General features: G+C 67.7%; 192 protein-coding genes, 2 tRNA genes and 3 pseudogenes (1 of these 197 running past the window's edge). 118 read left to right on the top strand and 79 right to left on the bottom strand.

Annotation, left to right across the window (positions count from 1 at the left end; all coding sequences use genetic code 11):
• Window positions 1–677 carry the 3' portion of an aspartate kinase gene (locus GGQ59_RS00985; protein WP_183815003.1) on the top strand. The gene continues 610 nt to the left of window position 1, outside the view, so 677 of the gene's 1,287 nt are visible here — the last part of the coding sequence; its start codon lies off the left edge, out of view; it ends in the stop codon at window positions 675–677.
• A 68-nt stretch (window positions 678–745) separates the two neighbouring features.
• On the top strand, window positions 746–2,956 hold the full coding sequence (gene ptsP / locus GGQ59_RS00980; protein WP_183816634.1) for a phosphoenolpyruvate--protein phosphotransferase: 2,211 nt from the start codon (window positions 746–748) through the stop codon (window positions 2,954–2,956).
• Window positions 2,957–2,968: 12 nt separating this feature from the next.
• Here ptsP and GGQ59_RS00975 read toward each other — a convergent pair whose 3' ends face one another.
• Window positions 2,969–5,533 (bottom strand): HWE histidine kinase domain-containing protein, encoded by a 2,565-nt coding sequence (locus tag GGQ59_RS00975; protein WP_183815001.1) that lies wholly within the window; start codon window positions 5,531–5,533, stop codon window positions 2,969–2,971.
• Entirely contained in the window at window positions 5,530–6,057 is a 528-nt protein-coding gene (locus GGQ59_RS00970; RefSeq protein ID WP_183814999.1) for a biliverdin-producing heme oxygenase, read from the bottom strand. The genes GGQ59_RS00975 and GGQ59_RS00970 overlap by 4 nt, the downstream gene beginning before the upstream one ends.
• Window positions 6,058–6,204: 147 nt before the next feature.
• On the opposite strand from GGQ59_RS00970, the gene lpdA reads away from it, so the two are divergent.
• From lpdA to GGQ59_RS00955, 3 genes are read left to right on the top strand one after another with little or no spacing between them, the layout of a single operon-like run.
• A complete protein-coding gene (gene lpdA, locus GGQ59_RS00965) occupies window positions 6,205–7,614 on the top strand; it encodes a dihydrolipoyl dehydrogenase (RefSeq protein WP_183814997.1) in 1,410 nt (469 codons plus the stop codon).
• A gap of 1 nt (window position 7,615) precedes the next feature.
• Window positions 7,616–8,284 carry an exopolysaccharide biosynthesis protein gene (locus GGQ59_RS00960; protein WP_183814996.1) on the top strand — a complete coding sequence of 223 codons (669 nt, stop codon included), beginning with the start codon at window positions 7,616–7,618 and terminating at the stop codon, window positions 8,282–8,284.
• Window positions 8,281–8,574, top strand: coding sequence for a CBU_0592 family membrane protein (locus GGQ59_RS00955; protein WP_183814995.1), 294 nt, complete (start codon window positions 8,281–8,283; stop codon window positions 8,572–8,574). Before GGQ59_RS00960 ends, GGQ59_RS00955 begins: the two co-directional genes overlap by 4 nt.
• Here the strand turns inward: GGQ59_RS00955 and GGQ59_RS00950 are convergent.
• Window positions 8,502–8,912, bottom strand: a complete 411-nt coding sequence (locus tag GGQ59_RS00950) for an HIT domain-containing protein (protein ID WP_246408221.1) — start codon at window positions 8,910–8,912, stop codon at window positions 8,502–8,504. The two genes, GGQ59_RS00955 and GGQ59_RS00950, sit on opposite strands and share 73 nt — an antisense overlap.
• A gap of 117 nt (window positions 8,913–9,029) precedes the next feature.
• On the opposite strand from GGQ59_RS00950, the gene GGQ59_RS00945 reads away from it, so the two are divergent.
• The gene (locus GGQ59_RS00945) at window positions 9,030–10,670 is read left to right on the top strand and encodes a peptide MFS transporter (RefSeq protein ID WP_183814993.1); all 1,641 of its coding nucleotides are present in this window, start codon (window positions 9,030–9,032) and stop codon (window positions 10,668–10,670) included.
• 3 nt (window positions 10,671–10,673) lie between these two features.
• Here GGQ59_RS00945 and GGQ59_RS00940 read toward each other — a convergent pair whose 3' ends face one another.
• Both GGQ59_RS00940 and GGQ59_RS00935 read right to left on the bottom strand, forming a co-directional pair.
• Entirely contained in the window at window positions 10,674–11,471 is a 798-nt protein-coding gene (locus GGQ59_RS00940; protein ID WP_183814992.1) for an inositol monophosphatase family protein, read from the bottom strand.
• 54 nt (window positions 11,472–11,525) lie between these two features.
• Complete coding sequence (locus tag GGQ59_RS00935; RefSeq protein WP_183816632.1) at window positions 11,526–11,924, bottom strand: helix-turn-helix domain-containing protein; 399 nt, start codon at window positions 11,922–11,924, stop codon at window positions 11,526–11,528.
• A gap of 153 nt (window positions 11,925–12,077) precedes the next feature.
• Here GGQ59_RS00935 and GGQ59_RS00930 point away from each other — a divergent pair, with 153 nt between their 5' ends.
• The 4 genes from GGQ59_RS00930 (at window position 12,078) to GGQ59_RS00915 (ending at window position 15,115) form a co-directional block, all read left to right on the top strand.
• Window positions 12,078–12,878 carry an SDR family oxidoreductase gene (locus GGQ59_RS00930; RefSeq protein WP_183814991.1) on the top strand — a complete coding sequence of 267 codons (801 nt, stop codon included), beginning with the start codon at window positions 12,078–12,080 and terminating at the stop codon, window positions 12,876–12,878.
• Between the two features lie 58 nt (window positions 12,879–12,936).
• A complete protein-coding gene (locus tag GGQ59_RS00925) occupies window positions 12,937–13,821 on the top strand; it encodes a bacteriorhodopsin (RefSeq protein ID WP_183814989.1) in 885 nt (294 codons plus the stop codon).
• A 77-nt stretch (window positions 13,822–13,898) separates the two neighbouring features.
• Window positions 13,899–14,879, top strand: coding sequence for a glutathione S-transferase family protein (locus tag GGQ59_RS00920; protein ID WP_183814986.1), 981 nt, complete (start codon window positions 13,899–13,901; stop codon window positions 14,877–14,879).
• A gap of 98 nt (window positions 14,880–14,977) precedes the next feature.
• A complete protein-coding gene (locus tag GGQ59_RS00915) occupies window positions 14,978–15,115 on the top strand; it encodes a hypothetical protein (protein ID WP_183814984.1) in 138 nt (45 codons plus the stop codon).
• Between the two features lie 2 nt (window positions 15,116–15,117).
• On the opposite strand, the gene GGQ59_RS00910 is transcribed toward GGQ59_RS00915, so the two are convergent.
• Both GGQ59_RS00910 and typA read right to left on the bottom strand, forming a co-directional pair.
• On the bottom strand, window positions 15,118–15,936 hold the full coding sequence (locus tag GGQ59_RS00910; protein WP_183814982.1) for a hypothetical protein: 819 nt from the start codon (window positions 15,934–15,936) through the stop codon (window positions 15,118–15,120).
• A 768-nt stretch (window positions 15,937–16,704) separates the two neighbouring features.
• A complete protein-coding gene (gene typA, locus GGQ59_RS00905; RefSeq protein WP_183814980.1) occupies window positions 16,705–18,540 on the bottom strand; it encodes a translational GTPase TypA in 1,836 nt (611 codons plus the stop codon).
• A 139-nt stretch (window positions 18,541–18,679) separates the two neighbouring features.
• Between typA and GGQ59_RS00900 the strand changes: the two genes are divergently transcribed.
• The gene (locus GGQ59_RS00900) at window positions 18,680–19,027 is read left to right on the top strand and encodes a hypothetical protein (protein ID WP_183814978.1); all 348 of its coding nucleotides are present in this window, start codon (window positions 18,680–18,682) and stop codon (window positions 19,025–19,027) included.
• 74 nt (window positions 19,028–19,101) lie between these two features.
• Window positions 19,102–19,177 (top strand) — tRNA-Ala (locus GGQ59_RS00895).
• 669 nt (window positions 19,178–19,846) lie between these two features.
• Here the strand turns inward: GGQ59_RS00895 and GGQ59_RS00890 are convergent.
• Window positions 19,847–21,694, bottom strand: coding sequence for an ATP-binding cassette domain-containing protein (locus GGQ59_RS00890; protein WP_183814976.1), 1,848 nt, complete (start codon window positions 21,692–21,694; stop codon window positions 19,847–19,849).
• Between the two features lie 176 nt (window positions 21,695–21,870).
• Here GGQ59_RS00890 and GGQ59_RS00885 point away from each other — a divergent pair, with 176 nt between their 5' ends.
• Together GGQ59_RS00885 and GGQ59_RS00880 are read left to right on the top strand one after the other, a co-directional pair.
• Window positions 21,871–22,038, top strand: coding sequence for a hypothetical protein (locus GGQ59_RS00885; protein WP_183814974.1), 168 nt, complete (start codon window positions 21,871–21,873; stop codon window positions 22,036–22,038).
• Window positions 22,039–22,139: 101 nt separating this feature from the next.
• Window positions 22,140–23,045, top strand: a complete 906-nt coding sequence (locus GGQ59_RS00880) for a hypothetical protein (RefSeq protein ID WP_183814972.1) — start codon at window positions 22,140–22,142, stop codon at window positions 23,043–23,045.
• Between the two features lie 557 nt (window positions 23,046–23,602).
• Here the strand turns inward: GGQ59_RS00880 and astB are convergent.
• From astB to ald, 6 genes are read right to left on the bottom strand one after another with little or no spacing between them, the layout of a single operon-like run.
• Window positions 23,603–24,937: an N-succinylarginine dihydrolase gene (gene astB / locus GGQ59_RS00875; protein WP_183814970.1), complete on the bottom strand. Its 1,335-nt coding sequence runs from the start codon at window positions 24,935–24,937 to the stop codon at window positions 23,603–23,605.
• On the bottom strand, window positions 24,934–26,397 hold the full coding sequence (astD, locus tag GGQ59_RS00870) for a succinylglutamate-semialdehyde dehydrogenase (RefSeq protein ID WP_183814968.1): 1,464 nt from the start codon (window positions 26,395–26,397) through the stop codon (window positions 24,934–24,936). Before astD ends, astB begins: the two co-directional genes overlap by 4 nt.
• Window positions 26,394–27,422, bottom strand: coding sequence for an arginine N-succinyltransferase (locus GGQ59_RS00865; protein ID WP_183814967.1), 1,029 nt, complete (start codon window positions 27,420–27,422; stop codon window positions 26,394–26,396). Before GGQ59_RS00865 ends, astD begins: the two co-directional genes overlap by 4 nt.
• Window positions 27,419–28,678 carry a hydrolase gene (locus GGQ59_RS00860; protein ID WP_183814966.1) on the bottom strand — a complete coding sequence of 420 codons (1,260 nt, stop codon included), beginning with the start codon at window positions 28,676–28,678 and terminating at the stop codon, window positions 27,419–27,421. Before GGQ59_RS00860 ends, GGQ59_RS00865 begins: the two co-directional genes overlap by 4 nt.
• A 44-nt stretch (window positions 28,679–28,722) precedes the next feature.
• Window positions 28,723–29,757 (bottom strand): succinylglutamate desuccinylase/aspartoacylase family protein, encoded by a 1,035-nt coding sequence (locus GGQ59_RS00855; RefSeq protein ID WP_221400815.1) that lies wholly within the window; start codon window positions 29,755–29,757, stop codon window positions 28,723–28,725.
• An 8-nt stretch (window positions 29,758–29,765) separates the two neighbouring features.
• Window positions 29,766–30,872: an alanine dehydrogenase gene (ald, locus tag GGQ59_RS00850; RefSeq protein ID WP_183814965.1), complete on the bottom strand. Its 1,107-nt coding sequence runs from the start codon at window positions 30,870–30,872 to the stop codon at window positions 29,766–29,768.
• A gap of 183 nt (window positions 30,873–31,055) precedes the next feature.
• Here ald and GGQ59_RS00845 point away from each other — a divergent pair, with 183 nt between their 5' ends.
• The 3 genes from GGQ59_RS00845 (at window position 31,056) to GGQ59_RS00835 (ending at window position 35,582) form a co-directional block, all read left to right on the top strand.
• Window positions 31,056–31,928, top strand: a complete 873-nt coding sequence (locus tag GGQ59_RS00845; protein ID WP_183814964.1) for an RNA polymerase factor sigma-32 — start codon at window positions 31,056–31,058, stop codon at window positions 31,926–31,928.
• A 215-nt stretch (window positions 31,929–32,143) separates the two neighbouring features.
• A complete protein-coding gene (locus tag GGQ59_RS00840) occupies window positions 32,144–33,337 on the top strand; it encodes an OmpA family protein (protein WP_183814963.1) in 1,194 nt (397 codons plus the stop codon).
• 460 nt (window positions 33,338–33,797) lie between these two features.
• The gene (locus GGQ59_RS00835) at window positions 33,798–35,582 is read left to right on the top strand and encodes a PBP1A family penicillin-binding protein (RefSeq protein WP_183814961.1); all 1,785 of its coding nucleotides are present in this window, start codon (window positions 33,798–33,800) and stop codon (window positions 35,580–35,582) included.
• Here the strand turns inward: GGQ59_RS00835 and GGQ59_RS00830 are convergent.
• Complete coding sequence (locus GGQ59_RS00830) at window positions 35,567–36,283, bottom strand: M48 family metallopeptidase (protein ID WP_183814959.1); 717 nt, start codon at window positions 36,281–36,283, stop codon at window positions 35,567–35,569. The two genes, GGQ59_RS00835 and GGQ59_RS00830, sit on opposite strands and share 16 nt — an antisense overlap.
• Before the next feature lie 80 nt (window positions 36,284–36,363).
• On the opposite strand from GGQ59_RS00830, the gene mutS reads away from it, so the two are divergent.
• Entirely contained in the window at window positions 36,364–39,036 is a 2,673-nt protein-coding gene (mutS, locus tag GGQ59_RS00825; protein WP_183814957.1) for a DNA mismatch repair protein MutS, read from the top strand.
• Complete coding sequence (gene glnD / locus GGQ59_RS00820; RefSeq protein WP_183814955.1) at window positions 39,033–41,678, top strand: [protein-PII] uridylyltransferase; 2,646 nt, start codon at window positions 39,033–39,035, stop codon at window positions 41,676–41,678. Before mutS ends, glnD begins: the two co-directional genes overlap by 4 nt.
• Before the next feature lie 6 nt (window positions 41,679–41,684).
• Here the strand turns inward: glnD and GGQ59_RS00815 are convergent, their stop codons facing one another.
• The 4 genes from GGQ59_RS00815 to folE all read right to left on the bottom strand — a co-directional run bounded on the left by GGQ59_RS00815 (window position 41,685) and on the right by folE (window position 44,140).
• On the bottom strand, window positions 41,685–42,476 hold the full coding sequence (locus tag GGQ59_RS00815) for an inositol monophosphatase family protein (protein ID WP_183814953.1): 792 nt from the start codon (window positions 42,474–42,476) through the stop codon (window positions 41,685–41,687).
• Between the two features lie 142 nt (window positions 42,477–42,618).
• On the bottom strand, window positions 42,619–43,104 hold the full coding sequence (locus GGQ59_RS00810; RefSeq protein WP_183814951.1) for a hypothetical protein: 486 nt from the start codon (window positions 43,102–43,104) through the stop codon (window positions 42,619–42,621).
• Between the two features lie 26 nt (window positions 43,105–43,130).
• Complete coding sequence (gene hisI / locus GGQ59_RS00805) at window positions 43,131–43,514, bottom strand: phosphoribosyl-AMP cyclohydrolase (protein ID WP_183814949.1); 384 nt, start codon at window positions 43,512–43,514, stop codon at window positions 43,131–43,133.
• Window positions 43,511–44,140 (bottom strand): GTP cyclohydrolase I FolE, encoded by a 630-nt coding sequence (gene folE / locus GGQ59_RS00800; RefSeq protein ID WP_183814947.1) that lies wholly within the window; start codon window positions 44,138–44,140, stop codon window positions 43,511–43,513. Before folE ends, hisI begins: the two co-directional genes overlap by 4 nt.
• Window positions 44,141–44,313: 173 nt before the next feature.
• Here folE and cysS point away from each other — a divergent pair, with 173 nt between their 5' ends.
• The 3 genes from cysS (at window position 44,314) to GGQ59_RS00785 (ending at window position 47,460) form a co-directional block, all read left to right on the top strand.
• Complete coding sequence (gene cysS, locus GGQ59_RS00795; protein WP_183814945.1) at window positions 44,314–45,687, top strand: cysteine--tRNA ligase; 1,374 nt, start codon at window positions 44,314–44,316, stop codon at window positions 45,685–45,687.
• 158 nt (window positions 45,688–45,845) lie between these two features.
• Window positions 45,846–47,150 carry an NADH-quinone oxidoreductase subunit NuoF gene (nuoF, locus tag GGQ59_RS00790; RefSeq protein ID WP_183814943.1) on the top strand — a complete coding sequence of 435 codons (1,305 nt, stop codon included), beginning with the start codon at window positions 45,846–45,848 and terminating at the stop codon, window positions 47,148–47,150.
• A gap of 10 nt (window positions 47,151–47,160) precedes the next feature.
• A complete protein-coding gene (locus GGQ59_RS00785) occupies window positions 47,161–47,460 on the top strand; it encodes a YciI-like protein (protein WP_183814941.1) in 300 nt (99 codons plus the stop codon).
• Between the two features lie 3 nt (window positions 47,461–47,463).
• Here GGQ59_RS00785 and fumC read toward each other — a convergent pair whose 3' ends face one another.
• The gene (gene fumC / locus GGQ59_RS00780; protein WP_183814939.1) at window positions 47,464–48,858 is read right to left on the bottom strand and encodes a class II fumarate hydratase; all 1,395 of its coding nucleotides are present in this window, start codon (window positions 48,856–48,858) and stop codon (window positions 47,464–47,466) included.
• Between the two features lie 99 nt (window positions 48,859–48,957).
• Here fumC and GGQ59_RS00775 point away from each other — a divergent pair, with 99 nt between their 5' ends.
• Window positions 48,958–49,350, top strand: a complete 393-nt coding sequence (locus tag GGQ59_RS00775; RefSeq protein WP_183814937.1) for a RusA family crossover junction endodeoxyribonuclease — start codon at window positions 48,958–48,960, stop codon at window positions 49,348–49,350.
• Here the strand turns inward: GGQ59_RS00775 and GGQ59_RS00770 are convergent, their stop codons facing one another.
• The 3 genes from GGQ59_RS00770 to GGQ59_RS00760 all read right to left on the bottom strand — a co-directional run bounded on the left by GGQ59_RS00770 (window position 49,351) and on the right by GGQ59_RS00760 (window position 51,451).
• Window positions 49,351–50,217, bottom strand: coding sequence for a hypothetical protein (locus tag GGQ59_RS00770; RefSeq protein WP_183814935.1), 867 nt, complete (start codon window positions 50,215–50,217; stop codon window positions 49,351–49,353).
• A gap of 62 nt (window positions 50,218–50,279) precedes the next feature.
• Complete coding sequence (locus GGQ59_RS00765; RefSeq protein ID WP_183814933.1) at window positions 50,280–50,636, bottom strand: hypothetical protein; 357 nt, start codon at window positions 50,634–50,636, stop codon at window positions 50,280–50,282.
• A 47-nt stretch (window positions 50,637–50,683) separates the two neighbouring features.
• On the bottom strand, window positions 50,684–51,451 hold the full coding sequence (locus GGQ59_RS00760) for a hypothetical protein (RefSeq protein WP_183814931.1): 768 nt from the start codon (window positions 51,449–51,451) through the stop codon (window positions 50,684–50,686).
• 133 nt (window positions 51,452–51,584) lie between these two features.
• Between GGQ59_RS00760 and GGQ59_RS00755 the strand changes: the two genes are divergently transcribed.
• From GGQ59_RS00755 to gpmA, 5 genes are read left to right on the top strand one after another with little or no spacing between them, the layout of a single operon-like run.
• Window positions 51,585–51,869, top strand: coding sequence for a hypothetical protein (locus tag GGQ59_RS00755; RefSeq protein WP_183814929.1), 285 nt, complete (start codon window positions 51,585–51,587; stop codon window positions 51,867–51,869).
• Window positions 51,870–51,889: 20 nt separating this feature from the next.
• The gene (locus GGQ59_RS00750) at window positions 51,890–53,068 is read left to right on the top strand and encodes an endonuclease/exonuclease/phosphatase family protein (RefSeq protein WP_183814927.1); all 1,179 of its coding nucleotides are present in this window, start codon (window positions 51,890–51,892) and stop codon (window positions 53,066–53,068) included.
• Between the two features lie 25 nt (window positions 53,069–53,093).
• A complete protein-coding gene (locus tag GGQ59_RS00745; protein WP_183814925.1) occupies window positions 53,094–53,903 on the top strand; it encodes a metallophosphoesterase family protein in 810 nt (269 codons plus the stop codon).
• Window positions 53,900–54,811 carry a diacylglycerol/lipid kinase family protein gene (locus GGQ59_RS00740; RefSeq protein WP_183814923.1) on the top strand — a complete coding sequence of 304 codons (912 nt, stop codon included), beginning with the start codon at window positions 53,900–53,902 and terminating at the stop codon, window positions 54,809–54,811. The genes GGQ59_RS00745 and GGQ59_RS00740 overlap by 4 nt, the downstream gene beginning before the upstream one ends.
• Before the next feature lie 50 nt (window positions 54,812–54,861).
• Complete coding sequence (gene gpmA, locus GGQ59_RS00735; RefSeq protein ID WP_183814921.1) at window positions 54,862–55,575, top strand: 2,3-diphosphoglycerate-dependent phosphoglycerate mutase; 714 nt, start codon at window positions 54,862–54,864, stop codon at window positions 55,573–55,575.
• A 13-nt stretch (window positions 55,576–55,588) separates the two neighbouring features.
• Here the strand turns inward: gpmA and GGQ59_RS00730 are convergent, their stop codons facing one another.
• The 3 genes from GGQ59_RS00730 to GGQ59_RS00720 form a co-directional block, all read right to left on the bottom strand.
• On the bottom strand, window positions 55,589–55,999 hold the full coding sequence (locus GGQ59_RS00730) for a response regulator (RefSeq protein ID WP_183814919.1): 411 nt from the start codon (window positions 55,997–55,999) through the stop codon (window positions 55,589–55,591).
• A gap of 3 nt (window positions 56,000–56,002) precedes the next feature.
• Window positions 56,003–57,088 carry a PAS domain-containing protein gene (locus tag GGQ59_RS00725; protein ID WP_183814918.1) on the bottom strand — a complete coding sequence of 362 codons (1,086 nt, stop codon included), beginning with the start codon at window positions 57,086–57,088 and terminating at the stop codon, window positions 56,003–56,005.
• Window positions 57,089–57,176: 88 nt separating this feature from the next.
• Window positions 57,177–57,953, bottom strand: coding sequence for a PhoH family protein (locus tag GGQ59_RS00720; protein WP_183814917.1), 777 nt, complete (start codon window positions 57,951–57,953; stop codon window positions 57,177–57,179).
• A 262-nt stretch (window positions 57,954–58,215) separates the two neighbouring features.
• Here GGQ59_RS00720 and GGQ59_RS00715 point away from each other — a divergent pair, with 262 nt between their 5' ends.
• Window positions 58,216–58,809 carry a cytochrome b gene (locus GGQ59_RS00715; RefSeq protein ID WP_221400813.1) on the top strand — a complete coding sequence of 198 codons (594 nt, stop codon included), beginning with the start codon at window positions 58,216–58,218 and terminating at the stop codon, window positions 58,807–58,809.
• Between the two features lie 3 nt (window positions 58,810–58,812).
• On the opposite strand, the gene GGQ59_RS00710 is transcribed toward GGQ59_RS00715, so the two are convergent.
• Complete coding sequence (locus GGQ59_RS00710) at window positions 58,813–59,478, bottom strand: alpha/beta hydrolase (RefSeq protein WP_183814915.1); 666 nt, start codon at window positions 59,476–59,478, stop codon at window positions 58,813–58,815.
• Window positions 59,479–59,623: 145 nt separating this feature from the next.
• Between GGQ59_RS00710 and GGQ59_RS00705 the strand changes: the two genes are divergently transcribed.
• The 9 genes from GGQ59_RS00705 to GGQ59_RS00665 are packed head-to-tail and all read left to right on the top strand — an operon-like array spanning window position 59,624 to window position 67,276.
• Entirely contained in the window at window positions 59,624–60,061 is a 438-nt protein-coding gene (locus GGQ59_RS00705) for an Rrf2 family transcriptional regulator (RefSeq protein WP_183814914.1), read from the top strand.
• Complete coding sequence (locus GGQ59_RS00700; protein ID WP_183814912.1) at window positions 60,054–61,190, top strand: cysteine desulfurase family protein; 1,137 nt, start codon at window positions 60,054–60,056, stop codon at window positions 61,188–61,190. The genes GGQ59_RS00705 and GGQ59_RS00700 overlap by 8 nt, the downstream gene beginning before the upstream one ends.
• On the top strand, window positions 61,190–62,710 hold the full coding sequence (sufB, locus tag GGQ59_RS00695; protein ID WP_221400812.1) for a Fe-S cluster assembly protein SufB: 1,521 nt from the start codon (window positions 61,190–61,192) through the stop codon (window positions 62,708–62,710). Before GGQ59_RS00700 ends, sufB begins: the two co-directional genes overlap by 1 nt.
• The gene (locus GGQ59_RS00690; protein ID WP_183814908.1) at window positions 62,710–63,102 is read left to right on the top strand and encodes a hypothetical protein; all 393 of its coding nucleotides are present in this window, start codon (window positions 62,710–62,712) and stop codon (window positions 63,100–63,102) included. The genes sufB and GGQ59_RS00690 overlap by 1 nt, the downstream gene beginning before the upstream one ends.
• Window positions 63,103–63,110: 8 nt before the next feature.
• Window positions 63,111–63,860 carry a Fe-S cluster assembly ATPase SufC gene (gene sufC, locus GGQ59_RS00685; protein ID WP_183816628.1) on the top strand — a complete coding sequence of 250 codons (750 nt, stop codon included), beginning with the start codon at window positions 63,111–63,113 and terminating at the stop codon, window positions 63,858–63,860.
• Window positions 63,860–65,035: a Fe-S cluster assembly protein SufD gene (gene sufD, locus GGQ59_RS00680; protein WP_183814906.1), complete on the top strand. Its 1,176-nt coding sequence runs from the start codon at window positions 63,860–63,862 to the stop codon at window positions 65,033–65,035. The genes sufC and sufD overlap by 1 nt, the downstream gene beginning before the upstream one ends.
• Before the next feature lie 11 nt (window positions 65,036–65,046).
• A complete protein-coding gene (locus GGQ59_RS00675) occupies window positions 65,047–65,514 on the top strand; it encodes a hypothetical protein (RefSeq protein WP_183814904.1) in 468 nt (155 codons plus the stop codon).
• A complete protein-coding gene (locus GGQ59_RS00670) occupies window positions 65,514–66,059 on the top strand; it encodes a pyridoxamine 5'-phosphate oxidase family protein (protein WP_183814902.1) in 546 nt (181 codons plus the stop codon). Before GGQ59_RS00675 ends, GGQ59_RS00670 begins: the two co-directional genes overlap by 1 nt.
• Window positions 66,056–67,276 (top strand): SufS family cysteine desulfurase, encoded by a 1,221-nt coding sequence (locus tag GGQ59_RS00665; protein WP_183814899.1) that lies wholly within the window; start codon window positions 66,056–66,058, stop codon window positions 67,274–67,276. Before GGQ59_RS00670 ends, GGQ59_RS00665 begins: the two co-directional genes overlap by 4 nt.
• Here GGQ59_RS00665 and GGQ59_RS00660 read toward each other — a convergent pair.
• From GGQ59_RS00660 to GGQ59_RS00645, 4 genes are read right to left on the bottom strand one after another with little or no spacing between them, the layout of a single operon-like run.
• Window positions 67,273–67,857 (bottom strand): hypothetical protein, encoded by a 585-nt coding sequence (locus GGQ59_RS00660; protein ID WP_183814882.1) that lies wholly within the window; start codon window positions 67,855–67,857, stop codon window positions 67,273–67,275. The genes GGQ59_RS00665 and GGQ59_RS00660 overlap by 4 nt on opposite strands.
• A 54-nt stretch (window positions 67,858–67,911) precedes the next feature.
• Window positions 67,912–68,409: a hypothetical protein gene (locus GGQ59_RS00655; RefSeq protein WP_183814880.1), complete on the bottom strand. Its 498-nt coding sequence runs from the start codon at window positions 68,407–68,409 to the stop codon at window positions 67,912–67,914.
• Between the two features lie 55 nt (window positions 68,410–68,464).
• Window positions 68,465–69,412, bottom strand: coding sequence for an NAD(P)H-dependent flavin oxidoreductase (locus tag GGQ59_RS00650; protein ID WP_183814878.1), 948 nt, complete (start codon window positions 69,410–69,412; stop codon window positions 68,465–68,467).
• Between the two features lie 22 nt (window positions 69,413–69,434).
• Window positions 69,435–70,244, bottom strand: a complete 810-nt coding sequence (locus GGQ59_RS00645) for a prepilin peptidase (protein WP_183814876.1) — start codon at window positions 70,242–70,244, stop codon at window positions 69,435–69,437.
• Window positions 70,245–70,482: 238 nt separating this feature from the next.
• Between GGQ59_RS00645 and GGQ59_RS00640 the strand changes: the two genes are divergently transcribed.
• From GGQ59_RS00640 to GGQ59_RS00560, 17 genes are all read left to right on the top strand, one after another.
• The gene (locus GGQ59_RS00640; protein WP_183814874.1) at window positions 70,483–73,434 is read left to right on the top strand and encodes a hypothetical protein; all 2,952 of its coding nucleotides are present in this window, start codon (window positions 70,483–70,485) and stop codon (window positions 73,432–73,434) included.
• Window positions 73,435–73,508: 74 nt separating this feature from the next.
• Window positions 73,509–76,172 carry a TonB-dependent receptor domain-containing protein gene (locus GGQ59_RS00635; protein ID WP_183814872.1) on the top strand — a complete coding sequence of 888 codons (2,664 nt, stop codon included), beginning with the start codon at window positions 73,509–73,511 and terminating at the stop codon, window positions 76,170–76,172.
• Window positions 76,173–76,357: 185 nt separating this feature from the next.
• Window positions 76,358–77,236, top strand: coding sequence for a type II secretion system protein N (locus tag GGQ59_RS00630; protein ID WP_183814870.1), 879 nt, complete (start codon window positions 76,358–76,360; stop codon window positions 77,234–77,236).
• Window positions 77,233–79,344: a type II secretion system secretin GspD gene (gene gspD / locus GGQ59_RS00625; protein WP_183814868.1), complete on the top strand. Its 2,112-nt coding sequence runs from the start codon at window positions 77,233–77,235 to the stop codon at window positions 79,342–79,344. Before GGQ59_RS00630 ends, gspD begins: the two co-directional genes overlap by 4 nt.
• Window positions 79,337–80,851, top strand: a complete 1,515-nt coding sequence (locus GGQ59_RS00620; protein ID WP_183814866.1) for a GspE/PulE family protein — start codon at window positions 79,337–79,339, stop codon at window positions 80,849–80,851. Before gspD ends, GGQ59_RS00620 begins: the two co-directional genes overlap by 8 nt.
• Complete coding sequence (gene gspF, locus GGQ59_RS00615) at window positions 80,848–82,059, top strand: type II secretion system inner membrane protein GspF (RefSeq protein WP_183814864.1); 1,212 nt, start codon at window positions 80,848–80,850, stop codon at window positions 82,057–82,059. Before GGQ59_RS00620 ends, gspF begins: the two co-directional genes overlap by 4 nt.
• A complete protein-coding gene (gspG, locus tag GGQ59_RS00610; protein WP_183814862.1) occupies window positions 82,056–82,520 on the top strand; it encodes a type II secretion system major pseudopilin GspG in 465 nt (154 codons plus the stop codon). The genes gspF and gspG overlap by 4 nt, the downstream gene beginning before the upstream one ends.
• Entirely contained in the window at window positions 82,495–83,028 is a 534-nt protein-coding gene (locus GGQ59_RS00605; protein WP_281373680.1) for a prepilin-type N-terminal cleavage/methylation domain-containing protein, read from the top strand. Before gspG ends, GGQ59_RS00605 begins: the two co-directional genes overlap by 26 nt.
• The gene (gene gspI, locus GGQ59_RS00600; protein ID WP_183814858.1) at window positions 83,018–83,392 is read left to right on the top strand and encodes a type II secretion system minor pseudopilin GspI; all 375 of its coding nucleotides are present in this window, start codon (window positions 83,018–83,020) and stop codon (window positions 83,390–83,392) included. Before GGQ59_RS00605 ends, gspI begins: the two co-directional genes overlap by 11 nt.
• On the top strand, window positions 83,389–84,018 hold the full coding sequence (gene gspJ / locus GGQ59_RS00595) for a type II secretion system minor pseudopilin GspJ (protein ID WP_183814856.1): 630 nt from the start codon (window positions 83,389–83,391) through the stop codon (window positions 84,016–84,018). Before gspI ends, gspJ begins: the two co-directional genes overlap by 4 nt.
• Window positions 84,015–84,992 carry a type II secretion system minor pseudopilin GspK gene (gene gspK, locus GGQ59_RS00590; protein WP_183814854.1) on the top strand — a complete coding sequence of 326 codons (978 nt, stop codon included), beginning with the start codon at window positions 84,015–84,017 and terminating at the stop codon, window positions 84,990–84,992. Before gspJ ends, gspK begins: the two co-directional genes overlap by 4 nt.
• A complete protein-coding gene (gene gspL / locus GGQ59_RS00585; RefSeq protein ID WP_183814852.1) occupies window positions 84,989–86,152 on the top strand; it encodes a type II secretion system protein GspL in 1,164 nt (387 codons plus the stop codon). The genes gspK and gspL overlap by 4 nt, the downstream gene beginning before the upstream one ends.
• Entirely contained in the window at window positions 86,149–86,631 is a 483-nt protein-coding gene (gene gspM, locus GGQ59_RS00580) for a type II secretion system protein GspM (RefSeq protein WP_183814850.1), read from the top strand. Before gspL ends, gspM begins: the two co-directional genes overlap by 4 nt.
• A complete protein-coding gene (gene gspN / locus GGQ59_RS00575) occupies window positions 86,628–87,347 on the top strand; it encodes a type II secretion system protein N (protein ID WP_183814848.1) in 720 nt (239 codons plus the stop codon). The genes gspM and gspN overlap by 4 nt, the downstream gene beginning before the upstream one ends.
• A gap of 5 nt (window positions 87,348–87,352) precedes the next feature.
• On the top strand, window positions 87,353–87,841 hold the full coding sequence (locus tag GGQ59_RS00570; RefSeq protein WP_183814846.1) for a hypothetical protein: 489 nt from the start codon (window positions 87,353–87,355) through the stop codon (window positions 87,839–87,841).
• Window positions 87,838–88,785, top strand: coding sequence for a cation diffusion facilitator family transporter (locus GGQ59_RS00565; RefSeq protein ID WP_183814844.1), 948 nt, complete (start codon window positions 87,838–87,840; stop codon window positions 88,783–88,785). Before GGQ59_RS00570 ends, GGQ59_RS00565 begins: the two co-directional genes overlap by 4 nt.
• A gap of 41 nt (window positions 88,786–88,826) precedes the next feature.
• Window positions 88,827–89,801 (top strand): acetyl-CoA carboxylase carboxyltransferase subunit alpha, encoded by a 975-nt coding sequence (locus tag GGQ59_RS00560; protein ID WP_183814843.1) that lies wholly within the window; start codon window positions 88,827–88,829, stop codon window positions 89,799–89,801.
• On the opposite strand, the gene GGQ59_RS00555 is transcribed toward GGQ59_RS00560, so the two are convergent.
• From GGQ59_RS00555 to GGQ59_RS00545, 3 genes are all read right to left on the bottom strand, one after another.
• Entirely contained in the window at window positions 89,798–90,229 is a 432-nt protein-coding gene (locus GGQ59_RS00555; RefSeq protein ID WP_183814842.1) for a response regulator, read from the bottom strand. The two genes, GGQ59_RS00560 and GGQ59_RS00555, sit on opposite strands and share 4 nt — an antisense overlap.
• 20 nt (window positions 90,230–90,249) lie before the next feature.
• Complete coding sequence (locus tag GGQ59_RS00550; RefSeq protein ID WP_246408216.1) at window positions 90,250–91,326, bottom strand: PAS domain-containing protein; 1,077 nt, start codon at window positions 91,324–91,326, stop codon at window positions 90,250–90,252.
• A gap of 64 nt (window positions 91,327–91,390) precedes the next feature.
• The gene (locus GGQ59_RS00545) at window positions 91,391–91,534 is read right to left on the bottom strand and encodes a hypothetical protein (protein ID WP_183814841.1); all 144 of its coding nucleotides are present in this window, start codon (window positions 91,532–91,534) and stop codon (window positions 91,391–91,393) included.
• 137 nt (window positions 91,535–91,671) lie between these two features.
• Here GGQ59_RS00545 and GGQ59_RS00540 point away from each other — a divergent pair, with 137 nt between their 5' ends.
• Window positions 91,672–92,055 (top strand): FliO/MopB family protein, encoded by a 384-nt coding sequence (locus tag GGQ59_RS00540; protein ID WP_183814840.1) that lies wholly within the window; start codon window positions 91,672–91,674, stop codon window positions 92,053–92,055.
• On the opposite strand, the gene asnB is transcribed toward GGQ59_RS00540, so the two are convergent.
• Window positions 92,041–93,885: an asparagine synthase (glutamine-hydrolyzing) gene (gene asnB / locus GGQ59_RS00535; RefSeq protein WP_183814839.1), complete on the bottom strand. Its 1,845-nt coding sequence runs from the start codon at window positions 93,883–93,885 to the stop codon at window positions 92,041–92,043. The genes GGQ59_RS00540 and asnB overlap by 15 nt on opposite strands.
• Before the next feature lie 320 nt (window positions 93,886–94,205).
• Here asnB and GGQ59_RS00530 point away from each other — a divergent pair, with 320 nt between their 5' ends.
• The 4 genes from GGQ59_RS00530 to GGQ59_RS00515 are packed head-to-tail and all read left to right on the top strand — an operon-like array spanning window position 94,206 to window position 103,378.
• Window positions 94,206–95,819, top strand: a complete 1,614-nt coding sequence (locus tag GGQ59_RS00530; protein WP_343074268.1) for a DUF5597 domain-containing protein — start codon at window positions 94,206–94,208, stop codon at window positions 95,817–95,819.
• Window positions 95,816–98,746 (top strand): TIM-barrel domain-containing protein, encoded by a 2,931-nt coding sequence (locus GGQ59_RS00525; RefSeq protein ID WP_183814836.1) that lies wholly within the window; start codon window positions 95,816–95,818, stop codon window positions 98,744–98,746. Before GGQ59_RS00530 ends, GGQ59_RS00525 begins: the two co-directional genes overlap by 4 nt.
• Window positions 98,743–101,118, top strand: a complete 2,376-nt coding sequence (locus GGQ59_RS00520; RefSeq protein WP_221400810.1) for a glycosyl hydrolase family 95 catalytic domain-containing protein — start codon at window positions 98,743–98,745, stop codon at window positions 101,116–101,118. The genes GGQ59_RS00525 and GGQ59_RS00520 overlap by 4 nt, the downstream gene beginning before the upstream one ends.
• A 7-nt stretch (window positions 101,119–101,125) precedes the next feature.
• Entirely contained in the window at window positions 101,126–103,378 is a 2,253-nt protein-coding gene (locus GGQ59_RS00515; protein ID WP_183814834.1) for a beta propeller repeat protein, read from the top strand.
• Window positions 103,379–103,391: 13 nt separating this feature from the next.
• Here GGQ59_RS00515 and GGQ59_RS00510 read toward each other — a convergent pair whose 3' ends face one another.
• The 4 genes from GGQ59_RS00510 to GGQ59_RS00495 all read right to left on the bottom strand — a co-directional run bounded on the left by GGQ59_RS00510 (window position 103,392) and on the right by GGQ59_RS00495 (window position 112,461).
• The gene (locus GGQ59_RS00510; protein WP_183814832.1) at window positions 103,392–105,197 is read right to left on the bottom strand and encodes a PAS domain-containing sensor histidine kinase; all 1,806 of its coding nucleotides are present in this window, start codon (window positions 105,195–105,197) and stop codon (window positions 103,392–103,394) included.
• Between the two features lie 73 nt (window positions 105,198–105,270).
• Window positions 105,271–106,488 (bottom strand): Gfo/Idh/MocA family protein, encoded by a 1,218-nt coding sequence (locus GGQ59_RS00505; protein ID WP_183814830.1) that lies wholly within the window; start codon window positions 106,486–106,488, stop codon window positions 105,271–105,273.
• A gap of 82 nt (window positions 106,489–106,570) precedes the next feature.
• Window positions 106,571–110,527 carry a translocation/assembly module TamB domain-containing protein gene (locus tag GGQ59_RS00500; protein WP_183814828.1) on the bottom strand — a complete coding sequence of 1,319 codons (3,957 nt, stop codon included), beginning with the start codon at window positions 110,525–110,527 and terminating at the stop codon, window positions 106,571–106,573.
• A complete protein-coding gene (locus tag GGQ59_RS00495) occupies window positions 110,527–112,461 on the bottom strand; it encodes an autotransporter assembly complex protein TamA (RefSeq protein WP_183814826.1) in 1,935 nt (644 codons plus the stop codon). The genes GGQ59_RS00500 and GGQ59_RS00495 overlap by 1 nt, the downstream gene beginning before the upstream one ends.
• A gap of 122 nt (window positions 112,462–112,583) precedes the next feature.
• Between GGQ59_RS00495 and GGQ59_RS00490 the strand changes: the two genes are divergently transcribed.
• On the top strand, window positions 112,584–113,468 hold the full coding sequence (locus GGQ59_RS00490; protein ID WP_183814824.1) for a polyprenyl synthetase family protein: 885 nt from the start codon (window positions 112,584–112,586) through the stop codon (window positions 113,466–113,468).
• On the opposite strand, the gene GGQ59_RS00485 is transcribed toward GGQ59_RS00490, so the two are convergent.
• Entirely contained in the window at window positions 113,465–113,920 is a 456-nt protein-coding gene (locus tag GGQ59_RS00485) for an Lrp/AsnC family transcriptional regulator (protein WP_343074267.1), read from the bottom strand. The genes GGQ59_RS00490 and GGQ59_RS00485 overlap by 4 nt on opposite strands.
• Before the next feature lie 173 nt (window positions 113,921–114,093).
• Between GGQ59_RS00485 and GGQ59_RS00480 the strand changes: the two genes are divergently transcribed.
• Window positions 114,094–115,098, top strand: a complete 1,005-nt coding sequence (locus tag GGQ59_RS00480; RefSeq protein ID WP_183814821.1) for a Ppx/GppA phosphatase family protein — start codon at window positions 114,094–114,096, stop codon at window positions 115,096–115,098.
• Between the two features lie 3 nt (window positions 115,099–115,101).
• Here the strand turns inward: GGQ59_RS00480 and GGQ59_RS00475 are convergent, their stop codons facing one another.
• Both GGQ59_RS00475 and GGQ59_RS00470 read right to left on the bottom strand, forming a co-directional pair.
• Window positions 115,102–116,529 carry a PQQ-dependent sugar dehydrogenase gene (locus GGQ59_RS00475; protein WP_343074265.1) on the bottom strand — a complete coding sequence of 476 codons (1,428 nt, stop codon included), beginning with the start codon at window positions 116,527–116,529 and terminating at the stop codon, window positions 115,102–115,104.
• 50 nt (window positions 116,530–116,579) lie between these two features.
• On the bottom strand, window positions 116,580–117,032 hold the full coding sequence (locus GGQ59_RS00470; RefSeq protein ID WP_183814817.1) for a DUF2231 domain-containing protein: 453 nt from the start codon (window positions 117,030–117,032) through the stop codon (window positions 116,580–116,582).
• 117 nt (window positions 117,033–117,149) lie between these two features.
• On the opposite strand from GGQ59_RS00470, the gene GGQ59_RS00465 reads away from it, so the two are divergent.
• The 6 genes from GGQ59_RS00465 (at window position 117,150) to GGQ59_RS00440 (ending at window position 124,886) form a co-directional block, all read left to right on the top strand.
• Window positions 117,150–117,962: an RlmE family RNA methyltransferase gene (locus GGQ59_RS00465; RefSeq protein ID WP_183814815.1), complete on the top strand. Its 813-nt coding sequence runs from the start codon at window positions 117,150–117,152 to the stop codon at window positions 117,960–117,962.
• A 5-nt stretch (window positions 117,963–117,967) separates the two neighbouring features.
• Window positions 117,968–119,443 carry an IMP dehydrogenase gene (gene guaB / locus GGQ59_RS00460; RefSeq protein ID WP_183814813.1) on the top strand — a complete coding sequence of 492 codons (1,476 nt, stop codon included), beginning with the start codon at window positions 117,968–117,970 and terminating at the stop codon, window positions 119,441–119,443.
• A gap of 131 nt (window positions 119,444–119,574) precedes the next feature.
• On the top strand, window positions 119,575–121,218 hold the full coding sequence (locus tag GGQ59_RS00455) for a zinc metalloprotease (protein ID WP_183814811.1): 1,644 nt from the start codon (window positions 119,575–119,577) through the stop codon (window positions 121,216–121,218).
• A 73-nt stretch (window positions 121,219–121,291) separates the two neighbouring features.
• Window positions 121,292–122,089, top strand: coding sequence for a glucose 1-dehydrogenase (locus GGQ59_RS00450; RefSeq protein WP_183814809.1), 798 nt, complete (start codon window positions 121,292–121,294; stop codon window positions 122,087–122,089).
• Between the two features lie 54 nt (window positions 122,090–122,143).
• Window positions 122,144–123,406 (top strand): RsmB/NOP family class I SAM-dependent RNA methyltransferase, encoded by a 1,263-nt coding sequence (locus GGQ59_RS00445; protein WP_183814807.1) that lies wholly within the window; start codon window positions 122,144–122,146, stop codon window positions 123,404–123,406.
• A 112-nt stretch (window positions 123,407–123,518) separates the two neighbouring features.
• The gene (locus tag GGQ59_RS00440) at window positions 123,519–124,886 is read left to right on the top strand and encodes a glucuronyl esterase domain-containing protein (protein ID WP_221400809.1); all 1,368 of its coding nucleotides are present in this window, start codon (window positions 123,519–123,521) and stop codon (window positions 124,884–124,886) included.
• A 47-nt stretch (window positions 124,887–124,933) separates the two neighbouring features.
• On the opposite strand, the gene GGQ59_RS00435 is transcribed toward GGQ59_RS00440, so the two are convergent.
• Complete coding sequence (locus GGQ59_RS00435) at window positions 124,934–125,395, bottom strand: Hsp20 family protein (RefSeq protein ID WP_183814805.1); 462 nt, start codon at window positions 125,393–125,395, stop codon at window positions 124,934–124,936.
• A 233-nt stretch (window positions 125,396–125,628) separates the two neighbouring features.
• Here GGQ59_RS00435 and GGQ59_RS00430 point away from each other — a divergent pair, with 233 nt between their 5' ends.
• The 3 genes from GGQ59_RS00430 to GGQ59_RS00420 are packed head-to-tail and all read left to right on the top strand — an operon-like array spanning window position 125,629 to window position 127,999.
• A complete protein-coding gene (locus GGQ59_RS00430; RefSeq protein WP_183814803.1) occupies window positions 125,629–126,687 on the top strand; it encodes a class I SAM-dependent methyltransferase in 1,059 nt (352 codons plus the stop codon).
• Window positions 126,688–126,699: 12 nt separating this feature from the next.
• Window positions 126,700–127,011 carry an SCP2 sterol-binding domain-containing protein gene (locus GGQ59_RS00425; RefSeq protein ID WP_183814801.1) on the top strand — a complete coding sequence of 104 codons (312 nt, stop codon included), beginning with the start codon at window positions 126,700–126,702 and terminating at the stop codon, window positions 127,009–127,011.
• Entirely contained in the window at window positions 127,004–127,999 is a 996-nt protein-coding gene (locus GGQ59_RS00420) for an alpha/beta hydrolase (RefSeq protein ID WP_183814799.1), read from the top strand. The genes GGQ59_RS00425 and GGQ59_RS00420 overlap by 8 nt, the downstream gene beginning before the upstream one ends.
• Here the strand turns inward: GGQ59_RS00420 and dprA are convergent.
• Together dprA and GGQ59_RS00410 are read right to left on the bottom strand one after the other, a co-directional pair.
• Window positions 127,936–129,090 (bottom strand): DNA-processing protein DprA, encoded by a 1,155-nt coding sequence (gene dprA / locus GGQ59_RS00415; RefSeq protein WP_183814797.1) that lies wholly within the window; start codon window positions 129,088–129,090, stop codon window positions 127,936–127,938. The two genes, GGQ59_RS00420 and dprA, sit on opposite strands and share 64 nt — an antisense overlap.
• Before the next feature lie 169 nt (window positions 129,091–129,259).
• Window positions 129,260–129,598, bottom strand: a complete 339-nt coding sequence (locus GGQ59_RS00410; RefSeq protein WP_183814795.1) for a P-II family nitrogen regulator — start codon at window positions 129,596–129,598, stop codon at window positions 129,260–129,262.
• Between the two features lie 125 nt (window positions 129,599–129,723).
• Here GGQ59_RS00410 and GGQ59_RS00405 point away from each other — a divergent pair, with 125 nt between their 5' ends.
• Entirely contained in the window at window positions 129,724–131,139 is a 1,416-nt protein-coding gene (locus GGQ59_RS00405; RefSeq protein ID WP_183814793.1) for an NAD(P)H-hydrate dehydratase, read from the top strand.
• Between the two features lie 37 nt (window positions 131,140–131,176).
• On the opposite strand, the gene GGQ59_RS00400 is transcribed toward GGQ59_RS00405, so the two are convergent.
• A complete protein-coding gene (locus GGQ59_RS00400) occupies window positions 131,177–131,635 on the bottom strand; it encodes a response regulator (RefSeq protein WP_221400808.1) in 459 nt (152 codons plus the stop codon).
• Entirely contained in the window at window positions 131,635–133,608 is a 1,974-nt protein-coding gene (locus tag GGQ59_RS00395) for an HWE histidine kinase domain-containing protein (protein WP_183814791.1), read from the bottom strand. Before GGQ59_RS00395 ends, GGQ59_RS00400 begins: the two co-directional genes overlap by 1 nt.
• A gap of 145 nt (window positions 133,609–133,753) precedes the next feature.
• Here GGQ59_RS00395 and GGQ59_RS00390 point away from each other — a divergent pair.
• Window positions 133,754–133,838, top strand: a tRNA-Leu gene (locus GGQ59_RS00390).
• 121 nt (window positions 133,839–133,959) lie between these two features.
• Window positions 133,960–135,282, top strand: a complete 1,323-nt coding sequence (gene tig / locus GGQ59_RS00385; RefSeq protein ID WP_183814789.1) for a trigger factor — start codon at window positions 133,960–133,962, stop codon at window positions 135,280–135,282.
• A gap of 230 nt (window positions 135,283–135,512) precedes the next feature.
• Here the strand turns inward: tig and GGQ59_RS00380 are convergent, their stop codons facing one another.
• From GGQ59_RS00380 to rsmI, 3 genes are all read right to left on the bottom strand, one after another.
• Window positions 135,513–136,064: a BON domain-containing protein gene (locus tag GGQ59_RS00380; RefSeq protein ID WP_183814787.1), complete on the bottom strand. Its 552-nt coding sequence runs from the start codon at window positions 136,062–136,064 to the stop codon at window positions 135,513–135,515.
• A 71-nt stretch (window positions 136,065–136,135) separates the two neighbouring features.
• Complete coding sequence (locus GGQ59_RS00375) at window positions 136,136–136,492, bottom strand: YraN family protein (RefSeq protein ID WP_183814785.1); 357 nt, start codon at window positions 136,490–136,492, stop codon at window positions 136,136–136,138.
• Window positions 136,489–137,355 carry a 16S rRNA (cytidine(1402)-2'-O)-methyltransferase gene (gene rsmI / locus GGQ59_RS00370; RefSeq protein ID WP_183814783.1) on the bottom strand — a complete coding sequence of 289 codons (867 nt, stop codon included), beginning with the start codon at window positions 137,353–137,355 and terminating at the stop codon, window positions 136,489–136,491. The genes GGQ59_RS00375 and rsmI overlap by 4 nt, the downstream gene beginning before the upstream one ends.
• 126 nt (window positions 137,356–137,481) lie before the next feature.
• On the opposite strand from rsmI, the gene GGQ59_RS00365 reads away from it, so the two are divergent.
• Window positions 137,482–138,927, top strand: a complete 1,446-nt coding sequence (locus GGQ59_RS00365; protein WP_183814781.1) for a penicillin-binding protein activator — start codon at window positions 137,482–137,484, stop codon at window positions 138,925–138,927.
• 45 nt (window positions 138,928–138,972) lie between these two features.
• Window positions 138,973–139,467 (top strand): flavin reductase family protein, encoded by a 495-nt coding sequence (locus GGQ59_RS00360; RefSeq protein WP_183814779.1) that lies wholly within the window; start codon window positions 138,973–138,975, stop codon window positions 139,465–139,467.
• On the opposite strand, the gene hemB is transcribed toward GGQ59_RS00360, so the two are convergent.
• Complete coding sequence (gene hemB, locus GGQ59_RS00355; protein ID WP_183814777.1) at window positions 139,448–140,458, bottom strand: porphobilinogen synthase; 1,011 nt, start codon at window positions 140,456–140,458, stop codon at window positions 139,448–139,450. The two genes, GGQ59_RS00360 and hemB, sit on opposite strands and share 20 nt — an antisense overlap.
• A 110-nt stretch (window positions 140,459–140,568) precedes the next feature.
• Here hemB and ldtR point away from each other — a divergent pair, with 110 nt between their 5' ends.
• Entirely contained in the window at window positions 140,569–141,075 is a 507-nt protein-coding gene (gene ldtR / locus GGQ59_RS00350; RefSeq protein ID WP_183816618.1) for a transcriptional regulator LdtR, read from the top strand.
• Between the two features lie 135 nt (window positions 141,076–141,210).
• On the top strand, window positions 141,211–142,431 hold the full coding sequence (gene hemA, locus GGQ59_RS00345; protein WP_183814775.1) for a 5-aminolevulinate synthase: 1,221 nt from the start codon (window positions 141,211–141,213) through the stop codon (window positions 142,429–142,431).
• 16 nt (window positions 142,432–142,447) lie between these two features.
• Here hemA and GGQ59_RS00340 read toward each other — a convergent pair whose 3' ends face one another.
• Entirely contained in the window at window positions 142,448–142,768 is a 321-nt protein-coding gene (locus GGQ59_RS00340) for a 2Fe-2S iron-sulfur cluster-binding protein (RefSeq protein ID WP_183814773.1), read from the bottom strand.
• 47 nt (window positions 142,769–142,815) lie between these two features.
• On the opposite strand from GGQ59_RS00340, the gene tsaE reads away from it, so the two are divergent.
• The 6 genes from tsaE to trxA all read left to right on the top strand — a co-directional run bounded on the left by tsaE (window position 142,816) and on the right by trxA (window position 151,958).
• Entirely contained in the window at window positions 142,816–143,235 is a 420-nt protein-coding gene (gene tsaE / locus GGQ59_RS00335) for a tRNA (adenosine(37)-N6)-threonylcarbamoyltransferase complex ATPase subunit type 1 TsaE (protein WP_183814771.1), read from the top strand.
• Entirely contained in the window at window positions 143,235–144,293 is a 1,059-nt protein-coding gene (locus GGQ59_RS00330) for an aminoglycoside phosphotransferase family protein (protein WP_183814769.1), read from the top strand. The genes tsaE and GGQ59_RS00330 overlap by 1 nt, the downstream gene beginning before the upstream one ends.
• Window positions 144,286–144,981, top strand: coding sequence for a nucleotidyltransferase family protein (locus tag GGQ59_RS00325; protein ID WP_221400807.1), 696 nt, complete (start codon window positions 144,286–144,288; stop codon window positions 144,979–144,981). The genes GGQ59_RS00330 and GGQ59_RS00325 overlap by 8 nt, the downstream gene beginning before the upstream one ends.
• A 3-nt stretch (window positions 144,982–144,984) precedes the next feature.
• Window positions 144,985–148,035, top strand: a complete 3,051-nt coding sequence (gene addB / locus GGQ59_RS00320; RefSeq protein WP_183814767.1) for a double-strand break repair protein AddB — start codon at window positions 144,985–144,987, stop codon at window positions 148,033–148,035.
• Window positions 148,028–151,546, top strand: a complete 3,519-nt coding sequence (gene addA / locus GGQ59_RS00315) for a double-strand break repair helicase AddA (protein ID WP_183814765.1) — start codon at window positions 148,028–148,030, stop codon at window positions 151,544–151,546. Before addB ends, addA begins: the two co-directional genes overlap by 8 nt.
• Window positions 151,547–151,607: 61 nt before the next feature.
• Window positions 151,608–151,958 carry a thioredoxin gene (gene trxA / locus GGQ59_RS00310; protein WP_183814763.1) on the top strand — a complete coding sequence of 117 codons (351 nt, stop codon included), beginning with the start codon at window positions 151,608–151,610 and terminating at the stop codon, window positions 151,956–151,958.
• A 75-nt stretch (window positions 151,959–152,033) separates the two neighbouring features.
• Here the strand turns inward: trxA and GGQ59_RS00305 are convergent, their stop codons facing one another.
• From GGQ59_RS00305 to hemC, 4 genes are all read right to left on the bottom strand, one after another.
• On the bottom strand, window positions 152,034–153,539 hold the full coding sequence (locus GGQ59_RS00305) for a heme biosynthesis protein HemY (protein WP_183814761.1): 1,506 nt from the start codon (window positions 153,537–153,539) through the stop codon (window positions 152,034–152,036).
• Between the two features lie 9 nt (window positions 153,540–153,548).
• Window positions 153,549–155,381 (bottom strand): mitofilin family membrane protein, encoded by a 1,833-nt coding sequence (locus GGQ59_RS00300; RefSeq protein ID WP_183814759.1) that lies wholly within the window; start codon window positions 155,379–155,381, stop codon window positions 153,549–153,551.
• 92 nt (window positions 155,382–155,473) lie between these two features.
• Complete coding sequence (locus GGQ59_RS00295; RefSeq protein WP_183814757.1) at window positions 155,474–156,121, bottom strand: uroporphyrinogen-III synthase; 648 nt, start codon at window positions 156,119–156,121, stop codon at window positions 155,474–155,476.
• Window positions 156,122–156,171: 50 nt separating this feature from the next.
• Entirely contained in the window at window positions 156,172–157,146 is a 975-nt protein-coding gene (gene hemC, locus GGQ59_RS00290; RefSeq protein ID WP_183814755.1) for a hydroxymethylbilane synthase, read from the bottom strand.
• Between the two features lie 60 nt (window positions 157,147–157,206).
• Here hemC and tsaD point away from each other — a divergent pair, with 60 nt between their 5' ends.
• The 5 genes from tsaD to GGQ59_RS00265 are packed head-to-tail and all read left to right on the top strand — an operon-like array spanning window position 157,207 to window position 162,172.
• Window positions 157,207–158,259, top strand: a complete 1,053-nt coding sequence (tsaD, locus tag GGQ59_RS00285; RefSeq protein ID WP_183814753.1) for a tRNA (adenosine(37)-N6)-threonylcarbamoyltransferase complex transferase subunit TsaD — start codon at window positions 157,207–157,209, stop codon at window positions 158,257–158,259.
• 10 nt (window positions 158,260–158,269) lie between these two features.
• Entirely contained in the window at window positions 158,270–159,283 is a 1,014-nt protein-coding gene (locus GGQ59_RS00280; RefSeq protein ID WP_183814751.1) for an NAD(P)H-dependent glycerol-3-phosphate dehydrogenase, read from the top strand.
• Window positions 159,284–159,337: 54 nt separating this feature from the next.
• Window positions 159,338–160,555 (top strand): hypothetical protein, encoded by a 1,218-nt coding sequence (locus GGQ59_RS00275; protein WP_183814749.1) that lies wholly within the window; start codon window positions 159,338–159,340, stop codon window positions 160,553–160,555.
• Window positions 160,530–161,612, top strand: coding sequence for a substrate-binding periplasmic protein (locus tag GGQ59_RS00270; RefSeq protein WP_183814747.1), 1,083 nt, complete (start codon window positions 160,530–160,532; stop codon window positions 161,610–161,612). The genes GGQ59_RS00275 and GGQ59_RS00270 overlap by 26 nt, the downstream gene beginning before the upstream one ends.
• Window positions 161,609–162,172 carry a CBU_0592 family membrane protein gene (locus GGQ59_RS00265; RefSeq protein ID WP_183814745.1) on the top strand — a complete coding sequence of 188 codons (564 nt, stop codon included), beginning with the start codon at window positions 161,609–161,611 and terminating at the stop codon, window positions 162,170–162,172. Before GGQ59_RS00270 ends, GGQ59_RS00265 begins: the two co-directional genes overlap by 4 nt.
• Here the strand turns inward: GGQ59_RS00265 and rlmN are convergent.
• Entirely contained in the window at window positions 162,159–163,316 is a 1,158-nt protein-coding gene (rlmN, locus tag GGQ59_RS00260; protein ID WP_183814743.1) for a dual-specificity RNA methyltransferase RlmN, read from the bottom strand. The genes GGQ59_RS00265 and rlmN overlap by 14 nt on opposite strands.
• Window positions 163,317–163,385: 69 nt before the next feature.
• Window positions 163,386–163,736, bottom strand: a complete 351-nt coding sequence (locus tag GGQ59_RS00255) for an Hpt domain-containing protein (protein ID WP_183814741.1) — start codon at window positions 163,734–163,736, stop codon at window positions 163,386–163,388.
• A gap of 202 nt (window positions 163,737–163,938) precedes the next feature.
• On the opposite strand from GGQ59_RS00255, the gene GGQ59_RS00250 reads away from it, so the two are divergent.
• The gene (locus tag GGQ59_RS00250; RefSeq protein ID WP_183814740.1) at window positions 163,939–165,498 is read left to right on the top strand and encodes a sodium-dependent transporter; all 1,560 of its coding nucleotides are present in this window, start codon (window positions 163,939–163,941) and stop codon (window positions 165,496–165,498) included.
• A 3-nt stretch (window positions 165,499–165,501) separates the two neighbouring features.
• On the opposite strand, the gene pip is transcribed toward GGQ59_RS00250, so the two are convergent.
• A complete protein-coding gene (pip, locus tag GGQ59_RS00245; RefSeq protein WP_183814739.1) occupies window positions 165,502–166,452 on the bottom strand; it encodes a prolyl aminopeptidase in 951 nt (316 codons plus the stop codon).
• 178 nt (window positions 166,453–166,630) lie between these two features.
• On the opposite strand from pip, the gene GGQ59_RS00240 reads away from it, so the two are divergent.
• Window positions 166,631–167,272: a hypothetical protein gene (locus GGQ59_RS00240; RefSeq protein ID WP_183814738.1), complete on the top strand. Its 642-nt coding sequence runs from the start codon at window positions 166,631–166,633 to the stop codon at window positions 167,270–167,272.
• A gap of 85 nt (window positions 167,273–167,357) precedes the next feature.
• Here GGQ59_RS00240 and GGQ59_RS00235 read toward each other — a convergent pair whose 3' ends face one another.
• Together GGQ59_RS00235 and GGQ59_RS00230 are read right to left on the bottom strand one after the other, a co-directional pair.
• Window positions 167,358–168,833, bottom strand: coding sequence for a dihydrolipoyl dehydrogenase family protein (locus tag GGQ59_RS00235; RefSeq protein ID WP_183814737.1), 1,476 nt, complete (start codon window positions 168,831–168,833; stop codon window positions 167,358–167,360).
• A gap of 53 nt (window positions 168,834–168,886) precedes the next feature.
• On the bottom strand, window positions 168,887–169,639 hold the full coding sequence (locus GGQ59_RS00230) for a VTT domain-containing protein (RefSeq protein ID WP_183814736.1): 753 nt from the start codon (window positions 169,637–169,639) through the stop codon (window positions 168,887–168,889).
• A 393-nt stretch (window positions 169,640–170,032) separates the two neighbouring features.
• Here GGQ59_RS00230 and GGQ59_RS00225 point away from each other — a divergent pair, with 393 nt between their 5' ends.
• The 4 genes from GGQ59_RS00225 to GGQ59_RS00210 all read left to right on the top strand — a co-directional run bounded on the left by GGQ59_RS00225 (window position 170,033) and on the right by GGQ59_RS00210 (window position 178,896).
• Window positions 170,033–171,679, top strand: a complete 1,647-nt coding sequence (locus GGQ59_RS00225; RefSeq protein ID WP_183814735.1) for an efflux transporter outer membrane subunit — start codon at window positions 170,033–170,035, stop codon at window positions 171,677–171,679.
• 2 nt (window positions 171,680–171,681) lie between these two features.
• Complete coding sequence (locus tag GGQ59_RS00220; protein ID WP_183814734.1) at window positions 171,682–173,112, top strand: efflux RND transporter periplasmic adaptor subunit; 1,431 nt, start codon at window positions 171,682–171,684, stop codon at window positions 173,110–173,112.
• Window positions 173,109–176,189 (top strand): efflux RND transporter permease subunit, encoded by a 3,081-nt coding sequence (locus tag GGQ59_RS00215; protein ID WP_183814732.1) that lies wholly within the window; start codon window positions 173,109–173,111, stop codon window positions 176,187–176,189. The genes GGQ59_RS00220 and GGQ59_RS00215 overlap by 4 nt, the downstream gene beginning before the upstream one ends.
• Before the next feature lie 187 nt (window positions 176,190–176,376).
• Window positions 176,377–178,896 carry a glycoside hydrolase family 3 protein gene (locus tag GGQ59_RS00210; RefSeq protein WP_183814730.1) on the top strand — a complete coding sequence of 840 codons (2,520 nt, stop codon included), beginning with the start codon at window positions 176,377–176,379 and terminating at the stop codon, window positions 178,894–178,896.
• A gap of 302 nt (window positions 178,897–179,198) precedes the next feature.
• Here GGQ59_RS00210 and GGQ59_RS00205 read toward each other — a convergent pair whose 3' ends face one another.
• Window positions 179,199–180,476 carry an MFS transporter gene (locus GGQ59_RS00205; protein WP_183814728.1) on the bottom strand — a complete coding sequence of 426 codons (1,278 nt, stop codon included), beginning with the start codon at window positions 180,474–180,476 and terminating at the stop codon, window positions 179,199–179,201.
• A gap of 108 nt (window positions 180,477–180,584) precedes the next feature.
• Between GGQ59_RS00205 and GGQ59_RS00200 the strand changes: the two genes are divergently transcribed.
• From GGQ59_RS00200 to GGQ59_RS00150, 11 genes are all read left to right on the top strand, one after another.
• Window positions 180,585–181,766 carry a Gfo/Idh/MocA family protein gene (locus tag GGQ59_RS00200; protein ID WP_221400806.1) on the top strand — a complete coding sequence of 394 codons (1,182 nt, stop codon included), beginning with the start codon at window positions 180,585–180,587 and terminating at the stop codon, window positions 181,764–181,766.
• Window positions 181,767–181,808: 42 nt separating this feature from the next.
• On the top strand, window positions 181,809–182,867 hold the full coding sequence (locus tag GGQ59_RS00195) for a TIM barrel protein (protein ID WP_183816612.1): 1,059 nt from the start codon (window positions 181,809–181,811) through the stop codon (window positions 182,865–182,867).
• 124 nt (window positions 182,868–182,991) lie between these two features.
• On the top strand, window positions 182,992–186,474 hold the full coding sequence (locus tag GGQ59_RS00190) for a ThuA domain-containing protein (protein WP_183814727.1): 3,483 nt from the start codon (window positions 182,992–182,994) through the stop codon (window positions 186,472–186,474).
• Between the two features lie 70 nt (window positions 186,475–186,544).
• Window positions 186,545–188,371, top strand: coding sequence for a TonB-dependent receptor plug domain-containing protein (locus GGQ59_RS00185; RefSeq protein ID WP_183814725.1), 1,827 nt, complete (start codon window positions 186,545–186,547; stop codon window positions 188,369–188,371).
• A 180-nt stretch (window positions 188,372–188,551) separates the two neighbouring features.
• Window positions 188,552–189,178 carry an aldehyde dehydrogenase iron-sulfur subunit PaoA gene (paoA, locus tag GGQ59_RS00180; RefSeq protein ID WP_183814723.1) on the top strand — a complete coding sequence of 209 codons (627 nt, stop codon included), beginning with the start codon at window positions 188,552–188,554 and terminating at the stop codon, window positions 189,176–189,178.
• Window positions 189,175–190,125 (top strand): FAD binding domain-containing protein, encoded by a 951-nt coding sequence (locus GGQ59_RS00175; protein WP_183814721.1) that lies wholly within the window; start codon window positions 189,175–189,177, stop codon window positions 190,123–190,125. Before paoA ends, GGQ59_RS00175 begins: the two co-directional genes overlap by 4 nt.
• A 9-nt stretch (window positions 190,126–190,134) precedes the next feature.
• On the top strand, window positions 190,135–192,315 hold the full coding sequence (locus GGQ59_RS00170; protein WP_183814719.1) for a xanthine dehydrogenase family protein molybdopterin-binding subunit: 2,181 nt from the start codon (window positions 190,135–190,137) through the stop codon (window positions 192,313–192,315).
• A 747-nt stretch (window positions 192,316–193,062) separates the two neighbouring features.
• Window positions 193,063–194,298, top strand: a complete 1,236-nt coding sequence (locus GGQ59_RS00165; protein ID WP_183814717.1) for a tyrosine-type recombinase/integrase — start codon at window positions 193,063–193,065, stop codon at window positions 194,296–194,298.
• 515 nt (window positions 194,299–194,813) lie between these two features.
• Window positions 194,814–195,320 carry a 2Fe-2S iron-sulfur cluster-binding protein gene (locus tag GGQ59_RS00160; protein ID WP_183814715.1) on the top strand — a complete coding sequence of 169 codons (507 nt, stop codon included), beginning with the start codon at window positions 194,814–194,816 and terminating at the stop codon, window positions 195,318–195,320.
• Entirely contained in the window at window positions 195,317–196,303 is a 987-nt protein-coding gene (locus GGQ59_RS00155) for an FAD binding domain-containing protein (protein ID WP_183814713.1), read from the top strand. Before GGQ59_RS00160 ends, GGQ59_RS00155 begins: the two co-directional genes overlap by 4 nt.
• Entirely contained in the window at window positions 196,300–198,549 is a 2,250-nt protein-coding gene (locus GGQ59_RS00150; protein ID WP_221400803.1) for a xanthine dehydrogenase family protein molybdopterin-binding subunit, read from the top strand. The genes GGQ59_RS00155 and GGQ59_RS00150 overlap by 4 nt, the downstream gene beginning before the upstream one ends.
• Window positions 198,550–198,905: 356 nt before the next feature.
• Here GGQ59_RS00150 and GGQ59_RS15520 read toward each other — a convergent pair.
• From GGQ59_RS15520 to GGQ59_RS00115, 7 genes and pseudogenes are all read right to left on the bottom strand, one after another.
• A pseudogene (locus GGQ59_RS15520) lies at window positions 198,906–199,247 on the bottom strand (transposase); the annotation flags it as partial.
• Between the two features lie 85 nt (window positions 199,248–199,332).
• A complete protein-coding gene (locus tag GGQ59_RS00140; RefSeq protein WP_183814711.1) occupies window positions 199,333–199,941 on the bottom strand; it encodes a trimeric intracellular cation channel family protein in 609 nt (202 codons plus the stop codon).
• Window positions 199,942–200,152: 211 nt separating this feature from the next.
• The gene (locus tag GGQ59_RS00135) at window positions 200,153–200,635 is read right to left on the bottom strand and encodes a hypothetical protein (RefSeq protein ID WP_183814709.1); all 483 of its coding nucleotides are present in this window, start codon (window positions 200,633–200,635) and stop codon (window positions 200,153–200,155) included.
• Window positions 200,636–200,909: 274 nt separating this feature from the next.
• A complete protein-coding gene (locus tag GGQ59_RS00130) occupies window positions 200,910–201,272 on the bottom strand; it encodes a response regulator (RefSeq protein WP_183814707.1) in 363 nt (120 codons plus the stop codon).
• 21 nt (window positions 201,273–201,293) lie between these two features.
• The gene (locus tag GGQ59_RS00125; RefSeq protein WP_281373735.1) at window positions 201,294–202,676 is read right to left on the bottom strand and encodes a PAS domain-containing protein; all 1,383 of its coding nucleotides are present in this window, start codon (window positions 202,674–202,676) and stop codon (window positions 201,294–201,296) included.
• A gap of 393 nt (window positions 202,677–203,069) precedes the next feature.
• A complete protein-coding gene (locus tag GGQ59_RS00120; protein ID WP_183814704.1) occupies window positions 203,070–203,573 on the bottom strand; it encodes an exonuclease/endonuclease/phosphatase family protein in 504 nt (167 codons plus the stop codon).
• 72 nt (window positions 203,574–203,645) lie between these two features.
• Complete coding sequence (locus tag GGQ59_RS00115; protein WP_183814702.1) at window positions 203,646–204,203, bottom strand: exonuclease/endonuclease/phosphatase family protein; 558 nt, start codon at window positions 204,201–204,203, stop codon at window positions 203,646–203,648.
• A gap of 211 nt (window positions 204,204–204,414) precedes the next feature.
• On the opposite strand from GGQ59_RS00115, the gene GGQ59_RS00110 reads away from it, so the two are divergent.
• Entirely contained in the window at window positions 204,415–204,777 is a 363-nt protein-coding gene (locus tag GGQ59_RS00110) for a DUF7831 domain-containing protein (protein WP_183814700.1), read from the top strand.
• Between the two features lie 642 nt (window positions 204,778–205,419).
• Here the strand turns inward: GGQ59_RS00110 and GGQ59_RS00105 are convergent.
• Window positions 205,420–205,863, bottom strand: coding sequence for a hypothetical protein (locus GGQ59_RS00105; RefSeq protein ID WP_183814698.1), 444 nt, complete (start codon window positions 205,861–205,863; stop codon window positions 205,420–205,422).
• 525 nt (window positions 205,864–206,388) lie between these two features.
• On the opposite strand from GGQ59_RS00105, the gene GGQ59_RS00100 reads away from it, so the two are divergent.
• The 4 genes from GGQ59_RS00100 to GGQ59_RS00085 all read left to right on the top strand — a co-directional run bounded on the left by GGQ59_RS00100 (window position 206,389) and on the right by GGQ59_RS00085 (window position 212,157).
• On the top strand, window positions 206,389–208,650 hold the full coding sequence (locus tag GGQ59_RS00100; RefSeq protein ID WP_183814696.1) for an ATP-binding protein: 2,262 nt from the start codon (window positions 206,389–206,391) through the stop codon (window positions 208,648–208,650).
• A complete protein-coding gene (locus GGQ59_RS00095; RefSeq protein ID WP_183814694.1) occupies window positions 208,651–209,124 on the top strand; it encodes a response regulator in 474 nt (157 codons plus the stop codon).
• Complete coding sequence (locus GGQ59_RS00090) at window positions 209,121–211,211, top strand: response regulator (protein ID WP_183814692.1); 2,091 nt, start codon at window positions 209,121–209,123, stop codon at window positions 211,209–211,211. Before GGQ59_RS00095 ends, GGQ59_RS00090 begins: the two co-directional genes overlap by 4 nt.
• A gap of 397 nt (window positions 211,212–211,608) precedes the next feature.
• Window positions 211,609–212,157: a DUF421 domain-containing protein gene (locus tag GGQ59_RS00085; protein WP_183814690.1), complete on the top strand. Its 549-nt coding sequence runs from the start codon at window positions 211,609–211,611 to the stop codon at window positions 212,155–212,157.
• 126 nt (window positions 212,158–212,283) lie between these two features.
• On the opposite strand, the gene GGQ59_RS00080 is transcribed toward GGQ59_RS00085, so the two are convergent.
• The 3 genes from GGQ59_RS00080 to GGQ59_RS00070 form a co-directional block, all read right to left on the bottom strand.
• A complete protein-coding gene (locus tag GGQ59_RS00080; protein ID WP_183814688.1) occupies window positions 212,284–213,087 on the bottom strand; it encodes a YsnF/AvaK domain-containing protein in 804 nt (267 codons plus the stop codon).
• Window positions 213,088–213,130: 43 nt separating this feature from the next.
• Window positions 213,131–213,709 carry a YsnF/AvaK domain-containing protein gene (locus tag GGQ59_RS00075; RefSeq protein WP_183814686.1) on the bottom strand — a complete coding sequence of 193 codons (579 nt, stop codon included), beginning with the start codon at window positions 213,707–213,709 and terminating at the stop codon, window positions 213,131–213,133.
• Between the two features lie 102 nt (window positions 213,710–213,811).
• A complete protein-coding gene (locus GGQ59_RS00070) occupies window positions 213,812–214,393 on the bottom strand; it encodes an RNA polymerase sigma factor (RefSeq protein ID WP_183814684.1) in 582 nt (193 codons plus the stop codon).
• Window positions 214,394–214,503: 110 nt separating this feature from the next.
• Here GGQ59_RS00070 and GGQ59_RS00065 point away from each other — a divergent pair, with 110 nt between their 5' ends.
• The 3 genes from GGQ59_RS00065 (at window position 214,504) to GGQ59_RS00055 (ending at window position 216,500) form a co-directional block, all read left to right on the top strand.
• Window positions 214,504–215,463 carry a YihY/virulence factor BrkB family protein gene (locus GGQ59_RS00065; RefSeq protein ID WP_183814682.1) on the top strand — a complete coding sequence of 320 codons (960 nt, stop codon included), beginning with the start codon at window positions 214,504–214,506 and terminating at the stop codon, window positions 215,461–215,463.
• Window positions 215,464–215,644: 181 nt separating this feature from the next.
• Window positions 215,645–215,869, top strand: coding sequence for a hypothetical protein (locus GGQ59_RS00060; RefSeq protein ID WP_183814680.1), 225 nt, complete (start codon window positions 215,645–215,647; stop codon window positions 215,867–215,869).
• 334 nt (window positions 215,870–216,203) lie between these two features.
• Entirely contained in the window at window positions 216,204–216,500 is a 297-nt protein-coding gene (locus tag GGQ59_RS00055) for a PRC-barrel domain-containing protein (RefSeq protein ID WP_183814678.1), read from the top strand.
• Window positions 216,501–216,721: 221 nt separating this feature from the next.
• Here GGQ59_RS00055 and GGQ59_RS00050 read toward each other — a convergent pair whose 3' ends face one another.
• The 3 genes and pseudogenes from GGQ59_RS00050 to GGQ59_RS00040 all read right to left on the bottom strand — a co-directional run bounded on the left by GGQ59_RS00050 (window position 216,722) and on the right by GGQ59_RS00040 (window position 219,810).
• Entirely contained in the window at window positions 216,722–218,062 is a 1,341-nt protein-coding gene (locus tag GGQ59_RS00050; protein ID WP_183814676.1) for a PRC-barrel domain-containing protein, read from the bottom strand.
• Window positions 218,063–218,456: 394 nt separating this feature from the next.
• A complete protein-coding gene (locus GGQ59_RS00045; RefSeq protein WP_183814674.1) occupies window positions 218,457–218,963 on the bottom strand; it encodes a hypothetical protein in 507 nt (168 codons plus the stop codon).
• An 80-nt stretch (window positions 218,964–219,043) separates the two neighbouring features.
• Window positions 219,044–219,810: pseudogene (locus tag GGQ59_RS00040) on the bottom strand (IS5 family transposase).
• Between the two features lie 612 nt (window positions 219,811–220,422).
• Here GGQ59_RS00040 and GGQ59_RS00035 point away from each other — a divergent pair.
• Together GGQ59_RS00035 and GGQ59_RS00030 are read left to right on the top strand one after the other, a co-directional pair.
• Window positions 220,423–222,093: a hypothetical protein gene (locus GGQ59_RS00035; protein ID WP_183814672.1), complete on the top strand. Its 1,671-nt coding sequence runs from the start codon at window positions 220,423–220,425 to the stop codon at window positions 222,091–222,093.
• On the top strand, window positions 222,090–223,790 hold the full coding sequence (locus tag GGQ59_RS00030) for a hypothetical protein (RefSeq protein WP_183814670.1): 1,701 nt from the start codon (window positions 222,090–222,092) through the stop codon (window positions 223,788–223,790). The genes GGQ59_RS00035 and GGQ59_RS00030 overlap by 4 nt, the downstream gene beginning before the upstream one ends.
• A gap of 140 nt (window positions 223,791–223,930) precedes the next feature.
• On the opposite strand, the gene GGQ59_RS00025 is transcribed toward GGQ59_RS00030, so the two are convergent.
• The gene (locus GGQ59_RS00025; RefSeq protein ID WP_183816608.1) at window positions 223,931–224,818 is read right to left on the bottom strand and encodes a LysR family transcriptional regulator; all 888 of its coding nucleotides are present in this window, start codon (window positions 224,816–224,818) and stop codon (window positions 223,931–223,933) included.
• 106 nt (window positions 224,819–224,924) lie between these two features.
• On the opposite strand from GGQ59_RS00025, the gene GGQ59_RS00020 reads away from it, so the two are divergent.
• Complete coding sequence (locus tag GGQ59_RS00020; RefSeq protein WP_183814668.1) at window positions 224,925–225,803, top strand: SDR family oxidoreductase; 879 nt, start codon at window positions 224,925–224,927, stop codon at window positions 225,801–225,803.
• A 202-nt stretch (window positions 225,804–226,005) separates the two neighbouring features.
• Here GGQ59_RS00020 and GGQ59_RS00015 read toward each other — a convergent pair whose 3' ends face one another.
• A complete protein-coding gene (locus tag GGQ59_RS00015) occupies window positions 226,006–226,548 on the bottom strand; it encodes a LysM peptidoglycan-binding domain-containing protein (protein WP_183814666.1) in 543 nt (180 codons plus the stop codon).
• On the bottom strand, window positions 226,502–227,413 hold the full coding sequence (locus GGQ59_RS00010) for a phospholipase effector Tle1 domain-containing protein (protein WP_183814664.1): 912 nt from the start codon (window positions 227,411–227,413) through the stop codon (window positions 226,502–226,504). Before GGQ59_RS00010 ends, GGQ59_RS00015 begins: the two co-directional genes overlap by 47 nt.
• Here GGQ59_RS00010 and GGQ59_RS14845 point away from each other — a divergent pair.
• A pseudogene (locus tag GGQ59_RS14845) lies at window positions 227,396–227,765 on the top strand (transposase); the annotation flags it as partial. The gene GGQ59_RS00010 and the pseudogene GGQ59_RS14845 overlap by 18 nt on opposite strands.

Here is a 227,765-nt window from a genome sequence, read left to right as displayed (position 1 = left end):
AGGAGATGCTGGAGATGGCCAGCTTGGGCGCAAAAGTGCTTCAGACCCGTTCCGTCGGCCTCGGGATGACGCATAATGTGCCGATCCGGGTGCTCTCCAGCCTGGAAGAGCCGCAGGACGACCCCGCCAACACCCTGATCACGTCCGAGGAGCACATCATGGAACGCCGAGTCGTCTCCGCCGTCGTCCCATCCCGCGCCGAAGCGAAGATCTCGCTACTCGGCGTGCCGAACACGCCCGGCAAGTCCGCGACCATCTTCGCGGGGCTGGCATCGGCCAAGGTCAACATCGACATGATCGTGCAGAGCCAGGCGAGGGCGGGGGAGGCGGCGAACGTCTCCTTCACCCTCAAGGAAGCCGACCTGTCACGGGCGCTCTCGCACCTCGCCGAGATGAAGGACGAGGTCGGCTACACGGACGTGATCGCCGATCAGAACGTGTCCAAGGTGTCGATCATCGGCGTGGGGATGAACGACACCTCCGGCGTCGCGGCGCAGATGTTCCGCACGCTCGCCGAGCGCGGCATCAACATCCAGAACATCTCGACCTCCGAGATCAAGATCAGCGTGCTGATCCCGGCCGAGTACACGGAGCTCGCCGTCCGCGCGCTGCACGACGCCTTCGAGCTCGGCACGGTCGGCGCGGCGGGCGCGGGCGGTCCGCGAGCGTTCGTGTGAGCGAGACGGGCTACGTCCCGCGGCCCCGGTCGAGCCCGCGCGTCCTCCTCAAGAGGCTGCGCGAGATCATGGCCGAGCCGGCCGAGCCGCAGGCGCGGCTCGAGAAGCTCGTTCGTGCGATCGCGGCGAACATGGTCGCCGACGTCTGCTCGATCTACGTGCGGCGGACCTCCGGCGCGCTCGAGCTCTTCGCGACGCAGGGTCTGAAGCCCGAAGCCGTCCACGCGACGCGCATGGCGCCGGGCGAGGGCCTCGTCGGCTGGGTCGCCGACCGGCGCCAGCCGCTCTCGGTGACCAACGCCCCGGCGCACCCGTCCTTCTCCTACCGGGCGGAGACGGGCGAAGACCCGCTGCAAGCCTTTCTCGGCGTGCCTGTCGTCCGCTCGGGCCAGGTCCTCGGCGTCCTCGTGGTCCAGAACCGCACGCAGCGCCGCTACACCGACGACGAGATCGAGGCGGCGCAGATCGTCGCGACCGTGCTCGCCGAAATCGTGCCGACGGGCGACCTTCTCGACGAGGCGGACACCAAGGAAGCGCAAGCCCTCCTCGAGGCGCCCGAATCGGGGCGCGGCGCCGCAGTCTCGGCGGGCATCGCCATCGGCACCGTCGCGCTGCTCGAACCCGACTCCCGAACGCACAAGGTCTTCGCCGAGTCCGTCGCCGCCGAGAAGACGCGTCTCGAGGACGCGGTCGCGGGGCTGCAGAAGTCCGTGGACGAGATGATCGCCACGGACGCCAAGGTCGCAGGGGTCAGCCGCGAGGTGCTCGAGGTCTACCGCCTCTTCGCCTACGACCGCGGCTGGGTCCGCCGGATCGAGGAGAAGGTGCTGTCGGGCCTGACCGCCGAGACCGCGGTCGAGCAGGTCCAGGCCGAGAACCGCGAGCGGATGCGCGCCGCGCCCGACCCTTACCTGCGGGAGCGCCTGCACGACCTCGAGGACCTCTCCCGGCGTCTGATCCGCGCGCTCCAGGGCCTCGAAGGGCCGCCCGAGCTACCCGAAGGCGCGATCCTCATGGCGGAGACGCTCGGTCCCGCCGAGCTTCTCGAGCTGAGCACCGACCGCCTCGCGGGCCTCGTCCTCGCCGATGGCGGCGGGACGAGCCACGCGGCCATCGTCGCGCGTTCGCTCGGCCTGCCCTTCGTCTCGGGCCTGCCCGGCATGGTCGAGAGCGCGCGGCCGGGCGACACGGTGATCGTCGACGGCGACACCGGCGAGGTCCACCTCCGCCCGCCCAGCGACGCCCTTCGGTCCTACGCCGACAAGAAGGCGATGCGCGAGCGCAGGCTCGAGGCGTACGCGGCGCTGCGCGACGAGCCAGCCGTGACCAAGGACGGCGCGCTCATCGACCTTCAGATGAACGCGGGGCTCCTCCTCGACATGCCGCATCTGAAGGAGACCGGCGCCAGCGGCATCGGCCTCTTCCGGACCGAGCTTCCCTTCCTCATCGGCCGGACCCTTCCGACCGCGGCGGAACAGGAGCACCTCTACCGCGAGGTGCTCCGCGCGGCGGGCACCAAGCCGGTCGTCTTCCGCACGGCGGACATCGGCTCGGACAAGCGCGCCACCTACATGACGCAGCCCGTCGAGGCGAACCCGGCCATGGGCTGGCGCGGCCTGCGCGTCAGCCTCGACCGCGAAGGCCTGTTCCGCACGCAGCTGCGCGCGATGATCGCGGCGGCTGGCGGGCGGGAGCTTCGCGTGCTCCTTCCGCTCGTCACCACGGTCGAGGAGGTCGAGGCCGCCCGCGGCGTGATCGAGAAAGAGCTGTCCCGGCGCAAGCGCGGCCGCAAGCCGGTGCCGTCCTCGGTGATCGTCGGGGTGATGATCGAGATCCCGTCTGCGGCCTGGTCGGCCCGCTCGATCGCGGCCGCCTCCGACTTCGTCTCGATCGGCGGGAACGACCTGGCGCAGTTCTTCTTCGCCGCGGATCGCGAGTCGGCGCTCGTCTCCTCGCGCTACGACCCTCTGTGTCCAGCTTTCATCGGCTTCGTCGGCCGTACGATCAGCGAGGCGAAGGCGGCGGGGCGGCCCGTCGGCTATTGCGGCGAGCAGGCTTCGGACCCGCTTATGGCGCTCGTGCTGATGGGGCTCGGCCTGCGCTCCTTGTCCGTCACGGCCTCGTCGGTCGCGCCGCTCAAGGCGATGATCCGTTCGGTCGACCTAGGCGCTCTGAGTGGCTGGCTGAACGAAACGCTCGCGGCGCCCTCAGGGGAGCTTCGGCGCGAGGTCGAGGCCTATGCCGAGGCGGCGGGCGTCGCGCTGCCGAGCTGGGCCTGAGGCCAGCTTCCCTCAGCTCTTCGCCGCGACCTTGGCGAACGCGTTGCGAAGCGCGTCTTCGGCGAAGGGCTTGAGCACGACGGGCGCGTCGAAGCGTCCGGTCAGCTGCTCGACCTCGCCGTAGCCGGTGGCGAAGACGAAGGGAACGCTCAGCGCCGCTAGACGCTCGGCCACGGGCTCGGACGTCTCCTGGCCGAGGTTCACGTCGAGGAGGGCGAAGTCGAACGCGGCCGACGCCAACTCGGAGAGCGCGTCCGTCGCGCGGGAGGCCATCACGACGTCCTCCGCGCCCATGGCCTGCAACATCATCTCGGCGTCCAGTCCGATGATCATGTTGTCCTCGACGATCAGTACCCGGCCGTGGACGCCGCCGCGCGGACCGGCCGGGGCCTTCTTCGCGGTTCTGGGCGCCGCGTGCCCCGCGACGAAGTGGGACGGGATGCAGAAGCGGCCCTTGATGCCGCCGAGTTCGTAGTGAAGCTCCGCGGTGCCTTTGAGTTCGAAGGGAATGGAGCGCTCGATGATGGTGCTGCCGAAGCCCCGGCGCTTGGGCACCTGGACGGCGGGGCCGCCCTGTTCGCGCCACTCGAGGCAGAGGTCGCCGTTTTCTTCGATCACCGTACGGACGGCGACGCTGCCCGCGGAATCGCTCAAGGCGCCGTACTTCATGGCGTTCGTCAGCAACTCGTGGACGACGAGCGCGAGGACGGTGTGCGCCGTCGGGGTGATGAGGACGTCGTCTCCTTCGACGCGAACGCGGGCGTGCTTCTCACCGCTATAGGCCTGCGCTTCCGTCTCTATCAGTTCCCAAAGCGAACCCGGCTGCCACTGCTCCTGCGTGATCTGGTCGTGCGCGCGGGCGAGCGCCTGGATACGGCCGCCTACGACCGCGACGAAGTCGTCGATCGACTGCTCGTCGGACCGCGACTGCCCGACGAGGCCTCTGATCAGGTTCAGGATGTTCCGGACCCGGTGGTTGAGCTCGGCGATCAGGAGCTCCTGCCGCTCGTGGGCGGCGGCGCGCTCCTGCGCGGCCTCGTCGGTCAGCCGGAGGATCACTTCGATCATCGTCACGCGGAGGGTCTCCGCGATGGCGACCTCCGCGTCCGTCCAGGGCAGGCTGTGCGCGCTGACCGTCTCCTTCCACGCCTCGAAGCTCTTGCGCGGCGTCAGGCGGACGCCGTTCGGCCCGTGGGTGACCGCCTTGTCGGGGCGTCCGGCCCAAGTCACCGTCCTTGCGACCTCTTGGCGGAAGAGAACGAGGTAGTCGCGCGGGGTCCGGCTGATTGGGATCGCCAGGACGCCCGCGGCACGGTCCACGAACGCCTCGGCCTCCGGCATCGTGCCGGCCAGGTGGTCCGAAGCGTAGATCCGGCTCGCGCCCGCGCGGTTGAGGAACTTGGCGAGCGAACGCAAGTGGTCCGGCTCCGGCGTCTGGCCGGACCGCTGGATCTTTCCGTCGAGGAACAGCGCCACGCCGTCGAAGGCGATCACTTCGCCGAGCGACTCTGCGAAGACGTCGAAGTTCTCGGCGATGTCTCTGCTGTCCGCGAGGAGTACGGAAAGGTTGCGGTGCGCGAGGCTTGCCCGGTCGGCGAGCATCCGCGCCTCGTCGCCTTCGCGCTGCTCGAGGACGTAGGAGTAGAACTGTCCGAACAGTTCGCACAGCGTCCGGGTGGGGTAGGGGACGACGCGCGGCGCGTAGTGGTGACACGCGAACAGACCCCAAAGCTCGCCGCGCCGCAGGATCGAGATCGACATGGAGGCGTGGACGCCCATGTTCGTGAGGTACTCGCAGTGGATCGGCGAGCTGGCCCGTAGCGTGCTCATCGACAGGTCGAGCGGCTCGCCTTCGGGGCTCAGATAGGGCTCGATCGGGACCGGTTCCTCCGCCACGTCCGAGATGATGCGCAGCAGGTTGCGTTCGTAGAGCGCGCGCGCCTGCTTGGGGATGTCGGAGGCAGGGTAGCGAAGGTTCAGATAGGGTTCGAGGTGGCTGGATCGCGCCTCGGCGACGACTTCGCCGGAGCCGTCCGGAGAGAACTTGTAGACCATGACGCGGTCGAAGCCGGTCAGGGCCCGCACCTGCTTCGCCCCGATCTCGTAGATCTCCTTCAGGCTCGAAGCGCGCGTCACCCGGTCGATCAGGGGGCGGACGTGGCTCGCATCGTGGTCCGCCTGCTCGCGCTGCCTGTGCTCGACCTCCAGGACGAAGGAGTTGCCCGAGACGTGAAGCGCCACGTCGAAGCGGCGGTCCGCGACGAGTTCGATGTCGAAGATCCGCTCGACCGCGTCCGCGAAGCTCAGCTGGTTGAGCCGCCGGCGCAGCGCGCTCGCAGCGTTCGGCAGGATCCAGTCGGACAGGCGAGAGCCGACGAGGTCTTCGTGCGGCACGCCCAGGAACTCGCTGACGTTCGCCGAGGCAGAGCCGACGATCCAGTCCGAGGAGAAGGCGATGAGCGCGCCGAAGGGTTGGATCCCGCCGATGATGTGAATCGGCTCTCGGTCGCACGTCGTCAGGTCCGCCGCCTCGGGACGTTGGCTCTGTTGGCGGCTCTGTCGGCGCGGATCGTTCATGCGGAAGTCACTCTTAGCGCCTCGGAGAGCCCTGCGGCCCTGAACTGATCGAACGCGGCGCGGGCGCCGGCCTCGACCTTCTCTTTGGGAAACGACCTGTCTTTGAGCAGATCGAGGAGGGCGCGCCAACAGGCGTCGGTCTCCCGGTCGGAGAGGTAGGCGCCGGGCCCCCGCCCGCCGGCTTCGCGCCACTGCCGCTCCAGGACGCGTCCGCCGAGGCGGGAGCCCGCGACGACGTAGTAGGCGCCCAGGCGCTCCGCCTCGCCGGGAAGCGCCAGGAGCGGACGGGCGGGCGGCAGATCGCCGAGCGCGGCGAGGTCGGCCTCGAGCAGCGGCAGCAGGCGGATGGGCGGCAGGCCGTAGGGCGGCGGGTCGAGCGGCAGGCTCGTCAGGGCCGCGTGGTGCGCGCGCAGGAACGCCGCGTAGCCCTGCGGATCGCCCAGCTCGAAACGGTCGAAGACCGCATCGACCGTTTCGTGCGCCTCACGCGTGTCCGTTCTGAGCTCGAAGCGCAGCGCAGTCATGACGGGCCTCTTCCGTTCGGGAGGGCGCCCGGACCGCGGGGTCCGCTCGCGCTCTCGGCAGGCATGCGGCGGAGCGCGCCCTTCATGTTGATTCTGAAGGGGCCGCGATCTAACCGCAAGGAGAACGATACCGGCTCAAGGTTTTCCATGTCTCAAGATTACGACGTCGTCGTCATCGGCGGCGGCCCCGGCGGCTACAACGCCGCGATCCGCGCCGCGCAGCTCGGCCTCAAGACCGCTTGTGTCGACGCGCGCCAGAACACGCGCTTCGGCGGCACCTGCCTGAACGTCGGCTGCATCCCGTCCAAGGCGCTGCTGCACGCCTCGGAAGCCTTCGAGAACGCGAACGCGCACTTCGAGGCTCTCGGCATCGAGATCGGCAAGCTTTCGCTGAACCTGCCCAAGATGCTCGCGCAGAAGGACGAGGCGGTCGCGGGCCTGACGAACGGCATCGACTACCTCTTCAAGAAGAACAAGGTCGAGGGCATTCACGGCAAGGGCCGGATCACTGGCAAGGGCCAGGTGACGGTCACGGGCCCTGACGGCGAGAAGCAGCTCACGGCGAAGAACATCGTCGTCGCGACCGGCTCCGACGTCCTGTCCTTGCCCGGCGTGACGATCGACGAGGAGCGGATCGTCAGCTCGACGGGCGCGCTCTCGTTGCCCGAAGTGCCGAAGAAGCTGATCGTCGTCGGCGGCGGCTACATCGGGCTCGAGCTCGGCTCGGTCTGGCGCCGCCTCGGCGCCGAGGTCGAGGTCGTCGAGTTCCTGGACCGCATCACCCCCGGCATGGACGCGGAGCTGTCGCGCGGCTTCATGCGGATCCTCAAGAAGCAGGGCATGAGCTTCCGCCTGTCGACCAAGGTCACCGGCATCGAGAAGACCAAGGCCGGCGTGAAGGTTTCGGTCGAGCCGGCGCAAGGCGGCGCGGCCGAGACGCTCGAGGCCGACGTCGTGCTCATCGCCATCGGCCGCAAGCCCTACACCGAGGGCCTCGGGCTCGAGACGGTGGGCATCAAGACCGACAAGCGCGGCTTCATTCCGGTCGACGATCACTGGCGCACAGGGGCCGAGGGCATCTACGCGATCGGCGACGTGACGCCGGGCCCGATGCTCGCGCACAAGGCGGAGGAAGAGGCCGTCGCGGTCGCCGAGGTCATCGCGGGGCTTCCGGGCCACGTCGACTACGGCATCATTCCGGGCGTCGTCTATACCGACCCCGAGGTCGCCACCGTCGGTCTGACCGAGGAGCAGCTGAAGGAGGAGGGCCGCGCCTACAAGGTCGGCAAGTTCCCCTTCACCGCGAACTCCCGCGCCAAGACCAATCACGAGACGGACGGCTTCGTGAAGGTGCTGGCCGACGCCGAGACCGACAAGGTCCTTGGCGTCCACATGATCGGCACCGGGGTCGGCGAGATGATCGCCGAAGCCTGCCTCGTCATGGCCTTCGGCGGCGCGTCCGAGGACATCGCCCGCACCTGCCACCCGCACCCGACCCGCACCGAAGCCCTTCGTCAGGCCGCGATGGGCGTCGAGGGCTGGACCATGCAGGCCTGAGGTGAACGGCGGCACCGATGAAGGCGGAGCGGGAGGCCAGGAAGACGAGATAGACGAGCGCCATCCGACCGAGAGCATCCTGCACAGGGCGGTCGAGAAGGCGCGCGAGGACGGCGACCTGTCGGTCGACGAGCTCCTCGGCATGTTCGGCTCGCGATCCTTGGGTCCGCTCCTCATCCTCTTCGGCCTGATCGCCGCGGTGCCGCCGATCGGCGGCATTCCGCTCGTGCCGACGACGATGGGCGTCCTGACCTTGCTGACGGCCTCCCAGCTCGCGCTCGGACGCCGGTCCGTCTGGGTGCCGGGCTTCATCGGGCGCCGCGCGATCGGTCTGGGCAAGCTCGAGAAGGCCGAGGCGAAGGCGCGCAAGGTCACCACCAGGATCGACGCGCTCGTGCGCCGCCGGCTTCATCTTCTGACGAGCGGCGTCATGGAGCGCGTCGTACCGCTCTTCGCGTGCGTTCTCGCGCTGACCATGCCGCCCTTGGAGTTCGTGCCGTTCGGCGTCGCCGTCCCTGGCCTTGCCCTCGTCGGCCTCGGCCTCGGCCTCGTCTCGAAGGACGGCGCGTTCACCCTCGTCGGCCTGATCATCGGCTCGGCGACGGCGGCGCTGCTGATCTTCATCGTGCCGTGGGAGAAGGTCGGCGAGCTGTTCGGAGGCGGCGCGTGACGTCTTGGTCGCCCACCTTGCCGGACCTCGTCGGTTTCTTCGGCGTCGCCCTTCTCATAGGCGCCTACGCCGCGCTTCAGATCGGACGGCTTCGCCAGGAGAACCCCTGGTACTCCGGCCTCAACGCTCTCGCCGCGGCGCTCATCACCGTCAGCCTGATCTTCAGCTTCAACGCGGCGAGCTTCGTGATCGAGGTCTTCTGGTTCGCGATCAGCCTCTACGGCCTCTGGCGCTCGCTCAAAGCGAGGCGGCTGAGGAGGTCGGGCCAGAAAGCGGGCGGCGAGGCGTAAGCCTCTCGCGGCAGGCCGACGGCTGAACCGGGCCAGGCCGCATCGCCCGGCGAGCGTGCGACGAGGTGCGCATGAAGCTGCGGCACCATGTTGCCGAACAGCGCGACGTTGAGCTTGGCCGCGCCGGTGGCCGCGAGAAGGGCGTCGCCGGCCCTCTCGACGTCACGCCAGAACGCCGCCCGATCGCCAGGAAGAAGGTCCATGACCTCGCGCACGCCGACCCGGCGAGGCACGAGGACCAGCCAGGGAAACCGCGCCTCGTTCCGAAGCAGGACACGGCACAAGGGCAGGTCAGCCGTTGCGGCTCCCTCCTCGGCGAGGCGGGGATCGATCTTCATCGGCATCGCTCTTCCCACCGGACGGGAACGCTGGCTAAGGTCGTCGCCAAGTCAAAACGATGCGACCGCCCCGCGCGAAGCGGGGGCCACGACGCGTGAGCACGCCGCAGAGGAAACATGGCACTCAACATCATCATCATCTTCTCGCTCATCGGCGGGATCGGCATGGCCATCGCGCTCTGGCAGATCCGCAACCACCCGAAGGGGCTCTACATCCTCTTCTTCGTGGAGATGTGGGAGCGGTTCTCCTATTACGGGATGCGGGCGCTCCTGGTCCTCTACCTGACCAAGCACTTCTTGTTCACGCAGGACGCGGCCTACGGCCTCTACGGCGCCTACACGACGCTCGTTTACATCCTGCCGGTGATCGGCGGCTTCCTCGCGGACCGCTACCTGGGGCAGCGCCGGGCCGTGGCCATCGGGGCGGCGCTCCTCGTCATCGGACACGGCCTGATGGCGGTCGAGGGCGATCCGGTCGCCGCCGGGCAGACGCCCGACTTGGCGGTCCTGAACATCTTCTACCTGGCGCTCGCCTTCATCATCCTCGGCGTCGGCTTCCTCAAGGCGAACATCTCCGCCATGGTCGGGCAGCTCTATCCCAAGACCGACCTTCGCCGGGACGGGGCCTTCACGCTCTTCTACGTCGGCATCAACTCGGGGAGCTTCATCGGCGCCCTTTGGTGCGGCTTCCTCGGCGAGACCTACGGGTGGAACTACGGCTTCGGCCTTGCCGGCGTCGGCATGCTCGCGGGCCTGATCGTTTTCCTATGGGGAAAGGCGCTGCTTCAGGGGGCGGGCGAACTCGCCGACGAGGCGAAGGTGCGGGCGATCCGCGTCGCCGGCATGTCGCCGCAGGTGCTGATCTATCTCGGCACCGCAGGGATGCTGCTGCTCGTCTGGTGGCTCGTGCGTGACCAGGGCACCGTCGCCGCCGTCCTATGGCCGGTCATGGCGGTCACCTACGCCTACATCCTCTACCGGGCGGTCGCGACGCTGACCCCGCACGAGCGGGACCGGATCTTCGCGGCGCTGATCCTCATCTCGCTTCAGGTCCTGTTCTGGGCGCTGTTCGAGCAGGCGGGGTCGTCGCTCAACATCTACACCGACCAGCAGGTCGACCGGACCGTGTTCGGCGCGGAGCTTCCGGCGTCCGTCTTCCAGTCGTTGAACGCCTTCTACATCATCTACCTCGGACCGCTCTTCGCGGCGCTGTGGATCTTCCTCGCGAAGCGGGGGCTCGAGCCCACGGCACCGCAGAAGTTCGGCCTCGGCATCGTGCAGCTCGGCCTCGGCTTCCTCGTCCTCGTATGGGGCGCGGCGTCGGGCACGAACCTCACCCCGGTAGTCTTCATCTTCCTGATCTACCTGCTGCACACGACGGGCGAGTTGTTCGTCTCGCCGGTGGGCCTATCGGCGATGACGCGGCTGTCGCCTGGCCACATGGTCGGCCTGATCATGGGGGCGTGGTTCCTGGCGTCCGGGGCGGGCAACATGGTGGCCTCGCAGATCGCGCAGGCGACCGGTTCGGGCGAGCTCGAAGAAGCCTACGATCCCGAACTCGTCATGGAGGTCTACTCGCGGATCGGGTGGATCGCCGTCGCGGTCGGGATCGGGCTCGTGCTCGTCTCGCCGCTCATCAACCGGCTGATGCACCTGAACACGCTCAAGGACGACGCGATGCCCGGCATGCGCGAGCACCAATCGGAGACGCCGATCGACCAGACGCCGCAAGGCGGAACGGTCAGGCCCGCCGAGTAGCGCTCAGCCCGTCAGCGCGTCCCGCGCGGCGGCGGCGAGGTCCGCCGTCGCCGCGACGACCGCCGTGCCGTCCCAGCCTTCGCGCAAGGGGCGGCCGGCCCAGTCGGTGACGGTTCCGCCCGCCGCTTCGACGACCGGCGCCACGGCGGCCACGTCGTGCCATTTGAGCTGCGCCTCGACGACGAGGTCCATCTGACCCGACGCGACGAGGCCGAAGGCGTAGGAGTCGAGCCCCTGACGCAGGAGGCGGCCCCCCTCGGCGAGCCGTCCGACGCGGCCCGCCTCGTCCGCGCTGAGGTAGGCCCCCCGCGCGCACCTTATGTCGGTCACCATGATCCGCGCGTCGCTGAGCCTCGCGCAGCCGGACGTCCGCACCTCACGCTCGCCGCTGCGGTCCCGCAGGCGCGCGGGCAGCCCCCGGCCGCCCCACCAGCGTTCGCCCATCACCGGCTGGTCGATGATCCCGAGCATCGGCGTGCCTTCCTCTTCGAGGCCGATCAGCGTCGTCCAGAGCGGCACGCCGCAGACGAAGCTGCGCGTGCCGTCGACGGGGTCGAAGACCCAGCGCCAGCGGCCCGCGCCGGGCGTCTCGCCGTCCTCCTCGCCGAGGACGCCGTGGCCGGGCAGGGCGTCCAACACCGCGCGCCGCATCGCCCGCTCGGCCTCGCGGTCGGCGGCGGTCACGGGGTCGTAGGCCGAGGCGTCCTTGTTCTCGGCCGCGATGTCGGTGCGAAACCGCGGAACGGTCTGCGCGGCGGCGAGGTCGGCGAGGGTCAGGGCGAAGTCGAGGTGATCGGTCATCACCGGCTTGTCGGGCGCGGCATCCTGCCTATCAAGCCCGACAGGCGGTGATCCTCAGGCCGCGCTGCCGAGGGTCTTGGCGAGGTCGAGCAGCCGGCGGCGCGGGCCCTCGCTCATGTTGTAGTAGGCACGGATGAGATCGATCGTCTCCTTCGAGGTGAAGACCTCGGGCGCGATGAAGGTCTCGTCGTCCTCCGCGAAGCCGTGCTGCTGCACGATCTCCTCGCGCTCGTGCTGCGAGAGCCCTTCGAAGAAGAAGGACACCGGCACCTGCAGCGCCTCGGACAGCGTCCAGAGCCGCGAGGCGGAGACGCGGTTCGCGCCCGACTCGTACTTCTGGATCTGCTGGAACTTGATGCCGACGGCATCAGCCAGCCTCTGCTGCGTCATGCCGAGCAGGCAACGGCGTTGCCTCAGGCGTGCGCCTACGTGAAGGTCGATAGGATGGGCCATGTCTGCCACTCGCTCCCTTAAGTTCCAGTCCCAGTGGCAAGTCTTCAAGATGTATGCCGTTTCCGCGTGTGCGTGGCGAGAAAAGGGCAACTGTAAGGCTGCGTCGTTACTATGGTTAATTGCGGTAAGAAGGTCACAGGAGGCAACAAGTCCATGACGAACAACGGTAATCACCTCAGCCCAGCCCGCCTGTTCGACGTCGCCGGGCGCAATTGTGTCGTGACCGGCGGCACACGCGGGATCGGTCTCGACATGGCGCGGGTCCTCTGCGCGAACGGGGCGCGGGTCGTAGTGTCCTCCCGGAAGGCGGACGCCGTCGCGGCGGCCGTCGCCGAGCTCTCCGGCCTCGGCGAGGCAGGCGGGGTCGCCGCCGACCTCGGCACGCCAGCGGGAATCGAAACGCTCGCAGGCTTCGTTCGCGAAGGGACCGGCGCGATCGACCTCCTCGTCAACAATGCGGGCGCGACCTGGGGCGCCCCCCTCGGCGACTTCCCGGAGCAAGGCTGGGACAAGGTGATGGACGTGAACCTCAAGGGGCCGTTCTTCCTGACCCAGGCGCTCCTGCCGCTCCTGACCGCGCGGGCGGCGAGAGACCGCCCCGCCAAGATCGTCAACGTCGCCTCCGTCGAGGGCATGCGAGCCGGCGCGATGGACACCTACAGCTACGGCGCCTCCAAGGCGGCGCTGATCCACCTGACCGAGCACCTGGCAAGGCAGCTCGCGTCGCGCCACGTCACCGTCAACGCCGTCGCGCCCGGTCCCTTCGCGACGAAGATGATGAAGGGGACGATCGACGCGGTCGGCGAGGATGCGATCGCCCGCATGGTGCCGCTCGGGCGCCTGGGGCAACCGCGCGACGTGCACGCTGTGACGCTTCTGCTGGCGTCCGCGGCGTCCGACTATATGACCGGCAGCACGATCGCGTTGGGTGGGGGCCTCGGCCCCATCGGCTGACTCGCCCCGGCGGGGCGCGGGTTTAGATACCCGGTCTCCGGAAAGAGGAGCCCCGCGCATGGAAGCGCTGCACCAGAACATCGAGAACTTCGCGAACCTCAGCCATCCGCAGTACCAGCTCGTCGCGGTGCTCCTGATGATCGGCTACGGCGCGCACTTCGCCTTCTCCGTCTTCTTCCTGGCGGCCTCGACGCAGATCGCGCCGCGCTACCGGCTCGTCCCGTGGCTGTCGGCGGTCATCATGCTGGCGGCGGGGCTCAGCCTCCTGCGCGAGTACATCGCCTGGAGCGATTCCTTCACCTGGGTCGGCACGCAGTGGATGCCCGCGGCGGACACGGTGTTCTCCAACGCCTACCGCTACGCCAACTGGACGATCACCATTCCCCTGCTGCTCGCGCAGCTCCTGATCGCGCTCAACCTGCCGCAACGGACGATCCACAAGCGCTTCGCGGCCCTCGTCGTCGCCGCGATCGCGATGATCTGGACCGGGCTCATCGGCCAGTTCTTCGAGCATTCGAACGTCGGCACGATGCTCCTTTGGGGCTTCATCAGCACCATCCCCTTCGTCTACCTCGTTTGGGGCGTGTGGAAGTCGCTGCGAGAGTCCCGGGCGCACACCCCGCCGCAACTTCATGGCTGGCTGCACAACCTCTTCTTCTACTTCTTGTTCTTCTGGGGTCTCTACGCTCTCGCCTACATGGTCCCGGCGGTCGGAACGGATGGCGACGCCATCGTCGTGCGGCAGTTCATGTACACCGTCGCCGACATCTTCTCGAAGCTCGTCTACGGCGTGATCCTCAGCCGCTTCGTCCTCAGGCGCTCCGCCCTCGAGGGCTATGACGGCGCGGTCAAGGCGCTCGCTTCCTGGGCCGGCCTGACCGGCAGCGCGAGCGGCGAGCCGCTCGATGAGACGCCCTCCTCGCCGCAGGCAAAAGAGCTTTGAGCCGAGCGAGCCGCCCTTGCGAGGAACCCTCGCGGGGGCGGGCCCGTCTCCTCCTCAAGCATTGCGAGGAGTGAGGCATGGGCGGCGTGCTCAAGGACGGCGAGTGGGTCTCGGAGGAGAGCTTCGCGAACGAGGAGGGCCGCTACGACCGGCAGCCGAGCCAGTTCCGAGGCTGGCTGACGGCGGACGGCGCGCCCGGCCCCGACGGGCAGGAAGGCTTCAAGGCCGAAGCGGACCGCTACCACCTCTACGTCTCCTACGCCTGTCCGTGGGCGCACCGGACGCTGATCCTCCGCGCGCTGAAGGGGATCGAGGAGATGCTGCCCATCTCCGTCACCCACTGGCTGATGCGGGATCAGGGATGGACCTTCCACGAGGGTCCCGGCGTCATTCCCGACCCGATGGGCCACGAGACCCTGCACGGAATCTACCAGCACGCCGATCCCAAGGTGAACGGGAAGGCGACGGTGCCGGTCCTGTGGGACAAGAAGACGGAACGGATCGTCAACAACGAGTCCTCCGAAATCATCCGGATGCTGACCCGCGCCTTCGACGGGCTCGGCGCGAAGCCGCTCGACACCTACCCGGACGCGCTCAGAAGCGAGATCGACGAGGTCAACGAGCGCGTCTACCACACCGTCAACAACGGGGTTTACAAGGCGGGCTTCGCCGAGAAGCAGAAGGTCTACGAAGAGGAGGTCGAGAAGCTCTTCTCGTCCCTACGCTGGCTCGAAGACCGGCTCGAAGGCGAAGACTACCTCGTCGGGAACACGCTGACCGAGGCGGACATCCGCTTGCTGACGACGCTTCTGCGCTTCGACGCGGTCTATTACGGCCACTTCAAGTGCAACGTGACGCGCATCGCCGACATGCCGAACCTGCACCGCTACATGCTGGGCCTGGCGCGGATGCCCGAGGTCGCAGGCACCATCCACCTCGACCACATCAAAGGCCACTACTACGGCAGCCACCGGTCGATAAACCCGACCGGCATCGTACCGGTCGGGCCTGAGCTCGACTTCGGCTCGGCGCCGCTCCCGGACGCGGGAAACGCTTGACGCCGGACCCCGCTTCTATGGGCTAGGCGGGACGGAGGACGTGGACCACTGTGCGCTTCGCGCGACGAGTCGAGCTATGGCCGCCGGAGGGGAAGGCCATGATCGACGATCCGGAAGCGCCGATCGAAACGAACAAGCGCTTCGGCATAGCCTGGCTCGACAAGGCGCCAAGGCCATTGTTGCCCGCTGTCATCGGTATCATCGGTCTCCGATCACCACCGTCGTGGACCGCTTGAGCTTAAAGGTCGGTGTTTTCTCCCTCCACCGAACAACTGCGAACGGTCTCTGCGCTGTCGTCCGCCGGAAAGCGGCTCCCGGGCACGGTCCGCTGCAGGTAGAGATGACCTGTCGCCCGTAGCTCCCCCGTTGCTCGGTCCCTGATACCTTCAAACCTTCCGCGTATCTGGCGTGCATCGATGCGGAGGGCTGGATCGAAGACTCCGACGTGCCGACGACTGATATGCTCTCCCAGACCCCCATGCCGGGCCGTCGGCCATTCTGCAGAAAAGTAGATCGGTTCGTAGGCCCCCACGACCTCGTCTACGTCCTCTCCGACTATGCAATCAGGTGACGTTCCACCTGAGCATTCGACGTTGGATAGAGTGTATCGGCGGACGTTCTCGGGCCGCTCCAACGCGAGGTTTCTTTGCTCTCCGGGTGCGCGTGCCAGGTCGAAGACATCGACGAATGCATAACCGCCTTGCAGGGCGCGGACACAGGCGCCACTGCACCAGCCGTTGCGGCCGTAGAGGGCTGCACCCCTGCTATGATCAATCTCTGCAAGCGACACATTAGTGAACACGTCGCAGATAAGGTCCATCTCGTCCTGTAAGGACTCTGCGCGGGCGGCGCTGAAGGGAGCGACGACCGTATTTATCCCAGCATCAAGCACGAAGGCCGTGGCCACGCATCCACTGGTAGATAAGCCGACGATTAGCGCGATAACTATTGCATCGGTTCTCACTGCGATCATCCTCCAACCATTATGAGCATCATAAAGGATAATCCCTGCATTCATCGTGATCTCTACCAGTAGATCCCCGGCAGGGAAATGCACCAAAACGCCTTCCGCGACTAGGATCTAAGAAGTCTGCGATTCTCTGCGAGGCTGCTGGCACCTCTCCCCAACGAAGCATCTTGATGAGTGCTGTGCGAACATATCGCCTTCACAGAATATCTCTCTCTTCCGGACCGACAAGTATTAGTCCGCTATAAATGATGGTTCACCTTGGGCAGAAACTGGCCTAAGTGCGATTGGCGTGAAGGACTTCAACAGCTATCGCTGTGTTGCGAGTGCACAAAGGACCGGTGAAGTTCTGGTGTGTGTCGTCTCTCGTCTATTCTTGCCTTAGTGCGAACTTCCGACTTCGACGAGTAACGACCGTTCGGGTTGTTCTACATCGTCGGTCCGCGGCACAAAACTTATCCCCGCCCTCGCATCCCGTGCCATTCTCCCCCCGTCGCGGCAGGGCCGGGGCTGGGCGGACAGCTGACGTCTCCCTTGCCTGCCGCCACGAGGTCACGTGCTGGCGAAGTCTGGATGATGGAATGCATCCCACTTGGTCAGGCCAGACACGCGCCGGGCGAGCTGAAGAACGGCCCCGGCGGATCGCGCTGAGGAGCGTGGAGGACTTCGTGCCGCGCAGCGAGCGAGGGTGTGGGACCCCTTGCGCCGCAGACAACCTACTACCACCCCGAACTGCGGCGAGCCGCGCGCGGGACACCCCGGACCATCGTACCACTGCGCAAGCGGACGCGAACGGCTGTTCGCTTCGCGCCCACGGGGTCGGGCGTACCGCTACGAGGAAACGTTACTCGTTTCCGTTCAGGCCGCCTTCGCCGCCTTCTTCCGCTCGTTCGGGTCGAGGTGCCGCTTGCGCAGGCGGACCGATTGCGGCGTCACTTCGACGAGCTCGTCGTCGCCGATGTAGGAGATCGCCTGCTCGAGGCTCAAGCGACGGGGCGGGGTCAGGCGGACGGCGTCGTCCTTGCCGGCGGCGCGGATGTTGGTCAGCTGCTTGGCCTTGAGGGGGTTCACCTCGAGGTCCTGGGGCTTCGCGTTCTCGCCGATGATCATGCCCTGATAGACGGGCACGCCGGGCTCGATGAAGAGGACGCCGCGCTCCTCGATGTTCCAAAGGGCGTATGGGACCGCGTTGCCAGAGCCGTTGGCGATGAGGACGCCGTTCCGGCGGCTCTCGACGGGGCCCCTATGCGGTCCGTGCTCCTTGTACACACGGTTCATCACGCCCGTGCCGCGCGTGTCGGTCAGGAACTTGCCGTGATAGCCGATGAGGGCGCGGGCAGGGCCTTCGAGGACCAGGCGCGTCTTGCCGCCGCCCGCGGGCTTCATCTCGCGCAGGTCGCAGCGGCGCTGGGTCAGCTCGTCGATGACGGCGCCCGAGTACTCCTCGTCGACGTCGATGACGATCTCCTCGATCGGCTCCATCGTCTGGCCGTCCACCTCGCGAAGGAGGACGCGCGGGCGGCTGACCGACATCTCGAAACCTTCGCGGCGCATGTTCTCGATCAGGACGCCGAGCTGCAGCTCGCCGCGCCCCGCGACCTCGAAGGCGTCCTTGTCGGCGCTCTCGGTCACGCGGATGGCGACGTCGCCCTCGGCCTGGCGGAACAGGCGCTCGCGGATGACCCGCGACTGGACCTTGTCGCCCTCGCGGCCCGCGAGCGGGCTGTCGTTGGGCGAGATGCTGACGGACAGCGTCGGCGGGTCGATCGTCCGGGCGGGCAGCGCCTCGGTGATCGCGGGGTCGCAGAGCGTATCGGAGACGGACGCCTTGGAGAGGCCCGAGATCGCGACGATGTCGCCGGGCTCGGCCGTCTCGACGGGCTGGCGCGAGAGGCCGCGGAAGGCGAGGACCTTCGAGACGCGGGCCTGCTCGACCAGCGTGCCTTTGACCGATAGCGCCTTCAGCGTCTGGCCGACGCGCGGACGGCCCGAGACGATGCGGCCCGTCAGGATGCGGCCGAGGAACGGATCGGCCTCGAGCGTGGTCGCCAGCATTTGGAAGGGCAGCTCGGCCGCGCCGTCGGGCAGGCTCGGCTCCGGCACGCGCTCGAGGATCGTCTCGAAGAGCGGACCTAGATCCTTCTTCGCGCCGTCCTCCTCGCGGTCGGCCCAGCCCTCCTTGCCGCTCGCGTAGAGGGCGGGGAAGTCGAGTTGGTCCTCGTCCGCGCCCAGGGCCGCGAAGAGGTCGAAGGCCTCGTCCAGGACGCGGTCGGGCTCGGCGTTCGGCCGGTCGACCTTGTTGAGGACTACGATCGGCTTGAGGCCGAGGGCGAGCGCCTTGGAGAGGACGAACTTCGTCTGCGGCATGGTGCCTTCCTCGGCATCCACGAGGAGGACGCAGCCGTCGACCATGGAGAGGATCCGCTCGACCTCGCCGCCGAAGTCCGCGTGGCCGGGCGTGTCGACGATGTTGATCCGCGCCTCGCCGAACTCGGGCGAGTCCCAGGTGACGCTGGTCGTCTTGGCGAGGATGGTGATGCCCCGCTCGCGTTCGATGTCGTTCGAATCCATCGCGCGTTCGGCCATCTCGGCGTTCTCGCGCACGGCGCCCGACTGGCGGAGGAGGGCGTCGACGAGGGTGGTCTTGCCATGGTCGACGTGCGCGATGATCGCGACGTTACGAAGCGTGGTCATGTCGGGGGTCTTTCGCAAGTGCGAAGGCCGTCTAGCAGGGATCGGGCGGAAGGAAAGGGGCGTCATCGACGCGGCACGCCGGGCGTTGTGCCGGCGGGGCTCGTCCGTCACAGTTCGGCCTCTCAGCCAGGGGCAATCCATGAAGAAGATCTACGCCGCCGTCTTCGCCGCGGGCTTGGCCTCGGCCGGACCGGCTCGCGCCGCGCTCGAGCCGGCGACGCTTACCGAGTGCCTGATCGAAAACCACGAGCCGAGCGCCGACGCGCAGTTTCGCGAGTTTCTGATCGCGGCGTTGCAGGAGAACAAGCTCGGAGCCCAGAAGGTCATGCTGACCTTCGGCATGGGCGTGGCATCGGTCGCCATGCAGCAATGCGGCGTCGGCATGATGGCGCTGCGGGAGCCGGCGTTCCAGAAGGGCGTCGAAGGCTATGGCATGTGGCTCGGCGAGCGGGTCATGACCGAGGCCATGGCGCAGATCGGTCTTTGAACGATTCTGAAGGGCTCTGATCACGAGCCCTGTTGCCAAGGCAATTCCGCGCCGTTATCAGGCCCGCCTGCCCTGGGGCTATAGCTCAGTTGGTAGAGCGCTTGAATGGCATTCAAGAGGTCGGCGGTTCGATTCCGCCTAGCTCCACCAGGGCCCGCCTGCGCGCGAAGAGCGCCATTCCCGACCAGAACAAGACGGCGGCGGGCGGAACGGGCACGGCGGCGGCCTTTTCGAACTCATCGAGCTCAGCCATCCGGAAGGCCGCATTGTTCGACCGTCCGAACGCGCCCGTCAGCGTCGTCCCGCCGAGGTAGTTGAAGACCGTATCGAGGGTGAGCGGACCTTCGAAGTCCTCGGCGAACTGCAGGGTGATGTCGGACAGCATGCCGGACCGGCCGGGAATGTAGTTCGACCATGTACCGGCGGTCGCAACGAAGCTGAGCTCGTTTCCGGCCAGCGTCCCCCGTGTGATCGCATCGTCGAGGCGGGCGCTCGCGCCTCTTCCCCACTCGAAGGCGCTGAAGATCGATTGGTTGATCGAGTAGATGTCGTCACCGACCCGAACCGTCACCTCGAACAAGGAGAGGTAGGCCGGTTGATCGTGCCCGAGGTTGCGGTCGTCGGTCGATACGCTGACGACGAGCTCCTCGCCCTCCGTCGTGCGCGCATCGAAAGCGACCGTGATCGCGTGAGCCGGCGTGTGCGCGAGAAGCGCCCAACCGCCAGCGAGAAACTTCACCAAGCGTCTCATCGTTTGCCCTCGCACTAACATCACGTGTTTGTGATCGAGCGATCTTCAGATCCGGTGAAGAGACTTGGTTACTCCGCGGCAACATCTTCGTTGGCCGCGACGAACCCGCCGGACTGCCGCGCCCAGAGGCTGGCGTAGAGGCCGCCGCGTTCCAGAAGCTCCGCATGGGTTCCCATCTCTACGATCCTGCCTGCGTCCATGACGACCAGACGGTCCATGGCAGCGATGGTGGAGAGGCGGTGAGCGATGGCGAGGACCGTTCTTCCGGCGGTGATCGTGTCCATGCGGTCCTGGATGGCAGCCTCGACTTCGCTGTCGAGCGCCGAGGTCGCCTCGTCGAGAACGAGGATGGGGGCATCCTTCAGGATGACGCGGGCGAGGGCGATCCTCTGGCGCTGCCCGCCGGACAGCTTGACCCCGCGCTCGCCGACGAGCGCATCGAGGCCCTGGCGTCCCTTGTCGTCGCGCAACGCCGCGATGAAGGACCAGGCTTCGGCCTTGCGCGCGGCTTCGATGATGTCCGCCTCCGTCGCATCGGGTCGCCCGTAGGCGATGTTCTCGCGTATCGAGCGGTGAAGGAGCGAGGTGTCCTGGCTGACGACGGCGATCTGGCGGCGAAGCGAATCCTGCGTGACGGCGGCCACGTCCTGCCCGTCGATCCGGACGCTGCCCTCGTCAGGCTCGTAGAGGCGGAGGAGAAGGCTGACGAGCGTGGACTTGCCCGCGCCAGACCGGCCGATGAGGCCGACCTTCTCTCCGGGCGCGATGGTGAGGGACAGGTCCTCGATCACCGCCGGTCCGCGACCATAGGCGAAGCGGACGCCTTCATAGGCGACCTCGCCGCGCGGCACCTCTAGCGCGTCCGTCGTCCGGTCGGTCACGGCGAGCGGCCGCGCCAGCGTCTCCATGCCGTTCTGCGCCATGCCGATGTTCTCGAAGAGGTTCGAGACCTCCCACAAGAAGTAGTGCGACAAGCCCTGGATCCGGAGCGACAGGGTCGAGGCGAAGGCCACCGTGCCGAGCGTGACGTCGCCCCGCCCCCAAAGCCAGACACCCAAGGAGAGCGTCGAGGCGATCAGGAAGCCGTTGAGGACGTGCAGCGACAAGGACAGGGCGGTCGCGAGCCGCATCTGCGGGTAGACGGTGCGCAGCATCGCGCCCATGCCGTCGCGCGCATAGGCGTCCTCCGCTTCGGAGGAAGAGAACATCTTCACCGTGGCGATGTTCGTATACGCATCGACGATCCTGCCCGTCAGCTGCGACCGCGCCTCGGACTGGGCCTCCGCGACGGCCCGAAGGCGCGGCAGGAAGATCCGCATGATCACGACGTAGCCGATCAGCCAGACGACCAGCGGCCCGGACAGGCGAACGTCGTTGGCCGCGAAGAGGACGAGTGCCGAACCGAAGTAGACGGCCATGTAGACCATGATGTTCGACAGCTTGACGACCGTGTCGCGCACGCCGAGCGCGGTCTGCATCAGCTTGGTCGCGAGGCGCCCCGCGAAGTCGCTCGCGAAGAAGGAAGTCGACTGGCGCAGGAGGTAGCGGTGTCCGCGCCAGCGGATCATCATCGGCATGTTGCCCATGATGCCCTGCAACTGAACGAGCTCGTCGAGGAGGGAGAGGAGCGGCCAGAGGACGCCGATCATCAGCGCGATGCCGAGGACGTGGCCCCCGTGGGCGTCCCAGAACGCCGCTGCCGTCTCTGCCTCGCCCATCCAATCGACGACCCGGCCGACGAGGTCGAAGGCGAAGACCTCAACGAAGCCGATCGCGGCGGCCAGCAATATGTTGATCAGAAGAAGAAAGCGGAACGGCCGGACGTAATGCCAGACGAACGGCAAGAAGCGGTCCGGCGGCGCGACGGGGCGCTCGTTCGGCAGGGGATCGACTAGTCGTTCGAACCAGGAGAACACGGGCCCGCCTCTGCCAGACCGCGCCGCGCTGCGCCAGGGGCTCTCAACGGCCGGTCGCGTCAGAATTGTGGCGCCTGCCGCATTTCAACCACAGTGACTCTTGATCGCGCGGGCGTGATTCGGCAAGGTTCGCTGGGGGACGAAGGGCCAGGGGTGCGATGCGGTCTTCTTGGATCTTGCCACGTCACGTCCACGTCTGTGACGGCGAAGAGCGCTGCGGCCTCGCCGGTCTGCCCCACCTCTTCTGCGTTCCGGTTCCGCCCTACGCGGAGCAAAAGCGTTCCGAAGAGGACGAAGAGTCGGCAAGCGATCAGATCGAGACGTTGGCCTGTCCCGCCCGGTGAGGCGAGCCGCCTGCATCTTCGGCTTCGGCCTGCTTCTCTCCGGCTGCGCCAGCACGAGCGGCCCTGCTCCGGCGGAAGGAAAACAGCCTACGGAAAGAGCCGTGTCCGCGCCCGGCCGGGCGGCCCCCTTCGACCTTACTCTTGGGGCGGATGGCGGCGATTGCGGCGGCGAGGTGACAACGCGTGGCGGCCAGGCTTTCCTTGCGCTCGACGACGGCACTCTTCTGAGCCTGGCGCCCCTCACCGTTACGCTTGCCGGAAGTCCGGTCGCCTATCACCCGCGCAACGCGGCGGGGGGCGCGCTGCTCGCCCGGTGCAATGCCGGCGAGATGACGCTGCCGAACGGCGTCCGCTTCGAAGGCGGCGCGAACGAGACGGCCTGCAACAGGTTCGAGCGGCAGGTCCTGGCGATCGAAGAGGCGGGTTGGCGTAGCGGCGAGGCGGGGGCCGTTCGGTGGCACGAGATCGAAGCGCAAGGTTCCGCTAGGGTGAACGGCGTTAACGTGCCGAGGGCCGAGCCGATCCTTCAGGGGGCGGACGACCCGGCCCCCGGCTTCTACGTCAGCCGCACGGCCCTGCGCGATGACGAGGGGTGGCCCTACCTTGACGCCGGCACGACGCGGTATGCGGGGGTCCGCCGGGACCAGGGCGTCCCTCTGGGCACTTACGGCGTCGCGCTGCGTGTGCGGGGCTGTCCGCCGGGCCGGGCCTGCGACCCCGTGCCCTTCATCGTCGGGGACTTCGCCCCGCGCGCCGGTACGGGCTCGGTCGCGCTCGCCCGCGCGGTGAGCGGTCTTCCCGAAGCGGCAGCCACTTCCGCGAACCGCTACCGAGGGCAGGTTCAGGGCCAGGACGTTCTGACCGTCTTCTTCGGCGGCGACGTGGACCAGGGCCCTTACGAAGCCGACCGGATCGTCGAGACGGCGAAGGCCGCCTTCGAAGCCTGGGGCGGCGAAGATCGTCTTCGCCGTTGTCGCCGCGTCTACGTTCCAGAAGCGGACGGCTGAGGCCGAGACGGTCCGCGTCCGCAGCGAGAGGCGCGCAGCCATGATCGGTTAGGCAGGAATCCGGGTACGGCGCGCCGCCCTGCGAACTTATCCCCGCCCCGTTTTTCCATGCCATGCTGCCCCCGTTCTCTCGGACAGGCCGGGCGGTGTGCACGCTACTCATCGGTTCGGGGGACGGTGATCCTAAGGCGAGCGGGCGTAGCGGCCCGTACCATGAGTGGCTGATCGGGGCTCATGGCTCATCGCTGAAGGACGAGGGCTTCAAGCGCTATCGCGGACCAAGGCGCCGAAAGGTCGCCCCCTGCGAGGGCCCCTCGACAAGATCGCCGCCGGACGTTCACCGTTCTGGGCTACAGTATCACTTTCCCTTCGCGCTCAGCGCGGGGACGTCCGGACACCCGGCGACTTCGACACCGACGACAGGTCGGCGCTTCGGCGTGCCCGAAACCCGCCGGCCCAGCGACGCTGGCGCACCGGCCGAATGCCCGTGCCGCCAGCCCAGCGCTCAAGTAGCGAGCGCGAGCGAGCGGTAGCGCCACGAAAGAGAAACAACCCTTCTACAGTTGGAAGTCGTAGAGGTTGCCGAGACCCAAGAGGCGGGTCAGCGCGTCGAGCGCCTCGCGGCTCTCGTGAAGCAAGGCGGGATCGCCAAGATCCGTAGGCGTCAGCCGGTCGCGATAATGCGCCCGGACCCAGTCCTCGAGCGCGTCGATCCCCGCTTCGTCGAGGAGGACGCCCGGTGCGACGGCGGCGAGCTCCTCGTCGGTCAGAACGACCCTGAGGCGCAGGCAGGCGGGACCGCCGCCGTTCGCCATGGACTGCTTCACGTCGAGGAACTGTGCCTTCGCGATCGGGCCGTTGCCGCCGACATTGGCATCGACCCAGGCTTTGGTCGCTTCGTTCTCCTCGGCGTCGGTCGGCAGGACCAAGCTCATGCGGCCGCTCGGCAGCGTCACGAGCTGCGAGTTGAAGAGGTAGGAAGAGATCGCGTCCTCGAGCGGGAGCTCGTCCTCGGTCACCTCGATGAAGGTCGGCTCGAAGCCGAGCGCGGCGGCCTTGGCCGTGACCTCGGCGCGCATCTCGCCAGGGCGTTCATAAGCCTTCTGGTGATAGAGGAGGACCGTGCCGTTGCCGACGCCGACGACGTCGTTGTGGAAGGCGCCGGCGTCGATCGCCTCTTGGCTCTGCCGGACGAAGACGGTCCGGCCCTCGTCGAGCTTGTGACGGCGGAAGACGGCCTCGGAGGCTTCCTTCGCCTGTCGCGGCAGGAAGCGTACGGAGGAGAGGCGCTCGAAGGCGGACCGGCCATAGGTGAAGAGCTCGAGACCGGGCGCGCCGTGGCTCGCGGCGAGGCGGGTGTGGTTCGCCGCACCCTCGTCCCCCATCGCGCCGCCGCCGGGTACGGGCTCGTGGTGCACGAACGGATCCCCCGCGAAGATGGCGCGGAGGGCCCGGCCCGTGAAGGGGGGCTCGATCGAGCGGTGGAACATCGCTGCGAGGTTGGCGGGCGTGAAGTGCACCCGCTCGTCGTCCGTATCGGCCGAGGGACTGACGGTCGCGGCGTTCGCGGTCCACATCGCCGACGCCGAAGCGCAGTTGCGCAACAGCGTTGGGGCCTCCCGTCCCGCCCGCCGGATGACCTCGGCGTCGGTGCCGGTCAGGCCGAAACGGCGAAGCTTCGGCACGTAGGGCCGCTCGTGCGGCGGCAGGACGCCTTGTCTTATCCCCATCCTCAAGAGCGCCCGCATCTTGACGAGGCCCTGCAGGGCGGCTGCGCGAGGGTTGGAGGGCTCGTCGCCATGGCTCATCGAGGCGACGTTGCCGACCGACAGGCCGCCATAATTATGGGTCGGCCCGACCAGACCGTCGAAGTTGACCTCGACCGCGCTCACGCCAGCACCCCGACCATCGCTGCTTCGTCCTTGAGCGGCCCCGCCTCCATCATGCTCGCCATCGGCCATGCGCAGTAGTCGGCTGAGTAGTAGCCGGCGGGCCGGTGGTTGCCGGATAGACCGGGCCCCCCGAAGGGCGCGGCGCCCGACGCGCCCGTCGTCTGGCGGTTCCAGTTCACGATGCCGGCCCGGATGTCCGTCTTGAAGCGGTCCCAGAGCGCCTCGTCGTCGGAGAGGAGCCCGGCGGCGAGGCCGAAGCGCGTGTCGTTCGCGACGTGCAGCGCCTCGCCGAAGTCGGGCGTGCGGATCACCTGGAGGAGGGGGCCGAAGACCTCTTCGTCCTCGTGGCCCCCATGCGTGACGTCGAGGAGGCCGGGCGTGACGAAGGCCGCGCCGAGGTTCGAGCGTCCGGCGGGAACGATCGCCTTCGCGCCCGCGGCGAGCTTCGCTTCTTGCGCGTCCAGGACCGCGTCGGCCGATCGCGCGTCGATGACGGGACCCAGGAACGGTTCGGGCTCGTCCTCGGGCACGCCGAGGCGAAGGCGGGGAATGAGGTTCGCTACCGCCTCGACGATCCGGTCACCGGGCGCGCCGTCGGGCACGATCAGGCGGCGGGCGCAGGTGCACCGCTGGCCGGAGGTGATGAAGGCGGACTTGGCGACGACGCGTGCCGCCGCGTCCGCATCCTCGATGTCCCAAGCGATCAGCGGGTTGTTGCCGCCCAGCTCGAGCGCGAGGATCACCTCGGGCCGGCCCGCGAGCGCGCGGTGGATGGCGAGGCCGCCTTTGACGCCGCCGGTGAAGAGAACGCCGTTGGTGCGCGGATCGCCGATCAGCGCCTCGCCGACGGCCCGGCCGCCCTGGACGAGGTTGAGGACGCCGTCCGGCAGCCCCGCTTCGTGCCACCACGACACCATCAGCTCGGCGACGGCGGGGGTCTGTTCGGACGGCTTGAAGACGACCGTGTTGCCCGCGATCAGGGCCGGGACGATGTGCCCGTTCGGCAGGTGGCCGGGAAAGTTGAACGGGCCGATCACGACCATCGCGCCGTGGGGCCTGTGCGCGATGCGCAAGGTCGCCGCGGGCGTCTCCTTGGTCTCGGTCGGGGTGCGGTCGTGATAGGCTGACAGGGCGAGCTTCGCCTTGCCCGCGATCGCGCCGGCCTCGGTACGGGCGTCCCAAAGCGGCTTGCCGGTCTCCCGTGCGATCAGAAGCGCCATCTCCTCCTTGCGCTCGCTTGCGAGGCCGGAGTAGCGCTCGACGATCGCCACGCGCTCTTCGAGCGGGCGCTTCGACCAGCCCGGGAAGGCCGAGGCGGCGGCGTGCATCGCGTCCCACGCCTGATCCGTGCTTGCCGCTCGGCCCGTCCAAAGCGTCTGCGAGGTCGCGGGCGCAGCGGAAGTCATCTCTTCGCCGCCCCCGTCCGTCCACGCGCCGCCGATGTAGTTCTGTCCGGTCATAGCTTTGCCCTCACGGCTCGCAGCGGCGTCACCAGCGCCTTCTCGCCTTCGCTGAGGCCGAGGCGTTCGGCCTGGGCGGCATGTAGCGTTACGGTCTCCTTCGTCACGGGGCCCGACGCGATGAGGCTGGCGAAACCGCTCGCTGCGGGGCTCGCGACGAGTTCGGACGGGTCGCTCTCTTCGTCTCCGATCCTCACGGTCAGGGCGCGCGCCTTGCGGACCGTCCTGATCTGGTCGAGCCGGCACTCGAGGCTGGGTCCGCCGTCGAAGATGTCGATGCAGCGCGTCCACTCGAAGCCTTCGGTTTCGAGCATGCGCATCGCGTACTGAGAGGTGGAATGCGGCTTGCCGATCGTCTCTCGAGCCTCGTCGGGCAGCAGGTCCACGTAGATCGGATATTTGGGCATCAGGTCCGCGATGAAACGGAAGTCCTGCGCCGAGCGCCTGTCCGCTTCTTGAAAGCTCAGGTGAAAGAACCGGCTCGCGACAGCATCCCAGAACGGCGAGCGGTCCTCTTCGTCGAACCAGCCCCTGATCTCCGCCATCACCCGCGGGCCGAAGCGCTCCCGGTGGAGGGCGAGGAAGGCGAAGCGGGACAAGGAGAGAAGACGGCCCGCTCCCTTGCCGCGGGCGGCGTCCCCGACCAGCAGCGTGCCGATCTCGGTGTAGCCGTGGAAGTCGTTGACGAGGTGCAGAACGTCCGTCTCGGCCCGGATGTCGAGTTCCGGCGCCTGGGCTGCGACGTGGCTGAGACGGTAGGAGTAGAACGGACGGTCCGCGCCGAGATCGGGGAAGATGCTGGCCATGCCGACGGCTCGCGTCCCGTCGTCGAGGACGAAGAAGAAGACGTCCTTCGGTCCGGCTTTGCCCTGGCCGGCGAAGGCGGCTTCGGACAGCGCGATGCGCTCCGCCATGGCCGAAGGCGAGGAGGGGACGGTCGTCATGCCCGTGCCGGAGGTCGCGGCGATCTCGCAAAGCGCGTCGAGGTCCGACATGCGGACGGGGCGGACGGAGAGGAAGCTCATGCGGCCTCCGCGTCCAGACGGGCGGGCCACGGAACTTGGCCCGAACCGAGCAGCATCAGGAGGAGGAGCGAGAGCTTGGCCCGCGGCACGAAGCTGTCCTTGACCGTGTATTCCTGGTCGGAGTGGATCTTTCCGCCGACGACGCCGAGCGTGTCGACGTTGGGCAGGCCCGCCGCCGCGAGGTTGTTGCCGTCGCAACATCCGCCCGTCGGCGCCCAGTCGATGCCGATTCCCAGGCTCGATCCGGCTTGCCTGACCGCATCGAAGAGCATCGCGGTGCCCCCGCGCATCTCCTTGACCGGCCGGTGGACGCCGCCGTGAAGCTCGACGCGGATGCCGGCGCCGAAGCCTTCGGCCGCGTTACCTTCGTCCACCGTGCGGCGGATCTGAGCGTCGACCCAGGTGAGGTCCTCGGTCCGCCGCCCGCGCACGTTCATGCGGACGAGGCAGAGGTCGGGCACGACGTTGGTCGCCTGACCGCCGCCGATGACGCCGAGGTTCAAGGTGACCCCGTCGCGTTGTCCGTTCAGCCGGTCGATCGCGCCCATCAGGCGCGCGGCGCCGAGGATCGCGTTGCGGCCCTTCTCGAACTCGCGTCCCGCATGCGCGGCGAGGCCGCGCACGGTGAAGGTGTAGTGCCCGGACCCCGCCCGCGCGCCCGCCAGCGTGCCGTCGGGCAGAGCGGGCTCGTAGACGAGGCCGATGTCGGCGGCGAGCGCGCGTTCGTGGAGGACGGAGGCGGAGGCGTGGCTGCCCGTCTCCTCGTCGGAGTTGAGGACGACGTCGATGCCGACCTCGTCCGCGTAAGGCGTCTTCAGGAAGGTCGAGGCGGCCTCGAGCATGACGCGGATGCCGCCCTTCATGTCCGCGACGCCGGGACCGTGCAGCGTGCCGTCGCCCCGGTCCTCGGCCCGCTGGAAGTCGGCGGTCTTGGGGAAGACGGTGTCGAGGTGGCCGGTCATCAGCACGCGCCGCTTCGCTTCGGGCCGAGCGGTGAGGACGTGGACCGGCCCGCGCTCGATCTCGGCCTCGCGCCCGTCCGCGTCGATCTCGGTCACTTCGGACGGGGGCAGGGTGCGTGCCTCGAAGCCTGCCGCTTCGAACTGCGGCAGGACCTCGCCCGCGACGCGTTCGAGGCCGGGCAGGTTCTGGGTGCCCGAGTTGATCGCGGACCAGGCGAGCACGTCGCGCGCCATGGCGTCGCCGCGGCCGTCGAGGCTGGCGAGGATGTCTTTGAAGCTGGGGTCGAGACTCATGGACGAGGTGTAGAGGCCGCAGCGCCTGCGGCCAACCGCAGGCCTCAGAGCGGGGTGTCGTAGAGGGGGTCCTCGTCGCCGAAGATGCTGTTGCGCACGCTCTCGGTCACGATCGTCGCCTCGTGAACGTCCCCCTTGAGATGCGCGACGTGCAGCGCCGCGTCGCCCCTGTTGACCACGGGCATGTTGAGCCGCCCGATGACGATGCCGCCGAAGGGCGCGATGAGCGGATCCTCGTGCTCGCCGAACGGGTCGGAGACGACGCCGACCGTCTCACCGCGCTCGATCGGGTCGCCGAGCCGCTTCTTGAGGCGCAGGAGGCCGCCGGAGGGACAGCGGATCCAGTTCGACCGGCCGAGATGGATCGTTGGTTTGCCCGCGTGCTTGTGCGGCCCGATCATGCCCATCGCCTCCATCACACGGAGGCAGCCGCGCACCCCGACGCGCACCGAGGCGGGGTCGTAGCGCAGCGCCTCGCCCGCTTCGTAGAGGAGGACCGGCGTGCCGCGCTCGCCCGCCGCCTCGCGCAGCGAGCCGTCGCGGACGCTGGCGTTCAGCGTCACGGGCGCGCCGAAGGCCTCGGCGAGGAGGGACGTCCTCTTGTCGGCGAGGTTGGCCCGGATCTGCGGCAGGTTCGAGCGGTGGATCGCGCCCGTATGAAGGTCGATCCCGACGTCGGCGCGTTCGACGACCTCGTGCATGAAGGTATGGGCGAGGCGCGAGGCGAGGGAGCCCTCCTCGTGACCGGGGAAGGACCGGTTCAGGTCGCGCCGGTCAGGCAGGTAGCGCGAGTTCGAGACGAAGCCGTAGGCGTTGACGACCGGCACGAAGATCACCGTGCCGGCAAGGGCGCGCAGCTGCCTCGAGGCGATGAGGCGGCGGATGATCTCGCAGCCCAACACCTCGTCGCCGTGGATCGCCGCGGAGACGAAGATGACCGGCCCCGGCTTCTTGCCGTGCACCACGCGGATGCCGAGGCGCATCCGGGTGTGGTCGGCCAGCCGGCTGAGCGGGATGTCGAGCGTCCGCGCCTCACCGGGGGAGAGCTTGTGCCCTCCGATCTCGAATCCGCCCCCCAAGCCGCCTCCTACAGAACGCTGTCCGCTGGCTTGTACGCCATGTCGAGGCTCGTCGCGACGGGCTCGCAGGTGATGTGTCCGTCCGCGACGTTAAGCCCGTTGCGAAGGTGCACATCGCGGCGGAGCGCCTCGCGCGGGCCGTGCTCCGCCAAGTTCACGATGTGGGGCAGGGTGCGGTTGTTGAGCGCGAAGGTCGAGGTGCGCGGCACCGCGCCCGGCATGTTGGCGACGCAGTAGTGGACGATGCCGTCCACCGTGTAGATCGGGTCGTCATGGCTCGTAGGCTTAGACGTCTCGAAGCAGCCGCCCTGGTCGATCGCGATGTCGACCAGCACTGCGCCGGGCTTCATCAGCGACAGCATGTCGCGCGTGACGAGCTTCGGCGCGGCGGCGCCGGGGACGAGGACCGCGCCGATGACGAGGTCGGCCGTCCGAATCGCCTCGGTGATCGCGCCGCGCGTCGCGTAGACCGTCTGAAGGCGGTTCTTGAACAGCTCGTCGAGCTCTTCGAGCCGGTTGATCGAGACGTCGAAGAGCGTGACGTCGGCGTGCAGGCCGACCGCCATCTGCGCCGCGTTGAAGCCCGACACGCCGCCGCCGAGGATGACGACCTCACCCGAGCTGACGCCCGGCACGCCGCCGAGCAGCGTACCGCGGCCGCCTTGCGCCTTCTCGAGGCACCAGGCGCCGACCTGGACCGACATGCGGCCCGCGACTTCGGACATCGGGCGGAGGAGGGGGAGGCCGCCGGTCGCGCCGGTCACGGTCTCGTAGGCGATGCAGAGCGCGCCCGAGCGGGCGAGCGCTTCGGCCTGCGGCTTGTCGGCGGCGAGGTGAAGATAGGTGAAGAGCGTCTGGTCGGCCCGCAGGCGCTCGCATTCGGCGGGTTGCGGTTCCTTGACCTTGACGATCATGTCGGCGGCCCACGCCGCGTCCGTGTCGCCGATCTCGGCGCCGGCCTCGACGTACTGCTCGTCGGTCATGTCGATGCCCGCGCCTGCGCCCGTCTCGACGATGACCTCGTGGCCGAGCCGGGTCAGCTCCAGCACGCTGTCCGGCGTCATCCCGACACGGTATTCGAGCTTCTTGATTTCCTTCGGCACGCCGATGCGCATGGGGCTTCCTCCGCCGTGATGTCGCGGGCTGCGCTAAGCTGCCGATGAGGGCTTGTCACCCTGTCTTCTCCGAAGCGTGTGGTGCCCCGCAGGCGATTCGTTGCCGTGGTCAGGGAACCGTCGCCGGGGCGGCCTGTTTGTGAACCGTCGGCAACCTCCGAACGGACCAGACGGGAGAGCCCAATGGCGACTGCCAGCCCCACGCGCGACTACGTAAAGGACACGATCCGCCGGGCTATGTCCGCCCCCCTTCTGTCCATAGAACGGGAGCAGGAACTGACCCGCGCCTGGTGTCAGGAAGGCGACCAAGCGGCCCTCGAGGAGCTGACCGAGGCGCACATGCGGATGGCGGTGTCCACCGCGATCAAGTTTCGCGGTTACGGCCTGCCGCTCGGCGATCTGATCCAAGAAGGCGTCATCGGCCTTCTCGAGGCGGCCAAGAGGTTCGACTGCGACCGGGAGGTCCGGTTCTGCACCTATGCCGGGTGGTGGATCCGTGCCTCGATGCAGGACTACGTGCTTCGCAACTGGTCGATCGTGCGGATCGGCTCGAAGTCGGCGCACAAGACGATCTTCTTCAACCTGTCGCGCATCCGCTCCATGATCGAGCAGGTCGACGCCGGCGCACCCGTGGCCCGCGAGACCGTGGCTGCGAAGTTCCGCGTCAGCGCTGGCGACATCGAGTTCATGACGGCGCGCCTCGGCGGCCGCGACCAATCGCTCAACGCCACCCTCTCGGAAGAGGGCGACACCGAGCGCCAGGAGCTGATCCCCGACGAGCGCGAGCTACCCGACGTCGCCGCGGAGGACTCCATCGACCTCGAGAAGCGGCGAGCCTGGCTCTCGGCCGCGATGGACGGCCTGACCGAGCGCGAGCGCATCATCATCGACCAGCGCTTCTTCGGCGAGGACAAGGTAACCCTCTCCGAATTGGGCGTTTCGCTGAACCTCTCGAAAGAGCGGGTTCGCCAGATCGAGAAACAGGCGATCGGGAAGCTTCGCGACCGGCTCGTCTCCGCGAGTGGAGAAGCGCCCCGAGACAGCCTCGGCGTTTAAGGTGTCTCTCGCATTCGTGAGGTTCGTTTAACGGTTTGTTCGCGACGTTTGTGCAACAGGCGGCTTTCAAGTTGCCAGTTCGGCAGGAGAGCCGTTGCAGGGCCGGTTCCCTGACCTGTCGTTCAGAGCTAACAGCTGACCGACACTTCACCCGCCCCGCGTCTCGTGGCTGGGGCGAAGCAAGAATAACTGAATCGATCCTTCAGGAGGGGATGATGAAATTGAAACTCGCCTTGATGGCAGCGACCGGCGCCGTAGCGCTTTCCGGCGTAGCCTTCGCGCAAGAGAATACCGGCTGGTACGGTGAGATCGGCGCTGGCGTCGCGCTGGGTAATGACGACAACGACTTCGAAAGCGTCGGCGACGTCCGCCCGGTTCCGTTCGAAACCGACTACGACCTCGACGACAGCCTGACCGTCTACGGCGCGCTCGGTAAGTACTTCGCCGGCGGTGTCCGCGGTGAGATCGAACTCGCGAGCCGCAACCAGGACATCGACGAGCTCCGCGGCGACGGCCTCGGCTTCGGCGGCTTCCCGAACCGCGGCGACACGCTGGGCGACATCACCGTCACCACGCTGATGGCGAACGTCTACAAGGACTTCAACGTCGATGCCGCCGGTCGGGTCACGCCTTACATCGGCGCCGGTATCGGTGCCGTGCGGGTCCGTCCCGAGTTCAATAACATCGGCGGCAACACGGCGGACGACAACGTTGCCAACGGCAACCGGGTCCTCGTGAGCGACCAAGAGTACGTCCTCGGCTACCAAGGCATGGCAGGCCTGAGCTTCGACTTCACCGACAACATGGTGATCGACCTGCGCTACCGTTACCTCGGCACCAACGAGTTCGAGTACGGGGCGTACATCAACGACGAGCCTGGCATGGTCGAGAGCGAGTACCGCGTCTCCGAGATCACGGCTGGCCTCCGCTGGAACTTCGGCACGCAAGCCGAGCCGGCCCCGGCCGTAGAGCCGACCCCGCCCGCGCCCGAGTACAAGACCTGCTTCGACGGCAGCCGCGTCCTCGTGACCGAACCTTGCCCGATCCCCGAAGAAGAGACGGTCGAAGTTCCGACCGAACTCGAACTGACGGTCTACTTCGACTACGACCGCGCCGACCTGACCGACGCGGCTCAGTCGCTGATCGCCGCCCGCGCTGCCGAAGCCCGCGAATACGACATCCAGTCGATCGTGGTCCAAGGCAACACGGACAGCTCCGGCTCCGCGGCCTACAACAACCGCCTGTCGCAGCGCCGTGCCAACGTGGTCCGCGACGCTCTGGTCTCGAACGGCATCGATGCGAGCGTGATCTCGATCGAAGCGCTTGGCGAATCGAACCCGGCCCGCCCGACGGCGGACGGCGTACGCGAACCGCTGAACCGCCGCACCGAGGTCGAGTTCAGCTTCTAAGCCGCACGGCAAGCGTACCTGGATCAGGCCGGCCCTTCGGGGCCGGCCTTTTCTTTTGCAGAGCCCCAAATTCGGTTCAGGGCCTCTTAACCCTAACGGCCGCAAGCCCTCGGGCATGACGCGCAAGGGCGATGGGGGCAGACGGCGTAGGCCGGGGCGAGCGGGCCGGACGGTTCGCCGCAGCGCGGCGTCGCCGTCGTCCCGAAAGCGAACCTCTGCCAAGTCGACCCCGAAACCCAGGAAGAAGGCCACGGCGAACAGGTCGCGCCCGGCCCGAGGCCGTAGGCCTGCTTCTCGTTCAGCCGCAGGGCGAAGGACAGCCGGAAGGAAGCCCGGCGCCGCCCGCTTCGCGCTGCGGGTCGGTCTCTTCGCGACGCTGACGGTCGGCCTCTTCGGCGGCGCGGTCTTCTGGTACGGCCGAGACCTTCCCCCGATCGAGCGGCTCGCGCGGCCCGAGTCCGTGCCGCGAATCGAGGTGCGCGACCGCACGGGTGCGCTGATCGCCGTTCACGGGCGCGACAAAGGCGCCCCCGTCGACCCGGCGACCTTGCCGCCCCACGTCATTCAGGCGTTCCTCGCGACCGAGGACCGCAACTTCTACGACCATGTCGGCGTGAACCCCGTCGCCGTCCTTCGGGCACTGCTCGTCAACACGCGCGCGGGCGGCGTGGCGCAGGGCGGCTCGACCATTACGCAGCAGCTCGTGAAGAACGCGCTTCTGACGTCCGACCGGACGCTCAAACGCAAGGCGCAGGAAGTCATCCTGGCGCTGAAGATCGAGCGGGCCTACGACAAGGACGAGATCCTCGGCTTCTACCTGAATACGGTCTACTTCGGCAGCGGCGCCTACGGACTGGAAGCGGCATCCCGCCGCTACTTCGATCACGCCCCGACCGAGTTGACGGTCGGCGAGGCCGCGATGCTCGCGGGCCTCCTTAAGGCGCCCTCCCGCTACGCGCCGACCCGCGCGCCCGACGCCGCACGGAACAGGGCCGGCGTGGTCCTCGCCGCGATGGTGGACGCAGGCTACCTCACTGCCTCGCAAGCCGAGCGGATCGAAGCGGAGGGCATCGCGAGCGTCGTGCCGCGCGATGATTCGAACGCCTACGGCGCGGATGCCGCCGTGGCGGAGGCGCGCCGCGTGCTGGGCGGGATCGGACGGAACGTCGTCGTCACCACCACCCTAGACGCGGCGGCGGGCAGGGGGGTCGCGCAAAGTGTTGAAGACGTGCTGGGGGCGGACCCCCGCGTCGACCCAGCGGTCGAGGCTGCCGTTCTCCTCGCCGAAGAGGACGGTGCGATCCGCGTGATGATCGGCGGCCGGGACTACGCACGCTCGACCTTCAACCGGGCGACCCTCGCGCGCCGCCAGCCGGGCTCGGTGTTCAAGCCCTTCGTCTACCTCGCCGGCCTCGAATCGGGTCTGCGGCCCGAATCGATCGTCGACGACTCGCCGATCCGCATCGGGACCTACGCGCCTGACAACTACAAGGACCGCTACTACGGCGAGGTCAGCCTGACCGAGGCGATGGCCCGGTCGCTGAACGCCGCCGCCGTGCGGGTGCAGGAGGAGGCCGGACGGTCGCGCGTCGTGTCGGTCGCGCGCAGAGCCGGTCTCAGCGGCGCGTCGGACACCGGGCCCGCCCTCGCGCTCGGCGTCATCGAGGCGACCCCGGTCGAGATCCTTCAGTCCTACGCCACGCTGTCGACCGGCGGCGTGCCGAGCGAGCCTTACCTCGTCACCCGCATCGCGACCCCCGACGGGCGCGTCCTCTACGAGCACCGGCCGCCCCCGCCCGGCCTACCCGTCTTCGCCGAGCGGGACATGGTCGCGCTCGGGCACATGCTGCAGGCGGTCGTCCACTCGGGCTCCGGCGTGCGCGCCGCCGTTCCGGGTCACCTTGCGGCCGGGAAGACGGGGACCGGCCAGGACAGCCGGGACGCCTGGTTCGCAGGCTACGCCTCGGGCCTCGTCGGCGTCGTCTGGCTCGGCCGCGACGACTTCGGGCCCATGGAAGGCCCCAAGGGCGCGGTCACCGGCGCGGGCGCGCCTGCCGTGCTGTGGTCGCAGGCCATGCGGATCGGCCTTGAGGGCCGCCCCGCCCGCGACCCCGTTCCATACGCGCCAGAGCCCGACGAGAAGTCGCTCTTCGAGCACCTTGCCGCGCTTCTGACGCGCCGGTCGCCCGACGACGATCAGATCGCCGACCTCATTCAGGAGATCCGCGCTCAGCCCGCGCCGTAGGCGTGAAGGCGCGCGCCGTTCTGCTTGAGCCAGGCCGCGGGTGCCTTCCAACCCGGCATCAGAGCGCCGAGCTGGGCCCAGTAGGCGGGCGAGTGGTCCATGTGGCGCCGATGCGCGACCTCATGGGCGCAGACGTAGTCGAGCACGTCCACCGGCGCGAAGATCAAGCGCCAATCGTACCGGATGCCGACCGGCGCCGCGCTGCACGAGCCCCATCGCGAGCGCATCTGCCGTATGCTCACAGGGCAGGGGAGAAGCCCTAGCCGAGCAGACAGGGCGGCCGTTCGAACCGTGCAGGCGGCGAGCGCTTCTCGCCGCAGCAGGGCCTCGATCCGCCGGGCGACGCTCTGTGCGTCTTCGCCGCCGGTGACGAGGCGGTCGCCTTCGATACGGGCGGCGGCACGGGGCCGGTCGCTCGGCACGACGAGGAGAGGACGGCCGAGCACCGGCAGGGTCGCGCCGAGCGCAAGCCGCACCGGTTCGGGCCGCGCCGCCCGCTGCCGAACGATCCAGTCCCGCCGCTGCTCGACCAGCTTCAACGCGGCCTTCACGTGGCGGCGCGAGGGGCAGGTGACCCGCACCCCGTCCGGGGTCAGCCTGAGGATGAGGCGCCGCGCCCTGGGGTCGAGGCGGACCGTGACCGCGAGTTCTTCTTCGCCCGCCGCCACCGTTCCGGCCGCCAGCTCAGATACCCGTCCCATCCGGCCCCTTGTGCAAAATCGCGCGCGCCGATGCCCTGTGCGCTCCGTTATGCTAGCGGGACGGGACGGAGGTTTCCATCATGGACGGCGCGCCGCTTTCCGGCACGGACGAAGAGGCAGGCAAGGGCACGACGCCGCTGACGCCGATGATGGCGCAGTACCACGCCCTGCGCCGAGAGGCGGGCTCGGCGCTGCTCTTCTACCGCATGGGCGACTTCTACGAGCTCTTCCATGAGGATGCCGTCCTCGCCGCACATTGCCTCGGAATCACGCTGACACGCCGGGGGCAGCAGGGCGGCGAGGACGTCCCGATGTGCGGCGTGCCCGTCCACGCTTACGAAGGCTACCTCGCCAAGCTCATCCGGGCCGGCCACTCGGTCGCCGTCTGCGAGCAGACGGAGGACCCGGCTGAGGCGAAGAAGCGCGGTTCGAAGGCGCTCGTCCGGCGGGAGATCGTGCGGGTCGTAACGCCCGGCACGCTCACCGAGGACACGCTGCTCGACGCGCGGGCGCACAATCACCTCGCGGCGGTCGCGATCCTGCCTGGCGGCGGGGCGGTGGCGCATACGGACCTCTCGACGGGCGACCTCTTCGTTCAGGACGCCGAAGAAGAGGCGGTCGGCGACCTCCTCGCCGCGATCGGCCCCGCCGAGGTCGTCCTGAAGCAAACCGACGGGGGCTCCGCGCTGGAGAAGCAGCTCGGGCAGAGGGGCGTGCCGGTCACGCCCTGCCATGGCTCGCTCTTCGATAGTCAGCGCGGCGAGCGGCGCCTGAAGGAGGCCTTCGGCACGTCGACGCTGGACGGCTTCGGCTCGTTCAGCCGCGCGGGCCTTGCCGCTCTTGGCGCGCTCCTCGGCTATTTGGACCTAACGCAGGTCGAAGAGCGGCCGCGCTTCAAGCCGCCGATCATCGCCGCGCCGGGCAGCATCATGGCGATCGATCAGGTGACGCGTGCCTCGCTCGAGCTGACGGCCGCCAGGGATGGCGGTCGCGCCGGCAGCCTGCTTCACGCCGTCGATCGCACCGTGAGCGCGGGGGGCGGGCGTCTCCTCTCGCGATGGATCGGCGCGCCGCTGACGGACCGCGCGGCGATCAAGGATCGTCAGGATACGGTCGAGTGGTTCCTGGGCGAGCGCGACGCGCGCGCCGCGGCGTCGGATCGGCTTTCGGGCGCGCCCGACCTCGCGCGTGCGCTTTCGCGACTGGAACTGGGCCGAGGTGGTCCGCGCGACCTCGCCGCTGTCCGCGACGCGCTCATGGCGGCGCGCGACCTCGCCGATCTCCTGCGTTCCGACGCGCCGCCGCCGAAGCTTCTCACCGAGGGCGCTCGGCGCCTCGAAGCCGCCGACAGCGAAGGGTTCTCGGACCTCCTCGGCACGCTCGGCGCGGCGCTCAAAGCCGACCTCCCGCTCTTGCCTCGGGACGGCGGGTTCATCGCGGAAGGGTTCGACCCCGCACTCGACGAGGCGCGCTCGTTGAGGGACGATGCGCGCCGGATCATCGCGCGGCTCGAGGCGGGCTATCGCGACCGGGCCGGCGTCAAGTCGCTCAAGATCAAGCACTCGCGCGTGCTCGGCTACTTCATCGAGGTGACCGCGGCGAATGCGGGCGCGATGATGGCGCCGCCGCTGTCCGAGGAGTTCCGGCACCGCCAGACCCTCGCGAGCGCGGTGCGCTTCACGACGCACGAACTCGCCGAGCTCGACGCCAAGATCGTGCGCGCGGGCGACCAGGCTCTGGCCTTGGAGCTTGCCACCTTCGCTCGCCTGACAGGTTCGGTGAAGGCGCGTACGGATGACCTGCGGGCCTGCGCCGATGCGCTCGCGCTTTGCGACGTCGCAGCCGGCCTGGCGACGCTGGCCGAGGAGAAGAACCACGTCCGACCCGTCATCGAGGAAGGGGTCGCCTTCGAGATAGAAGGCGGCCGGCACCCTGTCGTGGAGGCGAGCTTGCCGGCGGGTGCGCGCTTCGTGCCGAACGACTGCCGCCTGGATCAAGAGGGCGAGGCACGTATGCTGCTCGTCACGGGTCCCAACATGGCGGGCAAGTCGACCTTCCTTCGCCAGAACGCCCTGATCGCCGTCCTCGCCCAGGCCGGCGCCTTCGTTCCCGCCGCGTCCGCGCGCATCGGGATCGTCGACCGCCTCTTCAGCCGCGTCGGCGCTTCGGACGATCTTGCGGCCGGACGCTCTACCTTCATGGTCGAGATGGTCGAGACCGCGCTCATCCTGAACCAGGCCACCGACCGCAGCCTCGTCGTGCTCGACGAAGTCGGGCGGGGGACCGCGACCTTCGACGGCTTGTCCATCGCTTGGGCGGCGCTCGAGCATCTGCACGAGGCGTCCCGCTGCCGCGGACTCTTCGCGACCCACTACCACGAGTTGACCAAGCTCTCCGAGACGCTGCCTCGCCTCGCCAACGTGTCGGTCGCGGTGCGCGAATGGGAGGGCGAGGTCGTCTTTCTGCACGAGGTCCGGGAGGGGCCTGCGGACAAGTCTTACGGCATCGCGGTGGCCCGCCTCGCCGGCCTGCCGCGCGGCGTGGTGCGACGGGCCGAGACGGTGCTGAGGCGACTGGAGCGGGAGCGGGAAGCGCCGGAGGATCTGCCCCTCTTCGCCGCCGCGCCCGCACCGCACGCCGAACCCGAGCCAGATCCGCTGAGGGGGTTGCTGACCGGCGTCGATCCCGATGCGATGAGCCCGCGCGAGGCGCACGATCTTCTCTACCGTTTGACGGACATCGTCGGGCCGTGACGACAGCCGTCCTTACGCTCGACGAGATGGCGGAGGCGGCGGAGGCCGGACGGGCCGGCCTTCTGATCGCTGAGCACATGCGAGAAGCTCGGCGGCGCTTCTTCGCGGAGAGCCGAACGGGCACGGCGATCGCGCGCGGACTCTCTCACGCCGCCGACGAAGCGCTGTGCGCCCTGAGGGCGGCCACCGAGGCAGAAGAAATCGCGCTCGTGGCGATCGGGGGCTACGGGCGAGGGCGACTCGCGCCGTACTCGGACATCGACCTTCTCATCCTGACCCGACCAGACGGGCGGCAGGCGGCCACGCGGATCCTCTACCCGCTCTACGACAGCGGGCTTACGATCGCGCAGTGCGTCTACGACCCTGCCTCCGCCGTAAGGGCGGCGCAGGAGGATCTCACCCGCCGCACGGCCTTCCTCGACGCGCGCTTCCTGTGCGGAGAGCCGGCGCTGTTCGATGACTTCCACGCCCGGTTCGAGCGGCTGAGGATCAAGACCGTCGCCGCCTTCGTCACGGCGAAGCTCGCCGAGCGCGACGCACGGCACAAGGCGCAGGGCGCCTCGCGTTACCTGATCGAGCCCGACGTGAAGGAGGGGAAGGGGGGCCTGCGCGACCTCGATCTCCTCCACTGGCTCGACCGCTACGTTACCGGCACGGCGGAAGCGCCGGTCCAGCGGGCGATGACGCCGGGCCTCTTCACCGAGGAAGAGGAGCTACGCCTACGGCGCGTGCAGGATTTCTTGTGGTCTGTCCGGGTTCACCTCCATGACCTCCACGGCCGGGCGGACGAGAAGCTTTCCTTCTCACTTCAGCCGGCTCTGGCCGCGCGGCTCGGCTATCAGGAGCGACGCAACGCCCCGGCCGTCGAACGGCTGATGAAGCACTACTTCCTGACCGCCACCGAGGTCGGACGGTTGACCGGCACGGCCTGCGCCATGCTCGAGATGCGGGCGCTGAAGCGGGCGCCGCGTCTCTTCCCCTTAGGCTCCAAAACGAAGACGCAGGGTTTCGGCACCGAGCAGAACATCGTTCTCAAGGGCGAGCGGCTGTCCTTTGCCGACGAAGGACGGGCGAGCGTTCGGGACCTCTTCGCGCTCTTTCTCGCCGCCGGACGCTCCGGGCACCATCTCCACCCCGAGAGTTTCAAGACGGCGATCCGGCTGTCGCGGCGGGTGGACCGGGCGGTTCGCACGGACCCAGAGATCGCGGACTTGTTCCGGGCGATCCTGCGAGAGACCGGCGATCTCGAACGCATTCTGCGGCGGATGACCGAGTGCGGACTCCTGTCGCGTTACCTTCCGGCCTATGGTCGCATCGTCGGGAAGGCGGAGTACGGACTTTTCCGTCGTTACACTTTGGACGAGCACGTGCTCCGCTCCTGCGGGGTGTTCGCGCTCTTGCGGGCGGGCGAGAACGAGGCGGACTTCCCGCTCACGACCCCCCTCGCGAAGGCGCGCGACCCTGTTCCGCTTCTTCTATCCCTTCTTCTTCAAGAGACCGAGGCCGGGCTCGCCTCTCCGTCGCCGGCCCGTCTCGAGAGGAGGGTCCGGATCCAGGCGTTGCGCCTAGTGGGCGAGGCCGAAGCCGAGGAGGTCGTCTTCGCGGTCCGCAACCGAGACCTGCTCGCCCGCGTCGCGGCGTGCCGGAACGTCGCGGAACGAAGCGCGATCGAGGACGTGGCGGCAACGATCGGAGACAAGTCGCGCCTCGATCACCTCTCCATCGTCACCGCTTGTCGTCACCGGACGGCCGGACATGGCTCGTGGGAAGCGTGGAACCAACGCGATGCCCGTCTCTTGATCGCCGAGGTCGCTGCGTTCATCGAGGACGGAGAGCGCGGGCTCGCCGCCTTCATCGATGCGCGAGAGGCGTCCCTTCGCGAGGAGACCGCGCGGGTGAGCGAGGCGACGCCCGCGCAGCGCGAGGCCTTCTTCGCGCGCCTTCGCCCGAGCTTCTGGTCGCAGGCCTCTCCCCTCGCGGCGGCCCGGCTGATCGAGTTGACGGCCAGGGCGGATGCGGACGGTGTGCACGCCGCCGTCTGCGTCGCGGGGCCCGACGACGGCCTCGTTCAAGTTCTGATCTATGCGGACGACCGGCCTGGCCTCTTCGCGGACGTGTCGGGCAGCGTCGCGCAGGCCGGGGCGACCGTCTGGGGCGCAGCGGCCTTCCCTATCGCGGGGGCGGCGGGGCAGCCGGACAAGGCCGTCACGGTGCTGGAGCTCAAGCGGCCCGGAACGCCGCCCGAATCCCTCGAGCTCGAACCGGGCGAGGCGAAGCGCCTTCAGGCTCAGGTCTTGCAGGCGGCGCGCGGGGAGGCCAAGCCGCCGGTGATCCCGGGACCGGGAATCTCGGACCGGCGGTCGGTCTTCGACGTACCCGCCGCCGTCCGCATCTTCGAGGACGCTTCACCGGACAGCCTCGTCGTCGAGGCGGAAGGGCGCGACAGGCCGGGCTTGCTGCACCTTCTGGCGGCCGCTCTCACCGGCACGGGCGTTTCGGTCCGGTTCGCCTTCGTTGCGACCTATGGCGAGCGGGCCGTCGACACCTTCTACCTTCAGAACAAGGAGGGGCGGAAGATCGAGGACGCCGCGACGATCCAAACGATCAGGGCACGCCTCATCGAGGTCCTAAGGGTCGACTAGGTCCCGCTACCCTTCGATCAGGCGCCGGGCCGCATCGTGCAGGAGGTGATTGGTGGCGAGCACGTTCCCTTCGAGGTGGGGCCGGGCCTTGCCCTCGGCGATCGTCGTCACTTCGCCCCCCGCTTCGCGCGCGATGACGATGCCCGCCGCCACGTCCCAGGGCTGAATTCCCCGCTCCCAGTAGCCGTCGAGGCGCCCCGCGCCGACCATACAGAGGTCGTAGGCGGCCGAGCCGAAGCGGCGGACGCCGGCGGTCTCGGCGAGGACGCGGTCGGTCTCCTTCAGGGATTGCCCCCGCCCGCTCTTGCCCTTCCAAGGGAAGCCCGTGCCGAACAGCGCTTCGCTCAGGTCTTCCCGTCCGGAGACCCGCAGGCGCCGGTCGTTGACGAAAGCACCGAAGCCGCGCTCCGCGTAGAACATCTCGTCCGTGATCGGCGCGAAGACGACCCCTGCGAAGGGTTCACGGTCGCGTTCGAGCGCGATCGAAACGCAGAACTGCGGGATGCCGTGGAGGAAGTTCGTCGTTCCGTCGAGCGGATCCACGATGAACCGGTTCGAGTTGTCCGAGCCCTCGATCTCGCCCTGCTCCTCGAGGACGAGGCCGTATTTCGGCCTGGCCTTCTGGAGCGAGCGCACGATCGCCTCCTCGGCGGCGAGGTCGGCCTTGGTCACGAAGTCTGCGGCGCCCTTCCGGCGAACCTGCAGCGCCTCGACTTCGAAGAAGTCGCGCCGCAGCACCTTCGCCGCGTCGCGGGCGGCGTTCGTCATCACGGTGAGGAGGGGGGAAAGGTGCGGCATCGGAGTCCAGGGCGAAGGCGAGGCGGCGGAACATAGGGGCGGTTGCCCGCGGCGCAACCGCTTCGCCCCTTCCGGCCTTCAAGATGTCTTCCCTCGTACCAGGCCGCGCTGGCAATGGTCTGCCGGCGAGCGCCCTTCGGCGTCAGCCTCGTCCGGCGCGGGCCCGCTGCCAATGGCGCTCGACGAGGTCGCCGAACTCTTCGGATGACAGGGCGTAGCGGTTGAAGAGCCGGACCGTACGGACCCGCCGCTCGCCGGTCCGTACGCCCGTGACGACGCGCAGCTCGACCCAGCCTTCGAAAACGCGGATGTTCTGGACCTGCGACCAGGACGCCACGAAGCTGCGCAACCCGGCCTGCTGATCGACTCCTTCGGGAGTGACGCGCAGGTAGTTCCAGTTCGGCCAGACGCCCGCCATCAGGAAGGTGAGCGCGAGCACGGTGAGGCTGAACGCGAACTCGAAAGGGAACGGCCGGTCGTGAATGGCGGCGAGCACCATCAGGAGGCCTTGCGCCGAGACGACGGCGGCAGCGGTCAGCGCGAAGGGCGAGCGCCAGAACCGCGCTTCGTAGTGGTCAGGACGCGCTTCGGCCGCGACCGCACCGGCCGGCAAAACGGCTGTTGTCATGGCGGACTCCCTTCGCAGGAATCAAGCTATGACGGGTCCGTGAAGACGAGGCTAACACCGCCCTCCGACGTGGTAAGCATCCGGTAAAAACAGGATCGCCGACCGGTGTGACAGGCTGGCCCATTCTGCCGGACGCGATAGAGCAGAGCGTCCTGATCGCAGTCACAGAGCACGGCTTCGACTGCCTGCGTGTTTCCAGACGTCGCGCCCTTGCGCCAGATCTCCTGTCGCGATCGCGACCAGTAGTGCGCCTCGCCTGTAGAGAGGGTGAGGCTGAGCGCCTCTTCGTTCGCCCAAGCCAGCATCAGGACGGTGCCGTCGTCCGCCTGAGCGACGACGGGAAGCAGGCCGTCCGGACCGAAGCGGGGTCGGAACTCCTCCGTCTCGTCAACCGAGCCCGCGCCGCTCACCGGCCGATGAGGCGGTAGAAGCGCTGCTCAAGCGCCGGGTCGTCCTTGAACACGCCGGTGAAGCGTGTCGTGAGCGTGTCGACACCGTGCTTGTGAACGCCGCGCGTCGACATGCATTGGTGCTCGGCTTCGACCATGACGGCTACGCCCTTGGGCTTGAGGACCGTCTGAAGCGTATCGGCGATCTGCGCCGTCATCTTCTCCTGGACCTGCATCCGCTTCGCGTAGGCGTCGACGAGGCGCGCGAGCTTGGAGATGCCCACGACGCGGCGGTCCGGCAGGTAGGCGATGTGCGCGCGGCCGATGATCGGCGCCATGTGGTGTTCGCAGGTCGATTCGAGCCGGATGTCGCGCAGGACGACGAGGTCGTCATAGCCTTCGACCTCCTCGAAGGTGCGCGCCAGGATCGCTTCGGGGTCGAGGTCGTAGCCGCCGAACCACTCGCGATAGGCCTTGGCGACGCGGCGCGGCGTGTCGATCAGACCCTCGCGCGTTGGGTCGTCCCCTGCCCAGCGGATCAGCGTCCCCACCGCCGCCTCGGCTTCGGCACGGCTCGGCCGCGAGGAGACCGGGGACGGCTCGTCCGTCCCGGCGGCGGGGGGGCTGTCGAAGGCGATTACGCTCATGCCGAACTATCCTGTCGTGCCGAACCGGCGAGCACCCACCGGCCGGACCTGTCGGGAAAGGCGCGCCCAGCCGCGCCGTACGCTTCCCCATTTAAGGTCCGCCCGCCGAATCTCAAGCGAGCGCCCGGGCCGCGGCTTGCGCGGTTGTGACCGGACGGGCACAGGACTCTGCCATGACGATCCGCTTTCACGACAGCTACCGGGGCGAGAAGGTCGACTTCGCGCCCGCCGATCCGGGCCGCGTCACGGTCTACTGCTGTGGGCCGACCGTCTACGCCGAACCCCACATAGGAAACCTGCGCGCCGGGCTGGCGGCGGACCTCGCCGTGCGGCTTCTGCGGGCGGTCTACGGCGAGGATGCCGTCGTCTACGCGCGCAACCTCACCGACATCGACGACAAGATCATGGCCGCCGCCCGCGAGGGAGGCGAGGCGATCGGCGCGGTCACGGACAGAGCGACCGAAGCCTATCACCGCGACATGGCGGCGATCGGCTGCGCCCCGCCCGACCACGAGCCTCGGGCGACGCGGCACATCGGCGAGATGCAGGCGCTGGTCACGACCTTGCTGGCGGGCGGCCACGCCTACGCGGCGGAGGGGCACGTCCTCTTCTCGGTCGCCTCCTTCCCTGGCTACGGCAGGCTCTCCAAGCTCGACCAGGATGCCATCCAGGCGGGCGCCCGGGTCGAGGTCGCGCCCTACAAGCGCGACCCGTCCGACTTCGTTCTGTGGAAGCCGAGCGCGGCGGACGAGCCCGGTTGGGATGCGCCCGGGGCGTGGGGACTGGGCGACGGCGCGCGGGGGCGGCCGGGCTGGCACCTCGAGTGCTCGGCCATGATCGAGGCCGTGCTCGGCGCGCCGATCGACCTTCACATGGGCGGGCAGGACCTGCGCTTTCCGCACCACGAGAACGAGGTCGCGCAGAGCTGCTGCGCCGCCGACCTCGGCGGCGTACCGCTCGCGCGGGTCTGGCTTCACAACGGCATGCTCCGCCTCGGGGACGGCAAGATGTCGAAGTCCCTCGGCAACGTCATCCGCCCGAGCGAGATCCTGAGCCGCTGGCCAGGGGAGGTCGTGCGCTACGGGCTCCTTTCGGCGCAGTACCGCCAGCCGCTCGAATGGTCGGACGAGCTTCTTGCGAGCGCGAAGGCGCAGCTCGACCGCTTCTACCGCGTGATCGGCGAGGCCGAAGGGGACGGAGAAGTGCCCGCGAGCGTGCTGGATGCTCTTAAGGACGATCTCAACACGCCGGCGGCCTTCGCTGCGCTCCATGCGCTGCGCGAGGCGGCGGGGCGGGGCGAGACCGGCGCAGCCGCGAGCCTTCTTGCGGGCGGGCGGCTGCTCGGCCTCTTCGGCGCCGAACCCGAGGCGTGGTTCAAGGGAGACGCCTCCGACGACGACGCGCGCATCGACGCGCTGCTCGTCGAGCGGGCCGAGGCGAGAAAGGCCCGCGACTTCGCCCGCGCCGACGCCATCCGGGACGAGCTGTCCTCCGAGGGCATCGTCATCGAGGACGGCCCGAACGGCGCGACCTGGCGTAGAGGCTAAACACCTCTCTGTAGGCCCACCGGCACCGCTAAGCGTCGCGCCGCCGTGTTCCCGCGCTCAAGTCGGCCGAAGGCCGGTAGCGCAAAGAAAACATGTCGCCTTGCCCCACCCGGCCCCTGCCGGTAGCTGACGGGAAACGCGAGACTTCACGGCTGGCCATGCTTCAGGACAAAGACCGCATCTTCACCAACCTCTACGGCCTTCAGGACCCGTTCCTGGACGGCGCGAAGAAGCGCGGGGCCTGGAACGCGACCAAGGACATGCTGGACATGGGTCCCGAGTGGATCATCCAGCAGGTCAAGGACTCAGGGCTTCGCGGGCGCGGCGGCGCGGGCTTCTCCACCGGCATGAAGTGGTCCTTCATGCCCAAGGAGGTGAAGGATCGGCCGCACTACCTCGTCGTCAACGCCGACGAGTCCGAGCCGGGCACCTGCAAGGACCGGGAGATCATGCGGCACGACCCGCACCTCCTGATCGAAGGCTGCCTGATCGCGTCCTACGCGATGCGCGCGCATACCTGCTACATCTACATCCGGGGCGAGTACATCTTCGAGCGCGAGCAGCTGCAGAAGGCCATCGACGAGGCCTACGCGAAGAAGCTGATCGGCCCCGGCAACATCCACGGCTGGGACTTCGACCTCTACCTCGCCCACGGGGCGGGCGCCTACATCTGCGGCGAGGAGACCGCGCTTCTCGAGAGCCTCGAGGGCAAGAAGGGCCAGCCGCGCCTCAAGCCGCCCTTCCCGGCCGGGGCGGGCCTCTATGGCTGCCCGACCACGGTGAACAACGTCGAGTCGATCGCAGTCGTCGGCACCATCCTTCGGCGCGGCGCGGGCTGGTTCAAGTCCTTCGGGCGCGAGAACAACTTCGGCACCAAGCTCTTCTGCGTCTCCGGCCACGTGAACAGGCCGTGCAACGTCGAAGAGGCGATGTCGATCCCGCTCAAGACGCTGATCGACACCCATTGCGGCGGCGTGCGCGGCGGGTGGGAGAACCTGAAAGCCGTGATTCCCGGCGGCTCCTCCGTGCGCTGCATTCCGAAGTCCGTCTGCGACGACGTGCTGATGGACTTCGACGCCCTGCGAGAGCACCTGTCGGGCCTCGGCACCGCCGCGGTCATCGTCATGGATCAGTCCACGGACATGGTGAAGGCGATCGCCCGCATCGCCTACTTCTACAAGCACGAGAGCTGCGGTCAGTGCACGCCCTGCCGCGAGGGCACGGGCTGGATGTGGCGCGTCCTGACCCGCATGGCCGACGGCAACGCCGAGATGTCGGAGATCGACAAGCTCCTCGACGTCGCGGGCCAGATCGAAGGGCACACCATCTGCGCCCTCGGCGACGCGGCCGCCTGGCCGGTCCAGGGCCTGATCGCGCACTTCCGTCACGAGATCGAAGAGAAGATCGAGAACTACCGCACGGGGCCGGCTGTCCACGCCGTGCCGCACATGGCAGCGGAGTGATGGCCAGAGGATGAAGCACTTCATTCTCTTCTACGAGACGTCCGCGGACTACCTGGAGCGGCGCGGCGGTTACCGCGCCGAGCACCTGACCTTGGCGCGTAAGGCGCAGGAAGCAGGTGACCTCGTCCTCGCGGGGGCATTCGCCGACCCGCCGGATGGGGCGGCGCTGATCTTCAAGGGCGAGACCGACGCTGCGGCCCGTGCCTTTGCGGAGGCCGACCCGTACGTCGCGAACGGCCTCGTCACCCGCTGGTGGGTGCGCGAGTGGACGACCGTGGTGGGCGAGGGCGCCTTAACCCCCGCCCCCTGAGCCCTAGCGCGGGCCCGTCATCTTCTCGGGACGGACGATGTCGTCGTAGTCCTCTTCCGACACGAAGCCGAGCTTGACCGCCTCCTCGCGCAGCGTGGTGCCGTTCTGGTGCGCGGTCTTCGCGATCTTGGTCGCGTTGTCGTAGCCGATGATCGGGGCGAGGGCGGTGACGAGCATCAGCGAGCGTTCCATCAGCTCCTGGATGCGGCCCTCGTTGGCCTCGATCCCGACGACGCAGTTCTCGGTAAAGCTGTGCGCCGCGTCCGCCAAGATGCGGATCGATTGGAGCACGTTGTAGGCGATGACGGGCTTGAAGACGTTGAGCTCGAAATGGCCTTGAGAGCCTGCGAAGCTGACGGTGGCGTTGTTGCCCATCACCTGCGCGCAGACCATGGTCAGCGCCTCGCACTGCGTCGGGTTCACCTTGCCGGGCATGATCGAGCTGCCGGGCTCGTTCTCCGGCAGCGAGATCTCACCGAGGCCCGAGCGCGGGCCCGAGCCCAAGAGGCGGATGTCGCTTGCGATCTTGAAGAGCGAGACCGCGACCTCGTTGAGGCTGCCATGCGCCTCGACGAGGCCGTCATGGGTGGCGAGCGCCTCGAACTTGTTGGGCGCGGTGACGAAGGGCAGCTTGGTGTAGCTCGCGACCTCGCCCGCGAAGGCGTCTGCGAAGCCGGGCTTGGCGTTGAGGCCCGTGCCGACGGCCGTGCCGCCCTGGGCGAGCTCGTAGAGACGGGGCAGCGCGCCCTCGACCCGCTCGATCCCGCGCTCGACCATCGCGACGTAGCCGGAGAACTCTTGGCCCAGCGTCAGGGGCGTTGCGTCCTGAAGGTGGGTGCGGCCGATCTTGATGATGTCCTTGAACGCCTCACGCTTATCGTTGAGCGCGTTGCGCAGTTCCTGCAGCGCGGGCAGCAGGCGGTGCGTGATCTCCTCGGCCGCCGCGATGTGCATGGCGGTCGGGAAGGTGTCGTTCGAGGACTGGGAGCGGTTGACGTGATCGTTCGGGTGGACCGGCTTCTTCGAGCCGATCTCACCGCCCAGGATCTCGATCGCGCGGTTCGAGATCACCTCGTTCGCGTTCATGTTGGACTGCGTGCCCGAGCCCGTCTGCCAGACGGAGAGGGGGAAGTGGCCGTCGAGCTTGCCCTCGGCGACTTCGCCCGCCGCCTGGACGATCGCGTCGCCCTCGCGGTCGTCCAGATTGTCCAGCGCCATGTTGGCGAGCGCGGCGGAGCGCTTGACGATGCCGAGCGCACGGATCAGCGGCGCGGGCATGGTCTCCGTGCCGATCGCGAAGTTCATCAGGCTGCGCGCCGACTGCGCGCCGTAGTAGCGGTCGGACGGCACCTCGAGCGGGCCGAAGCTGTCGGTCTCGGTACGGGTCTCGCGGGGCATGGGCGTCGTCCTTATGGAATCCTTTCCGGCGTAGCTAGGCGGAAGAAGCGCGCCCGTCACGGCCCTTGACCGCTTCGCCCAGCGGCCGAGTTCTGACCGATGGGCAGCGGCGCGGGCAAGCTTAAGGTCTTCACCGAACGGGGCGCGAGCCTCGTCGTCTTCGACGCTGCGACGACCCAGACCCGCGCGCTCAAGAAGATCATGGCCGCCGCCGTCCGGTCCGGCACGAAGGTGCGGCCCGCACGCGGTCCGGTCGAAGTGCGCATCTGGACGAGCGTGTTGGCCGAGAAGGCGGGCGCGCACGACGTCGACAACATCGCCAAGGCGGTGCTCGACGCCTTGTGGGGCGTCTTCTACCTCGACGACCGCCAGGTCGTGCGGCTGATCTCCGAACGCTTCGAGGGGCACGCGAACCGGATCGCCGTCCGGGTCACGCCGCTGGACGCACCCGTTGCGCCCGTCGAGCTGACCGAAGCGTTGCTCTTGGCCTGACTACTCGCCGCGAAGCCGCATAGGCGCTCCCGACGCCTCTGTCAGCGGCGCTTCCGGCTCGTCAGGCGTGGGATCGAAGGGCGGCGTGCCGGGCTCCGGCGTCGGCGGGGCATCTTGGGCGGGCATCGGCTCCGTCATCTGATCCGGGACGATCAGGGCGCCGTCTACGCTGCCCGGCTGCTCCGCGGGCGGCAGGGTCTGCTCGGGCATGGGCGCGGCTTCGATCGGCTCGTCCGAGGGGGCGGCACCGGCGGGCGGCGTGCTCGCGGCGGGAGCGGAGCGCTGACCCCCGAGCGATGCGGGCTTCTCGCCCGTATTGTAGTAGCGCACGAAGTCCTTTTGCAGCCGCGCTTCGCGCTGCACGGCGAGGGCGAGTTCAGACTGGCGCGCCGACAGCCGGGAGAGCTGGTCGGCGGCGCGCAGAGCCGCTTGTTCGGTGTCGCCGCCCGCGTCGCCAACTTCTCCGATCACCTCGGTCCGCCGGCGCGAGATGGCGGCGCGGACGAGCTTCGACTCCTCGCCCCGGCGCAGGAGGCAAGACTGGTAGGCGCGCAGCCAGCCCGGATTGATGGCGTAGGCGCCGGGCGCGGCGCCGATGAGGCCCTGCATGTCGAAGCGCAAGTCGCGGCACGCCTCGAGCCCCGTCTCGACGTTGGCGATCGCCATGGCGAGGTCGACCTCGCTGGCGCCTTCGAGGCCAGCCGCCGTGACGGTCGCAGGCGCGACTTCGGCGGGGGGTTCGGCCCTGTAGCGCGCGGCGGCTTCTTCCATTCCGCCCTCGGGCGTCTGGTCCACGGCCTCGGAGAGGTCCTGTGCGAAGGCCGGCGCGCCGAAGGCGAGGAGGGCGAGTAGAGGCGTCAGTCTCATGGGTCCGTCCTGGATACTTGAGGCAGAGTATAGGCCCGCCCGCCCAAAACGGGATGCAAGGCTCAGTCCGCCGCGCTGGCCGCGGTGGTCACGGGCCGTTGGCCGTGGAGCATGAGCCGGAGGCGCCAACCGATCTCGACCAGGGCGAACATGGCGAGGAAACGCAGAGCGAGCCAGATGATGTCGCTCGGCAGGCTGGTCACGCCCCCGCGCAAGGCCGAGAAGATCACCCCGGGCTCGTAGGCGCCGATCATGGCGAGGAGCGGCCAAGCCCGGTCGATCGCGAAGACGGCAAGGGCCAGCATCCAAGGCTTCACGCGCGTCGTGGCGAAGAGCGAGGCGAGCAGCGGCAGCCAGAGCACGCGGTGCGCGTCGCTGCCTGTGAAGGCGAGGGCGAAGAGGCTCTCGGCGTCGGTCATGGCACGGACCGTGCGCCGAACAGCGTTAATCGGGCGTTAAGCGCGAATCAGCTTCCCGCCTCGACGCGAAGCCCTTCGACGAAGTCGTGCACGCGCGCATCGATGCGCCGCCAGTCGGCGAGGTGGGGCGTCTTGAAGCGGTAGCGGACCGTGACTTCGCTAGTGAGGTCGTAGGTTCGGTAGCATTCGGGCGGCACCGGGTCGTCCGCCTCGCCTTCGTAGCAGAAAAGGACCGCTCTCGAGCCGTCCGCCGCCTCGCCGGTGAACATCACCCGGTCCTCGTAGCCCGACGCGGGACCGCCACCGGAGAAGGTGTAGAGGGTCAGGCCGTGTTCCTGCGGCGTGCCGGCCGGGTCGGTCGCATGCGGCAGGTAAAGGACGTCGAAGCGCTCGTCCTCGTTGAAGGGAACGCGCTTTTCTTCGAGCACGATGTCGATCCGGCGAGAGTTCGGACGGTCCTCGGTGAAGTCGGCGCGCCGCGCCGGCGTGTAGCCCTCCATGCGCGGCCAGGCAGCGTAGAGCGGCAGGACTTCCCGTTCGCCGGGGCGCCGGTCGCGGGGGTATACCGTGTGGTTCGCCGGCACGTTCAGGACCACGTCGCCCACCGCGATGCGCGAGCGGTCGTCGGAGAGCGTCGGCTTCGGCGTCGCCCCCTGGAGCTCGTCCACGCCGGGGCCAACATAGAGGTAAAGGAAGACGGCGCAGAGCAGCAGCGTGATCAGGAAGATCGTCAGCGGGTAGCGCCACGAGGACTCCTCGCGGATCTCCTCACCGCCCGCCGTGTAGCGCTCCTGGGTCTCTCGTCCGCGTGCCATCCGCGCTCCGAAGGTTGGGAGGGTCTGCTAGCGCAGCGCTGGTAAAGAAAGAAGGGCAGGGCGTCCGCCTGGCCGATCGGATGGCGACGCCTCAGGCGTTGCTACCGGCGCGAGGGACGCTAGAAGCATGTGCATGACTGATGAGGCGGACGAGATGAGCGTGCTGGACGAGCCCAACCCAGAGGCCGAGGGCAACCGGACCGAGGTCGATCACGGCAAGACCTATCACAACATGATGCGCTTCGGCTTCGCCAGCGGCCTGCCGATCGCGACCGGCATCGTGATGTTCGTGATCCTGCTGCTGCTCGGCACGAACTTCCTAGTCTCGCTCTTCCTGGCCTTCTTGACCTGGCTCGGCGTGTTGGGCTTTGCGAAGACCTTCTTCGTGCACAGCGGGACGGAAGGGCCGGGGCACTGATCCTGCGCTTTCGCTGGCTGATGCTTCTGGCGCTTCTTGCCTGCGCCGAGAGCGAGACGCCCCCCGAAGCGGCCGTCTCTGCGCCCGAGCGGCCAGACGGCGTGCTGCGGGTGGCGACCTACAACGTGTCCCTCTACCGTGACGGACCGGGCGAGCTGGTCGAGGACTTGGAGGGGGAGGACGATCCGCAGCTTCGCGCGGTGAGCGCAGTCGTGGCGACCGTATCGCCCGACATTCTGGTCCTGAACGAAGTCGATTGGGACGAGGGCGGTGAGGCCGTCCGCCTTCTCGCCGAGCGCCTCGGCTACCCTCACAGGCTTTCCTTGCGGTCGAACACAGGCGTGCCTTCGGGACGCGATTTCGATCATGACGGTCGTTCGGATCACGAGCCCGGCGACCGCGACTATGGCGGAGACGCCTTCGGTTACGGCGTCCATGAAGGCCAGTACGGGATGGCCGTCCTCTCGCGCCTGCCGATCGAGGAGAACGCCGTCCGTACCTATCGCGAGACGGTGTGGGCCGACATGCCCGGCAACGTCTTGCCGACAAGCTGGTACGACGAAGGCGATCGCGAGGTCTTCCGCCTGTCCTCGAAGACCCATGCCCTCATACCGATAAAGACCAGCGCGGGACCGCTCACCCTCGTCCTGGCCCACCCGACGCCGCCTGGCTTCGACGGGCCGGAGGATCGCAACGGCGCCCGTAACCACGACGAGGTGCGCATGCTCCTCGACCTGATCGACCCGGCGCGGGGCGGCTGGCTGCGCGACGACGAGGGGCGGCCCGGTGGGCTCGCGCCCGGCGCGATGTTCGTCGTCGCGGGCGACCTGAACGCCGATCCGAGTGCGCCCGACCCTTACGGCGAGAACGGAGGCATCCGGGCGCTCCTCGCAAGTCCCTTGCTTCAGGATCCGGCGCCGCGCTCGGCGGGCGGCGCGGCCGCAGCAGCGCGGCAGGGAGGCGCGAACGACGGGCAGTCGAGCGATCCCGCTCTCGACACGGCGGACTTCTCCGACGGGGAAGTCGGAAACCTGCGTGCCGACTACGTGCTGCCGTCCGCGACCCTCGACGTGCAGGACGCCGGCGTCTTCTGGCCGGCCGAGGGTGAGGAAGGCTACGCCTTGGTCGGGCCGGGCTACCCGGTGGTCAGCTCCGATCACCGCCTCGTTTGGGCCGACCTGCGGCTGCCGGAAGACTGAGACCCGCGTCGCGTGTTTACGCTGCATGACACGGATCGCGCACCTCTCGGACCTTCACTTCGGCCGCACCGACCAGGCTCAGCTCGACGCGCTGGCAAGCCTCCTCGTCGGGGACAGGATCGACCACGTCATCGTCACGGGCGACCTGACCCAGCAGGGCCGTAAGCGCGAGTTCGTCGCGGCGGCCGCCTGGCTGCGCGAGCTGCCGATGAAGGTGACGGCGATCCCCGGCAATCACGACGCCCCGGTACGTAACCTCTACCGCCGCTTCGCTCACCCCTGGCGCCGCTACGAGCGCTGTACGGGGTTCGAAGCGGAGCCGGTGGTGGTCGGCGAGGGCTTCGTCTTCGCCGGCGCGAACTCGGCGCGGCGCTTCAGGCCCGGCCTCGACTGGTCGACCGGCGCCCTGACGCGGCGGCAGACCGACCGCGTCCTCTCGGCGTTCCGCCGACACAAGAAGGACGTGAAGATGGTCGGTTTCCACCATCCCGTTCAGGCGATCGAAACGGCGGCTAAGGCGGGCAAGGCAGTCGTGAGCGGGGCGGATCGCGTCATCGATACGCTCGCCGACGCGCATGTGGACGTCGTCATGACGGGGCATGTCCATCTCGCCCGCGTCACCACGATCAAGGATCGAAACTGGCGCTTCGTCATGAGCCAGGCGGGCACCGCCGTCTCGACCCGTTTGCGCGGCGAGCCCGCCAGCTACAACGTTCTCGATCTCGGCGGCGACGACATGCGGATCGAGACGCATCGGTGGGCCGCGGACGGTTTCGCGGTCGAGCGCTCGACGCGCTTCCTCAGGGGCCCCGGCGGATGGGTGGAGGCGGCATGAGTGAAGCGCTCGTCCTCGTCAACGAGCAGTCGGGCCGCGTCCTGAGCGACGGGGTCGCCCGCATCGAAAAGGACGTGACTTCGGCGCTCAGAAGCTCGGGCGCCATGCCGCGCTTCGTCACCGGCAAGGTGCCTGCGCTTCTCGACGCCTTGCAGGCTTCGAATGCGGACGCGGTGATAACGGTCGGCGGCGACGGAACGATCGGTGCCGTCGCCGGCGCTCTGGCAGAGCGAGACGACCCGCCGCGCTTCGTGCCGCTGCCCTTCGGCACCGCCAACCTCTTCACGCGCGACCTCGGCCTGCCGCTCGATCCCATGAAAGCGCTCGAGGAGGGGATGGCCGCGCCTGCGAGGCGCATCGACTACGCCCGCGCCAACGATCACCCATTGCTGCACTCCGCCGTCTTCGGCACCTTCGCGGAGATCGCGGAAGAGCGCGAAGAGATGCGCAAGGGCGGGGGGCTCGGCGCCGTCCTCGGCGCCGCGGTCGAGGGCGCGCGCCGCCTACTGACGGCCGAGCCCGTTGCCTATCACCTCGAGATCGACGGCCAGCCCCTTGAGGCCGAGACCAACGTCGTCTTCGTGACCAACAACGCCATCACGGGCGGACAGCGCGGCGTGCCGGTCCGTGACCGCCTCGATGCGGGCGAGCTCGTCGTTTACGTCTCGGACTCGCTCGGCCCGCTCGGCTTCATGAAGCGTGTGATAGAGGCGGTTACCGGCGGCTTCGACGAATCCGATGGAATCATCCGCCACGTCTGCCGCAGCGCCTGCGTGACGGCCCGCGGCGCTGCGTTGATCTACAGCGCCGATGGCGAGGTCGTCGAGGACGAGGACGCCGTCCGCTTCGATATCTGTCCGGGCCGCCTCAGCGTACCCGACCTGCGCAGCGGTGAGCGCAAGCGCTGACAGCGCCGCGCGCCGCCGCTACAGCGCTTCCAACCGACTGGAGTTCGTTCATGCCCACCCTTGCCTTCCTTCGCCACGGCCAGAGCCAGTGGAACCTCGAGAACCGTTTCACCGGCTGGATGGACGTCGATCTGACCGAGAAGGGCGAGGCGGAGGCCAGACGGGCGGGCGAACTCCTGAAGGAGAGCGGCGCCGAGTTCGATGCCTGCTTCACCTCGGTGCAGACGCGGGCGATCCGCACGCTCAACCTGGCCCTCGAAGAGATGGGCGAGAGTTGGCTGCCGGTGACCAAGGACTGGCGCCTCAACGAGCGGCACTACGGCGGGCTCACCGGCCTCGACAAGGCAGAGACGGCAGCCAAGCACGGCGAGGAGCAGGTTCACATCTGGCGGCGCAGCTTCGACGTGCCCCCGCCCGAACTCGACGATCCCGAGCGCTTCCCGAGCCTGTCCGACCGCCGCTACGCCGGTGTTACGACGCCGAAGACCGAGAGCCTCAAGCTTACGCTGGAACGCGTCGAGCCCTACTGGACGGCCGAGATCCGGCCGCACCTCGAACAAGGGCAGAACCTCATCATCGCAGCGCATGGCAACTCGCTACGCGCCCTGGTCAAGCTGCTCTTCGGCGTGGCCGACGAGGACATTCCCGGCGTCGAGATCCCGACGGGCAACCCGCTTCTGATCGAACTCGACGATCAGATACGCGTCACGGGCGCCCGGTACCTCGACGACAGCCGCGCGCAGCCGCTGCCGACGGTCGGGTAAGAGGGATGCCGACTCAGGCCTCGGCCGCCTGGCGGACGAGGCGGAGGGCCGCTTTGGCGATCTGACTGCCGGGCGTGGGTTTCGGTATCACCCTGACGCCGAACTGCGCGACGAGCTCGCCTTGCCGGTCGAGGTCGCCGGAGTGAATGAGGAAGGGTATTCCGAGTTCGCGAAGGCGTGCGGCGACCGGCTCGCAAGTGCGCCCGCCCCCTAGGTTCACGTCCAGGATGGCCGCGTCGGGCGGCGTCTCGTCGATCACGTCGAGCGCCGCAGGGGCCGAGCCTGCCGTTACGGCGCTCGCGCCCTCATCCTCGAGTGCGAAGGAGAGGTCGATCAAGATCATCGGCTCGTCGTCGAGGATCAGGATGCGGGCGGCCGGATGCGACTGCGCGCTCGACCGCGCGGCGGGCGGTGCTTCTGTCATGTGCTACCTTCCCATGGGGACGCAAATCGTCGCCTTGAGCCCCTCGGGACGCCAATCGCGATCCAAGCGACCATCGGCAGCCATGAGCAGCGTGTCGATGATACCGTTGCCGGTTCCGCTCGGGTTGACGGGTTCGTGAACGGTGGGCCCGCCGGCTTCCGTCCAGACGACGACCAGCCTGCCTTCGTTCTGGCCGGTATCCTCGATATACCAATCGAGGTCGACGGTTCCGTCGTCCCGGCTCAGGGCGCCGTACTTCGACGCGTTCGTCGCCAGTTCATGGAGGGTCAGGCCGAGCGTCGAGACCACGTTCGGATCGACGCGAACGCCGTTGCCGAGGTAGTTGATGCGGTCTTCCTCGGGATCGTAGGGCGAAAGAACGGCTCTGATCGCTTGGCCGACCTCGATCGTCCCGACCGATGCGTCGTCGAGGGTCGTCTCATAGGCCCGGCCGAGCGCTTGGATACGGTCGTTGATCTCGGCCGCTTCGCGCTGAACGCCGCGCGTCCGGCCCGTCACCGTGACGATGCCCCCGATGACGGAGAACATGTTCTTCATCCGGTGCGACAACTCCCGGGCGAGGGTCTTCGCGTGCCGCTCGTCGGCCCGGGCGGTGTGGACGTCCGTTACGTCCCATTGGGAGCCGAAGAAGTAGAGCAGTTCGTTGTGCTGATTGTAGATCGGCCCGATGTGAAGCGCGTTCCAGAACGGCGTGCCGTCCTTGCGATAGTTCAGAAGCTCGACGACGATCACGTCCTCGTCCCGTAGCGCCTGCGAGATGCGCTCGACGGTCTCGCGATTCGTGTCCGGTCCCTGCAGGAAGCGACAATTGCGTCCGACGATCTCCTCTTCGAGGTAGCCGGTAAGTTCACGGAACGCCCGGTTCGAGAAGACGATCGGATCGTCCTCCTGATTGGGATCGGTAAGGCAGATCGCCATGCGGGTCTGTGCCATGGCCTGTTCGAAGAGAACGCCAGAGGCACCGGAGAACTGGTCTTCGGGGTTGTTCGCTCTGAACCGTGCGGGCGCGTCGTCGGGAAGCCTATGGGCCTGGTCCTGGTCCTCGCCCTGCTCGCCCTCGTCATTCATCTGCGTTTCTCATTGTTCGAAGCCCGCACGCGCTAGCGGCGTGACCGCGGCTGCGATAGCCGCGGTCACGCCCTGTTGAGCTAGCGCGTCAGATCGCCTCGACCATTCGGGCAACGAGGGGGTGGCGTACGACGTCCTCGCGGACGAAGCGCACGCAACCGATGTCCTCAACGCCCTCCAACTTCTCTACGATATCCGCCAAGCCTGACACCCCGGGCAGGAGGTCGGACTGGGCCGGATCGCCCGTGACGACCATGGTCGAGTGCCAACCGAGGCGGGTCAGCAGCATCTTCAGCTGCGCGTAGGTGCAGTTCTGCGCCTCGTCGATGACGACGAAGGCGTTGTTCAGCGTGCGTCCCCGCATGAAGGCGATGGGGGCGACCTCGATCACGCCTTCCGCCATCAGGGCGCGGACCTTCTTCGCCGAGAGCCTATCCGTCAGCGCGTCGTAGAGCGGGCGGAGGTAGGGCGAGAGCTTCTCCTCCATGTCGCCCGGCAGGAAGCCCAAGCTCTCGCCGGCCTCGACGGCGGGGCGGGAGAGGACGATCCGCCCGACTTCGCCCGCTTCGAGCGCTTCCACGGCCTTGGCGACGGCGAGGTAGGTCTTGCCCGTACCCGCAGGGCCGGTCGCGAAGACGACCGAACGCTCGTCGATCAGCGCCATCATCTCGGCCTGATTGTCACCACGGGGGCGCACGTTCTTGACGTAGGACTGGTCGCGCGGGCCGTCGGGGGCGGGCCCGAGCGGGCTCCAGCCGTCCTCGAAGAGCGGACGGACGTTGTCGGTCTGTCCCCAGGCGCGGCGGTCCTCGGACTGGGCCTTGCCGGCACGCTTGATTGAACGCTTGCTGGATCGACGGGTCATGACGCGGCTCCGTGGTTGGGGCGTAAAAAAACCCCGCCTGGAAGGGCGGGGTCGGTCGCGCGGCAGAGGGCGTGGCGGCGGGGCAGCCTTACGATGCCAGGACGCATTCAGCCCTCCTTTTCAGAAGGCTAGCGGCGCCGGCCTTCCCCTCGCGAACCCAGCCTTCCCTGATTCGGTTCCGGTTAGGGGAAAACTTCCGTGACGCGATCGGCCGATGCGTCGTCCGATTGCAGAGGCACCCGTTTCGCCGCATCCTCGGCGTGTGACCTCCTACGCTCCTTCCCCCGACCTCGCGCGGAGCCGTATCGCCCCGGGGGCCTACACTTCGGTCGCCAAGGCGCTGCATTGGATACTCGCAGCCTTGATCATCCTTCAGCTCGTCGGCGGCATCGTCATGGGAAAGTTGCCGGAAGATGCGAGCTATGCGAGCGCCGTCTTCACCATCCACCAGTCTAACGGGCTGACCATCCTCGCCCTGTCTCTCTTCAGGCTCGTCTGGCGGCTGACGCACAAGCCGCCGCCGCTGCCCGAGGGGACGAAGGCCTGGGACCGGCTCTTCGCACGGGCGACGCAGGCGATCTTCTACGTGTTGATGATCGCGGTGCCGCTCGCGGGCTGGCTGATGGTGTCGGGGCACGAGGGCTCGGTGAACTTCTTCTTCCTCTTCCCAGTCCCGCACCTGCCAGCGGTCGGCAGCCACGAGCTGTGGGAAGAGGCGCACGAGCTTCTCGCCTTCGGCTTCATCGGCCTCATCCCGCTGCACATCGCAGGCGCGCTAAAGCACCGCTACGTCGACCGGGATGGCGTGCTCGCCCGAATGCTGCCGGGGCGCCGCGAGGCGGCGCCCACGCACTGAGCCTCAATCGAAGAGGTGGCCTTCGGGCGGCTCCTGCAGCCGCCGGTCGAGGTAGCCTGCCGCCTTGTCCAGAAGCTGCTCCTCGTGCTTCGAGAAGAAGTGGTCGGCGCCGTCGATGACGTCGAACTCGATCCGGCGACCCTTCTGGGTCCGCGTCTTCGCCATCACGTCGCGGGTCAGGCTCGGCGGGCAGATCTTGTCCTCGCTGCCGTGGATCACGACGCCCGAAGACGGGCAGGGGGCAAGGAAGCTGAAGTCGAAGAGGTTCGCCGCCGCCGAGATCGAGATGAAGCCGACGATCTCCGGCCGCCGCATCAAGAGCTGCATCCCGACGTAAGCGCCGAAGGAGAAGCCCGCGACCCAAGCGAAGGGCGCGGCGGGGTTCATCTGCTGGAGGTAGTCGAGCGCGGTCGCCGCGTCCGACAGTTCGCCCTGGCCCTGATCGTACTCGCCTTCGGACTTGCCGACGCCGCGGAAGTTGAACCGCATGACCGAGAAGCCCCGGCGCGCGAACATGTGGTACATCTCGTAGGTGATCTTGTCGTTCATCGTGCCCCCGAACTGCGGGTGCGGATGAAGGATCATGGCGATCGGCGCGTTGTCCGCGCGCGCCTTCTGATAGCGCCCCTCGATGCGCCCATCAGGGCCGGGGAAGATGATCTCGGGCATAGGTCCGTCCGTTCCGCGTCGTTACGCGCGGCTTTGCAAAGTTGACCGGAGAGGTCGGAATTCCTACCTCCGAAGTCCAGCCGAACGCGGGCTATAGCAGGTTCCGGGCGGCTGGCCAGGAACCACATTCGGAGCCGGAACGGATTTGAAACTAACTGCCAAGGCACGCCTCGCGGTGACCGCGATGGCCGACATCGCCGCCTTCGGCGGGGGTGCGCCCGTGCCCCTGTCCGAGGTGGCGCGGCGGCAGGTCCTGTCCTTGAGCTTCCTCGAGCAGGTGTTCGGGTCCCTGCGCCGCGCAGGGCTCGTCGAGAGCCGCAGGGGCGCGGCCGGCGGCTACGTCCTCGCGCGCGAGCCGTCCGACGTCACTCTTGCCGACGTCGTCGCGGCGGTGGACGAGGAGGTCCGCACGACCGCCTGCGCGCCGAACGGCACGGTCGGGTGCACCGGCACGTCTGAGCGCTGCCTGACCCACGGGCTGTGGCGCGACCTCGACGGCCACATTGAGGGCTTCTTGTCGAGCCGGACGCTAGCGGACGTCGCCGCAGGCGTTCCCGAAGCGCGGAGCATCGCGCATGGCTGACCGGCTCTACCTCGATCACAACGCGACGAGCCCGCTGCGCCCGCAAGTGCGCGAGGCGATGCTGGCCGCGATGGACGCGCCCCGCAACGCCTCCTCCGTCCACGCCGAGGGCCGCGCCGCGAAGCGCCTCGTCGAGGACGCGCGCGCGAAGCTCGCGGAGATCCTCTCCGCGCCGCGCGAGAGCGTCGTCTTCACCGCTGGCGGCACCGAGGCCGACAACACGGGCGTCCTCGGCATGGTCGGGGGCGGGCCGAAGGTGCGCCGTCTCTTCGTCTCCGCCATCGAGCACGAGGCCGTCTCGGTCGCGGCCGAACATGCGGGCGTCCCCGTCGAGATCGTGCCTGTGACGCCGCAAGGCGCGCTCGACCTCTCCTGGTTGGGCGAGCGCCTCTCGTCCTACGATGCGGAGACGGACGGCCCCTTCCTCCTCTGCGTGATGCTTGCGAACAACGAGACCGGCGTGATCCAGCCCGTGGCTGAAGCGGCCAGGCTCGCGCGGCGCGCGGGCGGCTACGTCCTCTGCGACGCGGTGCAGGCGCTCTTCAAGCTGCCGGTCGACTTCTCGACGCTCGGCGCCGACCTCCTGACGGTCTCCGCGCACAAGGCGGGCGGCCCCGTCGGCGTCGGCGCGCTGGTCGTAACGCCGGGCCTCGCCTTCGAACCGCTTCTGAGAGGCGGCGGGCAGGAGGAGTACCGCCGCGCCGGGACCCACAACGTCGCGGCTATCGCCGGGCTCGGCGCGCTTTGCGACGTTGCGAGCCTCGACGACTACGCCCGGCTCGAAGCTCTGCGCGACGAGATCGAGGCGGGCCTACCCCCCGAGGCGACTGTCTGGGGACGCGGCGCGCCTCGGCTCGCCAACACGCTCTGCCTCTCCGCGCCGGGCTTCCGGTCCGAGACGCAGGTGATGGCGATGGACCTTTCGAGGGTCGCGGCCTCCGCAGGCTCGGCCTGCTCGTCCGGCAAGGTCCGCCCCTCGCCGGTCTTGCGCGCTATGGGCGCGAGCGAGGCGGAGGCGGGCAGCGCCCTGAGGATCAGCATGGGTTGGGACACCGCGGACGACGCGCCCGCGCGTTTCCTCGCCGCCTGGAACAAAGAGTACGAACGGATCGCCCGGAGGGCAGCATGATGGAACAAGTCAAAGTCAAAGAAGGTATTGAGGACGCGACCGTCGAGGCCGTGCGCGAGCTTTCGACCTACAAGCACGGCTTCGTCACCGACATCGAGAGCGTGAAGGCGCCCAAGGGCCTGACCGAGGACACGGTCCGCTACATCTCGGCCAAGAAGGAAGAACCCGAGTGGATGCTCGAGCTGCGTCTCGACGCCTTCCGCCGGTGGCAGAAGCTGGACGAGCCCAAATGGGCGAACGTCGGCTACCCGCCGATCGACTATCAGGACCAGTACTACTACGCCGAGCCGAAGGCCGGCGCGAAGTACGAGTCGCTGGACGACGTACCCCCCGAGATCCTTCAGGACTTCGAACGTCTCGGCATCCCCCTGCGCGAGGCGGAGGTGCTGCTCGGCGTCAAAGGCGCCGAGGCGACGCCGCAGCAGGCGCGCCAGGCGGGAAGCCAGGTCGCCGTCGATGCGGTCTTCGACAGCGTCTCGGTCGCGACGACCTTCAAGAAGGAGCTCGCCAAGGCGGGCGTCATCTTCATGTCGATCTCCGAGGCGATCCGGGAGCATCCGGACCTCGTGCGGCAGTACCTGGGCTCGGTCGTCCCTGCGACCGACAACTACTTCGCGACCCTCAACGCGGCGGTCTTCTCGGACGGCACCTTCGTCTACGTGCCCAAGGGCGTGCGCTGCCCGATGGAGCTTTCGACCTACTTCCGCATCAACGAGGCGAACACGGGCCAGTTCGAACGCACGCTGATCGTCGCGGACGAGGGCGCCTATGTCAGCTACTTGGAGGGCTGCACGGCCCCCATGCGCGACGAGAACCAGCTTCACGCGGCGGTCGTCGAGATCGTCGCACTGACGGACGCCGAGGTAAAGTACTCGACCGTGCAGAACTGGTACCCCGGCGACGCGGACGGCAAGGGCGGCATCTACAACTTCGTGACCAAGCGCGCGGACTGTAGAGGCGACCGCTCCAAGGTCTCGTGGACGCAGGTCGAGACGGGCTCGGCGGTCACCTGGAAGTACCCCTCCTGCATCCTGCGCGGGGACGACAGCCAGGGCGAGTTCTACTCGATCGCGATCACCAACAACCGTCAGCAGGCGGACACCGGCACCAAGATGGTCCACCTCGGCAAGCGCACCAAAAGCCGGATCGTGGCCAAGGGCATCAGCGCGGGCCGCTCGGACCAGACCTATCGTGGCCTCGTCTCGATCAACGCCAAGGCCGAGGGCGCGCGCAACTTCACGCAGTGCGACAGCCTCCTCATCGGCGACCAGTGCGGCGCGCACACCGTGCCATACGTCGAGGACAAGAGCGCCACGGCCGTCCTTGAGCACGAGGCGACGACCTCGAAGCTGTCGGAAGACCAGCTCTTCTACGCCATGCAGCGGGGGCTCGACGAAGAGGCGGCGGTCGCCCTCCTCGTCAACGGCTTCTGCCGCGAGGTGCTCCAAGAGCTGCCGATGGAGTTCGCGGTCGAAGCGCAGAAACTGGTCGCAGTGAGCCTCGAGGGGAGCGTGGGGTGATGAAACGCATACTGCTTTGCGCCGCACTCCTCCTTGCCGCCTGTGGGCAACCCGATGAGGACGTCACGCTCGAGACCCCCCGCACCGTGCCCGCCGAGGCGCCGTCTGAGGAGCCCCTTGCGATCGGCACGACCTATGCCGACGTCGACACCCTGGTCGCGGCCGCAGCGCCCATGGCGCCCGACATCGAGGTCGAGGCGCGCGAGCAGAACGACGGCGAGATGCGCATCACCATCCTCGCCAGCGGCTACGAGGACGACAGCCTCGCCGCCGAGCGCTTCGAGATCGAGGCCGACAGCGGCCCTGACGGCCTGACCGTCACGGGCCTAGAGAAATCCCACCGCTGCTATCGCGGCGAAACCGAAGACTGGACCACGGAGCTTTGTCCGTGAGGAACGCTATGCTGAACATCGAGAACCTGACCGTCGAGATCGAGGGGAACCCCATCCTCGATAGCCTGAGCCTCTCCGTCCCGGCGGGGGAGGTGCACGCCATCATGGGGCCGAACGGCTCCGGCAAGTCCACGCTGTCCTACACGGTGGCGGGGCGCCCGGGTTACGAGCCCGTCTCCGGCGACGTGACGCTCGACGGCGAGAGCCTGATCGGGCTCGAGCCCGACGAGCGCGCGGCTAAGGGCGTCTTCTTGTCCTTCCAGTCCCCGGTCGCGATCCCGGGCGTCGCGACGATGAACTTCCTCCGCACCGCGCTCAACGCGCAAAGGGCGGCGAGGGGAGAGGACGAAGTCAGCTCGGCAGACTTCCTCAAGGTCTTCCGCACCCACGCCCAGACGGTCGGCCTCACGCCCGACAAGCTCAAGCGCCCCTTCAACGACGGCTTCTCCGGCGGCGAGAAGAAGCGGATGGAGATGCTGCAGCTCGCCCTCTTCCAGCCGCGCTTCGCGATCATGGACGAGACGGACTCCGGCCTCGACATCGACGCCCTGCGCATGGTCGGCCGCGTCGTGAACGAGCTTAGAAGCCCCGATCGCGGCTTCCTCGTCATAACCCACTACCAGCGCCTCCTAGAGCACGTCCGCCCCGACCGCATCCACGTCCTCGCGGGCGGCAGAATCGTCCACTCCGGCGGGCCGGAACTCGCGGCGGAGCTCGAAGAGGGCGGCTACGAGCAGTTCACGGCGGAGGCGGCGTAGTGGTCGGCGCCCCCATCACCTACACCGCCTTCGAAGACCGCCTCTTCTCGGGACTGCCCGAGGGCGAGATCGCCGAGGCGCTGCGCTCGCGCGGGTTGCCGGGGCGGCGGACCGAGGCGTGGAAGTGGTCGGACCTGCGCGCCGCTCTGCGCGAGGAGCGCGCGGCGAGCGTCGCTTACGCAGGCTCTGACCCCGCCTCGCCGCTGGAGCCGGAAGGCGCGCTCGTCCTTTTCTGCCGCAACGGCGAGTGGGACCTGCCCGAGTTGCCGGACGGCGTGCGGGTCAGCCTCGACGCGCCCCGCCCGACCGTGCTGCCGGACGCCGACCTCGCCTCGCTAGCAACGACCGCGCGCGTGCTGACGATCGAGGTCGACGGGACCTTTGGTACCCCGATCCTGATCCGCAGGCTTTCGGACGGCAGCGGCACCCACGCCGACCGCGTCTCCCTGCGTGTCGCCCCGCATGGCCGCGCGACGCTCTACGAGACGCATGAGATCACCGGCGCCCCCTTCCCGAACAGCCTGACGGAGATCGTGCTGGGCGAGGGCGCGAGCCTTACCCGCCTCGTCGTCCAGCCGCCCGCCAGCGAGGCGGTGCTCGTCCACACGAGCCTTCTCGACGTCTGCGAAGATGCCGAGCTCAACCAGTCCGCGCTCACTCTCGGCGGCGCCCTCGTTCGGCACGAGAACCGCCTCGTGCAGCACACGGACAGCCGCGTGCGCCTGGACGCGCTCTACAAGCTGTCGGGCCAGCGCCACTGCGACACCACCACCCATGTGGACTACGCCGGCACGGGCGCTGAGACGCGGCAGCTTGTCAAGGGTGTGGCGCTGGATCGCGCGCGCGGCGTCTTCCAAGGCAAGTTCCACGTCGACAGGGGCGCGCAGAAGACCGACGCGCAGATGTCCCACCACGCGCTCCTCCTCTCCCAGGGCGCGAGCGTGAACGCCAAGCCCGAACTCGAGATCTACGCCGACGATGTCGAATGCGCCCACGGCAATACCGCCGGCGCGCTCGACCCCGAGGCGATGTTCTACCTTCGCCAGCGCGGCCTGTCGGAAGAGGCGGCGAGAGGCCTGCTCATCGACGCCTTCGCCGGCGAGGTCCTGGCGCGGGTCGGCGACGAGGGGATGCGGGCCCAGCTCGAACGGCTATTCCGAGAAGCGTCGAACTAAGGCTCGCGAAGGTGCAACAGGCGATGTTCTTGCAAATACTACGCATCCCCCTAGCCTATGCGGCAGCCGTTCTGGTTGCCTTAGTGACGTTCTGTTTCTTAATGGGGCCGTATTTCATTTTGCATGATCTGGTATGGTCAATATATAGCGGATCAACCCTCTCTATATCATCTGACGAATATTTAGATGTTGTTCTCATATTTACTGATGTGGAAGATCTGCATTCCATAGCTGTATTTGGGGAATATATCGCGGCGTCTGGTCTACTTGGCATTATAATCGTCGAGTTGATTGCTAGAAGTCCTAAATCAGTTCGATGGTACGCTATTTCGGGAATGATCACGGGGATAGCAGTTGGCATATTCTTTGGGTTTGTACTATTGCCGCTAACGGCTCCGGCGGGGGCAGCGGCGGGGTACGTTTACGGCCGCCTGCGATGGAACCGGACAAAGTTCGAACAAGGAGAGGTTCCTGTTTGATGGCCCGCTTCTACGACGCCCTGACGGATCAGCTGACGCGCTTCATCGAGGCGCAGCCCATGTTCTTCGTCGCGAGCGCGGCGCCTACCGGCCGCATCAACCTCTCCCCGAAGGGCATGGACAGCTTCCGCGTCCTCTCGCCGAACGAGGCTGCCTACCTCGACCTCTCGGGCAGCGGGGCGGAGACCGCGGCGCACCTTCGCGCGGACGGCCGCTTGACGGTGATGTTCAACAGCTTCGGCGACGCGCCCCTGATCCTCCGCCTCTACGGCCACGGTCGCTACGAGCAGAAAGGGTCCGCGTTCTACGAGGCGAACGCGCACCTTTTCCCGGACCTGCCCGGCGCCCGCGGCCTCGTGGTACTCGCGATCGACAGCGTGCAGACGAGCTGCGGCTATGCCGTGCCGCAGATGAGCCTGGACGAAGAGCGCGACACGCTTCTCCGCTGGTCAGAACGCAAGGGTGAGGCGGGCCTCGCCGCCTATCAGGCGGAGAACAACGCGGTCAGCATCGACGGGCTGCCGACGGGGCTGGTGGACGCATGACCTTCGACCCCCAAGCCTTCCGCGCCGAGTTCCCAATCCTCTCCCGCGAGGTCTACGGAAAACCGTTGCGCTACCTCGACAACGCCGCCTCCGTGCAGAAGCCGCGCGTTGTCGTGGACAAGCTCACCGAGCTGATGACGCACTCCTACGCCAACGTGCACCGGGGCCTCCACGCCCTGTCGAACGAGGCGACGACTGCCTATGAGCAGGCGCGGGAGTCGGCTCGGGCGTACCTGAACGCCGCGAGCCCCGACGAGGTGATCTTCACCGCGGGCGGCACGGACGGGTTCAACCTCGCAGGGAACGCCCTCGGCCAGCACGCGATCGGGGAGGGGGACGAGATCATCCTTACCGTGATGGAGCACCACTCCAACATCGTCCCCTGGCACTTCCTGCGCGAGCGCAAGGGCGCGGTCCTGAAGTGGCTCGATGTGGACGAGGACGGCAACGTCGACTTGGATGCCTACCGCGCGCTCTTCACGGACAGGACCCGCCTCGTCGCGGTCACGCACCAGTCCAACGTCCTCGGCGCCTACACGCCGCTCGGAGAGATGGCGCGGATCGCGCATGAGCACGACGCGCTGATCCTCGCGGATGGCTGCCAGGCGACCGTGCACGGACCGGTCGACGTCCAAGCGCTCGGTGTCGACCTCTACGTCGCGACGGGGCACAAGCTCTACGGTCCCTCAGGGATCGGCCTCCTCTACGGCCGCAAGGCGCTGCTCGACAGTCTGCCCCCCTTCAAGGGTGGCGGCGAGATGATCGACCAGGTGACGAAGGAGAACGTCACCTACAACGTCGCGCCGCACAGGTTCGAGGCGGGCACGCCGCCCATCCTTGAGGCCATCGGCCTCGGCACTGCGCTCGACTTCATCGCCGCCCAAGACGTCGAGGGGTTGCGCGCGCACGAAGACGCGCTGACCGGGCACGCCATAGAAGCGCTGTCCGCGCTGAACTTCGTCACCGTCTACGGACGGCAGGAGGGCAAGGGTCCAGTCGTCGCCTTCAACATCGACGGGGCGCACCCGCACGACGTGGCCACGATCCTCGACCGCCAGGGGGTCGCGGTGCGGGCGGGGCACCATTGCTGCCAGCCGCTGATGGAGCGCCTGGGCGTCAGCGCGACGGCGCGCGCGAGCTTCGCGGCCTACAACACGCACGAAGAGGTCGAGGCTTTGGCCGACGCCTGCCGCAAGGCGAAGGATCTTCTCGGTTAGAAGATCCGGCCGCGCTTCTTCTTGCGCTGGCGCTCCTCGTAGAGTTCCCGGTCCACCGCCGCCTGGTCGCAGCCGCGCGCGTCGGCCTGCCCCCTCAGATAGGCGCGCCGCGCGACGCCCTTCAGGTAGGCACGACGCAGCTCCCGCTCATGAGCGTTCACGCCGGAGGCGGCGCGGACGAGGTCGCGGAAGGGGATCTGGCTCGCCGCGCCCTTGCGCACGGCGTAGGTCGCGCCCGCCCCGACGGCATCGTCCGCCTTCTGACCGAGGCTTCGCTCGTCCTTCGGGAGCGGATCGTCCGCGTCCGGGCCGAGCGCCGCGTTGAGCTCGCGGACCTCGAAGAAGATCATGAAGCAGCTGTGCGGCGCTTCGAACGGGTAGGGGCCGTCGAGCCGGCGCAGCGCCTTCGGGATTCGCTCGCGTTTGATGTTGAGGTCTTCGAGCGGGACCGACGCCGCCACCGCCGCGCCCTGTGCGGTCTTCTTCACGGCGAAGGCCGTCGTCTTCGTCGTCGCCTTCACGGCGGTCGAGCAGGCGCAGAGCGCGCCGAGCGCGAGGAGGACGAGGAGGGGGCGGATCATGACCGGTACTTTAGCGGGGCCGGCAAGGCGGGACAAACCGCGCATCGCCGCAGCTCAGCGGCGGTCGGGCGCTGCGGGCGGGGGGCAGCCCCGCACCTCGCCGAGCCCCTTGAGGTAGGCCCGCCGGGCGATGCCGTTCTGATAGGCCTCGCGCACCATGCGGTCGTGCCGCGTAGCGCCGGTCGCGTAGCGGACGACCCCGCGGAACGGGATGATGTCCGAAGCGGTGTCGGCGATCACGTCGAGCGCGCTGTCGCCCGCCTTCTCGCCGAAGGTCGGATCTTCGCCCGCCGCCGGGTCGTCGGCGTCGGGGCCGAGCGCGGCGGTCAGGTCGCGGACATGCGCAGCGATCGCCTCGCAGCTGCCTGGGTCGCGTAGGGGATAGGGCCCGCGGAGCGCGCGGAGGACGACCGGAATCTCCTCGCGCTTGATGTTCACGTCCTCGAGCGGACTCGTGACCGCGTCGCCAAGCCCGTCGCCGGTCGTGTCCGCGGCGTCGCGGCTCGTGGCGCAGGCGGCAAGCGCGAGGAGGAGAAGGGCAAAACGGCGCATCCGAGCAAGTTAGCGCGTTCTAGAACGGATGCGCTTCACAACCCGTCGCATCTTCCTACAGCCCTGCCTGCGCCGCTTCGTACTCGGCTTTGAGCCGTGCAACGACGCTAGAGACGCTCTCGACCCTCTCGACCGCGCCAATGCCCTGGCCCATGCCCCAGATGTCGCGCCAAGCCTTGGCGCCGCTCTCGGTCGCCTCGAAGTTCATCTTGCTGGGGTCCGCCTCGGGCAGCGCCTCCGGGTCGAGGCCGGCCGCACGGATGGACGGCGCGTAGTAGTTGCCGTGAACCCCGGTGAAGTGGCTCGTGTAGACGATGTCCTCGGCGCGGCCCTCGACCACGCCCTGCTTGTAGTCGAGCGAGGCGTTGGCTTCTTCGGTCGCGATCAGGGCCGAGCCCATATAGGCCGCGTCCGCCCCCATCGCGCGCGCGGCGAGAACGCCCCCGCCCGTCGCGATCGCACCCGACAAGAGGATCGGTCCCTCGAACCATTGCCGCACCTCGGCGAGGAAGGCGAAGGGGGAGAGCTTGCCGGCGTGCCCGCCGGCGCCGGCCGCGACGAGGATGAGGCCGTCCGCCCCCTTCTCGACGGCCTTGTGGGCGTAGGCGTCGGTCGTGACGTCGTGGAAGCACATCCCGCCATAGGACTGGACAGCATCGAAGACCTCCGGCCTGGCGCCGAGGGAGGTGATGCAGAAGGGCACCTGGTGGCGGACCATGACGGTGAGATCGTGCTCCAGCCGCGCGTTGGAGCGGTGGACGATCTGGTTCACCGCGAAGGGTGTGCCGGCGACCCCCTCGATCTCGGCCAGCCACTCTTCCAACGCCTCCGCCGGCCGCGCGTTGAGCGCGGGGAAGGAACCCAGGATGCCCGCCTCGCGCTCGGCCTTCACCAGTGGCGGGCCAGAGACGATGAACATGGGCGCGGCGACCACGGGCAAAGCGAGGCCGTCCACGACCTCGCGGAACCGGGCGCGGGCGTCGCGCGGAGAGAGCTTCGGCATCGGACCTCCTGCTGGGCTGCGGCTAGGGTGCCCCCAAGAGCGCCGCAACGGAAGGCGGTACCAGAGGCCTTGCCAGAAGGAGGGCCGCGATCGCGCCTGCAAGGTAGGGACCGAACCGCACCTCGGTGCCGCCCTCGACGGACCGCCCTCGCGCCGCCTGCGCCCCGATGACGACGAGGGCGGAGAACGCCGCGAGGAGCACGATGAACGGCAGGCTGCCGGGGCCTAGCCAGGCGCCGCCCGCCGCCAGCAGCTTCGCGTCGCCGCGCCCCAGGCCTTCGCGTCCCCGGAGGGCACGGTAGGCTTCCTCGACGCCGCGAAGCGCGACGTAGCCGAGGGCCGCGCCGAAGATCGCCGCGCCAGGATCCAGACCGACGCCGGTCGCGCTGACGAGGAGGCCGAGCCACAGCGCTGGGCCCGTCAACGCGTCGGGCAGGTAGCCGGTCTCCGAATCGACTGCCGCCGCCGTCATCAGAAGGAGAAGCAGAGCGAGGACGAAGAACGCGAAGGGGACGGGGAAGAGAAGGCCGGCCGATAGGCCGGCCAAGCCACCGAGCGCTTCGAGCAGCAAGTAGCGCGGCGCGATCCGCGCGCCGCAGGCAGAACAGCGGCCGCGAAGCGCGAGGTAGCTCAAGACCGGGACGAGCTCGGCAGGGCCCAGCCCGTGCCCGCAAGAAGGACAGTGTGAGCCGGGCCAGGCGAGGTCGTACCGTCCGGTCGCGCGCTCCGGGCGATTCGCAAAGCCCCAGAGGACGGGCCCGCGATGCGCGACCACGTTCGCGAAGCTGCCGCCTAGAAGCCCGGCGAGGCCGAGGAGGGCGGCGATCAACATCGCGAGGCGAAGCTGTAGCCGTCAGGCATCATGAGACGCTCAACGTCAACGCCGACGCGGCCTTGCGGCGCGGCGCCGAGAACCACGACGCGTACGGAGTGCGCAAACCCATCAGTGCGTCCTCTCTGTGTCATCAACCCGTAATCCGTGCGTCACGAAAGCGTTGCCGATCCTGCTTAGCAGCCGCCGCAATCCGGGGCGTCCGCCCCGCGCAGGCCTATCACAGGACGGGGCTTCCATGATCAGCACTCCTCTTCGTTCTCTTCTCCTCGCCACCAGCGCCCTCGGCCTCCTGGCCGCCTGTTCTGGCAGCGGAGAGGTCGCCTCGTCGGGCTCCGCCGGCCCCGTGACCATCGGCGATGGTGGTGGCAATGGCGGCGGTGAGACCGGTCCCGACGTCTCCTTCGTTCCTGAAGGCTTTTCCTGCCCGACGGGTACGACCGCGTCGACCGTGACCTCCGGTTCGACCGAGGTCGAAGCCTGCGTGATCGCGCAGGGTACGGTGACGCAGGACCTCACTCTTCCGGGCACCGCCTCGGGCCAGCGCGTCGGCTACATCCTCGAGGGCGGCGTCTTCATCGGCGAGAACGTCATCGAGAACCCGAGCGGCGCGAGCGCCACTCTGACCGTCGGTGCGGGCGCGATCCTGATGGGCCGTTCGGGTTCGGACGCGCTCTTCATCACGCCTGGCTCGCGCATCGAGGTCGAGGGGACCGCCGCGCAGCCCGTCGTCATGACGTCGCTATCCGACGCGGCGGACGGCAGCGTCGACGACGGCTTGGTCGGCGGCAGCGCCTCGCAGAAGGCGGAATGGGGCGGCCTGGTCATCTCCGGTCTCGCCCCCATCAACGACTGCGACCTCGCAAGCGCCGCTCCCGGTTCGGCCGACTGCACCAAGACGGGTGAGGGCGGCTCGGGCAGCTTCGGCGGCGGGAACGCTACGGACGATTCTGGATCGCTCACCTACCTTCGTGTTCAGTATGCGGGCTTTGCCTTCAACGACGAGGACGAGCTCAACGGTATCGCCTTCCAAGGGGTCGGCTCCGGTACCGAAGTCTCCTACGTTCAGGTCCACAACGGCTTCGACGACGGCGTCGAGTTCTTCGGTGGCCGCGTGAACGTCGACCACCTCGTCATCACCGGGGCAGGCGACGACTCGATCGACTGGACTGATGGATGGCGCGGCGAGATGCAGTATGCCCTCGTCGTTCAGGATGATGTCCGTGCCAACCGCGGCATGGAAGGCGACAACCGCGGCAACGACGTCAACGTCGGCGAGGCGGAGGGCGTGCGTTCCTTCCCCGTCATCTCGAACTTCACCTTGTTCGGCTCGGCGCAAGGCGACGTTGCGGCACCCGAGGCCGATGACGGCATGAAGCTTCGTGCCGGTACGGACGGCCTCTTCGCCAACGGCATCGTCATCGGCTTCACCCAGGGCGTCGACTACGACAAGGACAACGACATCGAGGACGACAGCGGAAACGTCATCCGGACGGAGACCGCGTCCCAAGACCCCGCGCTCTATTCGATCTTCACGGCGGCCAACACAGCCGACCCCTTCGACGGTGACGCCGCGTCGCTCTTCAATGCTTCCGGCAACAACAACCAGTCCGCGAACGCTGAGACGGTGGACGGCGTGATCCCCGGAGCGGCCGAGCTGGCCGTGCCTGCGACCACAGTCGCGACGATCTCGGCGGCGAGCCGGACGGTCGGGCTCGACGACACCGACTACATCGGTGCGTTCGATCCGGACACTGAAAGCAACTCGAGCAACTGGACCACGGGATGGACGCTGAGCGGAACGATTCCCGGCGCGGCGGCCGCTGGCTGTCCGGCGGGAACCACGCTCTCGTCGACGCCGGTTCCGGCCGGCCGAACCGAGCAGCAGGTTTGCGACATGCCGAACGAGGTCCTGTTCGATCTGACACTCACCGCGGGCAGCCTCTACCGGCTGAACGGGCCGACCTTCGTCGGCACGGACGGCGGACCGGATCCCGAGGGGCCGCTCGCGACGAGCGCGGCGTCGGCGACCCTCACCGTCGACCCAGGCGTCACCGTGTTTGGCACATCCGGCGAGACGGCGATCATCGTGAATCGCGGCTCGCAACTCGTCGCCCGTGGTACGCGCGGTGCGCCGATCATCTTCACTAGCCAGCAGGATGCGCTCGGCACCGGCGCGCCCGGACGTCAGCAGTTCGGCGGTTTGGTGCTCAACGGTCGCGCTCGGATCAATGACTGCGACGAGGGCGAGAACACGCCTGGCACGGCCGAGTGCGTCAAGACGGGCGAGGGGGGCTCTGGCCTCTTCGGCGGCAACGACGACGAGGACAGCTCGGGTGCACTCGAGTACGTCGTCGTTCGCTATGCGGGCTTTCCTTTCAACGAGGAAGACGAGCTCAACGGCATCGCCTTCCAGGGCGTCGGGTCCGGTACCACCGTCTCCTACGTCCAGGTTGATCAAGGTTTCGACGACGGGGTTGAGTTCTTCGGCGGCACGGTCAACGTCGACCACCTCGTCATCACCGCGGCGGGCGACGACTCGATCGACTGGACGGACGGCTTCAGGGGCTCGGTGCAATACGCGCTCGTCGTTCAAGCCGACGATCTCGCGAACAACGGCATCGAAGCGGACAACCGTGGCAACGACACCAACGTTGGAGATGCCGAAGGCGTGCGCTCCTTCCCCACCATCGCGAACTTCACGATGTTCGGCTCCTCCGCGGGCGGGGCGGCTTCGCCGAACGCCGGGAACGGCATGCTGCTGCGCGCGGGTACAGATGGTATCCTCGCGAACGGCATCGTCACTGGTTTCGTCGACGGAATCAGCTTCGTCCGTCAGGAAACCGGAGAGGACGCTTCGACCGCCAACCCTGAGTTCTTCGCGCTCTATACCGACGAAAACACGGGTGCGGCGGTGGAAGCTCAAGCCGCGGGTCTGCCGACCGCGACCAACATCACGACCGGAACGACCGATGGCGACGATGGCCTCGACGGTTTCATCCCGACGAGTACGATCACGTCGATCATGACGCCGGTCGCGGTCTCGGACCTTACCGGCGCGAACGAGGCGGTCGAGGACGCGCTCTTCATCGGCGCCTTCGATCCTGCGACCGAGACCGATGCCAGCAACTGGGCCACCGGCTGGACGGTTAACCTCTCGACGGATCTTGCGAACGTCGCCGACCAATGAGCCGAACGGCGGGGCGCGCTTCTGCGCCCCGCTCACAAGAACGATCTGCCTGAGAAGGGCGAGCGGAGTAGATCATGATCGACTTTGACAGGCTTCTGCCTTCGGTGATGCTGGCCTTGGCGATGAGCGCGGCGAGCCCGGCCCTCGCGCCGGCCTACGCGCAAGACGCGGGCGTGGACGACGCCACCGAGGGCGAGGAGCAGGCAGGCGACGAGCCGGCCGAACCGCAGGACGCAGGCCCCATCGACGAGATCGTTGTGCGCGGCCAGTTCATTCCGGACGAGAAGCGCGCCACCTCCGAGATCACCTCGGTCCTCGACGCGGAGGACTTCGTCCGGGCGGGCGACAGCGACATCGCCGCCGCGCTCAGCCGCGTCACCGGCCTCTCCGTCAACGACGGACGCTTCATCATCGTCCGGGGGCTGAACGAGCGCTACTCCTCCGCGACGCTGAACGGCCTGCCGCTGCCCTCGACCGAGCCTCTTCGCCGCGCGGCGCCCCTCGACCTCTTCCCGACCTCGGTCATCCAGAGCTCGACGGTCGTGAAGACCTTCTCGCCCGAACTCTCGGGCGAGTTCGGCGGCGGCCTCGTACAGCTCGAGACCAAGTCCAGGCCGGACGAGGACTTCCTCGAGATCGGCATCAAGGGACGAGCGAACACCGAGACGACGCTCAAGCAAGGCTACTTCTACGAGGGCAGCGATTCGGACGTCTTCGGCTTCGACGACGGCCTGCGCGACCTCCCCGACGCGGCGGCACTGACCTTTACCGGCGATCCGCTAGGCCCGGACCAGCAGAACGCGGTCGATACCGCCTTCGAGCAGTACAAGACGCTTCTCATCACGCGCGACGACGTGCCCTTCGACGGCGGCGCGAGCCTTGCGGCCGGCAAGCGCTTCGACGGTCTGGGTCCGGTCGACGTCGGCACGGTCCTCTACCTCGGCTACGACAACGAGTGGGAGAACCGCGACGGCGTGCGCAACCGTCCGAACCTCGACGCGCAGCCGACCTCGAGTTTCTTCTCGACGCGTCAGAATATCACCCTGTCCGGCCTTTCCTCGACGGGGCTCGAGTTCGCGAACGGCGACGAGGTGACGCTGACCGGCATCTACGTGCGCAGCTCGCTCAAGCAGGCGGAGATCGAAGAAGGATCGAGCCGCGATACGCCCGACTTCCGGCAGGAGAGCACGGACTGGATCGAGCGCGAGCTGTGGCAGGCGCAGCTCGTCGGCGATCACGAGGTGGACTTCGGTCAGGGCCTCGGCGTCGCGTGGCGGGTCGCCTATGGCGAAGCGCTGAGGGACGCGCCCTACAACCGTCAGACCAACTTCTACGATAGAGGCGGCATCTACCGCTTCAGCGAGGGCGACGGCCAGAGCTACATTAACAACTCCTTCCTCCAGGACGAGAACTTCGCCGCCGCGCTCGACCTGTCGCTTCCGGTTGAGCTCGGCGCGGTTCCGCTCGTCCTCAAGGCGGGCGGCGGCTACACCGACTCGAGCCGCTCGACGCAGCGCCGCGACTTCGAGTTTCGCGGCGACTTCCCCGACGAGGTCCAGCTGAGCCGTCCGGACCTCATCTTCTCCGACCCGGTCATGGGCCTGTCGGGTCCGTTCCTGCTCCTGAACTCCTCGCGCGGCTTCCCCGACAACTTCGACGGCTCGCTCGAGGTCGCAAGCGCCTACGTTTCGGCCGAGGCCGAGTTCGGACCATACGTCCGCGCCTCGGGCGGCGTGCGCTTCGAGGATGGCAGCCAAGACGTCTCGACCTTCGTCACCGACGAGGAGAACTCGCTTCAGACCTTCCCCGCGATCGAAGAGGACTACTTCCTGCCGGCGGTGACGGTGACCTGGAACCCGCTCGACGACTTCCAGCTGCGCGGCGCCTACTCGAAGACGATCACCCGGCCGCAGTTCCGCGAGCTCGGTCCCTCGATCTTCATCGATCCGGATACGGACGTCGCTTTCTTCGGCAACCCCTACCTCGTCAACTCCGAGATCGACAACTTCGACCTTCGAGCTGAGTACTACTTCGGCACCGGCCAGTTCGTCACGGTCGGCCTCTTCTACAAGGACATTCAGAACCCGATCGAGGAGACGATCACGACGCAGGGCAACGTGTTCCGCACGACCTTCGTCAACGCGCCTTCGGCCGAGCTATGGGGCGTCGAGCTCGAGTTCGAGAAGACCTTCGACCTCTACGAGCTGACGGGCGGGTCGCCCTTCGGCGAGGGCAAGGAGATCGTCTTCAAGACGAACTACACCTATACGGATGCGCAGGTGTCGAACGACGGCGAGGTGACGGTCGCGCGGACATCCGGCCAAGGCATCACGCCCAACACGCGTGACGCAGCGAACAACATCCTCGACGAAAGCCCGCTGACAGGCCAGTCCGAACACCTCTTCAACTTCCAGCTGGGCGTGCGCACCGACAACGGCGCCTCGGCGACGATCCTAGCCAACTACGCCTCGGAGCGGACTTTGTTCCGCGGCCAGCTGACGAGCCAGGGCTTCGATCCGGCGGTCATGCAGAAACCCGGCCTGACGCTCGACGCGGTCATCAACCAGCCCTTCGAGTTCGCGGGCGGCAATTTCGACCTCACGCTCAAGGTCCAGAACGTCACCGAGCGGGACTACGACGCCTACTTCGAAGAGAGCGACCGTCTGGTTGGAAGCCCCGCCTTCCAGACCTATGACGTCGGCCGTCTCTACTATGCTGGTCTTCGCTACCAGTTCTAAGGCGAAACCGAGGCACAACCTTACGGGGCGCCGGGCGGACCGCTCGGCGCCCTATCGGTTCTTAAGCACCCTTTAACCTGCGCTTGCGAAACGGTTAATGGTAGGGCTCCCGAAAGGGGCCGCCTTTGCTAGGGCGGCGTGGCAAGGGCTCTGCAGGGGCCTTCTTACGAGCGTAGGAGTGCCGGTTGGCGCAGACAGCGACGCAGACGGGGCAGACCCTGCGCCCGGGGCCTCGGGCCCCGCGGCCCGGCCGGAGCGGACGCGGCAAGCCTGTGGCCGCGCGCCTGGTCGAGTTCGCCTACGTCGCCCTCGTGGGCATCCTCTTGGTCCGGGTGGTCCACGCCCTAATCGCGCCGATCGAGCCCCCGGCGTCCGCGACCGAGGTCGCGACCCGGGCGCGGTTCGATGCCGACCTCGGCATCTTGTCCCGGACGGACCCCTTCGGCGGCAAGGCGGCGGCACCGGCCACGACGACGGACGCTTATGCGGGCGCTGCCGAGACGACGCTCGACCTCGAGCTCAAGGGCACGAGCGGGGGCGGGGGCATCGCCACCGTCATCATCGAGATGCCGGACGGGCGTCAGCGCGCTTTCGCCCTCGGCGACGAGATCATGCGCGGCGTGACTTTGAAGGACGTGCGTCCCCCGAACCAGGTCATCTTGAACCGCAGCGGCGTGAACGAGACGCTGACGATCGAGGGCCGCGAGGGCGGCTCTGCCGCTTCGAACGCGGCCTCGACGCCTCGTCCCCAGGCCGCCGAGGGGCCGCGCAGTCCGAGCGAGGCCCTCGCCGCGCTGACCCAGGCCTTCCAATTCCGGCCCATAGACGGGTCTTCCGGCTTCAGCGTTCATCCAGGACCCAAGCCGGGACTCTTCACCGAATCGGGCTTCGCCGAGGGGGACATCGTGACGAGCGTCGACGGCATCCCAGCCCCGTCTAACCCCGCCCAACTTCTCGAACTCATGGCAGATTTGCCACCGAGCCGCCCCTTCATCGTCACGGTCGAGCGGCAGGGCCTGCCGCTCGACGTGCCCGTAGACCTAAGCCGAGCCTTCGCTCCATGACGACGACCCGACTTCGCGGCATCGCCGCCACCCTTCTTCTCGGCACTGCGCTCCTCGCCGCGGCTCCGGCCGCAGCGCAGCAGGGCGCGGCGCTGAACTATGAGGACGCCGACCTTCGCGCGGTCGCCAACGACATCTCGATCCGCACCGGCCGGACCTTCATCATCGATCCCACGCTCGCCGGCACAGTGAACATCATCTCGCCTGCGGACGCGGACCTGACGCCGGACGAGGTCTGGGAGGTGTTCCTCGCGACCTTGCAGCTCAACGGCTTCACCGCGGTGCCGATCGGTGACCGCGAATACAAGATCGTGCGCAGCCAGCAGGCTCTGCGCGAAGGCGGCACAGGCGGGCAGGCGGTCGGCGCGGACACGGTCACGCGTCTCGTCCCGCTGCGAAACGTCGACGTGCGCGAAGCGGCGAACGCCGTGCGGGCGCTGGTCGCCGATACCGGCCTCGCGACCCCGATCACGGAGACCAACACGCTGATCGTCGCGGACACGGCGGCCAACGTCGAGCGGGTCGTGCGCCTGATCGAAGAGATGGACGTCGACAACTCGGTCGTCCGCCCGGTCAGCCTGCAGAACGCGCCGGCCTCCGAAGTGGCCGCGACGCTGACCCAGATCATCAACGAGCAGGCCGCCAACGGACGTCGGCCCGGCTCGGTCAGCGTCGTGCCGAACGACGCGACGAACCAGATCATCCTGCGCGGCAACCCGCAGGAAGTGCGCAAGTACGTGCCCATCATTCAGGAGCTCGACACCGCTGGTGCCAGCCGTGTGGGCCTCGACGCGATCTACCTGCGCCATGCGGATGCGGAGAAGGTGGTCGAGCTTCTGCGCGGCGTGCTGGGCGATCAGCTGACCGGCGGGGAGGGCGGCGGGGCTCCGGGCGTCGGCTTCGGGCCGCAGACCTCGCTCGCCTTCGACGAGGCGACCAACGCCGTCGTCGTCAACGCGCCCCCGGACACGCAGCGGCTCGTCCGCTCGATCGTCGCGCAGCTCGACATCCGCCGCCCGCAGGTCCTCATCGAGGCCATCGTGGTCGAGATCTCGAACACGACCGCCCGCGAACTCGGCGTTCAGTACCTGTCGGGCGGTGAGGGCTTCCCGGTCACCGCGGCGGCCTTCCCAGGGTCGGGGCCGAGCCTCGTCTCGGCGGCGGGGGCGGCGTACTTCCTCGGGCCCGGCAGCGATTCGATCAGCGGCGGGCGGACCGTCACGACAGAGAACGGCACCGTCATCGAGGATACGGGCAGTCAGAACCCCGCGCTCCAGTCCGTGGCGGGGTCGCTGGTCGAGGCGGCTGTCGGCCAGCTCCTGAACTTCTCGGGCTTCATCGGCGGCTTCGCCGACAGAACCGATGACGGATCGGTCTACGGCGTGCTTCTGAACGCGATCCAGTCGGACTCGCGCTCGAACATCCTAAACACGCCGTCCGTCATCGTCATGGACAACATGCCGGCCCGCCTTCAGGTCGGCCAGGAGATCCCGATCACCACGGGGCGCGCGTCCGGCGACGACTTCAACGGCGGCGTCTTCTCCTCGATCGAGCGGCAGGACATCGGCTCGATCCTCGAGGTCACGCCGCAGATCAACGAGGGCAACACGGTCCAGCTCGAGATCAACCTCGAGCTCTCCTCGATCAGCGCCTTCGCAGGGCCGAACCAGGACATCATCACGAACAAGTCCGTAGTGACGACGACGGCGGCGGCGGAGTCCGGTTCGACCTTGGTCATCGGCGGTCTGATCGGCAACAACCGCTCCAACAACGAGAGCAAGGTGCCGATCCTCGGCGACATCCCGCTGCTCGGCAACCTGTTCAAGGGACAGACGCGCGAGCAGACGGACCGGACGCTGATGATCTTCATCCGCCCGACGATCATCCGTGACCCCTTGACGGCGGACGCCGTGACGGCGCGCAAGTACGATTACGCCGCGCAGGAGCAGAACCGCGCCGACCGACGTCGCCGGGACAGCACGTCGCGAATTGAGATGCTCGAGAGCGACATCCTCGGCACCGGCGGCTACGTCGTTCCGGCGCCGCCGCGCGGCGGCGCAGAAGGAGGCTTCCCCGTCGAGGGCGAGCCTGCGCCCGAACTTGAGTAGGACCGAGCGCACCGAGGAGGCGACGTCTCCGCGTCGCTTCGCCTACGGCTTCGCCAAGGATGCGGGCGTCGTTCTTCTCGACGGGCAGGGCGGGGCGCCCGTGATCGGGGTCAAGGGCGACGCCGCCGGCGTGCCTGTCGCCGACCCCTGGGCCGTGATCGAAGCCTACAGGGCCGCGGGCGGCGCGGATGTGGAGGTGCTGCCGTCGGGCGTCTTCGAGCGCCGTCTGTCCGAGGTCTACTCCGCCGAAGGGCTCTCGTCGGCCACCTTCGAGGACGAGGGGACCGAAGACCTTTCCGCCCTGGCGGAAGGGCTGCCGGCGACTGCGGACCTTCTCGATACCGAGGACGACGCCCCGGTCATCCGGCTCATCAACGCGCTCATCGCGGAGGCCATCAAGACGCGCGCCTCGGATATTCACGTCGAGCCCTACGAGACCGCGCTCAAGATCCGCATGAGGATAGACGGCGTGATGCGCGAGGTGTTGGAACTGCCCGCGCGGATGACGCCGGTGCTGACTTCCCGCATCAAGGTCATGTCCCGCCTCGACATCGCCGAGAAGCGCGTGCCGCAGGACGGGCGCATCTCGCTCTCCATGGGCGGGCGCCTGATCGACGTGCGCGTGTCCACGCTGCCGTCGCGCTTCGGCGAGCGGGTCGTGATGCGGATCCTCGACCAGGAGCAGGCCAAGCTCGACCTCGACCTTTTGGGCATGCCGGCCGAGACGCTCCGCCGCTTTCGGACCCTCCTCAAGCGCAAGAAGGGCGTCATCCTGATCACCGGCCCCACGGGCTCGGGCAAGACGACGACGCTCTACTCGGCGCTGACCGAGCTCAAGGACGGCAACGACACCATCATGACGGTGGAGGACCCGGTCGAGTACGTGCTCGACGGCATCGCCCAGACCCAAGTGAACCCGAAGGTCGGCCTGACCTTCGCCGCAGGGCTCCGCGCGATCCTTCGTCAGGACCCGGACATCGTCCTCGTGGGGGAGGTCCGCGACGTCGAGACCGCGAAGATCGCGATGGAGTTCTCGCTGACGGGGCACCTTGCGTTGTCGACCGTCCACACCAACTCCGCCGTCGGCGCGATCACCCGGCTGCGCGACGTGGGAGTCGAGAGCTACCTCCTCTCGTCCACCGTTGCCGGCATCATGGCGCAGCGCCTGGTTCGCAAGCTGTGCGAGGCCTGCAAGGCGCCGCGCGAAGCGAGCACGGCGGAACTCGTGATGATGGGGGCGGAGGGGCCCGTAACCGTCTACGACCCGCAAGGCTGCGCCCGCTGCAACGGTACGGGCTATGAGGGCCGGATCGGGCTCTACGAGCTGGTCGTCGCCGACGAAGGCTTCAGGCAGCTCGTGCACGACGACGCGACCGAGGCCGCGATGGAACGCCACGCGTTTCAGCATGCGCAGACCTTGGCGCAGGCCGGCTGGGCCCATGCCAGGGAAGGGACCACCTCGCCCGAAGAGGTCATTCGCGTGGTCCAGGAGGTGGACGCGACGTGACGGCCTTCCGCTACGAAGCGGTCGATGCGGGCGGGCGGAAGCGGCGCGGCACGGTCGAGGCCGAGACCGCAAGGCGCGCGCGGCGCGAGGTCGCGTCGACCGGCCTGACCCTCCTGTCGCTGACGGAGGCGGGCGAGGGGTCGGGCCTGACGTTGACCCGGGCCCCGAAGACGCCGAAGCCGAGGGACGTGATCGCCGCGACGCGGCAGCTATCCGTTCTGATCGAGGCCACCCTTCCGGTCGAGGAGGCGCTCGCCGCCGTCGCCGCCCAGGCACAGGGGACGCCGATCGCGCGCGTGCTGACGCAGCTTCGCACGAGGATCGTCGAGGGCTGGAAGCTGTCGGACGCGCTCGGCGAGCATCCGCGCGCCTTCTCTTCCCTCTACAGAGGCATCGTCGCGTCGGGCGAGACCTCGGGCACGCTAGGGCCCGTTCTCGGCCGCCTCGCGGACATGCAGGAGCGGAACCGCGCGCTTCAGTCGAAGGCGATCACCGCGCTGATCTACCCCGCTGTCATCGCCCTCGTCGCGATCGTCATCGTCTGGGCACTGATGCGCTTCGTCGTGCCGAAGATGGTCGCGACCTTCGCCAGCATGGGGGCGGAACTGCCACTCCTGACGCGGATCGTCATCGGGATCTCCGACTTCCTCGGCGATTGGGGGCTCCTCCTCCTGATCGTCGTCATGGGTGCGCTGACGGCCTTCTTTCTTGCGAGGCGAAGGGCCGGTCCCCGCCTCGCCATCGACCGGACCTTCCTGCGGCTGCCGCTGATGGGTCCGCTGATCCGCGACCTCGACGCGGCGCGCTTCGCGCGGACGCTCTCGACGCTGGTCGCGGCCGGAACGCCGCTTCTCGACGGTCTTCAGGGTGCGCGGCGTACGGTGACCAACGCTTTCGTCCGAGACCGGCTCGAGGTGACGTTGACCGGCGTGCGGGAGGGGGCGGGCCTCGCGCCGGCCTTGCGCCGCGCCGAGGTCTTCGCGCCGATGATGTCGAGCATGGTGTCGGCCGGGGAGCGGTCCGGTCAGCTACCCCTCATGCTCGAAAAGACGGCCGATCAGATGGAGGCGCGCTTCGAGTCGACGAGCACCGTCGCCCTGCGCCTCCTCGAGCCTGCCGTTATCGTCACACTCGGGGCGGTGGTGCTCGTCATCGTCCTCGCTATCATGCTGCCGATCCTTCAGATCAACACCATGGTGACTCAATGACGGAACACGCCTCGACACAAAGGCTTCGTGCGGCGCGCCGCCGCCAGCGGGGCCTGACGCTGGTCGAGATCCTGGTCGTGATCGTGATCCTGGGCGTGCTCGGCGCCATCGTCGCGGTGAACGTCCTGCCCAACGTCGACCGCGCGCGAACCCAGGCCGCCGAGACCCAGATCGACAACTTCACGGCCGCGCTCCAGAGCTACTACCTCGACCACTCGACCTACCCGACGACGCAGCAGGGACTCGAGGCGCTGATCACGCCGCCCCGCGACCTGCGCACGGCGAACCGCTACCGGGAGGGCGGCTACCTCGCCGCGAACTCCGTGCCGGTCGACCCGTGGCAGCGCCCTTACGAGTACCAGTCGCCCGGCGAGTTCGGCACTTTCGACCTCTACTCCCTTGGCCGAGACGGTCAGCCAGGCGGGGAAGGCCCCGATGCGGACGTCACCAACTGGGAGTGAGCATCAGCGTGGCTTGACCCTGGTCGAGATCCTCGTGGTCATCGTGATCATGGGGATCGTCGGCGCCGTGGTCGTTCTCTCCGTGCCGCCCCGTCAGAGTTCGGCCGAGCGCGCCGCCCGGAGCTTCGCGCGCGCCGTGCCTGCCTATGCGGACCTTGCAATCGCGGGCGCGCGACCGATCGGGATGACGGGCGGCGAGGGGGTCACGATCCTGACCCGTAGAAGCAACGAGTGGCAGCCGAGCCGCTCCGAGCCGCTTCCGCCGGACGTCCGCCTGTCGCTGACGCCGGGTGGCGAGATCCTGCCTCCCGACCCGCCGTCGGAACGCACGCTGATCGTCTACACGCCGCCGGGGCAGGAGAAGGCGCCGCCTCCGCCGCCCCCGCCCGTGCTGTTCTCGCCCACGGGCGAGGTCACGCCCTTCGAAGCGCGCTTCGATGGTTTCGGCGCCGCCTGGACCGTCACGGTCGATGCGTTCGGCGAGACGGAGGTGGCCCGTGCGGAGTGAACTCAAGCGGCATCAACGCGGACTGACCCTCATCGAAGTGCTCGTCGCGCTCGCAGTGCTCGCGACCGCGATCGGCGCGATCCTCGTTCTCATGGGCAATCAGTCTCGCGGCGCTGCGGCGCTCGCCGACAACGCGCTCGCGCGGATCGTGGCGGAGAACGCCATGGTCGAGGTCGTCACGGGGGAAAGCGAACAGGAAGAGCCGCAAGGCACGCAGGAGATCGCCGGTCGGACCTTCGCCTGGCAGGCCGCGCGGGTCGCCTCGCCGATACCCGAAACGCAGCTTCTGACCGTGGAGGTCACGCGTGACCGGGGGGGGCAGGTACTCGCGACGCTCTCCACGCTGAAAGCGGTCGATCAATGAGACGGCAACGCGGCCTCACCCTGGTAGAGCTCCTCGTGGCGCTCGGCGTCTTCGGCTTCGTCAGCGCGGCGAGCGTCGGCGTGCTTACCCTCGCGGTGAACGGCCAGAGCCAGCTCGAGCTGCGTACGGACGAGGTGATGCGGCTCGAACGGGCGCGCGCGCTCCTTCGTGCCGACCTCCTTCAGCTCGCGCCGCGTCCGGTGCGCGAGGGGCCCTCGGGCAGAGAGGCCGAGGTGCCGGCCTTCGCCGGTGGGGCCGAGTTGACGCTTCCCGAGACGGCACCGGACGCGGAGGTCCTGTTCGTCCTTACCCGCGGAGGCTGGCAGAACCCGGACTCGGCCCGGCCCCGCGCGGAGCTTCAGCGCGTCACCTACCTTCTCAAGGACGATGCGCTCATCCGGCGAACCCGGCCCTTCCTCGATGCCGCCGCCGACACGCCGACGCTCGATCAGGTGCTGCTCGAGGATGTGGAGGATGCCGAGGTTGCGTTTCTGAGCGAAGGGCAGTGGCGGGACGGCTTCGCCGGCCAGGACGACGGCGCCCCCGGCCCCGACGCGCTTCGAATCGAGATGACGCTGCCCGGTTTCGGACGATTGCGGCAGGATTTCCTGGCGAGGGTCCCATGAGGGCAGGCGCGAAAGTCGAACGTCAACGCGGCGCGGCGCTTCTCGTCGTCCTCCTTCTGCTGGCGAGCGTCGCGGTGGTGGCGGTAGCGACCACCGAGCTGATGGCGCGCTCGGTCGCGCGCACCGGCGCCGCGCAGGCCCGCGACCGGGCCGTCTGGGCGCTCCTCGGCGCCGAGCAGGGGGCGGCGCTTCTCCTGAGCGAGGTCGCCAGCACGAGCGTCCACAAGGAGACGGACCCGTGGCTGGCGGCACCCCTCACATTGCCTTTGCCGAGCGGCGTCGTTCGCGCCCGCTTCGAGCCGGTGGCGTGCTTCAACGTGAACAGCGTCGTCCAGGCGGGGGAGGGCGGCTATGCTAGCCCTGGCCTCGGACTTCAGGGCTTCGCCGACCTCGTCGAGGCCTTGGGCGGCTACGGTCCCGGGGCGACCGTCCTGGCCGAGGCGGCGGGGGACTTCATCGACGCGGACGACGCGCCCGGGCCGGGCGGGGCCGAGGACTACGATTATACCCGCCGCCCCGTGCCCTACCGGACGGCGGGGCGCCTGCTCGCCGACCCCTCAGAGCTTCGGGCGGTGGCGGGATGGGACGCGGATACCTACCGCGCGCTGCGTCCCTACCTCTGCGCCCTGCCGACCGTCGAGCCGGCCTCGGTGAACGTCAACACGCTTCGGCCCGAGGACGCGCCGATCCTTCGCGCCCTTCTCGGCAACGCGCTTCCGATGCGGGAAGTCGAGCGCCTGATCGAACGGCGTCCGGCCTCCGGCTACGACAGTGCGGGGGCCTTCATGGCTCAGCCTGCCCTGTCGACGCTGCCGCCGTCACCGGGCAGCGCCAATCTTGCCACGACATCGTCTCTGGTCTCACTGACGGCGACCGTCCAAGAGGCGGGGCAGGAGCTGACTATGGTAACACTGTTCTACCTGCCCTCGGGCGGCACGCCCGAGGTCCTGGCGAGGCGGTTCGGCGCGTCGTGACCAGGCGTCTCGTTCTTCTGATGGGCCGGACGCCCGAAGCGCCGCTGCGTTGGGCGGTCGGCAGCGACGGCGAGCTCGGCGGCGCGGGCTTGGCACAAGACCTCGCCGCGCTGCCCGATCCGTTGCCGGCGTACGACGTCCTATGCGTCGTCCTGCCGGGCGAACGGGTCGCGACGCGGCGGCTGGCCCTTCCGGTGCGCGGAGAGCGCCAGCTCGAAGCGGCTGCCCGGCTCGCCTTCGAGGACGTACTCGCCGAGCCTGCCGCGGGGTTCGACCTCGCCTGGAGCGAACCGGACCCGCAAGGAAAGCGCCTCGTCTCCGCCGCCCCCAGGGATTGGCTCGAGACTTGGATGGCGGCGCTCGCGCCCCTCGACCCCGACCTCGTGGTCGTCGATCACGCCGCGCTTCATGCGGACAGCTATGACGGCGTCGTCCTGCGCGAGCGCGGCCGGATCGCCGCCTGCCTGCCTGGCGGCGGCTTCACCGGGCAGGAGGCCTTCGCAGGCCCGCTCGTCCGGCGCCTCGCGGGCGAGGCCTCGCTTCTCTCCGTGCGCATCGGTCCTTCCGGTGAGCAGATCGGCTCCGAGAGCCTGGTTCTGGCCGACGAGCGCGCGCTCGGCGCCTTCTACCTGACGGCACTCGGTCAGGAGACCCCGCCGTCCTTCCGTCGCGGCCGCTATCAGAAGCGCAAGGAGCGGGTCGGCGTCTCCACCTGGAAGCTGGCCGGCTCCCTCATCGCGGCCTGCCTCGCGCTGTGGCTCGTCGGCGACCTTTTCTACGGCCTACGATACGCTGGCGCGGCGAGCGATCTGCGCCAGCAAGCCGAAGTGCGCTTCGTAGAGGCTTATCCGGGGACCAGGATTCTCGACCTCGAGCGCCAGGCGCGCGCTCGCGCTCAGGCGCCGGGCGGCTCGACTTTCCTACCCTTGACGGCAGCCTTGACCGCGGCCCTCGAGGAGGCCGGAAGCGTCGAGTTGCAGGGCCTCACCTACGCCCAAGGTGGCGCACTGGTCGCGGATCTGCGCTACAGCGACTTCGGTGAGCTGGAGCGCCTGACCGAGGCGTTGCGGGCCCGCGGCGTCCGAGCGCAGGAAGGATCGAGCCCCCGGCGCGAGGATGGCGCCTACGTCGACCGCCTGACTTTGGAGGCCTCGTCGTGAGAAGCATACCGCTCGAACCGATCAAGAGCCGCTACGCCTCGCTCAGCGCGCGAGAACAGCGGCTGGTTCAGATCGCCGCCGTTCTGATCGGCCTCCTCCTCTTCTTCATGCTGATCTTCGGGCCGATCCAGCGGCTCAAGTCGAGCGGGAGAGCGGAGTTTGCGGCCGCCGCAGAGACCCGCGCGCTCGTCGAGCAGGCGAGCCGAAGCGGGACGCGCGGCCCGGTCAGCGGCGAACCTCTGCGTGCCGTCCTGGAGCAGACGTCGGGGCAGGCGGGCATCGTCATCGCACGCTACGACTTCGAAGCGGGCGAAGACGCAGTCGACCTGTCGGTCCAGGACACGGGCGCGACGAGCCTTCTTACCTGGCTGACGACCCTGTCGGAGCAGCACGGCGTCGTCGTACGCGAGGGTTCGATTCGCGCCACGGGTGACGAAGGGCTCGTAACCGCCAGGCTTACCTTGGAGCGGTCCTCTTGAGGTGGCTTCTGATCCTCCTCTGTGCGGTTCTGGCGGCCCTGATCGTCGGGATCGCCCTTCTTCCGCTCTCCTTGGCCCTCGCCGTTGCGAACGCGCCGGTCGAAGGCGACCCCGACGGGACGGTCTGGAACGGGCGGATCGAAAACGCGCGTGTCCAGGGGCTGACCCTCGGAACGCTCGGTATCCGGCTTCACGCTCTTCCGCTCTTGAGCGGCGCGGTCCGCGGCGATGTCACTGCGGGGGGACCCCTGGGGACGGGCGGAGCCCGCCTCAGCCGGGAAGGCGACACCACCGTGGTGACGAAGCTCGACGCGTCGGTCGAGCTCTCGGCGCTCGCGTTCCGAGACGCCTTCGGCCAGCCCTTGACCGGCACGGCGGCCCTGCGCAGCGAGGAGCTCGTCCTTTCGGACGGCGGTTGCCGGTCCGGCGAGTTGACCGTCAGCACCGACCTTCTGCGCGCGGCTGCGCGTGCCTATGGCGGGACGGGCTTCGACCTTGATGGGACGGGGCAGTGCCGGGACGGCGTTCTCACCTTGCCTCTATCGGGCAGCGGGGCCGACGGCGAGGGTTCGGCCTATCTGCGACTTTCGCCCGGCCGCTACGTCACCGAACTGACCCTACGTCCCACCGACCCCGCCGTCGGGCACGCCCTAACCGCTTACGGCTTCACGAGAGGGCAGGGCGGCTATACCCTCGTCACGAGAGGCAGCTTCTGACGTCCATGCGCCGTATCCTTCCCCTTCTCCTGATCTTGGCTGCCTGCGCGACGGGCACGCAGACCACCCCTGGGCGCTCGGCCCGGCAGGGCCCGCTTCTCGCACAGTCCGAAGCGCCCGACCCCGGGCCGCTCGAGGACGTCGACATCCCGCCGGGCCGCTGCGGCCTGATCCTGTGGACCCGCGCAGGCGCGAGCGCCGTGCCGATCTTCCGCTCGATCGACGATGGAAGCGCGAGCATGGTGATTGAAGGCGAGCGCGTCGCGCTGAACCTCGTCGGCAGGGGCGGCGAGACCCGCCTCGGCATTCCCGCCATCCAACGCTTCGACGGCGTCCTCTCTACAGCGGGCCCTGTCCAGGTGAGCGTGGAGAGCCGTTGGGGGGAGGCCTTTCCCGCCGGCGCCTATGTCAGCAGTGCGGCCGTCACGGTGGCGGGGGCGGATGGTTGGTCGCGGGTCGTCCCCACGGCCGGCATCGCGGGTTGCAAGCCTTGAGCGGCGGACATGCGCATAGCCATGACGGGCATGACCACGCGGATGGCCACGACCACGGCCTGACCGACGCCTCCCGCCTCCGCGTCGCGCTCCTCGTCATCGCCGGCTTCATGGTCGTGGAGGTCGTCGGCGGCCTGTTGTCGGGCTCGCTCGCCCTGATCGCGGACGCAGGGCACATGGCGACGGACGCCATCGCGCTCGCCCTCGCGCTCGGCGCCAAGTGGCTGGCGCAGAAACCGGTGACGCCGAGCTTCCCCTTCGGCCTCAAGCGGGCGCAGGTCCTTGCAGCCTTCGTCAACGGCCTCGGCCTCTTCGTCCTCATTGGCTTCCTGCTGTGGGAATCGGTGAAGCGCCTCGCCGAGCCGCCCGAGATCGGCAGCACCTTGATGCTCGTCGTCGCGGTGCTCGGCCTTCTCGCGAACATCATCGCCTTCTTCGTCCTGCACGGCGGCGACCGTCACGACGTCAACATGCGCGGGGCGATCCTGCATGTGATCGGCGACATCTTGGGGTCGGTCGCGGCCATCGTCTCGGCAGTCGTCATCGCGACCACGGGCTGGCTCTACGCGGACCCGCTCGTCACCTTGCTCGTCTCCGCTCTCATCGCCCGGTCCGCCTGGCAGCTGACGCGCGAGACGGCGCACGTCCTCCTGCAGGGCGCGCCCGAGACCGTGGACACGACCGAGATGCGAGCCGTCCTGCTCGACGCGGCACCGGACGCCACCGACATCCATGACTTCCGGCTTTGGATGCTGACGCCCGCAGAGCGGGAGCTGTCCATGCATGTGACGGTCCGCGACCCCGCCTGCGCGAACGCGACCTTGATGACGCTCAAGAAGGTGCTGTCCGAGCGCTACGGCATCACGCACTCCACGATCCAGATGGATGCCGGGCGCGGAGAGGTGGTGCCGTTCTGCATGGACGCCGAGGCGCAGACCGCCTGAGTCCATTTGCCCCGGGTCGCGGCCTCGGCTATCCCGAGCCGATGAGCACTTACCTCGACTTCGAGAAGCCGATCGCCGAGCTTCAGGGCCGTATCGACGAGCTGCGCGCGATCGAAGGCGGCGATGGCCAGGTCGACGTCTCCGATGAGATCGCGAAGCTCGAGGAGAAGGCCGACAAGCTCCTCGTCTCGACCTATCAGAGCCTCGACCGCTGGAAGAAGACGCAGGTAGCGCGGCATCAGGCGCGCCCGCACTTCTCGGACTACGCGGCGAGCCTCGCGAGCGAGTTCACGCCGCTCGCCGGCGACCGGACGTTCGGCGAGGACGCGGCGATCCTGGGTGGGCCCGCCCGTCTTCGCGGAAGGCCGGTCATGCTGATCGGGCACGAGAAGGGCAACGATACGCAGACCCGCCTGCACCACAACTTCGGCATGGCGCGCCCCGAGGGCTACCGTAAGGCGATCCGGCTCGTGGACATGGCCGAGCGCTTCGGCCTGCCGATCGTTACCCTGGTCGATACGCCCGGCGCCTATCCCGGCCTCGGTGCCGAGGAGCGCGGTCAAGCCGAGGCCATCGCCCGGTCGACGGCTCGTTTCCTGGAGGCGCGCGTGCCGATCGTCTCCGTCATCGTCGGCGAGGGCGGCTCGGGCGGGGCCGTGGCGCTCGCCGCGGCGAACCGCGTCCTCATGCTAGAGCATGCTGTCTACTCGGTCATCAGCCCCGAGGGTTGTGCCTCGATCCTGTGGAAGGACGCCCAGGGCAAGGGAGAGAACAAGGCACCCGATGCGGCCGAGGCCATGCGGATCTCCGCGCAGGATCTCCTCGAGCTCGGCGTGATCGACAGCGTGATCGAGGAGCCCGTCGGCGGCGCACACCGCGACCCGGTCGCAACGATCCAGCACCTTGGCGACGCGATATGCGAGCAACTCGATTCGCTCGCTGCGCTCTCGCCCGAGGCCGTCATGACCGAACGGCGCGAGAAGTTCCTCGCGATCGGCCGCAGCGGTCTCGCTTAAGCGTCAAGCACGGTCAAGAGACGGCGCAGGACCTGTGCCGCGGTGGCAGGCTTGGCGAGGACGGCCGCACCGATCTCGCTGACGAGTTCGCCCTTCCGGTCGAGGTCGCCGCTATGCACGAGGATGGGCACGCCCAACTGGGTTAGCGCCCTCGCGATCGGCAGGCAGGTCGACGTCGCGCTGAGCGTGACGTCGAGGATTGCGGCATCGAAAGCTTGCCCGTCCAGCGCCGCGAGGCCGCGAGCGAGCGTGCGCGCGTAGCAGACCTCCGCGCCCGCTTCGACGAAGGCCGCCTTCAGCTCCACCGCTATGAGCACCTCGTCCTCGACGACGAGGATGCGAAGCCCGGACAACAGATCCTTATGATCGGCCGTCCGCTCCGAAGCGACGTGGCCCGGCGCCAAAAGTCTTGAAGCCGCGATCATCATCTGCGCCTTCCCTTTCCATATCAGGACGCGAGCGGGAGTCTGATCGTGGCTTCGAGCCCGGCGCGCTTCCATTCGTACTCGATCTGCCCGTCCGCAGCGTGAAGCAGGCTCGTGACGATGTTGCCACCGAGCCCTGTCCGCGTCGGCGCTTCAGTTACCAACGGGCCTCCCCGCTCTCGCCAGGAGAGAATCAGCAGCTCCCCTCCCTGTTCGGCTGGGTCCGGTTCGATCCGCCAGGACAGGAGGACCCGGCCCGTCTCGCCTGCGTCCTCACGTAGCGCACCGTACTTGGTGGCGTTGATCGACAGTTCGTGCAGCGTCAGGGCCAGCATCGAGACCGCGTTCGACGTCAGCCGGACCTCGGGCCCCGCGAAGGCGATCCGTTCGGCGTCCGCATACGGCGTCAGCACGGTTGCGAGCATGGGACCAAGGTTCACGAGCTCGGCGCCGGACGCGCTGTCGAGCGTCGCTTCATGGGCGCGGCCGAGTGCCATGAGGCGGCCCGAGATCTTTTCCGATGCCTCGGTTGCGCTGCTCGCGCTGCGTCCGGTCATGTGAACGATCGCGTTGATGACCGAGAACATGTTCTTCATCCGGTGGGAAAGCTCGCGCGCCATCATCTTGGCGTGCAGCTCGTCCGCCCTCGCGGCGTGAACGTCGGTCACGTCCCACTGGGATCCGAAGAAGTACATCAGCTCCCCGTCGTCATCGTAGATCGGACCGAGGTGGAGCGCGTTCCAGAAGGGCGTTCCGTCCTTACGGTAGTTCACCAACTCCGTGACGATGACGTCGCGGCGCGCGAGCGCGTCCTTGATCTCGGCGACACGATCCGGGTTCGTATCGGCGCCCTGAAGGAATCGGCAGTTCCGGCCGAGAACCTCTTCGAGCGCATAGCCAGTCAGATCACAGAACGCCCGGTTGGCGAAGACGATCGGCATGTCTGCCCGCCGCGGGTCCGATAGGCAGACAGCCATGCGCGTCTGGACCATCGCCTGCTCGAACATGATGCCGGACGCACCGGCAAAACCGTCCGCACTCCCGCGTGGTACGTAGCGCGCGGATCCGGGGCGTTCGGCCTGATCGTAATCGTCGGTCAAGGGCAATTCCGCACGGGTCTACATGCCGTTAGCACGAAATCGAGCGACCGTCCCGCCCTTCAACTCACCCGGGTTGGTTCGCGATGACGAAGAAGTAGACGAGGAACAACACGATCGCCGTGAGGATGGTCGAGATGATGAAGGTGCGCCACTGCCAGCGGCGGTTCTCTCCCTCTCGGGCGTCGGTCGGGTTGACTTCTCTCTTCATTGACAGCTCCTGCGCCTATTCGTTCTCGCGAGTAGTTAGACCGCGTCGGCGCGGCGTCACGTTGACGACCGGTCACAGGCTTGCCAGCCTCCGGTCGCGGGGTTGCGGAGCTTGATGATGCGAACGGAGCGGCGGTGATGGGCGCTGGAGACTTGATAGCGCTCGCCTCCGTCCTCGGCGCCGTCGCGCTGATCGCAGGGCTCGCATTCCTGTTCCTTCGCCTGGTGGCGAAGGTGCCGGGCAGCCCCGCCGCCGGGGGGACGCCGATACGCGTGCTCCGCTCCGTCGCCGTCGGACAGCGCGAACGGGTGACGCTCGTTACCTATCGCGGTGAGGTCTTCATGCTCGGCGTGAGCGCCGGCGGCGTCAGCCTCCTCGCGCGGATGGAAGAGGCGCCGGAACTCGAAGTCGCGGCTCCGGCGACGCCATGGCTTGCCGATCAGTTCAAGCTCGCCATGCGCCGCGCACAGAAGGCGGAGCGGGAGGAGACGGCGAGCTCCTCCGGATCAGGCGGCCTCTAAGAAGGCGTCGAACATCACCATGGACCATAGGGCCTGGCCGTAGTCGGCGCGACCGCGCTTGTGTGCCTTGGCGCAGCGCGCGACTGCAGCCTCATCGAAGAAGCCACTGTCGCGCCACGACGTCCTCGCGAGGAGCGCGTCGGCGAGGTGTCCGCCCCCGGCCCCGAACCGCGCCAGGGCGGACGTGACGGCGCGTGGACGCGGCGCATCGAGCTGGGCTTCTGTCATCCGATCGGCGAGTGCCGTCCGGAGAAGGACCTTTCCGCTCTCCTGCCATCGGAGCGTACGGGGCAGGCTCGCGGCGAAGGTGGCGAGTTCCGGATCGAGGAAGGGGGAGCGGCGTTCGAGGCCATGCGCCGCCGACAGGCGGTCCGCCTTCATGAGCGTGCGCCCCGGCAACCATGTAGCGATGTCGGCAGCCTGCGCTCGGAGCAGAGGCTCGTCGGTGCCGGCCTCTTCGAAGACCCGTGCGATGTGCCGCGAGGGGTCGACCTCGCGAAGCCCGGGGGCGAGCAGGGCGCGCGCGCGGCGGGGCGGAACGAGGAACACGCTTCGGGCGTAGGCCGCGGCGGCCGGCTCGGCCGCACCCCGGAGGACGGCGCCAGGCGTCAACGGCCCCAGAATGGAACCCAGACCGCCGAAGAAAGGCCGGGCCAGGGCGCTCGGCATGCCGCCGCGCAACCGCCCCTCCGCCTGGGCCTGGCCGTAACGGTCGTAGCCTGCGAACATCACATCGGCCCCGCTGCCCGACAAGACGACGGCGACGTGGCGGCGCGCGAGGCGGCAAGCGAGGTATGCGGGCACGGCCGAGCTGTCCGCGAAGGGTTCGCCGAATAGCCGAGCGACCTCCGGGAGGACCGACTCCACATCGAGCTCGCTGTTGTCGGTATGATAGTCCGCTCCGTAGAGCGCCGCCGCCTGCGCCGCCGCTTCGCGTTCGCCGCCCGTCGCGCCGGTGCCCAAGGCACAGACCGTCGCGCGGGCGCCGTTCAGCGCCATCGAGGACGCAATCGCTGCACCGGTCGCATCGCCTGACAGGAGGACCCCGACCGGCACGTCGGCAACGCGCTGCCGTGCGACTGCCCGATCGAGGCGTTCGAGAAGCGTATGCGCGGCGTGGTCCGGGTCGATCGCGGCTTCGCGCTGGTCGAGCTTGAACCAGCGGCGGGGCGCCGCCAGCGGTTGGCCGCGGCGTGCCGTGAGCGCGTGTCCGGCAGGCAGCCTCCTCACGGTGCTGTAGATCGTTCCGGGGTCGGGTACGTATCCGTACGCCAGGTAGTCGGCGACGGCCTCGCCGTCGATCAGCGCCGCGATCAGCCCAGTGGCGAGGAGCGCGCCGAGCTCGGAGGCGAAGAGGAGTAAGCCGTCCCGCGTCTCGGCGTAGTAGAGCGGCTTTTCGCCGAACCGGTCGCGAACGAGGAGAAGGCTGTCTTCGCGGGGATTGTAGGCCGCGAAGGCGAACATGCCGATCAGGGCCGGAAGCGCGTCCGGCCCGCGAAGGTCCACGAGTTCGGCCAGAACCTCGGTGTCACACCGCGTCCGTAGAGTCCGTCCCGCCCGGGCGAGCTCGGCGCGAAGCTCGGCGTGGTTGTAGATCTGTCCGTCGAAAGCGATCGTGGTTCGACCGCCGCCCGAAGTGAAGGGCTGCTCTCCCCCGGGGCCGGGCGCGGTCACGGCGAGCCTTCGGTGACCGAGTGCCAGTCCCGGGGCGAGGTGCCGCCCCTGACCCGCAGGTCCGCGGTGCGCGAGGGCGTCCGTCATCCGCTTCAGAAGACCGGGATCCAGCTCGCGCTCCCCCCGTAGGTCGAAGATACCCGCGATCCCTCCCATGACTCAGACCGCTCCCGGCCGGTTCGGAACGGTCGCGGCAGGTCGCGTCGAAGCTGGAGGGAGAGCAGATGGACCCATCGCTGCAGCGTCGCGCAGTTTCATGAAGAACGGGTGAGCGCGTTGAGACGATACCCGCTGAGCGAGCAAAATGCGCATTCGATGGCGCATTCGGCGTTCGAGGGTTGGCAGACGCCCCCCGAGCGTCGAACATGGACCAAAACGAGGCGGCGCTTCGAGGGCCGCTCTGGGAGGCAACACCTTTGATTCGTTCGAGCTTGAGGCTCTTCATTGGCCTCGCTTGCTTGTCTGGCTTGGCCAGCGTGGGCGCCGAAGCGCAGGAAGATCGGCCCCGCATCGTTACCGAGAATGGCCGGCACGCGCTGCTCGTGGACGGTCAGCCCTTCCTCATGTTGGCAGCACAGGCTCACAACTCGTCGAACTACCCGTCCGTCCTTCCCGAAGTCTGGCCGGCAGTCGAAGCGCTCGGCGCGAACACGCTGATGATTCCCGTCGCCTGGGAGCAGATCGAGCCTGTGGAGGGGCGTTTCGACTTCTCCTACCTCGACGCGCTGATCCCGCAGGCGAGAGAGCGCGGCGTACGGTTGGTGCTTCTTTGGTTCGGCACCTGGAAGAACACCGGGCCTGCCTACACCCCCGCCTGGGTCAAGCTGGACCGAGAGCGCTTTCCGCGCCTCGTGAAGGAGGACGGTACCGAATCCTACGCGTTGTCGCCCTTCGGGGAGGAAACCTTGGAAGCGGATCGTCGCGCCTTCGTCCGTCTCATGACCTATCTGCGGGACGACGACGCCGATCACACCGTGATCATGGTGCAGGTCGAGAACGAGACGGGCACATACGGTTCCGTCCGCGACTACGGGCAGGCCGCCCAAGAGGCATTCGAGGCCGAAGTCCCCGCTCCGCTCCTGGCGTCCGAGGGCCAAGAGGGCGGCTCTTGGAGAGACGTCTTCGGCGAGGATGCCGACGAAGCGTTCCACGCCTGGTCGATCGGCTCTTACGTCGGACGGATCGCGGAGGCCGGAAAGGCCGTCTTGGACCTGCCGATGTACACCAACGCGGCCCTTCGCGATCCGCTGAAGGACACCGACCCGGCCAGCTACGCGTCGGGCGGGCCGACGGACAACATGCTCGACATATGGCAGGCCGCGGCGCCCGACCTCTCGCTTCTTTCGCCGGACATCTACACTGCCGAGAGCGAAGCCTACCGCGCCGCGCTCGATCACTACGCGAAACCCGACAATCCGCTCTTCGTGTCCGAGACCGGCAACCGGGTGGACTTCGCGCGCTTCTTCTTCGCAGCGCTTGGAAAGGGGGCGATCGGCTTCGCGCCCTTCGGAATGGACTACACCGGCTACGGCAACTTCCCGCTCGGCGCGAAGGCTACGACGCCGGAGATCATCGAGCCCTTCGCGCAGGTCTACGACCTGGTGCGTCCCTTCGAACGCGAGTGGGCACGCCTCGCCTACGAGAGCGAGGTCTTTGGCGCCGCGAGACCGGACGACGACGCGCCTCAGACTTTGGACCTGGGGGACTGGACGGCAAGGGTCGACTACGACCTATGGCAGTTCGGTCAGCCCGACTGGACCTTCCTCGGGGACGACCTGCACCGAGAGCCGGACGAGAATGCGGGGGTGCTGATCGCGCGCCTCGGCGAGAACCAGTTCCTCGTCACTGGCATCGGGGCTCGGGTGACCTTCGGCCGGACGGGGGGCGGCGGCTTCACGCTCGTCTCTGCCGAGGAGGTCGAGTGGGAAGAGGGCAATTGGCGGTTCCGCCGAATGTGGAACGGCGACCAGACGGACTACGGTCTCAACTTCACGGACAGGGGGGCGGTCCTGCGGGTGACGCTGGTCCCTGACGACGACCGCATCGAACAAGAAGGCCGCGCGGTAGCGGGCACGGAGGAAACGGAATGACGAACGCGAAGCGCATGATCTCGGCTTCGGTGCTGGCACTCGCAACGCTGACGGCGGCGCCAGCCTACGCGCAGGGGCAATCACAGAACGACGTCTACGGATCGCAAGGGGCCGAGAAGCAGAAGGCCCGCGAGCCCGGCAGCCAGAAGATCGACTACGGCGTCATCGTCACGCCGCGCCAAGAGGACGCGGCCGTGGTCCGGGTCGAGGCGGTGGCACCCGGCATCCTGCGGGTGACGGCCACTCCGGACGGCGACTTCTCACGCGACGAGAGTCTGATGGTGGTCGAGCAAGCGGCGCGCCCCGACGTGAAGGTCCGTCGTCGCCGCGGCGCCATGCGGCTGACGACCGAGGGCATCTCGGCGGACATCGACCTCAAGACAGGACGCGTCCAGGTCTACGACAAGGAGGGCGAGCCGCTGATCGCAGAGCGCGAGGCCCGCGTCTTCGAACCCGTGATGGTGCAGGGCGAGGACTTCTACCGGGTGCAGCAGGCTTTCGACGCGAGCGAGGACGAGGGCCTCTACGGGCTCGGCCAACACCAGAACGGCCAGATGAACATGATGGGCGAGACGGTCGAGCTCGCGCAGCACAACATCTCGATCGCCATGCCCTTCGTCGCCTCGACGGCGGACTACGGCATCTTGTGGGACAACAACTCGATCACCCGCTTCGGCGACCCGCGGCCGTTCCAACCACTGGACGAGACGCTGACCGTTCGCGGTGAGGACGGATCGGAAGGGGGGCTGACGGGCCGTTACTACGGCGAGGACGGAGCGGTGCGGGCCGAGACGCGAGAGCGGGATCCGGATTATCAGTTCCTGCCCCCCGATCAGTTCGCGAGCGGCGAGAGCGTGCGGGACGTGTTTCCCGAGCCCTTCGGCACTGAGAGTCCGGAACGCGTCGTTTGGAAGGGAAGCCTTGAGGCCGAGACGGGCGGGACGCACAAGTTCCGCGCCTACGGATCGTCCTACCTGACGATCAAGGTCGACGGCGAAGAGGTCGTCGACCGGTGGCGCCAGAACTGGAACCCCTACTACTTCACCTTCGAGCTCGACATGCAGCCGGGCGAGGCGCGCGAGGTCGAGATCGACTGGCAGCCGAACGACGGCTACTTCCGGCTAGAGCACTTGGACCCCGTGCTCGATGATTTGGACGCGGGCCTTTCCTTCGCCTCGGACGTCGCCGAGGTGATCGACTACTACGTCGTCGCGGCGAACGGCGAGAAGATCGACGACGTGATCGCCGGGTATCGCCAGCTTACGGGCGAGGCGGTGATGCTGCCGAAATGGGCCTACGGCTTCTGGCAGAGCCGTCAGCGATACACGACGCAAGGCGAGCTCCTGGAGGCGCTTCAGGGCTACCGCGACCGGCAGATCCCGATCGACAACATCGTGCTCGATTGGTTCTACTGGCCCGAGGACGCGTGGGGCAGTCACGAGTTCGATCCCGAACGCTTCCCCGACCCCGAGGGGATGGTGGACACGGTCCACGACATGGACGCACACGTCATGATCTCGGTCTGGCCCAAGTTCTATCCGACGACGGAGAACGCGAAGGCGTTGGACGATATCGGCGCGCTCTACTCCCGCCAGCTCGAGATGGATACGCGCGACTGGGTCGGCGAGGGGTACAGGAACACGTTCTACGACCCCTACAGCCAGGAGGCGCGCGACCTCTACTGGTCTCAGATGCAAGAGGGGATCGATTCGAAGGGCTTCGACGCGTGGTGGATGGACGCGACCGAGCCCGACCTGCATTCGAACCTGTCGCACAGGGAGCGGTCCTTGCGCATGGGGCCGACGGCGATGGGACCGGGGGCGCAGTACTTCAACTCCTTCGCCCTAATGAACGCGAAGGCCGTCTACGAAGGCGAGCGGTCGGGCACCGACCCGAACGAGCGCGTCTTCATCCTGACCCGCTCGGGCTTCCCGGGGCTGCAGCGCTACGGCGCGGCGGCGTGGTCGGGGGACGTCGTCGCGCGCTGGGACGACCTCAAGGATCAGGTCGCGGCAGGCGTCAACTTCTCGATGGCCGGGGTGCCGAACTGGACCTTCGACATCGGCGGCTTCGCGGTCGAAAGCCGATACACGAACGAGGACCCCGAGCACCTCGACGAGTGGCGCGAGCTGAACACCCGATGGTTCCAGTTCGGCGCCTTCGTGCCGCTCTTCCGCAGCCACGGCGAGTATCCCTTCCGGGAGATCTACAACCTCGCAGACGAGGGGACGGCGCCTTACGAGTCGATGGTCTGGTACGACCGGCTCCGCTACCGGCTCATGCCCTACATCTACACCTTGGCCGCGGATACCAACCAGCAAGACGCCACCATCATGCGTGGCCTCGTCATGGACTATGAAGGGGACCGCCGGGCGTGGGACGTCGACGACGAGTACCTCTTCGGTCCCTCCTTCCTCGTCGCCCCGATCACCCAGTACGAGGCGCGGCAGCGCGAAGTCTACCTGCCCGAGGGCGCCTCGTGGTACGACTTCTACTCCGGGCAGAACCACGAGGGCGGTCAGACCGTCACTGCCGAGGCGCCGCTCGAGCGCATGCCGCTCTTCGTTCCGGCCGGGACAGTCTTGCCGATGGGGCCGGACGTTCAGCACACGGGCGAGGACACGGGCGGCGAGCTGACCGTCTACGTCTACACAGGGGCGGACGGCGAATTCTCTGTCTACGAGGACGATGGGACGACCTTCGACTACGAGGACGGGTCGTTTGCCCGCATTCCGATGTCGTGGGACGAGGATGCGGGGGTTCTCAGCCTAGCCGCGACCGAAGGCGGTTTCGACGGCTTGGCTGACGAGCGGACGATCCACGTTCGCTTCGTCAGCGAGGGCGTGGGCTTCGACTTCGATGCGCAGCCGGACGCGACCGTCACCTATGCCGGCGAAGCGATCGAGGTGCCTAGGAACGGCCGGTGAGGCGCTTCCTTCGCGCCGCATCGCTCGTCCTCTGCCTTGGGTTCGCTACGGCGAAAGAGGTGCCGCTTCGGCTCGTCTATGACGAGCCGGCGGCGGACTGGGAGAGCCAGGGCCTGCCCATCGGCAATGGCGCCATGGGCGCCATGATAATGGGCGGCGTCGGCGAGGACCGCATTCAGTTCAACGAGAAGACGCTGTGGACTGGGGGCCCGGGCTCGAAGGAGGGGTACGATTACGGCCTGCCCGGAGAGGCGATCAGAGCGAAGGTCGACGCCGTCGCGGCGGCGATCGCCGAGGACGGATCGATGACGCCGGAAGCCGTCGCCGAGAGGCTCGGCCACGGCGCAGCCGGTTATGGCCACTATCAAAGCTTCGGCGATCTGGTGATAGAGGCCGGCGGGGCGGACACCACTGGTTACGTCCGGACCTTGGACCTCGACAGGGGTGAGGCCCGTGTCGCCTACAGCCAGGACGGCGCGAACGTCAGGCGGACTTACCTCGCGAGTTACCCCGACGACGTGCTCGTCGTCCGCTACGAGACGAGCGCGCGAGAAGGGTTCGCTGCCCGCGTTTCGCTGTCCGTACCCGACAACCGGACCTTCGAGGTCGAGACAGAAGGCGGCGGGCTGAACGCGCACGGCGCCCTCGAAGAAAACGGACTGCGATGGGCCACGAGCCTCATGGTCGTCCCCGAAGGCGGCGAGGTTCGATCCGACGGCGCAGCCCTCATGGTCGAGGGGGCGAGCGCGTTCACCGTCTACCTCGCGGCAGGGACGGATTACGCGCTCGATCATCCGGACTATCGCGGCGAAGATCCAATCCCGCGCGTGACGGGCAGGGCGCAGGCCGCGGCGGGGCGCGGCTATGAGGCGGTGCACCTGCGCCACCGGCTCGATTACGATGGGCTGTTCGACGCGTTCAGCCTCGACATTGGCCAGGGCACGCCGAAGAGAAGCACTGACGACCTGTTGGCCGGGTACGCCGAGGCGAGCGCCGCGGAACGTGCCTACCTCGAGGTGCTATACCTCCAATACGGCCGCTACCTGTTGATCGCCTCGTCAAGGCCGGGCTCGCTGCCGGCCAACCTCCAGGGTGTTTGGAACAACTCGGCGACGCCGCCCTGGAACGCGGACTATCACGTCAACATCAACCTTCAGATGAACTACTGGCTCGCGGATCCTCTCGGTCTCGGCGGGCTCAACGAGCCACTCTTCGCTTTCACCGAAGCGCTGGCCGAGGCAGGCGAAGCGTCGGCGCGGCAGGTGATGGACGCTCCGGGCTGGGCGGTGTTCCTGAACACCAATCCGTGGGGCTACACCGGCCTCATCACTTGGCCGACGGCGTTCTGGCAGCCGGAGGCGAACGCCTGGCTTTGCCAGCACCTCTTCGAGCACTATCGCTACACGCTCGACGAAGAGTTCCTTCGCGAGCGCGCCTATCCCGTGATGCGGGGCGCGGCCGAGTTTTGGCTCGCGAGCCTTCGCGAAGACCCGAGCGACAAGCGCCTCGTGGTCTCGCCTTCGTACTCGCCCGAGCACGGCTCGTTCACTGCCGGCGCCGCGATGTCGCAGCAGATCGTCAACGATTTGTTCGTCAGTACGCTGGAAGCATCGCGAAAGGTCGGCGACGCAGCGATGGCCGGCCGCCTGGAAGACGCCTTGGCCCGGCTCGACCCCGGCTTGCGCATCGGCAGCTGGGGGCAACTTCAGGAGTGGAAGGAAGACATCGACGATCCGGCCGACGACCATCGTCACGTCAGCCACCTCTTCGCGTTGCATCCTGGCCGCCAGATCGACGTGAGCGCGCAGCCCGCCCTCGCGGCCGCCGCCCGCACCTCGCTCGACGCTCGCGGTGACGGCGGGACGGGCTGGTCCAAGGCCTGGAAGATCAACCTCTGGGCGCGGCTTCGCAACGGTGACCGAGCCTATGCGCTGTTCGGCGAGCAGCTGACCGGCAGCACGCTGCCCAACCTTCTCGATACCCACCCCCCGTTCCAGATCGACGGAAACTTCGGCGCGTCGTCCGGCCTCGCCGAGATGTTGGTGCAGAGCCAGCACGGACGCTTGGCGCTTCTTCCCGCACTGCCGAGTGCCTGGCCGGACGGCGAGGCGAAGGGGCTGCGCGCTCGCGGGGCGCTGACGATCGACCTCTTCTGGAAAAGCGGACGACTGACGAAGACGACGCTTCACGCCGGCCGGACTGGAGAGGTTCTGTTGGACGACCTGCCGTTCGAAGGAAGAATGAGAATCCTGTCGAAAGGAAAGGACGTCACGAAGCGTGTGTTGCAAAACGGACCGATTGATCGGGTACTGACTGTGGAGAGCGGTCACACCTACGAGCTTCTTCCCGTGTCCACGAAAACCGACGAGTGACGACCTGATGAGCTTAGAGCTAAACCGCCGCCAGTTCGGCTTGGCCGCCGTGGCGGCTGCCCTCGCTACTCGCCTCTCGGGGGACAGTGCCGCCGAAACCGGCGCCCCTTATGCGTGGCGCAGCGTTAAGGTCGGCGGGGGCGGCTTCATCCCAGGCATTGTCTTCAGTACCGCGGAGCGTGGGCTGGCCTATGCCCGTTCCGACATGGGTGGGGCTTACCGGTGGGACGCATCGGCACAGACATGGTGGCCGTTGCAGGACGACACGCCGATCTCGAGCTACTTCGGCGTCGAGAGTATCGCGCCCGATCCAAACAACCCAGACGTCGTACACGCTGCGGTCGGCATGGGATCGCGGGGCGAGGCTGCGATGCTGCGCTCGGACGACCGGGGCGAGACGTGGCGCACCACGACGGTACCGTTCAAGATGGGCGGAAACGAGGATGGTCGTGGGCTTGGCGAGCGTTTGGCGGTCGATCCGCATGCCCCGGACATCCTCTACTTCGCCTCGCGCCACGATGGGTTGCGGCGCAGCGTGGACGGGGGCGCGACCTGGTCGGGCGTGAAGAGCTTTCCTCACAAGGGGCTCGGCGTGCCCGAGAAGGACACCCACGGCGGGCTGAGCTTCGTCGCCTTCGACGCCGGCAGTGCGCGGGTCGGCGGGGCGACGACGCGGCTCTACGTCGGCGTGGCCGATCCTGGCGGGCCGCGCCTCTACCGTTCGGATGACGCCGGCGAGAACTGGACGGCGATGGACGGGCCGGATGAACGGTTCTCGGCGGCGCAGGGGGCGGTCGATCCGCGCGGCGTCCTCTTCGTCACCTACAGCCTCGGCATCGGCCCCAACGGCGTCAGCGACGGCGCGGTTTGGCGTTACGAGGGCGAGGAGGCGCAGGACGTGACGCCGCCCCGCCCCATGGGCGGTTTCATGGGCTTGGGTGTCGACCGGCAGAACACCGGGACGGTCATGGTCGCGAGCATGAACCGTTGGCAGCCGGGCGACACGGTGTGGCGGTCGACGGATGACGGGCGAAGCTGGACCTCTCTGAGAGAGAGCGCTGCGCGCGACGTGTCGTCTGTTCCCTTCCTCTACTGGGGTAACCCCGAGCCGGAGTTCGGCTGGTGGATCGCCGCGCTTGCGATCGATCCGTTCGATCCGGGACACGTCGCCTACGCGACGGGCGCGACGATCTACGCGACGGACGACGTCACGATGGTGGATCGAGGGGAGGGGACGCAGTGGTATCCGTGGGTGGAAGGCATCGAGCAAACGGCAGTCATCACCCTGACGAGCCTGCCGGAGGGCCCGTTCCCCCTGCTGACCGGCTTCGGCGACATCTCGGGCTTCTCGCACGAGGACCTGACGGTCTCGCCGAGCCTTCAGTTCACGACGCCTGTCTTCGCGAACACGAACCAGATCGAGTTCGCGGGCGGCGCTCCGAACGTGGTCGTTCGCTCCGGTACGCCGCATGAAGGGGTCGGTTCGGAAGGACATGATGGTTCGACCCTCGCCTTTTCCGAGGATTACGGGCGGTCCTGGCACCCGCTTGGCCGACCGGAACCCGACGCGGTGCCTGTTCCAGCGGACCATTCGCGGATGGACCTCTACCGCGACGCAGCCGTGATCGTCTCGGCGGACGGCGAGAACATCATGGCGCTGACGCCGACGCCGCGCCTTACGCGTGACCGCGGGAGGAGCTGGGCGGAAGTCCGGGGCCTGCCGACAAAGGCCCGGCCGGTTGCAGACCGTGTGAACGGGCAAGCATTCTACGCCCTCGACTTCGACACCGGCGACTGGTTCGTCAGTCAGGATCATGGTGCGACCTTCAGACAAGAGACGAGCCGGGGTCTGCCGAACCTCGCGGACGAACGCCCGGTTTGGCGCGAGGAGCCTTTCCCGCTTCATGCCGTGCCGGGGCGCGAGGGAGACCTCTGGATGGTGACGAGACAGGGCCTCTACCGTTCTCGGGACGCTGGAAAGCGCTGGGACCGAGTCGGGGGCGAGCTTTCCGTCGAACGTCTTTCCTTTGGTGCCACGGCAGAAGGCGCGGCCTACCCATCGCTCTTCTGCATAGGAAGGCGAGGCGATCTTCGCGGCATCTTCCGATCGGACGACGAAGCCGGAAGCTGGTTGCGTATCAACGACGACCGCCATGAGTACGCTCGCCGCTACCGTACCATCGCTGCCGACCCCCGCGTCTTCGGCCGCGTCTACCTCGCAACGGATGGGCGGGGCGTGCTCTACGGTGAGCCAACCTAAACTCGGCGTCTCTTCACCGTATCGGCCGAGGCGGTCGGCGCACTTGCGGCGCGGGTGCGTCGATGGTGCAGACCAGACCGCTAGGCCTGAAGTCCAAGTGAGCCGAGCCGCGTAGCTCGTTTGCAAGCGCCGTCTCGATCAGGCGGCTGCCGAAGCCGCGTTGGTCCGGCGGTACGACCTGCGGCCCACCGCGTTCCGTCCAAAGAAAGGAAAGGCGAGGGCCGGCGGGGCCGACCCCTTCTCGCCACCGGACGTCGATGACGCCTTCGTCGACCGACAACGCGCCGTACTTGAGTGCGTTGGTCGCAAGCTCATGCACGGCCATGGCCATGGTGACCGCGAGCTTCGCCGGGAGAACGATGGCCGGACCGCTGACCGTGTAGCGGTCTTCGGAGACGCCGCACGCACGGAGCCCCGTCCGGACCACATCGCTGAGTTCGGCCTTCTCCCAGGCCTCGCGAGTCAAGAGGTCGTGGGCGGTGGCGAGGGCAGCGAGCCGCCCATCGAAGGCCGCAAGCGCCTCGGCATCCGTGTCCGAAAAGGTCTGATAGGCGACCGACTGAACGACCGCGAGCGTGTTCTTGACGCGGTGGTTGAGTTCGTCGGTCAGCAGTCGCCGATGCGTTTCCGTCGTCTTGATACGGTTGATATCCGTGCAAGTCCCGAACCACCGTACGACTTCGCCGCCATCGAGTAAGGGCAGCGCGCGCGCGAGTACCCATCGGTACTCACCTGTGTGGTGAAGCAGGCGGAATTCGGTTTCGAAGGGGGCGGCGGCGGCCTGCGCAGCGGCCCACGAGTCCGCGGCGCCCTCTCTATCGTCCTTATGCAGAAGTTCTGTCCATAGGAAGCTGCGCTGTCCTACCTTTTGCAACCCTGCGAAGAGCCGCATCTGCTCGTTGCTGTAGTCGATGACGCCATCCGCATTCGCCCCCCATACGAGCTGAGGCATCGCGTCCGTTATGACGCGGAACCTCGCCTCGCTCTCGGCGAGCGCTCTTTCGGCGCGCACGCGCTCGGTAACGTCCGTACCGGAAGCGACGATCGCGATCAGCCGGTCGTGTTCGTCCCGTTCGGGCGCAAGCGTCACGTCCACGACGATCCGATCGTCGTCGCGGGTCCGCACCGTCTCATCATAGCGCACGGTGCCGCCGCGCGCTGCCGCCTCGATGGCTGTACGCAGGCGCTGGCGGGTGCCTTCGTCATGCGACCACCAATAGGTCTCCCAGAAAGGCAAGCCGATCACGTCGTCTGCGGCGACGCCGCCCAGGGAGAGAGCCGAGGCGTTGACGCCGAGCAGCGTTCCGTCGAGCGCGAGCCGCGCGGCGTAGGTGTTCATCGCGTCGAGGAAGCGGGTCAGTCTCGCCTCACTCGCCTGCGCCGCGCGCCGTGAGCGGACCTGTTCGGTCACGTCGAACGCGAAGCTCATCACGCCTGCGACGCGGCCGTCCCCGTCGTGCCACGGCTCGACCGTGTGGTTGTACCAGCGGCGCCGTCGCAGCGCGCCGTCACGCGCGGGGAGGCGGACTTCGATCTCCGCAGCACGTTGATTCTTGCCGGTTCTGAAGGCCAGATCGAACCGTTCGACGATGCCTTGTCCCTTGAACTCGGGCACGGCCTCGATCAGGGGGCGTCCGAGCAAGTCGCGACCGTCCGCGACGAGTTCCGTGCGGGCGTTCATGTAGAGGTAGACGTGTTCCGGTCCCTGATGAACGCTGATGATGGCCGGGGCCCGGTCGAACAACGCGCTCGGGCGAAGTGGCAGCTCGTCAAAGGCATGCGCCAGGGGCTCGATCGTCGGCACTCCCTCGATGGACATCTCGGGCGCGTCCCCGAGACGTTCCGTCGAGATCCTAGCATGAACCTTTCGAAACGCTCAATCCGAGCGTGTGTCAGTTCGACTTGATCGTCCCGTCCTGGGCGAGGGGGAGCGTGCGCCCTTCGCGTGCCGCCGTGTAGATCGCTTCGATGAGCCGCATGTCGCGCAAGCCCATCTCCCCGGGCGTCTTGATCTTCGTTCCCTGGCGGACCGCTTCGGCGAAGTGATCGAGCTGTCCGACGAACTGGACCGTCGGATCGCCCGGGTTCAACCGTTCGGTGTTGCCGTTCCGGTTCAGCGTCATGACCTGACCGCTGTAGTTTGTCGCTGGGTCCATGATGAGCTCTCCAGCCTGACCCCGCACGAGGGCCTGGTTCGCGTTCGCCGCATCGTAGGACGTGATGAGCTGCGCCATCGCGCCGGAAGGGAAGCGAAGCTGCGTACCCGTCGTCGCGAAGATCTGCTCGAACCTCGGATCGTTCGCCGGTTGGTCGGTGAACGCGGCGACGGATTCGGGCATCTCCCCCGACAGGTAGAGCGCCGACTGCAAACCGTAGAGCCCGTAGTCTTCGAGCGGTCCGCCCCCCGCCAGCGCGCGGTTGAAACGCCAGTTCTCTGCGGGCGTCGTTCTTCCGGCGGCGTAGGTCTGCGTCGTGCGGATGTTGCGGATCGGACCGACGGCGCCCTCCCGCATCAGTTCCATGGCGCGTAGGTTGTAGGGCTCGAAGTGACAGCGATAGGCGACCATGAGCTTGCGGTCGGCTCGCCTCGCCGCGTCGATCATGCGCTGACACTCGGCCGGAGAGAGCGCCATCGGTTTTTCGGTCAGGACGTGCTTCCCGGCCGCGAAGGCGCGCACTGCATACTCCGCGTGCAGGCCGGTGGGGAGCGCGATGTAGACCGCTTCGATCCGTTCGTCCGACGCGATGTCCGCGAAGTTGTCATAGCCGTAAACGGCGTCTTGCGGCACGCCGTAGGCCGCCGCGACCCGCCGCGCCTTCTGAGCATTGCCCGAGACGAGGCCCGCGACGTGACACTTCGACTGACCGAAGCGGGGCATCATTTGGTTGAGGGAGTAACCGCCCAGCCCGACGATCGCGACGCCGACGCTGTCCTCTGCGGGCGCGGCGGGCGGCTCGTCCGGCAAGGTGACGCCGCCCGGCATGGGCCGGCCCTCCGCCACCACCGCCGAACCGCTCTGTTGCGCAGCTCGTGCCAGCCAGGGGGCGGCGGCGAGGCCCGCCGCCGTCATCTGCAGCAGGCGGCGGCGGGAAAAGTCGTTGTCAGTCATTGAGCTTCATCCTCGAGCGAGTTTCCGGACCGACAGTAAGGACCTCGCCGCGCACGGCCACTGCGCCGTACAGTCGGCGCGTCTAGTAGTCCTTCTTGTAGTTCGCCGAGACGCCCTGCGTGCCGTTGGGCTCCAGGATGCTTTCGAGCGTCACGTTGTCCGTAACCTCGTAGGTCACCGTGATCTCGGACCCTGTGTCCCCGGCCGACTGGCGGGCTGAGACGTAGACGTCGTCGGTGATGTACTTGCCGATCCCAAGCGTTCCCTGGCCCGTTTCGCTGTCCACGCCGAAGCTCAGCGCGTCGAGGCCGAGAGAGGAGCGCAGCTTGTCGCCAATGCCCGGTCCCCCGCCGCCGAGCGGGCTCTTGCCGCTCAGCTTTGCCACCGCGTTCGCGATCTGAAGGCTCTCGAGCGCCGTGAGTTCGGTCGGCTGCTTGCCGAACAGGATGAGCGCCATCACGTCTTCCTGCGGGCGCGGCGGGTTCGAGGAGAGCGTGATCTCTGGATCGGATGCCGGGCCGCGAACGTTGACGATCGCGGTCACCGCGTTCGATCCGGAGCCCGCGTCGTACTCGGCCTGAATGTTGAGGCGGGGGTCGATCGTCTCGCCGCGTTGGAAGTTCACCGTGCCTTGCGTCAGGTCGAACGTGCGCCCGGCGAAGTCGAACGTGCCGTCGAGGATGCGGATGTCGCCGCCGATCACGGGGTTCAAGGTGGTCCCGGTGATCCTGAGGTCGGTCGACCACTCCGAGTCGAGGCCGCGCCCGCGAACGAAGATCGCGTTGTTGCCTCTGATCCGGAGGTCCAGGGCGATCTTGAACGGCGGCGGCGGGGGCGCGGCGATCTCGCCCGTGCGATCCTCCTCTGGCGCGTCGGTGCGTACGACGTTGACCGGGACGTAGGTCGGCGCGCCGTTGCTCTCTATCGTCGGGATCTGCGCATCGAGCTCTTCGATGTTCAGCGTCCCGGCGAGGGCGAGGCGATCCAGCGGCCCCTGTAGCGCGATGTCGGAGCTCGCTCGGAACTCGAGCTCGGGCGTATCCGCGAGTTGCGCTTCGTCGAGCCGAACCGTGACGTCGACATTCGAGCTGTCGGCGCTCATCCGCACGTCCCCTTGCACGTTGACCGCGTCCGCGCGGCCGTTCGCATCGGCGCCGTTGAGGGTCAGCGTCACGGCGGTGGCGTCGCCGGAGTAGGCGAGGTCCGCGTTGGCGGTGATGTCCTGAAGGACGATGCCGACCTGCTCCTCCTCGAAGCGTCCACCCGTCAGCCGAACGGTCCCGTCGGCAGCAGGCGCGGTGAGCGCGCCGGAGAGGCGGACATCGGCGTCGAGGCGACCGGTCAGGTACTCCGTGTCGACCGGAACGAAGGCGTAGAGCGGCGCAAGCTCGTCCTGATAACGCACACGGCCTTCGAGGCCCTCTTCGGGCAACTCGATGCCGAGTTGACCGCCCTCGCGGGTGAGGCGGACGGGGAAGGCGATGTCTGCTTGCGCGATGTCCTGGGACCCGGAGCGGCCGAGCCCCGCATCGGCCGAGACCTGCTCCCCCGACCAAGTGCCGTCGAGGGTGAGGGTGTAGGTCTCGTCGGCGTCTTCCGGCGTCGCGTTCGCGGTGACCTGCACGCGGCCGGGCGTCGCCTCCCGCGTGTCGACGGCGAGGTCGATGTCGGCCGCGGCGTCGAGACCGGGCAGCGAGAGTCCGCGGCCCGTCACCTCCGCGACCCACAGGTCCGGTGCGTAACGGGCCTGTGCCGTCAGCGTCGCGTCGCCGAGCCAGTCGAGGCGGGTCTCGTCGAGCGCGATCACCTCGCCGAACTCGACCGCGGTGGGCGCGAGGAGGCTGACCGTGTTCTCGGACGCGTCGTCGTTCACACCGACGCGCAGACGATCGATCTCGACGCGGCGCTGCGGGGTCGCGACGTCGGCCGTGCCTGCGGTCTGAAGGAAGGACAAGAAGACCGCCGGCAGCGACGCGTCGTCCAGCGCGACCTCGTAGCGCACGGCGTTCAGCGGCCCGTTGGCCTCGATGTCGGCGCTGGTCACGCTGATGTCGTTGAAGGTCAGGTTCCGCGCGGCGACGTCGATCGCGACGGGTCCACCCTCCGGGGCGATCTCGACCGTCGCGTCGGCCGTCCCGCCGACCGTTTGGCCGGTCAGAAGGGTCGTCGAGGTGCCCGCATCCAGGTTGAACCGTGCGGAGACCGCGCGGGTCTCCGGGTTGCCGCGTCCCTCACCGGTCAGGCGCAGGCCGCCGCCTTCGAAGGCGAGCGTGTCGACGACGAAGGTCTGCCCCTCCTGGCGCAGACGAACGTCGCCCGAATAGGCGCCGTCGGTCGAGGTCAGGGTGAGCCGTCCGTCGGGCGCGCTCGGCAAGCCTGCGAAGTCCGCGCGCAGGCTGCCGGTGCCGAAGGCGGCCCCTTCGATGGCGCCTGCCGGCAGCTGGGCGTTAAGGCGGACCTGCGCGTCCTGGGGCGTGCCGGATGCGGCGACGTCCGCGACGAGCGGTCCATCGTACTGCCCCGTGCCGAGCAGCGTTCCGAGCGCGTCCTGCGCGACGTTCGCATTGACCTGCGCGTCGAAGCCTTGCGTGTTCGTATCGTAGTTGGCGTTCCCGGTCACCGCGATCCGCGTCGCTTCGGCACCGGCTCTCGCGTCGATGTCGGCAACGGCGAGCGAGCCGTCAGCGCGGTAGTCGATCGCGGCGCGCACGCGTAGCCCGCCCGCCAGGATCGGGTCGAGCCGGTCGTTGCCGAGCGCGAAGGTCGGCGCGCGAAGGGTGACGGTGCCTTGGAACGGCGCCTCCGTACCCGTCGAGCCGTCCTGCACCTGCGCGCTCAACCGGCCTGCCTGAAGGTTGCCGTCGAAGGTCCAACCGGTCTCCGTCTGGTCGGCTTGCGCCTCGAGCGAGACGGGGCCTGCAAGGTCGACGGCGCCGAACTCTGCCATGAGCGTCTCGGACAGCCGCCCCGACAGGTCGGCTTCGACAGTCTCCGCCGCGGGCGAGGACAGTTGCACGTCGCCTGCGAGCCGCCCGAACCGGCCGCGCGCGTCGTCGATACGGAGGGAAAGCGCTTCGCCTTCCTTCAGGGTGGAGAGGTTGAGGGTGAGCGCGTCGCCGGTGATCTGGGAGACGATGGGGGGCAGGACTGGGCCCGGCCGGACCGTGCCTTCGAACTTCGCTGCGGCAAGCGAGCGCAAGTCGCCGGTCAGCCGTGCCTCCGCGCTGCCGTAACCGCCGACATCGGCGTCGAGCTGTCCTCCCCACGAAGCGAGCGGCCCTTCGCCGTCGAAGCGGATCGTGACCGGCCCTTCGGCACGGGAAAGGGTTGCGATCAGCCCGTCCTCTCGGCTCGTCACCGTCACGTCCGCGGCCAGCGTCTCTGGATCGTAGTCGACGTCGAGCGCGATGGTGTCGCTGCCGGAGGCCGTCTTCAGGTCGATCGTCGCGGCGATGTCCTGGCCTGCCGCGTCGAGGCTGGCGAGCGCTTCGATCACGTAGCGATCGCCCGCGACGGGCTCGTCGATGGTGAGCGGGTCGATCACGAACCGCTTCACCGTGATCGACGGAAGGTCGAGCGGACCGCTTTCTTCTTGCAGCTTCTGGGGCTGTTCGGGCCGGGGCGGGGGCGGGCGGTGCAGTTCGGCGGCGCGGATCGCCAGCTCGTTGACCACGATGTCGCGCCGTATGAGCGCGAGCGGCGACCAATCGAGGCGAATACGGTCGGCGGTGAACCAGGGCTCGCCGTTCTCCGACAGGACGACGTCCTCGAGGATCAGCTCACCGGGCAGGGCGCCTTGAAGCGGTGCGAAGTCGATGTCCGAACCAAGCTGCGCGCGGACCTGCTCTTCGACGATCGGCCGGGCCGTCCGGTCGAGGAAGCCCCGGCCCAGATCCGTCTTCGGCAGAACGAAGACGGCAAGCAGGAGGAGGGCGATCAGGACGACGAGGAGCACGCCGAGCCAGCGCAAGGCGCGTGCCCACCAGTGATGGTGGCGAACCGGCGGCTGCCCGGCGGGGGCGTCAGCTTCCTTCAGCATCAGAAAGGCTGCCCGAGCGCGATGTAGACCCCGATGAAGTCGTCCTGGAACACGGTCTCGTCCTCCGTCACCGTCTCCCCGTCGTCGTTTACGTAGGTCCGCGAGGCCGTCAGCTTGCGTCGGTTGAGCGGCACGGCGACGTCCAGGCGGACCGGCCCTATGGGTGTGAAGTAGCGCACGCCCAGCCCTGCGCCCACGAGCAGGTCCCCGGAGAAGTCCGGCGTCTGGCTCTCGAAGACGGTGCCCGCGTCGGCGAAGGCGGCGAGCTGGATGTTCTGGGTGATCTTCTGTCGGAACTCGACGTTGCCCTCGGCGATCGAGGCGCCGCCGATCGAGCCGATGGGAACGATCGGGTCGTTCGTGACCTCGCCGTCCTCGTTGACCTCGAAGGCGAAGGGCGTGCCGTCGCGGTAAACGAGGGTGCCGTCACCCTGCTCGACGACGTTGAGAGGACCCGCCTCCTGATAGCCGTAGCCGCGGACCGAGCCGCCGCCGCCTGCGAAGAAGCGCTCGGTCGCGGGGATGTCCGCCCGGTCGGCGCCGTAGGTCGCGCCGATGCGGAACCGGCCGGCGACGAGCGTGCTCTTGCCCATCACCTGATCGTCGCCGAAGCCGACCCGCGAGCCGCCCTCGAGGACGACGCGGTTGAACTGCGTGTCGCCGAAGAAGGGCTCGACCAGCGCCCGGGCGCGGAAGCCGTCGGTCGGATTCAGCTCGCTCGTCTCGTTGTTCCAAATCACAGCGAGCGGGATGGACACCGCCTGGAAGGTTCGGGTCGTGTCCTCGCCCTCCGGCGGCGGCAGACCGTCGCCGGCGCCCGCCGTCTCGTCGATGTAGGAGATCTGATAGCGCAGCCCGGCGACGGTCTGCAGGTTCCGGTTCAGCCACCACTTGTCGATCGACGCGCCGACCGTGGCCGACTGCGCCTCGTAGGCATCGGTGTTCTCGTTCTGGAAGAGGGTGGAGAGCTTCCAGGAGCCCGGCAGGCGCGGCCAGGGCTTCTGGAAGGTCAGTTCCAGTTCCTGCAACGGTTGCGCGACCGCAGCGCGAGCGAAGAGGGTCTCGCCGCGTCTGAAGAGGTTGCGGTTCTCCCAGGACGCCGTGACGCCCGGACCCACATCGGTGCTGTAAGAAGCACCGGCCTGGATCGTACGGCGCTCTCGTTCGGTGACGTCCACCAGGACGTCCGTCACGCCCCCGGGGCCGGGCGGGGCGGGGCCGACCTGCACCTCGCGGAACAGGCCCGTCTCGGCCAGCGCCTCGCGGTACTCGTCGATGTCCTCGCGGCTGTAGATCTCGCCCGCCTCGAAGGTGCGGTAGGCGGCGATGTGGTCGGGCCGCGTTCGCGTCTCGCCCTCGACCCGGACGTCCCCATAAGTGGAAAGGGGCCCCGAGCGGATCGGAAACACGGCCGTCGCCGTTCCTTTGGAGAAGTCCGCTTCGACCCGTCGGCCCATACTCTCGGCGGCGGGGTAGCCGTCGTCCCAAAGCTTGTTCAGGAGCCCGGACTCGAGCGTCTGGAACGACTCGCCGATCGGCTGACCGTCAGGCTTAAGGCCGGCGTCGGAGAAGCGCTGCGGTCGCTCGCCGGCACTCTCCTCGTCGTATTCGATGCGGTAGTCGGTGATCTCGAAGCGCCGGCCGGGGTTCACCGTGAACGTCACGGTGACGTCGTCCTCGGCGCGCCGGACCTGTGGTGTCACCGTCGCCGCGTAGTAGCCCTTCGCTACGAGGTAGTCCCGGATCGCCTGGGTGTCGGCGTCGGCCGCCCGCCGAATCGGCGCCAGCGACCCATAGGCGTCGTCCGCTGCCCGTTGGATCTGAGAGACCTGTCGAACTTGGCCGCGCAGACCGCCGTCTTCGATGCCCTCGATCACGACGGTCACGTCGAGCTCGGCGGCGAGCGATGTTCCCGCCGCGCATAGTCCGATCAACGCGGTGGTGAGAGAAAACGCGACCCTGCCCATTGATCCTTAACAACTCCGCTTCTGCTTCGGTTCGCACGGGCGGCGGAGTGCCGGTTGACGCGCGCGGCCGCACCGGTCGATGAGGCGCCATGCCGGACCCTATCCAAGACCTATTGAGAGAACGTGCCGAGGCCGTCGAGGCTAGCCTCGAACGGCTTCTTTCACGCGAAGTTGACGAGGCGCATTCAGCCCTTGCGCTTCTCGGCGCGGCGATCCGTCATGGTACGTTGGGAGGCGGGAAAAGGTTGCGCCCGTTCCTGACGATCTCGGCAGCCGAAGCGTGCGGGGGCGGGGCGGACCCCCTGCCTGCTGCCTGCGCCGTCGAGATGGTGCACGCATACAGCCTCGTCCATGACGACCTTCCCGCGATGGACGACGCGGCGACCCGCCGCGGACGGCCGAGCGTCCATGCGGCCTATGGCGAGGATGTCGGTGTTCTTGCCGGCGACGGGCTCCTTACCGACGCCTTCGGCGTGATCGCCGATGCGGCCTACGCGCCGCCCGTGGCGATCCGACTGGTCCGACTGCTCGCGGCGGGCGCGGGGTCGTCCGGCATGGTCGGCGGCCAGATGATGGACCTGCACCCTCAGGCCCTCGACGAGAGCGAGGTGGTTGCCATTCAGGGTCGCAAGACCGGCGCCCTGATCGAAGCCGCGTGCCTGATGGGCGGCGTCGTCGGCGGCGCGGACGAAGCGGAGCTCGAGGCGCTTTCCGCCTATGCCCGCGCGCTCGGCCTCGCCTTTCAGGTGCAGGACGACGTGCTCGACGCGACCGCAGACGAGGCGACGCTGGGAAAGCCCGCGGGCCAGGACGCCGAGGCCGGCAAGGCGACCTTCGTGGCCCTCTTGGGGCTCGACGGAGCGCGTCGCCGGGTCGCGGCGCTCACGGACGAGGCGGTCGGCGCCGCCCAGAGGCTGCCGTCGCCGGAGGTCCTCGTCGCACTCGCCCGCTTCTTGGCGGGCAGGGCGCTCTAGAAGCTTGGCAGGACCGCCTTCTTCGTCACTTCCCGCAGGGTGAAGCTCGACTCGATCGACGCGATGTTCTCCGTGCGCAGCAGCGTCTCGGACAGGAACGCCTCGTAGGACGTCAGCGTCGGCAGGACGACCCGCAGGAAGTAATCGAACTTTCCGGTCACGAGCTGGCACTCCATGATCTCAGGGCGCCGGATCGCGACCTCCTCGAAGGCGCGAAGGGAAGGCTCGTCTTCCTTTTCGAGCTTCACGAGGATCATGACGGTGACCGACAGGCCGAGGACGTCCCGGTTCACCTCGGTCCGGTAGCCGCGGATGATCCCGTCCGCCTCCAGTCGCCGTAGTCGCCTCAGGCACGGCGTCGGCGACAAGCCGACGCGCTCGGCCAGCTCGGCATTCGTGATGCGTGCGTTCTCTTGAAGGTACCGAAGGATCTTAAGGTCGATCTGGTCCAGCTTCATGAAGGGCCCTTCGGCTTCGTAAGGTCGCGTGCGCCTTGTTCGCCCGCTTGAAGAGCAGGATCAAGCGTCCCGCGCGGCAGAAGCGCGCTAACCGGCTTGTCGCTCCCGTCACCTCGACGTTAGGCTGCTGATCAAGCGCGCGTCTGCGCGCCAGCGAGGACGCGCCCATGACGAGCATGCCCAGACCGAAAGGTCGCCCCCCCGCCCCGCGATTCGGCGCGATCGACCTCGGTACCAACAACTGCCGCTTGCTCGTCGCCTCGCCTCGCCAGGACGGCTTCCGGGTGGTGGACGCCTTCAGCCGCATCGTCCGGCTCGGCGAGGGCGTGACGGCGACGGGACGGCTTTCCGAAGCCGCCATGGCCCGCACGCTCGAGGCGCTGAGCGTCTGTGCGGACAAGATGCGGGCCCGCAACGTCACCGCTTCGCGCGCCATCGCGACCCAAGCCTGCCGACTCGCTTCCAACGGGCCCGACTTCCTCGCCCGTGTCGAAAGGGAGACGGGCCTCCGCTTCGACCTCATCACCCCGGAGGAAGAAGCGAAGCTCGCGGCGCGCGGTTGCACAGACCTGATCGACGACGGGGCTGAAGGCGTTCTGGTCTTCGATATCGGGGGCGGCTCGACCGAGATGTCGTGGATCAAGCTCGGGCCGGGCGCGCCCGAGACCATGGCTTGGACCTCATTGCCCTTCGGCGTCGTGACCATGGCGGAGAAGCACGGCGCGCGGGACATGGATCGCGCGGCCTACGACGCCATGGTCGCCGAGGTGGCCGCGCGCGTCGAAGCCTTCGCCGAGGCGGGGCCGATGGCGCCCCTCTTCGACGGCAAGAAGGCGCACCTCATCGGCACGTCGGGCACGGTGACGAGCCTCGCCGGGGTCAAGATGCACCTGCCCCGCTACACCCGCCGTGAGGTCGACGGTGCGTGGCTGACCGCGAGCGACGTCGCGCGGGTATCGGAGCAACTGCGCGAGATGGGCTTCGATCGGCGCTGCGCCGAGCCTTGCATCGGGCCCGAGCGCGCAGACCTCGTCGTTCCCGGCTGCGCGATCCTGGAAGGGATCCTGCGCGTCTGGCCCGCCGACCGCATCCGCGTCGGCGACAGGGGCCTTCGCGAGGGCATGCTGATCGAGCTGATGGAGGATCATCATGCCAGGACCCGGCGCGGGTAGGCGCTACTCGCCGCTTCCACCGCCCCTCGGCAGCACGGCCGGCGCGATCTGCGTCTGAGCGGGCGGGATCGGCGCAGACTGTGCCGTACGCGTAGGCCGCGCCGGAACGCCTTCGTCCGTGCCGACCGGAGAGGCCGTCCGCGAGCCGTCCGCGGCGGCGACGCGCCACACCGTGTTCCCGGCATCGTCCGCGACGAGCAGGGCACCCGTCCCGTCGATGCCGACGCCGACCGGGCGGCCGTGTGCCTCGTCGTCCTCGATGAAGCCCGTGACGACGTCCTGCGCCTTGCCCGCGGGATGTCCGTCTTCGAACGGGACGTAGACGACCTTGTAGCCGTTGAAGAAGTTTCGGTTCCAGCTGCCGTGCTCGCCGATGAAGGCGCCGCTGTCGTAGGGCGCGGGCAGGGCTGAGCCGTTCGAGAAGGTGAGGCCGAGGGCGGCGACGTGGCTCGACAGCGCGTAGTCGGGCGGGATCGCCCGCTCGACCATGTCGGGCCGCTGCGGATGGACGCGCCTGTCGACATGGTCGCCGTAATAGCTCCACGGCCAACCGTAGAACGCGCCCTCCTGCACCGAGGTCATGTAGTCGGGCACGAGGTTCGGGCCGAGCTCGTCGCGTTCGTTGACGACTGCCCAGAGCATGCCGGTCTCTGGGTTGAAGGTCAGGCCGTTCGGGTTGCGAAGGCCCGAGGCGTAGACGCGGCTGGCGCCTGTCTCGCGGTCCACGGCCCAGATCGCGGCGCGGCCCTTTTCGGCCTCGAGCCCGTTCTCGGTGATGTTCGAGTTCGAGCCGACCGAGGCGTAGAGCGTCTCCCCGTCCGGGCTCAGCGCGAGGTCCTTGGTCCAGTGATGGTTGATCGGCCCGCCCGGCAGCGGGGTCAGCACCGTGGGCTCGGCATCGATTCGGGTCTGGCCGAGCCGGTAGGGGTAGCGCAGGATCGCGTCCGTCGCGGCGACGTAGAGGGTATCGTCCGCCCAAGCGACGCCGAAGGGTGAGCTGAGGCCCGTCAGAAGGTCGCTGCGCTCGTCCACTTGGCCGTCGCGGTCCGTGTCCCGCAGCAAGGTGATGAGGTTGCTTTCCTTCTGTGCCCCACCGCCCCCGCCATGGGCGATCGACATGATCCAGCCGCGAATGATGCCTTTGGGCCGGTTCACCGGCTCGCCGCCGGGGCCGCGTGACTGAACGACCAGCACGTCGCCATTGGGCAGGGTGTGGACCGTCCGGGGGTTCGCGAGGTCCTGGGCGTATGGCGTGATGGTGAGCCCGTCGGGAACCTGCGGCGTCTGGCCGTCCTCCCAGCCCACGACTTCGGCGACCTTCATCGCGGGCAGAAGCGCCTCCGTCGGTTCGGGCAGGACCGGGTCCGGACCGATCTGACTTGAAAGGTCGAAGTCCTGCTCGCTTCCGCCGCAAGCGGCGAGGAGCGGCATGGCGAGGACCGTGGCGCCGAGGAGCGCGCGGCGGGGGGAGAGGAAGCCGCTCATGACGCCCTCACGCCGACGCCGTGGCGGAACACCATGGCCCGGCCGAGCCAGACCGTGACGGTCAATAGGAGGACGGTCAGGACCGAGAGGACGATCCCCCAAGGCACGACGCCGGTCCAGCCGTCGCGCGCGTGGACGAGGCTGTTGAGGAAGGCGAGGCAGAGCACGACCAAATTGCCGACCGCATGGGGCCAGGCAGGCTTCTGCGCGCGCACCTCGGCTCGCGAAAGCAGGTCGATCGCGCCCGCGACGGCGGCGAGGCCGCCCCCGACGAGACCCGCGAAGAGCAGCCATGACGAGAAGTTCTGCCACATCAGGTTCGCGGTGCGCCAATAGGCCAGGTCTGTCAGCAAGGTTAGGACGAAGCAGACGATCGGGAAGGGGACCAGGGCCGCGTGGACCGGATGGCCTGCGATCGCCGCCGTCGATCTAGGATAGGGCGAAGCCATACGGCCTCCTCGTTTTGCCACAGGCTAATGACTTGCGGGGACGAGGGTTCCCTGCGCCCGTACAAGAGGATTCGGCGGCGACGCTTGATCCTGGAAAGCTTCGCGCTACACCCGCCCATGGCCAAACCGCCGAAGACTCCCAAAGCGCGCGCCGGCAAGTCCCGCCGCCGCGACCTCTCCAAGACCGCGCTCGGCGAGACGCCCGAGAAGCGCGGGATCAAGAAGCCCGTCTCCTTGAGCGCGGAGCAGGAGGCGGCGCGCGAGCTGTCGACCAAGGTGAAGACCGCGAGGGGGCGCAAGCTCTCCTCGACCCGCTGGCTCCAAAGGCAATTGAACGACCCTTACGTCGTCCGCGCCAAGGCCGAAGGCTACAGGAGCCGCGCGGCCTACAAGCTGATCGAGCTCGACGACAAGTTCGGCTTCCTGAAGCCCGGCGGCCGGGTCGTGGACCTCGGCGCCGCCCCAGGCGGCTGGTGCCAGGTCGCGGTGAAGCGCACGGAGGGGCGCGGCCGCGTCGTCGGCATCGACTACCTCGGCATGCCGCCGGTGGACGGCGCGGACGTGCTCGAACTCGACTTCCTCGACGACACAGCGCCCGGCCGCCTGAAAGACCTCCTCGGCGGCGAGGCGGACGTCGTCATGTCCGACATGGCCGCCCCCACCACGGGCCACCGCGCGACCGACCACCTGCGCATCATCGCGCTCGCGGAGGAGGCACTGAGCTTTGCCGAGGAGGTCTTGAGCCCCGGCGGCACCTACCTCGCCAAGGTCTTTCAGGGCGGCTCGGAGAAGAGCCTGCTCGATAGGCTCAAGGCGGACTTCCGCACCGTGGCCCACGCCAAGCCCGCCGCCTCCCGTGCCGACTCGGCCGAGATGTACGTCGTCGCGACGGGGTTCAAAGGCCGCATGAACGAACGAGAGACGGAGTAGACCCAATGCAGATCCGCGACGCCCTGACCTTCGACGACGTCCTCCTCGAGCCCGGCCCCTCCGACGTCATGCCCTCTCAGGTCGACGTGACCGCGCAGCTGACGCGCGGAATCCGGCTCGGCATCCCGATCCTGTCCGCCGCGATGGACACGGTGACCGAGGCCGAGATGGCGATCGGGATGGCGCAGAACGGCGGCATCGGCGTTCTGCACCGGAACCTCACCGTCGAGGAGCAGGCCGAGCACGTCCGCCGCGTCAAGCGCTACGAAAGCGGCATGGTCGTGAACCCCTACACGCTGACCCCGGACCAGACCTTGGGCGAGGCGAGGGCGATCATGCAGGCGCGCAACATCTCCGGCTTCCCCGTCGTCGAAGGCCCGGACGAAGCGGGCGTCGGCCGCCTCGTCGGCGTGCTGACCAACCGCGACATGCGCTTCGAGAGCGACATGGGGCGTCCGGTCCGTGACCTGATGACCAAGGACGACCTCGCCGTCGTGCCGGTTGGATCGAGCCAGGACGAGGCGAGGGCGCTGATCCACTCTCGGCGCATCGAACGGGTGATCGTCGTCGACGAGGACTACCGCTGCGTCGGCCTCATCACGGTCAAGGACATGGACAAGTCCGAACGCTATCCCCTCGCGGTCAAGGACGATCAGGGGCGCCTTCGCGTCGCCGCAGCCTCGACGGTGGGCGATGCGGGCTACGAACGGGTCGAGGCGTTGATCGACGCAGGCGTCGACGTGGTCGTGATCGACACCGCACACGGACACTCTTCCAAGGTCTCGGAGCAGGTCGCGCGCATCAAGCGGGCCTCGAACGAGACGCAGGTGATCGCGGGGAACGTCGCCACCTACGAAGCGGCGAAGGCGCTCGCGGGGGCGGGCGCCGATGCGATCAAGGTCGGCATCGGCCCGGGCTCGATCTGCACTACGCGCATCGTCGCAGGCGTCGGCGTGCCGCAGCTGACGGCCGTCATGGACGCCGCGCGGGCAGGGCGCGAGGATAATGTCCCCGTCATCGCCGATGGCGGCATCAAGTACTCGGGCGACATGGCCAAGGCTCTGGCCGCGGGCGCCTCGGTCTGCATGATCGGCAGCCTTCTTGCGGGTACGGACGAAGCGCCCGGCGAGGTGTTCCTCTACCAGGGTCGTTCGTACAAATCCTATCGGGGCATGGGCTCGATCACTGCGATGTCGCGCGGCTCTGCCGACCGCTACTTCCAGGCAGACGTGAAGGAACAGATGAAGCTCGTGCCCGAAGGGATCGAGGGCCGCGTGCCCTACAAGGGACCGATCGCGCCCATCCTTCACCAGCTCGTCGGCGGCGTGCGGGCCTCCATGGGCTATGTCGGCGCGCGGACGCTTCAGGACATGCAGGAGCGGGCGCGCTTCGTGAAGATCACCAATGCGGGCCTTCGCGAGAGTCACGTCCACGACGTCTCGATCACCCGGGAAGCGCCGAACTATCCGAGCCCCAACTGAGCGGGAAGCGGGAACCTCGTCGCGGTTCCACACGTTACTGCATATTAACCATCGTGCCATTGCGGAACGAGGGTCAACTGTGACGAGAATGCCATGATGCCGCGTTCCGCGGCGTACAACAGGGCATTCGAATGAAGTCTCTCCTGACCTGCGCGGCCGTCGCCGCGCTTCTCTGCGGCATGACCGGTGCCACCGCTGCGCCGAAGCGCGTGACCAAGACCGAGCTGAAAAGCGACGAGGTCCTGGGCTACAGGATCCAGAACGACGAGTGCGTTCCGACCTGTGACACGGCGAAGAACAAGATCCGCAAGGCTATCGCCGCGCGGGCTGCCGCGAGCGCTCAGGACGAAGAGGGCGCCAACGCCCCGCGTGCGGACTTCTCTGCCGATTCGGTCCGCTTCCAGGGCTCGGGCCGGGCGATCCGGCGTACCCGCACGGCGCCGCAGGTGATCTACCTGAAGTTCGATAATACGGGCTCGCCTATCTACCCAGTGGACGTGCTCGATTACGAAACCGGCGAGTTCCTCTACCAACTCTACCTCGACGACTACGTCTTCACGCCGCAAGACCGCGCCGCGATCCGCGACCGTGTCGCCGCGGACTACGCGCCGTTCGACATCGAGATCGTCACGACGCCGCCCGCGAGCGGTCCTTACGCGACGATCGACTACACGTTGAACGACTACTTCTCCGACGGGACCAGGCCGGGCGGGACCAACATCACGCTCTACGAGACCGACAGTGGGTCTTACGCGTTCAACATCCTGTTCGGCCAAGCGCAGGGCATCGACTTCGGCAACGACGACTACGCGACGGGCGCCTTCTCCGACGTCAACTTCTGGAACCTGCTCTACAACGCCTTCTCGCCGGGGACGTTCGGCGCTCTGTCGGGCCTTTCTCCCGACGAGGCCGGCTACGCGACGGCGATCCGCAACCAGGCGGCCAATACGGGCGCGCACGAGGTCGGCCACGCGGTCGGCCTTCGCCACCACGACAGCTTCGGTGCACCGGATGACGGCCTGCCGAGCACGGGCGTGCCCGCCCCCGGCACCTTCATCCCCGTCTATGAAGGGCCGCAGGACGGCGACGAGGCGATCCTGCACCTGATGGCGTCCGGCGCCAGCGTCGGACTGCCGCTGGCGGGTTCGGCCAACCAGAACCGCTTCTTCTCCGAGCGGTCCGCGCTGAAGCTTCTGCTCGCCGAGGATGCGCGCATCGCCGACGAAGCGGCGCTCGCCGACGACAAACGGGCAGGGGCCAAACGCCTCGACCTCAAGCGGACCATGGTTCCCAACACCATCGTCGAGGGCAAGAACGCCGGCGGCAAGTACGTGGCCATGGACACCGCGTGGGTCCAAGGCTCGCTCGACGGCATCGGCGACTCCGACGAGTTCGTCTTCACCGCGAAGCGCTCGATGTTCATCAACGCCGAGCTGATCAGCTTCTCCGACACCTTCATCGAGAACCCGGTCATCGCCTATCTCAACCTCTACAAGGTCGAGCGGAACGGGTCCCGGACGCTGGTCTCGCAGAACGCGCAGACCTTCGAGCCTTACGACCCGCTGCTGGTCGACATCGAGGTGCCGTCCTACGGCCAGTACGTGCTCGAGGTGCTGCCGCAGCCGGTCGCTTACGTGCCGAACGGCGACGGGACCTTCTTCCCGATCCCGCTCGACACACCTGAAAACCGGACGCTGCTGCAGGGCGACTACGACCTGATCGTCTATCAGGTGGACCGCCCGATCGGGAACGCGCCCTTCGTCGACGCGCAGTAAGTTCGCCGATCGAGGGCGGCCTCGCCGCCTTCGCGACCTACACTCCCTCGGTGCAAGCCGAGGGAGTTTTTTTATGACCACGCTAGACGGCCGCGCCATCCTCGTTACCGGCGGCAGCTCCGGCATCGGCGAGGGGGTCGCCCTGCGTCTTGGCAGGGCGGGCGCCCGGGTCGGCGTCGGCTACCATTCCGGCGAGGAACGGGCACAGGACGTCGTCAGGCGCATCGAAGAGGCGGGGGGGCGGGCGATCGCCGTGGGCGGGGACGTCTCCGACGAAGCCGACGTCGAGCGCACCTTCGGCCGGTTCCTCGACGCCTACGGACGGATCGACGGCGTCGTCATCAACGCAGGGCTGCAGGCCGACGCGGACCTGACCGAGATGTCGCTCGAACAATGGCGCAAGGTCATGAAGGTGGACCTCGACGGCGCCTTTCTGTGCGCTCGCGCGGCGCTCAGGCACATGAAGGACCAAGAGCCTTCGGGCGGCATTCGGGCCAAAGGCGCCCTCGTCTTCGTCTCCTCCGTGCACCAGTTCATTCCCTGGGCAGGGCACACGAACTACGCGGCGGCCAAGGGCGGGGTGCAGATGTTCATGCAGTCCGTCGCGCAGGAAGTCGCGGCGCAGGGCGTCCGCGTCAACGCGGTCGCGCCGGGCGCCATCGCCACCGCCATCAACGAGGATGTCTGGTCCGACGAAGACAAACGGCGCGAGCTTCTGAAGCTGATCCCCTATGGCAGGCTCGGCGAGCCGGAGGACGTCGCGCATGCCGTCGCGTGGCTCATGTCGGACGAAGCGGACTACGTCACCGGCGTCACCCTCACGATCGACGGGGGGATGAGCCTGTATCCGGGCTTCATCGGCAATGGCTGACTTGCGCTGCGCCTCGAGGCGCGGCAACGCAGCCCCTTTCGTTGAGGAGGACGGATGCGCGACGGCGGACGAATCGCAGCGGCCAAGGCCGTTCTCGACGACTTTTGGTCGCGCAGGGTGCCGCTCAAGGTCGCGCTCGCCGACTGGGGGCGGGGCGCGCGCTATGCGGGCTCGAAGGATCGCGCCTTCGTCTCGGGACTGTGCCTCGACGCGCTGCGGCGCTGGCGCTCGCTGCGCGGCGAGGAAAGCGTCAGGATCGCGCTGCGACTGACGCTCGAGGTCGAGTGGGGCTGGACCGCCGAACGCGTCGCGGCTGCCTTTGGGGACGCGCCGCACGGCCCCGGGGCGCTGGAAGATGACGAGCAGGCAGCGGTGCCTTTGGGTATGCCGGACGTGCCGGCGTGGTGCCTGCCCCTCCTGGAGCGGGCAGGGAACGCTGCCGCCGAAGTCGCTGCGCTCTCCGCCCGTGCGCCCGTCGACCTCCGCGTCAACACCCTCAAGGCGACGTCCGAGCAGGCGGCCAAGGCCTGCGCCACGATCGGTGCGCAGCCGGCGCCGATCGTGGCCGCAGCGCTGCGCGTGCCCGCGCCGCCCGCCGCCGAGCGGGCGCCCGCAGTGACCGTCATCCCCGCCTATGGGCGAGGCTGGGTCGAGGTGCAGGACGAGGGCAGCCAGATCGCCGGGCTCTGCGCGGGCCAGGTCGCCGGTGCGCAAGTTCTCGACCTCTGCGCGGGCGGCGGCGGCAAGACGCTCGAGCTCGCGGCGCTGATGGAGAACAAGGGGCAGATCTTCGCCTACGACGCCGACCCTCGCCGCCTCGCGCCGATCCACGAGCGACTGCGCCGGGCGGGCGTACGGAACGTTCAGGTTCGCAGCCCCGCGGCGGGGGAGGGGCTGGACGACCTGGAAGGCAGGATGGACCTCGTCCTCGTCGACGCGCCTTGTTCGGGCTCGGGCACTTGGCGCCGCCGACCGGACACCAAGTGGCGCCTGACCGAAGCGCAGCTCGCCGAGCGGATCGCCGAGCAGGATCAGGTGCTCGCTCAAGCGGCTCACTACGTTAAGCCCGGCGGCGTGCTCCTCTACGTGACCTGTTCGGTCTTCCGCGAAGAGAACGACGACCGCATCGATGCCTTCCTCGCAGGATACCCGGCGTTCGAGCGTGAGAGCGCGGCGGCCGCGATCCCGGCGGACAAGCTCACCGCGGCAGGGCGGCAGCGCTTGTCCCAGCTTGAGAGCGACGGCGCCCTTCGGCTTTCTCCCGCCAATAGCGGAACGGACGGTTTCACGATCACCCGGTTGCGCCGGGCACCGTAAGGGCCGGCAAGAAGCCTAGGCCTCTGTCCGGTCCGCCGGTCCGTAGCGCTGCATGGACCGGGCGCGCGGCGCCCGGTAGCGTCCGCGAGCCTGGAATGAGGAGATCACCCTGGTGAGAAGAAGCACTCGTCGCATCGCAACGCTGTTCGCCGTGGCGACGGTCCTGGGGTCCGCTGCCGACGCGCAGTCGCCGGCTCCGCTCACTGCGGAAGAGGACCACCGGCGCCTTCTCGACCTTCTCGGCATCGATGAGCTGCGGCCGGGGCGCGACGGCATGAACCCAGAGGCCGCGAACGCTGCGAACTACGACGAGGCGGCGTCGAATCCCTACCCGGATCTGCCGGACCCGCTCCTTATGGAGGACGGCGCGCCGGTGGTCGACGCGGAGGACTGGCCCGCGCGGCGGGCCGAGTTGCTCGACCTCTTCAGCCGAGAGATCTACGGCTACGTGCCGGAAGAAACGCCCGCGGTGACCTGGTCCGTGACCGAGGAGCGCGAGGCCGAGGTCGCGGGCGTCCCCGCGATCGTGCGCGACTATGTCGGCCACGTCGACAACAGCGCCTATCCCGCGGTGGCCGTCGACATGGAGATGACGGTCACCACCCCCGCCGAAGTGAAGGGACCGGTCCCGGCGGTCCTGAGCTTCGTCTTCCGCTTTCCTGCCGGCTTCGAGCCGCCCGCCGGCTGGGAGCCGCCTTCGCCCTCTGCGACCGAGCGCGTGCTTTCACGCGGCTGGGCCCATATAGAGTTCGTGCCGACGACGGTTCAGGCCGACGACGGCGCGGGCCTGGCCGAAGGGATCATCGGCCTGACCAATAAGGGTCGACCGCGCGACGCGGACGATTGGGGCGCTCTGCGCGCCTGGGCCTGGGGCGCGAGCCGGGTCCTCGATCACCTGGAGGACATGTCCGAGATCGACGGTGAGCGGGTCGCCGTCGAGGGGCTGTCGCGCTACGGCAAGGCGGTGCTGGTCACCATGGCCTATGACGAGCGCTTCGCGGCCGGCTTCTCGGGCTCGTCCGGCGAAGGAGGCGGATCGCTCTACCGCCGCGACAACGGCGAGGTCGTCGAGAACATCGCCTCGTCCGGCGAGTATCACTGGATGGCCGGAAACTTCCTGAAGTATGCCGGCCCCCTCGGCTGGGACGACCTGCCGATCGACGCGCACGAGCTGATCGCCCTGTCCGCGCCCCGGCCCCTCTTCATGGGAACGGGCACGGCGGAGGAGGGCGACGCCTGGGTCGATCCGGTCGGCATCTTCATGGCGACCGAGGCCGCCTCGCCCGTCTACGAGCTTCTAGGCGAGAAAGGGTTGCCGGACGTGGAGTTTCCAGGCCCGGGGGTCGGCCTCACGGACGGTACGCTTGCCTTCCGCCAGCACCGGGACGGCCACTCGAACCACCTGAACTGGCCGTACTTCCTCGATTTCGCCGCGCGCGAGCTCGGTGCGAAGGCGGAGGGCGGCGCCAGCGGGCGGTAAAAAAGGGCGCCCGAAGGCGCCCCCATACTTCGTCGATGACAGCGCGCTTACGCGGCGTCGCGGTTGGCTTCGATCACCTGCGCCGTGGACGGCTTCGCGTTGATCTCGATCTTGCGCGGCTTCTTCGCCTCGGGGACCTCGCGGGTCAGCTCGACGTTCAGAAGGCCGTTGGCGAGGTTCGCGCCGGTGACGCGGACGTGCTCGGCCAGCTGGAAACGGCGCTCGAAGCTACGCCCGGCGATGCCCTGATGCAGGAACTTGCGCTCGGTCTCGTCGTCGGCATGGCTGCCGGAGATCCGAAGGGCGCGGTCGTTCACCTCGATCTCGATCTCGTCCTCGGCGAAGCCGGCGACCGCAAGCGTGATGCGGTAGGCATCTTCGCCCAGAAGCTCGACGTTGAAGGGCGGGTAGCCCGCGTCGGACTTGGTCGCGCCGTCGAGGAGGTCGTTGAAGAGGCGGTCGAACCCGATGGTCGAACGCAGGAGGGGGGTCATGTCGTAGGTACGCATAGGTCTCGTTCTCCTAAGTCTAGCGAGTACGTTCCGGACCCTTGATCGCCCCTGACGGCGGCGAGGCGGCTCCGGACCGGCGCCACAGGGCCGCCGGCCTCCAGGAGTTGGGAACTCGACGGCGTCGTTTCAAGATCGAGGCAGAAGGCTGGGTCGCCCTGCAACGCAGAGTGGGAAGGCCGGACGGAGCGCGCTAACTCGCGGAGCGAAGAGCCAGCTCGAAGGAGCCGACCATGCGTAAGACCCTTGCCCTCTTAGCCCTCGTGCCCCTCCTCGGCGCCTGCGGCGAGCCGGGCGCTTCCCAGGAAATGCAAGAAGGCGACGGTCAGGCGAACGCGCCCGGCACGGAGGCCCCCGATCAGCCGACCGAGCGGGGCGACATGGCGCCCGACGAGTCCGGCACGGTCTACACGCCCGGCATCAATCCCGAGGGCTCGCCCAACCCCAACGCGCCGATCGGAACGGATCCCCAGCCCCAGCCGGACGAGCCGGAGGGCGACGGTGAGATGGACATCGAGGCGATCCTCGAGGGCGACTGGCGCACGGACGAGGAGCGGGCCCGCGACCAGTACCGTCACCCTGCCGAGACGCTGGCGTTCTTCGGCCTCGAGCCCGACATGACGGTCGTCGAGGTCTGGCCGGGCGGCGGGTGGTACACCAAGGTCATCGCCCCCTACCTCGCAGAGGGCGGCGGCACCTACTACGCCGCCGGGTTCGATCCGGAGGCGGACAGCCAGTACATGAAGGACGGCCTCCAGCGCTTCCGTGAAACCTTCGTCGAAGACGAGGACACCTATGGCGACGTCAACATGTCCGTCCTGGCCGCGGACAAGATCGACGTCGCCCCCGCCGGGTCGGCGGACATGGTCCTGACCTTCCGCAACGTGCACAACTGGGTCATGAACGGCTTCGCGGAGGACGCCTTCGCGGGCTTCTACGAAGCCTTGAAACCGGGCGGCGTACTCGGCGTCGTCGACCACCGCCTGCCGGAGGATGCGGACGATGCGATGGAGCGGTCGTCGGGGTATGTGAAGGTCTCCACTGTCCGCGACCTCGCCGAGAGCGCCGGCTTCGAGTACCTCGGCAGTTCCGAGGCGAACGCGAACCCGCAGGACGACGCGGACCACCCCTTCGGCGTCTGGACCTTGCCGCCGACCTCGCGCACGAGCGGCAGCGACGGCGCGGCGCCCGCGGACTTCGATCCCGAAGAGTACGCCGCCATCGGCGAGAGCGACCGCTTCACCTTGAAGTTCCAGAAGCCGCTCGCCGCCGACGGCGCCCTCATGGAGTAGCGCGTCATCGCGATGGGTCTGGACGAACTGATGGCGGCCGCGCGGACCTTCTTCTCGAAGGGGTTCGCGGGCGTCATTCGTGTCGAGGTGACGGACAGGTCGCAAAGCTTCTGGGTCGACGGCCGCGAGCGTGAGCCGCTCGTGCAGGCCGGCTCGCCGCCCGGCGTCGCGGGCGGCTTCTGCCTGTGGCGTGCGGAAGGCCTCACCTTGGAGCGCCTGTTCACCAATGAGCAGCGGCGGCTCGAAAGCGCGTTCATCTCGTCCCGCCTCAAGATCAGCGGCGACATGTCGGTGATGGCACGGCTCGAGGTCGGCAATGGCTGAGAGCGCGCCGCTGATCAGGATCGAAGAAGCGCCTCAGCCCGACGGCGCGCAGGCGGCCTACGTCGAGGCGGAGGACGGCGCGCGCCTGCGCGTCGTGCACTATCCCCTGCCGCGCGGCCGGAGGCGGCGGGGGGCGGTGCTCCTGATGCCCGGCTGGTCCGAGTTCGCCGAGAAGTACGCCGAGGTCGCAGGCGAGCTTCACGAAAGGGGCTTCGCCGTCCTCGTTTGCGATCCGAGGGGGCAGGGCTACAGCCAGCGCCTGCAAGACGGCGACATGCGCGGGCACGTCACGGACTTCCGCGTCTTCGTGTCGGACCTCACGGCCTGCTTCGAGGCGCTCAAGGCGAGAGAAGCCGGGCCTTACGTCCTCATGGCCCATAGCATGGGTGGCTTGATCGCGCTCGAATGGCTCGTGGAGGGGCAGGGGCAGGGCCTCGCGGGGGCGGCGCTCTCCGCGCCCTTCACCAACCTCTTCTCGGGGCGGCTGAAGACCGCGGCCACCAGGGCGATCCTGCGGGCCGGGATCGCGATCGGGAAGGGGCGGTCTTCCGTGCCCGGCGCACGCGAGCAGTCGGCCCGGTTCGAAGGCAACGTGCTGACGCAGGACGAACGCCGACACAGGCGCTTCCGCAAGCTTCTCGAGGCGGCGCCGGACGCCGCCGCCGGACCGCCGAAGTTCGACTGGCTCGCCGCGGCGCTCGCCGCGAACGAGCGGATCGCGGCGCCCGGAGCGCTCGACCGGTTGCCCTTCAAGGTCCTCCTAGTGTCCGCGTCGCGGGACGAGACGGTCGACGCCTCGCACCACCACGCGCTTGCCGCCGCTTATCCCGAGAAGATCAAGCTAGTGAGCGTCGAGGGCGCGAGGCACGAACTCCTCATGGAACTCGACCGTTACCGGGATCAGTTCTGGGCCGCGTTCGACGGTTACGTCGACGAGCGGCTGCCGATCGCGACGTCGGTGGACGCATCGTCTGCCCCGCGCACGTAGAGCCCGCCGGGCACTTCGGACGCCTGGCCTGCGAGAACGAGGTCCAGAAGAGCGTCCGCGACGTGGCTGGGCGGCGCTTCGGCCTCGCGGATCAGGTGGTCGCGGTGGACCGGCGTGTAGCCGAGGAGGTCGTGAAGGCGCGCGGCCAGCTTTCGGCGCGCCGCCTCGTCGGCCGGGGCGGAGGCAGGCGGCGTGTAGGCCGCCGGATCCTCCTGTATTCGGCTCGTCATGCCCTGCAAGCCCTCGATAATGTCGCTCGCGCTTTGCACGAGGGTGGCGCCCGAGCGGATCAGCTTGTTCGTCCCGTGCGCGCGCGGATCCAGCGGGGAGCCTGGAACGGCGAAGACTTCGCGTCCCTGCTCGGCGGCGAGGCGGGCGGTGATCAGCGTGCCCGACCGTTCGGCCGCCTCCACGACCACGACCCCGCGTGAGAGGCCCGATACGATGCGGTTGCGCTTCGGGAAGTCTCGGGCTCGCGCGACGAAGCCGAGCGGCATCTCCGATACGACGCAGCCGCGTTCGATGATCGCGGCCATCAGCCGGTCGTGCTCGGGCGGGTAGACCTTGTCGAGTCCGCCGGCGACGACGGCGACCGTGCCCGTCTCGATCGATGCTTCGTGCGCCGCGCCGTCAATCCCGCGCGCGAGCCCGGAGACGACCACGAACCCCTCGCGTCCGAGGTCGCGTGCCAGGTTCGCTGCCAAGCGCCGCCCCGCGAGGGAGGCGTTGCGGGCGCCGACGAGCGCGACGCCGTCGCCGCGGGCGAGCCGCGGATCGCCGCGCATTCCTATGACCGGGGGCGGGTCGGCGATCGCGCGCAGAGCGGCGGGATAGCCCGGTTCGCAGCTTGCCACGTAGCGGACACCGAGACGGGCGCCGCGCGTCATCTCCGCGTCGACCGATTGGCGATCGGCCAGGACGAATCCTCGATGTCCCGCCGCCCTTGCGGCCGCGTTCGTGCCCTCGAGGGCGGCTGCCGCGGAGCCGAAGCGGGCGAGCAGCTGCGAGAAGGTCTGAGGGCCGACACCGCGCGAGCGCGAGAGGCGCAGCCAATCTGCCCGCTGTTTGTCGCTCAGCTCCCGTAGGTCCATACCGCCCCGCCCATCCTCACAGCCCCGTCAAGCCAGGGACCGTACCGTGTTCGCAAGCGTTGGGTAGGCCTGAGCGAGCAGCGCGAGGCGATACGTGCGGACGGCAGAACGAAGCGCTCCGAGACAGACCGAAGCGCCTAGTAGCTGTGTGCCGCGCGTCGCGCCGAGGTCAGAGGGCGGCGGCGCCCGTCTCTCCGGTCCGGATGCGGACGACTTGTTCGACGGGCGTCACGAAGATCTTGCCGTCGCCGATGCGGCCCGACTGCGCCGCTTCGGTGATGGCGCGCAGCGTCTCGTCGACGACGCCGTCGTCGACGACGACCTCCAGCTTCAGCTTGGGAAGGAAGTCGACCACGTACTCGGCGCCACGGTAGAGCTCGGTGTGCCCCTTCTGACGGCCGAACCCACGTGCTTCGGACACCGTCATCCCCTTGAGGCCCAGGGCCTGGAGGGCTTCCTTCACGTCGTCGAGCTTGAAGGGTTTGATGATGGCTTCGATCTTCTTCATCGGTCTGTCCCCGGTGTGTGTTCCGAACCGCTTAATAGCAGATTCGGTAAGACTGGGGCAGAAAATCTCATATGACTAGTCCCAAAGAGCGATATCGCGCGACTTGTGTGCTTCTGCCAGAGAGCATGTCACGCCTCGACGCGCGGGCGGTGGCGGGGGGAACGTCGCAAACCTCTCTGATCGAGCGGGCCGCTCGGTCCTGCGTGCGGGTGATCCGCGGCCGCTACACCCGAAGGCCGGCGGCAGTCCTGTGCGGCCCCGGGAACAACGGCGCGGACGGTTGGGCGATCGCACGGCTCCTCCGCGCAGCGGACTGGCCGGTGACCGTCTACACGCTGACCCCGCAGAAGGATCTGACGGGGGCAGCGGGTCAGGTCGCGAAGGGATCGGGCCTCACGGCCGAGCCTCTGCGGGCGTTCCGGCCCGAAGCGGCGGGACTGGTCATCGATGCCCTGTTCGGCGCCGGCTTGTCGCGGCCGCTGGTGGGAGACGCGAGGGGAGCGCTGGATTCCTTGGCTGAGGCGGCCGTTCCGGTCGTCGCCATCGATCTGCCTTCCGGCGTGGACGGCGCGACCGGTTCTGTCCTCGGAACCGCCGCACGAGCCGAGGTGACCGTGACCTTTCACGCGCCGAAGCCGGGGCATCTCTTGTCACCCGGCCTCGGCCTACGAGGCGAACTCGTCGTCACGGACATCGGTCTGCCTCAAGATGCAGAACCGGACGCGCATTGGAACGGGCCCTGCCTGTGGACCCTGCCGGTACCCGAACGCGACACGCACAAGTACGCGCGCGGGGCGGTGCTGGTCTTCGGGGGGCCGCGCATCGCCGGGGGCGCCGCCCGTTTGAGCGCGCATGGTGCCGCCCGGATCGGGGCGGGGGCCGTCACGGTCGCCAGCCCGGAGGAGGCGCTCGACATCTACGCCGCGCATCTCGACGCGATCATGGTGAAGCCGGTTACGGACGCAGCGTCGGCCAAGCGGCTGATCGAGGCGTCGAAGGCGAAGGCGCTGGTGATCGGTCCCGGCGCCGGTCGGACCGACGCGACGCGAAGCCACGTCCTGGCGGCGTTGGAGACGCGCGTCCCCATCGTCGTCGATGCCGACGCGCTGACGGTGTTCGAAGACGATCCCGACACGCTCATGCAAGCGCTTCACGAGAAGGCCGTCCTGACGCCCCACATCGGCGAGTTCGGGCGCGTCTTCCCCGACATTCAGGGCGACAAGCTATCGATGACCGCGGCTGCCGCCGCGCGGGCGGGGACGACCGTGCTTCTCAAGGGAGCGGACACCGTCATCTCGACGCCCTCCCGAGTGCCCGTCATCAACACGAGCGGGACGCCCTGGCTCGCCACGGCAGGCGCCGGGGACGTGCTTACCGGCGCGATCGCCGGACTGATGGCGCAGGGACTGGGCGCTCACGATGCGGCCTGTGCGGGCGCATACCTCCATGGCTTGGCTGGGCAGCGCGGCGGCAGGGGCGTGACCGCAGACGATCTGCCGGGACTTCTTCGCGAGGCTGGCCGCGCGGTCGCGACGCGTTAGGCCGGGGCAGCGTCCAGGGCAGGAAAGAGCGTTCTTCTCAGCTTGGCTGCGACCGCCGCCGCACGACTTCGCCAAGTGCCTGCAGCACCGCGGAGGAGGGCTGGGGCTTCTTGCAGATGGGAACGTCAGGGTAGCGCTCCACCAGGTCGCGCCGCTGGCCGTGCCCGGTCTGGAAGACGAAGGGGATGCCGCGCGCGACCAGGTAGTCCGCGACGGGAAACACGTCCTGGCCGTTGAGGTTGATGTCGAGGATGGCGGCGTCGATCCGCTCAGCTCGCGTCGCCTCTTCCGCGCGGGCCAGCGTCGACGCCGGACCGATCACCTCCGCGCCGACGTTCTCGATCGCCAACTCCAGCTCCATCGCAACGAGCGCCTCGTCCTCGACGAGGAGAACGCGCTTGCCGCGCAGTGCTGTAAGGTCGGCTGGCTCATCGGCGCTCGAGCCGAAGGCGGGAAAGCCGGAATCGTTCGAAGCGAAGTAGGCGAGCGGGTTCACTACGCAGGCTCCTCCTGTTGCGCGCCTCTCGGTGCGGCCTCCGGACAGGGGAATACGAAGATCGTGTGCAGTCCGTAAAGGTCCGTCCGCTGTGTCAGTTCGCCATCGAGCTGCAAGGCGGAGGAGCGCATCAGCTTGGTCCCGAACCCGGCCCTCGAGCCCGGATCGACCGGCACCGGCCGGGCCCACCTCTCCGACCACTCCAGCCGCAGGACGGAAACGTCCGTCGCCTCCCACCGCCAGGAGACGGTCAGATCGCCGCCCTCGCGCGCCCACGCACCGTACTTCGCAGCGTTCGTGGCGAGTTCGTGAAGGATGAGACCCAGCGGCGTGACCATCCTCACCGGCACTTGCACCGCCGGTCCTTCGAGGTGCAGCTGCCGGTCGTAGGGGGCAACGATCGCCCGGACGATCTGCGCGAGGTCGACGAGCTCCCGGTCTTCCTCCTCGACGCTCAGCATGTGTGCGGCGGCGAGGGCGTCGATGCGGCCGAGAAGCTTCGTCTTCAGCGCGGCGACGTCCGTCTCGTCCCGTCCTGTCAGCGCGACGAGGCTTCGGATGATGGCGAAGAGGTTCTTCACCCGGTGCCGGAGCTCGGTATTGACGAGAAGAACGGCCTCTTCGGCCCTCAGACGATCCTCAATGTCGTTGATCGTGGTGATCACGCTGATGATCTCGTCGTTCTCGGCCCGCAGAGGCTTGGAGTTCACGAGCCAGCGGCGGCTCTCCGCGCCGCGGCGGTAGGTCATCGGCTCGTCCTCGATCGTCTCTCCGCGCCGCAGGGCCCTGACCGTCGGGTAGTCCTCCGTCGCGTAGGGCGTCCCGTCCCGATGGACCGCGCCGAGCACTTGGTACCGTCCGAGGTCGCCCACGAACTCCTCGACCCCAAGCAGACGGCGCGCCTCGCGGTTGATGATGGGCGGCAGGTCCAAAGGCTCTCTGGTGATGGAGATACCGATGGGCGCGGTCTCGATAATTGCCTCCAGGAAGGCGTGTTCCTCCCGCAGAGCCTTGTCCGCCCGCACCCGTTCGAGGATCTGCCACGTCCGCTCGGCCTTCTGCCGCGCGAGCTCGACGTCGCCGGCCAGCCATCGCCTCGCGGTGCGGCTGAGGACGAAGAGCGTCAGTACGAGCTGGCCGCTGCGCAGGAGCGGCGCGTCGAGGAGGGCGCGGACGTTCACCGCTTCGAAGGCGGCGTCGTGCCCCCTCGTGAGCGGATGCGTGCGCACGTCCTCGATCGCGACGGTCTCTCCGCGCTTCAACCGATCGATCAGGCTCGGCCCGAAATCGTTCAGGCGGTGGCGGCCGATCACGCTCGGAAAGTCCGGCCTGCGCCACTCGTGCCTCACCGTGTAGGTCTCACCGTCGGGGTCGATCTCGGCGAAGCCGACGCAGTCCGCGTCAAAGTACGCCCCCAGGAGTTCGTTCGTGCGTTCGATCACCGCCGCGGCGTCGTTGAGATCGCGAAGCCGCTCGGTCAGGTCGGCGCGAAGGCGCACGCGGCGCTCTTCCTTCACCTGGTCGGTGATCTCCTCGCAGGCGCAGAAGAAGCCGCCGACCTCTCCGGAGGCGTCCCGAACAGGCGTGTAGGAGAAGGAGAAGTGCGCTTCTTCGTCATGGCCGCGGCGGTGCATCACCAGCGTGATGTCCGCCATGCGGACGGGGCGGCCCGCATAGGCCTCCTCGACGATCGGAGAGAGATCTTCGCGGATCTCGCTCCATACCTCCAGTAAGTCCCGTCCCAACGCGGCCGGATGTTTGTCCGCCAGGATCTCCGCGTAGCTGTCGTTGTAAATTAAGGTGCGATCGGGCCCCCAGCACAGGAACATGGGCTGCGGCGACGCTGCGACGAGCTGAGCGAGGGTTTTGAGCGCGTCGGGCCACCGGTCGGGCGGACCCAATGGCGTTCCCCCCCAGTCGATGGCTTGGAGAAGCTTTACGGCTTGCGCATCGAAGAAGAGCCGTTGAGTCATACGGTCGGGCTCCGGGCCAAGGTCTCGGGTCTCTCGTCCTCGTTAGAGGAGCATGACCGGAGCGCAATAAGGAAGCCGACGCCAGCCTGGATGGACGTAACGACGCTGGACGGCGCAGGGGTCGTGTTGTAGCGCGTCGACCCGCGCGGATGTGGCGGAATTGGTAGACGCGCTGGATTTAGGTTCCAGTGCCGCAAGGCGTGGGAGTTCGAGTCTCCCCATCCGCACCACTTTCGGGAAGCCGCGCAGCGTTCCCGCATGCGCCCCCTTGAGACTGGCGCCCGCTTGCGGAATAAGCCGCCGACGTTTCACCCCACGCTATGAAGAAGGCGCGGTCACGCCGCGATCGCCATGCAAGTCACCCAGAAGAGCGCCGAGGGCCTGTCCCGCGAGTTCCACGTCTCGATCCCGCAGAGCGAGCTCGAACAGAAGCTCAACTCCAAGCTCGAGGAGATCAAGGGTCAGGTCCACCTCAAGGGCTTCCGCCCCGGCAAGGCGCCGGTGAGCTTCCTCAAGAAGATGTACGGCCGGAACCTGATGGGCGAGCTCATTCAGGAAGAGATGCAGGCCGCGCAGGAGAAGGCGTTCTCCGAGAACGAGGTCAAGCCGGCCATGGCGCCGCATCCGCACATTCATGACGGCCTGATCGACAAGGTCGTCGAAGGCAAAGCGGACCTCGAATACGACATCCACGTCGAGGTGCTGCCCGAGTTCGAGCCCGCCGACATGTCCGGCCTGAAGCTCGAGCGCATGGTCGCCGAGGTGCCCGAAGAGGAAGTCGAGGAGCAGCTTCAGGAGCTGGCCGAGAACAACCGCGAGTACGAAGAGACGGATCGCGCCGCTCAGGACAAGGACCGGGTGAAGATCGACTTCCTCGGCAAGCTCGACGGCGAGCCCTTCGAAGGCGGCAAGGGCGAGGACGTCGACCTCGTCCTCGGCTCCGGCTCCTTCATCCCCGGCTTCGAGGACGGCCTCGTCGGCCTCTCCAAGGGCGACGAGAAGACGATCGAGGTGACCTTCCCCGAGGAGTACGGCGCGGAGAACCTGGCCGGGAAGCCCGCGACCTTCGACGTCACCGTCAAGGCGGTCGAGGCGCCCAAAGAGGTCGAGATCAACGACGAGTTCGCCAAGCAGTTCGGCGTCGACGACCTCGACGCCCTGCGCGAGCGCGTGCGCGACCGGATCAAGGGCCGCTACGACAACCAGTCCCGCCTGCACCTCAAGCGGTCGCTGCTCGACGCGCTCGACGAGAAGCACGAGTTCGAGCTGCCGCCGAGCATGGTGAAGGCCGAGTTCGAGCAGATCTGGCGCCAGGTCGAAGGGGCCGAGCGCGACGAGGAGGACAAGGACAAGACCGAAGAGGAGCTGCGCGAGGAGTATCAGAAGATCGCCGAGCGCCGCGTCCGCCTGGGTCTCGTCCTCGCCGAGATCGGCCGGCAGGCCAACGTGCAGGTCCCGCAGGAGGACATGAACCGCGCGCTTCAGATGCAGGCCATGCAGTACGGCATGCCGGTTCAGCAACTCGCGCAGTTCTACCAGCAACAGCCCGAAATGCTGGCTCAGCTCCGTGCGCCGATCTTCGAGGACAAGGTCGTCGACCACATCATCGGCCAAGCTGAAGTCACCGAGAAGACGGTCAGCAAGGACGAACTGATGGAAGAACCGGGCGCGTAAGCGCTCGGCTCCCTCTCACCGACCGGGGCTATGCTGACGCTGCGCCGGTCGGGAGGATGGAGTTAAGATCGTGCTCCGCGGTGCTTGTGCGCGGGACGTACGATCGCTCTTCGGCTACCGGCTACCCGTCATGAGCGCGGGACCGTCGGCCTTGAGCATCGACGCCCTCAGTCCCGAGCGGTTGCATGGCGAGGACGGGGCTTCCTCACCGCAGGCAGGCGGCTCGCCCCTCAACCCTCTGTCCGGCGACGAGGGTCGCCCACGTAGAGAACGTGGCTGACGACGTTGTTGACGCCGTCGATCGTGGCGGCGTGGCTCGTCACGCGCTCGAGCTCGTTCGGTCCTTGCGCGACGCCGAGCAGGTAGACCGTCCCCTGGCTGACCACGATCTGATAGTTCGCGCGGTAGATGCCGTTGTCGGTCAGAAGGGCGGCGCCGAGCTTCTGATCAATGGCGGCGTCCGTCAGACCCTGCCGCATCGTCGTCTTCCGGCCGATCCGCAACTCGTCCAGCACCTCGCGGACGCCGCTGAGGTTGCGGGCCTTCGTCAGCAGGGCCTGGTGGTCGGCCTCGGTCGGAACGGTGCCGGTGAGAAGTAGGCGACCCTCGAAGACCGAGGCGTCGATGTCGCCGGTCTTGATGGTCCGATCGGTGAGAAGCTGCCGCTTCAGGTTCAGGTCCGTGGTGGCATCGCCGAAGCTGTCGCCGAGCGAGCGGTTCTGGACGCAGCCGGCGGTGAGGGAGAGCGCGGCGAGGGCGGCGAGCAAGGAAGCGAGACGCATGGAGCGGTCCTTTCGTGACGGGGCCGGATCGGCTCACTAGGGGAGGGGCGGAAGCGAGGAAAGCCGGAGCCTCAGCTACCTGGCCGCCAATGATCAGGATGATGACGGGGCAGGCCGTTCGCGACGCTGACGAGGTCGAAGCGGACGGGAAGTCCGAGGTCACGCAGCCTCGTGGCCTGATAGGCGGTCGCGGCCCGTTCGATTCGTCTGCGGCCCTGCGCGGTCAGCGCGAGGAGCGCCGCCGTCCGCGTCGGCCTCGCCTTCACCTCGACGAAGGCGACCGTTCGGCCTCGGCGCGCGACGAGATCGATCTCTCCAGCGGCGCACCGCCAACGCCGCGCGAGGATGCGGTAGCCCTTCGCGCGAAGAAGAAGAGCCGCCAGCGCCTCGGCCCTACGCCCGGCAGCTTCGGCGCGCTGGCGGTTCACCCTTCGTCCTTCAGAGCTTGCGCGCGGGCGTAGAGGCCGCGGCGGGGCAGGCCCGTCGCCTCCGCAACGAAGGCGGCGGCGTCCTTCACCCGGTGCGTACGCAGCGCCTCGCGCAGCTGCCGGTCGACGCTCTCCTCGTCCGGCGGCGCGGCGGCTTCGGCGGGGTGGACGATCAGGACGATCTCGCCCTTGGGGGGTGCCGCCTCGTAGGCGGCCGCCAGTTCCGCCGCCTCGCCTTCGACGACCTCCTCGTAGCGCTTGGTCAGCTCGCGGGCGATCGACACCGTGCGGGGCCCCAACGCGTCCGCGAGGTCCGAAAGCGCGCTCGCGAGTCGCGGCGCCGTCTCGAAGAAGAGGAGCGTCTCATCCCGCCCGCCCAGGCTCGTGAAGAGGTCTCGGCGGGCCTTCTGGGTCCGGGGCAGGAATCCGTGAAAGCTGAAGCGGTCGGACGGCGCCCCCGACACCATCAGCGCGGCGAGGGGGGCGGAGGGGCCGGGGACGGCGTGCACGCGTAGGCCCGCCGCCCGCACCTCGCGCACGAGCTTGTAGCCGGGGTCCGAGACGAGCGGCGTTCCCGCATCCGAGACGAGGACCAGGGCCGCGCCGCTGCGCAACCTGTCGAGCACGCCCGGCCTGACGCGAGCGCCGTTATGGTCGTGATAGGGCTGAAGGCGGTTCTCTATGCCGAAGGCGGAGAGCAGCTTGCCGGTGACGCGGCTGTCCTCGCACAAGACGCCGTCCGCTCGGCGCAGGACGTCCAGCAAGCGGGCGCTCGCGTCGCCCAAGTTTCCGATCGGCGTCGCCGCCACGTAGAGACCCGGCGCGAGCGGATCGTCCGAAGGGCGGCGGGGCGTCTCGGTCACATCTACCTCGGTAAAGCGGGCCCCGCGTCACCCGAACCGAGCGGCCCGTCAACGGCTGTCACCCGTTTTGATTGTCGCCTGCGGGTCACCCCCCTATGGTCCGGCGAACGACGTATCGAGGATGCCATGACCCGACGGCTCGGCGGCTTCCGCCTAGGAACGACCCTGCTCGCGCTTCTGGCCCTCTCGGCTTGCCAGACGAACCCCGGTCCGCGGCGGGACCCCGCCCCGGTGCGCGGCGGTCCTGGCGATCGGCCGGTCGTGCGGCCGGAGGTCGATCCAGAGGTCTTCGCGACCGTGCCGACGCAGGATCGTGACGAGGTGGTGCGCGTCGCGCTCCTCCTGCCGTTCAGCTCGACCTCGGACAACGTCGAGACCGTCGCGCAGGCGATGCTCAAGGCCGCGCAGATGGTGGCCTTCGAAAGCGACAACGCCCGCTACCTCCTCATCCCGAAGGACACCAAAGGCACGGCGGAGGGCGCCTACGCCGTCGCCGAGGAGGCGATCCGGGAAGGTGCCGAGATCATCCTGGGCCCTCTCTTCTCGGACTGCGTCGAGGCGATCGCGCCCCTTGCCCGCGCCTCCGAAATCCCGGTGATCGCCTTCTCGTCGGACACGGCGGTCGCAGGCGACGGCGTGTACCTGCTCAGCTTCCCGCCGGAAGACGAGGTCGCCCGCGTCACCGACTACGCGATCGAGAACGGCTACGCCCGCTTCGGCATGATGTCGCCCTACACCGAGTTCGGCGACCGGGTCGCGAACGCGTTCCAGAACGAGGTTCAAGAGCGCGGCGGCGAGCTGGTCCACACGGAGCGGTACGAGCGCACCTTCGACGCGATGGCGCAGCCCGCGCGCCGCCTGTCGGAGTACGCAGCCAAGGTGTTCGTGCCGCAATACGTGACGCCGCCGGGACAGCAGGTCGAAGACCGCAGGCCCGAGAACGAGGATCGTGGCTTCTACGGTGCCGACGAGCCCTTCGATCCCTACGCCGATCCTTACGAGGAGGGCGCCTACGGGACGGACCCCTACGCGCAACCACAGGCGAGTACGATCGGTGAGGACGGCGAGGAAGTCGTCGATCCCACGGTCGGTTTCCAGGCCGTGTTCCTGCCCGAGCAGGGCCGCTACCTCCGCGCCCTCGCGCCCTGGCTTCCGACCTACGACGTCGACATCCGGGAGGTGAAGCTCCTCGGCGTGTCCTCCTGGAACAACCCGCTCCTGACCCGCGAGCCTGCGCTCGACGGGGGGTGGTTCGCGGCGCCCGACCCCGCGCTCGCGGAAGGCTTCCAACGGCGCTACGAGCGAGCCTATGGCGAGAACCCGCCGCGCCTCGCGAGCCTCGCCTACGACGCGGCGCTGCTGACGGCGCGCCTGTCGGAGCTGCCGCCGCGCGAGCGCTTCGCGCCGCAGACGATCGCGAACCCCAACGGTTTCCTAGGCGCGGACGGCCTCTTCCGCCTGATGCCCGACGGCACGGTCGAGCGGGGCCTCGCCATCTTGGAGATTCGGCCGTCGGGCATCGCGGTGGTCGACCCCGCGCCGCGCAGCTTCGTGCCGGAAAGCGGGCTGTAAGCGCCGGGCTTTGCGCCCGGCGCGGCTTCCTGTACCCGCGATCCGATGACCGACCCTTACCGCGCGCAGAAGAACGCTTTCGCCCGTTACCCGACCGGCGTGACGGTGGTGTCCTGCGCGCCGCCGGGACGGGCGCCGCTCGCGATCACGGTGAACAGCTTCACCTCGGTCTCGCTGGAGCCGACGCTGGTCCTTTGGTGCCTCGACAAGAAGTCGAGCGTCTTCGCGGCCTACGACGCGGCGGACAACTACGCTGTCAGCATCCTGGCCGCCGATCAGGCGGAGGCCTCCAACCGCTTCGCGACGCCGGGGCGGCACGACCTGCTGGAGGGGGAGGGCGAAACCTACGCGACCGGCGCGCCGCTCCTGCGCGGACGGATCGCCGGCTTCGACTGCGAGGTCGCGGACCGGCACGACGCGGGCGACCACGTCGTGCTGATCGGCCGGGTGGTCCATTTCGACAGCCGGGACGGCCACCCGCTGATCTATGCGGGGCGGCAGTACCTCGAAGGGCCCATCGTCACCGAGCGGGATCGCTGAGCCATTCGGCCGCCCGGATCGCGTAGTAGCTGACGATCGCATCGGCCCCCGCCCTGCGGAAGCAGGCCAACGCCTCCAGCCCCGCCGCCTCGAAGTCGAAGGCGCCGGCCTCCGCCGCGCAGGCCAGCATCGCGTACTCGCCCGAGACCTGGAAGGCGACGGTCGGTACGCCGAAGCCGTCCTTCACCCGCGCGACCATGTCGAGGTAGGGAAGGCCAGGCTTCACCATCACCATGTCCGCGCCTTCGGCGACGTCGAGCGCGACCTCGCGCAGGCCTTCCTCGGCGTTGCGCGGGTCCATCTGATAGGTCCGCTTGTCGCCTTGCAGCACGCCGCGCGAGCCGATGGCGTCGCGGTAGGGCCCGTAGAAGCGCGAGGCGTACTTGACGGCGTAAGAGAGGATCAGCCGATCCGCGTAGCCGCCCTCGTCGAGCGCGGTGCGGATCGCGGCGATGCGCCCGTCCATCATGTCCGATGGCGCCAGGACATCGTAGCCCGCCTCGGCCAGGACGAGGGCCTGCCGGGTCAAGAGCTCGACGGTCTCGTCGTTGAGGATGACGCCCTCGCGCAGCAGCCCGTCATGACCGTGATCGGTGTAGGGGTCGAGCGCCACGTCGGCGATGAGGCCGATGCCGGGCGCTTCGGCCTTGATGGCCCGGGCGGCTCTGCACATCAGGTTGCCCGGATCGAGCGCGAGCTGCGCCTCGGCCGACCGGTGCTCGGGCCCCGTCTGAGGAAAGAGCGCGAGGGCCGGCAGGCCGAGGGCGGAAGCCTTCCTCGCGATCTCGACCGCTTCGTCGGCGGTCGCCCGGGCGATGCCGGGCATGGCCGGAACCGGACCGGCCGGGGCATCGTCCTCGCGCAGGATCACCGCCTGGATCAGGTCTTCCGGCACGAGGCGGCTCTCCGCCGTCATGGCGCGGATCCAAGGTTCTTGCCGGAGGCGGCGGGGACGGGTTGCGGGGTGTCGTCCCGGGAAAGGGTGTTTCATCTTGAGACGCCTGTTTTGTCGGCTTTTTTCTGCCTTGGTTTACTCTGCCTTAGACTCGTCGTGCCTAAGGTTGCCACGAAGAAGTCGAGTTTCCGGGGTTTCCCATGCTGATGCAGGACGGGTTGAGAGTCGCTCATTCAGCCGATGACGTGATCGAGGACAAGGAGACGGTCTATCTCAAGCTCCTGACCCTCATCGAACGTCTGCACCGGCAGTTGCTCGACGTGATCAAGGACGAGCTGGACCGCGTCGGTCAATCGGACATCAACGCCGTGCAGGCGCTGCTTCTCTATAACATCGGCGACGCCGAGCTGACCGCTGGCGAGCTTCGCAGCCGTGGGCACTACCTCGGCTCGAACGTGTCCTACAACCTCAAGAAGCTCGTCGAGGCCGGCTACATCAGCCATCAGCGCTCAGAGCACGACAAGCGGTCGGTGCGCGTGTCGCTGACCGATCAGGGAACCCACGTTCGCGAGAAGATCGAGGGTCTCTTCGACCGGCACCTCGCTTCGGTCGACAAGGTCGGCGACGTCTCTGCCGAGATGATGGAGCGGACGAACATCACGCTCTCACGCCTCGAGCGCTTCTGGGCGGATCAGGTCCGCTATCAGCTCTAAGACGCGGGGCGACCCCCTATACTTGCGATCCATTCTCAAGTATAGGTAGGACAACTCGCCGCGCGACCGCAAGAATCGTCCATACCGACGGTCTTGCTTGTATCCGGGTCCTGGAACCCGTGATAGGCCCCGCTCATGACCACCGACTACGATAGCGTCTTCAAGGACGCCCTCGCTGCCGTGCGTGCCGAGGGCCGTTACCGCGTCTTCGCAGACCTCGAACGCGAACGCGGCGCCTTTCCGAACGCGAAGCGCTACCTAGCCGACGGCACCGCACAGGACGTCATCGTCTGGTGCTCCAACGACTACCTCGGCATGGGCCAGGACCCCCGCGTCCTCGAGGCGATGCACGACGCGCTCGACCGGGTCGGCGCGGGGGCGGGCGGTACGCGCAACATCGCGGGGACGACTCACTTCCACGTCGCGCTCGAGCGTGAGCTCGCGGCGCTGCACGGCAAGGAGGCCGCGCTCCTCTTCACTTCGGGCTACATCTCGAACGAAGCGACCCTCTCGACCCTCGCGCGGCTCCTGCCGGGCGCGGTGATCCTGTCGGACGAGCTCAACCATGCGAGCATGATCGCGGGCATCCGCGGTGGTCGCGGCTCAAAGCTGATCTGGCGGCACAACGACACGGACCACCTCGAAGAACTGCTTCGCGGCCTGCCTCGCGACGTGCCCAAGATCATCGCCTTCGAGAGCGTCTACTCGATGGATGGCGACTTCGGCCCGGTCGAGGCGGTCGCCGACCTCGCGGAGCGCTACGGCGCCCTGACCTATCTCGACGAGGTGCACGGCGTCGGCCTCTACGGCGAGGGCGGCGGCGTCGCTCAGGAGAGGGGGGTCGCCGACCGCATAGACTGCATCGAGGGAACGCTCGGCAAGGCGATCGGCGTGATGGGCGGCTACATCGCCGGCAGCGCGGCCATGGTCGACGCGATCCGCTCCTACGCCTCGTCCTTCATCTTCACGACGGCGCTCTCGCCCGTCCTCGTCGCAGGTGCGCTCGCCTCGGTCCGTATCCTCCGCGAGGAGCAGAGCTTACGCGACCGGCATCAGGAACGCGCGGCCACGCTCAAGGCGCGGCTCACCGAGGCCGGCCTGCCGGTCATGGACAGCCCGAGCCACATCGTGCCGCTGATGGTCGGCGACCCGGTCGCCTGCAAGGCGGTCACGGACGAGCTCCTGACAGAGCACGGCATCTACGTGCAGCCGATCAACTACCCGACCGTCGCCAAGGGGACCGAACGCCTACGCTTCAGCCCGACGCCGCTTCACACGGATGCGCACATGGACGCGCTTCTCGAAGCGCTCGAAGGGATCTGGGAAGCAAGAGGTCTTCAACGAGCGGCGGCCTGAGACGTCGCCCTCGTCGTCAGCCTTGGAACTCCGGGACGGCGACCTTGAGGCCATCGAGCGCTGCGCTGAGGCGGATCTGGCAGGAGAGGCGCGAGTTGTCCGCACGCTCGGAGGCGAAGTCGAGCATGGAGTCCTCCATCGGGCTCGGCTCGCCGACCTTCCCGGTCCAGGCCTCGTCGACGTAGACGTGGCAGGTCGCGCACGCACAGGCGCCGCCGCAGTCGGCGTCGATGCCGGGCACGTCGTTCCTGACCGCCGTCTCCATCACGGTCAGCCCCTCTTCGCCTTCGGCCTCGCGGACCGTGCCGTCGTGAAGGGTGAAGGTGACCTTGACCATGCTCTACTCCGCCGTCCAATCGCCCCGGGGCTTAGCGAGGCGGACCCGTGACCGAAACCCATAAGTGCGAAGACGAAGCGGCGAGCGAGGCGCTAGGCGCACGCTTGTGGAAAACTCTGCGAACGCCGGACTGCGTGCTGATCGAGGCGCCGATGGGGACCGGAAAGACAGCATTGGCGCGGGGCCTGATCGAGGCCGCGGGCGGCGGGCCGGAGGTGCCGAGCCCGACCTATGCGATCGTCCAGCCTTATGAGACCTGGCCGCCTCTTTACCACCTCGACCTATACCGCCTTAATGACCCGTCCGAACTGGCGGAACTCGGCCTCGAGGACATGCTGGAGGCGGGCGTCGTGCTCGTGGAGTGGCCGGACCTCGGCCAGAGCTTCTGGCCTAAGGACGCCCTCCTTCTGACGGGCCGAATCTTGGACGACGGCACTCGCGAATGGACGGTGAGACGAGGGTCTTGATGGCGGACAGACAGGCGCTGGCGAACGCGTTCCTCGAAGAGACGGACTGGGCCGGCTGCGAGCGCACCGCGCTGCCCGCCGACGCCTCGACCCGCAGCTACGCCCGACTGCGCGGCGGCCCGTCGCCCGCCCTGCTGATGAACGCGCCGCCCGCCGAGGAGAGCGCGGCATGTCCGCCGGACGCGACGCCGGAAGAGCGCGCCGCGCTCGGCTACAACGCCGAGGCTAGGCTCGCGGGTCCCAGCCTCTCGGCCTTCATGGACGTCGCCCGCTGGCTGCGCGAACGAGGCGTTCACGCGCCGGAAGTCTTCGCCGCCGACCGAGAGCACGGCTTCGCCGTGATCGAGGACATGGGCGACAGGCTGCTCGCGGTCGAAGCGGCTGACCCCGCCGCGGAGCGCGCGCACTACGCCCGCTCGATCAAGGTGCTGCATGCGCTGCGGGACACAGGTGCCGAGCCGGGTCCGATCGGCGCCTGGACGCTTCAGACCTATGACGAGACCGCCCTCCTCGCCGAGGCACGGCTTCTGCCCGAATGGTACGTCCCATACGCGACGGGCGAAGCGCTGCTGGACGGCGCGGACGAAGCCTATGAGAACGCTTGGCGCGAAGTGCTCTCGCAACTCGGCCCCTGCGACACGCTGGTCCTTCGCGACTTCCACGCCGAGAACATCTTGGTTCTAGGCGAGGGCGTCGGCGTCATCGACTTCCAGGACGCGCTCGTCGGCTCTGCGGCTTACGACCTCGCGAGCTTGATCGAGGACGCCCGTCGCGACCTCGCGCCTGGCCACGCCCAGGCGCTCTACCAAGGCTACGTCGAGCGGCTTTCAAAAGGGGACCGCGAGCGGTTCGAGACCGACTACGCCATCCTCGCCGCGCAGCGGAACGCGAAGATCCTCGGCATCTTCGCCCGGCTTCAGGTTCGCGACGGCAAGCCGCGCTACGGCGCCTTCGTGCCGCGCGTCCGGGCGCACTTCCAGACGGACCTCGCGCGGGCCCCGCTCGCACCCGTCCGTGCGTGGGCGGAGCGCTACTTGCCGGAGGTCGTTCGTGGCTGAGGTCGGCACGGCCATGGTCCTCGCCGCCGGGCTCGGCACCCGCATCCGCGCGCTCGCGCCGGACCGGCCGAAGCCGCTGGTCGAGGTCGCGGGCCGCGCCCTGATCGACTACGCGCTGGACGAGGTCGCGCGGGGCGGGGCCTCGCGGGCCGTCGTGAACGTCCACTACCTCGCCGACCAGGTCGAGGCGCACCTTCAGGGCCGCGACGAGCCTCGGATCGTCCTCTCGGACGAGCGCGCGCAGTTGATGGAAACCGGCGGCGGGCTGATCCAGGCGAGCGGGCTTTTAGGGGACGGCCCGGTCTTCTGCACCAATACCGATGCGATCCTCGAAGGCGAGGGCGCGGCGCGTCTTGCTGCCGCCTGGGACGACGCGGCGATGGACGCGCTCCTTCTGCTCGTGCCGACCGCGAACACGTCCGGCTACGCAGGCAAAGGCGACTTCGCCCTGGGTACGGACGGTCGTCTCTCCTGGGAGGGCGGGGACAAGCTCGTCTTCACGGGCCTTCAGATCATCCACCCGCGCCTCTGGGCCGGACGGACACCGGCGCCGCAATCGACGCACGTCTTCTGGGACGAGGCGATGGCGAACGGTCGGCTCTTCGGCCTCGTCCACGATGGCTTCTGGATGCATGTCGGCGACCCGGCGGGCCACGCGGCGGCCGAGGCGCGCCTCACGGGGAACTGAGCGATGGGAACGCCGCTCGACATGCTCCTTCGGCCTACGCCCGCGCTCTACACGATCCCCGCGGGGCGGCCCTTCCTGCGCGAGCTTGCCGGGCCGATCGTCGATGCGTACAAGGACGACCCCCTTGCGCTCGCGGACCTGACGATCTTCCTGCCCAACCGCCGCGCGACCCGCGCGCTGACCATGGCGTTCCTCGATCATACGGACGGGGAGGGGGCGATGCTGCTGCCGCGCCTGCGCGCCCTCGGTGACGTCGACGAGGAAGACTTGCTCGTCACCGGCGCACCCTTGGAGGCCGAGGCGTCACTGCCCCCGGCTGCGGAGGGGATCGAGCGGCGCCTCGTCCTCGCACGCTTCCTGCGCCGGGCCCGCCAGGCGCAGGGGCATCCCGTCCCCGCTTGGCCCGCGGCGCTCGCGGCGGCGGACGAGCTCGGCAAGCTCCTCGACGACTTCCACACCGAAGGCGTACCCTTCGATCGGCTCGCCACCCTCGTGGACGACGACGCCGTGCCGCAAGGCGCGGCGCACTGGGCGCAGTCGCTCGAATTCCTGAAGGTCGTGACCGAAGTCTGGCCCGCCTGGACCACCGCGCAGGGGCGGATCGACGGCGCCGCGCGGCGCCGCCACGTCATGGACGCGTTGACGGAGCACGTCGCGGCGGCGCCGGGGCCGGTGATCGTCGCGGGCTCGCTCGGCACCATTCCCGCCACCGCCCGCTTCATGGCGAAGGTCGCGGAGCTCGATAACGGCCTCGTCGTCCTTCCGGGCCTCGACGCGGATCTCGACGAGCGGGCGTGGAGCGAGATCGAGCCACCCCACCCCCAAGCGCTCTTCAAGGCGCTGCTCGCGAACGCCTTCGATGGCCTCGACAGGGAGGCCGTCGCCGCGTGGCCGTCGGCGGCCGAGGACGCGGGCGGCGCGCGGCGCCGCGGCTTCCTCTCCCTCGTCCTGCGCCCCGCCGAGACGACCGATGACTGGTACGGACGGATGCAGCGCTTCCGCGAGGGCGGCGGCGTCGGAATCGCGACCGGCGGCATGAAGGTCGCAACTGCGCGCTCCGAGGACGAGGAGGCTGAGTTCATAGCCCTCCTCCTGCGCGAGACGCTCGAGACGCCGGAGGAGACCGCGATCCTGGTCACCCCCGACCGAGTGCTCGCGCGCCGGGTGCAGGCGAAGCTCGCGCGGTGGGACGTCAGCGTCGACGATTCGGGCGGCACGCCGCTCGCGGGCACTTACCGCGGCACGTTCCTTCGGGCGGTCGCGCGTTGGCTCGCCGACCCGTCCGATCCCGTCGCGCTTCGTGCCGTCACGGTCCACGACCTCTGTCGCCTGGGCGAGACCGCGCGGCAGGCAGGCTCGGACGCGCGGGCGCTCGACCGGCGCCTGCGTGGCGCGCGGCCGGGGCCGGGCTTCGAAGGGCTGCGCCGCGCGATCCGCGACGACGCGCGCCGTGTGCCGAACGAGCGGGCGGACGCACGCGACCGCGCGCTCGCGCTCGTGGACCGGCTCGAAGCCGCCGCCGCGCCCTTCCTCGCCGCCCGTACGCCGGGCGACCGGTTGCAAGCGCATATCGAGGTCGCGCAGCGGCTTTGCGAGACCGAGAAGGAGGGCGGCGACGCACGCCTGTGGCGCTACGAGGACGGCGAAGCGCTGGCGGTCCACCTCTCGACCCTCCTGCGGCACGAGGCGGTGCTGCCGGACCTCGGCGAAGGGGTTGGAGGCTACCCCGACCTCTTCGACGCGCTCTCCTCCGGTCCCGTCGTGCGGCCTCGGGGCGGTCACCCCCGGCTTCAGATCCTCGGCCTTCTCGAAGCCCGCCTTCAGCATGCGGACAGGATCATCCTCGCTGGCCTCAACGAAGGCGTGTGGCCGGACGATGCGCGGACCGATCCCTTCTTGTCCCGCCCGATGCGACAGGCCCTAGGACTGCCAAGCCCCGAGATGATCATCGGGCGTGCCGCCCACGACTTCAGCCAGCTCGCCGCGGCGCCCCGTGTCTGGCTCACTCGTTCCGCCAAGGCGGGCCGGAACCCGGCGAAGCCGTCGCGCTGGATGGTCCGTTTCGAGAGCTTCCTCGCCGCGGAGGACGGCCTCGCGCCGATCGACGACGCGCCCCGTCTTCGCGCCGCGCTCACCGGCCTGCACGGTCACGACGGTGCGCCCACCCCTTGCGAGAAGCCCCGTCCGTGTCCGCCGCTGGAGGCGCGGCCGAAGACGTTCAGCCTGTCCGAGATCGACACCTTTCTGCGCGACCCTTACGCGATCTACGCGAAGAGGACGCTCGACCTGAAGGCGCTCGACGCGCCGGGACGGCCGCTGGACGCAGGGCTCAAGGGGACGTTCTACCACGCGGTGTTCGAGCGCTTCTCGAAGGCTTGGATCGACGAGCGCCCGACGGACGTCGCCGGCACGTTGACGCGTTTCGCAGAAGGACTGTTCGAGGAGTGGCACGTGCCCGTCTCGATCCGTGCCCTCTGGCGGCCCCGCATGCGGACGGGGTTCGAAGCCTTCGCTGCCTTCGACGCCGCTGCCCGCGCTGAGGGGCGACTCGCCAAAGCGGAGGTGGAAGGCGAGATGCGCCTAACCGTCGAGGGCGTCGAGTACGTCGTTAGGGGCAGGGCGGACCGAATCGATCTAGGCGAGGACGGCCGGGCGTCGATCTTCGACTACAAGACCGGCCAGGTGCCGACGATGAGGCAGGCCAAGCTCTTCAACCCCCAGCTCGCGCTCACCGCGCTCATGCTGAAAGAGGGCGGCTTCACGGAGCTCGGGCCCTTGGAGGCGCGCCGCATCGCCTACCTCGACAGCTTGCCGACGCGCATGCCGAAGGAGCCGTTCCCCAAGGATCACGGCGCCTGGGACGATGCGCTGGCGGAGCACCTGGCAGAGGCGGAGGCCGGTTTCCGCGCCTGGCTCGCCCACTTCGCGAACGAGGCGACGCCGTACGAATCGAAGCCCCGCGCCTTCATGGCCAAGGACTATGGCGACTACGACCACCTCGCCCGCCGGGGCGAGTGGGCGGCTGCCGAGGCCGAGGAGGGCGCCGATGGCTGACGGCTTCGATGGGCCCAAGGACCCGCTTTCGAGCACGCTCGCGATCCAGCTCGCCGTGTCGGACCCGGCGGCGTCCGCCTGGGTCTCCGCGAACGCGGGCTCCGGCAAGACCCACGTCCTGATCCAACGAGTGACGCGCCTCCTCCTTGAGGAGGTCGCGCCCGCGCGGATCGTCTGCATCACCTACACCAAGGCCGCCGCCGCCGAGATGGCGGACCGGCTCTTCCACACGCTGGGCGCCTGGGCGCTCATGCCCGACGAAGAGCTCCGAGCGAGCCTTGCGGGCGTCGTCGGCATCGCCGCGGCGGACGCGCTGCCCGAGGGGCGCCTCGCGGCGGCCCGCCGCCTCTTCGCCCGCGCGCTCGAGACGCCGGGCGGCCTCAAGATCCAGACGATCCACTCCTTCTGCGAGAGCGTGCTGCGCCGCTTTCCGGCCGAAGCCGGACTTCTGCCCGGCTTCACCGTCCTCGAGGAAGCCGAGGCGGCTGCGCGGCTCGAAGCGATCGTCGACGGCCTCGCCGAGGAGGCGCTGGCGGAGGACCCGATCCTCCTATCGGCCTTCGACACGCTCGGCGCGGTCTACGACGCGAGTGCGGGGCGGTTTCAGAAGGGGCTCTACGGCGTCCTCTCCGACCTCGCGAGCAAGAGGGGGCGGCTCGCGGACGCGCACGCCGAGGCGGGCGGACTCGACGGCTTCGTCAGAGCGCTGCACGGCCGGCATGGACTTGACGGTCACGAGACGGAGGAAAGCTTCGATCGGCGCTTGAGTGAGACCTGCGACGTCGCCTTCCTGCGAGAGGTGTGCGGGGTCTTCGCGACGCGCCAGAAGACGGCTCTGGCGCTCTCGGAAGCGCTCGCCCCGGTCCTCGAGACGGGCGCGTTGACGCTTTCGGCCTGCGAACTGCTTGTCTTCACGCAAGCCGGAGAGCGGCGAAAGGGCTACCCCGGCGACGCACCCTCGCGGAAGCTGGTCGCCGGTTTCGAGGAGGGCTGGGACCGCTTCGCCGACGCCGTGGCGGAGGCGCGCGAGGCGCGCACGGCCCTTCGCTTCTGCCAAGTCAACGCCGCGCTCCATCGCCTCGGCGCCGAGGTCGCGCGGCGTTATGCCGGCGTGAAGGCGCAAGGCGGCCTTCTCGACTTCGACGACCTGATCGAACGTACCGTGCGGCTCATCGACGGTACGTCGAACGCCTGGGTGCTCTACAAGCTCGACCAAGGGATCGCGCACGTCCTCCTCGACGAAGCGCAGGACACGGGCGCCCTCCAATGGGCGGTGATCGAGCGACTGACGGAGGAGTTCTTCGTAGGCGAGGGCGCGGGCGACGCCGTCCGCACGCTGTTCGTCGTCGGCGACGAGAAGCAGTCGATCTACAGCTTCCAGGGCGCGGACGCCGACCTCTTCGAAGAGAAGCGCGCCGCGCTCAAAACCCGCACGCCGGAGGGGCACCGCTTCAACGACGCGTCCTTGTTCTTGTCCTTCCGCTCCACACGCCCGGTCCTCGAGTTCGTGGATGCGGCGATGCTCGACGGAGAGGGCAAACCGCTTGTCGGGACCGAGTACGAGCGGCACGAGAGCCGCCATCCCGTCCTTCACGGGCGGGTCGAGCTTTGGCCGCCCATCGTCCGCCCCGACAAGGAGACGGGCGAGGCCTGGGCAGCCCCGGTGGACGAGGTCGGCGTGGCCGATCCGCGCCGCGTCCTCGCCGAGGCGATCTGTACCGAGATCAAGTCGTGGATCGGCACGGAGGAACTCGCGAACCCCCGCCGCAAGGTCGCCCCGGGCGACGTCCTGATTCTATGCCAAACCCGTGGGCCACAGTTCCAAGAGATCGTCCGCGCGCTCGCCGCGCACCGCATCCCTGCGGAGGGCGCCGACAAGGTGCGGATGAAGGACGACGTGGCGGTCCGCGACCTCCTCGCCCTCATGCGCTTCTGCGCCAATGAGGGCGACTGCCTCAGCCTCGCGGAGGTCCTCAAGTCGCCGTTCTGGAACGTCACGGAGGACGAACTCTTCGCGCTCGCCTACGGACGCGGACCGAAGCGGCTCTGGACGGTCGTACGCGAGAAGGCAGAGGGCGCGGACAAGCTCGCTGCGAAGTGCCGCCTAGCGGCGGAAGAAATTAACGCTGCAAGGCGGGCCGGTCAGGAACGCGGCGCCTTCGCGCTCCTCTCCTGCGTCCTCGAACGCGGCGCGCCGACCGGGCGCCAGCGGATCGCGCGGCGCCTGGGCCACGTCTCCGACGAAGCGGTCGAGGAGCTTCTGAACGAAGCGCTCGACTGGGAGCTCAAGCACCCGCGCACGGTCGCGGGTTTCCTGGGCCACGTCGAGCGCGCGGACGGCGAGGTCAAGAAGGAACAAGGCGCCGCTGGCGACGCCGTCCGCGTGATGACGGTCCACGGCGCCAAGGGCCTTCAAGCACCGATCGTCATCCTCGCCGACGCCGTCGACCTCAAGGATACGGGCTCGGCGTTCCGCCGGAACCCGCTCGTCGAACTCGGCAACGTCGAGAACGGCACCTTCCGGCCGGAGCCCGGCTGCCTCGTCTGCTGCCCGCGCAAGGAGGACGCGACGCGAGGCTACCTCGCGGCGCGCGACCACGCCGATGGACGGCGGCGCGAGGAGTATCGGCGCCTCTTCTACGTCGCCGCGACCCGGGCGGCCGAGCGCCTCTACGTCTGCGGCACGGACCGGCGGGGCCGGAAGGACGACGCGCCGCTCGACGAGTGCGACTGGCACGCCCTCGCGACGCACGCCTTCGGCAAGCTGCCGCAGCACCATCAGCGCACGCGCGAGGCGGGCTGGGGCGGAACGATCCTCGTCTACGAGCATGGCAGTCACGGAGAAGCGAAAGAGCGACCGGCAGTCGTGGCGCCTGAAGTGGCGCCGCCCGCCTGGCTGCACGACCCGGCGCCGGCGGAAAGGGCAGAGCGCGTCGTCGCGCCGTCGCGGCTCGGCGCCGAGGGGGAGGCGGACGACACGCCCGCCTACCCGCCGCGCGTGCCCGGCCAGGCGGCGAGTCCCTATCTGCGAGGCACCGCGCTGCACCACCTCCTCGAACGCCTGCCGGAAGTCGCCCCTGAGCGCCGGCGCGCCGTCGGCCGTCAGCTCCTGGCACGCGATGCGGCCTCTGCCGCCGACGCCGAGCGGGAAGTCTGGCTCTCCGAGGCCCTCGCCGTTCTGGAAGACCCGGCCTTCGCGGCCGTCTTCGGGGCGGGCAGCCGGGCCGAAGTGCCGGTGCAGGGGCGGGTCGGGGGCAAGCTCTATGCGGGCCAAATCGACCGCCTGCTCGTCACCGAGACGGAAGTCCTGATCGTCGACTTCAAGTCGAACCGCCCGCCGCCCGAGCGGGTCGAGGACGTCGCGCCCGCCTATCTCGCCCAGCTCGGCGCCTACGCCGCGCTGATAGAGAAGGTCTATCCGGGCCGCGCGGTCCGCACGGCGCTCCTTTGGACATACGCGCCCCGCCTCATGCCGGTCCCGTCAGAACTCCTGACGGCGACCTTAGCGTGATGGCCGTTGCACGTTGGGGACTCCCTCCTAGATCATGGCTCGAACGAAGAAAGGATTCGTCATGGCAGTGAAGACCGTGACCGACGACAGCTTTGGCACGGACGTGCTCGATGCGTCCGGCTTGGTGCTCGTCGACTTCTGGGCGACCTGGTGCGGCCCCTGTAAGCAGATCGCGCCCGCGCTCGAAGACATCGCCGGTGACATGGAAGGCAAGATCGAGGTCGCCAAGGTCGACATCGACGACAACCCGAACACCCCCGGTCAGTACGGCGTGCGGGGCGTGCCGACCCTGATGATCTTCAAGGACGGCGAGCCGATCGCGACCAAGGTCGGTGCCGCACCGAAGAGCCAGCTCGAAGCCTGGGTCAAGCAGACGCTCGAGAACGCCGGACCGGACCGCCAAACCGCTTGAGGCTTCTTCCTCCGCAAACGAAGGCCCCGGACGGAACGTCCGGGGCCTTCGTCTATCTACGACCGGATGGCAGCGTCAGACGCGGCGGGCGGCAGCGACCTTGTCCGCCGACGAGACGTCCGGCGACGCCGCCTCTTCGGACGGATCGGCGTCGCTGACGATCACCGGGTAGGCCGGCTCCGGCGCCTTCGTCTCGGCTTCGCCTTCGGTCGGCTGCGCCGGTTCCTCGGCTTCCTCCGATGCGGGGGGGGCGGTGAGGAACAAGAGGTCGTCTTCGCTGAGTGCGGTGTTCACGACCTCGAGCGGCGGCGGCGCGAGGCGGGCATGGTCGCCATACTCTTCGACGAGGCGGCGCCAGCCTTCGGTGGTCAGCGAGAAGGTGCCGTCCGCACCGAGGCTCGGGTCGCGCGGTGCTTCGGCCGCACGTTCGAGCCAGGGCTCCGCGGCCGCCTTTCCGTGCTGACCTTCCACGGCGTCGGCCATAACCGCGAAGGTATGCGCGGTCGGGCGGTCCTTGAGGAGCGGCAGCAGCAGCTCCTGTGCCTGAGCGTACTCGCCGAGGATGACGTGCTGCTCGGCGAGGAGGAGGCGGCTCTCGGCGTGGCCTTCGTTCTGCGCGGCGAGCTTGCGCAGCCTCGCCGCCCGCTTCTGAGGAGACTGGTCCGCCAGGATGTCCGTCATCGTCCGCGCGATGGCGCGGTGCGGCGCGGCAGCCCAGGCCGCGTCGAGCGTCTTCAGCGCTCGGTTCCGCTTGCCGTTCGCCGCCTCTTCGCGGGCGGCGAGAACGGCGGCGGGCGCAAAGCCAGGGGCCTTCTTGAGTGCGGCCTCGGCGTCGCGCTTCGCGCCCTCCCGGTCCCCGGAGTCCTTCGCGGCGTAGGCGCCAGCGGTCAGGAGAGCGGCCTCCTTACGCGCGGCATCGGCACCGGTCTGCGTGCCGTGCTTGCCCGCGAGCAGCAGCGCCTCGCGCGCGTCGCCCCAGCCGCCCCGTTCGAGGCTCAGGCGGTAGACGCTGTCGAAGGCCCAGGGCGCGCCGGGACGCAGGCGGAAGGCCCGGTCGGCATAGGCCTTGGCCTCGTCCTTGTCGCCGCGCGCCATGGCCTGGAGATAAAGACCACGCAGCCCGAGGAATTCGGTCTCGGGCGCTTCCAACATGGCGGCGTAGCTCTCGCGTGCCGTCTGGTCGTCGCCCGCCAGTTGTGCGGCCTGCGCCGTGAGGAGGCGGGTCAGGGCGGGCTGCTCGAGGTTGCGCTGGGCGAGGAGGGCGTTGCGCTGCGCGTCCTCGGCGTCGCCGGCCGCGACCGCTTCGAGGCCGCGGGTGAGCGCCACCATGCCGCGCGTCTGCTGCTTGGCCTGGCGCCGGCGGCGGAGCCGTGTCGGCAACCCCGCGAGCGCCGAGACGATGGTGGTCCCGAAGATCAGGAGGACACCGGCGAACATGAGAAGGCCGATGAACGCCGCGGTCGAGCCCGAGATCGATCGGCTACCGATCCGGACTTCGGTGAAGCCCTCGATGCCCATGACCCAGATCGCGGTGAACGCGACCAGGGCGACCGCGACCAGGTAGAGGAAGATGCGCAGCATCGCGTTTCCTTAGCCGCGCTGGCCGAGCGCCGCGCGTTCTAGCGCGTCGATCCGGCTTTGAACCTCGACCCTGGCCTGAGCATCCTCGATCCAGGGCGCGAAGGCGTCCCGGGCGGGGCCTTCGAGGGCGGAGAGCTCTTCGAGCGCGCCTTCCAAGTCCCCGGCGTCGAGGTCCACCTCGGCGCGGGAGATCACGGCGGAGGGCGCGTCGCCCTCGACCTCGCCGACCTCGCGGACGGTGAACAGGGCGGTGACGTTGGCCCAAAGGCGGCCGAGCACGCCCTCGGCATCGCCGCGCCTTACGCTGGAGAGCGCTTCACGCGCTGTCGTCGAGAAGCGCTCGCGCAGCTCCTGCTCGGTCGGCAGGCCCTCTGCGGCGTAGGGCCGAGCCATCCGAAGCGACTGCGCATTCGGCGCCAGCCGTTCGACGTCGGCGAGTTGGCGGGCGAACGGGTTGCCCTGCTCGACTTGGCTTCCGAGGTTCGACAGCGCGAGCACGAGGACACCTTGCTGCGAAGCGGAGGCGTCGCGGCTCTGAAGGACTTCGAGCCGGTCTTGAAGCTGCGCGATGCGTTGGTTGGAGCGTTGGTCCTGCTCGCTCAGCGCAGCGCGGAGGCGCTCGACCTCGGCTTCGGTCTCGGCGATCGCGTTGCGGATCACGGTCTGGGCTTCGGCCAGCACGTCCTGCCGCAGGTCCTGACGGACTTCGTCGATGCGCTCGTCGAAGTCCTGGCCGCTCGCGACCACGGCCGGGCGGGGCTGAATGGCTTGCGGGCCTTCGTCTCGTTCGGCCTCGGGCTGCTCGCTTACGGCGTCGCCGCCTGCCAGCGGCGCAACCTGGCCGGTTGGGCGGGGAGCGCTCTGCCGCGCTTGTTCGGGCTCGGCCTCAGTCGTTCCGTCTTCGGCAGGCGCGGTCTCGGCGCTCTGGATCTCGTCAGAATCCGGGACCTGAGCGGGCGCCTCGTCCTGGGTGAACGCCTCAGTCTGCTCTTCGGTCGGCTCTTCTTGTTCGGCCGGTGATGCCGGGGGGAAGAAGTTGGGATCGTCGTCGCCGGTCTGGCGCTCCGCCTCCGCGACGGTCTCGGCGGGCTCGGGCGTATCTTCGCGCGGGGCGGCAGCGGCGGACCGTTCCTCCTGCGGCGCCGAGCCTTGAGGTTCGGGGGCCCCTTCAGCGGCCGCGTCGCTTCCGCCGGTGTCCTGCGCCGCGGCCTCGCGGGCCTGGCGGCGCGCGCGGTTCCGCTCTGCAGCCCGCGCGATCAGCGCGTTCTGACGGTCCGTCGGCGCTTCGGCCTGTTCGGTGCGCGCCGGGGCGGCCGGCCCTTCTTCGGTCGTGGGCGCGGCGAAGAAGTTGGGATCGCTATCCGCAGCGGCCGCTCCAGCGGCAGCGTCCGCCCGCGAAGCGGCCTCGCGCGTGCCCGGCGCAGCCCGCGCTGTGATCGGGCGATCGGTCTGCGCGTCGAGCTCGTTGCCTGGGAAGGGGCGGGTCTCGGTGGCGGTGGCGGGGTCGGCCTCGCCGCCCGCTAGCCTCGTGCCGTCGTTCTGCGTCTCGAAGAGCAGCCAGAACACGGCGCCGGCGATGACGAGGAGGAGGACGAGCGTCGTCCATACCCGTCCGGCGCCGCGCGGCTTGGCCTTCCGCGCGGCCTGCGGCTCGTCGGTCGTCATCGCTTCGGGCTCGACGGGTTCGGCGGTGACAGGCTCCGCCGCGACGGGCTCGTCATCGACGATCTCGGCATCGACGGCTTCGGGATCGGACGTCGCCGGAGAGGGCGAAGTGTCCGTCGTGTCGATCGCCTCTTCGTTCTCGTTCTCAGACGTGTCGAGCGTGTTCTTGCCGGCCATTCGAATCCTCGCGGGGTGAGCGCCCGAAGGCAGCAAGGGGCCTGCCACGGCGCTGGGAATCAGGTCGGGCGGATCGCCGCCCCTCCCTTCGGTTATGAAGATGCGCCCGAAAGGATGTCAACGAAGCCGCTGTCGTCTGGCGTCGGCGGGACGATCACGTCCGCGAAGGGCAAGGATCGCGCGGCCTCGGCCACCGCCGCGCTCAGCGCTACGCAGCGGGTCGCCGAGAGGCCGCTCCGAATTCCTGCCTCCTCGACCAGACGGGCGAGCAGACGCGCGGAGCGGGGAGAGTAGAGAAGAACGAAGGCGAGGCCGTCCCTGATCGCGGTCGTCGCGGCGCGCGGAAGCGTGAGGGCGGGGGCGGCTTCGTAGAGGACGGCGCGGCTCGCGGAGACGCCCGCCTGCGTGAGGCTCGCTGCCAGGTCGCCTGCGGCTTGGACGCCGGACACGTGCAGGACGCGGCCGGGCCGAGCCCGTGCGATCAGCGCGGCGAGGGAGGCAACGTCGCCTTCGGCGACGCCGGCGATCGGCAAGCCGGCCTTGCGGGCGGCGGCGGCGGAGGCGGCGCCGACGGCGTAGACGGGGAGCGCGCCGCCGCCTGCGGCCGCGTAGGCGCGCACGCCGTTGGCCGAGGTGAAGGCGAGAACATCGGCGGGCGGCGCGTCGAGAAGCGCCTCCGGGCGCATCCGGATCGTCATTAAAGGCGCCACGACCGGCGCAAGGCCGGCGCGGCGAACCATTTCGGCGGCTCGGTCCGCGTCGGGTTGCGGCCGAGTGACGAGGACGGTTCTCACCGCGACAGCATCTCTACGAGAAGGGGGCCTGCTTCCTCGGCCAACTCCTGCGCCATCTCGGCACCGGCGGCGATGGCGTCGAGGAGGCAGTCGTCATGGTCGCGGCCATGAAGCGCGATGGTCCGCTCGCGGCGCATGGCTCGTTTCCCGTCGAGCGTCAGGATCTGCGCCTCGAAGTGCAGCTTGCCGCCCCGCACCTGGGCGAGGCCGGCCATGGGCGTGCGGCATGAGCCGTCGAGCGCCGCGACGAAGGCCCGCTCGGCGGCGGTGGCGAGTTCGGTCGGCACGTCGTTGATCGCGCCGCAGGCGGCCCGCGCCGCTTCGTCGTCCTCGCGCGACTGGACGCAGAGGACACCTTGGCCGAGGGCGGGAAGCATGACGTCCGGCTCGAGCACGCGGCGGACGACGTCGGTCCGCCCGAGCCGGACGAGGCCCGCCTCGGCGAGGAAGGTGCCGTCGGCGGCGCCTGCTTCGAGCTTGCCGAGCCGGGTCTGCACGTTGCCCCGCATCTCCACGATCGAGAGGTCCGGGCGCCGCCGCAGGGCCTGCGCTGCGCGCCGGACGGAGCTGGTGCCGACGCGCGCACCCTGCGGCAGGTCGTCGAGCGTGCCGCCGCCAGGGCTCAAGAACGCGTCGCGGGGATCGTCCCGGGGCGGCGTCGCGGCCTGGATGAGGCCGGTCGGCATCTCGGCGGGCAGGTCCTTCATCGAGTGGACCGCGATGTCGGCTTCCTTCGTCAGGAGCGCCATCTCGATCTCTTTGACGAAGAGGCCCTTGCCGCCGATCTCGGCGAGGCTGCCGGTCTGCTGGCGGTCGCCGGTCGTCACGAAGGTGAGGATCGGGAAGGCCTCTTCCGCCGCCGCCGCGTCCACCCCCAACGCCGCAGCGAGGCGGGCGCGCACCATCTCGCCCTGCGCCACGGCGAGGGGCGATCTACGGGTCGCGATGCGGAGGTAGGGGCGATCGGACAAGGCGAGGGGGTCCCAGCTACGAAAGGCGTGCTAGGGGCGCCCCATGAGAGGCGCAACACCATGCTGATCCTCGGCATCGAGAGCAGCTGCGACGACACCGCCGCCGCCGTGGTGCGGGCGGGGGAAGGCGCGCGTGCCGAGGTGCTGTCCTCCGTCGCGCTCGGCCAGGACGAGGCGCATGCCCCTTACGGCGGCGTCGTGCCCGAGATCGCCGCGCGCGCCCACGCCGAACGTCTGGACGAGGTCGTGGACAGAGCGGTCGAACAAGCAGGCGTGAGCTATGGCGAACTCGATCGGATCGCCGCCACCGCCGGGCCCGGCCTCGTCGGCGGCGTGATGGCGGGGCTGACCGTAGGAAAGGGCCTCGCCCTGGCACTCGGCGTACCGCTCGTGCCCGTGAACCACCTCGCAGGGCACGCGCTCTCCGTCCTCCTCGAGGCGGAGGTCGCCTTCCCCTACCTCTTGCTCCTCGTCTCAGGCGGTCACAGTCAGCTCCTCTTGGTCGAGGGGCCGGACGCGTTCCGCCGCCTCGGCACCACGATCGACGATGCGGCGGGCGAAGCCTTCGACAAGACGGCGAAGCTGCTCGGGCTATCGGGCGGCGGGGCTGGCGTGCAGCGCGCGGGCGAGGGCGGAAACGCCAGGCGGTTCCGCATGCCGCGGCCGCTCTTGGGGCGTCCGGGCTGCGACTTTTCCTTTTCGGGCATGAAGACGGCGGTGCGCCAGACGGCGGAGGGCCTGGCGCCCCTGTCGGACGGCGACCTTCGCGACCTGGCCGCGAGTTTCCAAGCGGGCGCGGCGGACCACCTCGTCCGGCAGACCGAGGCCGCGATGATGATGTCGCCCGCGCGGACGACCCGGCTCGTCGCGGCGGGGGGCGTCGCCGCGAACGCGCACCTGCGAGAACGGCTCGGCACGTTGGTCGAGAAGCGTGGCTGGTCGCTGACCGTGCCGTCCTTGCGCTACTGCACGGACAACGCCGCGATGATCGCGCTGGCGGGCGCCTATGTGGACCCCTCCGAGGACGCGCTCGGCACGGCGCCGCGTCCACGCTGGCCACTCGACGAGGACGTGGCCGGCATCGGCGGCGGACGAAAGGGCCCCAAGGCCTGAAGGAGACGGAATGACGATCGGACGCGAACCCTTCGAGCGGATCTACGTCGCCGGCGCCGGCAGCTGGGGCACGGCGCTGGCCGCGCTCTGCGCGCGGGCGGGACGGCAGACCTCGATCTGGTCGCGGGGCGAGGAGATCGCCGGGCAGATCAACGAGGAGCATAGAAACGCTACCTACCTGCCGGAGATAGAGCTGCCTTCAACGCTACGGGCGACTACCGATCGTGCTGCGGCCTGCGAGGCGGAGGGAATCCTCTTAGTGGTTCCGGCCCAGGCCGCGCGCGACGAACTCGTCGCCCTGCGCGAGGCGACGGGCGGCGCGGCGATGCCGGTCGCGCTCTGCTGCAAGGGGATCGAACGGGGGACGGGGCGCCTGATGCATCAGGTGCTGAAGGAGGCCTGGCCCGAGGCGCTCGGCGCGGTCCTGTCCGGGCCGAGCTTCGCGGCGGACGTGGCGCGCGGCCTGCCGACGGCGGTGACGTTGGCGGACCCGGACGAGAGTTGTGGCACGCGTTGGCTCGGCACGCTCGCGACCGAGACCTTCCGCCCCTACTACTCGCCCGACGTCCTCGGCGCCGAGCTCGGCGGCGCGATCAAGAACGTCCTCGCCATCGCCTGCGGCATTGTCGAGGGCAGGGGGCTCGGCGAGAGCGCCAAGGCCGCCCTGATGGCGCGCGGCTTCGCCGAGGCGAAACGCTTCGCCCTCGGCATGGGCGCGAAGCCCGAGACGCTCGCGGGGCTGTCCGGCCTCGGCGACCTCATCCTCACCTGCTCCTCACGCCAGTCGCGCAACATGTCGCTCGGCTACGAGATGGGGCAGGGGCGGCGCGCGGCAGACGTCATCGCGGAGAGGCGCACGGTGTCGGAGGGGGCCGCCACGGCGCCGGTCCTGGTCTCCCTCGCGCGAGAGCGGGGGACGGACATGCCGATCACGGAGGCGGTCGCAGCGCTGTTGTCCGGCGAGCTGGCCGTGGACGAAGCGATCGCAGACCTGATGAACCGTCCGCTGAAGATAGAAGGGTAGATGTCCGTATCGGGCGGCGCGGCTCGCCGCCCCGGCCGGACCGAAGAGGGGGCAATGCAGTTTCTAACCTACGCGCCGATCTCCACGGCGCTTCACCTGCGCGTCGGCTGCGACCCTCGGGCCTCGTCCTACGGGCGCGTGCTCGCGGCGCTGCCGCCCGAAGACGGTGAACTCGAAGTTCCGAACGCCCGCATTGCCGGGAACGAGTTCGAAGACCTGGCCGAGGACGGCTACGACCTGAGGCTCGTCGTCTACACGCCGCGCCGGCCCGAGGGGACGGCGCGAGTCCGCTACCACATCTACCAAACCGGCGTGACCGTCGCCGAGGTGACGCTCGACTTGGACGAGCCGCCCGACGCAGAGCGTGTCCAAAAGGAGGTGCAGGCGCGAACGAAGGCGCTTCTGACGGCGCATGAGCGGGACTTGCAAATGCTCATCCTCCGCTTGGCACGGTGCATCCCGACCGATCTTCTGCGTGAAGAACGTCGTAATGAAGTTGCCCCAAGCAATTGGATATCCCGCGCCGCCGTCTTGAAAGAGGCCGACCTCGAGGTTCCGGCGATACAGCGCTTCGTGCGCGATTGGCTGCGTCATACCATCCGGCCAGAAGACGCGGAGGCGGTGCTGAACGGACGGTGCGACCAATCCATGACTTGGCTGAACTACGTCGTGGTACGAACGACCGAGGAACGCCTCGCGCAGCTCTCCGCCGTCATGCGCCTCTCGCAGGCCGTTTGGACGGCGCAGGTTCGGCTCAACAACGCCATGCGGGAGACGCTGGCCGTCAACCTCCACTCTCCGAAGATCAGGGAAGCGAGCCGAGAGCTGCGGGCAGGCCGAGCCAGAATGCAGATGCTTCGTATCCAGTACGAGACGCTGCAAGGATACATGAACCGCGATAACCTTCGTCTGCTCAAAGACATCATGGATGGTTGGCAGTTCGATCAACTCATGACGCTCGGCGAACGGATGGCCGCGCTCGCGTCTGCGCGCATCGACGAGATCACGGCGCAGCGCGGGGAACGCAGCGGCCTCGTGACCGACCTCATCCTGGTCGCGATCGGTCTGATCGCGGTCTTGGAACTGTCCTTGTACCTCACCGAGTTCAGCCGAGAGATGATGACGCGCCCGGCGCTCGGCTACACGGACGAGGGCGTCTCGAACATCCTCGCGTTCTTTGCCGGCATCGACGCCGATCTGATGTTCCTCTCCGGCCTCGGGCTCGTCGCAACTTTGGGACTCATCTATGTCTACTGGAAGACGCGCCGCTAGCATCCTGATCGGGCTCCTGGGCTTCTTCGGCGCGAGGTCCGTCGCGCAGGAGGCACTGCCGATCTACACCGACACTTGGCGGCCCTTCGTAAGCGGTGAAGGCGAAGAGCCCGGCGCCGCGACCAGGGTGATGCGCCTCGTCGCGACGGAGATGGGGGCCCTCCCCGAGTTTCGTCGTTTCGACTTCGGCTACGCCTACGTCCTGGTCCGCGACGGGCGCGCGCCGCTGGCGTTTCCCTACATCAAGACGGACGAGCGGGCGGGAGAGGTCGTCTTCTCGAAGGCCCCGATCCTATCCATGCGCAACCGCGTCTACGTGAACCGCCGCTTCCGTGCTGCGGACGGCGTGCCGGCGGGGGCGGAAGCGGGGGAGGTCTTGTTCGGGCGGGTGGCCGGCTACTCCTACGGTCCCACGATCGACGCCCTGATCGAGCGGCAGGACGCACCGGCGCGTGTCTTCGGCAGTGACCGGGACGCGCTGGCGCAATTGTTGGCCGGCGAGGTCGACGCCGTACCGATGGCCGAATCCGTGGCGCAGGCGATCCTGCCCCGAGAGTTCGCGGCGTGGGAGAAGCTGGTTCACGCGGCCTCCGGTATCGAGGACGAAACGCCGCTTCACGTCATCGCGCCGAGAACCCCCGAAGGCGAAGCGCTGATGGCCCGCTTCGACGCCGCCTATGCGCGCCTGGTCGAGGAGGAACTCCTGGTTTCCGGCGAGACCCTGCCGGCACCGCTGCCGGACCGGGCCCGCGACCGTGGACGGATCATCGCGGCGGAGGGCAATCCGATCGCGCTCGGACGGTCATGGCTCGGCGGGGACGCCGTTCACGAATGCGTTGAGACCGCCGCGCAAGCAGAGGAAAGCGGCGACCGGTTCGCCCTGCCGCCGGGGACGAGCTTCATGGTCCTCGCGTGGAGTTGCGGCGCCGCGAACGCTTCTCCTACGGCTCGCCTCTACAAGACGATGACGGATGAGAGCCGCGTGCTCATCCTCGATGGTCCTTCGTCCGGCCGCGAGCTTCTGGTGAAGAACATGCACATCGCGGTCGGACCATGACCCTGGCCCTGATCGGTTGGACCGGTACGCTTCTCTACCTGATCAACCACGTCCTGTTGTCCCGGGCCGGGGGCGCGGCGAGCCCGCGCTACTACGCACTGAACCTGGCCGCCGCCGCGGCGCTGACCTTCACGTCCTTCATCGAAGCGTCATGGCAGGCCGTCGGTACGAACCTCTTTTGGACCGTCGTCAGCCTCTACGCACTCGTCGGACGGGAGGAGGGACCGGCGCTCGCCTTGCGGCCCGAATGGGTTTTGTGGCCACTCGCGGCGCTTGGCGGCGTCGGGGTCGCGATGGTTCCCTTCGTGCCGCTCGGCGGCATCGAGACGCTGGGCTGGTCGGGCACCTTGGCCTTCAGCGGGTCGTACCTTCTGTTCTCCGCCGGGCGGATCGCGCGTCGGAGCTTCCTGGGCGTCAACGCGCTCGCCGCGCTCGCGCTCATTCCCGTCCTGACGGTCGACGCGAACTGGCCCGTCCTCGGCCTCGAGGTCGCTTGGTTCGCTCTGTCGGCATGGGGCTGGCGCACCAGCAGCGAACGGCGGGCCGTCAGTCCGCTGTGACCCGCTCGCGGCGAAGCTCGCTTGCCCGGCGCTTGACGCTCTCGGTCTTGAGCTGCCCGCAGGCCGCGCCGACGTCGCGGCCCCGCGGCGTACGGATGGGCGAGGCGTAGCCCGCGCGGTTGATGATCTCCGCGAAGGCTTCGATCCGGTCCCAATCCGAGCACTCGTAAGGAGAGCCGGCCCAGGGGTTGAACGGGATCAGGTTGATCTTCGCGGGAATGCCCTTGAGCAGGCGCACCAGCTCGCGCGCCTCGGCGTCGGAGTCGTTGACGCCCTTCAGCATCACGTACTCGAAGGTGATCCGCTTGGCGTTCGACGTGCCGGGGTAGCGGCGGCAGGCATCGAGGAGCTCTGCGATCGGCCACTTCTTGTTGATCGGGACCAGCTCGTCGCGGAGCGCGTCGTTGGTCGCGTGCAGGCTGATCGCCAGCATCGCGTCCGTGCGCTCGCCGAGCGCGTCCATCTGGCTGACGACGCCCGAGGTCGACACGGTGATGCGGCGGCGCGAGATCGAGATGCCCTCGCCGTCGGAGATCACGTCGATCGCGGCGGCCACGCTGTCCAGCGCGTAGAGCGGCTCGCCCATGCCCATGAAGACGATGTTCGACAGCTTGCGGTCGTCGCGCCCCGAAGGCCACTCCTCGATGTCGTCCTTGCAGGCGAGGACCTGCCCGACGATCTCGGCGGGCGTCAGGTTGCGAACCAGGGCCTGGGTGCCGGTGTGGCAGAAGGTGCAGTTCAGCGTGCAGCCGACCTGGCTCGACACGCACAACGCGCCCGCACGGCCGACGCCGGGGATGAAGACCGCCTCGGCCTCGACGCCGGGACCGAACCGCAAGAGGTATTTGCGCGTGCCGTCCGACGAGACCCGTCGCTCGACCATCTCGGGGCGGGTGAGGACGTAGCGCTCCGCCATCTGCGCGCGCATCGGGCCCGCGATGTTGGTCATCGCGGCGAAGTCCGTCACGCCGTGATTGTAGAGCCAACCCCAGACCTGGGAGGCGCGCATCTTCGCCTTCTTCGGGTCCAGACCGAGATCCTCGGCGAGGCGTGCGGCGAGTTCGGGCCGCGTCAGGCCGATCAGGCTGACGGGCGCCGCTTCGCGCGCCGGGCGCGGCCGGGAGAGGTCGAGGGTAACGGACATGCCGCGCCATTTAAGGCAGGCGGGACCGTCATGCCAGGGGCCGCCACGCACCACGTGGCGGCATGAAGGTCAGATGGACGCCATCAGCTGGACGAAGGCCGCCTTCGTGACCTCGATGTCGCCGAAGAGGCGATCATAGGCGCTGCGCACCGCGGGAAGGTCGCTCGCCTTGCCTGCGTACTCGATCTCGCGCGCCGTCTCGGCCATGCGCACGGCGCCGAGGTTGCTGGCGGAACCCTTCAGCGCGTGCGCGGCCTTGGCGATCGCGTCGATGTCCTGCGAGGACAGCGCGTTGCTCAGCTGGTCGGCGAGCTCGTCATTGGACTGCCAGAAGGCGTCCAGGATCGGCTCGACCGCTTCCTTGCCGGCGGCATGGGCGAGTACCGTCAGTTGCTCGGCCTCGATCACGTTCTGCGTCATCGCTTTCCCCTCCTTGCGTCGGGTGCCACCCAACCCGAATAAGTCGCGCGCGCAGCGGTTCCTTCACCGCCCGCGCGGCGCGAGGACGCCCCCGCCCCCGAAGCCGCTATGGCTACCCGGGCAGTGTCTGCTAGGAGGCGTAAAAGAACGCCTAACGATTTGGGCAGGTTCAGGGCGATCAGCGGGCAAAGAGGGCGAACGGATGGCGGCGACGAGCACGGGTCAGGAGACTTGGTCAGGGAAAGCCGCCTTCGTCTTCGCCGCTGTCGGATCGGCCGTAGGCCTCGGAAACCTTTGGCGGTTTCCCTACGCGGCCGGTGAGAACGGCGGCGGCGCCTTCGTCCTCCTCTACATTCTATGCATCGTGGCGATCGGCTTGCCCGTCCTGGCGGCGGAGCTTTTCTTGGGACGCCGCGGCGGCGGCTCGGCGGTCGCGGCGATTCGGCGGCTGGCCGAAGCGGACGGGCGCTCCGGCGCTTGGTCGCTCTTTGCCTGGGTCGGCATGGTCGCGAGCTTCTTGATCGTCACCTTCTACTCGGTGATCGCCGGCTGGGTGCTCTACTACGCCTGGACGCTGATCGTGGACCTCTTCACCTCGATCGCGGATCAAGGGCTCGCCGGGCTGACGGGCGGTGCGTTCCACGGGCAGGAGCGCGCGGCGATCGAGGGGCAGCTCGGTCAGCTTCTCGCCTCGCCGGGCAAGATGATCCTCTGCCACGCCATCTTCATCGGCCTTACGACCTGGATCGTCAGCCGCGGCGTCAAGGGAGGGATCGAGGCGGCCGTCACGATCCTCATGCCGACCTTCTTCGTCCTCCTCGTCATCCTGTCGATCTTCGCGATGATCCAAGGACAGGCCGTCACGGCGCTCGGTTTCCTCTTCGCGCCGGACTGGAGTGCGTTGGGCGAACGGCTGTCGGACGGTTCGATCCTGCTCTCGGCCATCGGCCAAGCGTTCTTCTCCTTGTCCTTGGGCTCGGCGATGATGATCACCTACGGGCTCTACCTTGGGCGGGACCAGTCGATCCCCGGTTCGGCCTCCATCGTCGTCGCGGCTGATACGGGTGTCGCCCTCATAGCCGGGCTCGCGATCTTCCCCATCGTCTTCCAGTTCGGGCTCGAGCCTGCCGGCGGGCCAGGCCTCATGTTCGGCACCTTGCCGCTCGCCTTCAGCCAGATGCCCTTCGGTTCGATCTTCGGGATCGCCTTCTTCCTGATGGCCTTCTTCGCGGCGCTGACCTCGTCGATCTCGCTGCTCGAGGTCGCCACCGCCTTCGCCGACGGCGACGTCGACCTCGACGTCGAGGAGAAGCGGCGCAGGCGCGTGGTCGGCGCGGCCGTGCTCGGCTTGGTCGCGTTCCTGGTGGGCTGCGGCCACGCGCTCTCCGTGGTGCCCGCGGAGGTCGCCGACACCTTCTTCAACGACTGGCACCCCTTGGGCTTCCTTCCGCTGTTCGAAGGGCAGACGCTGCTCGATGCGACGGACGGGCTGACGACCTACGTGCTTCTGCCGTTCGGTGGGCTCATGACCGCGATCTTCGCGGGCTGGGTCGTGTCCCGGACCGCGAGCCGGGAGGAGCTGCACTTCGCGTCCGAGGCGGGCTACCGCCGCTGGCGCTTCCTCGTGCGTTGGGTCTGCCCTCTCTTCGTCGGGGCCGTGCTCGTCTACGGTGCGGTCGTCTCGCCGTGGCTGAGCGGGCGGCCAGCCGCCGAAGCCGAGCCGGTCGAGACCGCGCCCGCCCTGCCGCCCGAGCAGCAGTAGCGTTCAGCCAGCGAAGCTGTCGGTCGCCTGGACGAGGGCGGAAACGATGCCAGGCTCCGAGGCCGCGTGGCCGGCATCCGGCACGACGACCAGCTTTCCGCCGGGCCACGCGCGGTCCAGCTCGAAGGCGGTCTTCATCGGCGTAACGACGTCGTAGCGGCCTTGAACGATGACGCCGGGCAGCGTGCCGAGCCGCGACGCCTCATCGATGATCCAGCCTTCGCGTTCGAAGAAGCCGCCCGCCCGGAAGTAATGGTTCTCGATGCGGGCGAAGGCGAGGGCGAAACGCTCCCCCGAGAAGCTCTGCATCCGCTCCTGCGAGGGACGCAGGGAGACCGTCGTACCTTCCCAAACCGACCAGGCCCGGGCCGCTTCGAGCCGGACGCTCGCGTCATCGGCGTCGAGCCGCGCGGCGTAGGCCGCCATCAGGTCATCCCGCTCGGCTTCGGGGATCGGCGCCAGGAACGCTTCCCATGCATCGGGATAGATCCAGTTCGCGCCCTCCTTGTAGAACCAGTCGAGCTCTTCCCGGCGCAGCGTGAAGATGCCGCGCAGGACGAGTTCGCTGACCCGGTCGGTGTGGACGAGGGCGTAGGAGAGGGCGAGCGTCGAGCCCCAGGAGCCGCCGAAGACTTGCCAGCGCTCGATCCCGAGGTGCCGACGCAACGCCTCCATGTCCTCGATCAGGTGCCAGGTCGTGTTCTCGCGCAGCTCGGCATGAGGGGTCGAACGGCCGCACCCTCGCTGATCGAAGAGCACGATCCGGTAGCGGGCAGGGTCGAAGTAGCGCCGCATCGACGGGGTCGACCCGCCGCCGGGCCCGCCGTGACAGACGACGACAGGCTTGCCCGCCGGGTTGCCCGAGACCTCGTAGTAGATCTCGTGCAGCGCGGAGACGCGCAAGCGCCCGCGCTCGGTCGGCTCGATGGCAGGATAGAGGGAACGTCGCGTCATCGACTAAGGGGTTGAAACTGAACGTTGAGGGTGCGCCACTTGCGCGGCGGTGATATTGTCGGGTTCCTGTTTGGAATAGAGTAACACTCTGGCGACACAACCCCATCTTCGGGGTCGTCTCACCGGACGGCAGCTCTGGCTCCGTAAGCCTGGCCCCGTAAGCCTGGACGAGGGATGGATGAAAGCACGTCTCGCGATCGCAAGCTTCGGTGCCTTCTCTTTGTGCAGCTGCGCGAGCGTGACGGTCTCCCTGCCGGGTCTCGGCGGGGGAGAGGTCGCGGATGCGGCGCCTGTTCAGGAACGGATCGCCTTGACCGAAGCCTTGGCGGCGCTCGACGCCTCCGTGCCGCCCGAGCCTACGGCCAACGAAGCGCTGGGACTGATCGTCTTCGGGGGGCACGACAGGGCCCGGAAGGCCGCCGCCGAGGCGTACCTCCAGGGCGTCACGGCGCCGGACCCCTTGCCCGCCGTCTTCGCCGACATCGACGAGGCCCTCAGGCGGGCGCGGGCCGTGGCGGAGGCAGGCCAGGCCGCGGCGACGGCGCTCGTTCCGGTCATGGACGACGTCGCCCTTCTGGAAGACGCGATCGGCGATGTCCGTCGCTGCGCTACGCTCTACACGGACGCCTTGGGGTTGATCCGCGACAAGCAGGACGAAGCGGTACGGCTGAGCAAGACCGAGATCCGCGCCGTCAAGGACGCCTTCACCGACGCGGCCCGCGACATCAGCGCTTCCGCGGACAGGGTCGCGGCGCGACTCTCCGACGTGCCCGAGCGGCTCGCTCTGCCGAGCATGGGTACGGCGTCCGCCGGCTTCTAGGGTGACGTCCTCTTCACCGTGCCCGGCACGATCCGTGCGGGCGCCGGACTTGCCGCGCGCCGGAACGTTCGCGGCGCGACCACGCTCACAGCACGCCGTCGAGGACGCTCAGCGCACTAACGACCTTCTTCGTCCGGTCCGAGAAGAGCGTGTCCGTGTAGTAGGCGGAGGCCGCCCGCTTCGAGACCTCCGTCAGGGTCGGATAGGGCGCGATCATCGACGTTATCGCCGTCAGTTTGAGTTCGCTGCTGACGGCTAGCGCCCAAAGCCCGATCAACTCGCCCGCGTTCTTCCCGACGATGCCGGCGCCTAAGACCTTGCCGCCCTTGCCGACGATCACCTTGGCGAAGCCCTGCGGGGTCCGCTCAGCGATGGCGCGATCGTTCTCATGATAGGCGAACCGCGCCACCTTATGGTCGATCTTCTTCGCCTCGGCCTCGGTCAGGCCGATCTGCGCGAGCTCGGGATCGGTGTAGGTGACGTGCGGCGCCTTCGCGGCCGCCTCGTTCTTCGCCTTCGAGACTTTGAAGAGCATGTTCCTGACGACGAGGCCGGCATGGTAGCCCGCGACGTGCGTGAACTTGAGGCCGCCCGCGACGTCGCCCACCGCCCAGACGCGCCGGTTCGTCGTGCGCAGGTACTCGTCGACCTTCACGCCGTTCTCGTCGGTCTCCACCCCTGCCGCTTCCAGCCCGAGTTTCTCTATGTTGGGCTCACGGCCGACCGCGACGAGGAGGTGGCTTCCGGCGACCTCGAACGTCCGGCCATCCCGCTCGGCGCGCAGGGTGAGGCCGCCATTCCCGTTCTTCTCGACAAGGACGACCTTCGCATCTTCTTCGATGCGGACGCCGTCCTGCGAGACGGCCTTACGGACCTCAGCGACCAGTTCCGGGTCGTCCTTGCCAAGGATCGCTCCGCCTTCGACCACCGTGACGTCCGAGCCGAGGCGGCGGTGGGCCTGCGCCATCTCGAGGCCGATCGGGCCCCCACCGATGATGATGAGGTGGCGCGGTCGTTCGGTAAGGTCGAACAGGATCTCGTTGGTGAGGTAGGGAACCTGATCGAGGCCTTCGATCGCCGGAACGGAAGGACGCGATCCGGTTGCGAGAACGAAGTGCTTGGCGCGCACAGTGGTGTCCCCGGCGACCAGCGTATCGGGACCGGTGAAGCGCGCCCAGGCGCGGATGACCGTGACGCCGAGGCCCTCGTAACGCTCGACCGAATCGTTGGGCGCGATCGTCTCGATGACGCCGCGGACGTGCTCGTGCACCTTCGCGAAGTCGACTTCCGGTTCAGCCAGGGTGACGCCGAAGCGGCCCGCCTCCCTTGCGTGCTGAGCCGCCTTTCCCGCGGCCAGGAGCGCCTTGGAGGGCACGCACCCGAAGTTGAGGCAGTCGCCCCCCATCTGCGCACCTTCGATGAGAACGGTCTTTCGGCCGAGCTGGGACGTTCCGTAAGCTGTGGAAAGTCCGCCCGAACCCGCACCGATGACGCAGACATCGGCTTCGATGTCGCCGCGCGGCGGCGCGCCGGGGGCCGGGTGCTCAGTCTCGAAGGCCATGGTCAACTCCGTAGGTGGTCGGACCGTCATACGCTCGGCCAGCCCGGGGTGAATCAGCCGTTCCCAGCCGCCCTACCGCCGCGTCGCCGAAGGGACCTATAGGCGACGGGCACCAAGGCGAGCGCGATCAGCCCGATGAGCGGCAAGACGATCTCGGGCTGCGTCAGGAGCGCGCCGAGGCTCAAGTCACCGGCGTCGGCGACGCCAGCCGCGATGCCGTTGCCGATCGAAACGTAGACGAAGCTGCCCGGGATGATCCCAAGCAAGGTGCCGAGCGTGTAGTTGCGGAGCCGGACCCCGGCGACGCCCCCCGCGATGTTGACCGCCCAGAAGGGGAAGAGGGGCACGAGCCGCAGGATGAACATGTAGCTCAGTTCGTTCTCGGCGAAGCCGTCGCGCATCTTCGCAACGAAGCCTCCGGCCCTCCGGCGCAGACTGTCGCCGAACACCGTTCTCGCCGCGAGGTAGAGGAGGACCGCACCCGCGGTGGCGCCGACGACGACGACGCCGGTCCCGACCCAAAGGCCGAACAGGAATCCGCTGGCGATCGTGAGGAACGACGCCCCTGGAAAGCTGATCGCCACGAGGAGGGTATAGGCCAGGACGAAGAGGACGACTGAGCGCAGGTAGAAGTCGCCTATGAAGCCCTCGAGCTCGGTTTGATGATCCTGAAGCGCGTCGAGCGACAAGTAGCGGTAGGCGCCGCTGACGAAGAATATGCCGAGCGCGAGGGCGATGACGCCGATCGGTGCGAAGCGCTTCCATGATGGGCCTGATGCGGTCCGCGGCGGGGAAGACGACGTCACAAAGGTACTTCCCGTATCGGGGCTTCTCGCCGGGCATCTGTGTAGTGGGATGCGCGAGCCATCATCGCTCGTAACAGCGAGCCGACATGACGTCGAGGAAGGCGCACACCGACAGATTGAAGGCGATGACCATGTCGCCGAACGCTTCCGGCCCGCGCGCTGCTCACCGCCACTCTCGCGCCAAACGCATCCGAAGATCGACCCGCAGCGTCCAGAGGGACGCAATCCGCACGGTAATACGGTTCGCGCAACGCCAAGCCCGCTTGGTTCCGATCCCTCTTGGCGAGATTTGGTGGCGCTAGGCCGGCTAAGCCCACGCCTGGCGTCGCCTTTTCACGCTGCCCTCCTAGATCGGAATCATGGCCGCCCGGCCGCCGTCACCGATCCAAAGGGATGAAGCCGCACGCCGCTCTCGCGTTCCTACCGCTCATGCTCCTCCTAGGCTGCATCGCCGGGCCGGATTACCGTCGCCCGTCGACGCCGGACGAGGCGGCATACGTCGTGCCCGACGATCCGACCGTGGCCGCCGCGGTGGGCGGCGATCAGCGCTTCCTGCGCGGCGGAACGGCACCCGCCGGATGGTGGCAGTGGTTCGGTTCTTCTTCGCTCGACGCGCTCGTCGCACGGGGCTTCGAAGGCAATTTGACGCTCGAGGCGGCCCGCGCGCGGCTGCGCGGCGCGCGGGCGACGCTCGCGGCGCGGCGGGGCCTCCGCGCGCCGGAACTGATCGGTGATGCCTCCGCCTCCTATGGCCAGGGACGAGGAGCCGGCGGAACAGCCGCCGCGTTCGACGGCGGCGTCGGCGATGACGGCGGGACGGGGCCGACCGGTACGGGAGAAGGGAATTCCTCCGGCGCGGACGACGGAACCGGGGAAGAAACGGGTGGTGGGACCGACCTTGCGACCGGCGGCACAGGTCGCGACGACGCTTACGAGGTGTACACCGCCGGCGCCACCGTGACCTACGACCTCGACCTTGCGGGTCGGAACCGTCGCCTCGTCGAGGCGGCTGGCGCCGAGCTCGAACGGCAACGTCAAGAACTACAAGCGGCCTACCTCGCGGTGGCGGGGAACATCGTCAGTACGGCGCTGGAGCTTGCGGCCCTTCGCGATCAGATAGACGCGCGCGAGGCGCTGATCGCGAGCCAGGAAGATCGAATCGACCTCATCAGGGTTCGCGTAGAGGAAGGTGCCTCCGCACGTGCAGACCTCGTCACGGCCCTCGCAGACGTCGCGGCGCTGCGCGCGACCGTTCCGCCGCTGCGGACGCAGCTTTCGCAGACCGAGAATGCGCTCGCCCGCCTGACGGGCCGCCCGCCCGCCGACGCCGGATCGTTTCGGATCACCCTAGCCGAGCTGAACCTCCCCGACGACGTCCCGATCGCCCTTCCTTCGCGTCTCGTCAGGACGCGGCCGGACGTCCTCGCTTCGGAGTCCCTTCTGCGCCGAGCCAGCGCGGAGATTGGCGTCGCAGCGGCGGACCTCTACCCGAACCTGACGCTCGATGCGGGCTTCGGCGTGGGCGGAACGGGCGGCGCGCTCGATAGCTTCTGGTCCGTAGGCGGTGGCCTCTTCGCGCCGATCTTCGACGGCGGACGGCGGCGGGCCGAACGCGACGTAGCGGTCGCCGCTTACGAAGAGGCGTTGGCGCTCTACCGCGACCGTGTCCTTGCCGCCTTTACGGAAGTTGCGGACGGCATCCGTGCGCTCGAAAACGACGCCGTGAGCCTCGCCGCCCAGGAGGTCGCGCTCGATGCTGCTTCCGAAAGCTACGACCTCGCCCTGTTTCGACTGAACGAGGGGGCGATCAGCCCGATCGAGGTCTCCGTCGTCCAACAACGCTACGAGGAGGCGCGCTTCGCCTATATCGACGCGTTGGCGCAGCGGTTTCAGGACACGGCACGCCTTCTTGCCGCCCTGGGTCCGGGGCCCGTCGACGAGGTCCGCTTGGCCGCCGACGAAGATCGCCGACACCTCGCCGCGACGCGCGAGGCGCTGAACGACGGCGAGAACCCCGTAAGCTTGGTGAGCGAACGATGAAGGTGATCGACGGACGCCCGGCTCTGCCCGAACCCGAGGCGCATGAGCGGCTGCCCGCGCCGGAAAGGGATGAGCGCGCGTCCCCTGAAGGAGCACGAGACCGGACACCCTTCTGGCGTCGCCGAGGCGTTCTGATCGGCGCGGCTCTCCTGCTTCTCGCTCTCCTGGTTCTCTTCTTCCTCTTGAGGGGCGGGGATGGCGGCGAAGAGCAGGGCCAGCCGCCCCCGACGGTCAGCGTCGAGGAGGCGAGGCGAGTCGCCTGGAACGACCAGCTAAGCGCGGTCGGCACGCTCGAAGCCATACAGGGCGTCGACGTGACGACCGAGCTCGGAGGCACGGTCGAGGAGATCAGCTTCGAGAACGGTACGGAGGTGGAAGAGGGCGAGCTCCTCGTAAGGCTCGATACGAGCACGGAGCAGGCGGCGCTCGCCGCGCTCGAAGCGCAGCGCGATCAGGCGCGCCTCGCCTACGACCGTCAGCAGCGCCTCATAGAAAGAGGCGCGACGGCGGAGGCGGACGTCGAGGCGGCGCGAGCGACCTTCGAGGGGTTGGCGGCGCAGGCGGAACAGACTCGGGCTGCGATCGACAAGAAGACGATCGAGGCACCCTTCAGCGGGACGCTCGGCATAAGGGAAGTCAGCCTCGGCCAGTATGTCGGCGCGGGCACCCCGGTCGTCACCCTGCAGCAGATCGCCCCGATCTACGTGAACTTCGAGCTTCCCGAAGCCGCCTTCGGCCTCGTCGAGGGGGGGGTCGAAGTAGAGCTTCAAGCCGACTCCTTCCCGGGGCGGACCTTCGCGGGGAGAATCACCGCCGTGAGCCCGGAGATCGCCGAAGAGACGCGCAGCGTCACGGTGCAGGCGACCATACCCAACGAGGACCAGGCCCTGCGCCCCGGCATGTTCGCCGACGTGACGGTGCTTCTGCCCGGCGAGCGACAGGTCGTGGTGGTGCCTCAGACCGCGATCGCGCGGAACGCCTACGGCACGGCCGTCTACGTGGTCGGCCCGCCAGACCCAGAAGAGCAGCAGCGCCAACGAGAAAGAGGCGAGGCGGCGGAAGAGGAAGACGGCGGCTTTCTCGGCGGTCTCCTCGGCGGCGGCAACGGCGAAGGGCAGGGGGGCGACGCTTCGGACGAAGAGCCGGGTCAGGCCCGAAGCGGCGCCGGGCAGCGTAGGGGCGGGAACGCGGCGGACGGCCAAAACGCGCGAGGGGGAGAGGGCGGCGCTCCCGCCGAGACCGGCCTCGTCGCGAAGACCGTCTTCGTCGAGACGGGCGAGCAGCGCGGCCTCGATGTCGAGGTCACCGAAGGGCTGCAAGGCGGCGAGCGCGTCGTCACGGCGGGCCAGCTCAAGCTCGACGACGGCGTTGCGGTGACGATTGGCGATCAGGACGCAGGCGAGGGTGCCACAGAGCGACCGGCCGTACCGTGAAGAACGCGCTCCTCCGCTTCGTCGAGCGTCCGGTGCTCGCCACCGTCGTCAGCCTCGTCATCCTGCTCCTGGGTCTTCAGGCGATGAGCCGCTTGACGATCCGCGAGTACCCGGAGGTCAGCGCCGCGCGGGTCATCGTCAACACACCCTATATCGGGGCCGATGCGGAGCTCGTGCGCGGCTTCATCACCACCCCGCTCGAACAGTCGATCTCCTCCGCCGAGGGCATCGACTACCTGCAGAGCACGAGCGGCCAGGGACAGTCCAGCATCGAGGTCTACCTCGACCTCAACTACGATCCGAACGACGCGGTCGCCCAGATCCTCAGCAAGATCAACCAGGTCAGCAACCAGCTGCCGCCCGAGGCCGAGAACTCGATCGTCTACGTCGTGACGCAGGACGAGACCGACGCGCTCTACCTTTCCTTCCAGAGCGAGACGCTGAACCCCGAAGAGATCACCGACTACCTCAACCGTGCCGTCCGTCCCAGGATCGAGACGGTGGACGGCGTCCAGGAGGCACGCGTCCAGGGCGACCAGCAGCTCGCCCTTCGCGTCTGGCTGGACCCGCGCCGCATGGCGGCCCTCGACGTCGCGCCGTCCGACGTGCGCGCCGCGCTCGAAGCCGGCAACACGCTGGCGGCGGTCGGAGAGACGAAGGGCTCGACCTTCACCCTGCCGCTCGACGCCGACACGGACATAGACTCCGTCGAGGCGTTCGCAGAGCTGATCGTCCGCCAGACGGGCGATGCGATCATCCGACTGTCGGACATCGGCCGCGTCGCCCTTGGCTCTGAAGCCTACGGCAGCTCGACCTTCGTCAACGGTCGTCCGGCGGTCTTCATGGAGGTCGAAGTCTCGCCCGAGGCGAACCTCCTGAGCACGATCGAAGGCGTAAGGGCGATCATCCCCGACATCCAGGCGGGCCTGCCGGCCGGGACGGTCGGCACGGTCGTGTACGATGCGACCGTCGCCATCGACGAGAACATCGGCGAGGTCGTCAGCGCGCTCTGGCAGGCGCTGCTCATCGTCACCGCGGTGATCTTGCTGTTCCTCGGCTCCTGGCGCTCGGCGCTGGTGCCGACCGTCGCCATGCCGCTCGCCATCGTCGGGACCTTCTTCCTGATGAGCATGCTCGGCTACTCCATCAACCTTCTGACCCTCCTGGCGCTGATCCTCGCCATCGGCACCATCGTCGACGACGGCGTCGTCATGGTCGAGAACGCCGAGCGTCACATCGAGAACGGCGACGACCCCGAGACCGCGGCCAAGAAGACCGTGAAGGAGCTCGCGACCTCGGTCATCGCGATGAACGTCGTCGTCATCGCGGTCTTCGCGCCGGTCGGCTTCGTCGGCGGTCTGACAGGCACTTTGTTCACGGAGTTCTCCTACACCATTGCGGGCGCGACCCTCATGTCGGGCGTGATCGGTCTCACCCTCGCGCCGATGATGTGCGCGAAGCTGCTCCGGAAGCACGAGAAGAAGGGCCCCGCGAAGTGGGTCGATGACGGCTTCCGCAAGACCGCCGACGCTTACGGCAGGGCGCTCTCCCGCGCGCTCGATGCCCGCTGGCTCCTCATCGGTCTTGGCGCTGCGATCCTCGTCAGCTGCTGGTTCCTCTACCAGGCGGCGGAGAACGAGCTCGCCCCGGCCGAGGATGACGGCTTCCTCCTCGTCCAGGCCGAGGGCGATCCCAACACCTCGATCGACCAGCTCGAACGGTGGAGCGCGCAGCTCGGCGAGGCGATCCAAAGCTTCGATTCGGTAGAGATGGCGTTCGTCAACAATGGCGGCGACGCGGCGACGGCGGCGTCGGGCGGCGCGGTGATGAAGGATTGGGGCGACCGCGAGGAGAGCCAACAGGATCTGCAACCCCGGCTTCAGGCCGCCGTCTCCGGCATCGCCGGCCTGCGCGCGCAGGTGATCGAGCCGCCGACCCTGCCGGGCGCAGGGGGCGGCCCGCCGGTACAGTTCGTCATCGGATCGATCGATCAGCCGCGCGGCGTCTTCGAGCAGTCAGAAGTGATCCTGCGTGCCGCGCGCGAGAGCGGCCTCTTCCAGTCGATCAACTCCGACCTCCGCTTCGACCGCGCGCGGGGCGAACTGATCGTCGACCGAGACAAGGCTTCCGCGCTCGGCATCGACATCGGCACGCTCGGCCAGGACCTCTCGACCCTTCTGAGCGAGGGCTATGTCAACTACTTCAGCCTCGACGACAGAAGCTACCGCGTCATTCCCCAGGTGGACCGCAGCTTCCGCCTGACGCCGGAGCAGCTCGGCGATTACTACGTGCGGGGCGGGGCGGGGCAGCTTGTGCCGCTATCGAGCTTCACCGAGGTCTCCACCGAAGTCCGCCCCTCCGACCTCACCCGCTTCAACCAGCTCAACGCCGCGATCCTGTCGGGCGTCCCGGCGGAGGGCGTCGCCCTCGGCGAGGCGCTCGAGTTCCTGGAAGCGCAGGCCGAGCGGCTCCCCGCAGGCTACACCGTCGACTATGCCGGCGTGTCGCGTCAGTTCGTAGAACAGGGCTCGACGATCGCCGTCGCCTTCGCCCTCGCGATCGTCCTCGTCTACCTGACCCTCGCCGCGCAGTACGAGAGCTTCCGAGACCCCGCCGTCATGCTCGTCAGCGTGCCGATGTCGCTCGCGGGCGCGCTTCTCTTCTTCGCGCTCGGCGTCGTCAGCGCCAACATCTACACACAGATCGGCCTTCTCGCCCTCTCGGGTTCGATCATCCGCCACGGCATCCTGCTCGTCGAGTTCGCGAACACTATTCAGGAAGACGAGGGCCTCGGACGCCGCGAGGCGATGGAGAAGGCCGCCGCGCTCCGTCTACGCTCGATCCTGATGACCACCATCGGCACGCTCGTCGGCATGATCCCGCTCCTCATCGGCAGCAGCGGACCGGGCGCCAACAGCCGCTTCGCGATCAGCTTCGTTCTCGGCGTCGGCATGGCCATAGGGACGGTCTTCACGCTCTTCATCGTGCCGGCGATCTACACGGTCGTGGCGAGCGACCGGAGCGCGCGGCGCGGCGGGATGCAGGCGAAGAGCGCGCAGGCCGCACCCGCCGAGTAGCCAGGAGGCTGAATCCATCGCACGAAGTTCTGCCCCGCCGCCCGCCCGCTTCGTTTCCGGTTCGCCTAGGACGACGAGCGGAGCGCAGCGCGCGACTCGCCGCTGAGCCCGAAGCTATGCTGATCGCCGTTGCGTGGTAAGCCCTTGCACGAAGAGGCGGGACCACCCGCCCGGCAAGAGGAAACGTATGTTTGTAGGGCGTGCTCTCGGCTTCGGCGTCGGGTTGCTTCTTCTTTCGACCGGTCTCGCATCGCTAGCTGCCGAGCCTCCTATCCATCCCGAGATCTGGCCCGTCGCGAGCAGCGTCGTGCCGCCGGACCCGGCGGCGGAACGCCGGATCGACGACCTCCTCGCCCGCATGAGCATCGAGGAGAAGGTCGGTCAGGTCATCCAGCCGGAGATGAAGTCCGTCACCCCCGACGACGTGCGGACCTATCATATCGGCAGCGTCGAGAACGGTGGCGGCTCGGTGCCGGACGGCAACAAACATGCATCCCCTGCAGACTGGCTCGAGAAGATCGACGCCTATTGGCGCGCGTCGGTCGACCGGGAGGACGGGCATGTCCGTATTCCAATGATGTGGGCGACAGACGCCGTGCACGGCCACAACAACGTCTACGGCGCGACGTTGTTTCCGCACAACATCGGCCTCGGCGCCGCCCGCGATCCGGACCTCATTCGGCGCATCGGCGAAGCGACCGCGCGGGAAGTGCGGGCGCTCGGGATGGACTGGTCCTTCGCGCCGACCTTGGCCGTCGCGCGGGACGACCGGTGGGGGCGGACCTATGAGAGCTACGCCGAGGCCCCCGATCTCGTCGCGCTCTACGCGGATGCCATGGTCCGGGGGCTTCAGGGGGAAGGGGAGACGTTCCTCGACCAAGACCACGTCGTGGCGACGGCGAAGCACTACCTCGGCGACGGCGGCACGGACGGCGGGCGGGACCAGGGCGACAATCTGGCGTCGGAAGAGCGGCTGCGCGACGTGGCGGGGGCTGGCTATCCGCCAGCCGTCTCGGCCGGGGTCCAGTCCGTCATGGCGAGCTTCTCGAGCTGGCAGGGCACGAAGCTTCATGCGAGCGAGGGGCTTCTAACGCACGTCCTGAAGGGACGCTTCGGCTTCGACGGCATCCTGTTCGGCGACTGGAACGCGCATGGACAGATTCCGGGCTGCACCAATGGAGACTGCCCGATCGCGTTCAACGCCGGGCTCGACATGTTCAACGTGCCCGAGGACTGGAAGGAACTGCACGGCAACCTTGTCGCTCAGGTGCAAGACGGCACGATCCCGATGGAACGGCTGGACGACGCGGTGAGGCGGATCCTACGCGTCAAGTTCCGGGCTGGGATCTTCGAGCAGGGTCTGCCGTCGAAACGCCCGCATGCCGGAGATGAGGACATACTCGGCGCGCTGGCCCATCGCGCGATCGCTCGCGAAGCGGTTCGCAAGTCCCTGGTGCTCCTCAAGAATGACGCGGGGCTCTTGCCCATCGACCCGACGAGGCGCCTGCTCGTTGCAGGGGCCGGGGCGGATGACATCGGCAAGGCGAGCGGCGGCTGGACCTTGAGCTGGCAAGGCGACGACAACACGAACGCGGACTTTCCCGGCGCGACATCGATCTGGGCGGGGTTGCGGGACAAGGTCGAGGCGGCGGGCGGAACCGCCATCCTCAGTCCGGACGGGCGGTTCGAGAACAAGCCCGACGCAGCGATCGTCGTCTTCGGCGAAGATCCTTACGCAGAATACCAGGGGGATCGAGCGGACCTCGCCCTGCGCACGGAGAACGAGGAGAGCTTGCGCATGCTCCTCGAGCTCCGCGAAGAGGGCGTGCCCACCGCCGCCGTTCTGATCTCCGGCAGGCCGCTCTACGTCAACCCGCACATCAACGCGGCGGACGCCTTCGTCGCCGCATGGCTGCCGGGCAGCGAGGGCGCCGGGATCGCGGACGTGCTCCTCGCCAAACCAGGCGGCGCCGCGGATTTCGACTTCACCGGCAAGCTGTCCTTCTCCTGGCCAAGGAGGCCAGACCAGGGGCCCTTGAACGTCGGGGATGACGGATACGATCCGCAGTTCGCCTATGGGTACGGCCTTCGCTACGGCGACGACATGATGGTCGGGACGCTCGAGGAGACGAAGTCCGCTACGGAGGCCGCGCCGCCCGGCGTCTTCCTCGCCGACGGGCGGGGCGCGAACGGCTTCGCGCTCTCGATAGGCGACGAGCAGGCGCCGAAGATCGCCGCGGTGGGCAAGCGCGTCGCGACCTATGGCAGTGAGTCGCTGACCCTGCGGTCGATCGATCGGGACCGGCAGGAGGACGCCTGGCTCGCACGCTGGTCCGGCACTGGCGCCGCCTGGGTCGAACTACTGACGGACCGGCCGGTCGATCTGAGCGGCGATAGCGAGGCGTCGTTGGTCATCGAACTGCGCGCCGACCAGAAGCCCTCGGGTAGTGTCCTTCTCGGGCTCGGCGGCACCGAGCTCGCTACGATAGACGTCACCGACATGCTCGCCGCCGTTCCGAGTGACTGGACGACGTTGCGCGTGCCGCTGCGGTGCTTCGAGACTGCCGGTGCGGACCTTTCGGCTGTGACCGCCGCCATGCGCCTGCACGCCGAAGGCCCCATGACCCTCGCTCTCTCGGACGTCGCCCTAATGAAAGGGGCCGCCGGCGATGCGTGCCCCTCTCGGTCAGGACAGGAGACACCATGACTGTCCGGATTCGACCTACCCGGTAGGACGGCCTGCGGCGACGGGAGACTCCAGGCTGACCCGCCTCGGTCGTGAGCGATCTTCCTTACGATGCGCGCCGACCCCGGTCCCTTTCCAGCGCCGCCAGTCGCCCATGCGGGCAGGGGCGACGCGATCTGGACATCGCGTCGACGAGGAGCGGGCAAGCGACGACGAAGACCAACCCGCCGTACCGCTCCTCGCGCAGAAGAATGGCGACGGACGGTATGGGCCGCCCCGGGCCTGCGGTCGCTACGTCGGCAAGAAGGCCTCCTCGCCGTGCCTCAGCGGATCGGCGCGACGCCGACCGGTGGCGCTTCGGCGGCGTGTTCCGGGCGTTTGAGCCTCGCGAGGTAGAGGATGCTGAACGCGACGACGAGCAGTATGGGAAACACGACGAGGCGTCCGAGCACGGCCTGGCCTGCCGCCACGTCCGCCTCCATGCCCGACAGGCCGCCCGAGACGGCGCTTTCGCGCGCGCCGTCGAGCCAGCCGCCGATCACGGGGTTCCAAATGCTGACCCCGAACATGCCCGCGCCGCCCATCAGCGACATGCCGACCGCGCCCGTGCGGGGCAGGTACTCGCCGACGAAGCCGATCATGGTCGGCCAGAAGTAGGTGACGCCGAAGGCGAAGACGATCGCCGCCAGGTACACCGCAGGTCCCGAGGTCTGCGTGAAGAGGAACAGGCCGAGCGCGGAGAGCGCGGCCGAGGCCAGAAGCACGCCCACCGGGTTCAGCCGGTGGATGACGGGCCCCGCGAAGAACCGGCCGCCTGCCATGATGGTGTTGGTCAGCGCGAGGACGAGAAGGCCCGACGCCCCGACGCCCGCGAGGATCCGCTCGATCCACTGCCCGGTGCCGAGTTCCGTCGTCGCGGTCATGGTCATCAAGATGATCATGACGATGAAGAGCGGGCTGAGGAGCGCCTTGAGGTTCGCGACGGTCGAGGTCTCGGTGTGCCGCGTCGGCGGGAACGTTTGCGTAAAGAGCATGTAGCCGTACGCGGCGGTCGGGATGAGCATGATGCCGATCTGCGATTGCCAGCCGAGGCCCATGCGGGTCATGGCGAAGGAGATGAGCGCGCCGATGACGATGCCGCCGGGGAACCAGACGTGGAAGCGGTTCAGCATGGTGGTCTTGTTGCGGTGATAGACGTCCGCGATCATCGGATTGCAGGCCGCTTCGACGGCGCCGTTCGCGAAGCCGATGAAGAAGGTCGAGACGATGAGGCCCCAAAAGCCCGTCGCCAATATCGTCAGGACGAGGCCTATGACATGGCCGACGAAGGCGACCATCAACAGTCTCTTCGGCCCCACGGCGTTGTAGACGAGGCCGCCGACCATCATCGCGACCGGGAAGCCGAGAAACGCCATCGCGTTGACCCAGCCGAGCTGCGTGCCCGAAAGCGCGAACTCGTCGCCGAGCTGCACGAGGATGCCCGCTCTGATCGCGAAGGTCATCGCCGTGACAACCAGCGAAAGGCAAGCCATGACGAAGAGGCGGTTCGGGCGCTCCGTGGCCTGATACCCGCCTGCCGTACCCGTAGCTACGTCTACCATTTCATCTCCCTGCCGCCGATCTGCCGCGATGCGTAGCCGCGGTCGTGTTTATTGGTCATTGTGTCGGCGCGAACGCTAGAACATTAGTCTACTGTAAGGGAGAACGCCATGATCGAAACGCACGAGACGCAGCAGGGGCCGCAACCGCTCGTGCGCATCGGCATGGTGGGCGGCGGCGAAGGGGCCTTTATCGGAGAGGTGCATCGGCTGGCGATGCGGATCAGCGGACGATTCGCTTTGGTCTGCGGCGCGTTGTCGAGCGATCCGGACCGGGCGCGTCGGTCGGGCCGGATGCTGCGTCTGCCCGAAGCCCGCAGCTACCCCTCCTACGAGGCGATGATCGAGCGCGAGCTCGCCTTGCCGCCTGAGGAGCGGATGGAGGCGGTGGCGGTCGTCACCCCGAACCACATGCATCTACCGGTCTCGAAGGCGGCGCTCGAGGCGGGTTTCCACGTCATCTCGGACAAGCCCGCCACGCGTACGCTGGACGAGGCGATCGAGCTGCGCGCAGCGGTCGGCGCGGCCCCCGGCGTCTACGCGCTCACGCACACCTATCTGGGCTACCCCATGGTCGCCGAGGCGATCGATCGCGTCGCGCGGGGTGAGCTCGGCGAGGTCCGCCGCATCGTCGTGCAGTACCCGCAAGAGTGGCTGACCGACCCCGTCGAAGGGGAGGGGCAAAAGCAGGCCTCATGGCGCACCGATCCGGCCTTGTCGGGCCCCTCGGGTTGCTTCGGCGACATCGGCACGCACGCCTTCAACCTCGCGGAGACCATCGCCGGCGTGCGGGTGAGCGAGCTCTGCGCGGACCTGACCGCGCATGTGGAAGGCCGCCGCCTGGAAGACGACGGTGCGGCCCTTCTTCGCTTCGAGAACGGCGCCCGCGGCGTCCTTCTGGCGAGCCAGGTCTCGCCGGGCGAGGAGAACGGGCTCAGGATCGAAGTCTTCGGCGACAAGGCGGGGCTTCGCTGGGCACAGGAGGAGCCGAACACGCTTTGGCTGATGCCGACGGCTGCCCCCCATCAGAGGCTGCGCGCCGGCGGTGGGTATTTGAGCGAGCTGGCGAGCGCGCGCTGCCGGACGCCGATGGGCCACCCCGAAGGCTACCTCGAGGCCTTTGCAAACCTTTACGACCTCTTCGCGGACGCCGTCCGAACGGGCACAAGGTCATCGGCGTTGCCAGGCATCGAGGACGGCGTGCGCGGCATGGCGTTCCTCGATGCGTCGCTGCGCTCGAGCCGAAGGGAGTCCTGGACGAAGATCGATACCGAACAATCCTACCTCGACTGAAGTGCGACGATAACGACGAGAGGAAACGTCATGGCAAAGCCGATGGGACGCATTAAGGGCCCCGCGATCTACCTCATCCAATTCCTTTCGGATGAGGCGCCGTTTGATACCTTGCCGAACGCCTGCTCGTGGATGGCGGGGGCGGGATACAAGGGCGTTCAGATTCCGACCAACGACCCGCACTACTTCGACGTCGCCAAAGCCGCCGAGAGCCAGACCTACGCCGACGAGGTGCGCGGCGTCTGCGAAGAGGCGGGGGTCGCGCTGACCGAGCTCGCCAGCCACCTGCACGGGCAGCTCGTCGCGGTTCATCCGGCCTACGACGCGCTCTTCGACGCGTTCGCGCCGGCGAAGCTGCACGGCAACCCCGCCGCCAGAACGGAATGGGCGATCGAGCAGCTGAAGCTCGCCGCCCAAGCGAGCCGCCGCCTCGGCGTCACCGAGCACGCGACCTTCTCCGGCGCGCTGGCCTGGCCTTACATGTACCCCTGGCCACAGCGTTCGGCCGGCCTCGTCGACGAGGCCTTCGCGGAGCTCGCCCGGCGGTGGCGTCCGATCCTCGATGTGTTCGACGAGAACGGCGTCGACCTCTGCTACGAAGTCCATCCGGGCGAGGATCTTCACGACGGGGCGACCTTCGAGCGGTTCTTGGACGCGGTTGGCGGCCATCCCCGCTGCAACATACTCTACGACCCGTCGCACTTCATGCTGCAGCAGCTCGACTACCTACACTACATCGATCTGTACCATGAACGAATCAAGATGTTCCACGTCAAGGACGCGGAGTTCCGGCCTGACGGACGCACCGGCGTCTACGGCGGCTACGCGGACTGGCGCGACCGCGCGGGCCGGTTCCGCTCTTTGGGCGACGGCATGATCGACTTCCGCGCGATCTTCTCGAAGCTCACCCATTACGGCTTCGACGGCTGGGCCGTGGTCGAGTGGGAGTGCTGCTTGAAGGACCCCAAGCAGGGCGCGATCGAAGGCGCGAAGTTCGTCGCGGAGCACATCATCGAGCCCGCCAAGGGCGCCTTCGACGACTTCGCCGGATCGGGCACGGACGAAGGGGCGAACCGCCAAATCCTCGGCTTGGACAGGTAACGGCGCGACATGACAAGCTCCGGCCCGTCGGCTAGGCAATTGAGATAACAACAACGCCGTCAAGGCGATCAGGGTGGATGAACAGATGGTCCGCAGCTTGAAGAGTTCGCGTGGGTGCGCCGTTGTGGCGTTCGGTCTGGCGGCCTTGGCCGTCGCGTCCTGCGGCGGCGAGAACGACGTAGAGGCCACTGGCCGGGCGGCGGCAGCGCAAGCCGGGGCGACCGAGGCGCCGGCCAATCGGGCGCTCGAAGGCGCCTGCGTGCTCGTCTTCTCCAAGACCGCGGGCTTTCGGCACGATTCGATCGAGGTCGGCCAGCAGATGCTTCGGGAGCTGGGCGAGGAGAACGGCTTCGAGGTGGTCACCACCGAGGATGCCGGCGTCTTCACCGATCGCGGCATCGAAGGCTTCGACGCGGTCGTCTTCCTCAACACGACCGGCGATATCCTGAACGATGCGCAGCAGCGCGTCTTCGAGCGGTTCATCCAATCGGGCGGCGGTTTCGTCGGCATCCACGCAGCGTCCGATACCGAGTGGGGCGGCACGTGGCCCTGGTATGTCGGGATGATCGGGGGGACGTTCGAAGCCCACCCGATGAACCCGAGCAACGTGCAGAACGCACGCTTCTTCAAGGGCGAGAACGCGGGCGAGGCCGGCAAGAGCCTGCCGGAATCGTTCGAGTACGTCGACGAGTGGTACGACTTCAACAACCTGGACGAGACGACGACGCCCATCCTCTTCATCGACCGCGACAGCTACATCGGCGCGACGGCCGAGGGCATGGAGCGGATCGCCTGGGCGCACGAGTACGACGGCGGCCGCGTCTTCTACACGAATTTCGGCCACAAGAACGAAACGTTCTCGGACGATCTCTTCCGCAACCACGTCATCGACGGGTTGAGCTGGGCGGTCGGCGACCGCGATCGGCGGGCGTTTCTCGACGGTCGCCCCGATCCCGACCGCTTCGCCAAGGACGTGCTGATCGAACCGCTCGACGAGCCCGTCAGCCTCGACGTCATGCCCGACGGTTCGATCCTGTTCGTTGAACGCCCCGGCAAGGTGAAGCTCTGGCGCGAAGGCGAGGGCGTCTCGATCGTCGGCGAGGCGGACGTTTTCACCGGAGAGGGAAACAGCGAGTTCGGCCTGCTCGCCATCGCGGGCGTGCCGTACGATCGCGCCGGGCCCCTGGAAGGCGCCTACATGATGTACGACGTCCTCGAGGGGGAACAGATCCTGCAGCGCGTTGCGTACGTCCCCGTCGAGGGTGGGACGTTCGACTTCGCCGCGGCGAACACGCTTCTCGACATCCCGTCCGATCCCAACTGCTGCCATACGGGCGGCGCCGTGCGCTTCGGCCCCGACGGCTACCTCTACATCGCGGTCGGCGACAACTCGAACCCGTTCGAGATAGACGGCCTCGCGCCGCTCTCCGAGGACGTGCCGGAACAAGACGCCCGGCGCTCCGCGGGCAACACGATGGATCTGAGGGGTAAGATCCTGCGCATCGCTCCGTCGCCGGACGGCAGCTACGAGGTTCCGGAGGGCAACCTCTTCGTCGAGGGCGAGGAGGGGCGTCCGGAAATCTACGTCATGGGCGTGCGCAATCCCTACACCGTCGGCTTCGACGCAGAGACTGGGACGCTCTTCTTCGGCGATGTCGGCCCGGACGCGCAGACCGACACGGAAGCCGGGCCGCGTGGCTACGACGAGGTCAACCGCGCCGATGCGGCGGGTAACTTCGGCTGGCCGTTCTTCGTCGGAGACAGCCGTCCCTACCGCCGGCCCGAGGGCGAGGCCCCGTATCCGAACGCGCTCTACGACCCGCAGGCGCCGATCAACAGCTCGCCGCGCAACACCGGCGCGCGCACCCTGCCGCCGGCGCATCCGGCACTGATCTGGTATCCTTACGCCGTGTCCGAAACGTTTCCCGAGATGGGCGCGGGCGGCCGAAACGCACTCGTCGCCGGGGTGTACCGGCGTCCCGCCGACGCCGGGGAAGGCGCGTGGCCTGCCTACTTCGACGGCAAGCTGATCATCAGCGACTTCATGCGTCGCTACCTGAAGGCAGTCACGATCGACGAGGCCGGCTTCGCCGAACAGATCATGCCGATCGCCGAGGACACGAAGCTGGCCTCGCCGCTCGACCTCGAGTTCGGCCCCGACGGCGCTCTCTACGTGCTCGAATACGGCACGCGGTGGTTCACCGGGAACGACGATGCCCGGCTCAGCCGCGTGCGCTACCTGGGCGACGGCAATCGAGCGCCGCAACTCACCCTCTCGCTCGACCGGACCGCAGGGGCGCTGCCGCTCGCGATCAAGGCGAGCGCCGAAGGGTCGACCGATCCGGACGGCGACGATTTCAGCCTCGCATGGGCCGTCGTGCCTGCCGAGCGCGACGCATCGCCTGCGGACTACCCGCGCCTTTTCGCGAACGCCGCGGCACAGGGGATGCAGGCGGAACTCTCTCTCAGCAAGCCGGGCCATCACCTCGTCATCGCGCGTGCCACCGATGCGCAGGGCGCGGTCAGCTACGACGCCGTCGGCGTCGATTCCGGCAACGAACCGCCGCAGGTCACGCTCGCGATTGACGGCAACCGCAGCTTCTTCTGGCCTGGCCGCGAGGAAGTCGCCTACCGCGTCGAAGTGACGGACGCGGAGGACGGCACGGCCGTTCGTGACAGGATAAACGTCGTTGCGGCCAAGGCGTCGGTCGACGGCCCGCCGGCACCGGTCGTGCTTGGCCACCTCGCGGCTGCCGAAGCGTCGGGCGCCGCCCCGACCGAACTACCCGAGCTGTTCGACGAGAACTCGTGCTCGGGCTGCCACCAGATCGCGGCCTCCTCGATCGGGCCTGCTTACACCGAGGTGGCCCAACGCTATGGCGGCGAGGCCGACGGTCGGAAGACGCTGCTGACCACCCTGGCGGAAGGCAGCTCCGGGAAGTGGGGCGATCGGGCCATGCCGGCCTTCGACTTCCTCGATGAATCCGTTCGCGAAGAGATGGTCGACTTCGTCCTGAGCCTCAAGACGGACGGCACGAGCTTGCCCGCCGAAGGCACGGTGTCGGCGAGCCAGTTCCTCGACGAACCCGACCAGTACGTAAGCGTGATCGCGTCTTACACTGATGGCGGGTCGGGCGAGGCCCCGCCGCTCGTCGGTCGCGACGAGGTTCGCCTGCGGAGCAACAAGGTGGGCCTTTACGGTCTCCTCGACGGAGCGGAGGAGCCGGTCGACGGCGCCGAGGCGCTCGAATATGGCGACCTCGAGATGGTGTCGATGACGGCCGGGGGCGGCGCGATGCCGCTCGGGACCTACGACTTGACGGGCCTTGGCGGCATCGGCCTTCAATGGGCTTTCGACGGCGCGTACTGGCCGGGTGGCGACGTGGTCCTCGAACTCCTCTCCGGCAGCGCGGACGGCGACGTCCTGGCGCAAGCGCCCGTGACGCTGCCCGATGACGGCGGCGAAGCGCGGGGCACGGCCGAGCTGTCCTTCGGCGATGGCGCCGCGGGCATGACCCCGCTCTTCCTGCGCGTGCGTCCGGCCGATGGAAACGATCAGGAAAGCCGGCTGGCGCTCACCGAGGCGGTGTTCGAGCCGCTCCGCTGAGGCCACTTCCCCAAGGCGGACGCCGTCAGCGTCCGCCTCTTCCAGCCTTTGACCTATCACGAGTATCATCATGCTGACCGCGACCATCGTCATGGCCCTCGCGCAAGGGGCGGCTGTGCCCAAGGACGACACCATCGTCGTCCTCGGCGAACGCCTCGTCGACGACACCGCCCTCGCGATCGAACGGATCGACCCGTCCCGTTTCGCCTTCTCTCCGGACGTCGCAGCGGCGCTCACGAACTCGCCCAGCGTCGAGGTCATCACGAACGGACCCGCCGCCCGCACCGAACTCTTCCTTCGCGGCGGCGACTCGAACTTCGCGGCCGTTTCCCTCGACGGGGTTCAACTCAACGACGTCACGGACAATCGCGGCGGCGCGGTCGATCTGTCGGCGATCGCGCCCTTCGAGGTCGGGAACGCCGTCCTGCGCAAGGGGGCCGTATCGGTGTTGCAAGGCAGCGCCGCCTTGTCCGGGCACGTCGCGCTGGAGACCGAGGACCCGCTCACCGCCCCCACCTTCGCCGCGCGGGTTCGAGCGGCCGAGGGCGGCCTTATCGGCGGCAACGTCGGATGGTCGCCGCTGCGTTCGGAAGCGATCGGTCTCAGGCTCACGGCGACCGCCTTCGATCAGGGCGACCTGCCTGGGGGGCAGGGGGCCTCGCGCGCCTCGCTCGGCGCGAAGATGACCGGTGCCCTCGCTGCGGGCCAAGTCACCGCGTCGGTCCGGCATGGACGCACCGAACGCGAAGTGTTCCCCGATGCCAGCGGCGGGGACCGCCTTGCCGCTTCCCCGGACCTGGAAGAGAGCGAGGCCAACCTCACCACCGCCTCGTTGCGCTATGTGGGTGACGAGCGGGCTTGGACGCCCTCCTTCGCGCTGTCCTACCTCCGGCGCAGCGACGACCGCGTCAGTCCGGCGGTGCCGCCTCAAGTCCCCGCCGGGACGACCGACAGCACCTACCAACGCTTCTCCGGCGTCGCGACCGTGAGGACCCAGCTGCGTGCGCAATGGCAGGGCCTTGTCGGCGCGGAGGTCACACATGAGGACGGCGACGTGGAGGGGACCCTCGACTATGGCGGACCGCTGCCGGTCGGCTTCTCGCAGGAGCGGACGACGCCCTCTGTCTTCGCCGAGGCCCGCCGGGAACCGCGAGGCGCGGATGGCGCCAGCGTCTACCTCGGGGTCAGGGCGGACCACGTGGAGGGCGGCCAGCTCGTACCGACCGCGCGCGCGGGCATCACCGTGCCCGTCGCGATCGGCACGGACACGGAGTTGTTCGCGAACGTCGGCAACGGCTTCAAGGCACCGAGCTTCTTCGCGTTGAGCGATCCGCTCGTCGGTAATCCTGACCTCGAGGACGAGCGGAGCGTCAGCGGCGAGGCCGGGCTCCGGTCGGCGCTGCCCGGCGGGGGAGACGCCGCGCTGTCGGTCCACCATACCCGCTACAGGAACATCATCGACTTCGATTGGGAGACGTTCTCACAGGTCAACCGGGACTCCGTCGAGATCACCGGCGTCGAAGGTACCTTGACCCAGCCGCTCGGTCGGCACGAGGTGGCGGTGTTCGCGACCCTTCTCGACGTCGACGCGCCCGAAGGTGCCCTCCTGGCGCGGCCCGACTGGCGGGCCGGCGCGAGCTGGCGTTGGGCGAGCGACCGCTTCAAGGCCTACGCCAGCTATAAGATCCGTAGCAAGATCGATGCCTCCTCCGTTCCGACGGGCGTTGCGACGCTGGACGGCTCTTCGCGCCTCGACGGCTACCTCGGCGTGGTAGTGAGCGAGGGTCTCGTCCTCGCGTTGACGGGGGACGACGTGTTCGCGAGCGAGAACGAGGCCGCCCCGGGCTTCTCTCCTTACGGACGCCGCGTGGGGGTGCGCCTCGACTTCGCTTACTGAGCTCTCGCCGAGTGCGCTTCAGGCGCCGCACGCGCGAGGGCGCCGGTCTGAAGGGCATTGTCACGCGGAGTTGAGCGGGAACGCAGCCTTTTCCCGGCACCGCCCCGCCAGAGCCTGTTAGCTTGCCCGCACAGACGACAGACGGGGGGGCCGTCCGGCCGCCCCTCTCCGGAGCCCGCTATGCCGACAAACCTCACCTTCGACGTCTCGCGAAGAGAACTCCTGATCGGCTCCGCCTCCGCTGCGCTGATCGCCGGCCTCGGCGGATGGTCCGCCGACGCGGCGCCGCCTCAACGCGACGGGTCGGTGAGGCTGACCGTGAACGGCGAGGAGCGGACGCTCGAACTCGACAACCGCACCTCGCTGCTCGACGCCCTGCGTGAGCACATGCACCTGACGGGCACCAAGAAGGGCTGCGACCACGGCCAGTGCGGCGCCTGCACGGTGATGGTCAATGGCGAGCGCATCAACTCCTGCCTGACGCTCGCGGTCATGCATGACGGCGACGAGGTCACGACGATCGAGGGGCTGGGCACGCCGGACGACCCGCACGCGATGCAGGCCGCTTTCGTCAAGCATGACGGCTACCAGTGCGGCTACTGCACGCCCGGCCAGATCTGCTCCGCCGTCGCGATGCTCGATGAGATCGAGGCGGGCATGCCCAGCCACGTCACGCCGGACCTGACCGCGCGGCCGCAGGCGAGCGAAGCCGAGATCAAGGAGCGCATGAGCGGCAACATCTGCCGGTGCGCGGCCTATCCGAACATCCTGGCGGCGATCACCGAAGTCGAAGGAGCGCGGGCATGAAGTCCTTCACCTACGAGCGCCCGGACAGCCCCGAGGCCGCCGTCAAGGCGTATCAACGGGCGCGCGGCGCCCGCTACATCGCCGGCGGCACGAACCTCCTCGACCTGATGAAGCTCGAGATCGAGCGCCCCGCCCACTTGATCGACGTGAACCGGATCGGCCTCAAGAAGATCGAGGAGACGGACGAGGGCGGCCTGCGCATCGGCGCTCTGGTCACCAACACGGCGCTGGCCGGGGACGAGCGGGTCCGGCGCGACTACGGCGTCCTGACCCGGGCGATCGTCGCCGGCGCGACGGGTCAGCTGCGCAACAAGGCGACGACCGGCGGCAACCTCCTGCAGCAGACCCGCTGCCCGTACTTCTACGACACCAACATGCCGTGCAACCGGCGCGAAGCGGGCAGCGGCTGCGCCGCGCTCGAAGGGCACAGCCGGATGCTCGCGGTCGTCGGCACGACGGACGCCTGCATCGCGCAGAACCCCAGCGACATGAACGTCGCCATGCGCGTGCTCGACGCGGAGGTGGAGGTGCTGGGCCCCAAGGGCGCGCGGTCGATCCCGATCGAGGCTTTCCACCTCTTGCCGGACGAGGAGCCGCCGGTGAAGGAGTTCGCGCTTCGGCCTGGCGAGCTGATCACGGCCGTCACCCTGCCGCCCCCCGTCGGCGGCAAGCACGTCTACCGCAAGGTGCGCGACCGTGCGTCCTACGCCTTCGCCGTCGTCTCGGTCGCCGCGATCCTGCAGGAGGACGGCACGGGCCGGGTGGCGCTCGGCGGCGTCGCGCCCAAGCCGTGGCGCCGACCCGAGGCCGACGCGGCCCTGCCGAAGGGCTCGAAGGCGGTCGCGGACGTGCTGTTCGCGGACGCCCGGCCGACCGACGACAACGCCTTCAAGCTCCCGCTCGCCGAGCGCGCCATCGCGGCCGTTCTGGCCGACGCGCAACGATAGGGGCCAAGCATGCAGTTCCAGAAGCCCGCAGGCCCGAACCCGACCGACAGGCAGCGCGTGCTCGGCAAGCCGACGCCGCGCATCGACGGCCCCGCGAAGACGACGGGCACCGCGACCTACGCGTACGAGTTCAACGACGTCGCGCCGAACCTCGCCTACGGCTACATCCTCGGGGCCGGCGTCGCGAAGGGTCGCATCACCTCGATGGACGTCGCGGCGGCGAAGAAGTCCGCAGGCGTCCTCGACGTCGTGACCTACAAGAACGCGGGCGAGGTCAAGAACAGCGACTTCAACACCGCCCCGCTGCTGGCCGGCCCGGATGTCACCCACTACCACCAGGCCGTCGCGATGGTCGTCGCGGAGACCTTCGAGCAGGCGAGGGCGGCCGCCTCGCTGATCAAGGTCGGCTACCAGAAGGCGGACGGCGCCTACGAGCTCGCCGAGCGCAAGGACTCGGCGAGCGTCCCCAAGGACGACGCGGACACCCGCACCGGCGACTACGAGACGGCCTTCGCGAACGCGCCGGTCAAGGTCGACGTGACCTACACGACGCCTGCGCACGCTCACGCCATGATGGAGCCGCACGCCACCATCGCGCTTTGGGAGGACGGCAACCTCACGCTCTGGTCCGCGAACCAGATGATCGAGTGGGGCAAGCAGAGCGTCGCCACCGCGCTCGGCCTCGACCCGTCCAAGGTGCGGATGATCTCGCCCTACATCGGGGGCGGCTTCGGCGGTAAGCTCTTCATCCGCGCGGACGCGGTGCTGGCCGCCATCGGCGCGCGGCTGACGGGCAGGCCGGTGAAGGTGGCGCTGCAACGGCCCCTGGTCTTCAACAACACGGTTCACCGTCCGGCGACGATCCAGCGGATCACGCTCGGTGCGGGCGAGGAGGGAAAGCTGCTCGCGATCGGGCACGAGAACTGGTCCGGCAACCTCGAGGGCGGCGACGCCGAGCAGAGCCCGGCGGCGACGCGCCCGTCCTACGCGGCGGCGAACAGGCTCGCCGTCACCAAGCTCGCCGTGCTCGACCTTCCCGAAGGGAACGCCATGCGCGCGCCGGGCGACGCGCCGGGCTCGATGACGATCGAAGCCGCGATGGACGAGCTCGCGCACGAACTCGGCCTCGACCCGATCGAGCTTCGCGCGATCAACGACACGCAGGTCCACCCCGAGAGCGGCAAGCCGTTCTCGCGCCGCAAGCTGATGGACTGCTACCGCGAGGGCGCGAGCCGGTTCGGCTGGTCCAAGCGCTCGATGGAACCGGGCAAGGTCCGTGACGGCGACGAGTGGGTCGGCATGGGGGTGGCCTCTGCGATCCGCGGCGCGCCGGTCATGACTTCGGCTGCGCGGGTCAGCCTGCGCGGGGACGGCAGCGTGCTGGTCGAGACCGACATGACCGACATCGGCACGGGCAGCTACACGATCCTCGGTCAGACGGCCGCGGAGATGCTGGGCGTCCCGCTGGAGCGGGTCGAGGTCCGCCTCGGCGATTCGAACTTCCCCGTCTCGGCGGGCTCCGGGGGGCAGTGGGGCGCGACGAGCTCGACCTCGGGCGTCTACGCCGCCTGCAACCAGCTGCGCACGGCGATCGCGAACGCGGTCGGCGTCGATGCGAACGCCGCGACCTTCGCGGACGGCAGGGTCAGCGCCGGGGGCGAGGCCTTCGACCTGACCGAAGCGGGCGCTCTGACCGAGACCGGCGAGGTCACCTTCGGCGGACGCGGCGACGAGCACGAGTACTTCACCTTCGGCGCGCACTTCGTCGAACTCGGCGTCAACGCCTACACGGCGGAGATTCGCCTTCGGCGCATGCTGGCGGTCTGCGACGCGGGCCGCATCTTCAACCCGACCTCGGCGAAGAACCAGGTGATGGGCGGCATGACGATGGGGGCCGGCGCGGCTCTCCTGGAGGAGCTGGTGGTCGATCCGCGCTACGGCTTCTTCGCGAACCACGACCTAGCGCAGTACGAAGTCCCCGTGCATGCGGACATTCCGCAGCAGGAAGTGATCTTCCTCGACGGCGAGGATCCGCTCGCCTCGCCGATGAAGGGGAGCGGCGTCGGAGAGCTCGGCATTTGCGGGCCGAGCGCGGCGATCGCGAACGCGGTCTTCAACGCGACCGGCATCCGTGTGCGGGACTACCCGATCACGATGGAGAAGCTGCTGCCTCGAATGCCGACGGTCTGACCGCCGCGCGCATCGCTCCTCGAATCGTTCGTCCATCGACGAGCGAAAGCCGGCAGCGGGCGCGGCGTCGTGCCATGAGCGAACCGCCGCGCCGCCTCTTTCCCCGGCGGATCCTCGAAGGGTTCCCGGATCGGCCGTGATCTACGCTCAGTGAGCCGACGGGCCCAAGCAGGCCGGTCGGTCGCAAGCGCCGCGTGAACGACGACTCCCGGGCCGCATCGGAAAAGGGGAGGGTGGAGCGCCCGGTCGGTGGACCCGCTGTCGGCCCGGCAGGTGAGCGGGCCCGTTCCCGAACGGCCCCCGGCCCGAGCGACCTTCGACACCAGCGGCCGGCGAAGATCGTCCCATCGGCGGTGGCTCGCTGTTGAGGCCGGCCGACCCAAACCAAGGCCAATCCATTCCGCCCGCGACAGCGGCAGCCAAGAAACGGCGACAGACAGTACGATCGGACCAGTAAGCGGGTGCGATCCGACGGGCGATTTGTGGTACTGACCGCGTTCGCCGCATGTTTCGGAAGCTGGCGGGCAGGAAGGAATTCGTACCCCTGATAGTGACAGGCCAGAGATGACCTAGAATGGCCTCACCGAGAAGCTAATAAGTGTTGTACGATCAGTATCTTAGATTGGTATGCTACGCTTGAATGCTCCATAGGTGTTCAAACCCTGCCTACTTTAACCACCGATCGGGTGGTGGGTTGAATGGTGGGTAGGGATCGATAACCCTCTTGGCGAAGAGGAGGGTCTGATCATGACTAACCTAACCGCGATCCGCGTGCAGAAGATCAAGGAGCCGGGCCGGTATACCGACGGTGGCTCGGGGGTTATCCTACAAGTGCGACAGGGTAGGGCGGGACGGCTCAGCAAGTCCTGGCTGTTGCGCTACAGCTTTGCTGGCCGCCGACGAGAGGTTGGCCTTGGTGCATATCCGGTGACATCGTTAGCGGAAGCGCGGGAGCAGGCCCTAGCCATCAGAAAGTCGATCGCACTGGGAGCCGATCCAATCGCCGATCGTGAGGCTCGGAAAGCGAGAGCGGTAAATGAGGCCGCACGAGCGAGCCGCTTCGCAGATTGTGCCCAGGCCTACATCAACGCGCACGAACCGACCTGGAAGAATCCTAAGCACCGCCAGCAGTGGCGCAATACGCTCGCGACGTACGCGTATCCAGTCATCGGAGACATGGACGTTGCCGACATCGAAACGGAACACGTACTTCGCGTGGTCGAGCCACTTTGGTACGAGAAGACGGAGACAGCAAACCGGGTGCGGGGCCGGATCGAGGCGGTGCTCGCTTACGCAATTGCGCGAGGCTACCGGAAGGATGCCAATCCCGCCACGTGGCGGGGTCAGCTCAACGCCCTTCTTCCCGCTCGTTCCCGCGTCGCGCCTGTACGACATCACGAAGCGCTACCCTATGCGGCGCTTCCCGCCTTCATGGTCCAACTACGTGTCCGGTCAGCTCCAGCGGCGCGAGCACTCGAACTACTCATATTGACCTGCGTACGTTCTTTCGAGTTGCGAGGCATGGTCTGGAATGAAGTCGATTGGTCATCTGGTGTCTGGACGATCCCGAAAGACCGATCGAAAACCGACGTAGAGCATCGCGTCCCCCTGAGCACGCCCATGCTGACGCTGCTTCTCGCGCAGCTCGCGGTTCAAGGCGTATCGCGACCTTCCGATGCCGACGCGTCTGGGTATGTCTTTCCCAACCAGTCAGGTACAGGCCCGTACTCCGATAGCGTTTGGCGAGCGCTGTTTCGCCGAATGGGTCATCCGAAGATTACTGCACACGGCTTCCGCTCGACGTTTCGAGACTGGTGTGGAGAAACGACGAACTTCCCGCGCGAACTCGCAGAGCACGCCCTCGGGCATCAAGTCGGTAACGCCGTAGAACTGGCCTATCGTCGGGGGGACGCGCTGGAGCGTCGCCGACCGTTGATGGAGCAGTGGTCGACGTATGTCCTTGCGGAGTTGAACACGCGGTGATCTCGCCCCGATTCGGCCAACCACCGTTCCGAGCAACTCTTTGATGTCAGAAATTATCCAAAAGCGGACATTTCCGGGCGCGTCGACGGAGCGTTCGTCGCCGATGTGGGACTTCGGAGAAGAGCCATGCGAGAGGCAGCTTCTGCGCCCTCCGGGGCATCGAGCGTAGAAGCGCCTATCGCCACGGGCCGATGGTCGCCTAAAGAACGTCAGAGGCCGCCCCGAGAGGCGAACGCCGGACCAGCCAGGATCTCAGACCAAGGGTGGAAACAGCGTTCAGCGCTTCTTGAACATGTCAAAGCCGCCGCCTGGCCGTGGCTCGCCCGGTCCGCCAGCCGTCGGGCGCGGTCGCGCTCTTCCGGCCGTCGGATCTTCGTCGCGATCCTCACGGCGTTTCAGCTGCTCGGCGTGAAAGCAACGGAGCGACACGTCGCGGAAGGAGAAACTGCTCTCGCCTCGCTCCTGTTCGTCGGTGAGGCGATGAACCCAGACCGGTATCGACGTGTTCTGTAGGTATGAAAACGACGCTCTCGATCAACGGCTCTGGGCACGACCTCGACCTCGACCCGCGGGTCACCCTGCTCGACGCGTTGCGCCAACACCTCGGCCTGACCGGCTCGAAGAAGGGGTGCGATCACGGCCAGTGTGGCGCCTGCACCGTTCTCGTCGATGGGCGGCGCGTGAACGCCTGCCTCACACTGGCCGTCATGTGCGAGGGGCGAGAGGTGACGACCATTGAGGGCCTCGGCGCGCCCGGCGCGTTGTCGTCGATGCAGAAGGCCTTCGTCGAGCATGACGGCTACCAATGCGGCTACTGCACGCCGGGGCAGATCTGTTCGGCTACGGCCATGCTGGAAGAGGCGAAGCAGGGCTGGCCGTCCTACGTATCGGACGACCTCGAAAGCCGGCCGGCCCTGACCCGCGAGGAGATCAGCGAGCGGATGAGCGGCAACCTCTGCCGGTGCGCCGCCTATCCCAACATCGTCGACGCGATCGAAGACGTGGCGGGGAGCGAGCGATGAAGTCCTTCGACTACCTGCGCGCCGGCTCGACCGGAGAGGCGACTGGCGCGGGCGGTGCGGCCACGCGTTTCATCGCGGGCGGCACCAACCTCCTCGACCTGATGAAGCTCGAGGTGATGACGCCCGACAAGCTGGTCGACATCAACAGGCTGGACCTGAAGGCGATCGAAGAGACCGAAGACGGCGGCCTGCGCGTCGGCGCGCTCGTCACCAACAGCGATCTCGCCGCGGACCCCCGCGTGCGGCGCGACTACGCCGTCCTGTCCCGGGCCCTCCTGTCGGGCGCGACAGGTCAGCTGCGCAATATGGCGACGACGGGCGGCAATCTCCTGCAGCGGACGCGTTGCTCCTACTTCTACGACACCGCCATGCCCTGCAACAAGCGCGAGCCCGGCTCGGGTTGCCAGGCGATCGGCGGCTACAACCGCATCCATGCGATCCTCGGGGCGTCCGACAGCTGCATCGCGACCCACCCTTCGGACATGGCCGTCGCCATGCGCGCCCTCGGCGCGAGGGTCGAGATCGAGGGCACGGACGGCACGCGCCGGACCCAAGACCTCGGCGACTTCTACCGGCTTCCCAGCGACACGCCGCAGGTCGAGAACGCGCTCGGCGAGGCCGAGCTGATCACGGCGGTGATCCTGCCCGCGCCGGTGACGTCGCGGCAGGCCTATCGCAAGGTGCGCGACCGGGCGTCCTACGCCTTCGCGCTCGTCTCGGTCGCGGCCGTCGTCGCAGTCGAGGAAGGGAAGATCGCACGTGCCGACCTCGCCTTCGGCGGCGTCGCGCACGCCCCTTGGCGGAACGAGGCGGTCGAGGCGATCCTGGTCGGCGAGGCGCCATCGGACGCCCTGTTCGACCGCGCGGCCGACACGCTGCTGGAGAAGGCCAAGGGCCAGGGTAGCAACGACTTCAAGATCCCCCTCCTGCGCCGGACGCTGAAGGCGACCCTGCGGGAGCTGACCGCGGAGGCGGCACGATGAGCGAGACGATCATTCGCAAGATGCAGATGGACGAGCCCGACGAGCGGCGCGTCCTCGACCTGACGAGCCAGGGCCTGATCGGCAGGCCGGTGACGCGGCCCGACGGGCCGGCCAAAGTGGCTGGCACGGCGAGCTATGCCGGGGAGATCCTGCCCGAGGGCACGGCCTTCGGCGTCCTCGTCCGCGCGACGATCGCGAAGGGCAAGGTCGCATCCCTCGACGAGGCGAGCGCGACGGCGATGCCGGGCGTGCTCGGTGTATTCACGGGCGAGCGCTTCCTAAGGAACCCCGCCCAGGGCGGCGCGGACGCCGCGCCCGTCCAAGGGGCCTCCGAAGTCGCCTATTTCGGCCAGCCGATCGGCCTTGTCGTCGGCGAGACCTACGAGGACGCGCGCCACGCGGCCTACACGATGGGCGTCACCTACGAGCCTGCGGACGACGCGTCCGTGGACCTGGACACGGCGAAGAGCGAGCGCCCGGACGCCAAGCAGCTCGATCAGGGCGACCTCGACGCGGCGATGGCGGGCGCGGCGCACGGCGTCGACGTCACCTACACGACGACGCCCGACTCGAGCGCGCCGATGGAGCCGCACGCCTCGGTGGCCTCCTGGGACGAGGAGGGCGTCCTGACCCTGCGGGGCTCCTACCAGATGCTGCGGCACAACCGGATCGAGCTCGCCGACGCGCTCGGCATCGAGACGGAGAAGGTCCGCATACTCGCGCCCTTCGTCGGCGGGGGCTTCGGCTCCAAGCTCGGCATCGCGCCCGAGGCGGTGGCGGCATCGATCGCGGCGAAGGCGCTGAAGCGGCCCGTCGTCGTCGCGATGACCCGCCAGCACGTCTTCGAGGGCACGATCCGGCGCTCCGAGACGAGCCAGCGCATGCGGCTCTGCACGGACGCGGACGGGCGGCTGACCGGCTTCGGCCACGACTCGAAGGTGTCGAACCTGCCCGGCGAGAGCTTCTCTGAGCCGCTCGCCATGACCACGCACTTCCTCTATCGCGGCGAGAACCGCCGGATCGGCCACGAGATCCGGCGCGTGAACCGGACTTGCGCGGGCTCGGTTCGGGCGCCGGGGGAGGCACCGGGAATGCTGGCGACCGAGTGCGCGATGGACGAGCTGGCCGAGGTCTGCGGTCTGGACCCGATCGAGCTTCGCAAGCGGAACATCCCGGATCAGCAACCCGAGAACGGCACGCCCTACGGTACACGTCTGCTCGCCGAGTGCCTGGAGGAAGGCGCGCATCGTTTCGGCTGGGCGGACCGGAAGGCGCCCGGGGAGCGGCGCGAGGGCGAGTGGTTGATCGGCATGGGCGTCGCGAGCGCCGCGAGGACCAACATGACGGCGCCTGCGAGCGCCCGGGTGACGCTGCGCGCGGACGGCACGGCGCTGGTCGAGACCGACATGACCGACATCGGTACGGGGACCTACGCTATCCTGACGCAGATCGCGGGCGAGATGCTCGGGCTGCCGGCCGACAGGGTCGAGGTGACGCTCGGCGACACCGACTTTCCCCCGGGTTCCGGCTCGGGCGGTTCGTGGGGTGCAAGCTCGACTGGCGCGGCCGTCATGCTCGCCTGCGAGGCCGTGCGCGAGCAGGTCTGCCTACGCATGGGCGTCGAACCGAGTGCGCTGACGATGCGGGACGGCGAGGCGATGGCGGGCAACACGCGCCGGACGCTGGAGGAGGTCGTCGGCGACGAGCCCGTTGCGGCGACCGGCGATTTCGAGCCGGGCTCCACGACCGAGCAGCGCGTCATGGCGAGCTACGGTGCACACTTCGCGGAGGTCGCCGTGAACCAAACGACCGGCGAGGTACGCGTGCGGAGGATGCTCGGCGTGTTCTCGGCCGGCCGCATCCTTAACGAACGCACGGCGCGCTCGCAGTGCATCGGCGGCATGATTTGGGGCATCGGCGAGGCGCTGACCGAGGATCTCGTCCACGACCCGCGCGACGGCCATGTCGTCAACCGTGACCTCGCCGAGTACCACGTGCCGGTGAACCTCGACGCGCCGCCGATCGAGATCGCCTTCTTAGAAGAGCTTGAGGACTGGGGCAGCCCGATCCAGTCCAAGGGCATCGGCGAACTTGGCATTTGCGGGTCGGGCGCTGCCATCGGCAACGCGATCTACAACGCCTGCGGCGTCCGCATCCGCGACTTCCCCGCTACGCCCGACAAAGTGCTCGCTGGCATCATCTCGGAAGAGGAAGCCGGACGCTTGTCGTCGGGTCAGGAAAAGTAGCGCTCACCTCTAAACCTTCGAGCCAACTGGACGCGTAGTTGCAACGATCGGAGACGAAGGCACGACAACCGCCGAACTCTCGCCTACTGCTCACGTCCGCTTCTCTAATCGGGCATGGCAGTCAAGCTCCGGTGGCGGTGGTCCGGTTCGTCGTTCGTGCCTTGGGTCACGCTTCTCTTCGCAGTCTCAGATGGCGCCATTCGTTCGGCGCCGCTGCAGGCATGTGTGTGACCGGGTGATGCGGAGCGCCTCGCTTTTGCGCGTGCTTCGAGATCGAGCACACCAGACATAAACGGCGTCACCGCCCACTTCGTCCAGGCACGGACGAACCAGGTGTTCCGGGTAGGGGCGTCAGGTCACGCTGTAGCCTCCGTCCGGAAGGGTTCGTTCGTCATCCACATGCGGTGCAGGATGACGGCGAACTTGCGAGCCACGGCGATCAGCGCCCGTCGCCGGGCCTTGGTCCGCGCGAGCTTCAGCTCCCAGGTCTTGAGCGGCGAGGATCGCGTACAGCGCAAAAGGAGCGAGTTCGCGGCTGTGTAGAGCGTCGCCCTGACGTCCCGGTCGCCAGCCTTCGAGATCTAACCGCGGTTGTCTGTCTCGCCGGACTGGAAGCGCCGAGGCGTCAGCCCGAAGTGCGCGCCGACCAGCCTCGACGATCGGAAGCGCGTCGGATCGTCGATGGCGGCTTTGTACGATTCTAGCCAAAATTGGATGTTCCGATTCGCGCTTTGAACGGACGGAATGAGCTTGAAGGGAAGGTTCTGCGGGTCCGCTGCAACCTTACCGCCGGGGCTTCGGGAGAGACAGCTTCAAGCTGATCGCCAAGGCTCGGAGACCGAAGGCCGCGCCAGCAGACGCTAGGAAAGCGGCCCGTTCGTCGAGACCGAGGGTCGCCAGTCCGAAATAGGTGGCGGAGCCGAAGAAGGCAGCCGTCGCATAGACGTCCTCTTGCAGCAGCAGAGGTTCTCGATTGGCGACAGTGTCTCTCAGAAGGCCTCCAGCGGCGGCCGTCAGCGTACCCATGACCACGACGATCGAAAGCCCGTGCCCAAGGCCGAAGGCCTTCGCGGCCCCCGTAGCTGCGAACAGCGACAGCCCGAGAGCGTCTGCCCATATCAGCGGCTTGAACGCCTCGACCAGTCTGTGGCCAGCGAAGGCCACCAGTCCACCAGCAGCCGCCAGCCACAGGACCGATGGGTCTTCAAGCCAGAAGACCGGCACACCGAGCAGAAGGTCGCGCAGGGTTCCGCCGCCCGCCGCCGGTAGGAGAGCGAGGACGATGGCGCCGAACAGGTCCATGTCTTTCCGCACGGCAGCGGTGCCGCCTGACAGTGCGAAGACGAACACGCCTATGCGGTCGGCGAGGAGGACTGCGAGTTCGAAGCTCATTGCAAACGGTTACGTCGTTAGGACGGGCACCGCTAGCGTACGAGGGGAAACCCGACGCAGGTCCAGATAAAGAAGATCCGTCACCTTGGCCGCGGCGGTCTGGTAAGCCCGATTCGGGCCCGTTAGCGACGTTCGGTGTTCATTTGGATCGATCGGTGGAATCGACACCGGATCTAGGCAAGCCGACGGATAACCGTCCAGCTTGAAGCGCTCAGCCCCCGAAGCGATAGCCGATCAACGCGAGGCCCGTGCCGCCGAGGCCGTCCCCGTCGGTGCCGCCAAGCACACGCGCCTCGAACGTCACGGCCTGCCGCTTAAAGGTCTGCACCGCGAAGCCCGCCTTGCCTTGGAGGAAGAGGCCGCCCCCTGTGGACGTCCCAAGACCGAGGCCGCCGTATGGCCTGAAGCGACCCTCGCGTGACCGGACCACCGCATTCACGAGCCCGGCGACACCGAAGTGCGCCGAGACCTCGTCATTGCTCGCCTGCCGGACGTTGCCGAGGGCGAGAACCTCAGCCTCAAGGGTGAAGGCAGAGACATCACGGCCGTAGGTCAGGTTGAAGCCCGCAGAGTCGGGCCCGCCGCCAAGGCCGAGCTGGAAGTAGGAAGGCGAGCCGGCCGCGTCTTGCGCGAACGCGGCAGGCGCCGTGCCCGCCATCGCCACAAGGGCGACCGCGAAGGTCGAGATACGCATGTGTTGGAAGATCCCCCGGCCAAGGTCGGCCTACCCTGACGTTACGCCGCGTCCGGTCGCTCTACCAGGAGGTGCGGCTATCACGTTCGATCGCTTCACGTTTCAGGCGTTCGCGTAGCTGCGAAGCGCGTCTCGAGCGTTCGGACGTCAACTTCACCGTCGATCCATACGGGCCCGACCTTTGGCCTAACCTATGCGGACGATCGAAGGAAGGTGGGACACTAACCTCCACACTGATCAACGCTACCGAATGCTAGGTTCGATCGCGGACCCTTCACGCCCGCCGCAACTCGTCTTCCAGCGCAGCGATGACCTCGATCGAGCTGAGATCCTTTCCGACGACGGGTGCGCCCTCGGCTCTAGCCTGAGCCTGCCCGCTGCTCGCGTGCGATGTGTAGAACACGAACGGCACCTGGACGGCTCGCAACCGCTCGACGATCGGAAACACCTCACCGTCTGGCAGCCCGACATCCAAGATGGCGGCGTCGACGGTCCTCTCGTCGAGGAGGGACGGGGCGGCGCCGACGCTGGGCGCGGAACCGATCACCCGCGCACCGGCATTAATCAAGGCCATGCGGACATCCGCCGCGACGACCGCATCATCCTCGACGTAGAGGACCGCTTTTCCTTCAAGCACTGACACCGGACGCCATCATGCTTAGTCATTACGCAAGGTTAGGTGGCTGACGCGCCCTTCGCGTGGCCACTGGTTCACAACGAAGCCGCCTGCGGACTGGAACAGCGCCTCGATTAGGCGAGAACCGAAACCCAACCGGCTCGGCGGTCGCTCGATCGCCGGCCCGCCCCTCTCTCGCCAAACCATCGCGAGCGTCCGGTTCGAACCCTCGCCCTCGATCGTCCAGGAGATCTCGACCTTGCCCTCCTCATGAGACAGCGCACCGTACTTCGCCGCGTTCGTCGCCAACTCGTGTAGAGCCAAACTCATGACGTTCGCGTTCGATGCATTGAGGCGAATTGCGGGCCCTTCGAACACGAACGGCTCACGAGGGGCGTAGGGCTCGAGCACGGCTTCCGTCAGCGCACGCAGGTCGAAGCCTTCGCGGGAAGTAGCGAGACCGATCGTGAGCGAGTGAGCGCGCGACAGCGCGGCGACTCGCCGATCAACCGTCCGGACGACCTCTTGGATGTCGCTCGTGCCACGTGCCGACATCGTCACGAGGGCGGGGACGAGGGCGAAGATGTTCTTCACCCGGTGGTCGACCTCTCTCAACGTTAGCCGCGCGCTTTCTAAGGACCGTTCGAGAGCCAACTCGGCCTCTCGCCGCTCGGTGATGTCCACAACGACGCCGGCGAAGCGGGTGCCGCGGCCCGGGTGCGGGCCGCAGCGGCCGCGGCCCATCAGGTAGCGGTGCTGGCCTCCGGCGGAGACGACGCCGTACTCCTCCTCGAATACTTCGCCGGTCTCGATCGCGCGGTTCGTGGCGTCGATCACGCGAGCGCGGTCCACCGCGTCGATCGACGCTTGGAAGGTCGCGATTGGCAAGCCTTCGGCCGCTTCGGACGGATCGAGGTCGAAGGCGGCCGCGAACTGCGCGTTCACTGCGAGGCGGTCCTCGTCCACGTTCCAGTCGAACGTGCCGACGGCGTGGCCCGCTTCTAAAGCGAAGGCCAGGCTCTCCTGGACCTCCTCGGCCTGACGGCGTGTTTCGACCTTCTCGCTGACATCGTGCTGTGTGCCGAAGAACAGCACGACCTCGCCGTCGTCGTTGCAGATCGGCCCGATGTGCAGCGCGTTCCAGAAGGGCGTGCCGTCCTTCCGGTAGTTCAGAAGTTCGACATGGGCGTCCGCGTCGTTCTCGATGCCCGCTCGTAGCTCGCTGACCGCGCCGACCTCTGTGTCCTCGCCCTGAAGGAAGCGGCAGTTCCGACCAATCACCTCATCGCGGGCGTAGCCCGTAAGGTCGAGAAAGGCCTGATTGACGACGATGATCGGATTGTCCGGCTGGTTAGGGTCGGTGAGGACGACCGCCATGCCGCTCCGTTCCAATACCCTCGTGAACACGCTCGCTTCCGAGGGCATGCCCTTCGGTAGATCTATCGTCTCGCCCACCATCCTGCCTCCTGCCACGCCACGAGCGAAAACAGGCATGGTTCCTAGTCAACGCTTGGAGCTAGATAGAAAAACCGTATGGCCCTCCAGGCCGCAGAGCAGCTTCCAACGGGCTCGTGATTATCAGCGGCGGCACCGGGTTGCGCGCTGTCCCAATTGGTTGCAGCGAACTCGCCCTTCTTTCCCTTCCTCGCCAACCGACGGTTTGAGCCCGTTAGAGACCCTCGGTGTTCGTTCGTATCGATCGATGGAACCGACATCGGAGGCGAGCTCGCCTCGCGTGGGAACATAACGCAGCAGGTCGAAGGTCGTTGGCTGTTCGTCGTCGAGCCTCCATCGCCGACGCCGGTACCGATAGGTACTTCAGTCCCGGTCCTGATCGGCGAGGTCGAGCACGACGGGGCAGTGGTCCGACAGGGCCTCGTAGGCGGCCGGCGGTGACGCTTCGGGGAAGCGCTCTCCGTTCCGCGCCGCGCAGATCCCACTGACCGAGGCGAGACGGGCCTCGCGCTCCGCCATGCCGGACGCGACGACGATCTGATCGAGCGCCCCGCACTGGCCGCGAAAATATTCCGTGCAGGGAATGTCAGTCGGCATCAGCACGAAGCCCGGTGCTTCGTTCGCAGCGACCTTGCCGAGCCCCTCGATCTCTGCAGGGCCCTCCATGATGCCGTCAGCGCCCATGGTGTTCAAGTCGCCCATGACGACCAGGTCCGGGTCGCGCTCCGCGGCGAAGAGGCGGGAGAACAGCCCGTCGAGACGGCCGTAGGCCTCCTGGCGGGTCCGGAAGTCCTTCTCGCCCCTGCCGCTGTCGAGGTGGACGGAGAAGAGAGAGAAGTCCGCCCCGCCTTCGGTCAAGGATTGCACATAAGCCGCCCTGCCGGGGCGGAGGTTGCCGGCGCAGGGATCGGTGGGACCGAGCGACGCGCCGTTCATCTCCTACGCGTCGCTCGCCCGCTCGAGGCGGACCCGGTCGGCGTCGTAGAGGAAGCCCGTATGCTGCTGGCCGTCCCCACCGCAGTCCTGAAGGTCGACCCGCCAGTCGCCGCCGGCGTAGTCCGCAAGCGCGTCGGTTACGACCGCCCAGGCGACGTCCGCGGCCGAGGTCGCCTTGATCTCCTGGAGCGCGACCACGTCGGCGTCGAGGTAAGCGAGCGTGCAAGCGAGCCAGCTGAGGTCGGTGCCAGCGTCCTCCCTCGGCGTTCCGTCCGGAAACCAGCGGATGTTCCAGGTCGCAACGCGCAGCTCGCCGTCGCTCCGGCCGCCTTCGAAGCGGACGCCTGAGCGCATGGCATCGTCGCACGCGGCGGGCGACGCGAAGGCGACCGACGACTGGTCGTCGGCGTCATCCCCGCCGGCGGAGCCGGGATCTGCTGAGGGCAGGGCGCTTCGCGGCGCGTCGCTGTGGGCGGCGCCGTCAGGCGCAGGCTGCGTGCAGCCCGCGAGAGCCAGGCTCATGACCGAGAAGCAGAGGCGGAGGGGGAGGCGCTGGCGCATGGTCTTGGTTTGCCGCCGTTTGGGCGTGCCAGGCAACAAGTCCCGGCGGCGGTGAAGTTGCTAGCTGCCCCAGTACGATAGCAGCTTCGACAGTGCCCGCGGAACGAGCCGCGCTCGACGCTGGTCGCGACCCGTCGCGCGTTGCCGCTGAGCCGAGGCGCAGTAGGAGGAGAGGGGGCCCGTCGGGGCGTAGCCCGACAGGGAGAGGACGATGCCGATCTTGGTTCAGAAGCGAATCTACCGCGCGGACCTGCGCGCTAACCGTCACGTCTGGTACGTGTTCGGGGACAACGAGGCCCGGACCGGTAAGGGCGGTCAGGCCCGCGAGATGCGGGACGAGCCGAACGCGATCGGCATCGCGACGAAGCGGACACCCTCGAGGGCCGATGACGCCTACTGGTCGGACAAGGACTACAGCCGCAACGTGGCATGCCTCGAGCACGACTTCCGTTCGGTCGCGGCGGCGCTTCGCCGAGGCGAGCTCGTCGTCTGGCCGCTCGACGGGATCGGCACGGACCGCGCGGACCTCGCCAACCGCGCGCCGCGGACCTTCGAGAAACTACAGGAGCTTTAGCGAGCCCTTCGCGCGATCGACCCGTCTCGGTGACTGAGACGGAAGGCACGGCATCATCCGCCCAGTCCGCTCAGCGTCTGTTCACCGGGATAGGCCAAGGGGGGCAGTGCGGACACGTCGCCTCTACATCCCTCTCATCGCCGCTGACGGGCTGCTCCTCGCGCCGGTCGCGGCGGAGGAGGTCTACGGCAGCTCGCCGTGGTTGGTGAGTCACGAGGTACAAACGCTCCTTGGCGTAGAGCGCTGAAAGCTTGCGATGAAGCCTCGTAACCGTTCCCTCCGCCGGTCGCCGACTTTCTGGCTCGGCGTCTACTTCGGCACCCTTCTGATCGCCACGCCTTCGGACGCTTCACAGACTCCGCGATCGCGTTCGTCTACATCCTCGTCGCGGGGCTACCCCTTGCCTGGCTCGGGGATCTCGTCACGGCGCTCCTCGCGCCGCTGGGTCTTACCGCAGACGTCCATGCGTGGGTCAGCTACTCAGGGCCGAACGGCACGGGCTACCTCGTTCTGATGCTGACAGTTTTGCTGGTCAGTTGGGGTGCCGAGCAGGCATGGCGGCGGAGAAGGCGCGGAGGCAGACGACTACAACAGAGGGAACGGCGACGGTAGAGAGCCGCCGGAAGCGCGCTTTTCGCAACGCTAATTTTGTGAGGCCGGGAGCGTTTGCCTCATGGCATCAATGACGCTCTTCTGGAACAAGCTCGCGTCGACACAGACGGAGAGATTGTTCTGAAGGTCCGCAACGGCTTCATCCGGTGCCATCTCGAAGTTCGCGACGTACTGTGTGATTCGGGTTTCGATCATACCCGTAGTCATAGGAGCAGGCGCGTCGTAGTGCAGACTGCCGATGAAAAGCGAGACCATCTCCGCACCGTTCGCAAGGTTCCTTCGGAACTCCGCTGACGCCGGCTTGTCAGGCTCGAACAACTCGGCTTCCACACGGTACGATGCCGCGCAGTTAGCAAACAGCTCGACGATGCCGTAAGCTTCTTCTGGTTTGTTGTATTTCTCGCTCAGTTCGACAAACATCGCCATCTGTGCGTCTGTCGTTTCCTCAACTTGTATAATCGCTGCGAAGATCATTCCGCCCCCTAGAACGGCTAGGAGTGTGGGGGCGAGGTGATCAGCCGGTCAATTCGGCTCTCGAACTCAAAACGACGAGCTCCCCTGTCTAGGCCGTACAATGATTATTTTCGTAAAGCCAGTCTGAGACGTCCATCTATAGGCTCCCACTACGGCAATCAGGGTCCGGCACATGCGGTTCCATACCGTAGTAGGCCGACTGTCTTCTCCGTAGTGCCATTCGATACGAACTGCTACATGCTCGTGTATCTGCCGAACCTTGCGCCTCGCGGATCCATCATATGGGCCTTCATTGCGTTTTGCCCGTAGGCGATGAGAAGCTGTTTGTTCGAACCTGACATTGGAGCGTTGCGACCCCCGCGGAACCGCCCGCCCGGATCCGTTTCGCCTCGGTATCTCGTGTGCGCTCACCCGGTGGTCTTTGTCTGTGCGACGGTAAGATGCACGAGAAACGCTGAGAAGGTCGACGGTAGAACCTCTCTGACCTAAGGCTCTGATTGCGCTGTTTCGTGTCCAGGAATCCTCGTGGTCTCACCCCGTTCCCTCGATCATCCCGCCCCTGATGCAGACTTGTCGACCTGCGATCGAGAGCCCATTCGAACTCCGGGCAGCATCCAGCCTCATGGCCTCCTCTTTGCTCTACAGGGCGAAGATTTCGAGGTGGCTCAGGTGAGCGTGAACGTGAGCGTTCGGTTGGGCCGCAGCGGTTCCGAGGTGCTCGGCTTGCCAATCTCAGCTCTTCTCGGCGAAAGCGTGGCTCATAGGTTGGCGGCTGTTCTCCCCCTGGTCCCCGAGACCGTGCGGCAGCTCGGCGTCCTCGACGTTGGCGGCGGCCCCTGGGCGGGCGTCGTGCACAGCGCCGATGGCCTCTTGATCCTTGAGTTGGAAGAGGTGGGAAGGAACGAGAGCGGGTCCGCAGACCGCGTCTACCCGGAACTTCAGCCAGTCGTTCAGGAGTTGGAAGCCGCAGTCGATGCCGCCGACGTCAGCGCGATCGTCGCTCGAGAGGTCCGACGGATCAGTGGTTTTGACCGCGTACTCATCTACCGCTTCGACGAGGTCTGGAACGGGACGGTCATCGCCGAGGCCCGCAACGAGAGGCTCCCATCCTACCTCGACCTTCGGTTCCCAGCGTCCGACGTGCCGGCGCAAGCCCGAGAGCTCTACCGTCTCAACCGCCTCCGCCTGATTCCCAACGCTGCCTACGATCCCGTGCCGCTGTTGCCATCCGACAACCCGCTGACCGGCCGACCGCTCGATCTCAGCCTCTCGACGCTGCGCAGTGTGTCTCCCGTCCACGTCGAGTACATGAAGAACATGGAGACACCGGCCTCCATGTCGATCTCGATCGTCCAGGATGGCCGGCTTTGGGGCTTGATCTCCTGTCATCACGCCGAGCCTAGGCACGTCTCGCCGAACATCCGGGTCACCTGCGACTTTCTCGGACAGATCGCTGCCATGCAGCTGGGGGCGAAGGTGCGGATGGCAGAGGCCGCACAGCGGGTTGAGCGGCAGGCCATCCAGGCACGGCTGCTCACGCACATGGCGGCTGTCGAGCGGTTCACTGACGGCCTCGCAGACCAGCCTGAAGACCTGCTCGCGCTGACCCAGGCCGCTGGCGCGGCCATCGTCACGGAAGAAACGATCTACCGCGTTGGGACGACTCCGAGCGAAGGGACCATCCGGAATCTGATCGGATGGCTCGACGAGGCGCAGCCGCATGACGAAGTCTTCGCGACCGAGGCGCTCGGCACCGTTTACACGGGAGCGGACGACCTCGTCGCGACGGGAAGCGGCGTCATCGCCATCTCCATCTCACAAATCCATCGCAGCTACATCCTTTGGTTCCGGCCTGAGGTCGAACGGACGGTGCGCTGGGGGGGCGATCCTCGAAAACCCGTCTCAGGCGGAAGCAACGACCTTCGCCTTCATCCGCGGAAGTCCTTCGAGACTTGGAAGGAGACCGTTCGGCTGCACGCGGCACCGTGGTCCGACGCTGAGGTCGCTGCAGCGGCTTCTCTTCGGAGCGCCATCATCAGCATCGTCATGCGAAGGGCGGAAGAGCTGGCCGAGCTGACACAGGAGCTTCAGCGAAGCAACAAGGAGCTCGAGGCCTTCTCCTACTCTGTCAGCCATGACCTGCGAGCGCCGTTCCGGCACATTGTCGGCTACGCCGAACTCCTGAAGTCCACGGCGGGCGACACGCTGGACGTCAGGAGCCACCGCTATGTGGAGACGATCATCGAATCGGCGCTCTCCGCAGGCAAGCTGGTCGACGACCTCCTGAGCTTCTCGCAGATGGGACGGACGACGCTTATGCCGATGGGAGTGGACATGAACCGTCTCCTCGATGAGGTTCTGCGCATGCTGCGGCCGGAGATGGAGGGCCGTCAGATCGCCTGGACGATCAGCCGCGAGCTTGCACCGGCCTGGGGGGATCCGAGTATGCTACGGCAGGTGGTACAGAACCTACTGTCGAACGCGCTCAAGTACACGCGAGGTGAGGACGGGGTGCGGATCAGCGTCTGGAGCGAGCAGCGGCCTAAGGAGACGGTGTACCGGGTCTCCGATAACGGGGTAGGGTTTGAGATGGCTTACGTCGACAAGCTTTTCGGGGTCTTTCAGCGACTGCACCGGATCGAGGAGTTCGAAGGGACCGGGATCGGCCTCGCCAACGTCCGCCGCATCGTGGAGCGACATGGGGGGTGGGTGCACGCGGAAGGAGCGGTGGGGCAGGGCGCCGTCTTCTCCTTCGGCCTACCGGTGCGGCCCGGAACGGAGGCGTAAATGACGGGGCTCGCACCGATCCTCCTCGTTGAAGACAACCCAAAGGACCTGGAGCTCACCCTCGAAGCGCTGGAACGCAGTCAGCTCGCGAACCAGGTTGTGACTGCCCGGGACGGCGCGGAGGCGCTTGCTTGGCTACTGCGCGAAGGCGAACACGAGCAACGCCCGGGCGGCGATCCGGCAGTCGTGCTCCTCGACCTCAAGCTGCCCAAGATTGACGGTCTCGAGGTTCTGGAGCGCATCAAGAAGGACGAGAGCCTGCGTCACGTGCCAGTCGTGATGCTGACGGCCTCGCGCGAGGAACGAGATCTCATCAGAAGCTACGCACTCGGTGTGAACGCGTTCGTTGTCAAACCGGTGGCGTTTGACCAGTTCTTCAAGGCGATTCAGGAGCTTGGCATGTTCTGGGCGATCCTGAACGAGCCCCACCCACCGCGGCCGCGGGGACAGCCCATGACGGTGATCAAGGCGTGAGGCAGGACGCACTGACTAATCCGCTTGAGATCCTGCTTCTCGAGGACAGCGACCTTGATGCGGATCTGACCGGAGAGTACCTCCGCCTGGGCGGCATTGTTCATCGCTTCCATCGCGTGTGGAGCCGCGAGACGTTCGTGGACGCGCTACGATCCGGCCGACGCTTCGACCTCCTCCTCGTGGACTACGTGCTCCCGAGCTTCGATGGGCTGTCCGCCTTGAAGATCGCCCAAGCACATTGTCCCGATACGCCCTTCATCTTCTTGTCGGGCACCCTCGGCGAAGAGGTCGCGATCAACGCATTAAAGCAGGGGGCAACTGACTACGTTAGCAAGCAGCGCCTCAACGCTCTCTGTCCAGCCGTCACGAGAGCCGTCGACGAGGCAGCGCAACGAACGGCCCGGCGTCACGCCGAGGGGGAGCTGCGTGAGCTCAACAGGACGCTCGAAGCGCGCGTTGCCGAGCGGACACGGGAACTGCGCGAAGCGAAGGAGAGGCTCGAGGCGGAGGCGGCCGAGAGGGAGCGGGTCGAAGTTCAGCTTCGGCACGCCCAGAAGATCGAAGCCCTCGGCAAGCTGACGGGAGGCGTCGCCCACGACTTCAACAACCTACTTCAGGTGATCAGTGGGAACCTGGACCTCCTTACCCAGACTTGCGGCAACGACGAGAAGGCTCGCGCACGTCTTTCCGCCGCGAAGGCAGGCGTGGAGCGGGGAGCGAAGCTTGCTCAGCAGCTCCTCGCCTTCGGACGGCGGCAGCCACTGCGGCCTCGCGTCCTCGACATCGGGCAGCTCGTCATCCGCCAACAGGAGATCCTACAACGCACCCTCGGCGGTGACGTCACGATCCTTAGCGATGTGCCCGGAGACCTTTGGAACACGTTCGTGGACTCGAGTCAGCTCGAGAACGCGCTCCTGAACCTGGCGATCAACGCACGCGACGCCATGCTTGGGGGCGGGAACCTCACGATCCGGGTCCGGAACGTCACGCTTCGTGATACGGAGAGGGAGGACGCTGTGACGCCGGGGGAGTATGTTCGGCTCTCCGTGCGCGACAACGGCACAGGAATGCCCCCGGATGTCCTTGCTCAAGTGCTCGAGCCTTTCTTTACGACTAAGGCGGAAGGACACGGGACAGGGCTCGGTCTCAGCATGGTTTATGGCTTCGTGAAACAGTCTGGCGGCTACTTGACGATCGAGAGCGAGGTCGGAACCGGCACGACCGTTACCGTCGACCTGCCACGCAGCCATGAAGCGGCTAAGACGCTGGAGGCGCCCGCTGAGGACGATGTTGTGGGAGGCGACGAGACCATCCTCCTCGTCGAGGACAACGACGCCGTTCGTCAGACGGTCAGCGGAATGATCGAAGAACTTGGTTACACGGTGATCGAAGCAGGCGACGCTGCGAAGGCGCTCGCGCTGCTTCGAGAAGGACACGAGATCGATCTCCTCTTCACAGATGTGGTGATGCCCGGACCCGTCACGAGTCAGGTTCTTGCCGCAGAAGCCCAGCGCTTTCAGCCGGGCCTGCCGGTGCTCTTCACCTCCGGCTACACCCAGGGCGCAATGATGCCGTCGGGCCACCTCGCGACTGGCATCCGCCTCCTCGACAAACCCTACACGCGCGATTCGCTGGCGCGGGCGTTGAGGGACGTGCTGGATACGAAGGGTGTCGACTCTGAACCAGATCTGCGTCTCAATCGAGACCTTGCCACCGCATCTGCGACGATCCTCCTGGTCGAGGACGAACCTTTGATTAGGATGCTTGCGGCGGATATGCTCGAAGAGACGGGCTACGAGGTCGTGGAAGCGCATAGCTTCGCGACCGGACGGGACGCTGTGGAGCGGTCACCGATCGACCTCCTCATCACCGACCTCGGATTACCTGACGGGAGTGGAATAGACCTTGCCAAGGACTTGCGCCTTACACGACCGACGTTACCGGTCGTCTTCGCGACAGGCCAACCTGATCGGGCCTTTCTTGAGGAGCTGGGCACCCCGCACGCCCAAGTCCTCTCGAAGCCATTCGACAAATCCGCCCTGGTCAAAGCCGTCGTCAATGGCCTGTCAGCAAAATCAGAATGCTAAGTCTGCTTTCCACTGCCTTGCGTATCAGACAGCTTCAGGCGGACGGAGGTCCGCCGCACGCGATCCGTCAGCCATCGCTGACATCCTAACGGTCAAGTATGCCGGTTCCGGACGAACTCTTCACAGCTGTCATCCCACACAGCATGTTCTTGACGTGGTACAGGCGGCGACCGGCAAGCCTCCGACTGTTGATCCTTCCCTAACCCGTCCGCCCCCGAACTACTCATGACGCTTCACGTTCTACTTTCGAGCTACGACCGTTGAAACGTCTCAGGCAATCTATCTGTTCGCGGACCGTTCCCGTTAGCGGCGAGTGGGAGGGGTCGGTCCGTAAGGAGATAGGGTCCGATATTCTACTCTTCATCAGCTGAGCCGATTGGACTAACAGTTGCAGCGCATGAATGAAAAAGAAGCGATATGGTTTGGTGGCTGGGACGGCCTGTTCGAGGTCATCTTGGTTTCGCCGATAATCTACTTGCTCGTGATTGTTTTCGTCCGCGTGAGCGGCAAGCGTACAACCGGGCAGATGAACAACTTCGACTGGATCGTCACCGTCGCGATGGGCTCGGTCGTCGCTTCGGGGATCGTCATCAACACGGTAGAGGTCGTAGAGGCTGCCGCCGCCGTCGCCATGCTAACCGGTCTGCAGTTTGCGCTGACTTCTCTGACAAGGCGCTTCCGCGCTATCGACCGCTTAGCCAAGACCGAGCCGTGCCTGTTGGTCCGTCGAGGCAAAGTCGATGAACGCGCGTTGGCAAAAGAACGGTTGACTAAGGACGAACTGGCAGCTGCCCTACGGCAGCATGGCCTCGCCCGACTTGATGAGATAGAGTGGCTTCTCCTGGAGAACACCGGCCGGTTCAGCGTGATCACCAAAGACGCGGCGAGAGGCGGCATCGACAACTTCCTCGCGACTGACGAACTCGATCAGGAGCGTGAGAAGTAGGAAGGCGACCTCACTGCCCGTTCAGGACCGGAGCGTTCCCTCCTGCAAAATTTCTCAGTGTCCAGTGAAAAGCAAAACGCCCCTGCCCTTAGGGCAGGGGCGTACGAAGGTCTGAATGGCCAGGAACTAGCGATTCAGATCTTTGTCGGTACGCGTCTCAGCGTCACGCTGGTCCGCATGGTGACCCGCCGTTTCATCATCCACATCGACCTTCGTCTCGCGGATCTTATCGACGACGTGCGTGGTCTTGTCCTTCGCGACCTTGTCGACCTCGACCTGCTCCTTAAGCACGGCTTCCTTCTCGATGACCGCTTCTTCGCCGGTCTCGTGTACCTCGATCGTCTTGCCATGGAAGAGTTCGTCGGCCTCTTGGGGGCTCAGCGTGCGGCCGACCTTACGGGAGTGAATTTCGACTTCCTCGTCGCGAAGCGTCACGTCCTCGCCCACCTCCCGTTCGACCACGTAGGACCGGACGTTCACTGCGCCCTTGTCGACCTCTCGTTTGCCGACGTTCAACCGCTCCTCGACGACGTCGATCGTCTGACCTTGATCGTCGGTCCTGCCGCGACCGTAGGCGTTACGGGTCGCGAAGCGATGCTCGTCAGTGTAAGACTTCTCGCGCGCGTCGAGGTCGAGCCCGCTACCTTGCAAGATACGGACGGCCTCATCGACCTCCTTGTCGCGAACGCGCGCCTGGACGAGCGTCTCGCCGCGGTCGAGCGCGTCGTGGTAGGTGTGAAGCTCATCGTCGGGCAACGACGTGCCTGAGAGGCGCTCGTAGCGTCCGTTCTCGTACCGGCCTGCGGCCTTCTCGCTCTCAGCGTCGATCACCCGGACGTTGTTGACGTGAATGCCGGCGCCTTTGAGGGCTCGCTTGGCAGCTTCGGCTTCCTGACGGGTGCCGTAGACGGCGGTGACTGTGCGATCCATTGTTCTCTCCTACTTCAGTGTGCTGCCTCGCAGCGCACAGGTTTCACTTGGTGGGGCGGGCGGGCTTATCCTCGCCACCGGCAGCAGCAACCGACCCTTCGGTCGAGCCAACACGGTCCTGCGGCGGGATACGGTCGATCGTCACTCGTTCCTTGCGGACGGGCATCGTCTCGCGCTCTGTCCTCACGAACGCGTCGAGCTTGACCCGAACTTCCTCAGCGACGACGAGCTGCTTCACGACCACGAGCCGTTCCTCGATGATCGGAATGACGACGGTGTCGCCGTCCAGACGGGGCTCCGGGATGGTGTCGACGACCCGGTCGACCTTCACCCGAGCAACCTCGGCTGTGTGGCTTGCAAGCTCGGTCTCGACGGTCTCTTCGACCATGTCGACGTGAGTGGAGACCCGAACGGTTCCCTTGTCGACGACACGTTTGCCAACCTTCAGCCGCTCTTCAACGATGGGGATCGTACCGCCTTCACGTCCCTCGTCACGACGAGCGCGAGTGGCGGCTTCTGCCTCGCTCATCGCATCAAGGACGGACGGCTTGTTAGTTGCCTCGCCAGGGCGGACAACGACGCGCTCGGTGCCGTCCGGCAAGATCGTTTTCTCTTCGGTCATAGGGGGGGAACAACGCGGCGGAGATATTGTTTCGCGCCGGACAACAGCGAGTTGCAGAAATCTCATCGTCGCCTCGAATGCGGTACGGCACGTTCCCGTCAGCTACCGAGCTACCGAAGCATTCACCGCAGCTTGAAAGCAGGCCTCTGCGGTTCTCGAGTAAGAAGAGGCCCGTTCGATGGGACGAGCGGAGTCGTACGCTTCGAGGGCGGAAGCTAGGCGTGCTCTCGCTCTGCTGAGGCCTGATCGGACCGTTCCGATCGGCAGGTTCAGAACCTGCGCCACCTCGGCATAGGGCAAGCCCTCTATGCCGACGAGAGCGATCAGGATCTGATCGCGCCGACCCAAGCTGCGAAAGCAGTCGATGAGCCTCTTAACCTCGAGGTGATCTTCCTGCATCGCCGGCTCGGCAAGGGCGTTGGAGACGACATCGGCAATGTCTAGGTGGGTCGCCTTTGCCGATGCGTTTCGCCGCGAGTTGTAGAAGAGGCGACGGCACATGGTGAACAACCAGGCCTCGAGGTTGCCCCCCCGGAAGAGGTGACGCTTACGCACACAACGGAGCATGACCTCTTGGACGAGGTCGTCTCCGGCCGCCGGGCACTTCGTAAGGGAGTACGCAAAGTTGCGAACTGAGCCCATACACGCAATGAGTTCGTCGTCGGTGAAGCTTACCTGTCCCAAATGCAATCCCCTTTTTATCCCTAAGGGTTCGGACTGCGGATGGTTCCAAAAACGGAAACTCCTTTTCTGACTGCGTGTTGGCCGCAGAGGAACAAGACACGAGGGAAGAGATGGCTGAGCCGAACGAAGCTGCCCGCGGACGTCAAGCGAGCAGGCCATGGGACGTGCCGCCCCTCGGTTGGAAGGACACGCTTCTTCGCACGAAGAGTGAGATAAAGAACGACCATGTCTCTCTCATCGCCGCAGGGGGCGCGTTCTTCTCGCTCCTAGCGCTCTTCCCAGCGGTCGCGGCCGTCGTCGCGATTTGGGGGCTGATCGCCGACCCCGCCGAGATCGTCCGTCAGCTCGACGGGTTCACCTCGGCGTTGCCGCAGGAAGCGGCCGACATCATCCACTCGCAGGCCCGTCAAGCTGCGGAGGATGGAAGCGGCGCCCTGCTTACGGCGATCTTGGCGATCGCGCTCGGCATCTGGTCCGCCTCCAAGGGGATGAACGCCGTGATCGAGGGCGTGAACATCGCCTATGACGAGGAGGACGACCGGGGCTTCATCAAGAAGACCCTTCTGCGCCTCGTGCTGACGATTGGTGCAATCATCGGCGTCGTGCTCGCCATCGGATTGGTCGTCGTCCTGCCCGCCGTGCTGAAGGCGGTCGGCTTGTCCGGCGCGGTCGAGTTCCTGATCGGCGTGCTCAAGTGGGCGGTTCTCCTCGCTGGCGCCGCGCTCGCCTTCGCCGTTCTCTACCGCTACGCCGCCGCCCGGGACGAGCCGCGTTGGGCGTGGGTCACGCCGGGGGCGATCGTCGGCGTCGTGTTGTGGTTGATCGGCTCGATCGCCTTCTCGGTCTACGTCTCGAACTTCGCGAGCTACAACGAGACCTACGGGACGATCGGCGGGGCGGTGATCTTGCTGATGTGGCTCTACCTGACCTGCTTCGTTGTTCTGCTTGGTGCCGAGATCAACGCGGAGGTCGAACGGCAGACCAAGAAGGACACGACCGAAGGCAGCCGCCAGCCGCTAGGACGGCGCGGGGCGCACGCTGCCAACACGGTAGGCGAAGCGCGGAGCTAGTCCCGGTAGATGTGACTGAAGGGGGCGCGCGACGACGTGTGCTCGCACGATCTCGCAAGCAGAGGGTCCGGTCCCAAGGGCACTCTACCCACTGACGTCGCTCACCTCACCAGAAAGCTGGGGGACTGGGAACTAGGCACTGGCTAGGGCCGTTCCACCTGATGCTTAATGGAGAACGTTGATGGCTGAGATACCGGTCGTGAAGAAGTCCCGGTTTCCCTGGTGGGCGTGGGTGATCCTCGTCGCCCTTATTCTCCTCGCGCTTCTCTTCCTGCTAACGAGCGGCGAAGAGAGGAGAACAGCCGACGCTCCTGTTTCTGGTTCCGCCTCTGCCGAAGGAGCGGTCGTCTCTCAATCGTACGTCTCGCTCAAGCGGCGCTCGCCATCGCAGCTGGCAGGGGCATGACTGACCCTGCGACGATCGCCGAAGGCTCGACACCCCCCACCGGGCGGCTAGTCGAGATCGCGCAGGTTGCGATTGAGCGTCTGTACGGCGACGGTGACTCTTCCATTGAGAGCCACAGAAAGTCCTCCGTCCTCGTCGTCGACGACGTCCCGCAGAGGCCCGGCAGCAGTCCGACGGAAGCATCGGTGTTGACGCCAGCCAAGACTATCCGTCTTGCCGGTGAAGTCGCCCAACCAAGCGATAGGCGCATAGGCGGGCAGGGGACCGGGCATCTTCCAGTCGCGACCTCGAACTCTACGTCCTTGCTGTAAGCGTCACGATCGGAGTGAGTGAGATGACAGACTATGAGAAGAGCGCCTCAGAAAGTCGGCTGAAGAAGTTCTCTACGCTGTCTAGATACAAGCTAAAGGACGCGAAGCAGGACATTCGCAATCTACCCCTCGTGACGCCCGAAGGCGTCGAGTTGGGCATCATCGACGACTTGCTGATCGACGTCGCGGCGAAGAGGGTAGCAGCCGTCGCGCTGCAAGGTGGAGGTCTGGTCCCCGTCGAGCCCCTCGAGATTCAGGCGCATCAGGTCATCAACCATGACGCCAGACACCAGGACGGCATGGTCGCTGGGATCTACTAGGTAAAAACGGTCAGATCGACCTGACACAGCTACGTGCTGATGCCGCTTCCGCCCGTCCAAGCTTTAGTGCGTCGGCGCCGACGGCACGGGTGGGGACCTAACCCCGCCGCCGCGGCCGACACGTTACGCTTCAAGAGTACGCCCCTAGCGAGTCTTCGCTAGGGGCGCTTCAGTCTGCCGCTGATCATGTTCACTTACACAACCTGATACGGAACCCGTTCTCAGCGGGTCGCAATCCTGAGCGTCGTCTCGCTTGGCAGCTCCTCGCCCGTCGAGATGTCGTTCGCTTGCATCTGCTCTGCACGCTGAGCTGTCAGGTTGCCAGCGCGGAGATCGTCGCCGCTCATGCGCAGCTCGGTCACTGGCACGGGAATGTCGGTATCCCTGATCCCGAGGAAGCCGCCGTGCTCGATGATCGCGTAGGTTTGCCCGTTCATCTCAACGACACGATCGATGCTGCCGACCTCCTCATCGTCGGCCCCCATCACGGATTTGCCGAGGAGGTCGCCGACGGTCACGTTCGCGGCGGCAGGAGCCGCTGCTGCGGACTGCTGCGGTGCGCTCGTGCTCCCTGATCCGGCGACGGCTTGGGGCGCTTCCGCGGCCGCCTGGCGGATCTGGATGTCCGGCTCGCCAACTCGCTCGAAGCGGATCTCGGGCTGACCGCTCGTCTCAAGCGTGGGCTCCGCGCCTTCGAAACGAACTTGGGGTTCAGGTCGTTGCAGATCGATCTGCGCCTCGGCATCCGTCCCGTTGACCGTGACTTGCGGCTCTGCATCAGCGACGTAGACGTTGGCATCGGCACCCTCGTCGCCGCGCGCGACGAGCTGCAGGCCTGCCTCGTCCTGCGCAGCCAACCGCTCGCGCGTGATACGCGTCTGAACCGGCGTGTCCGCTTTCCCGGGGACCGCGCGGAGATCGAGATCGACGCGAGGGTCGGGTACTGCAACGCTCACCTGCGGGGGCGCCTGCCGAACTTCGACTTGCGGTTCCGCCATCGCCACGTCGACGTCTGACGGCGGCATCGTGATGATGATCTCCGGCGCCTGCTGACGCACGGTGATGGTCGGCATCCCGACGGTGATCGTCGCCGGACGTTCCCGCACCACGATCTCCGGTTGGCCCTCGCGGACGGTGACGCGCGGCGGTTCGCTGCGGACCTGAACGTCAGCCGGCTCCGGGCGGACCTGGACGTTCGGTACCGGCGCGACGACGTCGACCTCGCCTTGTACGGTGACGGTCTCCTGCAGCTGAACTTCTTCCTGCACCGAGCGCGACTCCGTCGTCACGTCGCTGTCCGATTGCCCAGCGACCTGCCGCACCTGCCGAGCATCGCGCTCCAACACCGCCAAGCGTCGGTTACAGGTTCGCGCGTCGTTGCGCTCGAGAATGGCTGCAAGTTCCGGCTCGGCTGTAAGATCGTAGGCCTGCGACTGGTTCAGGAAGGTGTAGAGGTCCTGACATTCGGTCACGTAATCGGCTTCTTGCGCTGTGGCCGACGCACCTCCGAGTGCCAAACAGCTCGCTCCTGCAAGAGCCACCATTCGCTGGTTCATCATCATCTCTCCGTCATCGCATGCGGCGCCGAGTCGCGCCATGTACTATGCACAACGGCTAAGCCTCGAAGGACGTTCCATTTCTGCTCATCTGCGGCTCCGATGACGACTGCGGCAGATCCTATCACGTCTACCATTACTAGGGCGAGGAGTGGGACTTGCTGGGCAGTTTAAGAGGCGCCGCGACGGGCGTCGCCAAACACATCTACACGCTGGCAAATCGTCCCTGGCGTGAGGCGCTGACGCGGCAGGGAGACGCCTTGCTCCGGTCCGTCGGCTTCAATCGTGACGTTGAGAGTCGGATCCCCCGCCTAGCCGGCACGCCGATCGGCAACGCTCGCCAGAATGCGCTAGGGGCCAGCCGTCCAATCAAACGTTCGTTGCAGAACGTCCCGAACGGTCACGTAGAAGGCTGCGCTCGATCCGTTGCTTGTGCCACCAAATCCGAGCGACGTCTGCCGAGGTTGAAGAGGATACGCTCGATGCTCCTCTCACGAACAATGGTCAGAAGGTTCAGGACGTAGAAGGCGAAGAAGAACGTGAGGACGCCAAGCGGGCTGTCCCACAACGCGCGCCGTAGAACCCTCTCGATGAACCAAGCGTCTTCGGCGACCTTCGACTCGATGGCTACGTGATCGATCTCGACTAGATCTACGATACTAAACGGTTGCTCGCCGAATGGCGTCTTTCCCGTCAGCAGCATCCCGAAGGTTTGGAGGTCGGCCTCGATCCACGCGCCTTCTTTCATCCACCAGACGATCGAGGTGACGAGGGGCGTCGCTGTTAGTGCGAAGGTACCGAGGAGCGCCCAAGCGCGAAACTCACGGGACGATTTGAGGTCCCCATTCCGCCTTACGATGCTGTCGTCAGTACGTTTCAGGTGCCATTCGCGGGAACCGAACTTCATAACCACCCTCCGATGGGGGGAGTAGCCGGAACTTCTCGCTACAGGGTAAAAATACTAGCTCAACGTGCTAGGGTCTGGACTCAAATCAGCAGCCAGGTTCGCATAGCGCAGAGGCTGACGACGGCTTCGAAGTTTCGTGCGCGCTTCTGGAAACGGGTAGCGACGCGGCGGTTGTCCTTGAGCCGACCGAAAGCCCGCTCGATGAGGTTGCGGTCCTTGTACGCCTTCACGTCGTAAGCGGCAGGGGTCTTGGCGCCTTTCCTCGGCGGAATGACGGGCGCCTTGCCGAGCTCCTCGAGCGTGTCGCGCAAGGCCCTGCTGTCGCAGCCCTTGTCGGCGATGACCGTGTCCGGTCCCCGCTGCCCCAAGAGCGCCTTCGCCTCCGTCACGTCGTGACGGTTCCCGCCGGTCAGAGAGAAGCGCCGCAACCGGCCTTGCTCGTCGCAGACGCCGTGCACCTTCGTCGTGCGCCCACCCCGGGAGGTGCCGATGCCTTCGGCCTCGGCTCTCTCCTTCGTACTCATCCCCCTTTTTCGGCCCCTGCCGCGGCCCGGTGCGCTTTGATGGACGTCGAGTCGATCATCTCTACCGACTGCGGCAGCGCCGCCTCGAGCGCCTCGTACATGCGGCGCCAGATGCCCTGCTGCGCCCACCGGTTGAAGCGGTTGTAGACCGTGCCAGGCGGCCCGTAGCGCGCCGGCAGGTCGTCCCAAGGAACGCCCGTCCTCAGCACGTAGAAGATCCCATTCAGCACCTGACGGTCGTCCCGCCTCGCACCGCCCTGGCGCACCGGTGGCAAGAGCGGCTCGAGCACCGCCCACTCCTTGTCCGTAAGGTCGAACCGCATCGTCCGTACTCCGCTGCGAGCGCACAGCGAATCAACCATGCCGCCAGCGTGCAAGGCCTAATTTGAGATCAGACCCTAATACGGTTGTTGCTCCCAGTTAGAAATGACAGCTTAACCGCAGAATAGAACTGTCACCGCGTGCGGGGAGGGCACTTGCCCTCGATCGGTATAGTAGATCTGTCGCGACGGTCCGGCAAAGCATGAAGTTTGGAAAGAGGCGCTACGCTATCGTCCTGGCAGACCGCACGTAAGCGCGGCGCCCCCCTGGCACGTGGGCCGCGAAGCGGCCCAGTCGTTAGGTCCCGATGGTTCAGCGTCGCGAAGCGACACCGTTTGTCAGGACCTATCCAGAAGCGGACGTCAAACGGTTGGAACTGCGGTGAATGCTCGACCTTATGCGGTCACACCGGTTGCCATGGTCGTCAGCTTGCAATCGATCCGCTACAGGCTGCAGGACCCGCGCCTAGGGCGAATGCAACTTCTGCCGTACGCCGATGCCCGCTTGTTACCTATTATCGAACAAATGAGATGAACCCTCCGCCGATGGCAAACCACCACGCCGTAGCCACCCACTGCTTGGATGCCGAACGGGAGGGGCGATTAATCGAGTTCTTGTTAGACCAACCGGTTCCAAATTTGTTAAACGCGGAAGGCACTTTGGTTGCTGCGCTACGTGACTTAGTCGAGCAGGGCAATTTGCAGCTCTCTCGACATTTTACCCGAGAAGCATTAGCGGCTTTGCCGAAGGGGCGCTTCTTCCACATTCAGCAACTTTTTTGTTCCGTCTTGCCTCATAGCTGCGAGGCGGCCGAGGCACTTCTACCATGCATCGAAGAGCTCGTTCTAGCTGGCGGGGAAGACCTAGCTGCCGGTGAGCCCGTGCGTGCTTTTGCTGATTGGCTAGGCTCGGACTTAGAACGAGCTGACGCAGTCCTAGACGCCCTGTCATTCAATCGAACGCCACGCACATTCGTCAATGTACTAAAGAAGGTTAGTCCATTGAGACCAGTTGAGACATTTGAACAAGCCTATGCCTTGTCCGCGTCGAACGATATTGATAGGAGACTGGCAGGTTTTTCAGCTCTCGGTGTCTGTCATGCAATAGATGCTGATGCGGCCGAAGATATATGGAACCATCTGGCGACGCCTCTCGATGCTGTCATCGATGATAGGGAGATCGCCGTCCTTACGGACGCGTTAGCTGAGCGCTTTAAGGAGATGCCAGATCACTTCGCTGGACGCATCGAGAAGGTTCTCCAAGGCGCTATCGAACGGGGGAACCGATTCAGCCGCTTTGCCGCCAGTCGTATTTTATTCATGCAGCGCGATGCCCTGCCCGAGAGCGCTGTCAACGACCTGACAATCCGCTTGGCTCGACTAACGACGACCGAGGAAGGCGGGACCGTACAAAATTTGATGGTCATCGCCTCCCAGCTCGATGCAGACCGGGATCGTCTCGTGCTGTCCGACTTCATCCTCGCCATGCATCAGGCGGGTACGCTCAAGGGAAAGACCGCTCGAAACGTTATGCACGGGATCGAACGGGCAGATCCCAACCTTTTGGCGTGGCATGCCGCCCGTCTTCTCCTCTCGGAAGACGGTCCGGCCGTCGAGCTTTACTCCCTCGTCGCTCAGGGCGTCGCCGACTCTGCAGACTACGACACTGATCTCGATGATCTTGAGCTTAACGCCGAGACGGTAGAGTATCTAGGACGAAGGGCGCTCGGCTTTCTCTTTCTTAGCCCACCCCTCGCTCTAGGGATCGTTGCTGCAGTCATGCGAAAGACAAGCGAAGAGGCGCGAATAGCTCTTGGGGAGCAGCTCTTCGACGTTTTGTTGAGGAGCTACCCGGGCATGGCGGACAATACAGAACGCATAGTCGGGGGACCGGAGGACTTAGCAGCCGATGTGCTTCGTGGAGCGGTGGCGAAGGCGCGCGCCTATCTTTCCGCGTTGAAACCCGTCCGCTCGATTGCCGAATTCAGGCCATCAGAGCGGCAGCGCTTCATTCAAGCCGAACGCCAGGCTGACTTCTGGCGGGACATTCAGCGAAACGCACATGATCAGTCCGATCTCCTGCAATTCATCACGGTACAGCACCTTTTGTACGGGTCGGGTTCCGTCACGCACGTCGACAGTCCGGACGGTAGTGAGACGCGACGGATGGAGGTTCCGATGCAAAGCCATTCCCACGAGATGGCAATGCCTCGGCTCGAAGGGCTGGATCCCGTCGGCTTGAACTTGCGCCTTTTCATGCTGCGCGCATCGCGGAGGCCGGAATGAGACTACTCGTGAAACAGTATTTCTCGTCGCTTCGGGAGCGTGACGAGTTGGACGCTGTCCTGCCGGAGATCCTAAGCGGCATAGGTTTGGAGGTCTTCTCGCGCCCCTCTCGAGGGACTCAGCAGCGCGGTGTCGATATCGCCGCCGTCGGGCCAGACCCGACAGACGGTGTTCGCAAGGTCTTTCTGTTCTCGGTCAAGTCGGGGGACCTGACCAGGCACGAGTGGAACAACGCAGGCGCACAGTCTCTAAGACCGTCGCTCGACGAGATCATTGATGCCTATATACCAAGCCGTCTGTCGCCGGAGTACGCGAGCTTGCCGATTGTCATCTGTCCGACTTTCGGAGGTGATACTCGCGAAGACATACGAGATGTTCTGAAAGGCTACATCGATCAGAACACGAACGATCGTATCTCGTTTCAGGAGTGGAACGGGGATCGGCTCACGACGCATCTTCTGACGGGCCTCTTCCGAGAAGAACTGCTGCCTGAACAGGCGAGGACCGCTTTCAGGAAAGCCGTCGCGATGGTCGACGAGCCGGATATCGCATACCATCACTTCGCACGGATGATTCACGACCTGATGCCGGACGCTGACGCAGACGGGACGGCAAAGCTATCGTTCCTTAGGCAGTCGGCAATCGCGACGTGGATTCTGTTCGTGTGGGCACGTGAAGCAGAAAACCTTCGCGGTGCGATGCGCGCAGCTGAGTTGGCCGTTCTATCCGGTTGGCACGTGGCTCGAAACGATCTGGAAGGGAAAGCCAAAACTCCGACGCAGATGCGAAGCGCGCTCGAGCAGCTCATCCATCTCGACGCTGCGGTGCGGTCCGCCTTCATCGAGGGACCAGTCGCGGAGTACGCGAAGATTCCGGACGGCTTAGCGACCGCCGTGCCGAGCGCTTCATCCGTCGATGTGAACCTTGCCCTATTCGATCTCGTCGGCCGTCTCGGACTTCAGATTTTGTACCTTGCGTTTCAATACAGAAAGGCGCCAGAGGACGAACAGGAATATCTACAAGAGCGTGCGACTAAGATCAAGAATTTGCTCGTAGCGGCTGTTACAAACAATGACGTTCTGCTCTGCCCAGTAAGAGACGATCAGTCAATTGATCTGACTATCGCTATGCTAGCGCTGCAATCTCTTAACGATACTGCAAGTATCACGGCTTGGGTATCTGGACTGATAGAGCGTACGACCTTCGCGTTCATGAGCTCAGCACACTACCCTCGACCAACGCAAGACTATCGAGAACTTGTCCGTCAGAGTGACAAAGATAAGGCTAAAAGCACCAATGCGAACACGCTCATACCTACACTGACCCTGTGGGCAATCCGCAGCGATGCCGACGATGCACTCAAAGATCTGATGACGTTCTCGTCAAAGCATTATACTCACTCGACCGCGCAACTCTGGGTCCCCGGACCGGATAGCGAGGAAAATCTCTACATCAACTCTTCTCAGCACGGGTACGCGCTTACGATGAAGGGCGATGATTCTGATCTGATGAAGCGCGTTGTGAGCCGAGAGGTTCGCGAAAACCAACATTTCGCCACGTTGTCTGCGCAAGCTTTTGGCATCTGGTACGTCATCGTCTTGGCGTGCTGGCACCATCGCCTGCCTGTGCCGCCACAACTCTGGTTTCCTGACCACGGCGAAAACGATGCGGCAGAGAGCGCAGTGCATTCCAACTGACGACTTCAGATCGCCTTTGCGAAGCAGGCAGCCTGCGTCAGGTCATACTGCCGGTTGATCCTGAGTTATGTCCGCAAATGCGCCGGGACCGTCGTTGGCAGGTTGATTAGCAGCCGAACCGCTCGGCTCGAGGGGATTGTTCAGCGATCGACATAGGCAGCCAGTTCTTGCGGCACCCCCGTCGGGAAGGCTTGCTTCAGAAGGTCGAGGAAGGCGGAGACGCGGGCGCTTAGGTGCCTTCTCGACGGGTAGAGCGCCCAAAGCGCGATGTCGGATCCTGCGACGTCACCCCAACGGGTCAGTCGGCCTGCTGCGAGGTCGCGGCTGACGAGAGAGATCGGCAAGCGCGCCGCGCCGACACCGCCGCGTACGGCGTCGCGGATCATGATCAGCGATGACAGTCTGAGAATCGGGTCGACCGCAAGCTGAGCCTCGCCCGCCTGTCCGGTCATCGTCCAGCGTTCTGTTTGGTCGTTCCCCCGAACGACAGCGGAGACTGGCGCTAGAGAAGAGCGGGAAAGGTCGGGGCTGGCGACGACGACGAGCCAGTCGTGCAGGAACGCCCGCCCGATCAGCTTCTCGTCCGGCTTCGGATCGACGCGGATGACGAGGTCGTACCCCTCCTCGACCATGTCGACGGGCCGGTCCTCGCTCGTGACCTCGAGCCGCACGTCCGGGTAGGCGAGCGCGAAGTCGGCGGCGAGCTTGCCCATCGCCACTTGCGAGAAGAGCAGGGGCGCGCTGATCCGCAACCTTCCGCGGGGGCGTTGCCCGCCTGAAGCGATCTCGACCGCTGCCTCTTCTAAGTCGGTGAGAAGAGAGCCGGCGCGCTCGAAGAGCGCCCGCCCTTCCTCCGTCAGCTTTAGGTCTCGTCCGCCGCGCTCGAACAGACGCACCCCAAGGCTCGCCTCCAACTCGGAGACGCGCCGGGACAGCGTCGCCTTCGGCCGACCGCCAGCGCGCGCTGCCTTACCGAACCCGCCATGGCGAGCGACGAGGACGAAGTCCGAAAGAGCGAGAAGGTCCAAGCGTTCCACCAGCGAGACGGCTTGTCCAGATATAGCGTCTATTGAGCCTCCTGTGGATCGATCACCTTCAGTGCTGCCAAGCCTGGCAGAGATGAGGAGACCTCCCATGACCATCCTAGTCACCGGTGCCACCGGCCGCGTCGGCCGCCACCTCGTCGATCAGCTGTTGAAGCGCGGCGCAAGCGTGCGGATCCTGACCCGGGACCGCTCGAAGGCCGACGTGCCCGAAGGCGTCGAGGTCGCCGAGGGCGACCTTCTCGACATCGACGCCGTCCGCGGCGCCCTCTCCGGCGTCCGCACGCTGTTCCTTCTCAACGCCGTCACCGGCGATGAGTTCACCCAGGCGATCCTGACCCTGAACCTCGCCAAAGAGGCGGGCGTCGAACGGGTCGTGTACCAATCTGTCTTCGACGCCGACGGGGCGGTGAACGTGCCGCACTTCGCGGTGAAGTCCGGCGCCGAGCGGATGCTGGCGGCGATGGGATTCAGCGCGACCATCCTGCGGCCGGCCTACTTTATCGAAAACGACGCGATGATCGCGGACATGGTCGTGGAGCACGGCGTCTACCCCGTGCCGATCGGCAGCAAGGGCGTCGCGATGATCGATACGCGCGACCTTGCCGAGATCGCCGCGATCGAGCTCCTCCGCCGCGACCAAGCGCACGGCAAGCTGCCGATCGAGACGATCAACGTCGTCGGACCCGACACGCTGACAGGGTCGCAGGTCGCTGAGATCTGGTCTGACGTCCTCGGACGGCAGGTCGCCTATGGCGGAGACGATCCGAGCGCGTTCGAGGGCAACATGGCGAGCTTCATGCCGAAGTGGATGGCGTACGAGATGCGGGTCATGGCCGAACGCTACGTCAGCGACGGCATGGTTCCCGAAGACGGCGACGCCGAACGGCTGACGAAGCTCCTTGGCCGGCCACTCCATTCCTACCGCGACTTCGTGGTGGAACTGGCGGCAGGGAAGACGGCTTCCTAACGCCTGAAAGCGAAAGGCGACCTGCCTCTACAGCTTCCCTTTCTTCAGCTACACTCTCGTATTACCGAACCTACCATACACGAACCAACGGACCGGCGAAGTCTTGCAATCAGCCGGTCCGCAATGCCAGGGCGGCGCAGCTTTTGTCGATCCGCTGTCGCCGCTTAATGTCCGGTTCTGCGCTGTTCCCGTTGTGCGAGCGTCAGCTACCCTTTCTGCTTCGTGCCTCGATCTCCACGATCTTCTCCTTCGACGGAATGGTTAGTTCCTGTCCGGGAAAGATCTCGTCGGGATGCAATGACAGCGCTCGGTTCACGAGGAAGAGGGTGCGGTGAAGGTCCGCATCTCCGTATTGCGCCTTTGCGATGGCTCCCAGGTTGTCGCCTTGCTGGACGGTATAGAACCTTCGGTCGTCCCCCTCACCAAGGCTCGAAGCGCGCTGTGAGTCAGCTAGCCTGGATGCGAACGCGTCAAGCTCGTGGGCTACGTTACACAGGGTTTCGGGCCTGTAGGTACTATCCTCTGCCCACCGGAGTTTCGCGATCTCGCTGACCTCGGTCATCGAGAGTGGACCCGGCTTTCGTGGGGCACCGGGCAGCTTGTCGAGAAGGGCGCCGAAGAAGCTCTTCTCCGTGTCGATGTCCTGATTTGTCAGCGGTGCCATCACGTTCGGCTTCAGTTCGAAGACCGCACTCGCTTCATCGGTGTCGATCGTCAGGCCGTTTGCCCGCGCGCCGTCCAGCACCCAGTGCAGCGCGCCGTCCGACAGGCCTCTGATACCGCCACCCCCGCCGACCGAGCCGTGGTCGCCCGGGAACCACTGCTGCTCGTAAGGCCGTTCGCCTCGTTGTTTTTCCGGCCTGCCGGTTCATGTCTTCCACGTTGGTCCAGAGGGTCGGAGCGAAGTTCGGCCGGTCCTCGTCGATCGCAACCGCGTGGCGGGCGTAGCGGACGAAGTCCGTCAGCTTGCAGTCATGGAAGGCGTACCTCTCGTTCACCCAGTCGGAGAAGTCGCCTAGCTGGCTTGGCAGCCCCATTGAGCCGACCGTGTCCCAAACGCCGAGATACGCCACGCGAAGGCGGGTGCAGGCGTCGGGATCGTAACGGTCCGCGTGGACATCGTAGCGCCACAGATGGTCAGCCTCGTCGACGTAGGTCTCGCGCGCGTACTGGAAGCGGAACTGCCGCATCGTTTCCACGTCCGCGTCGCTCTCAGGATCGAGGTCGCGATAGTTCTCGACCGCCTGGTGCGCCTTCTCGACGTGGCTCCGACGCAAGATGCCAGCCGAGTGAAGGAGGCCGACGAAGGATCGCGCGCTGAACGCCCCACGCGAGAAACCGAAGACGAAGATCTGATCTTCCGGTTCGAAGTTGAAGACCAGGAACTTGTACGCCTCGACGAGGTTGCCGAGCAGCCCGTGACCGAACACGCCGCCGCCAAGCCGCTCGAGCGCCCGACGCACAGCGCCATCATCAATGTCTGAGCTGCCTACGCCCTCATCGTAGTAGACGATCTGCGTCGCTCCATCTGGCCTGCCTCCTTCTGAGTGGTCCGGACTGTATGTTCGGATGGAGCATGGAAGGAGAGCGACATGGGACGCAAGCGGCACAGCCCCGAGGAGATCATCGGGAAGCTGCGCGAGGCGGAGGTCTTGATCGCGCGGGGTTAGACGACGCCGCAGGCGACGAAGGCGATCGGCGTGACTGAGCAGACCTACTACCGGTGGCGCCGCGAGTACGGCGGCATGAAGGTGGATCAGGCGAGACGGCTGAAGCAGCTCGAGCGGGAGAACCAGCGGCTGCGCAAGGCGGTCAGCGATCTCACGCTCGACAAGATGATCTTGGAAGAGGTGGGGCGGGGAAAGTTCTGAGCCCCGCTCGCCGAAGGGTCGCGATCGATCACGTGCGGGGTGTCCTCGGCGTGTCAGAGCGGCGGGCGTGCCGAGTGGTTCGGCAGCACCG

Source organism: Parvularcula dongshanensis (assembly GCF_014199615.1).
Classification (GTDB): domain Bacteria; phylum Pseudomonadota; class Alphaproteobacteria; order Caulobacterales; family Parvularculaceae; genus Parvularcula; species Parvularcula dongshanensis.
This window is presented reverse-complemented; position numbering and strand designations above follow the sequence as displayed.

What these genes read in the sequence shown, in the direction of transcription:
- GGQ59_RS00265 (WP_183814745.1), top strand. Translation starts at nt 161,609, where the DNA reads ATGACCCTGGCCCTGATCGGTTGGACCGGTACGCTTCTCTACCTGATC.
- ald (WP_183814965.1), bottom strand. Translation starts at nt 30,872, where the DNA reads ATGCGCATCGGCGTGCCGAAGGAAATCAAGAAGCTCGAATACCGTGTC.
- GGQ59_RS00570 (WP_183814846.1), top strand. Translation starts at nt 87,353, where the DNA reads ATGCGCCGTATCCTTCCCCTTCTCCTGATCTTGGCTGCCTGCGCGACG.
- GGQ59_RS00865 (WP_183814967.1), bottom strand. Translation starts at nt 27,422, where the DNA reads ATGAGCTTCCTCTCCGTCCGCCCCGTCCGCATGTCGGACCTCGACGCG.
- GGQ59_RS00235 (WP_183814737.1), bottom strand. Translation starts at nt 168,833, where the DNA reads ATGGCCTTCGAGACTGAGCACCCGGCCCCCGGCGCGCCGCCGCGCGGC.
- GGQ59_RS00730 (WP_183814919.1), bottom strand. Translation starts at nt 55,999, where the DNA reads ATGACAGAAGCACCGCCCGCCGCGCGGTCGAGCGCGCAGTCGCATCCG.
- GGQ59_RS00540 (WP_183814840.1), top strand. Translation starts at nt 91,672, where the DNA reads ATGGGCGCTGGAGACTTGATAGCGCTCGCCTCCGTCCTCGGCGCCGTC.
- gpmA (WP_183814921.1), top strand. Translation starts at nt 54,862, where the DNA reads ATGCCCACCCTTGCCTTCCTTCGCCACGGCCAGAGCCAGTGGAACCTC.
- GGQ59_RS00940 (WP_183814992.1), bottom strand. Translation starts at nt 11,471, where the DNA reads ATGACCGATCACCTCGACTTCGCCCTGACCCTCGCCGACCTCGCCGCC.
- hemA (WP_183814775.1), top strand. Translation starts at nt 141,211, where the DNA reads ATGACCACCGACTACGATAGCGTCTTCAAGGACGCCCTCGCTGCCGTG.
- GGQ59_RS00165 (WP_183814717.1), top strand. Translation starts at nt 193,063, where the DNA reads ATGACTAACCTAACCGCGATCCGCGTGCAGAAGATCAAGGAGCCGGGC.
- GGQ59_RS00275 (WP_183814749.1), top strand. Translation starts at nt 159,338, where the DNA reads ATGCAGTTTCTAACCTACGCGCCGATCTCCACGGCGCTTCACCTGCGC.
- GGQ59_RS00930 (WP_183814991.1), top strand. Translation starts at nt 12,078, where the DNA reads ATGACGAACAACGGTAATCACCTCAGCCCAGCCCGCCTGTTCGACGTC.
- GGQ59_RS00710 (WP_183814915.1), bottom strand. Translation starts at nt 59,478, where the DNA reads ATGCCCGAGATCATCTTCCCCGGCCCTGATGGGCGCATCGAGGGGCGC.
- GGQ59_RS00660 (WP_183814882.1), bottom strand. Translation starts at nt 67,857, where the DNA reads ATGATCCGCCCCCTCCTCGTCCTCCTCGCGCTCGGCGCGCTCTGCGCC.
- folE (WP_183814947.1), bottom strand. Translation starts at nt 44,140, where the DNA reads ATGAGCGTAATCGCCTTCGACAGCCCCCCCGCCGCCGGGACGGACGAG.
- trxA (WP_183814763.1), top strand. Translation starts at nt 151,608, where the DNA reads ATGGCAGTGAAGACCGTGACCGACGACAGCTTTGGCACGGACGTGCTC.
- GGQ59_RS00340 (WP_183814773.1), bottom strand. Translation starts at nt 142,768, where the DNA reads ATGGTCAAGGTCACCTTCACCCTTCACGACGGCACGGTCCGCGAGGCC.
- GGQ59_RS00700 (WP_183814912.1), top strand. Translation starts at nt 60,054, where the DNA reads ATGGCTGACCGGCTCTACCTCGATCACAACGCGACGAGCCCGCTGCGC.
- GGQ59_RS00470 (WP_183814817.1), bottom strand. Translation starts at nt 117,032, where the DNA reads ATGGCTTCGCCCTATCCTAGATCGACGGCGGCGATCGCAGGCCATCCG.
- GGQ59_RS00055 (WP_183814678.1), top strand. Translation starts at nt 216,204, where the DNA reads ATGACAGACTATGAGAAGAGCGCCTCAGAAAGTCGGCTGAAGAAGTTC.
- guaB (WP_183814813.1), top strand. Translation starts at nt 117,968, where the DNA reads ATGCAGATCCGCGACGCCCTGACCTTCGACGACGTCCTCCTCGAGCCC.
- GGQ59_RS00525 (WP_183814836.1), top strand. Translation starts at nt 95,816, where the DNA reads ATGACGAACGCGAAGCGCATGATCTCGGCTTCGGTGCTGGCACTCGCA.
- GGQ59_RS00650 (WP_183814878.1), bottom strand. Translation starts at nt 69,412, where the DNA reads ATGCCGAAGCTCTCTCCGCGCGACGCCCGCGCCCGGTTCCGCGAGGTC.
- GGQ59_RS00815 (WP_183814953.1), bottom strand. Translation starts at nt 42,476, where the DNA reads ATGCCGCACCTTTCCCCCCTCCTCACCGTGATGACGAACGCCGCCCGC.
- GGQ59_RS00240 (WP_183814738.1), top strand. Translation starts at nt 166,631, where the DNA reads ATGAAAGCACGTCTCGCGATCGCAAGCTTCGGTGCCTTCTCTTTGTGC.
- GGQ59_RS00420 (WP_183814799.1), top strand. Translation starts at nt 127,004, where the DNA reads ATGGCTGAGAGCGCGCCGCTGATCAGGATCGAAGAAGCGCCTCAGCCC.
- hemB (WP_183814777.1), bottom strand. Translation starts at nt 140,458, where the DNA reads ATGAAACACCCTTTCCCGGGACGACACCCCGCAACCCGTCCCCGCCGC.
- GGQ59_RS00250 (WP_183814740.1), top strand. Translation starts at nt 163,939, where the DNA reads ATGGCGGCGACGAGCACGGGTCAGGAGACTTGGTCAGGGAAAGCCGCC.
- GGQ59_RS00970 (WP_183814999.1), bottom strand. Translation starts at nt 6,057, where the DNA reads ATGACTGCGCTGCGCTTCGAGCTCAGAACGGACACGCGTGAGGCGCAC.
- GGQ59_RS00785 (WP_183814941.1), top strand. Translation starts at nt 47,161, where the DNA reads ATGAAGCACTTCATTCTCTTCTACGAGACGTCCGCGGACTACCTGGAG.
- GGQ59_RS00720 (WP_183814917.1), bottom strand. Translation starts at nt 57,953, where the DNA reads ATGACCCGTCGATCCAGCAAGCGTTCAATCAAGCGTGCCGGCAAGGCC.
- GGQ59_RS00490 (WP_183814824.1), top strand. Translation starts at nt 112,584, where the DNA reads ATGCCGGACCCTATCCAAGACCTATTGAGAGAACGTGCCGAGGCCGTC.
- GGQ59_RS00975 (WP_183815001.1), bottom strand. Translation starts at nt 5,533, where the DNA reads ATGAACGATCCGCGCCGACAGAGCCGCCAACAGAGCCAACGTCCCGAG.
- GGQ59_RS00095 (WP_183814694.1), top strand. Translation starts at nt 208,651, where the DNA reads ATGACGGGGCTCGCACCGATCCTCCTCGTTGAAGACAACCCAAAGGAC.
- rlmN (WP_183814743.1), bottom strand. Translation starts at nt 163,316, where the DNA reads ATGTCCGTTACCCTCGACCTCTCCCGGCCGCGCCCGGCGCGCGAAGCG.
- GGQ59_RS00075 (WP_183814686.1), bottom strand. Translation starts at nt 213,709, where the DNA reads ATGACCGAAGAGAAAACGATCTTGCCGGACGGCACCGAGCGCGTCGTT.
- lpdA (WP_183814997.1), top strand. Translation starts at nt 6,205, where the DNA reads ATGTCTCAAGATTACGACGTCGTCGTCATCGGCGGCGGCCCCGGCGGC.
- GGQ59_RS00205 (WP_183814728.1), bottom strand. Translation starts at nt 180,476, where the DNA reads ATGGTAGACGTAGCTACGGGTACGGCAGGCGGGTATCAGGCCACGGAG.
- GGQ59_RS00945 (WP_183814993.1), top strand. Translation starts at nt 9,030, where the DNA reads ATGGCACTCAACATCATCATCATCTTCTCGCTCATCGGCGGGATCGGC.
- GGQ59_RS00655 (WP_183814880.1), bottom strand. Translation starts at nt 68,409, where the DNA reads ATGCGCCGTTTTGCCCTTCTCCTCCTCGCGCTTGCCGCCTGCGCCACG.
- GGQ59_RS00555 (WP_183814842.1), bottom strand. Translation starts at nt 90,229, where the DNA reads ATGATGATCGCGGCTTCAAGACTTTTGGCGCCGGGCCACGTCGCTTCG.
- GGQ59_RS00425 (WP_183814801.1), top strand. Translation starts at nt 126,700, where the DNA reads ATGGGTCTGGACGAACTGATGGCGGCCGCGCGGACCTTCTTCTCGAAG.
- GGQ59_RS00160 (WP_183814715.1), top strand. Translation starts at nt 194,814, where the DNA reads ATGAAAACGACGCTCTCGATCAACGGCTCTGGGCACGACCTCGACCTC.
- tig (WP_183814789.1), top strand. Translation starts at nt 133,960, where the DNA reads ATGCAAGTCACCCAGAAGAGCGCCGAGGGCCTGTCCCGCGAGTTCCAC.
- GGQ59_RS00060 (WP_183814680.1), top strand. Translation starts at nt 215,645, where the DNA reads ATGGCTGAGATACCGGTCGTGAAGAAGTCCCGGTTTCCCTGGTGGGCG.
- GGQ59_RS00775 (WP_183814937.1), top strand. Translation starts at nt 48,958, where the DNA reads ATGGGCAGCGGCGCGGGCAAGCTTAAGGTCTTCACCGAACGGGGCGCG.
- GGQ59_RS00605 (WP_281373680.1), top strand. Translation starts at nt 82,495, where the DNA reads ATGCGGACGTCACCAACTGGGAGTGAGCATCAGCGTGGCTTGACCCTG.
- GGQ59_RS00480 (WP_183814821.1), top strand. Translation starts at nt 114,094, where the DNA reads ATGACGAGCATGCCCAGACCGAAAGGTCGCCCCCCCGCCCCGCGATTC.
- GGQ59_RS00750 (WP_183814927.1), top strand. Translation starts at nt 51,890, where the DNA reads ATGCTTCTGGCGCTTCTTGCCTGCGCCGAGAGCGAGACGCCCCCCGAA.
- GGQ59_RS00185 (WP_183814725.1), top strand. Translation starts at nt 186,545, where the DNA reads ATGCTGACCGCGACCATCGTCATGGCCCTCGCGCAAGGGGCGGCTGTG.
- GGQ59_RS00195 (WP_183816612.1), top strand. Translation starts at nt 181,809, where the DNA reads ATGGGACGCATTAAGGGCCCCGCGATCTACCTCATCCAATTCCTTTCG.
- addB (WP_183814767.1), top strand. Translation starts at nt 144,985, where the DNA reads ATGGGAACGCCGCTCGACATGCTCCTTCGGCCTACGCCCGCGCTCTAC.
- GGQ59_RS00435 (WP_183814805.1), bottom strand. Translation starts at nt 125,395, where the DNA reads ATGCGTACCTACGACATGACCCCCCTCCTGCGTTCGACCATCGGGTTC.
- ldtR (WP_183816618.1), top strand. Translation starts at nt 140,569, where the DNA reads ATGCAGGACGGGTTGAGAGTCGCTCATTCAGCCGATGACGTGATCGAG.
- GGQ59_RS00935 (WP_183816632.1), bottom strand. Translation starts at nt 11,924, where the DNA reads ATGGCCCATCCTATCGACCTTCACGTAGGCGCACGCCTGAGGCAACGC.
- GGQ59_RS00635 (WP_183814872.1), top strand. Translation starts at nt 73,509, where the DNA reads ATGATCGACTTTGACAGGCTTCTGCCTTCGGTGATGCTGGCCTTGGCG.
- GGQ59_RS00125 (WP_281373735.1), bottom strand. Translation starts at nt 202,676, where the DNA reads ATGCCCTCGGAAGCGAGCGTGTTCACGAGGGTATTGGAACGGAGCGGC.
- GGQ59_RS00740 (WP_183814923.1), top strand. Translation starts at nt 53,900, where the DNA reads ATGAGTGAAGCGCTCGTCCTCGTCAACGAGCAGTCGGGCCGCGTCCTG.
- GGQ59_RS00255 (WP_183814741.1), bottom strand. Translation starts at nt 163,736, where the DNA reads ATGACGCAGAACGTGATCGAGGCCGAGCAACTGACGGTACTCGCCCAT.
- gspG (WP_183814862.1), top strand. Translation starts at nt 82,056, where the DNA reads ATGACGGAACACGCCTCGACACAAAGGCTTCGTGCGGCGCGCCGCCGC.
- GGQ59_RS00465 (WP_183814815.1), top strand. Translation starts at nt 117,150, where the DNA reads ATGGCCAAACCGCCGAAGACTCCCAAAGCGCGCGCCGGCAAGTCCCGC.
- gspD (WP_183814868.1), top strand. Translation starts at nt 77,233, where the DNA reads ATGACGACGACCCGACTTCGCGGCATCGCCGCCACCCTTCTTCTCGGC.
- GGQ59_RS00170 (WP_183814719.1), top strand. Translation starts at nt 190,135, where the DNA reads ATGCAGTTCCAGAAGCCCGCAGGCCCGAACCCGACCGACAGGCAGCGC.
- paoA (WP_183814723.1), top strand. Translation starts at nt 188,552, where the DNA reads ATGCCGACAAACCTCACCTTCGACGTCTCGCGAAGAGAACTCCTGATC.
- gspK (WP_183814854.1), top strand. Translation starts at nt 84,015, where the DNA reads ATGAGGGCAGGCGCGAAAGTCGAACGTCAACGCGGCGCGGCGCTTCTC.
- GGQ59_RS00020 (WP_183814668.1), top strand. Translation starts at nt 224,925, where the DNA reads ATGACCATCCTAGTCACCGGTGCCACCGGCCGCGTCGGCCGCCACCTC.
- GGQ59_RS00430 (WP_183814803.1), top strand. Translation starts at nt 125,629, where the DNA reads ATGCGTAAGACCCTTGCCCTCTTAGCCCTCGTGCCCCTCCTCGGCGCC.
- GGQ59_RS00845 (WP_183814964.1), top strand. Translation starts at nt 31,056, where the DNA reads ATGGCGACTGCCAGCCCCACGCGCGACTACGTAAAGGACACGATCCGC.
- astD (WP_183814968.1), bottom strand. Translation starts at nt 26,397, where the DNA reads ATGACCGGACAGAACTACATCGGCGGCGCGTGGACGGACGGGGGCGGC.
- GGQ59_RS00210 (WP_183814730.1), top strand. Translation starts at nt 176,377, where the DNA reads ATGTTTGTAGGGCGTGCTCTCGGCTTCGGCGTCGGGTTGCTTCTTCTT.
- GGQ59_RS00045 (WP_183814674.1), bottom strand. Translation starts at nt 218,963, where the DNA reads ATGAAGTTCGGTTCCCGCGAATGGCACCTGAAACGTACTGACGACAGC.
- GGQ59_RS00030 (WP_183814670.1), top strand. Translation starts at nt 222,090, where the DNA reads ATGAGACTACTCGTGAAACAGTATTTCTCGTCGCTTCGGGAGCGTGAC.
- GGQ59_RS00110 (WP_183814700.1), top strand. Translation starts at nt 204,415, where the DNA reads ATGCCGATCTTGGTTCAGAAGCGAATCTACCGCGCGGACCTGCGCGCT.
- sufB (WP_221400812.1), top strand. Translation starts at nt 61,190, where the DNA reads ATGGAACAAGTCAAAGTCAAAGAAGGTATTGAGGACGCGACCGTCGAG.
- GGQ59_RS00330 (WP_183814769.1), top strand. Translation starts at nt 143,235, where the DNA reads ATGGCGGACAGACAGGCGCTGGCGAACGCGTTCCTCGAAGAGACGGAC.
- ptsP (WP_183816634.1), top strand. Translation starts at nt 746, where the DNA reads ATGGCCGAGCCGGCCGAGCCGCAGGCGCGGCTCGAGAAGCTCGTTCGT.
- addA (WP_183814765.1), top strand. Translation starts at nt 148,028, where the DNA reads ATGGCTGACGGCTTCGATGGGCCCAAGGACCCGCTTTCGAGCACGCTC.
- GGQ59_RS00280 (WP_183814751.1), top strand. Translation starts at nt 158,270, where the DNA reads ATGACGATCGGACGCGAACCCTTCGAGCGGATCTACGTCGCCGGCGCC.
- GGQ59_RS00085 (WP_183814690.1), top strand. Translation starts at nt 211,609, where the DNA reads ATGAATGAAAAAGAAGCGATATGGTTTGGTGGCTGGGACGGCCTGTTC.
- sufC (WP_183816628.1), top strand. Translation starts at nt 63,111, where the DNA reads ATGCTGAACATCGAGAACCTGACCGTCGAGATCGAGGGGAACCCCATC.
- GGQ59_RS00725 (WP_183814918.1), bottom strand. Translation starts at nt 57,088, where the DNA reads ATGAATGACGAGGGCGAGCAGGGCGAGGACCAGGACCAGGCCCATAGG.
- GGQ59_RS00445 (WP_183814807.1), top strand. Translation starts at nt 122,144, where the DNA reads ATGCGCGACGGCGGACGAATCGCAGCGGCCAAGGCCGTTCTCGACGAC.
- GGQ59_RS00545 (WP_183814841.1), bottom strand. Translation starts at nt 91,534, where the DNA reads ATGAAGAGAGAAGTCAACCCGACCGACGCCCGAGAGGGAGAGAACCGC.
- GGQ59_RS00755 (WP_183814929.1), top strand. Translation starts at nt 51,585, where the DNA reads ATGACTGATGAGGCGGACGAGATGAGCGTGCTGGACGAGCCCAACCCA.
- GGQ59_RS00150 (WP_221400803.1), top strand. Translation starts at nt 196,300, where the DNA reads ATGAGCGAGACGATCATTCGCAAGATGCAGATGGACGAGCCCGACGAG.
- pip (WP_183814739.1), bottom strand. Translation starts at nt 166,452, where the DNA reads ATGACGCGACGTTCCCTCTATCCTGCCATCGAGCCGACCGAGCGCGGG.
- cysS (WP_183814945.1), top strand. Translation starts at nt 44,314, where the DNA reads ATGACGATCCGCTTTCACGACAGCTACCGGGGCGAGAAGGTCGACTTC.
- GGQ59_RS00770 (WP_183814935.1), bottom strand. Translation starts at nt 50,217, where the DNA reads ATGAGACTGACGCCTCTACTCGCCCTCCTCGCCTTCGGCGCGCCGGCC.
- GGQ59_RS00475 (WP_343074265.1), bottom strand. Translation starts at nt 116,529, where the DNA reads ATGCCGCTCCTCGCCGCTTGCGGCGGAAGCGAGCAGGACTTCGACCTT.
- GGQ59_RS00920 (WP_183814986.1), top strand. Translation starts at nt 13,899, where the DNA reads ATGGGCGGCGTGCTCAAGGACGGCGAGTGGGTCTCGGAGGAGAGCTTC.
- GGQ59_RS00295 (WP_183814757.1), bottom strand. Translation starts at nt 156,121, where the DNA reads ATGGTTCGCCGCGCCGGCCTTGCGCCGGTCGTGGCGCCTTTAATGACG.
- GGQ59_RS00900 (WP_183814978.1), top strand. Translation starts at nt 18,680, where the DNA reads ATGAAGAAGATCTACGCCGCCGTCTTCGCCGCGGGCTTGGCCTCGGCC.
- GGQ59_RS00830 (WP_183814959.1), bottom strand. Translation starts at nt 36,283, where the DNA reads ATGGGACGGGTATCTGAGCTGGCGGCCGGAACGGTGGCGGCGGGCGAA.
- GGQ59_RS00405 (WP_183814793.1), top strand. Translation starts at nt 129,724, where the DNA reads ATGTCACGCCTCGACGCGCGGGCGGTGGCGGGGGGAACGTCGCAAACC.
- GGQ59_RS00810 (WP_183814951.1), bottom strand. Translation starts at nt 43,104, where the DNA reads ATGACAACAGCCGTTTTGCCGGCCGGTGCGGTCGCGGCCGAAGCGCGT.
- GGQ59_RS00690 (WP_183814908.1), top strand. Translation starts at nt 62,710, where the DNA reads ATGAAACGCATACTGCTTTGCGCCGCACTCCTCCTTGCCGCCTGTGGG.
- gspJ (WP_183814856.1), top strand. Translation starts at nt 83,389, where the DNA reads ATGAGACGGCAACGCGGCCTCACCCTGGTAGAGCTCCTCGTGGCGCTC.
- GGQ59_RS00200 (WP_221400806.1), top strand. Translation starts at nt 180,585, where the DNA reads ATGATCGAAACGCACGAGACGCAGCAGGGGCCGCAACCGCTCGTGCGC.
- GGQ59_RS00505 (WP_183814830.1), bottom strand. Translation starts at nt 106,488, where the DNA reads ATGACTGACAACGACTTTTCCCGCCGCCGCCTGCTGCAGATGACGGCG.
- GGQ59_RS00395 (WP_183814791.1), bottom strand. Translation starts at nt 133,608, where the DNA reads ATGACTCAACGGCTCTTCTTCGATGCGCAAGCCGTAAAGCTTCTCCAA.
- GGQ59_RS00450 (WP_183814809.1), top strand. Translation starts at nt 121,292, where the DNA reads ATGACCACGCTAGACGGCCGCGCCATCCTCGTTACCGGCGGCAGCTCC.
- GGQ59_RS00105 (WP_183814698.1), bottom strand. Translation starts at nt 205,863, where the DNA reads ATGATCTTCGCAGCGATTATACAAGTTGAGGAAACGACAGACGCACAG.
- GGQ59_RS00155 (WP_183814713.1), top strand. Translation starts at nt 195,317, where the DNA reads ATGAAGTCCTTCGACTACCTGCGCGCCGGCTCGACCGGAGAGGCGACT.
- GGQ59_RS00115 (WP_183814702.1), bottom strand. Translation starts at nt 204,203, where the DNA reads ATGCGCCAGCGCCTCCCCCTCCGCCTCTGCTTCTCGGTCATGAGCCTG.
- GGQ59_RS00665 (WP_183814899.1), top strand. Translation starts at nt 66,056, where the DNA reads ATGACCTTCGACCCCCAAGCCTTCCGCGCCGAGTTCCCAATCCTCTCC.
- GGQ59_RS00645 (WP_183814876.1), bottom strand. Translation starts at nt 70,244, where the DNA reads ATGTTGATCGCCGCCCTCCTCGGCCTCGCCGGGCTTCTAGGCGGCAGC.
- GGQ59_RS00455 (WP_183814811.1), top strand. Translation starts at nt 119,575, where the DNA reads ATGAAGTCTCTCCTGACCTGCGCGGCCGTCGCCGCGCTTCTCTGCGGC.
- GGQ59_RS00270 (WP_183814747.1), top strand. Translation starts at nt 160,530, where the DNA reads ATGTCTACTGGAAGACGCGCCGCTAGCATCCTGATCGGGCTCCTGGGC.
- GGQ59_RS00560 (WP_183814843.1), top strand. Translation starts at nt 88,827, where the DNA reads ATGAGCACTTACCTCGACTTCGAGAAGCCGATCGCCGAGCTTCAGGGC.
- GGQ59_RS00500 (WP_183814828.1), bottom strand. Translation starts at nt 110,527, where the DNA reads ATGCTGAAGGAAGCTGACGCCCCCGCCGGGCAGCCGCCGGTTCGCCAC.
- nuoF (WP_183814943.1), top strand. Translation starts at nt 45,846, where the DNA reads ATGCTTCAGGACAAAGACCGCATCTTCACCAACCTCTACGGCCTTCAG.
- GGQ59_RS00915 (WP_183814984.1), top strand. Translation starts at nt 14,978, where the DNA reads ATGATCGACGATCCGGAAGCGCCGATCGAAACGAACAAGCGCTTCGGC.
- GGQ59_RS00745 (WP_183814925.1), top strand. Translation starts at nt 53,094, where the DNA reads ATGACACGGATCGCGCACCTCTCGGACCTTCACTTCGGCCGCACCGAC.
- GGQ59_RS00860 (WP_183814966.1), bottom strand. Translation starts at nt 28,678, where the DNA reads ATGAGTCTCGACCCCAGCTTCAAAGACATCCTCGCCAGCCTCGACGGC.
- GGQ59_RS00360 (WP_183814779.1), top strand. Translation starts at nt 138,973, where the DNA reads ATGACCGACCCTTACCGCGCGCAGAAGAACGCTTTCGCCCGTTACCCG.
- dprA (WP_183814797.1), bottom strand. Translation starts at nt 129,090, where the DNA reads ATGGACCTACGGGAGCTGAGCGACAAACAGCGGGCAGATTGGCTGCGC.
- GGQ59_RS00765 (WP_183814933.1), bottom strand. Translation starts at nt 50,636, where the DNA reads ATGACCGACGCCGAGAGCCTCTTCGCCCTCGCCTTCACAGGCAGCGAC.
- asnB (WP_183814839.1), bottom strand. Translation starts at nt 93,885, where the DNA reads ATGGGAGGGATCGCGGGTATCTTCGACCTACGGGGGGAGCGCGAGCTG.
- tsaD (WP_183814753.1), top strand. Translation starts at nt 157,207, where the DNA reads ATGCTGATCCTCGGCATCGAGAGCAGCTGCGACGACACCGCCGCCGCC.
- GGQ59_RS00925 (WP_183814989.1), top strand. Translation starts at nt 12,937, where the DNA reads ATGGAAGCGCTGCACCAGAACATCGAGAACTTCGCGAACCTCAGCCAT.
- GGQ59_RS00410 (WP_183814795.1), bottom strand. Translation starts at nt 129,598, where the DNA reads ATGAAGAAGATCGAAGCCATCATCAAACCCTTCAAGCTCGACGACGTG.
- GGQ59_RS00225 (WP_183814735.1), top strand. Translation starts at nt 170,033, where the DNA reads ATGAAGCCGCACGCCGCTCTCGCGTTCCTACCGCTCATGCTCCTCCTA.
- GGQ59_RS00760 (WP_183814931.1), bottom strand. Translation starts at nt 51,451, where the DNA reads ATGGCACGCGGACGAGAGACCCAGGAGCGCTACACGGCGGGCGGTGAG.
- GGQ59_RS00065 (WP_183814682.1), top strand. Translation starts at nt 214,504, where the DNA reads ATGGCTGAGCCGAACGAAGCTGCCCGCGGACGTCAAGCGAGCAGGCCA.
- GGQ59_RS00140 (WP_183814711.1), bottom strand. Translation starts at nt 199,941, where the DNA reads ATGAGCTTCGAACTCGCAGTCCTCCTCGCCGACCGCATAGGCGTGTTC.
- GGQ59_RS00050 (WP_183814676.1), bottom strand. Translation starts at nt 218,062, where the DNA reads ATGATGATGAACCAGCGAATGGTGGCTCTTGCAGGAGCGAGCTGTTTG.
- GGQ59_RS00670 (WP_183814902.1), top strand. Translation starts at nt 65,514, where the DNA reads ATGGCCCGCTTCTACGACGCCCTGACGGATCAGCTGACGCGCTTCATC.
- GGQ59_RS00640 (WP_183814874.1), top strand. Translation starts at nt 70,483, where the DNA reads ATGATCAGCACTCCTCTTCGTTCTCTTCTCCTCGCCACCAGCGCCCTC.
- GGQ59_RS00300 (WP_183814759.1), bottom strand. Translation starts at nt 155,381, where the DNA reads ATGGCCGGCAAGAACACGCTCGACACGTCTGAGAACGAGAACGAAGAG.
- GGQ59_RS00365 (WP_183814781.1), top strand. Translation starts at nt 137,482, where the DNA reads ATGACCCGACGGCTCGGCGGCTTCCGCCTAGGAACGACCCTGCTCGCG.
- GGQ59_RS00950 (WP_246408221.1), bottom strand. Translation starts at nt 8,912, where the DNA reads ATGAAGATCGATCCCCGCCTCGCCGAGGAGGGAGCCGCAACGGCTGAC.
- GGQ59_RS00840 (WP_183814963.1), top strand. Translation starts at nt 32,144, where the DNA reads ATGAAATTGAAACTCGCCTTGATGGCAGCGACCGGCGCCGTAGCGCTT.
- mutS (WP_183814957.1), top strand. Translation starts at nt 36,364, where the DNA reads ATGGACGGCGCGCCGCTTTCCGGCACGGACGAAGAGGCAGGCAAGGGC.
- GGQ59_RS00135 (WP_183814709.1), bottom strand. Translation starts at nt 200,635, where the DNA reads ATGCGTATCTCGACCTTCGCGGTCGCCCTTGTGGCGATGGCGGGCACG.
- GGQ59_RS00510 (WP_183814832.1), bottom strand. Translation starts at nt 105,197, where the DNA reads ATGTCCATCGAGGGAGTGCCGACGATCGAGCCCCTGGCGCATGCCTTT.
- GGQ59_RS00380 (WP_183814787.1), bottom strand. Translation starts at nt 136,064, where the DNA reads ATGCGTCTCGCTTCCTTGCTCGCCGCCCTCGCCGCGCTCTCCCTCACC.
- fumC (WP_183814939.1), bottom strand. Translation starts at nt 48,858, where the DNA reads ATGCCCCGCGAGACCCGTACCGAGACCGACAGCTTCGGCCCGCTCGAG.
- GGQ59_RS00305 (WP_183814761.1), bottom strand. Translation starts at nt 153,539, where the DNA reads ATGCTGCGCATCTTCCTCTACCTGGTCGCGGTCGCCCTGGTCGCGTTC.
- GGQ59_RS00175 (WP_183814721.1), top strand. Translation starts at nt 189,175, where the DNA reads ATGAAGTCCTTCACCTACGAGCGCCCGGACAGCCCCGAGGCCGCCGTC.
- typA (WP_183814980.1), bottom strand. Translation starts at nt 18,540, where the DNA reads ATGACCACGCTTCGTAACGTCGCGATCATCGCGCACGTCGACCATGGC.
- GGQ59_RS00515 (WP_183814834.1), top strand. Translation starts at nt 101,126, where the DNA reads ATGAGCTTAGAGCTAAACCGCCGCCAGTTCGGCTTGGCCGCCGTGGCG.
- GGQ59_RS00080 (WP_183814688.1), bottom strand. Translation starts at nt 213,087, where the DNA reads ATGGATCGCACAGTCACCGCCGTCTACGGCACCCGTCAGGAAGCCGAA.